Source organism: Ruegeria sp. E1, from assembly GCF_056534225.1.
The window spans coordinates 164562-363683 of sequence record NZ_JBQFPE010000003.1 but is presented as its reverse complement, the minus strand read 5'-3'; the positions used below and the strand labels follow the sequence as shown (position 1 = coordinate 363683).

The following is a 199122-nucleotide window of genomic DNA, read 5'->3' as shown; positions in this document are numbered from 1 at the left end:
TCTCATCTCCACTCCTTGGCGGTTACGATGAGCCAGAAACCCTCTCTTATCAAATCGACCTAAACTGTCCCATTGGTGCTGACGTCAGACACGCCAGACTTCTTTACCAAAGAGGCAGACGACAACGACTGCAACACTCTCAAGCCGCCGATTGTGCGTGTCCGCTAAGGGCTGGCCCCAGCCAATCGAACCGGCTGCAGAGAAAGTCAACTTCGAGCCCAACCTGTACCCTGGATTTTATTGCTGCATGCGCTTGTAGCAGTAACAACATTGCAACTGCCGAATATCTTGTGCGGCCAAGCAGCGGAAAGAACTGTCATTCATGCAAATAGCAGCGATGCTCGCGGCGGCAGTTCACAGTTTGCTCAACAAAGCCGTCCTTCACTTCATCCGCAACAGCTATCGCCTAGCTGAATTGGTGGACACGGGACCGTGGCATATGAACAGTAAACACAACAGTCGCCTTCCAACGGCTTCAAAACTGTTTTGCACGACTTGCATTCATAGAACCACTGGCAAGCATCCGTTGGCATTTGCTCGGTTTCGCTGTGGCCGCACTTCGGGCAAATCAGGGTGCTTTCTAGGACTACAGTTTGTTTTGTCATAGTCTCACATCTGCATGATCAGGTAATCGTTAATCCGTGCCTCGTTAAACACAACGACCCAAGCCACGCCGGTGATTAGAGTTGTTCCTGCAAGCCGCCATTTTAACGTCGGTAAGGAACCCCGCCGATAAGATACCAGCCACGATATCGCGACGAGCGCCGTTGAAATCGTCAGCACATAGTAACTCGCTGCCGCAACCTTCCCAAAGATTGCCAACCAACTGCCGCCCAGCCCCAGTAACATCATCATCATGGGCAAAACGCAGCAAGTCGCGACGCCAAGCGCTGATAGCGATCCCAAATAGCTGAGGCTAAGGTACTTCTGCATTCTGTTTCCCTGATGGACTACGTCGCGCGGAGTTGTAGAGACAACAACCTCTCGTATAACTTCTGTAGCCACTACAGGATCAAGACAGGAAATCTCACATGTTTGCGATTGGGGAGGCATCCCGGCAAAGCGGTGTCGGAATTGAAACTATCCGCTACTACGAACGCGAAGGGATCGTGCCGAAACCAGAAAGGGCATCGAATAATCGACGCATGTACTCTGCGCACGATGTGGGACGGCTTTGTTTTCTAAGGAAGTGCCGAGACTTGGGTTTTGCGCTTGCCGATGCAAAGGTGCTTCTCAACCTGTCCGAAGGTGATAGCGAGGATTGCCAATCCGTTAAGGAACTGGCCGAGCTTCATATCTCCAATGTGCGTATGAAGATAATCGAACTTAAGCGATTGGAGGCCGCCCTGAATGAACTTACGGCCAACTGTAACATCGGTAACGTTTCTTGCCCGATGCTTACGCAGATACGGACCTACTAATGGCACTTTGAGGCTCGCAGTCGCCCTATGCCAACGCAGCATGACCCAAGATTCGGGCCGCGCAGAATCTACCGTTCGTTAGAGAGGTCAACTCGTTGATTTAGTAATGTTTCAATCAATCAATGAACATTTGTGCCTGGCCGCGGTGTTCTTGAAGCACGGGGCGATTTCGGACAGTGAGCCCTACCTGCCGTGCCTGAGCAATCAATTTGCTGCATACGCATTCGGCAGGTTTTATCAGAAGCCGACCTCTGATTTCCGAAACGCAGAGCAATGCGTTCTGCCTATCTTTGTCCCAAATTGGGCTAGGCAGACTCAGATCTTCTGTTGCTTTCCATTGTATCAATGCTTGTATCGTGTGTACTCAAAGTCCATATACATAAGGCTTACGTTTTTCTTTTTCGACCTGCTGTCTCCCAAACTCGGCGTTCAGTCTTTCGATTCAGACCGACCACGCCGAGTCGCCGCAATGATGCGGGCGGCAAGTATTAGGAGACTTCCACCATGGCAAATGGCACAGTAAAATGGTTCAACTCGACCAAAGGTTTTGGCTTTATCGAGCCTGAAGATGGTAAGCGCGATGTGTTCGTGCATATCTCAGCACTTGAACGTTCCGGCATCAGCGAATTGAAAGACGGCCAGAAGGTCACTTTTGACGTCGAAGCTGGCCGTGACGGACGCGACAGCGCCGCCAATCTGGCACTGGCCTGACCTTTTACGGGCACCCTTATGGGGTGCTCGTTTGCACAACGGGCTGCTAAAAGCCCTTGGAGAACAAGTAAGTTGCAACCAAAAGACTGGACGCGGGCGCTCGCGCAATACCGTGTGCCCGATGCGAAGCGCAGTATTTATGAAATTGCGATCACCGTTGTCCCCTTATTCGCGCTATGGGCTCTAGCGTGGTTTGCGTTATCATTTAGCGTCTGGATCGCAATATTGCTGGCCGTCCTGAATGCCGCATTTCTGGTCCGTATCTTCATCATTATGCATGATTGTGGTCATGGATCTTTCTTCAAAAACCGCAACGCATGCAATTGGACCGGCCGGGTTCTAGGTGTTCTTACCGTGACACCCTATGACGTTTGGCGTCAAAGCCATGCGATTCACCATGCCTCAACTGGTAACCTTGATCGGCGTGGTATGGGTGACATCCCTACATTGACCATTGAGGAATACCTGAAACGGAATTGGTTCGGGCGTGCCGCGTATCGTCTGACCCGGAACCCAGTCGTCCTGTTCGGTGTTGCACCGATATATACGTTCTTTTTTCAATACCGCTTGCCTGTTGGTTTCATGCGGTCAGGCTGGCTGTATTGGGCAAGTGCGATGGGAACAAACGCCGCAATTGCAGGGTTATTGGCTCTGATTTTATGGGCCGGAGGCTTTGAGGTGTTGGCGTGTGTTTTCCTTCCAACCGTGATTGTCGCATCATCCATTGGTATTTGGCTTTTCTACATTCAACACCAGTTCGAACACACGACCTGGGATCGGGAAGAGGGCTGGAACCTTCAGAACGCCGCGTTCTATGGCAGTTCTCACTATGCCTTGCCAAGCATCCTGCGGTGGTTCTCTGGCAACATTGGTGTGCACCATGTTCACCACCTCGCCAGCCGCATACCGTTCTATCGGCTAAACGAAGTTTTGCGTGACCATTCTGAGTTGGAAAACTGCCAGCGTATTACTCTATATCAGAGCCTTCATTGTGCGCGATTGCATCTTTGGGATGAAAAAAGTCAGCGCCTGATGACCTTTTCAGAGGCTTTGTCAAACGCCAATCCCAAAAAGAGCTTAGTGTAGTCTGGCGCGGACCAAATAGGCTTCAATAGTATCACCGCCGAGGGCGCGGATAGCCTCTAGTCGGTGAAGACCTTCAATCAGCACGAACCTTTTGTTGTCAGCGCGTATCTGGATCGGGGTCTTCTGGCCATTCTTCAGGATATCTTCGGCCAGCGTCAGAACTTTTTGTTGATCAAGCGTTTTCGCCCGTTTCACAGGTACATAGATCAGGTCGAGCGGATATGGTCTTTTCTCCAACATAAGCTACGTGAGCAACCTTTCGTGCATTTGTTCCGGTTCGAAGTTCGCTACAGGAGCTGGGGCTGTAACGTACGTCATAGAACCGAACGAACAGCGTCGCGCAGTTCCTGATGCATAATCCAAGTTGCTGGCTCGTCGTCACTTTCGATGTGAGAAAATGCCAGGACCTGAGCGGCGCCATCATTCTGTACCGATCCGCCTTCGGGAAGTTCGAGCTCTAGATACTCCGCAATCAATAGACCGATTTTCTTAAAGACCTTGATTGAGGCCTCGCGCGATTTGTAACCGGCCGCCTGAGACAAGTGACCAATGGTCAGACCGTCCTTGCCTGCGATTGTAAGTGCTTTGAGCAATGTGACCTGCGCGGCGGTGAGCCTGATCTGGCGTAATGCCTCTGCATATTCTCTTTCACTAGGAACGAAGGTGCCGGAGTTTCCCTCCAAACGGCGTTGACCGCTACGCTTTCTGTCTCGTTCTTCGAGAATTTCTTTTAAGGCCTCAATGGCCAATGCTGGTGTTTCTCCAACTGCGTCGGCAATCATTGCCTGCGTTTTAGCCGGCGGCTTGGGAAATGCCCGTGCAACACTATTGCCGCTCAGAACGCCAGCCTTAATCAAGTACTTTCCAAATTCTTCCTCAATCACTCCTGATACGTCAGCGTTCCGCGACTTACGAACACTGCGGTCCTGAAACGCTCTTTGTTCCAGACCATGAGCTGACATCTTTGAACTGGGAAGAGTTACTTGAGGGGCATTTTTACGCATCAGAGAAACACCACGGTAATTATCGCTGCAACGCACACTGCTGACGCAATAGGTATCTTAATCCCATAGGATCGGCGACGCGCCTTTTCGGCTTTGAGACTTTTACCCAGGTTTTCGTCAATCGAGTTATGGTTCACGGCTTAGTCCTTCCGGATTTGTCAGGCGGCTTTGGTTTCCACCAACTTATTGTCGCGGCACATTTTCGGTGCACTTGTCGTTCTGTCTCGTGAAGGGCCGATTACATTCCCAACCATCACCTCTTCGATTCAAATGCGCGTTTGAAGGGACAAGGATCGCAACGCACCTGTCCTGGTTTGCGCGAAAACCACGTTCGCACTTCCATCCAGAATAAGTTTCAGGCGCAAGGTATGCATGCTGTGGAATTGCCACGGGCTCACAGCCGCTATCCGCTGCCCTGTAACCTCTGATGCACACCCAACCATCCGCGCTGTTTTTGTCAGTCAGGCGGCCGTTGCTCGGGACATCTATCGCAACACAATCCTGGTTCTCTTTACGAAATCCCCAGTTGCAGTGTATTTCCTGAACGCCAAACCGGGTTTCGACGTATCCATTTTGAGGTGCCATCACTTCTTCACAGAGTTCTCCGACGCGCTGGAACAGCCGATTGCACTCCCACTGATCTCCGGTTGATGCAAGATAGGCATTTTCAGGAACTTTTATTTCCTCACAGAGTTCTCCGACATTCTGGAAACCGTGATTGCATTCCCAGCCGCTACCATAGGAGCTACCCGTCAAATATGCGTTTTCTGGTACGTCTGTTCTTTGGCACGATCCGTTCTTGTTTTCGAAACCTTCGTCACAAACCGATCCATCGGCATTGCCTCCGACTTGGGCAGGAAGCTGCGTTCCTGAGAGAATCACCAAAAGTGTCGGGATCAAACAAAGAATGCAGCGAGCAAACACGATGAATGAATGGTCGAAACGGAGCCTGAGACCTGATCTATCGGGCATCAAGCACGCAATTTAAGAGCAATGTGCTGTTCATACGGCGCCTTCTTTCATGAGTCACTCGACGACTGGGACTTGTCAGGTGACAGTTGTGTATGCTTGCGAGGAACTAGCTCATCACGAAGACCCCAGCGAAACCCGTTCCTTTGCTGCGGTACATGCTACAGTTAGTCTGAAGGCCATTGGATCATCGAAACCGGCAGCATCGCGGCGACGAGTAATTTTCACCAATGCACTTTTTGTGGTCCTTAGCCAGCATAGAGTCAAGGAAGTTTCCCTCGTCGCAACGCTAGCACCACTAGGGCAGATAGTTTTTGGAACTGCTGGTGACCAAGATTCCTGGTGAACTACCGAAAGAAATTGTCTGGTATTAGTTTTTCGTTGTATCGATTTGGGGCCAGACTAGCAGCGGGTGGCAGTTTAAGTCCGCGTTTCAATTGTCGGGCCTGAGTGCGGCGAAAGAGGAGTATGTGATCAAGGCTTCCTTGTAACTAGGAATGACTGGCCGGAGGACATTGGCTGCAACGCGGGGATGTTCGCGCCGCTTCTGCACAAGTACCCGCGGCGCGATCAAATGGCCGCTCGGTCCCGCACCCTGTAAATTGCGCCTGTGCCGAGAAATCTGTGCTGCGAGCGCACGCAACAAGATTTTGACACTTCCGCTCAGGGTTCGCTGCGTCCCACCCCTGCGTAAAAGAACTAGAACTGCTATGGATTGGCGACCGACAGCGCCGCTCGCCAAACTGTTTCAGATATCTATACGCTCTGCAATTCTTAGCGCGTCTTCCAATTCAACGCCCAAGTATCGCACGGTGCTATCGACTTTTGTGTGCCCAAGCAGAAGTTGGACCGCGCGGAGATTTCCTGTCTTGTGGTAGATCTCAGCTACTTTGGTTCGGCGAAGCGAATGCGTGCCATATCCGCTCGGTTCCAATCCGATTGCGGTCACCCAGTCTCGAACCAGCCTGCCAAACTGGCCCGTCGAGATGTGTGGTCGATCATGGAATCGGCTTGGAAACATGAACCGGCTAGCAAACATTTCCAGCGATTTTACCCATACCAATACAGTTTCTCGCGTGTTTTCCGTCAGTTCGAATTGAACAGATCGCTTGGTTTTGCTCTGGATCACCGAAACACGTTCACGGACGCGATCGTCTTTGACAAGTTCGGTCACAGCGAGTTTGACCAGATCGCAACCGCGCAGCTTGCTATCGATCGCGACGTTGAACATTGAGAGGACACGCAGATTTCCATCAAGTTCGAGCCGTGCACGGATCGCCCAGACCTGTTTTGGGAGTAGCGGTCGTTTCTGACCGATGATCCGCCCCGTGTTCCAAGCTCTGGGTTTTGGGGTGACTGCAGGTAGCTGGACTCTTTGCATATTTTGCACTCCGATCCAGCCTCCGCACCCAAGCAACAGCACCGCGCTGACCACCGTATAGTACAAGCGGCGTGAATGCCTGCTGGCCGATTTTGAATACTGGCATGGTCTCAGCGTGTGCATTCGGCGGCTTGAGCCCGTATCGCTACACAGAAAAACGGTTCGAATCCAAACCGCGCATGCGCTTCGTCTTCAGCACCGATTACCGATCGGGTTCCACGTTAAAAGGCCCGGGTCAGCGGGCTGGGTCAGCACCAATAAGATAAAATGAGATTTGATCAGAAAAGCTGGTAAGACCGTCGTCAGGTTATCAGCGACGCCGAGCTAGCCCGGGGCTTACCGATACGCCATTTCGCCACGCGTTCAACCCCTTGCAGCGTCGACAAATCCGCTCTCCAAACCCTTCGCTCCAGAATGGAGTTCTGCAACGAAGACATGGGCGTTCTTGCGGCACGTCATTGTGGGCGCGAGACATGATCGTATCTGCTTCGTTGTCGGGGTCTTCCATCAGTTCTTAGCCTCGATTTCTGTTTTGGTTTATACAGCGACTGGAAAAGAAAGTTCCGAGCCCTAAGCCTTGAGATTGAAGGAGCTGCCTGGTTCAGACTGTCCGATGGGACGGCCTGTAATCCGAGGGGTTTTATTAGGATGAACCGGCATTCCTTCGTTATCAGCAGCTTGGACAGCGAAAGTATACCGAGAACCGTTTCCGCATCCTTGCGGTAGGGCTCGTTGATCTGATGATCTGTCGTCTGCCTCAGAGATGAGCGACTCGGAGTAGAGGTGCCGAAGTTGAGTCTCTGAAACGCCATCCGCTTCCATTATCAATTGCACCATGGGATCGGCCAAAAGCTGGTCGAGCAAGAACTGCGACAACTGCTTCGAAGACAATTTATCCTTTGCGCGGGCTCTCTCCAAATCAGTAAGAGAAACGGTCAAGGTACGCGCCAGACCGGGGTGAGATTTCCGCGGATGCAGACAGATTAGCACTGATGCTTTCCAGGCTTCTGGATCCGAATAATCTGGTGGTGCGGAAAGCTCAGTTTCTATGTCGTATTCGCCCGCCGGGAGTAATTCGTCAAAGCCAGGTAAAGTAAACGGCCTGGAAAAGACTGCGATTGTCTTGCTGATTATCTGGTTCATTTGGTTAATTCTCCTTTGCTGATACCGCTCGCTCGGAGATGCAGACAAGAACAAGCCACCCACTCCCGGCAGGGTATTATCAGTTTTGGGGTTTAGGCTTTGGTTTTTCGGGGACGGTGTCCTGCCCTTTCGACGTCACTTCTTTTTTTGACGCGTCCGCATCGTTTTCCTTCAGTGCGGCAGCCGCTCTGGTCGTCAGGTCTTTGAAAGACATCATTTTGATCCTTTGATTGTCCGCACCACCCACAAGCCCAGATGGGGTGTGAAAAGTGAATGCGGCTACATCCAACATAGGGATTGGGTGCCTCATTTACTACGTAAAGCCGTAGAATAAGACGGGTGGCTGAAGCAGAGCCGAGGCGGCGGCAACCCTGGCGCGCTACTTTCGCTTCGAATATGGGCGATCAGTGTTCGCTGCGGTGCAGTCAACCAATGCGCCATCACCATGGAAGACTTTTGCTACATCGGGTGCAGCCATGCCGCGCGAGAGCGCACTATAGTTCAATTTCAGTTTCATCTCGCCACCAGCGCGAAGCAGGCAATTGGTGGTTTCAACAACGATATGATCACTGGTGGCTCCGACGAACGTGACGCCAGTAGGGAAAATTAGACCCGCCGCATCGGTGTCCTGGAGTCCAATGGCAAGGATCGACCGAGTGTTCGAAGGACTGTCTAAAGTCACACACCGCATTGAAGGCATAGGATAAGTCATTTGCACGGGATTTGAATTTGCTTTGGTCTTCGTTTCGATCACTTCCGCCCAAAGCGTGAAAACATCTGTGTATAGCCCGTCGATCGTGTACCCCGAAATGGGGTCAGTACCCAGCAGGATGGCCTCACCCAGACGCAGGTTGTTGATCTTTCCGGTCGCCCCCTTGCCAAGCGCCCATGGCAAACTGGCTGAGCCGCCGCCTGACACTGTTTCCAGAGCGGGTCCATTTGCAAGTTCGGTGCCGACGGCAAGCGACGAAAGCAATTCCATTGCTCCTGCAGAGGGTGCCACATGACCCAGACAGGCAAAATTTGCACCAATCCCCTTCAGAGAAATCCCTTCCATTCTAAGAATTTGAGACACAGTGCTTTCAATGTGTTCAGGCAAGATGCCTTCCCGCATATCCCCCATTTCCACCATCAGGATAATATTGTGAGTAATGTTCTTTCCCAGCGCACTCACGGCCAGGCTTGCGATAATGTCCATCTCTGTGTTGAAGCTGACATTGCAGTTATCAACAACTTGCGCGACCTGGCTCAGCATGGGCGTTCGGATCAAGGATATGGAGCACGAGATCCCAGCATCGCGCATACGTATGATATTGCTGATCCGCGCGTCCGCCAGCCCTGTCGCGCCACCTTCAAGCATAGCATTCGCAATCTCAGGATGACCGCAAACGGCTTTTGTCACACCTGTCACCGTAATTCCGCGGGGTCTAAGGTGGTCGACCAGGAACCGTGTGTTGTACCGAATTTTGTCCAGATCAACGTCAATACGCAGCTTGCTCATTCAATCGTCGTAGCACGTACGGGTTGCAAGCGCGGAAAGGCAGATAGAACCATATTCACCAAGTTTTTTGGAGGACGGTTCAATGCGTCAGTGACCGGGAGATACAATTTGCGGTTATAGTCTGTGATGGCCTTTGAAATCTCAATATCATTCATTCCTTCATGGTTGATCGTCATGCCAATTACCTCTGTGTTCGCAAAAGCCTCGATCAGGGTGATTTCATCGCAAGGGTCGGGCATAGTCATGTTGGGGAAATCACATCGACGTTTTCGTTTAGGCGCGTGTTGAAGAATAACTGCATGTGGTTGACTGCCTCGCAGAATGAAGGCTGATGTGCAAAAGGCCGGATGGCTTAGCGCGCCCTGGCCCTCGATCACTATGACATCGGGGCGCTCACCTTCAGATGCTGCAACAACAGCACGCTCAAGTTCGCCACAACAAAATTGCGGCGGCACCGAATCCATCGCAACGCCATACTTGGCGCCCTGCATCAAACCTGTCTGGCCGGTGCCAACTAAAACTGTTTTGATCCCATGCGTGTTAAGTGCGTTTGTCAGGATTGTCGCGGTCGTACGCTTTCCAATTGCACAATCGGTGCCGAACACCGCGATGCGGATCGCCTGGACGTCTCCAATACTGCCATCTAACAGGCGCAGGTCGGGATTTGGCCGCGGCTTGCGAATGTCGCGTATCGTGACATCGTGAATTTTGGCAAATCCAGCGAGCTCCTTGTCATCGCTAAGAAATTCATGCAGCCCACTGACGATGTTCATTCCGAGCGTTATCGCATCCACAACAACTTCGCGATCCTCAAGGGACATTCTGCCGCTGGCCGGCTCCATTCCGTAAATAAAAGTGTCGGGGATCGTAGCTTCATTAGCGACGGCGGCATCAAGATCATCGAAGATGGGAACCTGATTTGCGATATTATCAAGCACTTTGCCACTGTCACAACCGCCATACGTGCTGTCGATTACCGAAAGAACGCGATAGGCCTGTGAATGTCGAACGAGACCATTAGCCGTCTTGCCATCGATCTTTGCGAAGTTTCCTTCGCAATACACAATTGCAGTCGGTGTATCTGTCACGAGTGTCTTGCGGTGAAGCTCTGGAAAAACTGCTTGTTCCGGCGCCAGCTTTTGCGCATCGCTGGCAATGAACTGCTTGGCATCCGACGCAATGGGTACGGGTTTCATATTTGTTCCTTTTTAGATTGTGAAACGCGCGTCCTTGGTAAGGACGGGCAAAAATTGTGAAGTTTGGGAAAGTGGGCTTTCTGTCTGAATTCTCACTGGTTCAGAACACACAGCCCTTCTGATCGATGATAGTTTTTGTGGCATTGCCACCCATTGCCGGATCGGTCGATATGGGCATTTGCCGGTAGCTCGATTGCATTGCAGCGATCACCGGACGCCTCGTAGCCACGTTCGCATTTCCATCCAACTCCATGGATCGCGTCATCGTAGAAAGCATTTTCAGGCACAAAGACGGCATCGCATCGTCCGTCGCGCTCAAAATACCCACGCTCGCACGTCCAGGGACGCCCGCTGGTTGATGCGTTCAGAAAAGCGTTTTCCGGCACCGCTACTGCCACGCATGCTTCTCCGTTTTTTTCGTAGCCACGGTTGCAACGCCATGCAGATCCATAAGTGCTGTTCGTCAGGTAAGCATTTTCCGGCACCACGATTTTCTGGCAGCTATCGTCTATTCTTGTGTATCCACGCAGGCACCGCCACCTCTCACCTGACGGATCGAGATATCCACCCTCAGGCACAATCACTTCAGTGCATGAGGTGCCGCCCACTTCAACAAAGCCGTGCATACATGCCCACCCTGAGCCGTAGGTTCTGTTTGTGGGGTAGGCATTTCCCGGCACGACAACGGCCACGCATTCTCCGCCTTCCAACCGATAGGACAAATCGCATTCCCAACCGTCGCCATATTTTTTGGGATGCGCATTATCCGGGATCGAATTTGTTTCGGCCGATGCGGGACTTGATGAGATAAAGGAGCCCGCCAAGCAGCTGAAAACGCCAACAAACAGCGCCGTCATAAAGTGAGAGTAAAACCAGTGCTGATTTTTTCGATTTGTCCTGGTGCAACCGGCGTTGTCCGAATGTTGAGTGATTGAGTTACGATCCATCCAGGTTCAGCCCCTCAATGCAGGCCTGTGCCAGATCTTTATTGGGGGTTTGGGATCCCGGTACCGTTGCCCAGCCGGCTGCCATAACGGCATCCTTTCGCTTGAAAGAAGAAGCTTCTTTGATCGTTGTTATTTTTTCGGCGCGTTGGGCGTCAGTTCTCGCCATGTCGACGCAGATCGGAACCAAGGCAGCGATTACATTGTCGCGGGACATGGCGTTGGCCATCTTGTCCGCGTTACTGCCGGTCATCCATCCACCCCAAGAAAATCCAACGACGCCTACGAAAACCCCTCCGATCAGGGCGCCGTAGATTCCGGGTTTAAGCCATTCGGGCGTGTTCATAATCTATTCCTCCTGCGGGGAAAGCGCCGCATCGCTGTCATTGTTAGATGTGGCCAAGGTCTGGTCTTGCTTGAGCGCCCGTTCAAAATCTTCTGGATCAATTGGGCGCATTTCCGTGCGGCCTGGCTTGCTGCCTTTGCCCTGAACTGTCAGGTAGGTTCCGGTTCTTCGATATGCTTCGAAACTCAGGCCCTGTAGTAGTTCTTCTTCAACAACTACTTCATACTCGCCTGCAGGAAGTTCATCTGGATAGCCGGACAAAGAGAACGGATTTGAAAACGTCACCAAAGAACTGGACGATCTCGTGCTCACCTTAGTCCTCCATATAGTTTGTTGGATCTTCCCCGCGCAATCTGCCGCGGATTACGCTCGTAAGCGCCACGGTAGTACCGGCGTTGTAATTTAGAATAATGTGCAAATGGCAGACGCGCGCTGATCGATGTTAGTCTGTGGCCAATGACCTGAGATTTTATTGGAATCTCAAATGCATTTGGTGCCCGAGGATCAGGTGCCGCCAAAAATTGACTAACCTGCGTCAGTGCTACGATGTTTGGATTCCGGCAACGTGATGTGTGTTGGCGGGATATTTGCTGGCGTGTTCTTAACGAGTAATTGAGAAGCGCAGGAAATCCAGTACCGCAATCGGACTGTATTTATCTTGCGCTTCTTTTTCAGTGAAATCCCAAATCTGCCGAAGCGAATTCCGTCTCTAACAGGCAACGATCATCAAAATCCCGGCATCGCTGTAGGGGTGAACTTATTGCTTCAACAGTGGCCCGGCCTGATCCAGATAAGTGGGGTCAAAACCGGCCAACGTCACCAGTCCTTCATAATCATCAAATACCACTTGCCCGGATTGAAAAGTAACCAGCCCCTTCTCCCGCAGTTGCCGTAGGACACGATTAACATGTACGGCACTCAGTCCCAGTGCATCGGCAAGGTGGTATTGTGTCAGTGGGCAGGCGTATCCCGTCTTGCTTGCCATCCCGACCTGAGACAGCCTCACACCAAGTTCCAATAGAAAATGCGCCATGCGCTCACCCGCATCTCGCCGTCCTATGTTGACCAGGTGCTCAACCACCATCGCTTCATCACGAGAGACCGCCCAAAGAATTGCTGTCGCCAGCCGGGGCGTTTGCGCAAATGCTTCCAGGAGATCATCCACTACTACTTCAATGGCTTGGATTTCCATGATTGGTTCTATGCTGTGATCCGAGGTGTGCAGCAGAACGCTTCGCAAGCCCAGAAAATCACCCGGTATTTGGAAATCGACGATCTGACGCGACCCGTCAGTCTGGGTTTTGTAGGAACAAACCCAGCCCGAGGCCAGAATGTAGGCAGCCTGCTCTGATTGCCCTTGATGCACAAGGTCACGTCCGGCTTCAAAGGTTCTGCGACGCTTGTGCAGGCGTGCCAATGCCGCAAGTTCAACCTCAGTCAGAGCGACGAAGTTTGAAAGCTTTCGGGTGAGTGGACTGTTTTTGATAGTGCGCAAGTGTTCTTCCTTCATCGATGAGCAGCCCGCGAAACTATCCGACGCCAAGACTGCTTTCGATCAGTTAAGTATACAGCAATCTATGCCAGTATGATGCAATTCATTGTGGCGCTTCCTTGCTTGGACGCCTGTTAAAAAAGGACGTCTAACATGGCTGACCGGCAAGACCACTCTGGAATGGCCGCACTCTCAATTTGTGAAGCGCTTTTGCTTGCAATCAAAGATCGTGAGCTCCTGCCCGAACATGAAATTGTGGGAGTTCTGCGTGACGCAGCTGCTGCCCACGAAACAGCGGTCGGCAATAACGATGAAAAGGATATGCACCAGGCCGTCGCCTTTCTCATTAACCGGATCATAGCTTCCGGCTATCGGGTTCGGCAGTAGCGTAAAGTCCCGTATCGGAAAAACAAGATTATGCTCGTCAAAAAAGCTTAACAGCAAATAGAAGCACTATTGGTGCTTCGTTCCCGATCAATTCAAACACGAAGCAAGAACCAAAGATCCAATCTCTGCAATATCTCAACTTAATGAAAAATTCCACGACCGCGAATTACTCCCTCTTCCCCGCCACCTGCATGAGCCACAACGAGAATTTGCTTACTGGCTGAAGGCCCGCATGGCCTGTCCTACTGCACTGCCTGCGACAACGCAAACGTTGGCTTTGTTCGGCGTCTAAGTTGCTGATCCTATGTGCCTCGAAACTACAGTTTGATAGTATCGCATCATCATAGCTTTGAATGACCGGTCGGGCGACAACAGCTGCAACGCAGCGATGAATGTGCTGCGACAGCAAATCAATGCTGCGTCAGCAATTGCCGCAATCGCACAAGTCCGGTTTGTCCGCAGAGCAGACGTTTAATGACGAGTTGAGTATGTCGGGTTCGCGCCTATACCTGACATTTCAATTGCGTTCGGCATCGGTGGTTGCACCCTCCCGCAACCAAAATCCAAACAGCCCGTTCGATCTACAAACAGTCCACTGGACTGTTTGCTTAACGCCTTCACATCGTCAGGCTCATAACCTGAAGGGTGAGGAAGATAAGGGATCGATCCAGTGGATCGATCGCCCGACAAACGCGCAATGCGCAGGGCCAGAGGTTCAAAGCCAACGCCAGAAACCAAAATCCAAACATCCCGTTCAATCTAAAAACAGTCTACAAGATCAATCACTTATAAGAATTTATTGTCGTTTCGATGCGTGCTGCAGATTTTGGCGCATAGTCCGAAACCCTGCGTGATTTGGTTCACTGCCAGTACGTTTCCAACGCGCTAGACCCAGATTACAACACTCAAATGAAGGGGAAAATCATGGCGACGACCAAGGAAATCGAAGCAGCGGCGAAGAAGATGAAAGCGTCTATTGACGCCTATCAGAAGGCGCTTGTCGATCTGGATAAGGCAAACCGGGATCTGGCGAAATGCAATGCCAATATCAGCAGCGGGAACGTCGCGTTGATGGGGCCTGCCTCGGTTGAACTGGCCAAGGTATCGGCCAAGCTTGGCGGTCTGCACAAGAAAGTCGGAGATACCAAGAAAAAGATGGATGATGCACTGAAGGCGTTTTCCAAGGTGGCTCCGAAGAAATAGAGACCCTTGAAAGGGTTTTGAAAAGGCTCGCTGCGGGTTGCAGCAGGCCTTTTTTGTTGGTTGGTCGGCCTATCGGCAGGCCACATGTCGGGCAATGCGGTTGGGCTGTCTGCGCTGACACCAAGCAGACTAAAAATTTTTCGAAAATTTTCCTGCTTGTGTAACGTGCATCACTGAACGCAAGGCTTTTGTGCGCCATAGTGGTGAAAGTAATGAGTTGGCGTTCAGGTTGTTTTTCAGAGCGCGGATTTTTTCACTGTCCTCCCTGTGACTGGGGCGCGCTTGCAACGAGTGCGCCCCTTTTCTTTGTCGGCCTTTTGCGGCCAAAACGACGCTTCTCCGCCATTGCCAAAGCTGGAACAGGCGGGAAATTGCCGCAAAACAGGTGCAAGCAATTTGTGACAAGCCTTTGACAAATTCTTGACAATATTGCCGCCAACGATGCGAAAAGAATCTGGAGGACAGGTAATGTCACAGGCAAGTTCACTCGAGCGGCAGATGCTCGACCTGATCAACGCCGAGCGTGCAGCGCTTGGGCGTGATCCCGTGCGGCTTGAGTTGCGGTTGAATGCCGCTGCCGAGGATCACAGCGACTGGATGCTGGATACCGGGACTTTCTCTCACACCGGCGAGGGCAACAGCACGGCCACCCAGCGAATTCGGGACTCGGGTTTTGTGCTATCCGGATCCTGGGGCACCGCGGAAAATATCGCCTGGCAAACGCAACGCGGTGCGGCGGGGTTCAGCGATGATGTGATTGATCTGCATAATGCGCTGATGAACAGCGATGGGCACCGGGCAAACATCCTGAATCCTGATTTGGATTATATCGGCATCGGGATCGAGATTGGCACATTCCGGGGTGCGCCTGCGGTTATGGTGACGCAGAACTTTGCGCGTACGTCGGCCGGAGTTCAGTTGGACAATGGCGGTAGTGCCGGGACCCCGCCCGAGGATCCGATCATCATTGTCGATGATTCCGATCAGGGCAGCAGCCCCGAGCCGACCCCCTCGAGCGAACATTTTGCCTTTGACGGGAACAACAGCGTGCTCAGGGGAACGCCCGAGGAGCTGGACAATGACACGGTCAGCAACTTTGGGGCCGGCAAGAAGCTGATCCTTGAAGGTGTTGAACCGGGCCGGTCAAATATCCGCTTTACCAGCAATTCAGAGATTGAAATCGACACCGACGGGGATGGCGACGTGGACGTCACGATATCGCTTACCGAAGGGCGGTCCGGTGGGGATATTTTTGCCATTTCAAGCGGTGGGAATACGATAATCAGCTATGCGAAATATCTGCCCGGCCTGTCGGATGGTGACCGGGTGGACAGCCGTGATATCAATGGCATCGTCAATAAGGATTTCCTTGTCGGGGATGGCGCAACCGATTTCCGCATCGAACTCAACGATATCGGGTACGCGGGTTTTAACAACGTTTTGGGTGTCTATGACATTCTCGAAAATGGTGAGATTACGAATGTGCGCCTGTTGTATGACAACACCAACCGCGATACTGGGTCGGTCACGATCAACGACGTAGCAGATGGTGCGCGTTTGGGGTTCTTTATCGTACAGAACGCGGCAGACTGGGCGCGTGGGATTTCAGATAGTGATGTGCTGGAATTCCGGTCCAGCAATGGCGGTATTGCCGATGTTGACGACGATTTTGAACTGATGCTGATGGTGAATGGCAGAGCTGCGAATGAGACCACGTTCCATGCGGAAAAAGCATCTCTGAATGTTGATGGCGATCAACATGCGCTGTCGGGCATTGTCGAGGGCGGCGATGCGATGATCATCGGGTTCGAAGACCTGACCGGCGGCGGCGATCAGGACTATGAAGATGTCGTCTTTACGGTGACACGCATCGAAGACGATGCGTTGGCGATTGTCTAGCCAAAGAGCACATCCGGAAAGCAGCTAGCGCTGCTTTCTCGCCGTTCTGAACAGCAGAATAAACACAAAGATCGACCCGATCGAGGTGGTCACGATCCCAACCGGCAGCTCCTGCGGGGCCAGCAGCAAGCGGCTTAGAATATCGGATCCAGTCAGAAGGGCCGCACCCACAATTGCGGCTGTGGGCAGCAACTGACGGTGCAAGGGTCCGGCAATGCCGCGGGCGATATGGGGTACCATTAGGCCGACAAAGCCGATCACACCAGTGACCGAGACGAATACGGCGGTGGCAAGGGCGGCCACAAAGAACATGCGGAAGCGCAGGCCCTGAACCGGGACGCCCAGCGTGGCGGCGGTCAGGTCGCCGGTCAGCAGCGCATCCAGCCAGCGGGCCCGATAGAGCGAATAGGCAAGGATCAACGCCAACCCCACGCAGACCAGCGGAAAGGTCTCCCACCGGGCCAAACCCAGCCCGCCCAGCATCCAGAAGATAACCGAATGGGCGGCGCGGCTGTCTCCGGCGAAAATCAGATAGTTGGTGATGGCCGAAAACAGAAAGGACACGGCCAGACCCGCCAGGATCAGCTTTTCAGGTGCGCTTGTGCGCAAACCGTGCACCAGTGCCAAAACGATGCCCGATGCAACCAGCCCGCCGCAGAAGGCCGCCAGCGGAAGCGTCCAGAGGCCCAGAATATCTCCGGTCACTGTGATTACAAATACCGCCCCGGCCGCAGCCCCCGAGGACAAGCCAAACAGAAACGGATCAGCCAGATCGTTGCGGGTCGTGGTCTGCAAAACGACACCGACAATCCCCAACCCGGCCCCGATCACTGCGGCAAACAGGGCGCGCGGCAGGCGCAGGTCAAAGACGATCCGGTGCATCGGAGACATTTCGCCTTCTGACAGGCCTGTGCCCAGACCGATGGCTGAAAAGGTATCCGACAGCGGAATAGATGTGGTTCCGTAGATTGTGGAAACCAGCAAAAGGGCGGTCAGTATGACCGCCCCCAGCAAAAGTGTCAGAGCCAATCGGCCCATGTCAGCTTTGGCCCGGATGCATGGCCCGCGCCATTTTTGAAATCGCCTCGATATTCGCCGGTCCGGGGGTCAACTCTTCGTAGCGCAGCCCGATCCAGCGCTCGTTCTTGACTGCATCGGTCTGGGACATGACCGGGTGTTCTTGCAGGAACTTAAACGTGTCCGCAGCGCCGTTGCCGGTCTGATAGTCCAGCAGCACCAGAAATTCGGGGTTGGACGCGGCGACAGCCTCCCACGAGGTGCGGCCCCAGCTTGTGTCCATGTCATGGGTGACGTTCTCGCCCCCGGCCGCGGCGATCATCGCGTCGGGGATGGCGAATTTACCAGCCGTAAAAGGCGCATCTGCAGGACCGTCCAGCAGGAAGACACGGGGTTTTGCCAGATCCGCGGTTTTTGCCTTAATTGTAGACAACTCGTCTCTCCAACCGGTGACAAGCGCCTCGGCCCTGTCCTCGACCTGCATCACCTGGCCCAGACGCAGAACGTCGTCAAACAGCAGGTCCATGCTGGCCACGGGGCGGTCCTTGTCCAGATGCACGCAGCTTTCAGTAAGGATCATGGTCTTGATGCCAAAGGGCTCGAGCGTGTCGGGGGTTACGTCGCCGCCCGGTTTCATGCCGTAATACCAGCCCGCAAAGAACAGGTCGGGCTCGACCGCCACAAGGTTTTCCACGGTCGGATATTTTGGCGCAAGCTCGGGGATGTCGCCGCGCAGCGTGTCAAACTCGGGGCTGGTTTTGTACCATCCGGTGATACCGGTCAGGCCAACGATCTTGTCCTGCAAGCCCAGTGCAAAGGCCATGTCGGTCATGTTCATGTCGTGCACGACCAGACGCTCGGGGGCGGCATCAAAAACCAGCGGTTCGCCGCAATTGTCGACCGTTATTTCACCGGCGGACGCGCCGCCTGCGATGGCAGTGGCCAATACCACAGACCAGATGAGTTTCATTATCGATTGCTCCTTGGGTCAGGTTGAAACTTTGGTTTTTCGGATGTCCAGCGCCGGGATCACGCGGCCTTCGTGGTGAAAGCACAGGTAATCGACGCCAAACGTGTCACGGACCCGGTCGGGGGTCAGCACCTCGTCAACCGGGCCAAAACCGGTCAGGCGGGTGGATTTCATCAGCGCCACATGGGTGGCAAATTCCGGGATCATGACCAGATCGTGCACGATCATCACAACGGTGATGCCCAGTTCAGCCACCAAGGATAGCATCCGCCCCTTGGCATCCGGGTCCAGATGGTTGGTTGGTTCGTCCAGAAACAGCAGCGAGGGGTCTTGCGCCAGCGCCCGTGCGATATGGGCCCTTTGACGTTCGCCCCCCGACAACACCGCCATCCGCTTGTCGGCCAGCGTGCCAAGGCCCGTCAGGTCCAGAATGCGGTTCAGTTCGGCGGCATGTTCCTCGGTCGAGCGGTCCGCGCGGATTGGAATTTGCCCGAGCGCCACATAGTCGCGCAGCATCAGACGACCGTCCGGCAATTCCTGCTGGCTGACGACTGCAATCATGCGCGCGCGGTCCTGCGCCGAGACCTCCCTGAGCGACCGGCCACCGATCGCAACGTCACCCAGCGCCAGCGCCTCGGCCCCGCAAAGCAGGTTCAGCAGAGTGGTTTTGCCAGCGCCATTCGGGCCCGCTATGGCCAGAATAGAGCCTTCATTCAGGTCAAATGAGATACCCTGCAACAGGACATCCCCGTTCAGGGCATAGTATTCCAGATCTTTGGCGGTCAGAAATGTCATTGCGGCACCTCTGGCGCGATCCGGGGCATACGGGACAGGGTTTTGGTGTACAGCGCGCGTGGCCGATCCGTGGCATTGGTCCATCCGTCGTCGCTGTCGCGATACTGGCGTGCAAATTCCGCTAAAGCTTTCCAGTCTGCCTCGGCAGAGATGTCGCCGAACAGATATTGCGCCTTGCCGACCGCCTGAAACCCAACGGTGGTCGGGCGGTCGCAGCCTGCCATGCAGTCCACACTGCGAACCGCAAAGCCCGCCGGCAATCTGTCGGTCAGCACACCAACGGATTTGCTGCCTTTGCAGGTCGCGCAGATAAGGATGAAGTGATCAGCTGCGTCCGACACTATCCGCTCCGCCATTGGCCCGGCGGGAACAGAAGGTGCCGACAATGTAAACACGCGATTGACGTGCCATCTAGCCTCCTTCCAGGACGCCCCGCCCCGGGTTGGTTGAACATCGGATGGCAGGTCTCCTGACTTGCGGGTCGCTGCTTGGCCAACCTTCCCGGCCCTTGGGACCAGTGGATACTTGACGTCGCTCGCCGCTTACAGTTGCGGGGGCAGTTGCGGACTTGGCCTGTTCCGGGTGTCGCCCGGGGCCGCACCGTATTCCCTTTTCATCCCTTGGGCACACCCGCAGGAACCATCGACAGATTGAGTGCCTGAGAAATTGCGATGCGTCAATACGCAATCAGTTTGAGCCGTTCGGCAATCACGTTTGCGACTACTTCTTCTCAAAATACAAAATGACCTCACCCAGCCGAAACCCAAAGCGCGAAACATAGGCGCGGTTCAGCAGGCGATCATCGGAAAGCAGCCACATCCAATCGTCAAAATTGACCCGCATGGTGCCGTCCTTGATGGGCAGGTCGATCTTGTACTTCCAATTGAATGTGTCGCCACGTTCGATTCCGGTTGCCTCTCCCAGCACTCCGGGGGCGGTGCCGGTCCAACTGTCTTCTCCGGTCTTTGTCAGGGTCCAGATGCGTTGTTCCGTGGCGCCGTCGTCATAAACAAAATCTTCGACCAGGGTCAGAGTCGTTCCATCCCATTTGCCGTCGATCTGGACAATAAAGCGGCGAGGCACGTTGCCAAGCACGTCCTGAAACTGACCGTAAGCCACGGTCTTCCCCTCAAAGAATTCTTCAAGGTTTAGCTGACGATCCGATAGGAAAGCTTTGGGGATTCTTGGCTTGGCACTGCAGGCTGCCAGCACAGCAAGGCCGACAATGGCGGCAGCCACGAAAAAGGCGCGGTGCAGGGTCATTGCAGCGGCCTTGAAACAGCCTCGGCATCATGGCCATTGGCACCGTTCAGATTGGCCGACTTAACCTCGGGTGCCGGGCGCATTGTGGCGATCAGTTCAGCGACTTTCACCCCGAACTTGCGCATCTCGGACCGGTTCATGATCGCGCCGTTTTCTGTCAGGTACATCCAGTCGGTCACGTCCAGCGTATGCCCTCCGGCATCTTCGGGAAGGATGATCCGATAGGTCAGCTTGACCGTAGATCCAGAAATTTCACCCTTTCCTTCGCCAACGATATCGTCGGCAGTGGCAATAAACGTGTTGCCGGTGCCCAGCGTCAGATACCATTTACGGGTCATCTGTTTGCCGTTGGAATAGGTGAAGTATTCGGCCAACGTGCCGGTGTTGCCGTCCCATTCCCCCACCATGCGGGCGACAAAGCTGTTCGACATCTTGCCGTTTGGCCCATAGATCAGACCTTCGGAAAGGATCTCTCCGTTCAGATGCTTCTTGAGCGAGAACGCTGGCCCCGTGCCCGAATAGTCCGTAGGGGATTGCGACCGAAAGCTGAGGAACCTGCCCTTGACGGTCACAAGGGCAAGGATGGCAAGCAGAAAGACAACAAGGAACTTCATTTGGCAGTTACCTCTGTGGGCAGGGTCAGTACCAAACCGAATGCGCCCAGCTTCAGGATGCAGGGCAGAATCGCGTAGCCGAAATTGAGCACCTCAAGTGCCTCAGCGGAATTGGATTGACCGGGTGTAAAGCCGCTGCGTTCAAGCATTGGCAGGGTGAAAAAAGCAGCCAGAGCAAGGCCCAGCTTTCCCGCGAAAGACCAGATCCCGAACGCAGCAGATGCATTCAGGCCAGCGCGCGTCAGGGCGACCGAGAACATGGCGGGCAGTATGACCATATCCGCCCCTAGCGCCGCACCCGAAGCAAGGCAGATCAGGGCAAATCCAACCAGCTCTCCGGCGGGCAGCATGGCCGCGCCGACAAACGCCACGATCGACAGCGGCATTGCTAAGATCAGAGTCTGTTTAGGCCCAATTCGGTTACTGAGCCGCGCCCAGAACGGCACTGTCGCCCCGGCGCTGAGGAAGAAGAGCATGAGCATCGGACCCGCTTTGCCAGGCAATTGCAGGCGGTCTTCAACAAAGAACAGAAACAGGGTCGATGTGATCGCAACGGGCAGGCTGTTGACCAGAGCCAGCGCCAAAAGACGCAGCGCACCAGCCTGACCAAGACCCGCAAAGGACAACCCATCACCTGTGATGGGCGTGCGCCTCCAGATGGGAAACGTCAATGCGATGGTGAGCACGGCCAAGACGCCCAAAAACAAGCCGAACGCAGGGTAGCCTTGCGCCCCGGCCCCCAACGCGACAAACAGCGCAGGCGCACTGGCTGCGATCACAACGCCTGCCAGTTGGCCACCTTCGCGAAAGGCGGCCAATGTCATCAACTCTTTCGGGTCTGGCTGGCGGGCCAGGGTCGCGCTGCGGCCGTACAGCAGGATTGTTCCAAGGCTATAGGCCGAAAACAGCAGGATCAGCACCAAGATCAGAGAGATGACGCTTGCCCCATGTGGCAACGAAAACAGCAGTGGAAACCCGACAGCCAATCCAAGCGAGGCCATTGCGGCAAACAAAAGTTGCCCGCCCGGCCATCGATCAATCGCCAAGCCAATCAACGGATCCTGCACCAGGTCCACCAACCGGATCACAAGTAACACGGTTCCGATAACACCAAGGCTGATACCCAGATTGACCGCTGCAAACCGAGGCAGATGGATATAAAGCGGTATGCCCGCCGCGGCGAGCATGAGCGCGTACAGGCTGACCCGGGGGTAAAGCATCACTGCCCCCGCAGCTTTTGGGTGAAGCTTGCGGATCGGGTGTCATCCCCAAGAAACACCGACATGAAACTGCGTGTGATGCCCGGATAAGACATCGTGCAGGTCTTTTGCCCATTCAGCCAGAATGTCACTCTGTCTGGCCCATTCGAAACCGCCACATAGCGATCGCCTTTGGTGACGGACTTGAAACAGACGCCAAGCTGGTCACGCACTGGCGCAGGACGTCCTATGCGCTGCATTTCCTCCAAAGTAGAGTCTATCAAGGCCTTTTTCTTAATATTGCGCCGATAGGTGAACTGCAGACCAATATCATTGTTCCAGTTCAGCGCCGCACCACCGGGGGTGTAAAGCCGAGCATCGTAGATCGGTAGCCCCAGATAGCGATAAGTCGCTGTGCCACGCAGCTTTGCATCGTTTATCGCGCTCATTTCCGATGGGGCTGCCAAGCCGGTCGGGGCCAGCAGCACAATCGCCAACATCCCCGCAAGGATGCCGCTACTCAGCCGCGACAGGAATGGCCGTGGAGTTGCCAGCAATGCCATTGTCAGCTCCGATCATTTGCGGGGTGCCCTTTAGCCGGTCGACAACATGCATCGCGCTGGCGATCCCGTCTTCGTGAAACCCATGCCGGTTGTATGCCCCGGCGAACCATGTCCGGTTCTGTCCCTGCATCGCGCGAATTTGTCCCTGCGCACGCAGGGCGGCCTGATCAAAAACGGGGTGAGCAAATTCGACCTCGTCATAAATCTTGTCGTCTGGAATGTCCGCACCGGCGTTCAAGGACACGAACATCGGATCGCTATCCGGGATGTTTTGAAGGCGGTTCATCCAATAAGTGACGCCAACATTTCCGGCCTGTGAGCGATAGGTCCAACTGGACCAGCAGGCGCGCCGTCTTGGCATCTGACCGGGGTCGCAATGCAACACGGCCTTGTTGGGTTGATACCGGATCGCCCCAAGCGCCGCTTTTTCCTCACCCGTCGCGCCGTCTCCGAGGATCGCAAGCGATTGATCGGAATGGGTCGCCAGGATGATTTCGTCAAAGCGGTCACTTTGGCCCTGGGCGTGCACGGTGACGCCCAAATCGTCGCGCTCGATCTTCTGAACCGGGGCGCCCAGCCGGATGGAGCACCCGCGCGCACACAAGGCGGCTTCGATACGGCGGACATACTCGATACTGCCACCATCGACCGTGTACCACTGGTGCTGATTGGCGCGACCCGACGCCAGCAAAGCGTGGTTGCGGAAGAATTGAACCAATGACCGTGCGGGGAACTGATCCACGAATTCAACAGGAGTCGACCAGATCGCGCCGCACATGGGCATCAGGTAATTGTGCCGGAACCAATGTCCCAGCCGCAACTGGTCTACCAGCTCTCCGATTGTAGTGTCGTCGTCTTTGGCGGCGTCCGGGGCCTCTTTGCCAAAGCGCAGGATATCCGCGATCATTTTGTAATACGCTGGTCGTGCCAGATTGCGTTTTTGCGCGGTCAGAGTGCGCAGGTTGTTCAGCCCGTATTCGATACGGCCATTGTCGATGGTGGCCCCAAAGCTCATTTCGCTTTTGGTTACAGGGACCTCCAACTCATCAAACAGGCGGGTCAAATAGGGGTAGGTCACATAGTTGAACACGATAAACCCGGTATCGACCGGCTGGTTCCCATGACGTCCTGCCACCACCGTGCGGGCGTGACCACCCAGCCTTGGTTCAGCTTCGAAAATCGTTACATCGTGATCGTCTGACAGATAGTAAGCTGCGGATAGACCTGAAATGCCTGCGCCTGCTATTGCGATTTTTTTACGTACGCCCCGGGATTCGTCGAACATTCAAGCCTCGTTATGTGACATTTTACAATAGGATACGCAGACTAGGCACAGCTGGATCAATCAGATTAGAAGTTTTTGCCAGATGCACTATGTTGTGACTTCTGGTTACTGCATCCGTTACCTGTGAAATCTTATGATCCAGCTTGAATGCAAGGCCGTAAAACATCGATGAAGAATGACGCGGCCAGAGCATGAGAAGTTTTGACGGAAAAACCTATTGGATCATCGGAGCGAGCGAGGGGCTGGGGCGCTCATTGGCCGTGGCTTTGTCTCAACAAGGCGCGCATTTGATATTGTCGGCACGCAACGCCGAACGCCTGTCAGAACTTGCCGCCAGCCTGCCAAATGCGCGTTCGGTTCCCTGTGATGTGACTGATTTAGACTCTGTTCGCGCGGCGGTGGCCGACGTAGGGCAAGTTGATGGGTTGGTTTACAATGCGGGTGCCTATGACCCGATGCGTAGCGCCGAGTGGGGCACCGAAGCCGCGCTGAAAATGAGCGATGTGAATTATCTGGGTGCGCTGCGCGTTTTGGGGGAAACAGTTCCCGGTTTTGTCAGATCAGGGCGCGGTGACATCACCCTCATTGGATCTTTGGCCGGTTATCACGGACTGCCCGCATCGGTGGGATATGGCGCAAGCAAAGCCGCCTTAATCTCATTGGCCGAGACGATGCGCCACGATCTGGCAGGAACGGGTGTGATCGTGCGGATAGTAAATCCGGGTTTTATCAAGACACGCCTGACCGAAAAGAACAGTTTCAAAATGCCGATGCTGATGACGCCCGAAGATGCGGCGGACAGGGTGGTCAGAGCCATGTCGCGTCGCCGGTTTCGCACCGATTTTCCGGCACCTTTTTCCTGGCTGGTTCGTTTGATCGACTACCTTCCGGATTTGTTGGTCTACCGGGGAAAATAGGCTCTGACAAAGGGTGTTTTGGCTAAGTTTCTATCCGCAGGTCAGGCGCTGAATGACACCGGCCCCGTTCACATATACGTTCAGCCGGTCGATCCGATAATCCTGCGTCGCAATATCATCGGGGCCCAGAACGCGCGCACGTTCAGGCAGATCAGCCTGAATGACGGACACGGGTTGTCCGACGGAATCGGCAAAGGACTCTCCCTGACAAAACGCAAGATCCACGGGGGCGGCTTCGGGCGTTGCATCAACATCTTCGGGGATGCTGGTGTCGGCGCAGGCTGCCAAAAGGATCAGAAGCGGAATAAATCGGAGCATTGGCGGTCCTCATTCTGACAATGTCGTTTCTGCAATATCAAGCGTTTAGCAAACCTGCCATGAAAGCACAGTTGAAAACACCCTGTATTTGACGCAGGGTCGAGGCAAGAAAGACAGGGAGACAAAGACCATGCGTACCCGTGCCGCCGTCGCCGTTCAGGCGGGCAAACCTTTGGAAGTGATGGATGTAAATCTCGAAGGCCCCAAAGCGGGTGAGGTTCTGGTGGAAATCAAGGCCACCGGCATCTGCCACACCGATGAATTCACCCTGTCGGGTGCCGACCCCGAAGGGCTGTTCCCTGCTATTCTGGGCCACGAAGGTGCGGGTGTGGTGGTCGAGGTCGGCCCCGGTGTCACCAGCCTGAAACCGGGCGATCATGTGATCCCGCTTTACACCCCTGAATGTCGCGAGTGCGAATATTGCCTGCATCCCAAGACCAACCTTTGTCAGGCGATCCGCACCACGCAAGGGCAGGGGCTAATGCCGGACGGAACTTCCCGGTTCTCGACCCTGGATGGTGATCCGATTCTGCACTACATGGGTTGCTCGACCTTCTCGAACCACACGGTCCTGCCCGAGATTGCGCTGGCCAAGGTTCGTGAGGACGCGCCGTTCGACAAGATCTGCTATATCGGCTGCGGCGTGACCACCGGGATCGGCGCGGTGATCAACACCGCCAAGGTGGAAATCGGCAGCCGCGCCATTGTGTTCGGCCTGGGTGGCATCGGCCTAAACGTGATTCAGGGCCTGCGTCTGGCTGGGGCTGACCAGATTGTTGGTGTTGACCTGAACCCTGCCAAGGTCGAAATGGCCACCAAGTTTGGCATGACCGACTTCGTGAACCCTAAAGAGGTCGAGGGCGATCTGGTCCCCTATCTGGTCGATCTGACCAAAGGCGGTGCCGACTATACTTTTGACGCCACCGGCAATGTCGGCGTGATGCGCGACGCGCTGGAATCGGCGCATAAGGGCTGGGGAGAATCGATCATTATCGGCGTTGCCCCCGCTGGTGCCGAAATCTCGACGCGTCCATTCCAACTGGTCACCGGCCGGTCGTGGCGCGGCACCGCATTTGGCGGTGCACGTGGCCGAACCGATGTGCCCAAGATCGTCGACTGGTACATGGAAGGGAAGATCGAGATCGACCCGATGATCACTCACACAATGGGTCTGGATGACATCAACCACGGCTTTGACCTGATGCATAAAGGTGAAAGCATTCGGTCTGTTGTCGTTTACTAAGACCCTGATCCTGAGGACTGTTTAACGGCGTGCCGATCGGTGCGCCGTTTCCTATTTCCCGGGCCGTGTCGCCCCGGTATCCGACCTCGGAGAACGCACCCGCAATACTGGCGTGTTGACAGAGGTGGTGTTCGACCGGCTTTCACGCCAAACGACAAAGACGCCCGAAGCGATGATAACTCCGGCACCGAGCGCGACCCAGCCATCTGGTTTTTCGCCAAAGAACACCATGCCAAATATCGTGGCCCAGATGATTTGACTGTACTGGCTGGGGGCGATTACCCCAGCAGGGGCAGCGCGATAGGCGAGGATGATCAGGTGTTGCGCGATGACAGAAAACACGCCGACCAAAGCCATCATCGCCAGGTGCAGAAGGGATGGCGGCTGATAGACTGCAGGCTGGGCAAGGCTCATGACCGCGATGGCAAGCAGCATCGGATAAAGGATCAAAACGGCCGAGCGCTCCTGGTTGCCGATCTTACGCACCAGCACCGAGGCAAATGCGCTGCAAAAAGCGGCCATCAGCGCAGCCAGGTGCCCCGTTGTTATATCCGTTGCGCCGGGACGCAGCACGATCAATACGCCGATCAAGCCAACCCCAACCGCTGCCCATCGCTGGATGCGCACGACTTCGCCCAGGATGGGGATCGACAGGACCGTGACGATGAGCGGAAATGAGAACAGCAGCGAATAAACTTCGGCCAAAGGCAGGACCGAGAATGCATAGAATGCACAAGACATGGCCGTGATCATCAGACCAGACCGCAGCAGTATCAACCATGGGTGATGTGGCAGAAAGTTCCCGGTGGTCCGATCCGTCAAGATCGTGACGGCCATTGGAACAAACGAAAACAGCGTGGCGAAAAAGATAATCTGCAGCACCGAATAGGTGCCGCCCAGCACTTTGATCAGCACGTCGTGGCTGGCAAAAACCGCAAAGCCCGCAAACGCATAGCCAAGTCCACGAAGGGTGGTGTTCTGAGTGCTCATCGCTTTGGCCTCGGGTCATGTGTCGGTGTGGTGGCGAATTGCCATGGCAGCACAAGCGGCGCCTGGCTGATGGGGCCACTGATTAGACCGATTTCGCCAAGGCGAAAAGCCCTTATTTTACCGCTAACATATCAATGCCGCCATGTTCTGAGATCATCGCAGGATCGGAGGTGCGTCCTTTGGCGTTCGCGCAGACTGAACCCCTGCCCTCATCCCGGTGCCGATGCGCCGCGCCAGCGCAACCCATGGGATGGCGGTTTCCGGTGGAAGGGATTGGGTAGCAACCTCTTCGAACAGATCCAGCCAATGAGCGAACATCTCGGGGGCGATGTCGCTTCGTTCGATGTGGATCCGTTGCGGATTGCCGTCATAGCTGCGCTCGAACAGGATGGCATTGCGCCAGAAGGCTGCGATCTTTTCCTCGTGTGCAGGCCAATCGGTGACATGTTTGTCGAAGACCGGACCAAGGATCGCGTCCTGCCGGACGCGTGTATAAAACACCTGAACCTGCGCATCGATCTGCGCTGGCGTGGCCGGAAAGCGCGGCGGCAGTTTTGGTCTGGTCATGAAGGCTCCGGGTTCGCTCTGAACCCGCGCATATCCCGGTATGGTGTTCCGCAACAGGTGTGGTTTTGTCGCGCGGTTTCGACCTTTGCGCAGGAAACGGGTCGCACGGATGCATATGCACTGACAGCTTCAGGGCAGCAACAAGGAGACCGATCATGCACAGAATTTCCGCCCTGCCCACGGATCAGGTTCAGGCCTATCGCAAAGGCGCGCCGGATGGCTATGGCAACCCGCCCGAGCGGGCCATCTCGAACGGTGCTGGCAATCCCTGCCGCCATTGCCTGACCTATATCCCGAAAGGCAAAGAGATGCTGGTGCTGGCCCATCGACCTTTTCCTGCAACCCAGCCATTCGCGGAAACAGGGCCTATTTACCTTTGTGCAGAGCCTTGCCAGCGGTATGAAAGCCCGGCGGAGTTGCCAGAGGCTCTGACGGCCTCGGCCAACTATCTGATCAAGGGATACGGGTCGGACGACCGCATCGTCTATGGCACCGGGATCATCGCGCCTCAAAACCAGTTGCGCGAAACCGCCGAGAGCATTTTTGCCCGGTCAGATGTGGCCTATATCCATATCCGCTCGGCATTGAACAATTGCTATCATGCGCGAATTGACCGTAATTAGAGTCTGATTCGGTGCATCCCCCGGCGTGGTTGATCCTGATCGTCCGCCGGCGGATCATCTGCCCGTGACGAGGTCAGGGCAAGAAACACATCCTCAAGATCCGCCTCTTCGGTGCGAACGTCGCGAATGCGAATATTGGCAGAGCGTACGGACTCCAGAACCTGCTCGGCGCTGGTAGTTTGGCTTTGGTAATTCAGCTCCAGGCTGCCATCGTCGCGCAGCGCGGCGTCAACGCCATCGGTCACCGGCAAATCGGCAACCGGGCTGTCGGGGATGATAACCATGGTGCGACTGTCCATGCGGTTCAGCAGGTTGGCAGTGCTGTCTTGCGCGATCTTCTCACCATGGTTGATAATGGCGATCTCATCGCACATCTCTTGCGCTTCTTCCAGGTAATGCGTGGTCAAAACGATGGTCATGCCCTGTTCATTGAGTTTGCGCACATTGGTCCAGAGCATCTGGCGCAATTCTATGTCCACACCTGCGGTGGGCTCGTCCAGCACCAAAATCTTGGGGTGATGCACCAGCGCCTTGGCCAGCAGCAACCGTCGCCGCATCCCGCCCGAAAGTGTGCGGGCGTAAGCCCTTGCCTTGTCGCCCAGGCCGACCAGTTCCAGAATCTCATCACTGCGCCGCTCGGATTTGGGCACACCGTAAAGGCCTGCCTGAACCTCCAACGCTCCGCGCGGGGTGAAGAACGGGTCCAGGTTCAGCTCTTGCGGCATCACGCCGATTGCCGCGCGGGACTGGCGCGGGTTGCGATCCTGATCGAATCCCCAGATCGAAACATGCCCTGCGCTTTTGATCACCAGCCCGGCCAAAATGTTGATCAAGGTTGATTTTCCGGCTCCGTTCGGGCCGAGCAGTCCAAAGATCGAACCGCGCGGAACCGTCAGATCGATGCCCTTCAGCGCCAGTTTCTCGGGCTGGCCCTTGCCGCCGCGATAGGTCTTGCGCAGCCCTTCGATCCTGATTGCCGCCTCGGTCATGTGGCCCTTGCCTCCGGTTTGCTCATCGCTCATAAACGCACCTAGTACATGCCCGCGAGGCCGACAACCGAAGAAGGATCGCCAGCCGTGACCATCGAAGCGCCGGAAACCAAAATCGTGGAAACCGCCCGTGTCGCCTGTGATGGCGGCGAAGGCGCGCTGGGCCATCCGCGGGTGTGGTTGCAGATCCCTGAGGATACCGGCTGGGTTGAATGCCCCTATTGTGACTGCAAATATGTTCTTAAGGGCACAGAACAAGGCTGATCGCCCCACCCGGGCCCGGTCGCCCAAATCTTGCCGCTATTGCCGGGATACTGCCCCTACAGAACCCTGTGAGAGGCCGCGATGACCGATGCAACACAAACACAGATCAACCGCCCGGTTTTCGGTTGGATTGGTTTTTCTGCCGGCGCTGCTGCACTTTTGGCGGCGCTGTTTGTGTTCTGGGCCGGGCCCTTTGCCCCACAGCAATCCGCAGGGGTGACTTTGGGCGAGCTTGCGGCCGAAATCGGAAAATCCACCCTTCGCGCCGCCGCAGGCATGGATCAGCCCGCACCTGTCGCCACTGACCGCGACCTTGACGATTTCCTACAGATCGGCGTCGCCATGCTGGGCGGTCTCGCCATTGTTCTGTCCGTCATCGGCTTGCTGCGCCATGAACAGATGCGCCCGGCGATAGCGGGTGTCGCGGTCGGCCTGGGCGCGATCTTGTTCCAGTTCTTTGCGATGGCTTTTTTCGCCCTTTTGGGCGTGCTGGTGATCATGGCGCTGGTCAACAGTTTTTCGGATGTCTTTTCGGGCCTTTTCGGCGGTTAGTCCTCGATCCTCCAAGCGGATGCAGGGCCCAATCCGGGCGTTCTCCTACTGGTAACCATCTACGTTCCGTGGCAGGACGGATGGGCAGAACTTAGGAGAGCATGGGCATGAGTGGGTTTGGAAAAGGCTGTCACCTGCATCTGATCGACGGATCGGCTTTTATCTTTAGGGCCTATCACGCGCTGCCGCCCCTGACGCGCAAATCCGACGGGTTGCCGATTGGCGCGGTCTCGGGCTTTTGCAACATGCTGCAGAAATATGTCGAAGATAACTCGGGGCCGGACGCACCAACCCATGTGGCGGTGATCTTTGACAAGGGCTCGCACACGTTTCGCAACGACCTCTATGACCTCTACAAGGCCAACCGCGAAGCGATGCCCGAGGATTTGCGCCCGCAGATGCCGCTTACCCGCGAGGCGACGCGTGCGTTCAATATCGCCTGCAAGGAATTGGAAGGGTACGAGGCCGACGACATCATCGCCACGCTTGCCGTGCAGGCGCGAGATGCGGGCGGGCGCGTGACTATCGTGAGTTCCGACAAGGATCTGATGCAACTTGTCGGGGACGGCGTCGAGATGCTTGATGCGATGAAGAACAAGCGCATCGATCGGGATGGGGTGGTCGAGAAATTCGGTGTGGGGCCCGAGCGGGTGGTCGACGTGCAGGCGCTTGCGGGGGATTCGGTGGACAATGTGCCGGGCGCTCCGGGTATCGGGGTCAAGACAGCGGCGTTGCTGATCAACGAATATGGTGATCTGGAAACGCTTCTGGACCGCGCGGATGAGATCAAGCAGCCCAAGCGCCGCCAGACCCTGATCGAGAAGCGCGATCAGATCGAGTTGTCGAAAAAGCTGGTGCAACTTGATGAAAAAACGCCGCTGGATTTCACGCTGGATGACCTTGAGGTTCGTGATCCTGACGCGGACACGCTGCTGGGCTTTCTGGCTGAAATGGAGTTTCGGACGCTTACAAAGCGGGTGGCGGATAAGTTGGGGGCCGAGGCTCCGGTCATTGCCGACGCGCCTGCACCGGTCGAAGAGGCAGAGGTCGAAGTTGTTCCTTTTGACGCGTCGAAATATGAATGCGTACGCGATGCATCCGCTTTGCAAAAGTGGATCGATCAAGCATATGAACGTGGCTGGGTCGCTGTCGACACCGAAACCACTGGACTGAATGAAATGATCGCCGATTTGGTGGGCATATCGCTTTGTGTTGAGGCAGGTGAGGCGTGTTACATCCCGCTGACCCATCGCGAAAGTGCGACAGATGACCTGTTCGGCTCGGACGCACTGGCCGAGGGGCAAATGCCTCTGGATGAGGCTCTAACTCTGCTGAAACCGGTGTTTGAGGACCCTTCGATCCTCAAGATCGGGCAGAACATGAAATACGACGCTAAGATATTCTCGCGGTATGGCATCGACGTGGCCCCCATCGATGACACGATGCTGATGTCTTATGCAATGCATGGCGGTGAGCATGGGCATGGCATGGATACCCTGTCGGAACGTTATCTGAGCCACACGCCCATTCCGATCAAACCGCTGCTGGGCTCGGGTAAGTCTGCGATCACCTTTGACAAGGTTCCGATTGATGAGGCCACCGCTTATGCGGCCGAGGATACGGATATCACCCTGCGCCTGTGGAAGCTGTTCAAGCCTCAATTGCATCAGGTGCAGGTGACGACTGTCTATGAAACGCTTGAACGTCCTTTGGTACCGGTTCTCAAAGAAATGGAGATGCATGGCATCAAGGTCGACCGCGATGTCCTGTCTCGAATGTCCAACGCATTTGCGCAGAAAATGGCCGGGTTAGAGGCTGAAATTCACGAACTGGCCGGTGAGAATTTCAATGTCGGCTCCCCCGCGCAACTGGGCGAAATCCTGTTCGACAAAATGGGGCTTGAGGGCGGCAAGAAGGGCAAGACCGGGAAATACTCGACCGGAGCCGATATTCTTGAGGACCTTGCCACCGAACATGAATTGCCCCGCCGGGTGCTGGACTGGCGGCAGCTCAGCAAGCTGAAATCGACCTATACGGACGCGCTGCAGACCCATATCAACCCGGATACAGGCCGGGTGCATACGTCATACTCGATTACCGGGGCGAACACGGGTCGTCTGGCCTCGACCGATCCGAACCTGCAGAACATACCGGTGCGCACCGAGGAAGGTCGGCGCATTCGCGAGGCGTTTATAGCCGAGCCGGGTAATGTCATGGTCAGTCTGGACTATAGCCAGATCGAACTGCGGATTCTGGCCCATATCGCGGATATTTCGACCCTGAAACAGGCCTTTGCGGATGGGTTGGACATTCACGCCATGACCGCGTCCGAGATGTTCGATGTGCCGCTGGACGAGATGACACCGGATATCCGCCGTCAGGCCAAGGCGATCAACTTTGGTGTGATCTACGGCATCTCGGGCTTTGGACTGGCACGCAATCTGCGTATCCCCCGGGCCGAGGCGCAGGGCTTCATCGACCGCTATTTCGAACGCTTCCCGGGTATCCGCCGCTATATGGACGACACGGTGGCCTTTGCCAAAGAGCATGGCTATGTCCAGACTCTGTTCGGGCGCAAAATCCACACGCCCGAGATCAACGCCAAGGGCCCACATGCCGGTTTCTCGCGCCGGGCAGCAATCAATGCGCCGATTCAGGGCACTTCCGCGGATGTGATCCGGCGGGCGATGGTGCGGATGCCCGAGGCGATCAATGGGCTGCCAGCAAAGATGCTGCTGCAGGTGCATGACGAATTGCTGTTCGAAGTGGCCGAGGGCGCGGTAGATCAGGTGATCGACGTGGCGCGGGGTGTCATGGAAGGGGCGGCGGACCCGGCGGTGAAGCTGGACATCAGGCTGGTCGCCGATGCAGGACAGGGCGCGAACTGGGCCGAAGCGCACTAGGGTCGGCGCTGCTCATCAGGCCCGGCGGGCCCTCTTCGCAGCGGGTCAGTCCTGCGGCCTGACCAGGCGCTCAACCAAACGTTTGACAAATGGCCCGAGCGTCAGGATCACTGCAAATGCGATCGGCCAGCAAAAAGCCCAGGATGCCATCCAGTCGTTGGTGGTAGTTGGCCCAAATCCAATCGCCTTGACCGTGGCGACCCCCGTGACGATACACGACATCAAGCCGGACATGATCAGACCAAAAACGCTATGGGCAAATCGGGCGGGGATCATTCGGGTATCCTTTTCATCAAGCCACCTTCATGTGCGGGATTTTTGCGTCAAATGCCAGCCACGATGCGATCACTGGTTTCTAAACCAGTGCAGAGATGCCTCGGTGCGGGGGGTTGATGGTGTGTATTCCGCGCTGATCCAGCCTTGATAGCCAGAGCCATCGATGGCTTGAAACAGTTCGACAAAATCGGTTTGGCCTTGCCCTGGCTCTGACCGGTCGGGGGCGGCTCCGATCTGTGCATGTACGATCTTCGGGTGAAACCGGTCCCAGACTGCGCGCGCGTCGCCATGGATCATCGCCGCATGGAAACTGTCATATTGCAGCCCGACATTGGGTCGGCCGACGCGATCCAGAACCTCGGCCGCCAGATCGTAATCGTTGAGGAAATAGTCGGGCTGCGACACAGGGTTGAGCGGTTCGATGGTGAAGGCCTGATTTGGCGCATGGTCAGCCGCCCATTGCAGATTTTGAACAAAGCTCGCAAACGCATCGGGCCCTGCGGAATAGCCGGACATGACGTGGATCAGCCCGGGGCGCAGCATCTCGGCATAGCGCAGGACGCGGCGGATGTCTGACTGAAACCGGGCCTCGCCTCCGGGGACAGCGGCATAGCCGGGCTGCCCGTCGGTATAGTTCGGCGGAGGCGCGTTGATCAGCACCAGTTCCAGCCCGTTTGCCACTAGGGCACGGCGCGTTTCCTTGGCGGCCAGGTCATAGGGAAACAGAATCTCAACCGCTTTGAACCCGGCCTGCGCGGCGGCATGGAACCGGTCGAGATAGGGCAGCTCGGTAAAGAGCAGCGAGATATTGGCGGCAAATCTGGGCATGAGTGGCTTTGGTTGCGGTAGTCCAAGCTTAGCGGCGCGGCGAGTTCGGGGGAAGGGACTGAAAACGACAGTTTGTCGAAAATCGACCAGATCGGGTTCCGCAAATAAGAGAGCCTTTGGGGTAATGCGGCGAATCATTTTCGTATGCCGCCTCAACAAAGGTTTCAATCCAATGGCGCTAAGCCCTGACCCCGCGCGCGGGACCGGGATCGGTTTGCCCGCCGACCGGCATACCGCCCTGTCCGGCAATGGCCTTGCCGTCGCGTCGATGCTGACATGGGCGGCGGGCTTCCCGGCGGCTGAGGTTTTGCTGCAGACATGGCCACCCATCGCCCTGCTGGCCGCGCGGCTGGCCTTGGCGGTAACTGTAATGTTACCGATCTGGATTCTGATCGACGGACCGCGCCGGGTGCGGAACGCGCGGTGGGCACGGGCAATGATCGTCGGCGGGTTTGGCGTGGGATTGGGGATGTTCTTGCTGATTGTGGCGCAGAAACTGACCGACCCGGTGACAGTGGCGCTGATCGCATCCTGCGCGCCACTGATGGCGGCCTTGCTTGAGCTTTCGGCGGGGACTCGAAGTCTGAGGTGGAATTTCGTTCTAGGAGTACTGGTATCGATCCTTGGCGGGTTTGTTGCCACCAGTGCGATTGCCCCGGCGCAGCTGGGTCTTGGCGCGATCTGCGCGGTGCTGGCGACTGCGCTGTTCTGCTGGGCCAGCATGGCGACGGCGCGCGACTTTCCCGATCTTGGACAGACTGGACGGGCGACCATTACATTTGTTGGCGGCCTGATCTTGGCCTCGGTGCTGATGTTCGGCGTGGCGCTCCTTGGCTTTGAAGTCATGCCCGAAACAGCATTTGATATAGGGCAAGCTGGAATGCTGGCGATTTATGCGCTGATTTCGATGGGTCTGAGTCAAGTGTTCTTCATTGCCTCGGTCGGCCGGATTGGTGTCACCCTGTCTGCTTTTCACATCAACGTCGCCCCGTTCTATGTGATGGTGATCATGCTGGTTCTGGGCGAAGCGTGGGATTGGACCCGCGCGCTGGGCGCAGGCATTGTGGCGCTGGCTGTGGTTGTGGCGCAGGATCGGGGTCGGCGTAAGACAGTGTGAAGCTAGTCAAGCTGATCCGACAGGATCAAAGGAAAAAACACCCCTTCTGACCAGACACCAAACCAACCCTCGTGATGGGTGCCGATGTCGACAAGGCGATAGAATGTCTTGCGATCCAGACGCGCCTCCAGATCTGCACGGATCAATACATAGGTAGAAGGTTCATCTGTATCCGTATCGACAACAATGCGAATGGGGTGGTCCTGCCCGGCACGTGCGCTATCTCCGACCAGAGTCTGAAAACTCAGGGTCTGGTCCCTTCCATCGCCATCCACTTCGAAATCAACTGCGATGAATGGTGCATCCTCGACGGTGATTCCCACTTTCTCAACCGGGGTCACAAGGAAGTATTTGCCGTCTTCTTTCTTAAGAATTGAGGAAAATAGCTTAACCAACTCGAACCTGTTGATGGGTGAGCCTAAATAAGACCATGAGCCATCTTTTGCGATCCGGATGTCCAGATCGCCGCAAAACGGAGGATTCCAGAGGTGAACAGGCGGTAAACCCGCCGTTTTGGTTGCTTTGACCGTTGCTGCCAGGCCATCCGGGGACGGGGTCACGGGTTTTTGTCCGCTCATTGCTTTTGCCATTTCCTCTCAACGCGATACACTTCAAACATATTCGTCCACGGAAGGGAAACTCATGACCGAAGCTGCCGACCTTGTTGTCGAGATCGAAGCGTTGGAAAACAAGTTGCAAGAGGCGAAATCCTCGATCACGCGCCGCTTCATCGGGCAGGAACGGGTCGTGGATCTGACCCTGACCGCGCTGCTCTGCGGGGGGCATGCCCTGCTGATTGGTCTGCCCGGTCTGGGCAAGACGCGGCTGGTCGAAACCTTGTCGACCGTGATGGGCCTGCACGGCAACCGCATTCAATTCACCCCCGATCTGATGCCCGCGGATATTCTGGGGTCCGAGGTTCTGGATACCGCAGAGGATGGTAGCCGTCATTTCCGGTTCATCTCGGGCCCGATCTTCTGTGAATTGTTGATGGCGGACGAGATCAACCGCGCCAGTCCGCGTACGCAATCGGCGCTGTTGCAGGCGATGCAGGAGCGCACCGTGACCGTCGCCGGTGAGGACCGCGATCTGGGGGTTCCGTTCCACGTGCTGGCGACGCAGAACCCCATTGAGCAAGAAGGCACCTATCCGCTGCCCGAGGCACAATTGGACCGGTTCCTGGTGCAGATCGACGTGGAATATCCTGATCGCCAGACCGAGCGTGACATTCTGTTGGCGACCACCGGGGTTGAAGAGGCCGACGCACATCAGATTTTCACCAAAAAGGAATTGCTGGCGGCACAGACGTTGTTGCGGCGTATGCCCGTGGGTGACTCGGTTGTGGAGCTAATCCTTGATTTGGTCCGTGCCTTCCGCCCGGACGAACCCGGCGCATCCGAGCGTGTCATGGAAACCGTAGCCTGGGGTCCCGGTCCGCGCGCGGCGCAGGCGCTGATGATGACGGTGCGGGCACGTGCGATGCTACAAGGGCGGTTGGCCCCCAATGCCGAGGACGTGTTGGACATGGCGCGTCCTGTTCTCAGTCACCGGATGGCCTTGAACTTTGCAGCCCGTGCGCGCGGAGACAGTCTGTCTGATCTGATCGAAACCACTGCCGCTGGTTTGACCCGCACCGAGGCTGCGGCGTGAATGCCGCGCTGACCCTTCGTGAAAGATCCGAGGCCGAGGCATCCCGGTTGCCGCCGCTATTGGCGCGGGCCGAACACTTGGCAGGCACTGTTTTATTGGGCGATCATGGGCGGCGTCGCGCCGGATTGGGCGATGATTTCTGGCAATACCGCCCGGCGCAGATCGGGGACAGCCGCCGCTTGATCGATCACCGCCGCTCGGCGCGCGGGGATCAGCAATTCGTGCGCGAGCGCGAATGGCAGATTGCGCAGTCGGTGATGTTGTGGGTCGATCAGGGCGCATCGATGCGGTTTGCGTCGGACAAGAACCTGCCCACCAAAACCGACCGGGCGCGCCTGCTGGGCCTGTCTACCGCAATCCTGCTGGTACGGGGCGGAGAGCGTGTTGGTCTGACCGGAACAACCCTGCCACCGCGCCGGGGCAACGCGCAGGTTATTCGCCTTGCACAGGCCTGGTCCGAGGATGCCGAGGCCGACTATGCCCCGCCCGAACACCGCGCCATGATCCCCCATGCCCGCGCCGTTTTCGTCTCTGATTTTCTCGGTCCGCTGGATGAGGTCGAACTGGCCTTGACCAAGGCCGCGGATCGCGGCGTGCGCGGCGTGTTGTTGCAGGTTCTGGACCCCAGCGAAGAGAATTTCCCGTATCGGGGCCGAACCATCTTTGAAAGCGTTGGCGGCACGGCGCGACACGAAACGCTCAAGGCCGGGGACCTGCGCGACCGGTATCTGGACCGTCTTGCGCAGCGCAAGGATGCGCTGACGCAGTTGTGCCGCGCGACAGGCTGGCAGCTTGGATTGCACCATACAGATGACAGCGCACAATCGGCTCTATTGTGGCTCTATCGTGCACTGGACGGGGGTGCACGATGACCGTTCTGGCTGGCATCGGGTTTTCTGCGCCTTGGGTTCTGCTGGGTCTTTTGACCCTGCCGATCCTGTGGCTGATCCTGCGCGCCGTCCCGCCCGCGCCGATCCGCCGCCTGTTCCCCGCCGTGACCCTATTGCTTGGACTGAAAGATGATGAAAGCGTTTCTGACCGAACGCCGTGGTGGCTGTTGCTGCTGCGGATGCTGGCGGCTGCGGCGATCATCATCGGATTGGCCGGACCTGTCCTGAACCCATCCCGCGACCAGACCGGTTCAGGGCCGTTGTTGCTGGTTCTGGATGCCAGCTGGGCCGGTGCCTCGCGCTGGTCAACCGTTCTGGACCAGATTGACGTGCAACTGACCGAGGCTGGACGTGCCGGACGCCCTGTATCCATCCTGCGCCTGACCGAGCCGGAGACGCCGGTATTTCAGGCCGCCGAAGCATGGCGGGGGCGATTGCCGGGGCTGACGCCGAAGGCGTGGCAACCGACCGAGGTGCAGGTTGAGCAATCGATTCAGGCTCTAAGTCAGGTTGAAGACGGATTTGATACGCATTGGTTCAGTGACCGGTTGGATTATCCCGGTCATGACCGTATCCTCTGGGCCTTGCAGCCGCGCGGCGACGTGACGGTCTATCGCGCAGGTCAGGGGGTGAGGGCGCTCTTGCCTGCGACCTATCAGGACGGGGTCATTCAACTGACCGCAATGCGGGAAACGCCCGGACCGGCGGAAACGATGACGGTTCTGGCGCAAGGCCGCGATCCTGCCGGAACCATGCGGGTACTGCAGTCCGTTGACATGGGGTTCGACAGCGGTGAGACGGTGGCGCAGATCGACCTGGCCCTGCCTTCTGAACTGCGTGCGCGGATCACCCGGTTCGAGATTCAGGGGCAGCGCTCTGCCGGAGCCATGACGCTGACAGATGACAGTCTGCGCCGTCGCGAAGTGGCTCTGATCGCTGGGACGCTCAACCGCGAAGGATTGGAGCTGCTGTCGCCGCTGCACTATCTGACGCAGGTGCTGAGCCCGACGGCAGATTTTGTCGAGGGTGGGTTGCTTGAGGTTCTGCCCGCCAACCCTGATGTGATTGTCCTTGCCGACGTCGCACGACTGGCTGAACCCGAGCAGGTCGCGTTGACCGAATGGGTCGAGAAAGGCGGCCTATTGCTGCGCTTTGCAGGGCCGCGCATGGCCGCAAGCGATCTGGGCCGGGATAAGGAAGAGACATTGCTGCCCGTACGCCTGCGCAGCGGAGGGCGATCCGTCGGTGGCGCGATGAGCTGGGGCGAGGCCAAGGGATTGGCCGCATTTCCCGAGGGCTCTCCGTTCTACGGATTGCAAATTCCCTCGGACGTGACCGTAACCACGCAAGTCATGGCGCAACCAGACCCTAATCTGGCGGATCGTGTGGTGGCATCGCTGTCGGACGGTACGCCTTTGGTGACGCGTAAGGCCTTGGGTCTGGGTCAGGTGGTTCTGTTTCATGTGACCGCAGATGCGGAATGGTCCAGCCTGCCGCTGTCCGGCCTTTTTGTTGAGATGCTGGATCGTCTGGCGGTGGCCTCGGCGGCGAAATCGCGGCAAGAGGAACAGTTGCAGGGTACCACATGGGAACCTATTCAGATCATGGACGGGTTTGGAACCCTGACCGACGCAGGAAGCCTGCCGGGTGTGGATGGCGCGCAGCTGATTGCAGGACAGGTCGGCCCCGATCTGCGGCCGGGTCTGTATGAAAGCGGCAAGGAAAAGCTGGCGCTGAATGTTCTGTCTGACGACACTGTCCTGCAACCGGTGGTCTGGCCTCCAGACGTCCCGATCAAAGGGCAAGAGATCAGTACGGAAACACCGATAGCAGGTCTGTTGCTGAGCCTCGCCCTGATCCTGCTGACCGTTGATGTCATTGCCTCGCTGGCGTTGTCCGGGCGTCTGGGTATGGCAAGAACGGCGGCATTGGTTCTGGGGGCTATGTTGGTGGTCCCGGACGCGCAGGCGCAGACGGCCGAGGATACGGACTTTGCGCTGAACGCCACCCATGAACTGGTGCTGGCCCATGTCCTGACCGGCAATCGCGAGGTCGATGACATTGCGCTGGCGGGGATGCGCGGGCTGGCGCAAACGCTGTATTTCCGAACCTCGGTCGAACCGGCCGAACCCATTGGCGTTGACCTCGAACGGGACGAGCTTGCGTTCTTTCCTCTGCTCTATTGGCCGATTACACCGGATCAGCCGCAACCCTCGGTCGAGGCCTATGCCAAGCTGAACATGTATCTGCGATCCGGCGGGATGATCCTGTTTGATACCCGCGATGCGGATATTGCCGAATTCGGGGCCTCCAGCCCCAATGGACGCAAGCTGCAACAGTTGGCTGCGCCGCTGAATATCCCTTCGTTAGAGCCAGTTCCGAATGATCACGTGCTGACCCGAGCCTTTTACCTGTTGCAGGATTTTCCGGGGCGCTATGCGGGTGCCGGTGTCTGGGTGGAATCCGCTCCGCCGGATGCGGAACAGATCGAGGGGATGCCCTTCCGCAATCTCAACGACAACGTGACGCCGGTTGTGATTGGCGGCAATGACTGGGCCGGGGCCTGGGCTGTGGATCGCAACGGGCAGGCTTTGCTGCCGGTGGGGCGCGGCTATGCAGGCGAACGGCAACGGGAATTGGCCAATCGGTTTGGCGTCAATCTGGTGATGCATGTGCTGACCGGGAATTACAAATCCGATCAGGTCCATGTACCCGCCCTTCTGGACAGGTTGGGACAATGACAGGAACCGTCATATTCGATCCGTTGATCCCCTGGCCGGTTCTGCTGGTCATAGCGGCGATTGCTTTTGCGGGCGTCGTGCTGGCCTTGTGGCGGGGGCTGTCGGGCTGGGCGCTGCGCGGGCTTGCGGCGCTGGTCGTGATAGGGGCCCTGTCAGGTCCGGTCTATCAGGTCGAAGACCGCGCTCCGCTGACCGATATCGTGTTGATGATCGAGGATGAAAGCGCCAGTCAGACCCTGTCGGATCGGGCCGAGCAGACCCAACAAGCGGCCGAGGATCTGGCCGCCCGGATCGAATCCCGCGACAATACCGAGCTGCGCCGCATACGCGTAGGAGACGCGGAAGGCGACGAAGGCACGCAGGTCATGGCTGCCCTGAACGAGGCTCTGGCCGAAGAACCGCGCGCGCGCATCGCCGGCATCCTTGTCATCTCGGACGGGCTTGTACATGACGTCGATCAGGCCCCTGATTTGCCTGCGCCGATGCATCTGCTGCAAACGGGCCGCGCGGATGATTGGGACCGCAGGCTGATCGTGCGCAACGCACCTGCCTTTGCCATTATCGGCGAACCGATCACCCTGACCTTGCGCGTCGAAGACAGCGGGGCCGCGCCGGTCGGGGCCACAAGTGCGCCGCTGGAAATTTCGGTCGATGGGGCCGAGCCCGACCGGTTTACTATTCCCATCGGCGTCGATGTTGAACTGCCCGTCACGCTGCCCCATGGCGGGCGCAACGTCATTCAGTTCTCGGTCCCGCAGGCCGAAGGGGAGCTGACCGACCGAAACAACACCGCCCTGATCCAGATGAACGGCGTTCGTGACCGGCTGCGGGTCCTTTTGGTGTCCGGTGAGCCGCATCCGGGAGGGCGCACATGGCGCAATCTGCTGAAATCCGACAGCTCGGTTGATCTGGTGCATTTCACCATCCTGCGCCCGCCGGAAAAGCAAGATGGCGTGCCGGTGGATGAACTTTCGCTGATCGCCTTCCCGACGCGCGAACTGTTTCTGGAAAAGATCAATGATTTCGATCTGATCATCTTTGACCGCTACAAGCGGCGCGGCATCCTGCCTGCGATTTATCTGGACAATGTCACCAACTATATCAACGACGGTGGTGCCGTTTTGATCGCAGCGGGGCCGGATTTTGCGACCGCCGACAGTATCTTTCGCTCGCCCCTTGCGCCGATGCTGCCGGCGCAGCCAACCGCGCGTGTGATCGAAGAGCGTTTTGTCCCGATGGTCACCGATATGGGACAGCGCCATCCTGTCACTACCGATTTGGGCGATGCCGAAACCTGGGGTGCCTGGCTGCGCCAGATCGACGTCAAACACCGCACGGGTGAGTTGTTGATGACAGGTGTTGAAGATCGCCCCTTGCTGGTTCTGGACCGTGTCGGTGAAGGCCGCGTGGCCCTGTTGGCCTCCGATCACGCATGGCTCTGGAGCCGCGGGTTCGACGGCGGTGGACCACAGCTGGAGCTGTTGCGTAGGCTGGCGCATTGGATGATGAAAGAGCCCGAGCTTGAAGAAGAGGCGCTTTGGGCTGAAGCCAACGGGCAATCCATGCGTATCATTCGCCAGACCCTCAACGATGAGGTCGGCCCGGTCACCGTGACACGACCCGATGGCGAAACGCTTGATGTTGAACTGCGCGAGGTGTCTCCGGGCCGGTTCGAGGCGCAGTATTTCGGGCCTGAGATTGGTCTCTATCGTCTGCAAGAGGGGGAGCAATCGGCGGTGATCGGCCTCGGCCCAGCTGCACCCAAAGAATTTGAGCGCACCATCGCCACGGATGAAGTTCTGAATCCGGTTCTGTCCAGCCTGCGTGGCGGCGCGATCCGTATCGAAGATGGTTTGCCCTCCATCCGCAACGTGCGCGCAGGACGGCCTGCCGCCGGGCGTGGCTGGATCGGTCTGACCCCGCGCGAGGCTTACGAAACCCGGGACGTGACACAGGCCGGTCTATTACCGCCGTGGCTGGTTTTGCTGCTTGCAGGTGGCTTCCTTGTGGCCGGTTGGCTGCGTGAGGGCCGCCACTAGGGTCTTTAAGCACTTTTTCACGGGTTATCCGGATGCTGAGCCCAGATTGCCTTGGGATTGCGAACCGATGAGCCTTGCAGAAAAACTTGCCCATGAACGACGCGCGCGGCTGGCGGCCGAGCGCTTGTTGCATCTCAAGCAAGCCGAATTATCAGCGGCCAACCAGAAACTGGGCCGCCATGCGATTGCCCTGACGCGCCAGATTGACGAAACCCAGGCCGAGGTGGCAACTGTCAGAGGGGAAAACGAAAAGGTCAAATCTGACCTGACCGCCGCCAACGCCAAGATAGAAGTCGCCGAACGCCGTCTTTGGCATTCGATCCAGACCATTCAGGACGGGTTCGCCTTTTTCGACGGCGATAGTCGCCTGATCAGCGCCAATACTGCATATCTAAGCGTGTTCGAAGGGTTGGACGAGGTCGCCCCCGGCGTCTCGTATCGCCGAATCATCGAGATTCTGACAAGCGAAGGCATCGTCGATATCGGCGAGGAACCCAGCGCGGACTGGCAGGCCCGCATGGCTCAGCGATGGGCAAAGTCGAACCCTGAACCGATCGTGATTCAACTGTGGAACGGTCAGTATATCCGATTGATTGATCAGCGCGGCTCTGGAGGTGATGTGGTCAGCCTGGCGCTCAACATCACCTCTTCGGTCCGGCATGAAGCGGAACTGCACGCGGCGCGCGAACGCGCCGAGGCCGCGAACCGCGCGAAATCGGCCTTTCTTGCGAATATGAGCCATGAAATCCGCACACCGATGAACGGCATCGTTGGTATGACCGAGCTGCTGACGGAGACCCCGCTTTGCGAGGAACAAAGGCTCTATGTCAACACAATCCGCAATTCGGGCGAGGCGCTGCTGGTCATCATCAATGATGTTCTGGATTATTCCAAGATTGAGGCAGACAAGCTGGCGCTGCACCCTGAACAGTTTGATCTGGAGCGCTGCATTCTTGAGGTCGCGATGCTGTTACAGCCCAGCGTTCGGGACAAGGGCCTGACCCTGCTGGTGGATTATGATCTGTTTTTACCAACTCTGTTTATCGGTGATCCGGGGCGCGTGCGGCAGATTCTGACCAATCTTGTCGGCAACGCGGTCAAGTTCACGGCGGACGGGCATGTGCTGATCCGCGTCACCGGCGTGCCGCATCCCGATCTGCAAAACTGCGACATCCATGTTGCCATCGAAGACAGCGGGATCGGTATCGAGGCAGACAAGATTTCGCACATTTTTGGTGAGTTCAATCAGGTCGAGGATGAGCGCAGTCGACAGTTCGAAGGGACCGGTCTTGGACTTGCGATCACCAAACGCCTGATCACGATGATGGGCGGTACGGTTTGGGTCGAAAGTGAACCTGGCAAGGGCTCCTGTTTTGGCTTCCGCATCACGCTGCCTACGGCTGAAGGGCCGCAGCCTTCGCCGCCCAACCTGACTGACCGGCTGCACCACGTCGTGGTTGTCGAGGATCTTGAGGTCAACCGTGCTTTGTTGACCAAGCAGCTGGGACGGCTGGGGTCACAGGTCTCGGTTTGCGCCACAGGGGCCGAGGCGCTGTCGCTGGTGGATGAAACTGTCGATTTGATTCTGTGCGACCATAATCTGCCTGACATGGATGGATCAGAACTTGCCACGACCTTGCGGGATCGCGGATGGATCAATCTGCCGATCGTTGTGATGTCGGCCAATCCGGGCGTCATCCACGCCGATCCGGCGCATCACCTGATCGACGCAGTTTTGCAAAAGCCGATCCCCCGATCCGAACTTTACAGGCGACTCACAGAGCTCGGCAGGTCACAGCGAGTTGGTCAGCCGACCAAAACAACCGAGGAGAGACCCTTACTCAAGACCTCAAAACCCTCGAGTCAGAGACTGATGCGGGTGCTGGCGGCCGAAGACAACAAGACCAATCAACTGATCTTCAGGAAGATGACCAAGGATCTGAATATCGATCTGCGCTTTGCGGCCAACGGCCTTGAGGCCGTCGAGGCCTATGATGCGTTTCTGCCTGATCTGATTTTCATGGATATCTCAATGCCCAAGATGGATGGCAAGCAAGCCACCGGAGAAATCCGCAGGCGCGAGATCGGAACGGATCGCAGCGTGCCCATTGTGGCCCTGACCGCTCATGCCATGGCGGGTGATGACCAGGGCATACTGGCCGCCGGTCTGGATCACTACCTGACCAAACCGCTGCACAAAAAGCTGATTCATCAGATGATTCTGGATCATCTACCCGAGGGGGCTCAACCACTTACGCTAGAGCGCGCGCCGTCAGACTGACGCGGCGTCGGGGTTCCCAATCTTCTTCTGTTCAAAAATACCTCGGGGTGCGCGAGGGGCTGGCCCCTCGCTCTGCGCTCGATGCCGCAAACCCCGGTTCACCCCTGATAAGGGCGCACAAAAACCGGCCGGTCCTCGTCTGACAGCTCGGGGCGGTATACGTAGCCGCCAGTGTCGAAATCCAGAAGACCCTTGGGATCGGTCAACCGGTTCTGAATGATATAACGGGCCATCGCGCCGCGTGCCTTTTTGGCAAAAAAGCTGACGATCTTGGGCCTGCCTGCCTTGTCTTCCATAAGAACCGGCGTGATCACCTGCAGTTTCAGCGCCTTCAGGTCCACCGCGCCGAAATATTCCTGACTGGCGCAGTTGATCAGCACGTCGCTGCCAATCTCGACAGCCTGTCTGTTCAGCGCCTTGCTCAGTTGATCGCGCCAGAATTCATACAGATTCTTGCCGCGGCGGGTTTTCAGCTTGCTGCCCATTTCCAGCCGATAGGGCTGAATCGCGTCCAGTGGACGCAGCACGCCATAAAGACCGGACAGGATACGCAGATGATCCTGTGCCCAGTTCATTTCATCGGCGTCCAGCGAAGCGGCCTCAAGCCCTTGATAGGTGTCACCCGCAAAGGCCAGCGCAGCGGGGCGGGTCACCTCCGCGCCGGGCGTCTCGGAAAACGCGCGATAACGGTCGCGGTTCAGACGGGCCAGATCGTCGCTCAGGTCCATCAGCTTTTTCAGATCACCAAGTGTCAGATTGCGGGCGGTTTTCGACAGCCGGATTGCATCGTCTTGAAAATCGGGTTGGCTGAGCGTCACATCGCGCTCGGCCCAGTCCAGCCGCTTGGCCGGGGAAATCACTACCAGCATATCCGCCCTCGTTCTTTGCCTGATGGGCCGTATCTAGCCCGCCTGTTCCAGCACGTCCAGAAAGGCGGCACCAAACCTTTCGTGACGGCGATCGCCGAGCACCTGCTCGAGCCCGCGCAGATCGCCGGGTCGCAGTTGAGCCACCTTGGCCAGTTGCGAAGCGGTGCAGCTGAGCGGTTTGTCGATCCCGTTCGGACCCCGTGCCAGATCGGTCTGGACGGCCAACAACTGATCGTAAATGTCACCCTGATCGCGTCCCGCCAGTTTACGGCGGGCAGGGTGGAGGGCCTGAACTTCTCCGGCGATGACCTCAAGGAACATATCGCCATAGCGTTCCAGCTTCTTCGCGCCTACACCACCGATCCGGGCCATGTCGTCCAATGTCATCGGGCGCTTCTCGGCCATTTCGATCAGGGTGCGGTCGGGGAAGATGACATAGGCCGGGACCCGCTGCGTTTCTGCCAGCGCCCGGCGTTTGGCTTTGAGCGCGCTCAGCAGCGGTGCGTCTTCCTCGGCAACCATCGCCTTGACGACGGGGCGACGCGTGGCCTTGCGGATCGTGTCCTTGCGCAGGTCGATCTGCGCTGCGCCTTTCAGGATCGGTTTGGCGGCCTCGGTCATGCGCAGCGCGCCGTGGCGGTCAGGGTCGGGGCGCACCAGATCGTGCCCCATCATCTGCCGAAAGATCGCCTGCCACTGCGCGCGCGACCAGTCCTTGCCGATGCCGTACGTGGGCAGCGCGTCATGGCGACGGGCGCGGACCTTGTCGGTCTCATTGGCCAGCAGGATGTCGATCAGATGGCCCGCGCCAAACCATTCCTCGGTGCGCAGGATGGCCGATAGCGCCATGCGGACGGGCGTGGTGCCGTCGAACACCTCGGGCGGGGTGTCGCATAGATCGCATTTGCCGCAAGGCGTGGCCTCTTCCCCAAAATACCCCAGCAGAGTCTGGCGGCGACACACCAGCGCTTCGGCCAACCCCAGCAGCGCATTCAGCCGTGCGTGATCGGCCATACGGCGTTCGGGTGGGGCCAGCCCTTCATCGATTTGCGACCGACGCAGGCGGATGTCATCGGGCCCAAACAGGGTCAGGGTTTCGGCTGGACCTCCGTCGCGGCCCGCACGGCCGATTTCCTGATAATAGGCCTCGATGGATTTGGGCAGGTCCGCATGGGCAACCCAGCGGATATCGGGTTTGTCGATACCCATGCCAAAGGCCACGGTGGCGACCACGATCAACCCGTCCTCGCGCGCAAAGCGGGTTTCGACAATGCGTCGGTCCTCCGGGTCCATACCACCGTGATAGTGGCAGGCGGAATGCCCCTCGGCACGCAGGGCCTGCGCCAGCACCTCGGTCTTGTTGCGGGTGCCACAATAAACGATGCCGGATTGACCCTTACGCGCGGCGGCGAAATCGAGGATCTGTTTGCGGGGACCATCCTTGGCGGCAAAGGCCAGATGAATATTGGGCCGGTCAAAACCGCGCAGAAATTTGCGCGGTGCTGAGCCGTCGAACAGTTTCTCGACAATCTCATCCTGCGTCTCGGCGTCTGCTGTTGCGGTAAACGCGGCCAGAGGCACATTCAACGCGCGTCGCAGTTCCCCGATCCGCAGGTAGTCGGGGCGGAAATCATGGCCCCATTGGCTGACGCAATGCGCCTCGTCCACGGCAATCAGGCTGACATTTATCCGGCGCAGCATTCCCAAGGCCGATCCGGCCGCCAAACGTTCGGGCGCCATATAGAGCAGCTTGAGCCGTCCGGCCTCCAACGCCTCCCAAACTGCGTCGGTTTCCTCGGGGGTGTTGCCCGATGTCAGCGCACCGGCCTCAACCCCCGCTTCCTGCAGCCCGCGCACCTGATCGCGCATCAGGGCGATCAGAGGGGAGATGACGACTGTCACCCCATCGCGCAGCAGGGCAGGCAGTTGAAAACACAGGGATTTACCGCCGCCGGTGGGCATGATCGCCAGCACGTTTTCGCCCTGCGTGACGGCCTCGACGATCTCTTCCTGCCCGGGGCGGAAGGCGTCGAATCCAAAGACGTCTCGCAACAAGGGTGCGGAGTCAAACATGCTTGGGATGGCCCTGTATTAAGGTTTATCTGCTCTTAAGACAGGACCATCACATACTAAGATTCGGTGAACAAGAGGTCAGTAGAAATAGACCATATTGTTGAGCAAAATGATCCGCAGCGCATAGACCCCGATCAGCACCACAAGGGGGGTAAGGTCCAGCCCGCCCATATTGGGCAGGATGCGGCGGATGGGGCCGTAAATCGGCTCTAACAAGCGGTTCAGCCCGTACCAGATTTGTGCCACCAGTTGCTGGTGCAGGTTCAGCACCTGAAAGTTGATCAGCCAGCTCATGATTACATGGGCAAGGATGATGAACCAGACAATGTCCAGGATCAGCAATAGGATTTGAATCAGCGACAGCATGGGCACTCCGTTCGTCAATTGTCTTGAGACCTAAGCGTCGTAGCGGCAAAGAGCAAGTGCGGCGCACTCAGCGCTTGCGCATCGGGTCAAAGCCCCGTCTTATGATTGCAACAATAAGCAGGGGCAGTCATGGCTGAGATTTCCAAGCGCAGGCGCATTTGGGGCTGGTGGTTCTTCGATTGGGCGAGCCAGCCGTTCCACACGCTGCTGGTGACTTTTGTCTTTGGCCCATTCTTTGCCGGGGTTGCAGCGCGGTATTATGCAAACACCGGTTTAGACTCTGATGCCGCAGCGGCGCAGGCGCAAACGGTCTGGGCGAATTGCCTGACCATCACCGGGCTGATCATTGCCTTTGGTGCGCCCTTGCTGGGGGCGATGGCGGATGTGTCGGGGCGGCGCATCCCGTGGATTTTCGGGTTCTCGGTATTGTACGCCGTGGGCTCTGCCGCGCTGTGGTACACGATGCCCGACGGGTCGAACATGTGGCTGATGCTGTCGGCCTTTGGTCTGGGCTTTGTGGGCGCGGAATATGCGTTGATCTTCATCAACTCTCAGCTGCCCGATCTGGGGGATGACGATGAGGTGGGCGAGATTTCGGGCTCGGGTTTTGCCTTCGGCTATTTCGGCGGTCTGATTTCACTGGCGATCATGCTGACGCTGTTTGTCGAACAGCCCAATGGCAAGACGCTGATCGGGATCGCTCCGATCCTCGGGCTGGATGCTGCAGCGCAAGAAGGCACGCGCTTTGTCGGACCGTTCACGGCAGGTTGGTTCATCCTGTTCATGGTGCCCTATTTCCTGTGGGTGCGGGACGATCCGAACACCCAGAAACAGGGCAGTGTCGGTCAGGCGCTACAGCTGCTGGGTAAATCCATCGCCGCGCTGCGCCACCGGGTCAGTCTGGCGACCTATCTGGGTTCGTCCATGTTCTACCGCGATGCGCTGAACGGGCTCTACAGCTTTGGCGGCGTATATGCTCGGCTGGTGCTGGAATGGGATCTGATCAAGATCGGCGTGTTCGGGATCGTCAGCGTTCTGGCCTCGGCCATCTTTGCGTGGATCGGCGGTAAGATGGATCGGAAATACGGCCCTAAACCGGTGATTTTGGTCGCGATCTGGGTGCTGATCTTTGTCTGCCTCACCGTGGTATTGATGGACCGGACTCAGATCTATGGCATATCGCTGCCCGAGGGTTCAAACCTGCCGGATGTGGTATTCTTTGGCTGTGGTGTGTTGATCGGCGGGATGGGCGGCGTTTTGCAATCCGCCAGCCGATCCATGATGGTACGTCATACGGATCCAGCAACCCCGGTCGAGAGCTTTGGTCTTTATGGTCTGTCGGGCCGGGCGACGGCATTCGCTGCACCGCTGCTGATCGGGATAGCCACAACAGTGACCGGCAGCGCAAGACTGGGGGTGTCACCGATCATTGGGTTGTTTATTCTGGGTCTATTCCTGATGCGCTGGGTGAAACCGGAAGGGGATCAGAGCAGATGATTTTATTACGTTTTCTGGCCGTTCTGGCCGCAATTACACTGGCAGGTGCGGCGGGGGCCCAACCCTTGGCCAAGCAGCTTTTCGGTGCGCAGAAAGCAGGTTCGCAACAAAAATCGGCCGCTTTCGGCAGTTATTCGCGCGGCTGTGCTGCCGGGTCGGTCCAACTGCCAGAAACAGGCCCCACATGGCAGGCCATGCGTCTGTCGCGCAATCGCAACTGGGGACATCCGCAGGCGATTGACTATGTGCAGGACCTTAGCCGGTTTGCGTCACGGCAGCCGGGGTGGAATGGTCTCTATGTCGGCGATATCAGCCAGCCGCGGGGCGGGCCAATGACCTCAGGCCATCGCAGCCATCAGTTGGGACTGGACATTGATATCTGGATGCTGCCGGGCGACAATATGCGCCTTTCCCGCAAGGCGCGCGAGAATATCTCGTCGATTTCCCTGCGCCGCGCCAACGGCGCCTATGTGAACGGCAACTGGACGAAACAACACCATGCCATTTTGCGTGAAGCAGCCAAGGACAAGCGCGTGGCGCGGATATTCGTCTTCCCCGGTGCCAAGGTCCAGATGTGCAACGATGAGAAAGGCAACAAGGCTTACTTACGCAAGATCAGGCCATGGTGGGGACATCACTATCATTTCCACGTGCGCCTGAAGTGCCCGCGCGGGTCCAGGGGTTGCGTCAATCAGGATGCACCTCCTAAAGGTGATGGATGTGCTGAGGCACAGCAATGGGTGCAAAATATCCTGAACCCACCGCCGCCCGACCCAAATGCGCCGGCCCCGAAAAAGCGGCGCGAGTATCGTCTGGCAGACCTGCCCCAACAATGCGCCGCAGTTTTACAGTCCAACTGATCGCCTTTGCGATGCTGGCTGGATCGGCCATGGCAGTGGACGTCAAATCGGCGACCTTCCTTGGCAGCTATCCATGGCGACACAATGCGAATTGGTTCGGCGGCTTTTCCGCCCTTCAGATCACTGAGGATGGCCGGCACATGACCGTCCTTAGCGACCGCGCGACTCTGGCCACGGCAAGGATCGCGCGCGAAGGTGACGCGATCACTGATATTCAGATCTTGGAAAAATGGCCGATTTTGTCCAGCAAAGGTCACAAGCTGCGCGGGCGTGCGGGCGATTCCGAAGGGATCGCATTTGCGCCGGATGGCAGTCTTTATATCTCGTTCGAAGGGATACATCGCGTCGCGCATTACCAAACGCCGCACTCGAAGGCGCGCGTCTTGGCGCGCCCCGGTGTTTTCCGGAACCTCGACCGCAACGGTTCGTTTGAGGCACTGGCGATTGATGAACAGGGGCGCCTGTATATCCTGACCGAGAAAAGCCGATCTGCGGAAGGCAACATTCTGGTCTATCGCTGGGACGGATCAGCTTGGTCAACGCCATTTACGCTGCAACCACGCGACGGGTTCCTGCCAGTTTCCGCCGATTTCGGGCCTGATGGGCGGCTCTATCTGCTTGAACGCCGGGTCTCGTTTATCGGTTTTGATACGCGGTTGCGAAGGTGGGAAATCAAAGATGATGTTCCGGGTTCCGAGGAAATTCTGATTGATACCGGCACCGGCACCCATGACAACCTCGAAGGTTTGTCAATCTGGCTGGATGGTCAGGGGCGGCTGCGGGCGACGATGATTTCGGATGACAACTTTCTGGCCCTGCAACGCACCGAACTGGTCGAATATCTGCTGCCCGATTGACAGTGCGGGGCCAAGGGTCTAAACGCACAGCTTGCCTTGGGATGAGCCCGAGGCCAAGTCGCCGCTACCTTGTCAAAACGGGCATCTGAAAATGCAACGCTCTTATATTCCCGGCATCATTGCCATGGCCGCCATTGTCGTGGCCTCAAACATTCTGGTTCAGTTCCTGATCTTTGACGGGCTGCTGACCTGGGGTGCTTTCACCTATCCACTGGCCTTTCTGGTCACAGATATCATGAACCGCGTCTATGGCGTGGCCTCGGCCCGCAAAGTCGTATTCGCAGGCTTTATCACCGGTATCATCTGCTCGCTGATCGGCAGCCAGATCATGCTGCAGGGTGATGGGTTCACCTACGCTGCCGTACCGCTGCGGATCGCAGTGGCCTCAGGCGCCGCTTTCCTGATCGCGCAACTGACCGACGTCACTGTATTCAACGCAATGCGCGGCGGCCGCTGGTGGCGCGCGCCGCTGGTTTCGACTTTGGTCGGATCGGCGCTGGACACCGCGATCTTCTTCACCCTAGCCTTCTCGGCCTCGGTCGCGTTTTTTGGCGCAAACGCTGACGCCGCGATCAACTGGGCGTGGGAGCCTGTGCCCTTCATGCTGTCCGGCCCGATGGCCCCGCTGTGGGTCACACTGGCCTTCGCGGACTGGCTGGTGAAGCTGTCACTGGCGCTGATCGCCCTGATCCCGTTCAAGGTGATCGTCGCCCGTCTGACCGCCGCACAGCCTGCGTAAAAAAGTTCTTTGAGAATGGCGCATCTTGTGTCAGGCTCATAGTTAACCGCAACAGATAGAAAAGGAGGTGATCCAGTGTCGAGAAAGAGATTGGAGAGAGGTGTCGGAACAACCGGGGGGATCGCCTGCTAGGGCAGCCCTTGGTGGGGCGCACGCCCCGGCTGGTCAACGGATCTAACCGACCCAACCTCCTGAACTTTCGAAGGGCCGTCCCGCCGGGGCGGCCCTTTTTGTTTCTGCGCAAGCCAAGTAAGGTCGCCCGCATGTTGCGCATCACTCATGATATCGCCCTGCAAGACTGGGAAACGACGGAAAGCTTTGTGCGGTCATCCGGCCCCGGCGGGCAGAACGTCAACAAGGTCTCAACCGCTGTGGAGTTGCGGTTCGAGGCTGCGCGGTCTCCGTCGCTGCCAGATCCGGTCAAGACCCGGCTGAAACGTCTGGCCGGTCGTCGCTGGACCAAGGATGGCGCGATCATCATCCAATGCGAGGAAACCCGCAGCCAGGCCCGCAACCGCGAGATCGCGCGCACCCGTCTGGTCGAACTGATCACCCGAGCATTGGTCAAACCCAAGCGCAGGATCACGACCAAGCCGACCTATGGATCGGTCAAACGGCGGCTTGCGGCGAAAAAGGCCCGCGGAGACGTCAAGGCGCTGCGGGGGAAAGTCTCGGAAGAATAATCTGGTAACTTCGCACGGCCTTGCTAGTCTGACCCCGGCAAGGGAGAGCAAGATCATGAGGTTAGAGGGCAAAACCGCAATCGTCACCGGTGGCGCGTCCGGTTTTGGCGCAGGCATCGCGCAGAAATTCCTGACCGAAGGCGCACGCGTGATGATTGCCGACATCAACGGCGATGCAGCGCAGGACATGGCCAATGGGCTTGGGCCCAATGCCTCAGCTCGACAGGTGGATGTCAGCGACGGTGCGTCTGTGCAGGCAATGGCGGACAGTGCTTACGCCGACTGGGACCATCTGGACATTCTTGTCAACAACGCGGGTGTCACCCACCTGCCGGCGCCCTTGGAACAGGTCAGCGAGGATGACTTTGACCGTGTTTTCAGTGTGAACATGAAATCCGTCTACCTCACCGCTCGCGCTATTGTCCCTCAGATGAAGGCCCGAGGCACCGGCGCGATCCTGAACGTGGCCTCAACTGCGGGCCTGTCCCCGCGCCCCAATCTCAATTGGTACAACGCGTCCAAAGGCTGGATGATCACCGCCACAAAAACCATGGCGGTCGAGCTTGCTCCCTCTGGCGTCCGTGTCAACGCCGTCTGCCCCGTCGCCGGAGAAACCCCACTACTCAAATCTTTCATGGGCGAAGACACGCCCGAGATTCGCTCCAAATTCCTGTCGACTATCCCGATTGGCCGCTTCTCAACCCCCGAAGACATGGCCAATGCCGCCTGCTTCCTGTGCTCGGACGAAGCCAGCATGATCACCGGCACAGCCCTTGAAGTGGACGGTGGTCGATGCATCTGACCCGCCCCTTCTTCTGTTCAAAAATACCTCCGCCGGAGGCAGCGCGCTCCTTTGCCCAACTTCAAAACCAACATGACCCCCGGACCTAGGAACCTCATTACCGATATCCCCGGTTTGAAGGTCGGCAACGCGCAGGACCAGCAGCTGAATTCCGGCACCACAGTCCTGACCGCAGATCATCCTTTCACCGCGTCGGTGCATGTCATGGGCGGTGCGCCCGGCACGCGCGAGACGGACCTGCTGGCTCCGGACAAGTCGGTCGACCGGGTGGACGCGATCGCGCTTTCCGGCGGCTCGGCCTTTGGGCTGGATGCCTGTTCTGGTGTCGCAGACGCGATGCGGGCCGAGGGGCGCGGGTTTGAGGTCGGCACGGCCATCGTTCCCATCGTCCCGGGTGCGATTCTGTTCGATTTGCTGAATGGTGGGGACAAGAGCTGGAGCGAAAACCCCTATCGTGGTCTTGGCAAAGCCGCCTACAGGGCGGCCTCACAGCAATTTGAATTGGGAACCGCCGGGGCCGGAACCGGGGCATTGGCTGCGATGCACAAGGGCGGGTTGGGCTCGGCTTCGCTGGTGCTTGAGGATGGCACAACCGTCGGAGCTCTGGTTGCGGCCAACCCGCTTGGCAGCGTGACGACACCTGGCGACCGCCATTTTTGGGCCGCCCCGTTCGAGATAGATGCCGAGTTCGGGGGCCTTGGACCAGACCCCAAATCGGGCCTTGGTCGCACCCATTCCAGCCGCAAGGCGCAGGTGATGCATTCCGCCCCGTCAGACCGCGCAAACACCACGATTGCCGTTGTCGCAACCGATGCAGCCTTGACCAAACCGCAATGCCAGAGGCTGGCGATGGCCGCCCATGACGGTATTTCCCGCGCCATCGTTCCCGCCCATACGCCGGGGGACGGGGACCTTGTTTTTGGCATCAGCACGGGCGTCCATACAGTCGCGCCCGAGACGCTGGCAATGATCGGTCATGCTGCCTCGGTCTGTCTGGCTCGGGCCATTGCGCGGGCCATCTTTCTGGCGACCCCCAGCGGGGGCGATCTTTTGCCCTGCTGGTCGCAAGGACATGACATAGGTTAAGGACGACCCGATCCAGCCTGTGTCACAGTGCCCGCGCGCGGCAATCTGCGCGTTGACTCTCTGCTGTGCCAGCGATCCATTCGGTGCAGCCAATTTGTATCGGAGCAAAAGCTATGAATCGTATCCTCGCCACCGCAATTGCCGGGCTACTGGCCCTGCCAGCTTATGCCGAAGGTGACGCCGAAGCCGGCAAGAAGGCCTTCAACAAATGCAAATCCTGCCACCAGATCGTCGACCCCGCGGGCGAAGTGATCGTCAAGGGTGGCAAGACCGGCCCGAACCTCTATGGTATCGCGGGTCGCACCGCCGGAACCGAAGAGGGCTTCAAGTACGGCGACAGCATCGTGGCCGCAGGTGAAAACGGTCTGGTCTGGGACGAGGAAACCTTTGTCGCTTACTCGCAGGACCCCAAGGCGTTCCTCAAGGATTATCTGGGCGAAACCTCAGCCAAGTCGAAAATGACCTTCAAGCTGAAGAAGGGTGGCGAGGACGTATACGCATATATCGTAAGTGTATCCGGCGAATAATCCGCCGCAGGCGATCTTGGACCAGATGCAAAAGGCCGCAGCCCCCCTGCGGCCTTTCGTGCGATTGAACCCAGGTCCGATCAGCGCCACTTTGGTGGAAAACCGGTGACGTGATCCGTACCGGATTTCCGACAGCAGGAGACGACAGATGGGCATCATGATCCCGGCTTGGGTTGAGGGTGAATTGACCCCCGTCGATAAGTTGGAAGCGCATGAAAAGGGCCTGAAGCACAAGGCGGTGTCGGTCTTTCTGGTGCGTGGTACCGAGATTTTGCTGCAGCGCAGGGCGCTGGGCAAATACCATACGCCTGGCCTATGGGCGAACACCTGCTGCACGCACCCCGAGTGGAAAGAAAGCGCCTCGGCCTGTGCAGTGCGGCGTCTGCGTGAAGAACTTGGGATCACGGGACTTTATCCCGAATATCGCCACCGGCTGGAATATCATGCGGATGTCGGCAACGGGCTGGTCGAGAACGAAGTCGTCGACGTCTTTCTCGCGCATGTGCGCGGTCCGCTGAAAATCGAGCCCAACCCGGACGAAGTGATGGAGATCCGCTGGATCGACTACCATGATCTTCTGGCCGAAGTGCAACGCCACCCCGCGCGCTTTACCCCCTGGCTCAAGATTTACCTGCACAATCACGCCGACACGATCTTTGGGCCAGACCTGATAATCTCGGCCAATTCCTAAGCCCATCTTGCAAGGCGCGCGCAAGCGGCATAGATCATCGCGTCATGGCCAAGCAGAAGACCGACCCGAATTACAAAGTTATCGCCGAGAACAGGCGTGCCCGTTTCGATTACGCGATCGAGGACGATATTGAGTGTGGCATCGTATTGGAAGGGTCCGAGGTCAAATCCCTGCGCGCGGGTGGATCGAACATTGCCGAAAGCTATGCCTCGGTCGATGAAGGCGAGCTGTGGCTGATCAACAGCTACATCGCGCCGTATGAGCAGGCCAAAGTTTTCAAGCACGACGAGCGTCGTCGTCGCAAGCTATTGGTCTCGCGGAAAGAACTGTCGAACTTGTGGAATGCGACCCAGCGCAAGGGAATGACGCTGGTGCCGCTGGTATTATATTTCAACCATAAGGGCCGCGCGAAGCTGAAGATTGGCATCGCCAAGGGTAAAAAGCTGCATGACAAGCGCGAAACACAGGCCAAGCGCGACTGGTCACGTCAAAAGCAGCGCTTGATGAAAGACCACAGTTAAAACGCCATGGCGGCCTGAACTGCCCGTTGCCAGCGCGCATAAGCAGCGTCGCGGTCGGCTTCGGCCATGGAAGGCTCAAACCGGCGGTCCAGATCCCATGTGCCGGCAAAGCCTGCCTGATCAGGGTAAACGCCCGCTTTCATTCCAGCGAGCCATGCAGCCCCCAAGGCGGTGGTTTCCTGCATCACCGGGCGGTCGACTGGCGCGCCAAGGATGTTGGACAAGCCTTGCATGGTCCAGTCCGATGCACTCATCCCGCCGTCAACGCGCAGAATGACATCAGCAGCGTCACCCCAGTCACCCTGCATCGCGTGCCACAAATCACGGGTTTGAAATGCGATGCTTTCCAACGTGGCGCGGGCGATCTCGGCCCGGCCCGAGTTGCGGGTCAGGCCGAACATTGCCCCCCGGCAATCCGGTTTCCAATAGGGCGCACCAAGGCCGGTAAAGGCCGGAACCAGAACCACATGCTGGGTCGGGTCGGCCTGCGCCGCCAGATCACCGCTTTCAGGTGCCGCCTCGATGATCTGAAGCGCATCACGCAGCCATTGAACGGCGGCCCCGGCGATAAAGATCGACCCTTCCAGCGCATAGGTCCGCTGACCATCCAGCTGATAGGCGATTGTTGTCAGCAAGCGGTTCCTGGATGCGACCGGCTGCGACCCGGTGTTCAGCAGCGCAAAGCAGCCCGTGCCATAGGTTGATTTCATCATCCCTGCGCTGAAACACGCCTGACCGATTGTTGCAGCCTGCTGATCGCCTGCCACGCCCAGAATGGGAATATTCCCCCCAATTAGAGTCGTATTTCCAAAATCAGACGCACAATCCTGCACCGTTGGCAGCATGGTCATTGGCACGTCGAGCAGTTCGCAAATCTCGGTACTCCATTCACCCTTGTGAATATCGAACAATAAGGTGCGGGCGGCGTTTGTGGCGTCCGTGGCGTGGACACGTCCCTCGGTCAGGCGCCAGATCAGGAAAGTATCGATGGTGCCGAACAGCAGGTTGCCCGCCGCGGCCTGCGCGCGGGCATCCGGGACGGTATCCAAAAGCCACTTGACCTTGGTTCCCGAGAAATAAGGATCCAGCAACAGGCCGGTTTGTGCGGTCACATCATCCTCACACCCGGCTTTGCGAAAGCGTTCGCAGATTTCGGCGGTACGGCGGTCTTGCCAGACGATGGCATTGTGTATCGGTTTGCCAGTGGTGCGGTCCCAGACAACGGTGGTTTCGCGCTGGTTGGTGATCCCGATACCTGCAATCTGATCAGCGCTTACACTGGTTGTTTCCAAAACCTCACGGCAAACGGTCAGGACGCTGTCCCAGATTTCTTCGGCATCATGCTCGACCCAGCCTTCCTGTGGAAAATGCTGCGTAAACTCGCGCTGCGCGGTGCCCGCGCGCTGCATCTGAGCATCAAACAGAATGGCGCGCGAGGATGTTGTGCCCTGATCAATTGCCAGAATATAGGTCATGTCTGCCCTCTTCCCCGTAACGTTTTGCGGGACTTTAGCGCAAACAGTCGCAATCCTTCCAGTGCAGAAATCAGGCCTGCGCGACCGGGATATTGTCGATCAAGCGAACATCATCGGTCCAGGCAGCGGCAAACAGACGGGCCGGACGGCTTGCGTGGCTCAGCGGGGCCAGGGTTTCCGCGCAACGCAGTTCGATATATTCGACCTCGCTGAACCCCGCGCTGAGCAAGGCGGTCTTTGCCTGTTCCACAAGCGGCGCAAGAGCGTCACCCGCGCCAAGGCGCTCGGCAATCTGGCGCATCGCGCGGTTCATATGCGCAGCGACCTCAAGCCCTGCTGGAGACAAGCGCAAATTGCGTGAGGACATGGCCAGCCCGGACGGCTCGCGTACAGTCTCGCAGCCCACAACTTCAATCGGGATATCCAGATCACGCGCCATGCGCTGGACGACAAGCAACTGTTGATAGTCTTTTTCCCCGAAATAGGCTTTGTTCGCCCGCGTTTGCAGGAACAGTTTTGCCACAACAGTTGCGACGCCATCGAAGTGGCCGGGACGTCCCGGCCCCTCCATCATATCAGTCAGTCCGGCGACGGATACGTTGGTTGCAAACCCTTGCGGATAGATCTCCTCGGGGTCTGGAACATACAATACATCCACACCAAAAGGGGCGAGCTTTGCGGCGTCGTCCGTTTCTGTCCGCGGGTATTTCGCCAGATCTTCAGGATTGTTGAACTGCTTGGGATTCACAAAGAGCGTCACGATCACGCGGTCGCATCCATCTTTGGCGGCGTCGACCAGAGACAGATGGCCCTGATGCAGGGCCCCCATCGTTGGAACAACGCCTATCGTTTCCCCGCTGCGGTGCCACTCAGCCGTTAGCGCGCGCAGATCGGTCAGACGGCGAAGAATAGGGGGTGTCATGATTTTGACCCTTTGACCGGGGGCTGATCCGAAAACACATGCTCGGCCGCCGGAAAGGCCCGGGCGCGGACGTCGGCCGCATATTCGGCGATTGCGGCCTCGGCCAATGGTCCAAGCTCGGCATATCGTTTGACGAATTTCGGTTTGAAAGCGGTGAAAAATCCGACCATGTCGTCGACCACAAGAATTTGCCCGTCGCAGCCTGCCGACGCACCAATGCCAATCGTCGGGATCGAAATATCGGCGGTGATCCGATCTGCCAAACCCTGTGGAACCTTCTCTAACACAACCGAAAATGCACCAGCATCTGCGATGGCGCGTGCATCGGCCAGTACCGTTTCGGCCTGATCATTCCGGCCCTGAACCTTGTATCCGCCCAGAGTGTTGATCGACTGCGGTGTCAGGCCGATATGCGCCATGACCGGAATGCCGCGCTTGACCAGAAAGCGGATGGTTTCGGCCATCTCGACGCCACCTTCCAGTTTAACTGCACCCGCGCCGGTTTCGGCCATCAGGCGCGCAGCGTTTCGGAAGGCTTCGGCAGGTTCGTGTTCATAGCTGGCAAAAGGCATATCGATGACCATCATCGCCTTGTCCAGACCCCGCGCAACGGCCTGCCCGTGCAGGATCATCATCTCCATCGTCACCCCAAGGGTCGAGGTCAGCCCGTGCAGCACCATACCGACGCTGTCGCCCACCAGGACGAAATCGCAATGGGCATCCATCAGCCGCGCCATCGGCGTGGTATAAGCAGTCAGGCTGACCAGAGGCTCGCCGCCTTTGCGGGCCCGAATATCTTCGGCATTTGGGGCAGATTTGCGGGCCGTGGCGCTCATGATCGCTCCTCCGGTGTTCATGTTGCAGCGCGGCATAGCAGATCAGAGCCAATCATAGAAACCCCGATTGCGCGAACATTTCCTTGATTGACCCGAGGTTTAAAGGGACATTGTTCTTTGTGCGGTCTTTAGAAAATGGGAAATCCAGATTTAACGGGGAGAGAATTCAATGCCACAACAACTGTTTCGGCCCTTTGTGTCGGCACTGGCGATCAGCGTCAGCCTGCTTGCGTCGCAGGCTTTGGCCAAATCTGATATAACCATTGGACTTCAACTTGAACCACCGCATCTCGACCCGACCAGCGCTGCGGCACAGGCCATCGATTCGGTTGTTTATACCAATATCTTCGAGGGTCTGACCCGTTTCATGGGCGACGGATCGGTGGTTCCGGGCCTTGCTGAAAGTTGGGAAATTTCCGAAGACGGAACTGTCTATACATTCAAGCTGCGCGACGGTGTGACCTTTCACGACGGCACGGCCATGGATGCCGAAGATGTCAAATTCAGTCTTGATCGTGCGACCGCAGAAGACAGTGCAAACGCGCAAAAGGCCCTGTTCGCCGGGATCGAAAGCGTCGAGGTTGTCGATCCGTTGACCGTGAAGATTACCCTGAAAGAGCCCAACGGGAACTTTCTGTTCAATCTGGCCTGGGGTGATGCGGTCATCGTCGCACCCGAGAGCATCGAGAACATCAAAACCAATCCGGTTGGCACCGGGGCGTTTACATTCGGCAACTGGGTTCAGGGTGACAGCATCACTCTGAACCGCAATCCAAACTACTGGGGCGATGAACCGGCGCTTGAGACGGCGACGTTCAAGTTTATCTCGGACCCGACCGCGGCATTTGCCGCCATGATGGCCGAAGATGTGGATGTTTTCGACAATTTCCCCGCCCCTGAAAACCTGCCGCAGTTCGATGCCGATCCGCGTTTCCAGGTGTTGGTTGGCACCACCGAAGGTGAAACGATCCTGTCGACAAATAACAAGCAGGCGCCGTTCGACGATATCCGTGTACGGCAGGCTTTGGCCCATGCGATTGATCGTCAGGCTATCATAGACGGGGCAATGTTCGGCTATGGCACACCCATCGGCACACATTTCGCGCCTCATCATCCGGCCTATGTCGATCTGACGGGTCAATCGGCCCATGATCCTGAAAAGGCCAAAACGCTGTTGGCGGATGCGGGCTTTGCAGATGGGTTTGAAACCACGCTTCACCTTCCACCGCCGTCCTACGCACGTCGTGGGGGTGAAATCGTTGCTGCACAACTTGCCGAGGTTGGGATCAAGGCCGAGATCATCAATGTCGAGTGGGCGCAATGGCTGGAATCGGTATTCAGGGGCAAGGATTTCGGCCTGACGATTGTCAGCCATACCGAGCCCATGGATATCGGGATCTATGCGCGGCCCGATTACTACTTTCAATATGAAAGCACGGACTTTCAGGCATTGATGGAGATGCTGAATGCGACCACTGATCCCGAAGAACGGGCCAACATATTGGGCGACGCGCAGCGACTGATCTCGAATGATTACGTCAATGGCTATCTGTTTCAACTTGCAAAACTGGGTGTGGCCAAAGCGGGTGTCCAGGGATTGTGGGAGAACGCCCCAACGGCAGCTATCGATTTGACGGCAATCAGTTGGAGCGAATAAAGCATCTCTGAAGAATGACGGAGACTGTAGGTGTTCAATCGTGCAATCACGGCGTTAGCCGTGACATCCTGCCTTGCGGGCGCGCCCGCAGCGACGGCAGATCAACCGCTGCAGCAAGCGGTTGATCTGTGGCTGCAGGGGGATGATCAGGAAAGCTTGCCGAAGTTGGCAGAGTTGGCGGCTGAAGGAAATCCCGAGGCGCGGCTGTTGCTGGCGCGAATTGAAACCAACGATCTTGGTCCATCGCCCTATCGGTACGCGCTGGACCGCGCGCAGTCGCGGGCGTTGTTTCGCTTTGCGGATGTCAGCACCTTTGGCCGATCCTGGCTGTTTGTCGAGGCTCAGACCGGGAACGAGCTTGCTCAGGCTCTGTTAAAGGCGAAACAGCCTGAACCAGACCTTGAGCTGATTGCCCGGCTCAACCGTTTGGGCGAACATCAGGCAACGGATCGTCCCACCCGGATCGTCGCGCTTTATGGCGATCAGGATCAGCGTGATGCGCTGACTGCCAATGAGGGAGTGATGGAGGAGCTTTTGCCCTATCTGTCCTATCTGTCCGGCAAGCCTGAGCGTCGCGCCGACGGATTGGCGGCACTGCGTCATATTCAGGACCGGCCGGTTGATACAACGGACCCCGACGCACAGGGCATGGCCGGGATGCTCGCCTTGGGCCTTGGATATGGCGATGCATCCCCGGAAAATGTGTGGCGGCCCGCTGTTGAAAGCTGGTTGATGTCGGACAGCTCGACCAAACCCATTGCCGATCTGTGCTCGGAACACTGCGCGGCTCAGGCCGGGGCCTGTGCTTTTGCGTTTATGGCTATCTCGGGTGGGTATTACGAAACGATCCGGTATGATAGCCCGCTTGAGACCGTCATCCCGCAAAATCAGTTTCTGGACAGCCCCCGCGCCCGTCTGATGGTGCTGCGACGCGCCGCTTTGGCGCGGACCGAGACCAATCAGGGCTGGTTGGCGGATTCACGAGAACTGGCCGAGATTTCAAGCTGTGCCGCTGATTTGATTCAGGTCGAACGCAGCAAGTATCGTTAACTCTGGACCGGGGGCCGTTGCGTCCCTAACCTGTTGACGATGCTGCGCTACATTCTCAAACGTCTGATGTCGCTGGTCCTCAGCCTGGCCGTGGCTTCGGTTGTCATTTTTGCCGTAATCGAGGTTGCACCGGGTGATCCCGCGTCGTTCATGTTGGGCGTGAACGCACAAGCCGACACGCTTGCGGCACTGCGTACCGAGCTTGGTTTGGACGTGCCAAAAGCTCAGAGGTATCTAAATTGGGTTGGTGGAATGCTGGTCGGAGATTTCGGCACCTCTTACACTTATCGCACACCCGTCTCGCATATGATCGCTGACAGGCTTTGGGTGTCTTTGCCGCTTGCGCTTTATGCGCTGACCCTGTCCACGCTGATTGCGTTTCCAGCCGGGATCTACGCCGCTGCACGGCGCGGAAAGCCCGGTGATCTGGCGGTGATGGGGGCAACGCAATTGGGCATCGCGGTGCCCAATTTCTGGTTCGCCATGATGCTGGTGCTGATTTTTGCAATCAATCTGCGGTGGTTCAACGCAGGTGGCTTTGTAGGGTGGGACAACGGGTTCTGGGTCGGCCTGCATTCGCTAACCCTGCCTGCGGTTGCGTTGGCTCTACCACAAGCGGCCATTTTGGCGCGGGTCATGCGGTCATCCTTGCTTGATATTCTCGGCGAAGATTTCATGCGCACCGCCCGCGCAAAGGGATTGACCCGTCGTCAAACCCTTTGGCGGCACGGGGTTCGCAATGCGCTGATCCCTGTTTTGACCATCATCGGCTTGCAGTTTTCCTTCTTGCTGGCCGGATCGATCATTATCGAACAGGTGTTTTACCTGCCCGGCCTGGGGCGTCTGGTGTTTCAGGCGATCTCGGCCCGTGACCTGATTGTTGTCGAATCTGTCGTCATGTTGCTGGTCTTTGCCGTGATCACGGTGAACTTTCTGGTTGATCTGGCCTACGCTGCCGTAGACCCCCGACTGCGGAGCAGGACATGAACCGGAACCTGATCCTTGGTGCGGCGTTGTCCTCGTTGGTTTTGCTGGCCGCGTTGGTGTCGTTTCTATGGACACCCTATGATCACACCGCTCTGAATATCCCGGCCAAATTGCACCCTCCAAACCCACAGAACTGGTTAGGTACGGATCATTTCGGCCGCGATATGTTCTCGATGATTATGGTTGGTGCGCGAACGTCTATCGCGGTTGCGTTGGTGGCTGTCGGAATCGGCATGGCGCTGGGCGTTCCGCTGGGTCTGGCGGCAGCTGCGCGAAAGGGATCATGGCTGGACGAAGTGATCATGCGAGGCAATGATCTGGTCTTTGCATTCCCGTCCCTGGTCATCGCGATCCTAATCACGGCGGTTTTTGGTGCGGGTGCAATAAATGCGATCATCGCGATCGGCATTTTCAACATTCCTGTCTTTGCGCGCATCACACGAGGCGCCGCACTTTCCCTGTGGGAGCGCGAGTTTATTCTGGCCGCGCGCGTCGCTGGAAAGGGTGCCGCCCGTATCTCGGCTGAACATATTCTGCCCAATGTTGCCAACCTGTTGATCGTACAAGGCACGATCCAGTTCTCGCTGGGCATTCTGGCCGAGGCGGGCCTGTCCTATGTCGGACTGGGCGCGCAACCACCTACGCCAAGCTGGGGTCGTATGCTGGCCGACGCGCAGACGATGGTTAGTTTTGCCCCGCATTTGGCTCTGATTCCGGGCTTGGCGATCATCGTGACGGTGCTGGGGTTGAACTTGCTGGGGGATGGCTTGCGTGACTGGCTGGACCCAAGGATCAGGGTGGCCCGCGGATGAGCTTGCTTCAGATTGACAGCCTGTCGTTGAAAATCAACAACACGCCGATCCTTGATCAGGTCAGCCTGTCTATTGCGCCGGGCCAGATTGTTGCCGTGACCGGCGAAAGCGGGTCGGGCAAATCCATGACCGCATTGGCGGTGATGCAGCTTTTGCCGAACGGGGCCACGGCCAGCGGTTCGGTATGGCTGGAAGGTCAGGATGTTCTGACCTGCTCCGAGGCAGAGATGTGCACCCTGCGCGGGGCGAATGTTGGCATGGTGTTTCAGGAACCGATGACGGCGCTGAACCCGGTCAAGACCATCGGCGATCAGGTGATGGAAACCATTCTGATCCGCAAAGCCATGCCTTCCGCGAAGGCGCGGGAGCGCGCGCATCAGGTGCTGACCCGCGTTGGGATGCCGCCTGACCGCTTTCCATTATCGCGCTTCCCACACGAATTGTCGGGCGGGCAAAGACAGCGTGTTGTGATTGCCATGGCAATTGCCCTGCGGCCAAAGCTGCTGATAGCGGATGAACCCACAACGGCGCTGGACGTCACCACGCAGGCGCAGATCCTGCAACTGCTCAAGGATCTGGTTCGCGAATATGGCATGGGCCTTTTGATGATAACCCATGATTTGGCGGTGGTTGCCGATATGGCCGACGAAATCGTTGTCATGCGTCAGGGTAAAGTTGTCGAGACTGGTGAGACGCAGCACTTGCTGTATCATATGCAGCATCCTTATACCCGTATGTTGTTCGAAGCCTCTGGGCATCAAGTGACCTTGCCCGAACCTCCGCCGCAACGTGCCTTGCTTGAGGTATCGCAGGTCGTGCGCGAATACCGCCTGCCGCGAAAGCGCCTGTTTGATCGCGCCGAACATCATCGCGCCGTAGATAGGGTCAGTTTCACGCTTGATAAAGGCGAACGCCTTGGGCTTGTGGGTGAGTCCGGGTGTGGAAAATCGACCCTAACACGGGCAATATTGGGGCTTGAGGCTGTTCAGAGTGGTCAGATCCTGCTGGATGGTCAGCCGGTTTTCTCGGGGCACAAACCCAATTTGGCGGTGCGGCGAAAAATGCAGGTCGTGTTTCAGGATCCCTTTGGCAGTTTCAATCCGCGTCACCGTGTGTCGCGCCTGATCACCGAACCGTTTCACCTGCTGGATACGCCTGTGGCCGCATCCGAAAAACAGGATCGCATAGCCGAGATGCTGACAGCAGTGGGGCTTAACCCGGATGATGCGGGCAGGTATATCCACGAATTTTCCGGCGGGCAGCGGCAGCGCATTGCCATCGCCCGCGCATTGATCATCCGCCCCGAATTGATCCTGTTTGACGAGGCTGTTTCAGCACTAGATGTTTCGGTCAGGGCACAGATCCTTGATCTGTTGGCAGACCTGTGCGCGGCGTATGGTTTGACCTACCTGTTTATCAGCCACGACCTGAGCGTAGTTCGGACAATAACGGACCGGGTGATGGTCATGCGGGCAGGAAGGATTGTCGAACACGGCGAAACCGAACAGGTCTTTGCCGATCCGCAACATCCCTATACCCGTGAACTGATCGCAGCAGCACCGCGACTGCCGGACGTGGGGCCCTGGGTGGCGTAACTGATCCCAGTTTAGAGCCTAAAAAGGAGAATTTCATGACCAACGCCCTTTGGTTCGACCCAAATCTGATCCTGATCGGAGGCGAATGGCGTTCGGCGGCCTCTGGTCAGACGCTGGCACTGATCAACCCTTCGGACGGCTATGAACTCTGCCAGATCGCCCGTGGCGACGCAGAGGATATCGACGCGGCCGTGCAAGCCGCACACGCGGCGAGAACCGGAGAATGGGGTCGAATGACCGCCGTAGAGCGGGGACGCATCCTGTCGCGTCTGGGACAACTTGTGCTGGATCGGGTTGATGATCTGGCACATCTCGAGGCGCTGGATGTCGGTAAGCCTCTGACTCAGGCGCGCGCGGATGCGGTGGCATTGGCGCGGTATTGCGAGTTCTACGGTGGAGCAGCAGACAAGGTTATGGGTGAAACCATCCCCTATCTGGACGGCTATACGGTTTACACACTCAGGGAGCCGCATGGGGTGACGGGGCATATCGTGCCGTGGAACTATCCCATGCAAATCATCGGTCGATCTGTTGGCGCTGCGCTGGCGATGGGGAACGCTTGTGTGTTGAAACCCGCAGAGGAGGCTTGTTTGACCGCACTTGCCTTTGCCCATCTCGCGCTTGAAGCTGGATTGCCCGCGGGTGCGTTGAACGTGGTGCCAGGGCTGGGGGCCGAGGTCGGTGCGGCGTTGTCGGCGCATCCGGGTGTGCAACATGTTTCGTTCACCGGGTCGGTTGCAACCGGCGCTTTGGTGCAGCAAGCCGCAGGACGCAATGTTGTGCCAGTAACGCTGGAATTGGGCGGCAAGTCCCCACAGCTGGTGTTTGCCGATGCTGATCTGGATGCGGCGCTGCCGTTTCTTGTCAATGCAGGGATTCAAAATGCAGGGCAGACCTGTTCTGCCTCGTCGCGCATTCTGGTTCAGCGCGGGGTCTATGAGCAGGTGAAAACCCTGATGTCCGAGGCTTATGCGCATTTGACGGTCGGCCCTGCGCTGCAGGATTTGCGCGTTGGTCCGCTTATCTCGGACCGGCAGAAACAGATCGTCAGCGGGTTCATATCCAAAGGGGAGGATCTGACGATTGCAGCGACGGGCCAAATTGTTGAGAGCGCCCCACAAGGCGGTGCTTATGGGCGCCCCACGTTGTTCTGCGATGTGCCGCCCGAGCACAGTCTGGCGCGGGATGAAATCTTTGGTCCGGTGCAGGTTCTGATCCCGTTCGAAACCGAAGAACAGGCTCTAACTATAGCGAATGGAACCGAATATGGCCTTGTCGCCAGCGTCTGGAGCCGCGACGGAGCGCGCCAGATGCGGTTGGCAAAGCGTCTGCATTCGGGGCAGGTCTTTATCAACAATTACGGCGCGGGGGGCGGTGTTGAACTGCCCTTTGGCGGCGTTGGAAAATCCGGTCATGGCCGCGAAAAGGGCTTCGAAGCCCTGTTTGGATTTTCACAGTTGAAAACCGTCGCGGCCTATCATGGATAGCGTCAGACGATGACCTCGACGGACTCTTGCGCGCCGACGTCAAAGACGCGTTTGTAGCGCGCGATCTGATCTGCAGGGCCCATCGCCTTTTTGGGGTTGTCCGAGAGTTTGACCGTGGGGCGACCATTTGCGGATACGGCTTTGCAGACAAGTGAGAACGGAGCCAGCGCCTCGTTCGGCACGAGATCCCTGAAATCGTTGGTCAGCAAAGTGCCCCAGCCGAATGACACGTTGGTTTGGCCGGCAAACTGACCGTGCAACTCGCGAATTTTATCCACGTCCAGCCCATCCGAAAAAATGATCCGTTTCTGCATCGGGTCTTCGCCGCGCGAATTCCACCAGTCGATCGCAATCTCGGCCCCTGATGCGGGGTCGCCGCTGTCGATGCGGATACCGGTCCAACCTGCAAGCCAGTCGGGCGCGCGGTCCAGAAATCCTTTGGTGCCATAGGTGTCGGGCAGGATGATGCGCAGATTGCCCTCGTGTTCGTCGTGCCAATCGCTGAGAACATCGTAAGGGGCCTGCGCCAGTTCCTGATCGCTGTTGGCCAGCGCAGAATAGACCATGGGCAATTCATGTGCATTTGTGCCGATGGCTTCAACCTCGCGCCGCATGGCGATCAGGCAGTTCGACGTACCGGTGAAAGCGCTGCCCAGCCCTTCGATCATGGCCTGAACGCACCAATCCTGCCACAGAAAGGAATGCCGCCGTCTTGTACCAAAATCCGCGATACCCAGCCCGTCAATCTGGCGTAGCTGCTCGATCTTTTCCCAAACCCGGGTCATAGCGCGGGCATAAAGCACCTGAAGTTCGAACCGCCGCATGTCGTTTAGCACCGCACGCGAGCGCAGTTCCATCAGAACCGCCAGCGCGGGAATTTCCCACAACATGACCTCGTGCCATTTACCTTCAAAGGTCAGTTCGTACTGATCGCCCTTGCGCTCAAGATGGTAGGGCGGCAGGCGCAGATTTTCGAACCACTCCATGAAATCCGACCGGAACATCTGTCGCTTGCCATAGAATGTATTGCCCCGCAGCCACGTACTTTCCCCCCGGCTGAGGCTGAGCGAACGGATGTGATCCAGTTGCTCGCGCAGTTCGCCTTCGTCGATCAAATGGGCCAATGGCACATGATTCGACCGGTTTATCAGGGAAAAGGTGACATCTGTTTGGGGCTTATTTCGAAACACTGACTGGCACATCAGCAGTTTGTAGAAGTCAGTGTCGATCAAAGACCTGACAATCGGGTCGATCTTCCATTTATGATTGTAGACACGCGTTGCAATGTCGACCATGGGGACCTCCTGCCATTTCCGTTGTTAGACCAATCAGCATCGGAATTGGCAAGAGTCGCCAAAATGGTGACAATGACAAGGTCAGGTCACATTGACGGCAAATTACGAGTGCCCTTCACAGGTTAGTGAGGGGGTGGGGATGGGTAAAAAGGTTGAATGTGTTGAATGAGTCTGGAGTACGATTTTGACATCGTGGCGGTTGCCCAGGACGCGGTTGATCCTGAGCACGCCAAAACAGCGGTGACCGGAGCGCCTGCCGTGCGGGCGCAGTTCCGGAATGTAAAGACTGCGGATGCGTTGCGGGGGGCATCGCCGAAGATTCGCAGGATATTCATGGAATCCGGTTTCAGTCTTGAGACCGGAGACAGCGTCATGCCGCCCGGCTTCTATAAACCGGATCAGGCAACGGATCGCCAGCGCATATTGCAGAGGCTTTTTGCGAACATCAGGAACATGGGCGTCCAGGGTGAATATTGTGGCGAGTTCGATTTCTGGCAATTCCTGAATCATATCAGGACGGCGCAACCCGGTGACAACGTCACGCCGGTCGAATCACGCCCGGTGCCACATCCGGCGCACGAGGCCCCCAACCGCCAGTCGCTTGTAGGTCGGATTGGCTTTGCGCTGGGTTTGGCGGTCATTCTGTTTGTACTGCTGAAGTGGCTGGCCGCTCAGGGCACTACGCCCTAGGCGTTATTCCAGTACGACGCCAGCTGATTTCATCGCACCCTTGGCGGTGGCCAGTGAGCCGTCGAGGTTGATCGCCCGGCAGGCGGTTGTTCTGACAGTGACCTCAAAGCCCAGCCTGATTGCATCTAAGGCGGAAAAGTGCACGCAATAATCCGTGGCGAGGCCAACCAGCGTCAGTTTTTTGATCCCGCGCGTGTCCAGATACCCTTTTAATCCGGTTGGCGTTTTCTGATCGTTTTCAAAAAAGGCCGAATAGCTGTCGATGGCACTGCGAAAGCCTTTGCGCAGGATTAGATCCGCGTCAGTGCGCAGATCCCGGTGGAAATGCGCGCCGTCGCTGCCCTGAACACAATGGTCCGGCCACAAGACCTGTTGGCCATAATGCAACTCGGTCGTGTCAAAGGGTGATTTTCCGGGGTGGGAACTTGCAAAGGACGCGTGATCCGCCGGGTGCCAATCCTGTGTCAGGATTACCGCATCGAAATCATCCATCATTGCGTTGATCGGGGCTACAACGTCATCCCCGTCTGGAACGGCCAGCGCGCCGCCGGGGCAGAAATCATTCTGAACATCGATGACAAGCAGCGCATGGGTCATTGCGGCCTCCTTTGAATGATCTATCGGTATGGGTAGGGATGGCTGCCGTCAATGCGGTCTCTTGCGTCTTTGGCGCGCGCGCAGTAGATCGCGCGCATGTATACAATCGCTGCGCTTTATCATTTCACCCGGTTTCCGGATCCCGATGCCCTGCGTCCTGCTTTGCAGGACCTGTGTCGTGCTCATTCCGTCAAGGGAACGCTGTTGTTGGCAAAAGAAGGGATCAACGGCACGATCGCTGGACCGCGCGCGGGTATCGATGCGGTGATCGCCCATATCAAGGCTCTGCCGGGTTGCGCGGGGCTAGAGTGGAAAGAGGCGACCTCGGACCATCCGCCATTCGGCAAGATGAAGGTTCGCCTGAAGAAAGAGATCGTCACAATGGGCCAGCCCGATGTCGATCCTAGGGCCAGTGTCGGCCATTATGTCGAGCCGCAGGAGTGGAACGATCTGATCCGCTCTGACGACGTGGTGGTGATCGATACCCGCAATGACTACGAAGTGGCAATCGGTACATTCGAAGGCGCAATAGACCCTGAAACAGCCAGTTTCCGCGAGTTCCCGCAGTGGTGGGAACAGAACAAGGACCGGTTTCACAACAAGCGTGTCGCCATGTTCTGCACTGGCGGTATCCGCTGCGAGAAATCGACCAACTACCTGCTGGGGCAGGGGGTCGAGGACGTCTATCACCTCAAAGGCGGCATCTTGCGGTATCTCGAAGAAATGCCCGCCGATGACAGCACGTGGCAGGGCGAGTGCTTTGTCTTTGACAACCGTGTTTCGGTGGGTCACGGGCTGGTGGAAGGGCCGCATAACCTGTGCCATGGGTGTCGCCGCCCGATCCTTCCCGAAGATATGAAGCGCCCTGAATACGAGCACGGCGTCGCCTGTCACCAATGCGTGGGCGAAACGTCCGAACAGGACAAGGCCCGGTTTCGCGAACGGCAGAAACAGATATTGCTGGCGCGCCAGCGTGGGGCGGAGCATCTGGGGTCAGATTGATCAAATTCGCTTGCGGCTCCGCTCTGGAATCCTGATGATCCGCTTAAGCCGATACTCGGAGTGAGAATGCCCCGCGAACCCAAAACCTTGGAAGAATGGAAATCGACACTCTACGCGGCTTTGGGGCTGACAATCGCCAGTTTCCTGGCCTGGTATGGCCTGTCACGCCTGAGCGAGGCCGCCGCCGGGGACACTATTGGAACAATTGCAGCCATCGGGCTGGTGATCTGGATAGTCTCGCAGTCGTGGATCTATATGACGCAGGTGAAATCCCCCAAACGGCTTTTGTTCCTGATGGGCGTATCCTTCATTCAGGTTGTGCCGTTCCTGTTCGCCGCCGTCTATGGCGCGTTCGGCTATAACGACAATTGCGTTGTCGGGGCCAGTGGGCCAGGGGATGTCCTGTATTTCTCGTACGTCACCTTCACCACGGTCGGCTACGGCGATATGTCCCCCACCGGGCTGTGCCGGGGGCTGGCCGTGTCCGAGGCGGTGACGGGCTATATCCTGCTGGGCATGTTTGTTGCCGCCGCAGTCGCGCTTTATGCGCGCAATCACGCGAAATAGACTCTGATAAGGGCGTTACTTGTTCCTGTCGATCCATTGCGACATCAACAGTTTGTCGCGAAAGCACTCTGACGGGATCGGGCGGCGTTTGCTGCGAGAAATCCGCTCAGCAAAGGCAACCTGCTTGCCGGTTGGATAATTGGCAAAGGGGGACGGGTCTTGCGGTTTGTGCGCAGAAATCCAATCTGACAACGACTTTCGATCCCGTTGCGCCTCGACCGGGATTTCCATCGCGGATCTTTCAGCAATTGCACGGGCATATCGCATTTGCCGGTCAGTTACCGGCAGCAGGTGATAGTCGTTGCTGGGTGCATCGAACCAGCTTTGACGGGCAGCGTTGGTCATAGCTCGAAAACCTCCGTTCCACTTGAGAACAAATATAGAACATTTTAGGAACTTTTTCAAGATTTCTGCTGGCAAAGACGCTTTGCGCGCCTTTGATGCTTAGCCTGTCCCGCCGTCATTCGACAATTTGCTGCGTGTTTTCACGCGTTACGCTCTCAATCAAAGAATCAACGCGTCACGTTTCAAGACACATTGATTCACATCCTTGCGCGCATTGGGGGCAATGGCGGTGTTCCGCTTTGATCAGAGTAGGAACCGGCAAGCAGCGATACGTTACCGACATTTTGCGTCGGGAACAGAGTATCAGCGGCGCGCCACCTATGGCTGACTTCGTCCAAGGCGCTAGGTTGGCACATCGGAGAATGACAATGAAAACCCACGCACAGGCCGTCGTGATCGGAGGGGGGCTTGTCGGGTGCTCGATCCTCTACCATCTGGCCAAACTCGGCTGGACTGACGTGATTTTGCTGGAGAGGGATGAGCTGACAAGCGGGTCAACTTGGCACGCGGCGGCCGGTATCCACGGGCTGCATGACAACAACAACATTACCCGCATCCAGCATTATACGATGAACCTGTATAAAGAGCTGGAGAAAGAAACCGGGCAGGGTTGCGGCGTGTTCCAGCCCGGATCGCTGTACCTGGCACAGACCGAGGACCGCGAACATCAACTGCGCCTGCAAGAGGCGAAAGCTAAATTTTATGGTCTGAACTTCTATGAGATCAGCCGTGAACAGGCGATGGAACTGCATCCTCTGGCACAATTCGATGATGTCCGCTGCATCATGTTTGAGCCTGATGGCGGCAACGTTGATCCGTCGGGCGTGACCCACGCTTACGCCGCTGGCGCGCGCGCGATGGGTGCCTCGATTGAGCGGTTTTGCCCAGTGTTAGGGACTGAACAACAACCTGACGGATCGTGGATCGTGCGCACTGAAAAGGGCGATATTCATGCACAGTGGGTTGTGAATGCCGCCGGCCTCTGGGGCCGCGAGGTTGCCGCTATGGCGGGGATCGAACTGCCTTTGCAGCCCACCGAGCATCAGTATTTCGTCACCGACTCTATCGACGAGGTCGCAGCGCTGGGCCACCGTCTGCCGTCAATTGCCGACCGGGATGGCGAATATTACTTCCGTCAGGAAGGCAACGGGTTGCTGATCGGGGCCTACGAGAAAGACATGCGGTTTTGGGCTGAGAACGGCACACCGCTCGATTTCGCCCATGACCTGTTCCCCGACGATCTGGACCGGATCATGGAAAACGTCATCCGCGCCACTGAACGCGTTCCCGTCGCCGCCACCGCAGGCGTGAAACGGGTTATTAACGGCCCAATGATCTGGTCGCCGGATTCCAACGCGCTTTGGGGGCCGGTTCCTGAACTAAAGAACTATTTCTGTTGCACCGGCATCATTCCGGGTTTCTCGCAATCGGGCGGTCTGGGGCTGCTTTCGGCGCAGTGGATGATCGAGGGTGAGCCGCAATACGATATGTTCGCCTGGGATCTGGCCCGCTTTGGGGACTGGGCAGACAAGGCATTTACCAAGGCGCGAGTCGAGGATGTCTATACCCATCGCTTCGCCATTCACTTCCCCAACGAAGAACGCAGCGCCGGACGCCCTGCGCGCATCCGCCCGGCTTATCAGATGCAAAAGGATTTGGGCTGCGTCTTTGGCTTGAATTGCGGCTGGGAACATCCCCTGTGGTTTGCAGACCAGCCCGGAGCGAAAGAAACCAACGGCTTCACGCGTCAAAACTGGTGGCAGCCGGTGGGCCAAGAGGTTCAGATTCTGCGCGATAATGTAGGTGTCATCGATATCTCGAACTTTGCCAACTATGTGATCAAAGGGCCGGGTGCCTATGACTGGTTGGACAAGCTGGTCGCGAACCGTGTGCCGCGCGAGGTTGGACGATCCTGCTTGACTCCGCTGATTTCTGTCCGCGGTGGGGTGGCCGGAGATTTCACCATCACCAAAACCGGCGAAGACACGTACATGATGATCGGATCAGGCATGGCCGAGCGCTATCACCAGCGGTTCTTCAACATGGTCGATTTGCCCGAGGGCACGACTTTTGAGGTCGCGACTGACCGCATCGCGGGCTTCAACGTTGCTGGTCCAAAATCCCGGGATCTCTTGCAACGTTTGACCAATGCTGACCTGTCGAACGAAGCCTTCCGCTTTATGCGCTCAGCGACAATCGAGGTTGGCGGCGTGACCTGCCTTGCCGTCCGCGTCAGCTTTACCGGCGATTTGGGCTGGGAACTTCACTGCGCGGAAGAAGATCAATTCAGGCTCTATTCAACGCTTTTAGAGGCTGCGCGCGACTTTGGCGGTGGTCCGGTTGGCGGTCGTGCACTTGGGTCTTTGCGAATTGAAAAGGGCTACGGCTCGTGGGGTCGCGAATATTCACAGGAATACTGGCCGCAAGAGGTTGGGCTGGAACGGTTGATCAAGCTGGACAAAGAGTTTCTGAACAAGGACGCCTATCTTTCGATCAAAGACAATCCCGCGCGCGAAGTGTTGTCGGTCTTTGAAGTTGAAGCCACTGACGCGGACGCGTCAGGTGGTGAGCCGATCTTTACCCCAGATGGAAAATCGGTCGGGCGTGTTACATCCGGGGCTTACGGATACTCAGTCGGCAAATCTCTTGCCATCGGCTATGTGGATCCGCAGGTTGCCGCACCGGGTGACAGCGTTGAAATCTTCATTCTTGGCAAGCCGCACAGCGCGATAATCTTATCCGAGCCACCTTTTGACCCAGCTGGTCATCGGTTGCGCGACAGCCAACCTGCAACGCGTGAGCCTGCGGAATGACCAGCACCTTCAACCGCGTCGCAATGTTTGCCCTGGGCACTTCTGCCGATCAAATACCTGCCAGCACCAAAGAGGCAGCGGCTTTGATGATGCTGGATACGATGGGCGTTCTGATTGGTGCGGGTCCGATGGAGGCGGGCGTGATCGCGCGGGACACTGCAGCCCTGTTATATGCCAGCTCTTCTGCCGATCACAGCGCGCGGATGTTGTTCGATGGTCGCAAAGTCAGTCTGGCGGGTGCAGCCTATGCGGCGGCGACCCAAACCGACAATCTAGACGCACATGATGGCTATAACCCGACCAAAGGGCATATCGGTGTGGTCGTCATCCCCGCGCTCCTTGCGCTGGCCGAGCAATGCCCGGAACTGACTGGCCCTGACGCGTTGGCTGCTGTGGTTGTCGGTTACGAAATCGCTGGGCGCGCGGGCTTGGCTTTGCACGCATCGGTCAGTGACTACCACACCTCGGGGGCGTGGAACGCGCTGGGCGTTGCGGCGATGGCGGCCCGTTTGCGTGGCCACGAAACTGATCAGCTGCGCCAATCGTTTGGGATTGCGGAATATCACGGTCCGCGCAGCCAGATGATGCGCGAGATCGCTCATCCAACCATGCTTCATGATGGTTCTGGCTGGGGCGCAATGGTGGGTATTTCGGCGGCCATTCTGGCCGAACAAGGTTTCACGGGCGCGCCTGCCCTGACGGTCGAAGAGGATATCGCTGCCCCCTTCTGGGCGGATCTGGGCAACTTTTGGCAGATGGAGCATCAATATATCAAACCCTACCCGATCTGTCGTTGGGCACATGCGGCCATCGATGGTGTCCGCCAACTGATGCTGCAGCACGATCTGAGCCACGATCAGATCGCTGCAATTCACATCAATAGCTTCCATGAGGCAGCCTGTCTGTATTCCGGGGTCCCGAAGACAACATCGCAAGCGCAGTATTCTCTGCACTTTGCCGTCGCAGTGCAGACTGTTCACGGCCGGATTGGCGTCGAACATATATCCGGCCCCGGCTTAAAAGACACCGCGGTCGCGGAGTTTTTGACCCGGATCGCTGTGGTCGAAACTGACCAACACAATCAGCGATTCCCGCAGGGCCGTTCGGCGGATGTCGTGATCCAAACGACGGATGGCCGGGTGCTGGAATCAGGTGACGTTCACGCGCGAGGTGGCCCCGAAGCTCCGATGAACAGGCAGGCCATCATCGACAAATTCATGCAGTTTTCCACCCCAACTCTTGGCCACGCAAGAGCGTCCAGTATCCGGGACGGTATTTTAGATCTTGTACGATCCGGTACACGGTTCTCGGATTTGCAGCCTTTGCTTTTTGACCCGCCCTGAGGTGAATCTGTGTAATTTCTAAAAAATCAGTCTCTAAAACGGGTCATTTTCAAACAGATGTTTGAACGCCGCCAGTACAACATGTTTGCTACGGAGACATCTCTCGACCGGCGTTGTCCATCAAATCTACAATCAGATCGCGCGCATTGGAGCTGTCCTCAAGCAACGTCCGCGCATCCGCTAATGGCTTTCCGGGAGATCGGGCGATCGGTTGAGACAGGGAGAGGCTGATCCGCCGCAGATTCGCAAATTTGCCTATTGGAATATCCTCGGGCAAGTCGTTCCGCTCTGCCAGCCAGAAGTATCGTTGCGCCTTCTCCGCTTCTCCCAGATCGCTCAGAATCTCTGCGGCTTGCGCGTAGTCACCAGCTTGGATCAGGGCCGACACCCTCAATTGCTGCGCGGGTATGGATATGTCATCCGACAGTTCCAGCAGAGCCTGACGCGGCCGCCCCTCCATCAGCGCCGCGCTTGCCCGCAAATGTGCACGGCTTTGCCTGTTCGCTTTGTCCAGAGGACGGTCGGCCAGCGCGTAGGCACGCGCGTTGAAACCAAGCTCCCCTAGGCGCTTTGACATCGAGATAGCAGTATCTAACTCAAGCTTTTCCTGAAGGGTCGGCGCCATTTTTGTCGCATGAAACAGAAAAGTTATGTCATCTGCCAGTTCTGCCAGCACCCGTACGACCTGATCATGGGTTCTGAGCCAGTCTTTATCGATTGGTGCCGCGTGGATAACTTCCATTGCCTCATCGAAGCGCTGGTTCAGCGCAAGAGCGAGCGCATGGGTACGCGCCATCATCGGGCCGCGCTGAGACCGGCGCATCTCGACGGAATAAGCTGCTGCGAGATCGACCTCTCGTTGCGAGACGCCTTCCCGTCGGGACCAGCGTTGTTCAACCAGCCGCGCGAGGGCCAGAGCGGCCTCTTCATCCGCATCAGCAGAGTAAGCTAGGTCAGTCAGCAACTTTTCGGTCTGAACAGCATCCCCTTCAGCATCGGAGATTTGCGCTTGTACAAGCGTCAACGAGGGACCGTCCCGTTCTTCAATGCGCTGCACAGCGCGCAGGATACGCCTTGATGCTTCAAGCTCGTCAGAGTCGACCAGCGTTGCCGCCAATGCGGGTCCGAAATGCCGCCTCAGATGCTGGGGAAGGCGGGCAAATGCTTGCTCAATTGCATTCAGATCGGCGTCGGGTTGCAGTGTCTTTTCGATCAGCACGGCCCAAAGCGCCGCGATGCCATCGCACCGTTGCGCCCCTGAAAATGGGTTGGGGTAGGCTACCGGGAGATTATCCATAGCCTCGGCGATCGCCGAGATACGCCGTGTTTCGGTCGTCTGTGCGGGTAACAGACGCAAAGCTTGACCGGCTTCTGCACCAAACCCGTAGTAAGTATAGAGCTTGGCAAGCGCGACAGAGCGCCCCGGGTCAACGCGGTCAAATTCCTGAAACAACCCGCGGCGTAGCTGCGCTAACTGATGCGGGAATGGGTGTTCTCCGGCCCATGTCTCAAAACTCAGTTCTGCATCTGCGATACATTTCGGTTGCCGGAAAATTTGCGGGTCGGTTGTCGCACCTGCCGCGCGCACCTCACCAAGAATGGAGGACACATGCAGGTTTCTGGCCAAATCAGCGGGAACCTTCACCGGGCCCACAGTTGTGGATTGTCTGGGGCCCGGGGTTGAAAGCTGCAGATCGACAACATCCCGGTCCGCCCCCTGCAGGACCCGCGACATGAGCAAAGACTCCAGTCTGTTGCGGTTCAATTCCAGCAGAGGCAAGGGAAGAATATGTGCCGGGCTTGTGGCAGCGGGTTGACGGTCAGGCCGTCGCTGCGGAAGCCAGATCGGCGCGCCGAGATCGATCTGGCGCGTCGGTTTGAATTCGCCGGGGGCAATGTCGATCACGACCATTGATTCCCGATGTAGGAAAGCGGTCGCAACGCAGTCGCAGCCGAAGGTAAGGTCCAGAGCGGATCCAGGTTCCGCTTGGGACACAGCGGTCAACCGGTTGTCGGACAAGCGATCAAATACGGCGCTGGTTTCAAAAACGGCATCCCTCAGAGCGATATTCAGCCTAGCGCCTTTGACCCGCTGGTGCAGGCTCCATCTGACCCCTTTCGGGATTTGGACGACCAACCGGGTATAGTCTCCATGCTCGCCCGAGCGGACCCGAAGACTCTGTGCGACCACATCTTTCGCAACCGTGATCAGGAAACACGACAGCACCAAAGCCCGGATCATGCCGCCGCCTGCTTGATTTCCTTCAGCGCTTCCTCGAGCGCTGAAAATCCTGGGCGGTTGTGGGTGGGCGTGTTTTGACGGCCAACCTCAATGCACATGGCCGCATTGTGGTTGTGTAGATTGGCGACGAGAACCTCTTTGATCAGCTGATAAAAATGATTGTCTTCCTCGACCACCGCTTTCAGCTTTCCCGCAAACGGGCCGACTAAACCGTAGGCCAGAAACACCCCCAGAAAAGTGCCGACCAATGCGCCACCGATCAGCTTCCCAAGCACTTCCGGAGGCTGATCGATAGATCCCATCGTCTTGATCACACCCAAAACCGCAGCCACAATCCCTAGGGCGGGTAAGCCGTCAGCGACGGTCTGCAGCGCGTGGCTTGAATGCATGGCGTGGTGAAAGTTCGCTTCCATCCGCTTTTCCAGCACCTCTTCGACCTGATGTGGGTCATCGTAGTTCATCGCGGCAGAGCGCAACGTGTCGCAAATCAGATCCACAGCCTCTTTGTCGGACTGGATTTTGGGATAGGCCGAGAACAGGGCCGACGCCTCGGGATCTTCGACATGCTGTTCCAGCTCAACCGGGTTCGACCGAGCGATCCGGATCAGGGAAAACAGCAGGCACAGCAGGTCGCGATAGTCTTCGGGCTTCCATTTCGGCCCTTTGAAAACCTTGCCGATATCCTTGGCAGTGTGTTTGACGGCGCTCATGTCGTTGCTGATCAGAAACGCGCCGATGGCTGCGCCGCCGATCATCATCATCTCGAACGGGAGCGATTTCATTATAATGGTCATCTTGCCACCGGCAGCAAGATAGCCGCCAAAAACCATGACAAAGATACAGGCGATTCCGACAAGTCCGATCATGGGTGGCCTCCGGTGGCTAGCGGGTTAGGGTCGAAAATCATCAGTCTCACTCCTGCGGCGCGCCGGCGTTGCGCCCGGCCATCACGACGCTGACGGTATACGCGGCCTCGGGGCTGAGGCCCGCCATGACCTGTGCCGCAGCATCGGGGGGCATCCGCGACAGAAAACCGGCGGCAAAAACCGGATCCATAGTTTCGAACAGTGCCGAGGCGTCTTTGGGTTTCATATTCTGATAGACGTCGGTCAGTTGTGTCAGATCGTTCTCGGCGGCCGTTTCGGCGATCACCAACGTTTCTCTCAGCGAGGTTTCGGCCTGCTGCAAAGCAGCCAGGCGCGATTCGATCGCCCGTTCGGCAACATCTATCGCCCTTTCCATATCCCGAACCTTATCTTCCCGCGCGTCCAGCTCTTCCTTTCGCTGCAGCAATTCTGACAACAAAACCCGCATTTCTTCTTTATTAGAGCCGTTGGTTTGATCCGGGGACTGGATTTCGTCTGATTCAATTCCGCGCGCCAGTGCCGGTCCGGCCTCGAACCCAAGGCGCAGCGCAGCCGAGCCGATCATAAGCAGGGATATGACGGTTAGAACGCCACCGCGCGGGCGGGACATCGGGGTAACGGGCGCAACGCGTTTCATGTTGCGGCCTCACCATTGGGGCGGGCGTGGCGTAGGAACATTACGCCCTCGGGTGGTTTGGTGGGTGTTTCATCCAAGTGTTCGGCGTCTTGCGAATCGATCTCGTTCGCATCTTCTTCGGCCATGGGAATTTCCGGTTCGACCTTCGGCAAATCTGCCTCAGGCTGAATTGCGGCCTCGGTGTCTGACGGAGCCAAATCATGCATGGACGCCATCATCAGTTCCAGCCGCTGAGCAACCGCTTCAGCCCTTTGCGTCAGGTCCCGAAGATCCTGGCCAGACTGGTCAGACGCAGCCCGGGCAGAGTCCAAAGACTGTTTCAGTTCGTCAGCCTGTGATGACAGCACCGCAACCGCGCCGCCCACACCTTTTTCGAGGTCCGTGAACCGCTTCAGCCGTCGCGCCAGAACAAAGCAGTAAAAGCCCGCCCCGAGCGCACCTGCCACAAGCAGAATATCCGCGATCAATTCCAACCTAACCTCCTAGTTCAACACAAATTCCGACACCAGAACGTCCCGCACCCGGCCTTCGCCAACCACGATTTCGATGCGCCGCAGCAGATGCCCGCGAAGGCGCACCAATGCGAGCGAATCCTCAAGGTCCGACAGTTCGACCGCGCGCAGATAGCTGTTCAGGACATCCATGATTCGGGGCTGCATCTTTTCCACATCGGCGGTGTGTTCGGCATTCACCTCAAGCTGAGCGTGGAATTTCAGATGCCGCGAATCGCCTGCATTGACGGAAACGATCACTGCAGGCAGATCGACAAATCCAATTTCGGGCAAATCCATGACGGCCTTGTTTTCATCACCCTTTTCCGCTGCCAGCGGGGCCTTCTGACCGCCGATTGGCAACATGCCCGACCGAGTTGCGAAATACCCCCCTGCCGCGCCGGCAAATGCCAGAATCACCCACAGAACCAAGGCCTTTTTCCCCGACTTTACAGGAACCTCTGCTGTATCTGCCGTTGCTTCGGTCATCACGTCCTCATCTCTGATTTCGGCATCCGTCATAACCCGACAGGGACTAACCGATTGTTAAGGGCAATCGTTCAAACAAGGGCTGAGCCGCACAGAATGTCGGTGAGTCGGAGGTGAGCGTGCAGCAGATCAGAACTGTCTGGGCAAGTTTGGACAGGCGTAAACAAATCGTGGTTGCCGGTGCGGCGGTAGCGGTGTTTCTGGGTATTCTGGCCATGTCCCGGTTAGCGACGGCCCCGACCATGACACTGCTTTATGCAGGCTTGGAAAGCGGCGCTGCGGGCGACATTGTGCGGGCGCTGGACCAGCGCGGTGTCGCTTATGAAATCCGGGGCGGGTCGATCTATGTTCCCAGCGGCCAGCGGGACGAGTTGCGGATGACACTGGCCAGCGAAGGTCTGCCTGCAAATGGCAATCGTGGATATGAGTTGCTGGATACGCTCAGCGGGTTTGGCACCACTTCGCAGATGTTCGATGCCGCGTATTGGCGGGCCAAAGAAGGAGAGCTGGCGCGGACCATTGTCGGAAGCCCATATGTCAGTCAGGCGCGGGTCCATATCGCCAACAGCTCGGCTAATCCGTTCCAGCGCAGCGTCGCTCCGACCGCCTCGGTTTACGTGGTGCCATCTGGTGCTCAGGTCACCGGTGATCAGGCCAAGGCGATCCGGTTTCTGGTCGCCTCTGCCGTCAGTGGGCTTGCGCCTGAGAACGTTGCAGTGATCGACTCGAGCGGCGCAGTAATTGGCGCACAAGACAGCCCCGCTGCAGCGGCTACGGCCGATGACAAGGCGCGTCAGCTTCGCGAACGCGTTCTGCGATTGGTTGAGGCGCGGGTCGGGGCAGGCAACGCGGTGGTTGAGGTCAGCGTGGATACGGTTACGGAAACCGAATCGATCCGCGAGCGTCGCTTTGATCCGAACGGCCGCGTTGCGATCAGTACCGATACGGAAGAACGGTCTGATAGCGCGCGCAACCTGTCTGCTGATGTGACCGTGGCGTCCAACCTGCCCGATGGGGATGGGGCTGGCGGGGATGAATCGAACTCGACCGCCACGCAAACCCGTGAGCGGGTGAACTATGAAGTCTCGGAAACCGAACTTGAAATACATCGTACGCCGGGTGCGATCAAACGGCTGACCGTGGCGGTGCTGGTGAATGGAGAGCGTTCGGTGGAAGAGGATGGCACAGCGACCTTTGTGCCCATGCCGCAGGCCGAGCTGGACGCTCTGGAAGAACTGGTTGCATCCGCAGTGGGTTATGACGCGGAACGGGGTGACGTGATTACGTTAAAATCGCTGGATCTGCCGGTTGTCGAGCCGCAGGGAACGCTGGCATCGGCCTCGATCTGGCAGCAGGTTCATCTGGATGCCATGTCTTTGATACAAATGGCAGCTTTGGCTTTGGTCTCGCTTGTTCTGGGTCTGTTTGTGATCCGCCCGATTTTGGCGAAATCGGAGGCTGCCCCGGCATTGCTGCCCGCTACTGCACCAGTAACTGACGATACGGCATCGGTACTGGTGGGTGAAGTTGCAAACGGTGAGGCTGCAGAGTTCACGCCGCTGTCCGATCCGGCGCAGCAAAACGTCCCGGCGCTTCCAGGAAATTCCGGCACAGATGCGGTTGAGCGTCTGCGTTCAATGATTGGCGACAAGCAGGAGGAAACCGTCGAAATCCTGCGAAGCTGGCTTGAGGAAAGCGAGGAGAAGGTGTGATGTCGATTGCCCATCTTCTTGAAGATTTTACCAAAAGCAGTACGGGCTCGGGGTTTCATCTGCTGGATGACGACGCCCTGGAAGAACAACGCCTGCAGTCATTCGAGCGCGGCTATGGGGCAGGTTGGGAAGACGCCGTGGTGGCGCAACAACAGGGGCAGGCGCAGTTGAGCGCGGATCTGTCCGCCACTTTGTCGGATCTGTCCTTTACCTATCAAGAGGCGCTGACCCGTATGTCCCTGTCGCTGCAGCCGATGTTTCAGAGCCTGACCCAAGCGATTTTGCCAGGGATACTGGATAAGGGATTTGCGGCCCGGGTGATCGAACAGTTGTGCGAAATGGCGCAGGACCAGATCGGTCAGCCCATGCAGCTGATCGTGCCATCGGGAACCGCCGACAGCATCAGACCTTTGCTGCCGCCCGAGCTTTCCGCCCCGGTACAGGTGGTCGAGGATGCGTCGTTGCATACCGGTCAGGCACGTCTGCAGGTCGGAATCGCCCGGCGCAAGGTGGATTGCAGCGCATTGCTGGATGCGGTCAGCACGGCCTTTGATGCGTATATCTTTGAAGCGAAAGAGGCTTTGTCCAATGAATGACTCTCAGACCCAGCAGGCAGAAAAACCAAACCCGTTCGAAGCTGTCCCGATCGAAATAACCGTATCGGTCGGGCGGGCGCGACCACTGATCCGCGATCTGTTGAACATGGGCGAAAACGCGGTTCTGACGCTGGACAAACGGGTTGAGGACCCGGTTGACCTTTACGTCGGAGACCATTTGGTCGCGCGCGGGATGCTTGAAGAGACCGAGGGCGATCAGCCCGGGCAGCTTGTCGTACGCCTGACCGAAATCTCTGACCTGAGAAACGGGATCGGATGATGCGCCCGCTCATCCTGCTGGTGATCCTGTTGCTCGCACCGTCCATAGCATCGGCGCAGGAGCTGTCCTTGTCGCTGGGTGAGGGCGGTTCGATCTCGGCACGATCCATTCAGTTGATCCTGCTGATCACGGTGCTGAGCCTTGCGCCGGGGCTGGCCATCATGATCACCTGTTTTCCGTTCCTGATCACGGTGTTCGCCATCCTGCGTCAGGGCATCGGGTTGCAGCAATCCCCGCCTAACATGCTCATCGTCAGTCTGGCGCTGTTTCTGACCTATTTCATCATGGAGCCTGTGTTTTCCGAGGCCTGGGTCACCGGCATCCGCCCCATGATCGACGAAGCCCTCGATGTGGAGCCCGCGCTGGAGCGTGCCCTGATCCCGTTTCGCGCATTCATGGCTGCGCGATTGGATGCCGACACATTTCAGGCGATGGCGGCGCTGCGTCCAGGCGGTGCTGATCTTGCGTTAAAGCCCGAAGCGCCCTTGTCTGTGCTGATGCCGTCTTTCATGCTGTCGGAAATTGCGCGGGCCTTTCAGATCGGATTTCTTATCTTTCTGCCGTTTCTGATCATCGATCTGGTGGTTGCAGCCGTTCTGATGTCGATGGGCATGATGATGGTTCCACCTGCCACCGTGGCTCTGCCGTTCAAGCTGGCGTTTTTCGTGATCGCCGACGGCTGGACCCTGATCGCTAGCGCGCTAGTGCGCAGCTATGTGCCCTGACGCCCTACTGCCGCGTGATTTGCAGTCGGGCACGCAAGCCTTGTTCGCCACCTTCAAAGCTCAGCGTGCCGCCATGCTGTTCCGCCACGGTCGACGCAATTGTCAGGCCAAGGCCATAGCCATCCGATGAGCCTGTGTTTGAGCCGCGTCGAAAGGGTATCAGTAAGGCCTCGATATCGGCGGCGGTCAGATCGTTGCCCTTGTCTTCGATGATGATGGTCGCAGTCTGGGCATCGGTTTCCAGGGCAACCTCGGCGTGCCGTCCATATTTCAGCGCGTTGTCGATCAGGTTGGTCAGGGCCCGTTTCAGGGAAATGGGGCGCGCCATTACAAGAATGCGCCTTGTTTCCGGCAGCGACCCGTGTCCGCGCCGGGACATGAAAACCGATGGCGCGCCTTCTACTGCGACCGGCGCGATCTGACGAAGGGTCACGGGCAGGTCCATGTCCTGATAGTCGGCCACCAGCGCTTCGACCAGCGATGTCAGGGATATCTGCCTGGGCTCCTCAACACTCAGTTCCGAGCGTGTATAGGTGAGAACGCTTTCGATCATCCCGGTCATCTGGTCTACATCCGCCTCAAGCTTTTCGCGCAGTTCGGCGTTGGGGATCAGCGCGGCCCGCAGGCGCACGCGCGTGGCAGGAGTCCCCAGATCATGGCTGACACCGGAAAGAACAATGGCGCGTTTTTCCAGTTGCGCGCGTTCGGCATCGAGATGACCGTTAACCGCCGACACGATCTCTTGCAATTCTGTCGGGCCTTCGGCGTCATAACTGTCAGGCCCGCCTCGGCGTTTGCGGTCGCGCAAGGCCTGCGCAAAGCGCGTCAACGTATCCGATACGTTGCCAACCGAGGTCAGGATGACCGCCAGCATGACAATTGCAGCAAGGATGGCGGGCAGGCGGAGGTCGGCGGGCTTTGCTCTGCAGCCCCAGATCGGAGTGCCATCGACTTGCTGCCATGGCCCACGCCCGAAGCGTGCAATCAGGATCGGCTCGCTGCAATAGTTTGCGAGCAGCCGGGTTAGATTGCCCATCTTCTCGGGTCCGGTCTGATCTATCCCTGAAACGATCCCCGACACAGGATAGACCAGGCGGTCAGACATCACGGCCAGTGTCAGTTCCCGCCCGCCAAGGGGCGCGGAACTGTCGGTCAGGATCGACAGGTTGGTGACAAAGCTGCGGTCTGAATACCCTGGAAGCTGCTGAAACAGTCCTGCATCGGCCAGCCTCGCGGCATCGGGGTCCAATGGCGTGATTGTAGTGTCGTCAGGCGGTGCCTTGCCAATGCGCAATTCCTCATAGACGGCAAAGCCCGAGACATAGGCGCGGGTCAAAAACTGATCCCATGCGCGGGCCGAGGCAAACCAAAGGCCTGCGGCAAGGAGTCCCGTGCCAAAAGCGGCCAGTGTCCACAACCACCCCAGACTGCGTAGGCGCAGCGTCATGCGTCCTCTTCCACCGACACATCGGCGGCAAAGATATAGCCGACGCCGCGTTCAGTGCGCAGCATTTGCGGGTCTTTCGGGTTGGTTTCGATCTTCGAGCGCAGGCGACCGACCAGCATGTCGATGGCACGCCCCTGCGCTTCGGGCTTATCGCTTGCGCCGGTGACATCCAGCGCTGCGGCAATCTCGTCCCGTGTCAGCGGAATATGCGGGTTGGCTAACAGCACCTTAAGCAATGCGCTTTCCCGTTGCGACAGCGACACAAGGTATCCCTCAGGCGAAAACACCTCGTCCCGTTTGCCGTCATAACACCAGCCGTCAAAGCGAAAGCTGCGGGTCCTGCGGCGATAGGTCAGCGAGGGTGTGCGCCGGGCGCGTTGCATCACCGCCCGGACACGCGCCAGCAGCAGTTGCGGGTTGAACGGTTTGGCGATGTAGTCATCCGCACCAACCTCGTACCCGGCCATGCGCTGATGATCCGCCGACAGAGCTGAGACAAGGATGATTGGCACATCTTGTTCGCTGCGCAAGCTGGCACATATATCGACCCCGTTTTCGTCGCCCAGCATGACGTCCAGCAGGATCAGGTCGATGCGGCCCGCGGACAGATGCGCCCGAATCTCGCGTTCCGAACTGGCAGGCAGCGCAATAAAGCCGTTTTGTTGCAGGAACTGGGTCATCATTGACCGCATGTCCAGGTCGTCATCGACAACCAACAGGCGCGGAATGGTCACGCTTATCCTCCCCGGTTCCCCTTTGCGCTGCCGTCAATTGTAACGAACGGCAACAGATTCAAGGCCAACGTAACATGGCGTAACAAAAGCAGTGAAAAATTCCGCCCCAGCCCGAGTTTCCACCGGATTGTACATTGCAAGATCGCGATCTGTGGCGGGTAATAACGCGCATCGCTGCCGGTTCGGCGGCACAAAGTTTCTGGGAGGATACCAATATGAAACGTTTTACCCTGTCTGCAGTTTCAACATTGGCCGTGGTGGCGGGCACCTCGGTCGTTGCTGAACCGCAGGCCGAAGTTCTGCACTGGTGGACATCGGGCGGCGAGGCCAAATCGGTTGCAGTTCTGCAGGAAGAGTTCGCTTCGAACGGCGGCACCTGGACTGATATGCCGGTTGCCGGTGGCGGCGGCGATGCGGCGATGACTGCATTACGTGCCCGGGTTCTGGCTGGAAACGCGCCGACGGCCGTTCAGTTGAAAGGCCCCGCGATTCAGGAATGGTATGAAGAAGGTGTTCTGGCCGATATTTCGAACGTGGCCGAGGCGGAAGGCTGGGCTGATGTCCTGCCGGCGTCGATCGCGGATCACATGAAGTGTGAAGGCACTTGGTGTGCCGCACCGGTGAATGTCCACCGTATCGACTGGATCTGGGCGAATGCCGACGTTCTTGCAGCCAACGGTATCGAAATGCCCACCACCTGGGATGAGTTCAATGCCGCCGCCGAGAAGCTGCAGGCTGTGGGTGTGATCCCGCTGGCCCATGGCGGTCAGGCATGGCAGGACGCGACCGTGTTCGAAGCCGTGGCTCTGGGTCTGGGTGGCCCCGAGTTCTTCCAGAAGGCGTTTGTCGAGCTGGACCCCGAGGCGCTGACCTCGGACACGATGGTGCAGGTTTTTGACCAGATGCGTACCCTGCGCGGATATGTTGACGAAAACTTCTCGGGCCGTGACTGGAACCTTGCCACCGCCATGGTGATGAATGGTGAAGCGGCGTTCCAGATTATGGGTGACTGGGCCAAGGGTGAATTCCTGGCCGCAGGCAAAAAGCCCGGCGAGGATTTTCTGTGTGCCTCAACCCCCGGCGACGGTTATCTCTATAACGTCGACAGCTTTGCCATGTTCGAAGTGGAAGGCGACGACAATCGCGCCGGTCAGGAACTGTTGGCCAAACTGATCGTTGCGCCGAACTTCCAGGAGGTTTTCAACCTCAACAAAGGCTCGATCCCGGCGCGGACCGATGTGGCCTTGGATAAGTTCGACATCTGCGCCCAAATCTCGGCCGAAGATATGGGTTCAACCTCGGCTGGCGGTTCGCTGCTGCCGTCCTACGCCCATGGCATGGCGCTACGTGGGTCGCAGGCCGGAGCGATCACCGATGTTGTGACCGCGCATTTCAACTCGGATATGTCCTCGGCTGACGCGGTTCAGCAACTGGCGGACGCGGTGGCAAACAGCTACTGATCCAACCCGCTCTGCCCCCTTTGATGCGGGGCAGAGCATCTTTCCCCGGAGGCTGAAATGTCTGAATGGCTGGAAAACCACCTGCCCAAGGTGGTGCTGGCACCGTCGTTCATCGCCGTATTGATCTTTGTCTACGGCTTTATCGGATGGACGGCTTGGGTGTCACTGACCCGATCAAAACTATTGCCGAAATACGAGATCAAGGGCTTCATCCAGTATGAGCGCCTGTTTGACTCGCCCCGTTGGGATACGGCGATCAACAACCTGTATATTTTTGGTGCTCTGTTCATTGTGATTGCGATGCTGCTGGGGCTGTTGCTGGCCATCCTTCTGGACCAGAAAATCCGCGTCGAAGGGGCGATCCGTACGATTTATCTGTACCCCATGGCCCTGTCGATGATCGTGACAGGCACCGCGTGGAAGTGGATCCTGAACCCCGGTCTGGGGATCGAGGCCATGGTGCAGGGCTGGGGCTTTACGAATTTCGAATTCGACTGGTTGGTGAACCCGGATTACGCGATCTACACCATTGTGATTGCCGCGATCTGGCAAAGCTCGGGCTTTGTTATGGCGCTGTTTCTGGCAGGTTTGCGCTCGGTGGATGGTGAGATCATCAAGGCCGCCCAAGTCGATGGCATCCCCACATGGCGCATCTACACGGCGATCATCATCCCCTCAATGGCTCCGATTTTCCTGTCGGCCTTCATCGTGCTGGCGCACCTCGCGATCAAAAGCTTTGACCTGGTCATCGCCCTGACAGGCGGCGGTCCGGGTTACGCCACCGATCTGCCCGCCACCTACATGTATGCCATGGCGTTTTCACGCGGCGATATTGGTCAGGCTGCGTCGTCCGCAATGATCATGATGCTGGTCGTCTTTGCCATCGTGGTTCCTTATCTCTACTCAGAATTGAGGGCTAAAAATGACTGATCTGTCGATGCCCCAAAGCGAAACCCGCACCCAAAGCGCCACAAGCAAGATTGCCTTGCGCTGGCTGCTTTACATCATGCTGGGCCTGTTTGCGCTCTATTACCTCATGCCGCTGTTCGTGATGCTCACGACCTCGCTCAAAAGCCTTGAGGAGATACGCACCGGATCGCTGATGTCCTTGCCCCGTGAGGTCAGCTTTGATGCGTGGAAAACCGCATGGTCCAGTGCTTGCACCGGTATCCAGTGCGAAGGTCTGCGACCTTATTTCTGGAATTCGGTCCTGATTGCTGTGCCTGCGGTGGCCATTTCGACCCTGCTGGGCGCGCTGAACGGCTATGTGGTGGCGCAGTGGCGGTTCAAAGGGGCCAATATCATCTTTTCGCTGATGCTGTTTGGCTGCTTTATCCCGTTTCAGGTCGTCCTGCTGCCGATGGCCCGCGTGCTGGGCCTGATGGAAATTGCGGGCACCATTTCGGGACTGATCTTTGTCCATGTGGTCTATGGCCTTGGCTTCACCACGCTGTTTTTCCGCAACTACTACGTCACCATCCCGGCCGAGCTGACCAAGGCCGCACGCGTGGATGGGGCCGGGTTCATGCGGATATTCTGGTCAATTTTCCTGCCGCTATCGCTGCCCATCATCGTGGTGACCGTGATCTGGCAGTTCACGCAGATCTGGAACGACTTCCTGTTCGGCGTGTCCTTCAGCGAGGCCGGAACCCAGCCCGTGACCGTGGCACTCAACAACATCGTAAACTCAACCACCGGCGTCAAAGAATACAACGTCGACATGGCCGCCGCGATCATCGCGGGCCTGCCGACGCTGCTCGTCTATGTCGTCGCCGGTAAGTATTTCATCCGCGGCCTGACCGCAGGCTCAGTGAAGGGATAAGACCCATGGCTCCTATTCTCGACATCAACAAACTTTACAAGAATTACGGCGCAACCGAGATTCTCAAGGACATCAACATCTCGATCGAACCGGGTGATTTTCTGGTGCTGGTTGGCCCCTCGGGCTGCGGTAAGTCTACCCTGCTGAACTGTATTGCAGGGCTGGAACCGATCACCGGCGGCACGCTGGCCATCGGTGGCAAGGATATGACCCATGTCAGCCCCAAGGATCGCGACATCGCCATGGTGTTCCAGTCCTACGCCCTGTACCCGACCATGTCGGTGGCCAAGAACATCACCTTTGGCATGAAGGTGCGTGGCGTCGATGCAGCAACGCAAGAGACGAAGCTGAAAGAGGTCGCCTCGCTACTGCAGATCGAGCAGTTGCTGAACCGTCGCCCGAGCCAGCTATCTGGCGGTCAGCGTCAACGCGTTGCGATGGGCCGCGCGCTGGTGCGCGACCCCAAGCTGTTCCTGTTTGACGAGCCGCTGTCAAACCTCGACGCCAAGCTGCGGGTCGAGATGCGAACCGAGATCAAGAAGCTGCACCAGACGCTGGATGCCTCGATCGTCTACGTGACCCACGATCAGATCGAGGCGATGACGCTGGCCACCAAGATCGTGGTCCTGAAAGGTGGCATCGTGCAGCAGATCGGCAGCCCGGCCGAGATTTACAACAATCCGGCCAACCTGTTTGTGGCGGATTTCATGGGTTCACCCGCGATGAACCTGATCCCGGCGCAGGCGTCGAACAATGGCGCTGGCACGCAAATCTCGATTGCTCGCGGCTCGGGTGAGACACTTGTTCTGAACGACGCCCGCGATCTGTCGCTACCGCAGGACGTGATCCTGGGCCTGCGGCCCGAGGACATCGCCGAAGCCGGTTTCCGAGCAGGCGCAAGCGTGCAGGAAGCTGCTTGCATGGTCGACATGGTCGAACCCGCCGGGGCCGATACATATGTAGTGTCTGAACTTGGCGGCAAACAGGTAACGGCGCGACTGCACGCCGAGACCACCGCGCAGGCAGGCAAGATGCTGAACTTGGCCTTTGACATGAGCAAAGTGTCGTATTTTGCGAAAGAAACTGGTGAGCGGTTGAACTAACGAAAATCGCCGCGTGACGGTGTCGCGCGGCGATTTCTATTAATCCAATTCGGTCTTAACTCGACCGGTTCATATCCTTGATCAGGTGGTTCAGATCGCCGCCGCGCGCATCCAGCATTGCGCCGATCTCGGTGCGTTCGGTCAGCAGCATGTTCACGCCTTCGATGAACATATTGAAAAACTTGTCGCGGCCCGATTTGTCCGAGACCAGAAAGGTCACTTCGAATGGGGATGATCCCTGCAGTTTGACCGAGGTGCGAACCTCGTATCCGGCCTTGATCTTGCGGGCATTGCGCACAGTGACCTGACCGCCAATAAACTCACGGAAACGACGACCATATTTGCTTGAGATATAGCCCTGAAACGCTTTGGTGAATTGCCTCAGCTGCGACGCGCTGGCAGAACGTCCGTCAGCCCCCAGAACATAGCGGGCCATGATCGGCACATCGGCATATTGCACGAAAATCTTTTCGAAATCGCGGATCATCGCGCTTTCGGATTTTCCGGATGCGATCACGCGATTGATGTCATCCACAACGCTGACAACAAGTGCCTTGGCGCTGGCCTCGGTCTGGGCAAATGCGGGCAGGGGAAGGGCGGTCAGCGCCAGTCCGGCCAGACCGGTGGCAACAAAATCGCGTCTATTCAAGGAATTATTCGGCATAAGGGTCCTCGTAGGGGTCTAGGTAGGGGTCTAGGTAGGGGTCCCTGACAGGGTCGGTCCCGATTTCGGCATAGGGGTCGTCATACAGACCCAGATAAGCGTCTTCATCGTCTCGTGCCAGTTCGAAGCGGCGATTTTGCAGGTAAATTGTCTGCGCCTGCGCATAGCTGTCTGCGCTTTCGTACAGAATCGAATCCACAGTATCCGAGAACCGGCCCCGATCACCCATGCGACGGACGACCTCGGCATAGACACCTATATTGTCGACCGGACGCACCGGGCTGAAATTGATCGGGTTCGAGAACAGGTTGAACACAACCCCAACGGCGTCGCGCGCAGTTGACGGGCCATAGAACGGAAGCTCAACATAGGCCCCTTCGCCGACGCCCCACACATGCAGGGTTTCCCCGAAATCCGTGTCAACGGGTGGCAGGTTCAACTCATCAGCCGGTTTTGACAGGCCAAAGCCGCCTACGGTGGAATTGATCACGAACCGCAGCAACGCGTTGCCCGATTGCTTGAGGTTGCCCTGAAGCAGATAATCCAGCGCCTGTCCGGGCATCGTCAGGTTTTCGGCAAAGTTGCTAAAACTTGTGACCATCGGATCGGGTACGATTTTCACATAACCTTTCGAGGCCGGCCGGAACAGCAGCCGGTCAACGCCCAAATTGAACTTGTGAATGCCACGATTGGTTCTTTCGTAGGGGTCGAAGACTTCGCCACGGGCAGCTTCATCTGCAGGCTGCGTTGCACAGGCCCCAAGCGTGGCCAACAGGGTCATGACGATCAGGGGCTTAAAGCAGATTTTAGTCAACACGGTCTTTGTCACTCCAAACCGTTCGGACGGGAGGCGCCTGAACGTTCAATCAATACTGCCGTTGGCCGAGATACACGACCCAATTTGATGTCCTTTAATTGTTTCACGCTCATATTGAAACAGCTAGCGTTTAACCTGCCGGACAAGCTCGCGTAAAGTGACAGATGTTCAACAGTCCGGAATAAGAGAAGTTACGCTGAGCGCGCTGGCAAACCACATAATGCCGGTTTCGCGCTTTTCGATCCGGCAGAACCCGGTTAGCGTCGCGCCCGAGTCGAATTTAGGTGAGGACCAAATCATGAGCATCGCAGCGAAACTTGAAAGCCTGGGTGTTGATCTGCCAGACGCACCGGCACCTGCCGCCAACTATGTGCCCTTCGTCCGCGTCGGCAATATCGTCTACGTTTCGGGCCAGATTTCCAAAGCGGATGACCTGATCACCGGCAAACTGGGCGATGACATGGATGTGGATGCAGGTGCCGCAGCCGCCAAGGTCTGCGCCATCAATCTGCTGGCACAGGTCAAGGCGGCCTGTGGTGGTGACATCGACAAGCTGGTGCGGGTGATAAAGCTGACAGGTTTTGTGAACTCGACCGCCGATTTCACCGCTCAGCCGCAGGTTATCAACGGTGCATCCGATTTCCTGGTCGAGGCGCTGGGCGATGCTGGTCGTCATTCGCGCTCGGCCGTCGGTGCCGCGTCGCTGCCGTTGGGCGTGGCGGTTGAAATCGAAGGGATTTTCGAGGTCCAATGACGCCGCTCCTGCCGCAAGTCTTTTTGCAGCGCCCGATTGCACATCGGGCGTTGCATGACATTTCGGACAGGCGTCCTGAAAACAGTCGCGCGGCCATCCGGGCGGCGGTTGAGGCGGGCTATGGGATCGAGATTGATCTGCAACTGACCGCCGACAACCGGGCCATGGTGTTTCACGACTATGACATGACCCGTCTGACGGGACAGGCCGGACCGATCCGGCAGGTGACGTCAGCGCAGGCGGGTGAGACCGCTCTGCTTCATACCGAGGATGGTATCCCGACGCTGAACGAGGTGCTTGAACTTGTTGCGGGCAAGGTCCCGCTACTGATCGAGCTCAAGGATCAAGATGGCGCGATGGGTCCGGCAGTCGGACCTTTGGAGCAGGACACAGCGCGGGCCTTGCAGGGCTATGACGGACCGGTTGCGGTCATGTCGTTCAACCCCCATTCGGTTGCGGAACTGGCAAGAGTGATCCCAGAGGTGCCGCGCGGTCTGGTGACGTGCTCTTACCAGCCTAAGGTCGAGCTTTTACCGCAGGATGTTTGTGACCACCTGCGTGATATTCCCGATTTTGACCGGGTCGGGGCCAGCTTCATCAGCCATGAAGCCCACGACCTTGACCGCCCTCGCGTGGCAGAACTGAAAGCGCTTGGTGTGCCAATCCTGTGCTGGACCATCCGGTCGCCCGAGCAGGAGGCACAGGCGCGTCGTATTGCCGATAATGTGACCTTTGAGGGGTATGCGGCTTGAACCAGCCCCACGCCGTCACAGATAAAGATCAGAGGCGGAGGGCACATGGATCAGGCGCAAATCGAGGTTCAGGTTCTTGGATCGCTCTCGCAGATTTCTGCGGCGGAGTGGGATGCCTGCGCTTGCCCCGAAGCCGCTGACGGCGGGCGACCGCTTGATCCGTTTACCACGCATCGGTTTTTGCTGGCGCTCGAAGAAAGTGGCTCGGTCGGGCGCGGAACCGGCTGGCAGCCGCAATATCTGACTGCGTATCTCGATGGTGTCCTGATCGGGGCCGCGCCAATGTACGCGAAATCTCATTCTCAGGGCGAATACATTTTCGACCATAGCTGGGCTCATGCCTTTGAAAACGCTGGCAGGCGGTATTATCCGAAACTTCAGATTGCCGTGCCCTTTACCCCCGCCACCGGGCGCAGGTTTCTGGTGCGTCCCGGGTATGAGGCGATTGGCATGTCGGCGCTTGTGCAGGGCGCGGTGCAGTTGGCCGCGGATAACCGGATTTCATCCTTGCACGCGACCTTTTGCACCGAGGATGAGGCGCTGGCTGGCGAGCAAATGGGCCTGATGGTCCGCCATTCGCAACAGTTCCACTGGTTGAACAGCGGTTTCGCGGATTTTGACGCGTTTCTGACTGCGTTGTCGTCACGAAAACGCAAGAACATCCGCAAGGAACGCAAACAGGCGAACGAGTTTGGCGGTCAGATTCGCACACTGACCGGCGATGATCTGAGGCCGGAACACTGGGATGCATTCTGGCGGTTCTATCAGGACACTGGCGCGCGCAAATGGGGCGCGCCTTATCTAACACGTGAGTTCTTTGACATCGCGCATCAGACCATGGCTAACGACATGGCGCTGGTGCTGGCCGAGCGGAACGGATTTGCCGTCGCGGGTGCGTTGAACTTCATCGGGCGCGAAACGCTTTATGGCCGATATTGGGGCTGCGTCGAACATCACCCCTGCCTGCATTTCGAGTTGTGCTACTATAGGGCGATCGACTTTGCCATTGCCGATGGGCTGGCCCGCGTCGAGGCCGGTGCACAGGGCGAGCACAAGCTGGCGCGGGGCTATCTGCCGACGCGCACGCACAGCTTGCACTGGGTTGGCGATCCGGGGTTTGCCGATGCAGTCCGGAACTTTCTGGACGCCGAGGCGCAGGCAGTGGGAGAAGAGATCGAGATTCTGACGGATTATGGCCCGTTCAGAAAATCGAACCCGGAGGAACAGCAATGACCGAACTTTTGTCGACCGAGACCCGCGGGCCGCTGCTGGACCCGCTGTTCAAAACCGGCTGGACCATGGTTGAAGGGCGCGATGCGCTGACCAAGACCTTTATCTTTGACGATTTTGTCCATGCGTTCGGCTGGATGACGCAGGTCGCGATCTGGGCAGAGAAATGGAACCACCATCCCGAATGGTCGAACGTCTACCGCACGGTCGAAGTGGTATTGGCCACCCATGACGTGGGTGGACTGTCCGCATTGGATGCCAAACTGGCGCGTAAGATGGACAGTTTGCTTTAGTCCCGATCCTCGTTCGACCCCGTGCCGCCCGCCAGCATCGCCGCCGTGCCCATCTGCTGGAATTCAGCGGGCGTCACGGTGCCATCGCTGACATTGATATTGCGGGCAATTGGGATCGTGCGACTTCCGATCGAGCGCACCGTGCGCGCAGCGGGGTCAATGCCCAGACACCGGTTTTCATAACAGGTCAGCCCATTGGTGTTGATCTGGATACGTGGCTGTTCGTCCGGTCCGGTCACAATCGGCGCCTGCGGAACGTCGCAGGCCGCAGTTATGGCCAGCAGTCCCAATCCAATCCACTTGTTCATGCCAAACTCCTGAGTTTAATCCAGTTGGCCGTTCCCATCCTTATCTGCCGCGCCGAAATCTTCCGCCATCTGCGTGTCGTATTCGGCCCGCGAGATAAAGTTGTCATTGTTACGATCTGTATTCTGAAACTGCTTTATGTCCAGAAAGGGTTTCGCTTCATCCAGACCCAAAGTTCCGTTCTTGTCGTCATCCATTTCCTGAAAGGCATAATCGGAAAAGGCGTTGAATTCGTCTTTTGACAGAAACCCGTCATTGTTTGTGTCGATGGCCTTCAACTCTTGCTCATTGAGTTCTGCGACGGTTTCCGCGCTGGCCATCCCTGCCAGAGCGATGGCTGCTGCAGCAATCATCTCACGTTTCATGGCACCACTCCTCAACATGCGTATCTCTGGCCCTGCAACCCGCCTGCCGCCGCTCCTGCGGCTGTCAGGATCGTCTTGCCAGATCCGCCACCAAACTGGTTGCCGATCACGCCGCCAATCAAAGCGCCGCCCAGTGTGCCGGAAAGGCAGGCAATCTCGTGCTGCCGCGCCGCCTGTTGCTGCGGTGTCGGTGCTGGACCGCAGGCGGCCAACAGGCTTGCAGCGGTCAGGACAAATACAAATGGCTTTATGCTCATAAATGAACTCCCCAGTAAGATAAGCGGACTATTCGCCTATTGGGGGGTGCTATCAAGTTAATTAACGCGCCGCGGCCCCGGACCATCCGGGGCCAGCAGATATCAGATCGCCTCCAGCAGGCTTTCGCCAGCGGAAACTTCGCAGACACCGGGGTTTTCTTCCATGTTCAAAACCGTAACCTTGCCGTCCTCGACCAACATTGCATAGCGCTTGGATCGCGAGATCAGACCCACCGGCGGGGCGTCGAAATCCATGCCGACGGCTTTGGTAAACTCCGATGTGGCATCGGCCAGCATGGTCAGACCGGCCTCGGTCGCGCCGGTGGAGTCTCCCCATGCGCCCATTACAAATGGATCATTGACCGATACACAGATCACCTCGTCCACACCTTTGGCGTCAAACTGACCCTTGGTGCGGATAAAGCTTGGCACATGTGCCGTGGTGCAGGTTCCGGTAAACGCACCCGGCACAGCAAAGATGACCACCTTGCGGCCCTTTGTCTTTTCGGAAATCCGCACTTCTTCCGGCCCGTCGGCACCCATCTGGATCAGAGTGGCATCGGGCAGAGTCTCTCCTGTTGAAATCATTCTTGTCCTCCTGACGATTGGATTTGCAGAGTCAGTCCTAGCCGCAATATAGGTTAGCAAACGAAAGTAACCACGCAAATCGTCAGGGTCGCAAGAAGATGAACCACATAGTCGTGATCGGAGCTGGACAGGCAGGGGCGTCGCTGGTTGCAAGGCTGCGCAAAGATGGGTTCGAGGGTGATATCACCCTGATCGGGGCAGAGCCGCATTTGCCTTACCAGCGTCCACCTTTGTCCAAGGCCTATCTGCTGGGTGAAATGGAGCTGGAACGCCTGTTCCTGCGACCCGAAAGCTTTTACGCCGAGAACAACATCACCTTGCGTCTGGGTCAGCGTGTGACAGGTATCGACCCGCAGGCCAAGACCGTGACCGTCGGGGATGAGGTGATCTCTTACGACGAACTGGCGTTGACGACCGGGTCCGACCCGCGCCGCCTGCCTGCGTCGATTGGTGGTGATTTGGACGGCGTGCATGTGGTGCGCGATCTGGCCCATATCGATGAGATGGAGCCGCGCGTGACCGACGGTGCCCGGGCGCTGATCGTCGGTGGTGGATATATCGGGCTTGAGGCCGCCGCCGTATGCGCCAAACGCGGGGTCAAAGTGACATTGGTCGAGATGGCCGACCGCATCCTGCAACGGGTCGCGGCACCGGAAACCAGCGATTACTTCCGCGCCCTGCATACCGAATACGGCGCTGATATCCGCGAAGGGGTGGGGTTGGATCGTCTGATCGGGGAAGATGGCCGTGTCACGGGGGCCGTTCTGACGGATGGTTCAGAGCTGTCGGTGGATTTTGTGATTGTCGGCGTCGGCATCGCGCCCGCGACTCAAATGGCCGAAATGGCCGGTCTTGAACTGGACAACGGCATCAAAACCGACGCTCATGGCCGCACCTCGGACCCGTCGATCTGGGCGGCAGGCGACTGCGCATCCTTCCCGCATGGCGAGGGGCGCATTCGGCTGGAAAGTGTCCCAAATGCCATCGATCAGGCCGAGATCGTGGCGCAGAATATGCTGGGCGCGGCCAAAGATTACACCGCGACGCCGTGGTTCTGGTCTGATCAGTATGATGTCAAACTGCAGATCGCCGGACTGAATACCGGCTATGATCGTGTCGTCACCCGCAAGGGGCAGGGCGCAACGGTGTCCTTCTGGTATTACAAGGGTGATCAGCTGATTGCCGTCGACGCGATGAACGACCCGCGCGCCTATATGGTCGGCAAGCGCCTGATCGACGCCGGCAAAACCGCTGATCCGGCAGTGGTCGCCGACCCGGATGCGGACCTCAAACCGCTGCTCAAAGCGTGAGGATCATCGCCGGAGAGTTCCGGGGCCGCGCCTTGACCTCGGTCGGCAAAGGCGACGCAGGTGCGCATCTGCGCCCGACTACCGACCGTGCGCGCGAAAGTCTGTTCAATGTTTTAACCCATCAGATCGATTTTGATGGCCGTCGTGTACTTGATCTGTTTGCAGGCACCGGCGCTTTGGGGCTTGAGGCGCTGTCGCGCGGCGCAGCCCATGTTACTTTCGTGGATGACGGGCGTGTGGCTCAGGGTCTGATCCGAAAGAACATCGATCTGACGGGAAGCAAAGAGCGTGCAGACCTGATCCGTCGCGATGCCACCCGGTTGGGGGACAACCCCGGGGCAGCATATGATCTGATCTTCCTTGATCCGCCCTACGGCAAGGCGCTGGGTCAGAAAGCAATCGCCGCGCTGTCCGGCGGTGGCTGGCTGGCGGCTGGTGCCCTGATCGTCTGGGAAGAAAGCGATCCGATGACTGCGCCCGAGGGGTTCACGTTGCACGACACGCGCAAATATGGCGACACGCATATCTCGCTGATGTGGAAGGACAGTCCGGATGCATGATCTGGTGATTTTTGATTGCGATGGTGTTCTGGTCGATAGCGAGGTGCTGTCAAATCAGGTTATGGTCGACAATTTCACCCGCTATGGCCTGCATCTGAGCCTCACCGAATGCATGTCTTTATTTGTCGGCGGCACGATGAGCGGCGTGCGGGACAAGGCACGCGCGCTGGGCGCTGATCTGCCTGATGATTGGACCGAGCAGATTTACGCGGAAATCTACGCGGCGTTGAAGGCAGGCACGCCGTTGGTCGAAGGCATTCCCGACCTGCTGGCGCAACTGGACGCGCAGGGCATCCCCTATTGCGTCGCCTCGAACGGTCGCCCCGAGAAAATGCAGATCACCCTCGGCCAAAACGGGCTGTGGGAACGGTTCAAGGATGTGATGTTCTCGGCCCATGAACTGGGCACCGGCAAGCCCGAACCCACGCTGTTCCTGACCGCCGCACAGCATTTCGGCGCGCAGAATCCGGTGGTGATCGAAGATAGTGAAAACGGCGTCATCGCCGCGATCCGCGCCGATATGCGCTGCCTTGCCTATGCCGCCCATGACGACGGCGCGCGCCTGGCTGCTTTGGGTGGTGAGGTCTTCACGAACATGTCACAGGTGCCCGCGCTTTTGAGACTCTGACCCGCAAACATGCTATGCTCTGGCCATGGACCGCGCCATCTCACCCCCGCTCTGGGCCTTTTCGAAGGATACGGACACGACCACCGGGCCGCCGCCCAAGCCGATGCGGGCGCCGGTGTTTATACACGATGCGGTCATCCCGTGGCGGGATGAGACGTTGCTGCTAAAGCTGCTGCGCGATCAGGGCGCAGATCAGGACGAATAGGTCGGGTGATATTTGCCGCCCGGTGACAGGGTGAAAATCTCGACCCCATTTGCCGTTACACCTACTGAATGTTCAAACTGTGCCGACAGCGATTTGTCGCGGGTTACGGCGGTCCAGTCATCGGCCAGCGTCTTGGTTTCAGGCCGTCCCAGATTGACCATCGGTTCGATGGTAAAGAACATGCCTTCCTCTAGAACCGCACCTGTGCCCGGACGCCCGTAATGCAGCACGTTCGGCGGAGCGTGAAACACCCGGCCCAGACCGTGACCGCAGAAATCGCGGACAACGCTCATCCGGTGCGCCTCAACATAGGCCTGAATCGCGTGGCCGATATCGCCGAAGGTGTTGCCCGGCTTGACCATCTCGATGCCCTTGAACAGGGCGTCATGCGTGACCTGAATCAGACGTTCGGCCTTGCGTGGCAGCTTACCTGCCACATACATGCGCGAAGTATCGCCAAACCAGCCGTCGACGATGACCGTGACGTCGATATTCAGGATATCGCCATCCTTTAGCTTTTTGTCGCCGGGGATGCCGTGGCAGACCACATGATTCACACTGATGCAGCTTGCGTGCTGATAGCCCTTGTAGCCGATCGTGGCGGATTCTGCGCCTGCATCTTCGACCATCCGGGTGATGATCCCATCAATCGCGCCAGTGGTCTGGCCTACAAACACATGGCTTGCGATGTCATCCAATATCTGCGCAGCCAAGGCCCCTGCCGCGTGCATCCCGGCAAAGTCCCCCTGTTCATAGATGCGGATGCCGTCCTTGGTCAGGCGGCCACGATGTTCCTTCATCGACGCTAAGCTCCAAATGTTGCGCGCAGCATTCCTTTTACGCTGCTTGTGCAGAAAGTTCCAGAGGCTGCAGGGTCGCGGGTTTTCTCGATCCTTCAAATGGCGCTGAGGTACTCGGTTTCAAGTTCCAGCATCCCAATCTCGCTTTCGGTGAGTTGATTTGAGCCCACGTTCTAGAAATGAGAAGCTGGTGCGATGTTAAGACTGTCTTTCCTTGTAGTGGCCCTGATGCTGAGCGCCTGCAGAAACGATGTAGAATATCTGTCGGGTCAGGAACTGTCGTCGCTTTTTACGCACGAGCGAAAGATCGCGTTTGAAAGGACCGGATATACCGGCACAGCCTTGCTGGCTGCAGACCGGACCTTTGAAGTCACTGTTCCACGCCTTGGTCGCGATACGGGCGAATGGTGGTTAGATGAAGACCAAATCTGCAGTCGCTGGGTACGATTTCGTCAGGGACGAACCCTATGTGCCATAGTTGGAAAAACTCCCGACGGCACATATCAGGGGTTCACGCCATCGCAGAAAGTTTACGTTGGAGATTTCCGGTTTCTCGACTGATCAAGCTGTTTAAGCGATCTTCCAAGCCGCATTCGGGTCAACCCTAACCCCATTAGGCGAAATCTGGGTTCCAATGACGAGCCGCTCAACCCCCGTCGCCGCCTCAAACGCCGCCGCATAGGCCGGATCAATATCCGCCGCCAGTGCAAAGCGGTCGCAATCGGTGCGCTGCACCAGATACAGCATGATCGCCCGGTTTCCCTGCGCCGCCATCTCTGCCAGCTCGCCCAGATGCTTGGTGCCGCGCGCCGTCACGCTGTCGGGGAATTCAGCAAGGCCGGGTTTGCGTGAAAGGGTCACGCTTTTGACCTCGACATAGGCATCTGGCAGACCCGGTTGGGTCAGTAGAAAGTCGATGCGACTGCCCGTTCCGTACTTCACTTCGGCACGCACGGTTTTGTAAGCGGCAAGTTCGGGAATCTCGCCTGCCTCCAGCGTTATACGCAGAGCTTTGTTCGGGACAGACGTATCGACGCCTGTATAGTGGCCATTCTCATGATCGACCAGCCGCCAGCCGTATTTCAGCTTTTTCTTCGGATCGTCGTTTGGTTCCAGCCAGATTTTCTCGCCCGGTTCCGCCAAACCCATCATCGAGCCCGGATTGGCGCAATGTGCTGTGACCTCGCGCCCGTCCTCCAGCGTGCAATCGGCCAGGAAACGTTTGTAGCGGCGGATCAGTCGGGCGGGGACAAGGGGGGTTTCAAATCGCATGGCCTAGGGCCTATACCTGCCACCAGGGCCGATCAAGAGGGAGGGCGCGCCATGGCCAATCCAACCGCAGCAATGCTGGTGATCGGGGATGAGATTCTCTCAGGCCGCACCCGCGATGCCAACATGCACTATCTGGCGCAGGAATTGACCAAACACGGCATCGATCTGGCCGAGGTACGGATCGTCAGCGATGACGCCCCGGCTATCGAAGCCGCGGTCAAAGCGCTGTCTGACAGGTTTGCGCATGTATTTACCAGCGGCGGCATAGGGCCGACCCATGACGACATCACCGCCGATTGCATCGCCCGTGCCTTTGGGGTGCACATAGATGTTCGGGACGACGCGCGCGCGTTGCTTGAGGTACATTATGAAAACTCCGGCCTTGAGTTGAATGCCGCACGGCTACGCATGGCGCGTATCCCGGCGGGGGCGGCGCTGATAGAAAACCCGGTTTCGACCGCACCGGGCTTCACCATTGAAAATGTGCATGTCATGGCCGGTGTGCCTGCGGTGTTTCAGGCGATGGTGGCCAGCATTTTGCCGACCCTGACCGGTGGTGAGCCGTTGTTGTCCCAGACTTTGCGTGTGGATCGGGGTGAGGGCGACATAGCGGCCGCATTGGCGGATTTGGCCGAGGATTTCAGCGACCTTTCGATCGGGTGTTACCCGTTCCAAACCAACGGGGTCTTTGGTGCGAATGTCGTGGTTCGCGGCACCGACGGCAGCCGTATCGATGCTGCGATGACGCGACTGGCGCGGGAAATGCAGGTTTGAGCGTCAATTGGGCAGACATCGTCGACGGCACCTGGCCCGCCGCGCGGTATGAGACCGTCGGGCCATTTCAATTGCGCGAAGGACTGGGCGGTGGCTCTCGTGTTTCTGCTGCCAATCGCATCGGCGACATTGGCGCAGGCGATCTGGAATCTGTCGAGGCGGCGATGCAAGCGATGGGCCAAAAGCGGATCTTTTGCTTGCGCCCCGGAGATGAGGTGCTGGATGCTGATCTCGCCAATCGGGGATATGATATTCTCGATCCGGTCAATATCTACTCCTGCCCGGTGGATCACCTGACCGATATCCCAATCCCACGTGTCACTGTCTTCACCATTTGGGAACCGCTGGCCATCATGCGCGAAATATGGGCGCTGGGTGGTATCGGGGCCGCACGTCTGGCGGTTATGGACCGTGCTATCGGACCAAAGACCGGGCTATTGCTGCGGCGCGCCGATCAACCGGCTGGAACAGGGTTTGTCGCCCTTCACAACGGTGTCGCCATGGTTCACGCGCTTGAAGTTCTGCCCGATCATCGTCGGCACGGTCTGGGTCAATGGGCAATGCGCGCCGCGGCCTTTTGGGCGCTGGACAATGGTGCCCATACCCTTAGCGTGATCTGCACCAAGGCAAATGCGGGTGCGAACGGCCTTTACCATTCTCTCGGGATGCAGATCGTGGGAGAGTACCATTATCGCCAGCGCCTGCAGGGAGACTGAGCCGCCGTGACAGATGAAACCAACCCTACCGCGCTGAACCTGCCGATGGTCGATCCCTTGCCGCCCGAGACGCAGAAGTACTTTGATATCTGCGTCGAAAAGCTGGGCATGGTGCCGAATGTACTCAGGGCCTATGCGTTCGATATCGACAAGCTGAACGCCTTCACCGGCATGTATAACGACCTGATGCTGGCCGAGAGCGGGCTTTCAAAGCTCGAGCGTGAGATGATCGCGGTTGTGGTCTCTTCGATCAACAAGTGCTTTTATTGTCTGGTCGCTCATGGTGCGGCGGTTCGGCAGTTGTCGGGTGATCCGCAACTGGGCGAGATGCTGGTGATGAACTATCGCGTCGCCCCTTTGGATGTGCGTCAGCGTGCGATGCTGGATTTTGCCGCCAAGATGACAACCAGCAGCGCCACCATTGAAGAGCCTGACCGCCAAAGGCTGCGCGATGCGGGGTTTTCGGGTCGGGACATTTGGGACATTGCCAACGTGGTCGGGTTCTTCAACATGACCAATCGTGTGGCCAGCGCTACTGGGATGGCTCCCAACCCTGAATATCACGCGCAAAACCGATGATCCGCCTGTTTTCGATCTGCTTCGCCCTGTTGGCCAGTGCGTCCTTTGCGCAGGATCTGGCCCTGCCATCCAACGCGCGCCAGATCAGCGAACGGATCAGCCCGCTGGACAGTTATGATTTGCCGACCGGCGTCTTTGCCAACGGTGCCGTCCCATCGCGCGCAGTCGAAGGGCGGGTCGAACGCACCACATGGCGTCTGCAATCCGGCTCCAGCACCACGTTGCAGATACTCGCCCCGTTGCGGGACCAGCTAGAGGCGCAGGGTTATGACATCCTGTTCGAATGCGAGGCGCGTAGCTGCGGCGGTTTCGATTTCCGCTTTGGCACCGAGGTGGTTCCGACCCCGGACATGTATGTCGCCATTCAGGACTACAGGTTTCTGTCGGCCACACGCGGGGATGATGTGCTGAGCCTGCTGATCAGCCGGAACCCGCCCGACGGGTTTGTTCAGCTGATCCGCGTGACCCCGGTTGCCACTCCCTCGCCCCCGCCGCTGGTTATCGAAGACGCGGTGGATGGGACGCAAGGCCTGTTGCAGGTTCTGCAGCGCGACGGCCATGTGATCCTTGATGATCTGCACTTTGCCACTGGCGAGGTGGCGTTGGGACCAGGCCCCTTTGACTCGCTTGCTTTGCTGGCGGGCTACATGGCCGACAACCCCGAAGTCAGGCTGGCGCTGGTCGGGCATACCGATGATACCGGCAGCCTCGAGGCCAATACTAGCGTCAGTACCCGACGTGCGCAGGCGGTCAGGACTCGATTGATCGAAACACACTCGGTCGCGGGCGACCGGATCGAAGCCCAGGGAGTAGGATACCTTGCCCCGATCACATCAAACGCCACGCCCGAAGGCCGGGATACCAACAGACGGGTCGAGGCGGTTCTGGTGATCAACTGATCTGCTCTGCTGTCGCAACAGGCGTGATCCCGTTTTGACCGATTTTGAAATTTCGTGGGAACATGATCCTGCGGGCAGAAAGGCTGCCCGCAGGTGCAAGGTGGCTTTGACCTATTGCGATGCTGTCATCGCTGTCCGCAGCAGTTGCGGACGGTCGGCTTGTGAGGGCAGGAACACGGCCTGCGATCCGGCATCAAGTGCCGACAGGCTTGCGTCATACCACTGCATTGCCAGATCGCGGCGTTGCTGCACGCCAAAGCCCTCGCGCAGATGGTGCCCGATCAGCTCGCCATAGGCGGGCTCACCCATGGCGACCAGCATCAGCGCTGAGCCGACAGCGGTATCCATGTTGTCCTGAAGATAGCCCATGGCCAGACAGACTTTGCTGGTCGCGGCAAGATCTTCGGGGCTAAGCCCGGTATCCAGCGCAAACTTGCGCATCTGAGATTCTGCGTCTGCCTTTGAACTTAGTGACAGCGAAACAACCTGCGGCGTCAGCATGTCTCCAAAGGATTCGCACTGTGCTGAAATCTGATCCGGGGTCAGTCCTTGAATGTCCTGCATCAGATCCTCACCGCGCGCCATGGCATAGCTGCGGGCCAGACAAAACTGTTCGCTGAGCGCGAAATCAGGATCGGACATGTTTGCCAAGGTGGTGTAGCCGCCATTGGTCGAGGTCTGCAGCATAACCGCGCTGCAGCGATTGGCCAGCGACGGCCCCGTTGTTCCGCCGGCAAACAGGCTGGGCAGGCTGGCAGACGTTGTTTCGGTTGTCTCCGGCGCTGCGGGCGTTGCCTCCTGCTGGGTGATGAATTGCTGAGGGGTCACAACCGGGGTGGCCTGTACCGGAGCCTGCGGTGCCGCTGCGAGCGAAGTGCCGGTCTGAAGTTGCCTGCGATATTCCATCAACAAGGGTTGGCCTGCAAGCTGTGTTGTCGCCTGTCCGCCGCTTGTCGCCCAATAATAGGCCTGCATCAGAAAATCGCGCTGATAGGGCTGGAAGTCCCGGCCGTTCACAGGATAGCCCATCGACGCCTGATAGCGTTCGATTGCGGACCGCGTGCCCCGGCCAACCTGACCATCAACACGTCCGGCATTATACCCAAAGTAATTCAGCGCCGTCTGGGTCTGCGCGCCCTGTGATGTCGAAGGTATGCCCGAGCGATAGGTTCGGGTGCTAGTCTGGGCCTTTTTCTTTTGTTGGTCTTTGCCGATCACATAGCCGACAACGCCGCCAACCACGGCCCCGCCAATAAAGTCACCGGCATCCGCCCGCGCCGTCTGCGGTGTGGATATCGCAAGCGCAAGCGCGATTCCGAGCGTTGAAATTATTCGAATAATCATGACTTACCTCCTAAACAAAACAACAATTTTTAATGAGTATAGCACAGCCATTGGGCCGCGTAGGAATTTAGCACATCTGTGTCTAAAGCCTTGGTTGGGCATTGGTTTTCATCCGCCGGGAACATTGGAGGCCCGTAGTACAGATCAGAATCGCTTCGGTGTTTTGCTGGCGCAGATACTATTTTTGGCCTTCTGAAACACGTAGCCGCAGAAACGTCTTCGAAACAATGCACTCAACAAAAGCGACTGGAAAGTTCAAAGCCTGCCCGGGATGAAATGATAAAAGCAGGCACCTGTAGAAAACGGCACATCAAACGCGCCTCGGGAAGTCGCAGAACAGGTAGGTGGCGGAGACGAAGGGATTCGAACCCTCGAGACGGTTTCCCGCCTACTCCCTTAGCAGGGGAGCGCCTTCGACCACTCGGCCACGTCTCCGCTGGCGGGTATATCCTTGCCTGTCCTGCAGATACAAGGCGATTTTCCGGAGTGAGGGCAATTTTCTGATGCATGTGTTGGCAAACCTCGTTGACGCTGCCTCTGGGTCTGGCGCTTGTAGCCGGTTTCTTGTGGAATTAGCGGGACGCAAAGCCCGATTCGGCGACCTGCACGGCTAACCGATAGAGGTTGGGATTGACCGGGTGCTTGCCAAACACATCTGTTTCGGTGCATATTTGCGCAGTTTTTATAATCAAAATGACTAAGTAATTTAGTTTTCTGAGGCAAACAGTCGGGCGCGGGGTGATTTAGCCCCTCGGGATCCTTTTGGGGGAAAGGGACTTGGTTTTGGCCTGGTTAAAAGTATTTGTTTTCGTCCTGATTTCTTTGGCGCTGCCTGCGCCGGTCTTAGCCGCAATCGGGAAAGTTCTTAGCGTCAAGCAGGGTGCCGAGGTCATCCGCGCGGGGCAGACCATAACTTTGCGAAAAGGGATGGACGTGGTCTCGGGTGATACGATCACCACCAATCGCTCGGGTGTGGTGCAACTGATCTTCACAGACCAGACCAAGATCGCCGTCGGCCCGAATGCGCGCATGATGCTGGATGTGTCGATGATGCGCGGAAACCGTAAAGCCAAAAGCTTTGCGGTGCAGGCATTAGGGGGGAGCTTTCGCTTCATTTCGGGCAACAGTAAGAAACGAGCCTATTCGATCAAGACGCCAACGGCGACGATGGCCGTGCGCGGGACGACATTTGATATCTGGGTGCCGACAGGTGATCAGAGCGCCATGCTGGTTCTGGAAGGAACGGTGCAAATGTGCAGCCTGCGCGGCGGCTGCCGCTATGGGGACCAGCAGTGCAGCATGTTTGCCACCGGTTCCAGCGGCAGAGTGGGCCGTCCGGCCAATGTCGCGCAGTATGATAAGGCACTGAAGAGCGGATTCCCTTTCCTGCAGCAGCAACAAAGGCTGTTACCCCCGTTTCACGTCAACATCGGCGGTTGCTCGGGCGCAGAGGCGCTTGCGCCACCGGTGCGGACGGAAACGCGTGAATCCAGCCCAGGCCGCGAACGGGACGTCACCGAACCCGCGCGCGCTGCGGGTGCTACAAGATCCGCCAGCCGGTCCGCACCATCGCGGCCTGAGCCGATGGGCACCCGCGCCGAGGCCAATGCCGGGGGGTCGTCCACCCGCGCCTCTGCCAGCGCCGGAAGCGTCAGCGTCTCGGTCGATCTATCGGGGGACGGGTCTGATGGATCGGGTACCTCGGCAAGTGCCACGGCTGGCGGCGTCTCGGCCCATGCCGACACAAGATAATAGCGGTTAGAACCATACCATGTGACAGGAGAGGCTGGCGTGGCGGTTAAAACAAAAGACAGATTCGCGCGGAGGCTGGCATTCCTGCTGGTCGGACTGGTGCTGATCCTGTTTGGCTGTTTCATCCGAGTCTGGGATCCCTATCCGGTTCAGATGTCCCGCGCGATCTATTTCGACATGTTGCAGAGGGTCTCTCCGCGGGCATACGATCCCGATCTGCCGGTGCGCGTGGTCGATATCGACGAAAGATCCCTGTCGGCCTGGGGTCAGTGGCCGTGGCCGCGCACGCAATTGGCGCAGATGGTTGCTCGCTTGGGCGAATACGGGGCGGCGGCGATAGCGTTTGACATGCTGTTTGCCGAACCGGACCGATATTCTCCGTCGCGGTTGTTGCAGGATCCGGAGATGGCCAGTGTCCTTCGTACCGACGACGTGGCCATTCAGCGTGACAATGACGTCGAATTCGGGGCCGAGATCGCCAACTGGCCTGTTATCATGGGGGTTGCCGCCCGGCAGACCGACAGCGGCGATGATGTTGCGCCCAAAGCCGGATTGGTCGAAATCGGAGAGCACCCCGCCGCCGGTTTGATCGAGGTTCCACACTGGACGTCTCTAGCCCCTCCTTTGGGTGATGCTGCGCTGGGGATCGGTGGCGTCAACGTGTCGCCTCTGGGCGGGCTGGGCGTGGTCCGGCGCGTGCCGGTGCTGTGGTCAGGTCCGGGCGGTGTGATGCCGGGTCTTGGCGTCGAAGCGCTGCGGGTGGCGATGGGTGAACCGGTCTTCTTTGCCGAGGGCGCACAGGAAGAGGCAGGTATCATGTTGGCGATTGGAATCGGGGATTTCTTGCTGCCAACCACAGAAAACGGTGAAATCTGGGTACGGTACCGGCGCGACAATCCGGGCCTGTATCTGTCGGCGGATGACATCATGCAACGGGGCGACGACCCGGCGCTCCGATCCGAGATCGAAGGGCGGATCATATTGGTCGGTACCTCGGCCGCAGGCCTTTTTGATATGCGGGAAACAACACTGGGCGAGTCGGTGCCCGGTGTTTCCATCCATGCCCAGATCATCGAACAGATCATTCTGGGCGACATGCTCAGCCGGTCCGACGTGACCGCTGCGCTTGAATTGCTGGCTTTTGTCGTTTTGGGCATTGTGGTGACTTTTGTAATGTCCCGATACGGTGCCGTGGCTTCATTCGTGGCGGGGGGCGTGGCGGCTGCGGTGGTTATGGCGATCAGCTGGCTGGCATTCCAGAACCACTCGGTCCTGTTTGATGCGACCTTTCCGCTGGCGGGCGGAATGGCGAATTTCGGGCTTTTGGCAGGATACCTCTTTATCTCGACTGATCGTGAGAAACGGGTCATCCGGCGTACGTTCTCGCACTATGTCGCGCCCGAGATTCTGGACGATATGGAGGCCAGCGGTCACAAGCTGCAACTTGGAGGTGAGTCGCAAGACATTACAGTCATGTTTTCCGACATTCGCGATTTCACTCCCTTGTCCGAGTCCGTGACGGCGACCGACCTCGTCAAGTTGCTGAACGAGCTATTTTCAGAGATAGGGGACCAAATCTTGATCGAGCGCGGGACGATCGACAAGTTCATCGGCGATGCAGTCATGGCGTTCTGGAACGCGCCCTTACCGGTCGAAAAGCACCCGCTGCGGGCCGCATGTGCGGCGCTCAAAATGCGGGCGGCTCTGCAAAGGTTCAACGCCTCACCCATTATGGAAGGGCGGCCAAAGATCGCTTTGGCAACGGGCTGCGCCACGGGCGCGGCCTGCGTCGGCAATATCGGTTCGCGCCGGCGGTTCAACTATACGGTCATTGGGGACGTCGTGAATGTGGCCGCGCGTATCGAACAGAATTGCAGGCATGTGGACTACGATATCCTGCTATCCAGTGCCGTACGAACGGCCGCACAGGCTGATCTGGCTGCGTTGGAGGCTGGCTATGTCGACCTCAAAGGTAAAAGCGATCCCGAACCGGTGTTCATTCTGGTGGGCGATCAGGCCGTGGCCCAATCGGTGCAGTTCCAGAGCTTGCAGGACGCACATCAGGGGATGATCCGGGGCATTCGGGCCCGAATGTCTCAGGCAGAGCTGACAAGTCTATGTGCTGAGTGTTCAGATATGGCGGCTGGGGTCGAACCCGGGTTGATCCGGTTTTATCAGGCTCTGCCGGGTCGTATGGCAGATTTCCGGGCCGAGTTGCATTCAGGGCAGGCCATCTTCAGCCATCAGGGTATCGCGGGCAACGGGGCCGCGCTGCGGTCGCGATCGCAAGGTTAGAACAGAAACGGGCCGCGGCGCTTTCACGCTGCGGCCCGTTGTGTTCGGTCAGATGGATCGTCTCGCCCCCTCGAATACTATCTACAAAAAAACCGGCTAAAACTTTCGATATATTCGAGACTGATCTGACATCCGAACCGGAACACCCCCATACTGTAGTATCGCGACGGGGCGTTCAGTGAAGAAGTTCACATTAAGGTAAAATTTTTCTAATCGCGCCAATCGAAAAAGCCGGGCCCTGCTTTCTTGAGCAGGGATTCGGCCAGTTCGCGGCCCATAGCCGGGCCATCGGTGGCGGATCCTGTGATCTTTTCGGCAATCGTTTCGGACCCGTCCGGGCGCAAAACTTCGCCGCGCAGATGCAGGCTGTTGCCGTCGAACTCTGCCAGGCCGGCGATGGGGGTCTCGCAGGAACCATCCAGCCCGGCCAGTAAGCTGCGTTCGGCGGCAAGACGGTCTGACGTCTGCGTGCAATGAAGTGCCTCAAGCATCATGGCAGCGCGATTGTCATCCGCCCGCCGTTCTATGCCGATGGCGCCCTGCGCGATGGCGGGCAGCATGTCATCCGTAGAGATCGCGGTTGCAGGCACGTCGTCCATCTGCAATCGGCGCAGGCCGGCCATCGCCAAAAACGTGCAATCTGCCACACCGTCAGCCAGTTTCTTCAGCCGGGTCTGCACATTGCCGCGAAACTCGACCACATTCAGATCCGGGCGGCGATTCAAAAGCTGAGCGCGTCGGCGCAGCGATGAGGTGCCCACCACAGCCCCTTCGGGCAGATCCTGAATCGCGCTGAGACGGGGAGAGATAAACGCGTCACGCACGTCTTCGCGCGGTAGAAACGTGTCCAGCACCAGCCCCCGCGGTTGGTCCACCGGCATGTCCTTGGTCGAATGTACCGCAATGTCGATGTCACCGCACAGCATCGCCTCTTCGATTTCCTTGGTGAACAGACCTTTGTTGCCGATCTCTTTCAGCGGACGATCCGCATCGATCATGGCGCGGTTGTCGCCGGTGGTCTTGATCACCACGATCTCGAACGCGGCCTCGGACAGCTCGAAGGCGTCGCTCAGACGTCTGCGGGTTTCGTGGGCCTGGGCCAGTGCCAGCGGCGATCCACGGGTGCCGATTTTCAAAGGTGATGCGGGGGTGGGTAGTGTCAGACTCATGCGCACAGCATTAATCGCGTCACATTGCCCTGACAATGGGGGCAGAGCTTGACAAATTGCCACTGAGGACCGACCCGTTTGCGACATAGCGGATGAATAGGGGCAAACATGGCCGAGAAAAAGAAATTGCTGCGCGCACTGGCGGGCGAAGTTCAGGATGTTCCGCCGATCTGGATGATGCGGCAAGCTGGCCGGTATCTGCCCGAGTATCGCGCCACGCGGGCGCAGGCGGGGGATTTCCTGTCGCTCTGCTACAACCCCGAACTCGCGGCTGAGGTCACGTTGCAGCCGATCCGCCGCTATGGCTTTGACGCCGCGATCCTGTTTGCCGACATTCTGCTGGTGCCGCAGGCGCTGGGGGCCGATCTTTGGTTTGTCACCGGCGAAGGACCGCGCCTGTCGACCATCGCGCAGCAGTCGGATTTCGACGCGCTGAAACCGGTTGAGGACATTCACGATACACTATCGCCCATCTATGAAACGGTACGCATCCTGTCGCGGGAATTGCCGTCCGAGACCGCTCTGATCGGGTTCGCGGGCGCGCCCTGGACGGTGGCGACCTATATGATTGCGGGACGCGGTACGCCGGATCAGGGTCCGGCCCACGCGCTGCGCGAACAGCACAACGCTTTGTTCGAGGCGCTTTTGGACCGCATCACTGCCGCCACAATCGAATATCTGTCCGCGCAGATCGAAGCGGGGGCCGAGGTGGTCAAGACCTTCGACAGCTGGGCCGGGTCGCTCAAGGGCGACGACTTTCGCAAATATGCGCTGGAACCGTGCCGGGTTATCACTGAAGCCATCAAGCAGCGGCATCCCGGTATCCCGGTGATCGGCTTCCCGCGCGAGGCAGGTGAAAGTTATGTGGGCTTTGCCAAGGCGACCGGTGTGGATTGCGTGGCTTTGGACAATTCCGTTTCTCCGGCCTGGGCTGCCGAGCATGTTCAGGTCGATGGGTGTGTGCAGGGCAATCTGGCCTCCTCACATATGGTCACGGGCGGGCAGGCATTGGTGGATGAGACGCGTGCAATTGTTGAGGCCTTTTCCAGGGGGCCGCACATCTTCAATCTGGGGCATGGGATCACGCCGGATGCTGATCCTGAAAACGTTCAACTCATGATCGATACTGTGCGTGCGCGGTGAGCAAGGGAAGGGGGCCAGCCCCCTTCTTGGCCTGCGGCCAATTCATCCCCCGGGATATTTCTGGACAGATGAAGGGACGGATCAGTTCGGGTTTGTGAGTTCGGCTAGAATGTCTTTTGTATGCTCTCCGCGTTTCGGACTGGGTCTGGGGATCCAGTCGTAGGTCGAAAACCGCGGCGCGGCGGAGGCTTGCAGCGTGCCATCGATGTGTTGCCAAGTGTTACGGGCGCGATTCATTTCATGTGCAGCAGCCTCGGTCGGGCTGAGCACCGGGGCAACGCAGGCATCGGATCCCACGAAAAGTGTAGCCCAATGATCGCGTGATCTGGTGGCAAACATGGATGCAAGCCGATCTGTCAGCACGGGCCAGAGGGTCGCATCGAATTGCCGTTGGAACTCGGGGTCGTCGGACAGGTCCAGCATCTTCAGGAAGATGGCATAGAATTTGGGCTCAAGACACTGCACCGAGATATGGCCGCCATCGGCGCAGGTGTAGCATCGGCTCCAATGTGGGCCGTCCAGCAGGCTTTGGCCGCGCGTTTCAGACAGGTTTCCGGTTTGGCCCAGGCTCATGAGCAGGTTCATCATATGGGCTGAGCCGTCATAGATTGCGGCATCAACGACAGTGCCTTGGCCCGTACGCTGTGCGTTCAAAAGAGCCGCAAGGATGCCAGTGACCAGATACATGGCCCCGCCGCCGATGTCGCCAACCAATGTGGCGGGCGTCTGAGGGATCTGGTCCGGGGTTGAGGCGTACCAAAGCGCGCCCGACAGTGCGATATAGTTCAGATCGTGGCCTGCTGTTGCGGCGTTCGGGCTGTCCTGCCCCCAACCGGTCATGCGTCCGTAAACCAGTTTGGGGTTGTCCCGATGGCAGTCCTGCGGCCCTAACCCCAGCTTTTCCATAACGCCGGGCCGGAACCCTTCGATCAGCGCATCGGCCGAGGCGATGAGGCGGCGGGCGATATCCAGATCTGTTGGCTCCTTTAGATCCAAAGCAATGGATCGTTTTCCCCGGTCCAGAAGCGAGCGATCCGGCATTCCCGGTGTTGCCGGGCCACCAGTTCGATGAATGGTGATGACGTCCGCGCCCAGATCAGCAAGCAGCATGGCGGCGAAAGGGCCGGGGCCCAAGCCTTCGATTTCAACAATGCGCAGCCCGTTCAGCATGATGATCCTCCAATGCGCACAAAGTTCCGGCGGCGGGAACAGAATGCAAGGCCGGATTTGTCGGGCAGAGCCGCTTAGGGTGACGGCGCTTGTTTTCCATAAATGCGCAATGGTATGTGCGGATATGGCCTGTTCCGTCCCCGTCCGGCGAAGTAGGGTCCGGTTAGAACAGGAAACTGCATGACGACCATTCTCTCGATCAAAGAACTGCGTAAATCCTACGCCGGCGGGTTTGAAGCGCTGAAAGGCGTCTCGCTGGATATTCAAGAGGGTGAGATACTGGCGCTGCTTGGGCCGAATGGTGCTGGAAAAACCACACTGATCTCAACCGTATGCGGGATAACGACACCATCATCCGGAACTGTGACGGTGGGCGGTTACGACATTCAGGCAGACTTTCGCGCTGCGCGGAAGATGATCGGGCTGGTGCCGCAGGAAATCGCGTTGGAACCATTCGAGAAAGTATGGAACACCGTGCGCTTTTCGCGCGGCTTGTTTGGATACAGCAGTGACAACGCCCGGATCGAAGAGATTTTGCGCAAACTATCCCTTTGGGACAAACGCAAGAACGCGATCAAGGAATTATCGGGTGGTATGAAGCGCCGCGTGCTGATCGCGAAAGCTCTGGCCCATGAACCGCGCATCCTGTTTCTGGACGAACCCACCGCTGGTGTCGATGTCGAGCTGCGCAAAGACATGTGGGAGATCGTGGCCGAGCTGAAACGCGCCGGTGTCACCATTATTCTGACCACGCATTACATCGAAGAAGCCGAGGCAATCGCCGATCGTATCGGTGTGATCGACAAGGGTGAATTGTTGCTGGTGCAGGACAAGGATGTATTGATGGCGCAGATGGGGAAAAAACAGATCGAGGTCATGCTGACCGAGCCGATCAGTGTGATCCCCGAAAGTCTGTCCGAGCATGGATTGACGCTGAACGGTGCGGGCGATGTTTTGATCTATACCTATGACATCCATGCCGAGCGCACAGGTATCACCACGTTGCTGAACGATGTGGCGCAGGCCGGACTGGTATTGCGGGATGTTCAGACGCGTCAATCGAGCCTTGAGGAAATTTTCGTCAATCTGGTATCGGGAGAGCCTGCATGAACTGGGCCGCCATCGCCGCCATCTACCGGTTCGAAATGGCCCGGTTCTTTCGGACACTGGCGCAGAGCTTTCTGTCGCCTGTTCTGTCGACATCGTTGTATTTTGTCGTCTTCGGCACCGCCATTGGCAGCCGGATACAAGAGGTCGAAGGCGTATCCTATGGCGCGTTCATCGTCCCCGGGCTGATCATGCTATCGGTGGTCATGCTGGCGATTTCCAATGCATCCTTCGGGATCTATTTCCCGAAATTTCTGGGCACGATTTACGAATTGCTCTCAGCCCCGGTGAATTTTATCGAAATTGTGATCGGGTATGTTGGCGCTGCGGCGACCAAGTCTCTGTTTGTGGGGCTGGTGATTTTGGTGACGGCCACGTTCTTCGTGGACATACGGATTGAACATCCTTTTGCGATGGCTGCTTTCCTGATCCTGTCCTGCCTCAGCTTTTCGCTTCTGGGCTTCATCATCGGGATCTGGGCCAGCAACTTTGAGCAGATGTCTCTGGTGCCGCAGCTTGTGGTGACGCCGCTTATTTTTCTGGGCGGAACGTTCTATTCGATCTCGATGTTGCCGCCGCTGTGGCAGACGATAACGCTGTTTAATCCGGTGGTTTATCTGATCTCGGGCTTTCGCTGGTCGTTCTATGGACTGGCGGATGTGCCGATTGTGCTCAGCCTTTTGGCGATCCTCGCCTTTACCGGAATTTGTCTGGCGATCATCGGCTGGATTTTCAAAACCGGCTGGCGCATCCGCAGCTAGGGCGTTGCATTTTTGCCCATGAGATGTGTTATTTTGGTTATCGCCGCAATTCTCAGCCGAAGGTTCCCTTGTTTAACCGATGGGTGCACTCTACATCGGCTCCCATGAAACTCAGCCTGCCGTTTGTGAAAAAGCCGCCGCTTGTGGCCATTGTCCGTCTGTCCGGGGCCATTGGGATGGCCGGGCGCGGATCGTTGAATGATGCCTCTCTTGCGCCGGTGCTTGAGAAAGCCTTTCGCAAGGGCAAGCCTGCGGCGGTTGCGCTTGAGATTAACTCGCCCGGCGGGTCTCCGGTGCAAAGTTCGCTGATCGGTGCGCGGATCAGACGTCTGGCCGAAGAGCTTGAGATCCCAGTTTATGCCTTTGTCGAGGACGTGGCAGCCTCGGGCGGGTATTGGCTGGCGGCGGCTGCGGATGAGATCTGGGCCGATGACAGCTCGGTTCTGGGGTCCATCGGTGTCATTTCGTCGGGGTTTGGTGCGCATGTGTTTCTCGCACGGCAAGGCGTTGAGCGGCGCGTGCACACAGCCGGGCAATCCAAATCCATGCTCGACCCTTTTGCGCCGGAAAAGAAAGAAGATGTTGCGCGGCTCAAAGTGCTGCTGGATGATATTCACCAGAATTTTATCGCGCATGTGAAATCCCGCCGTGGCGACAAGCTTGATGAATCTGCTGATCTGTTCAACGGTGAAGTCTGGTTGGCGCGTCGGGCGCAGGCGCTGGGCCTGATTGATGGGATCGCGCATCTGAAACCCAAGATGCAGGATCGCTTTGGCAAAAAGGTCAGGTTCCGCCGATACGGTCTGCGCAAGCCCATCTGGTCGCGTTTTGGCGCTTCGCTGGCGCAGGACGCCGTTGCAGGTCTGGAGGAGCGCGCAGCCTATGCGCGTTTCGGTTTGTGACGTGATCATCAAAGCGGTCACATTTTTTCTGATCGGCATGGCCGTGTTGGCGATGTTCGGCAAACTGCGGTTTCCTGGGCAGCGCCGGTTGAGTTCTGCCAAATGCCCCCGCTGTGGACGGTTCAAGATTGGCAAAGGGCCCTGCGCCTGTGAAAAAGGAGGCCGCGTATGACGGCGTGGCTGCTTTCAGGCCTTGGGCTGCTGATCCTTTTGCTGGCAGGGGATGCCTTGGTGCGCGGTGCAGTCAATCTAAGCCTGCGGCTGGGGGTTCCGGCGCTGATCGTCAGCCTGACTATTGTGGCCTTTGGCACCTCGGCGCCCGAGTTGCTGATCGCGATCAGTGCGGTCAAGGAAAACGCGCCGGGGATTGCGCTGGGTAACGTGGTGGGGTCGAACACGGCCAATATCCTGCTGGTTCTGGGTATACCGGCCTTGCTGGCAACTCTTCACACCAGCGAATGCGACAGCCGCAAGAACTATGTTTTCATGTTGCTGGCCTCGGTTCTGTTCATCGGGCTGGCATTCTGTGGTGTGTTCAATCTGTTCAGCGGGGCAATCCTGCTGGCAGCGCTGGCGCTGGTTTTGATGAATGCTTTCCGCGAGGCCAAGGCGCATCGCAAAGCCTGCGGAGACGCCTGCGCCGATGAGGATGAGCTGGAAGGCATGGAAGAGGTCGATCCGGACATGCCCTATTGGAAGCTGTCCGTTTATCTGATCCTTGGCCTGATCGGTCTGCCCATGGGGGCACATTTGCTGGTGGACAACGCAACCGTAATCGCCCGTACCTATGGGGTCAGTGAAACCGTGATCGGTCTGACGTTGATTGCGGTCGGAACCTCGCTGCCGGAACTGGCCACAACTGTAATGGCTGCCCTGCGTAGGCAGGCGGATGTCGCCTTGGGCAATGTGATCGGGTCCAACATGTTCAACCTGCTGGCCATCATCGGGATCGCCACCCTGTTTGGCCCTATCCCTGTAGACCCCGAGTTCCTGTATTTCGATCTTTGGGTCATGCTCGGCGCGTCGCTCTTGCTTGTGCCATTCGTGTTTTTCAAGCGCGACATAACACGCGTCTGGGGCATGATCCTGTCCCTACTCTACGTGGTTTATGTCGTAATCCTGTTGGCGTGATCTGATAGACGGAGGCCCCGATGTCCCGAGCTTTGGTAACAGGTGCCGGACGGCGATTGGGACGAGCGATGGCGCTGTATCTGGCACAGCGGGGATATGATGTTGCCATCCACTACGCCTCATCGCGCGAGGGCGCGGATGAAACCGTGGCCGAGATTCAGGCGCTGGGCAGAAACGCGGTGGCGCTTCATGCTGATCTACTGGACGAAGCGGCGGTCAGCGCCTTGCTGCCACGCGCGGCCAAGGCTTTGGGTGGTCCGATCACCTGCCTGATAAACAACGCCTCGATCTTTGAATATGACAATATCCACACCGCCACACGGCAAAGCTGGGACCGCCATCTGGACAGTAATCTGCGCGCGCCGTTTGTCCTGACGCAGGCCATGGCAGAACAGGGGCTGAAGCCCGAAACGGACGAAGCGGGCGAACCGGTTGCCACCGGGCTGATTGTCAACATGGTCGACATGCGGGTGCGGAAACTGACGCCCGAGTTCATGACCTATACCATCGCCAAAATGGGCCTGTGGGCTCTGACTCGCACCGCGGCACAGGCGCTGACACCGGCAATCCGGGTCAATGCGATTGGACCGGGTCCCACGATCCGAGGGCACCGCCAAAGCGAAGGTCATTTCAAGGCGCAGCGTAAAAACACGATCCTGGAACGCGGTGCAAACCCTTCGGATATCACCGCTGCCCTGGGGTATTTTCTGGATGCCCAAGCGGTGACGGGCCAGTTGTTATGCGTCGACGGAGGCCAGCATCTGGTCTGGCAAACAGCAGACGTTCTGGGCGTTGAATAGATAAAACACAGTCAAGTTTTGCACCGCTCTCGTTTGTGTTACCTGTGCGTTACAAAAATGTCTTGTTTATCATACACTTGTTTCCTATTCAAAAAAATATCGTTCAAAAACAAAAGGTTAATTAAGTGCCTAATTTTTGTGCAGATCGGGGAAATGGCAATGATTCAAGGGAAAATCGAGCAGCTTAAAAACTTATCTCCACAGTTATCCACAGAAAGCGTGGATTTGTTTTCTCTTGATCAATGGTGCGCAAGATTGCAGCCAGTGGCAGAGAATCATATCTCTGACCTATGACGATCCAGAACGACTCGGCCCAGAACACGCCGCCAACCGGGTATCCCTGCATTCAGCGGTATGCAAAAACGCTGGACAACTCGCCCGGTGTGTATCGGATGCTGGATGCGGATAGCCGGGTTCTGTACGTGGGCAAGGCGCGGAACCTCAAGGCACGGGTATCGAACTATTGCCGCCCCGGACACTCTGGGCGGATCGAGCGGATGATTGCGGCCACCGCCTCGATGATGTTTCTGACCACCCGGACCGAGACCGAGGCTTTGTTGCTGGAACAGAACCTGATCAAACAGCTCAAACCCAAATACAATGTGCTGTTGCGGGACGACAAAAGTTTTCCGAACATTTTGGTCGCCAAGGATCACGCCTTTCCTCAGATCAAGAAACATCGCGGCGCGAAGAAAGAGAAAGGTGCTTACTTTGGCCCCTTCGCCAGCGCAGGCGCGGTGAACCGGACGTTGAACCAACTGCAAAAGGCGTTCCTACTGCGCAATTGCTCGGATTCCATGTTCGACAGCCGCACGCGGCCTTGCCTGCTCTATCAGATCAAACGCTGTTCGGGGCCCTGTGTTGGGCTGATTTCCGAGGCGGATTACCGCGAAAGCGTACGAGACGCCGAACGCTTCTTGTCCGGCCGGTCGACCAAGGTGCAAGAAGATCTGGCCGAACAGATGATGGCTGCGTCTGAGGCGATGGAGTTCGAACGCGCCGCAGGTCTGCGTGACCGTATCCGCGCGTTGACGCAGGTGCAGACATCCCAGGGTATAAATCCGCGCGGTGTGGCCGAGGCGGATGTGGTCGGGCTCTATATGGATAGCGGTCAGGCCTGTGTGCAGGTTTTCTTTATCCGCGCCAACCAGAACTGGGGAAACAAGGACTTCTACCCGCGGGTCGGTCCGGATGTGTCCGCAGCCGAGGTGATGGAGGCCTTTCTGGGTCAGTTTTACGACAACAAGGAACCGCCGCGTCAGTTGATCCTGTCGGACGGCATCGAAAACGCCGATCTGATGCAAGAGGCTCTGTCCGAAAAAGCCGGACGCAAGGTTGAAATTCTCGTCCCGCAGCGGGGCGAGAAACAGGAACTGGTTGCCGGTGCGCTGCGCAATGCACGCGAATCTCTGGCGCGGCGGATGTCGGAAAGCGCGACGCAGGCCAAACTGCTGCGCGGCGTGGCAGAGGCGTTTGATCTGGATGGTCCGCCTCAGCGGATCGAGGTGTATGACAACTCTCACATTCAGGGCACCAACGCGGTGGGCGGTATGATTGTGGCCGGTCCCGAAGGCTATATGAAAAACGCCTATCGCAAGTTCAACATTCGCGGCGATGACCTGACCCCGGGCGACGATTTCGGTATGATGAAAGAGGTGCTGACCCGCCGCTTTACCCGCCTGCAAAAGGAAGACCCCGATCGCGACAAGGGGCATTGGCCCGACCTGCTGTTGATCGATGGGGGCGCAGGGCAGGTCAGCGCCGTGCACGAGATCATGGTCGAACACGGCGTCGAGGATATCCCGATGGTGGGCGTCGCCAAGGGCGTTGACCGCGACCACGGCAAGGAAGAATTTCACCGCATCGGCCAGCGCCCGTTCGCTTTGAAACGTAATGACCCGGTGTTGTACTTTATCCAGCGCCTGCGGGATGAGGCGCACCGTTTTGCCATCGGAACGCACCGCGCCAAGCGCGCCAAGGCGGTAGGCGCGACCCCGCTGGACGAAATTCCCGGCGTGGGGGCGGCGCGCAAACGCGCGCTTCTGGCGCATTTCGGGTCAGCGAAGGCGGTTAGCCGGGCCAATCTGACGGATCTGAAAGCTGTGGACGGTATCTCAGCCGGGTTGGCGCAAAAGGTTTATGATTTCTTCCACGATAAGGGCTAGGCCCGCCGCCCGCGCCACAGGATATAAAGCCCCGAGGCCACGATCAGCGCGCTACCGATCCACATGGTCCGGTCCAGCGCCTCGCCAAACAGGACGACCCCAAGCCCGATCCCGAACAGCAGGCGCGAATAGCGAAAAGGCGTGACCGAGGACACTTCGCCCGTTCGCATCGCCTTCATCAGCGAGGCATAAGCCAGCGCGCCAAGCATGACCGCTCCGCCTAGGTGCAGCGATGTATGGAGGGTCATGGGTTGGGCCGGAGCAGTTTCGATAAAGCGATAGGCGATCCCGGCGACAATGACGCAGAGAAAGCCGTAAAAGCCCAGCACTTCGGTGCCGAGGCTGGCCGGGGCTGCCCGGCTGGCCAGATCGCGCCCGGCAAAGCCCAGCATCCCAAGAACGGCAAGGACGGAGAGGGCCGAAAAGCTGTCTCCGGTGGGTTGGATGATGATCACCACGCCCAGCAGACCAACGCAGATCGCGCTCCATCTGCGCCAGCCAACGGTTTCACCAAAAAACAGAGCTGCTCCGGCGACAACGACCAGAGGTGTGGCTTGCAGGATAACGGTGGCGGATGACAATGGCGTCAGGGCGATGGCCAGAACATAGAAAAGCCGCCCGAAAATCTCGAAGAAGACTCGCACGATCATCGGTTTCGACATCACGTCAGGATGCAGCACACGCGATCCGCGCACTGCCGCAACGGTGCCAAAGATCAGCGATCCACCCAGCCCGAACAGCACCAGAATCTGCCAGATCGGCAAGGCGCCAGAGGCTGTTTTCAGCAGCGCGTCCTCGATGGCGAAACAGGCCATGGCGGCGATCATCCACGCGCTGCCCATCAGGTTGGACCGGGGATCGGTTTGAATATGGGTCGTCAATGCTATGCGCGCTCTTGTGCCAGTTTCAGTCCGCACTCTGACCACAATCGCCTTTGGGGCCATGTGGCATTTGGACCGACCGGCAGGGTCGCGGCGCTTGGACAAGCATCTGGGATCGGTGCAGTTTTTTGTCACGCCGTCTTTTCTGTCCGGAACCGCCGATGTAGGGTCCGAGCCATGAAGTGGAACTTGCCAAATATCCTGACCGTCCTGCGCCTGCTGGCTGCACCCGGTCTGGCCGTGATGTTTTTGTATTTCACCCGGCCCTACGCCGACTGGTTTGCGCTGATCCTGTTCCTTTCGGCGGCCATTACAGACTGGTTTGACGGCTATCTGGCCCGCGCCTGGAAACAGGAAACCAAGATGGGTGCGATGCTGGACCCGATTGCCGACAAGGCGATGGTGGTGATCGCGCTGATGATACTGGTGGGATACTCGGCAGAACACTGGACCCCATGGCTGGTTCTGCCCGCAACCGTGATCCTGTTCCGCGAGGTCTTTGTCTCGGGCCTGCGGGAATATCTGGGGGATACGGCAGGCACGCTCAAGGTGACGAAGCTGGCGAAATGGAAAACGACCGCTCAGATGGTCGCCATCGCGGTATTGTTTTCGCAAGGAATCTTTGAACACTATGCCGTGATGGCCACTTTTGGCATGGATGCGAATCTGGTCGAGCAGATCGTTTCAGGGCAAGTCGAAGACGTGAACAATCTGGTCTGGAACCTCAATGGCATGTTCTGGGCCGGCCGGATCGGGCTTTGGTTGCTGTGGATCGCGGCCGCGCTGACATTGATCACTGGCTATGACTACCTACGTAAAGCCATGCCTCATCTGAAGGAGAGCTAAGCGATGGATGTCCTCTATTTCGCCTGGGTCCGGGAACGCATCGGTCTGCCCAAGGAAACGGTCGAAACACAGGCCGCAACGGTCAACGATCTGGTGGCGGAACTGAGCGCGCGCGAGGATCGGTATGCTGCGGCCTTTGCCGACCTCTCGGCTTTGCGGGTGGCGCTGGATCAGGAACTGTCCGACTTTGATGCCCCGCTGTCCGGCGTGCGCGAGGTCGCATTCTTTCCACCGATGACGGGCGGCTGACATGCGCATCATTGTGCAAGAGGATCCGTTCGATCTGGGCGCCGAGGCCAACGCCTTTGCCGCCCGAGATAACGCCAATGGGGCCATTGTGACCTTCACCGGTATCGTGCGCGATCTGGCCTCGGGCGATCTGGACGTGATGGAGATCGAGCACTATCCCGGCATGACCGAACGCGCCCTGACCAAGATCGCGCAAGAAGCGCAGGAGAGATGGTCACTGGGCGATGTTCTGGTGATCCACCGGCACGGTCGCTTGGCCCCGGGGGATCGGATCATGATGGTCGCAACCGCCGCGCCACATCGCAAGGATGCGTTTGAAGCTGCCGAGTTTCTGATGGATTACCTCAAATCCCGCGCCCCATTCTGGAAGAAGGAAATCACCAAATCCGGTGCGGAATGGGTGGCTGCGAAGGATGAGGATGAGGATGCGTTGGGCCGGTGGTAAGCGCCCGGTCTCAATCCGCGTTATTGATGCGCCCGCGCAGTTCCTCGGCCTCTTGCCGGGCGGCTCGCAACCCGTCCATGGCGGCGGCCAGCTCTGCTTCGGACTGGGTTAGCTGGTTGGTCAACTCGGCCTCGCGCTGCTGTAGATAGGTGATCGCCTGGTCGCGGGTTTCTTCGGCCTCGTGCAACTCCTGGCTCATGCGGTCCAAATCGGCCACGTCACTTTGGCGGACGCGGGACAGGCGGTGGGCCAGCCAGTTGGCGAACCAGCCCATGCAAAAGGCTGCAAACAGTATGATTGCTGTGGCGATGACAAATTCGATTCTGTTCAACTTACTGGTCCCCTGCACCCGTTTCCGGAGCGGCTGCGTCCGTTCCATCGGATTCTGAAGTTTCGGCCCCGGATTCCAACGCCTCCAACCCGGTTTCGGTTTGAGTAATGGGCTCGGGGCGGATCAAAACAAATTCGATCCTGCGGTTTTCTTCACGGCCTTCTTCGGTGCCATTGTCGGCGATAGGCTGCGTCTCGCCATAGCCCACCGCCGAATAGCTTGAGGTCGGGATCCTGCGGCCACGCAACTCGTTCAGGATCGATTGCGCCCTCGCCTGGCTGAGCTGCTGGTTCATTTCCTCGCGCCCCTGACTGTCCGTGTGGCCCTGAATCTCCAGCCGGATCGGCCCGCATTCGCGCAGGATGTCGGCGATCCGGTTCACCGTATCACGCGAGTCAGACGAGATCGTGGCCGAGCTGGGTTCAAACGCGATCTTGCTGGCGGACTGAACCTCTGCGATCTGTTCCTCGCACAATTCAGGATCGGGCAAAGCATCTTCGGGTTCAGGCGGGGCCTGATAGGTGATCGACAAGTTGAAATCCTGCGCCTCGCCCAATTGTTCAGACAATTGTCCGGCGATCCGGGCCTTGGCATCGGGGTCGTGGCTGATGCCCGACAGTTCCACCAGATCGGGGGTCACGGTAAGGGCCCCGTTATGCAGTTGCGACAGGGCATCCAGCCCCGACAAGACCCGGACAGACCAGTCGGCGGGCAAGTCGGGAACAATGCGGGTGGCCATATGTACCTGCTCGGACCCGAATGCGGCCCGCGCAAAACTGTCGACCATGTCGCGCAGCGTGTCATTTCCAAGACGTCCGCGCAGTTGCACCAGACCTTCGGGGCTGCGCGTTGCGGAAAATTCAACCGGGCCGGTCGGTTTGTCGGTTTCGGGCTCGGGCAGGACCGCGTGCAGGACAAAGACATCGGGCAGGGTGTTTTCCAGCTCACCCACAACGCGGTCAAACAGGGCGGGATTGGTGTTTTGTGCTGCAACCAAAGTAATGTCGGCATCGGACAGTGTTACCGAACCCTGACCCAACTCGGACAGCGCCCGGATGCTGAGTTGTGCGGCATTCGCCCAGCGTGGGGATGGGACGCCCAACCCGATGGTGCAGGTGTATGTTTCAGCCATCCCTGCCTTTTGGGCCGCTTCGACAATCAGATCGCGGGCTTCCTCGTCCTGCGCCGAACAGGCATCAAACTGTCCGCCTTCCTCGTTGATCAGATAGCGCAGCGTGAACGGCGTGATCACCGGGCGCGGCGCGGATATGGACAGGCCGATGCGCAGGCTGGGTGGTGCGTCGCGGGTCAATTGCTGTTCCAGCCGATCTTTCTCTGTCTGGCTGTCCGCAATCGCCGTGATTCGAACCAACCCCGGGCTGGCCGAGATTTTCGAGCGCGGCAAACCAGACAGCGCCTCGATGGCATAGTTCATCGCCTCGTCCCAGCCCTTGGGCTTAGGGTAGTCTGCGGTTTCCAGCAGGTCCGAAACGGTTGCATCCGGGTCCAGACGCTGAAGGCGCGCCATAAGGGCGTCGCGGTCCACACTGGTTGGAATCAGTCCGATCAAAGAAATGCCGCTGTCATTGCGCAGGATTTCTGCCGAAAACCGGGGCGGAGCCAGATTGGCTGTCGGCGCGACCTGCATCTCGTCGATCACGCGCGAGGTGTCGACCTCGGTTCCGGCTGCGGTCAGCGCGTTAAAGCGGATCGCTTCGGTTGGCGCGGTGCCGGTCAGAACCACGCGCAGCCCGTCGGATTCGACTTCGGCCCAGTCATGACCCTGCAGGTCCAGCGCCCGGCGCACCGCCAGTTCCGATGCATCTTCTATCCGGGTCACGGCCAGACCCGCGGCCACAAGGGACAGCACGGCTGATACGACGAATATCAGGGCAACGGCGATCGCATAGGGCAGGCGCATGGATTGGATCGTGACTCCTCGGTCGTCTGGTCCCGGACTCATACAGAGCCCGAGCGAGAGGTGCAATCAGAGCAAAAGGGCGACGCAGAGGAAGATAAGCGGAATAAGGCCGGTATCGCGATTGGCACGAAACAACTGCAATAGCTTGGCGTTGTCCTCGGTATCCAGACCGCGCAATTGCCACGCCATATGCCACCCCATCGCCCATGGCCCCGCCAGCGCAACCGCCAGCGCGAGAATCGAGGCTTGCGATAGCGCTGCGTCGATAATTGCAAGACCCATCAAACCAACAGTCAGCACCAGAAAGTACTTGAGCCATCTGGCTGTATCCTCGCCGAATAGCCGGGCCGTGGATTTTATGCCGACAAGCTCATCATCTTCGGCATCCTGATGGGCGTAGATCGTGTCATAAAACAGAGTCCACGTGATCCCTGAAAGATACAGAACGATGGCGGGCCAGCCGACTGTACCACTATGGGCCGCCCAGGCCAGCAAAGCGCCCCAGTTGAACGCCAGCCCCAGAAACACCTGCGGCCACCAGGTAAACCGCTTGGCAAAGGGGTAGATCGTCACCGGCAGCAGCGACAGAACGCCCATGGCGATGGCAGCCCGGTTGAAGGTTAGCAGAATAGCAAGGGCCAGCAGGCATTGCAGACCCATCCAGATGGTCGCTTGCCGTACACTGACTTGACCTGACGGAATGGGGCGCGACCGTGTGCGTTCAACCTGAGCATCGAAATCGCGGTCGGTGATGTCGTTCCAGGTGCATCCCGCTCCGCGCATCAGAAAGGCTCCGATGGCGCAGCCTGCGGCAATCCACAAATCGCCCCAGCGCGGGTCGCCACCGCCGAGGATCGCAAGAGCCAGGCCCCACCAGCAGGGAATCAGCAGCAGCCAGGTGCCAATCGGCCGATCCGCGCGGGACAATCGCAGGTATGGTCGCGTGAAGGCGGGCGCATAGGTGTCGACCCAGTTGCCACTTACGGCATCGGCGACCTGACCGTCTGGTGTTGGGGCATTGCCTTGCATATGTAGGGTCCCATGAGTGCAAAGATCAGACTGTATGTAGATCACCCGTTGGGTCAGGGGCAATCGGTCCCTTTGACGCGCGAACAGGCGCATTACCTGTTTGGTGTGATGCGCCAAACAGCAGGTGGACAGGTCGCCCTGTTCAACGGGCGCGATGGTGAATGGCTGGCCGAGATTGCCGAGGCTAATAAACGTGGTGGCGTGCTGCGATGCCTCGAACAGACCCGTGTTTTGCAGATGCCACCGGATCTATGGTTGCTGTTTGCACCAATCAAAAAGGCGCGCACGGATTTCATCGTTGAAAAAGCAGCCGAAATGGGCGCGGCGCGTATTCTGCCTGTGCAGACGGAGTTCACAAACTCTGAACGCATTCGTCAGGACCGCCTGCAGGCCCACGCGATCGAAGCGGCCGAGCAATGCGGTGGCACTTATGTACCAGAAGTTGCTGAATTGCAGCGATTGGACCGCGTGCTGGATGGATGGGACAGCGACCGCCAGCTGATGTTTTGTGACGAGGCCGAGGTTGGGTCTGCCCTGCGTCTGGCCGATCAGCAAAAGGACCAGCCCTGGGCCATTCTGATTGGCCCCGAAGGCGGGTTTTCCGAGCGTGAACGCGCCCGCCTTGCGGCTTTGCCCTATGCCCATGTCGTCAGCCTTGGGCCGCGTATTTTGCGGGCCGACACCGCAGCAGTGGCCGCTTTGACGATGTGGCAACAAGCCTTGGGGGATTGGTCGTGACCTGGCGACTGGCACAGCAAGACGATGTGCCCAGCATCGACGGCTTTCTGACTCGGCACATCCAGACCTCGATGTTTCCACTGGCCAACCTGCGAGACTATGGGCTGGGCGCAAGCGACCCCCGGGCGCTGAACGTCTGGCTATTGGATGATGGTCCCCGCGCGATATTTGCGATGACCAACGAAGGAATGGTCTTGCCGCAATGCCCGGATTGCTCGGATCACGAATTGCAAGAGGCGATTGCCCTGATCCGCGGGTGCGGCCTGTTTGGCATCGCTGCCGAGGCCGGTCAGGCCCGCCGTATTATGCGGCTGGCCGGTTGGGAGGATCGACCTGCGACCCTGAACAGCGACGAGCCGGGGTTTTCTTTGCAACTGGATAAGCTTGTTCTGCCTGATGCCACCGGCGCGGAACTGGTGCCGCTGGACGCAATGGATCGCTCAATCCCTGAGGAATGGCGCTATCGCTATCTGATCGAAGCCATGGATTTTGATCCCGACCGCGCCAAAGGGCAGGCCATGCAGGATATTGCGAACTATGTTGACCGCGACTCTCACCGGGTTTTGCTGATCAATGGGCAGCCCATCGGCATGACCGGCTTCAACGCACGCCTGCCCGAAGTCGTACAGGTTGGCGGCGTCTATGTCCCGCCAGCGCTTCGCGGACAGGGGTATGCGCGTTTGGCGGTTGGATTACATCTGCGCGAGGCAAAATCCTCGGGCGTAACACGCGCAGTTCTGTTTGCCGCTTCCGAAGCCGCCGCGCGTGCCTATATAGCATTAGGGTTCCGACCTGCTGGTCACTATGCGTTGATCCTGTTCAAAGACCCCAAGGAGGCAGCATGAGTTTCATCCGACCCGAAGCGAAATTGGCCTTGTGGCGCTGGCGCGAGGTGCTGGTGGCTGTGGTCGTCCTGTTGGTCGGGCTCAGCTGGTACAGTGGTCCGGGCGGATTGCTGGGCTGGCTCGGATTGGTGCTTGTGGCTGTGGCGTTTGCGCTTGCGGTGATCGGTTTTCAGCGGGCGCGCTTTCGCAGCGGGGCAGGCGGCCCAGGTGTGGTCACGGTTGATGAAGGGCAGATCACGTATTTCGGCCCACTGGACGGCGGTATCGTTGCCACGCGCGAGATTGAGCGTCTGGCGCTGGATCCCACATCCAACCCGCCGCACTGGGTGCTGGACCAACCGGGGCAACCCACGCTTCACATTCCGGTGAACGCCGAAGGCGCCGAGGCGTTGTTCGATGTGTTCTCGAACCTTCCGGGGCTGAAAACCGAGCGGATGTTGTCGGAATTGAACGGCGGCGCAATCCATCCGGTGGTGATTTGGGAGAAGACGCCGATGCGTCCTGCCCACCTTCGGCTGCATTGACACTGGCGGCATTTGCCCCCACGACTGACCCAAAGACAGACACATCAGGATCGGAGAGCGGTTCATGTCCATCCCCCAGTCCGGCGGCGGGCCGATCGAACGTCACGAGCAACTGGCCGAATATCTGGAATCCGGCTGCAAGCCCAAACAAGATTGGCGCATCGGGACCGAGCATGAAAAGTTTGGTTATTGCAAGGACACTCTGAAACCGTTGCCGTTTGAGGGCACCCGCTCGATTGTGGCTGTGCTTGAGGGGCTGCGCGACCGCCACGGCTGGGCCGAGGTGCGCGAAGCCGGTCATCTGATCGGGCTTGAGAAAGACGGCGCCAATGTCAGCCTCGAACCGGGCGGCGCACTGGAATTGTCGGGTGCTCCGCTCGAAACCATCCACGAGACCTGCGACGAGGTGAACACCCATCTGCGTGAGGTCAAGGACATCGCCGACGAAATCGGTGTGGGTTTCATCGGTCTGGGCGCGGCTCCGATCTGGACCCATGATGAAATGCCGCTGATGCCCAAGGGCCGTTACCGGCTGATGAACGACTATATGGAGAAGGTCGGCACCATGGGTCGCGCCATGATGCGGCGCACCTGCACGGTTCAGGTCAATATCGATTTCGGCTCCGAGGCCGATATGGTGCAGAAACTGCGCGTGGCGCTGGCCTTACAGCCCGTGGCGACGGCCCTGTTTGCGAATTCTCCGTTCTTCGAAGGCAAGGTCAACGGCCAGAAAAGCTGGCGCAGCTACATTTGGCGGCATCTGGACGATGCGCGCACCGGGATGTTGCCTTTCGTGTTCGAAGACGGCTTCGGGTTCGAGCGCTACGTGCAATATGCGCTCGATGTGCCGATGTATTTCGTCTATCGCGACGGCCAGTATATCGACGCGCTGGGTCAGTCGTTCCGCGATTTCCTGCAAGGCAAGTTGCCTGCCCTGCCGGGTGAAACGCCGACTCTGTCCGACTGGGCAGATCATCTGACCACCGCCTTCCCCGAGGCGCGGATCAAGAAATTCATGGAGATGCGCGGCGCGGATGGCGGCCCGTGGCGGCGTCTGTGCGCCTTGCCTGCATTCTGGGTTGGCCTCACCTATGATCAGGGGGCGCTGGATGCCGCGTGGGATCTGGTCAAAACCTGGGATGCGGAAACACGCGAGGCTTTGCGGGTTGAGGCCGCCAAAGACGGGTTGCAAGCGCGGGTTGGAAATATCAACATGCACGATCTGGCGCGCGAAGTTGTCGCGATTGCCGAGGCCGGGTTGAAATCCCGTGCTTGTCCCGGTGCGGGCGGGCTTGTGCCGGATGAGACGCATTTTCTCAATGCGCTCAAGGACAGTATCGAAACCGGCAAGGTTCCGGCTGATGAGTTGCTGGAACACTACAATGGCGACTGGAACGGCGATCTGACCCGGATTTTCCCCGAATACAGCTATTGATCGCAGCCGTCCCGCTTGCATTCGCGGGGCGGGGCCGATAGCAGGTTGGCGACCAAATTCAGAGGGCGTCATGGACGATCTTAAGGCAAAATATCTGGGCCAAATCGCCGAGGCAGGCGACGAAAACGCGCTTGAGGCGATCCGTGTTGCCGCCGTGGGCAAAAAAGGCGAGGTCGCGCTGAAGATGCGCGAGCTGGGCAAGATGACGCCCGAAGAACGTCAGGTTGCAGGCCCCGCGCTGAACGCCCTGAAGGACGAGATCAACTCGGCCCTGTCCGCCAAAAAGGCCGCTCTGGCCGATGCCGCGCTGGATGAGCGTCTGCGCACCGAATGGCTGGACGTCACCCTGCCGACCCGCGCGCGCCGTCAGGGCTCGATCCACCCGGTCAGCCAGGCGACTGAGGAACTGACCGCGATCTTTGCCGAACTGGGCTTTTCGGTGGCCGAGGGGCCGCGCATCGAGACCGATTGGCACAATTTCGACGCCCTGAACATCCCCGGCCATCACCCTGCGCGGGCCGAGATGGACACGTTCTACATGCACCGCGCCGAGGGCGACGAGCGCCCGCCGCATGTGCTGCGGACGCATACGTCTCCGGTGCAGATCCGCTCGATGGAGAAACAGGGCGCGCCGATCCGCGTAATCTGTCCCGGCGGCGTGTACCGCGCCGATTATGACCAGACCCACACGCCGATGTTTCATCAGGTCGAAGGACTGGCCATCGACAAGGACATCTCGATGGCGAACCTGAAATGGGTTCTGGAAGAGTTCGTGAAGGCATTTTTCGAGGTCGACGACGTCGAACTGCGCTTCCGCGCCTCGCACTTCCCTTTCACCGAGCCGTCGGCCGAGGTCGATATCCGCTGTTCCTGGGATAACGGTCAGCTGAAGATCGGCGAAGGCGACGATTGGATGGAGATTCTGGGCTCGGGCATGGTCCACCCCAAGGTGATCGCCGCCGGTGGGATTGATCCGGACGTCTATCAGGGCTTTGCCTTCGGGATCGGCATCGACCGTCTGGCGATGCTGAAATACGGCATTCCGGATTTGCGGGCGTTCTTTGATAGCGATTTGCGGTGGTTGAGGCACTACGGGTTTGCGGCGCTGGATATGCCGAACCTGCATGGTGGTTTGTCGCGATAAAATGTGGTCACTCACATTCTATCTGAGCAGATACCTAGATTGGCATTATAAGCTCGCAAAACGAACGCCGCGTTGGTCAGGTATGGCGGTTCAGGTGGCTACTCCGCTGGGTTTGATTTTGGGGGTCCTACTGGCACCCGGCTGGGTGACCATCCTCTATCTTTTCCTCGCCGTTACAATTGCGGTTCCTTTCGCATTTGCGGCGGACAAGCTTTCTAGGGAGCGAGCAGAACGGATGCGACACAAATCAGATCAGTTAAAAGCGGGAATGAAGACCCGTGAGTTAATTGATCGAGACAATAAATCTGACAGAGATTGATCTGAAGGCAGTCTTGCTGCTTTAGGCTGATAGATCCGCTGCGCGGAGCAAAGGCCGACAGGCCGCCGCGCTATCGCCAGACCGCCCGGACGGGCTGGCGATTTGTCTCCGTCAGCGCAACGCTCGTACAGTACGCGGATTTGGCAGGCATAAAGTGCGCAGCACAGCCCGAAGATCGCCACCCCGCGGTCTGGCGACAGCGCGGCTTGGGGCGAGGTTGGATGTAGGGTGGACTTTCAGCCCACCATGCCTCGGTTGCCGGGCTGAAGCCCGGCCTACGTTCGTCGCGCGAAGAAAGGTGGGGTGAAACCCCACCCTACACCAATATGTTATGTGACAGCGGGCAAAGGCTCGTTAGGCTCCGGCCTATGATCTATAGACTGCTTCTCCTTCTGCTGATCGCAACCCAAGCCTCTGGCGGCGAGACCTGCAACGGTGATACCGCCTGCGAGGTCGCCGACCGCTCGTACCATGTGCTGGAACCGGACGGCTGGGACGGCGAAAGCCCTCTGCCTGTGTTGCTGCATTTCCACGGCTGGGCGCGGGATGGGACGGTTGTGATCAATCATGAACGCATCGCCGGGGCGACCAAGCTGCGTGGTGTGTTGCTGGTGGCCCCGAACGGGCGCGGCAAAAGCTGGGATTTCTGGTCGGCGGATACCAGCGATGTGCCGTTCGCGGATGCGGTGCTCAAAGACGTCGCCAAACACTATCCGGTTGATCCGGACCGCATCTATGTCTCGGGCTATTCCTTCGGCGGCGCGATGGCGTGGCGCTATGTCTGCCAGTCGGGCAATGACGTCACCGCATTGCTGGCCGTGGCAGGCAGCATCCGCCAAACCGAAACCTGCCCCGAGGCCCCGCGTGAGGTGCGCCATGTGCATGGGCTGGACGATACGGTGATGGATTTCCCGCTTGGGCCGGGTGGAGATATCACCTATCCGGTGGCGCTGTGGAAGGCCAAGTTCGACTGTCATACGGCCACTCCGCGCGGCGATTGGAGCGTAAAGCCCTTCCTGACTCTCAGCCGTATGGAATGGACCGATTGCACGAACGGACAGGTGGTGTTGGACACCCATCCGGGCGGGCATTTCATCCCGCACGGCTGGATCGGCTGGCAATTGGACGAACTTTTGGGCCGCACCCCGACCTATCCGTAGGCCGCAACGCTTGCACCTTGGCGCAATCTTTGCCATTGCCTGTGCCGACTGGATATCTGCCAAAAAAGGCCCCGAGCAATGAAATTCACTTTGTCCTGGCTGAAAGACCACCTCGACACGGATGCGTCGGTTGATGAGATCGCCGAGGCGCTGACCGACCTCGGCCTTGAGGTCGAAGAGATCGTGAATCCGGCGGATCGGCTGACGGGCTTTACGCTTGGCCACGTGAAACATGCCGAGAAGCACCCTGATGCGGACAAGCTGCGGGTCTGCACGGTGGAAACCGATGAGGGCGATCTGCAGATTATCTGCGGCGCGCCGAACGCGCGCGAGGGCATCACCGTCGTGGTTTGCAAACCGGGCATGTACATTCCTGGTCTGGACCTGACCATTAGCGTCGGCAAAATCCGGGGTGTTGAAAGCTTTGGCATGATGGCATCCGAACGCGAGTTGGAGCTGTCGGACGAGCACGATGGTATCATCGAGCTGCCCTCGGGCGCGGTTGGCGACAAGTTCGTAGATTGGCTGGCTGAGAATGAGCCGTCCAAGGTCGACCCGATGATCGAGATTGCGATTACACCGAACCGCCCGGATGCGCTGGGTGTCGAGGGGATAGCACGCGATCTGGCAGCGCGGGGTGTGGGCACACTGAAACAGCGCGATTATGCGCCGGTGCCTGGAGATTTCGAAAGTCCGATCAAAGTGACAATCGACGAGGATACTCTGGACGGCGCGCCGCATTTCACCGGCCGCCTGATCCGGGGCGTCAGGAACGGCCCCAGCCCGCAATGGCTGCAGGATCAGTTGAAGGCGATTGGCCTGCGTCCGATCTCGGCGCTGGTGGATATCACCAACTATATGACCTTCGACCAGAACCGCCCGCTGCATGTATTCGACGCGGACAAGGTGCAAGGCAATTTGCGCGTGCACCGCGCCGAAGGTGGCGAAAAGCTGGTGGCGCTGGACGAGAAGGAATACACCCTGCAACCCGGCATGATGGTAATCTCGGACGACAAAGGCCCGGAATCGATTGCGGGCATTATGGGCGGCGAGGAAACCGGTTGCACCGAAGAAACGGTGAATGTCTTCCTCGAAAGCGCGTTCTGGGATCATGTGCAGATCGCGCTGACCGGGCGAGCGCTGAAGATCAACTCCGATGCACGCTATCGTTTTGAACGCGGAGTGGACCCTGAATATACTCGCGAAGGGTTGGAACATGCGACGCAGATGATACTGGACATCTGTGGCGGTGAGGCCTCGACCGTGGTTGAGGCTGGCAAGGCCCCGAACCATGCGCGCGCCTACAAGCTGGATGCAGCGCGAGTGCAATCGCTGGTCGGGATGGATATTCCCGAAAGCGAGCAGCGCCAGACCCTGACGCGCCTTGGCTTCCGTCTGGATGGTGAGATGGCGCATGTGCCCAGCTGGCGGCCCGACATCATGGGTGAGGCCGATCTTGTGGAAGAGGTTGCGCGGATCGCGTCGTTGACCAAGCTGCAGGGCAAGCCCTTGCCGCGTATTTCGGACGGTATTCCGAAGCCGGTAATGACCCCGACGCAGCGCCGTCAGTCGATGGCGCGGCGCACTTGCGCAGCGCTGGGGTACAATGAATGTGTGTCCTATACATTCATCGATCAGGCCTCGGCGGCTCTGTTCGGTGGCGGTGATGCGGCCACGCAGTTGGAAAACCCGATCTCATCCGAGATGAGCCATATGCGCCCCGACCTGCTGCCCGGCCTGCTGCAGGCCGCTGCCCGCAATCAGGCGCGTGGTTATGCGGATGTGGCCCTGTTCGAGGTTGGCCCGGTGTTCCATGATGGTGAACCGGGGGATCAGCGAACCCAGATTACGGGTCTGTTGGTGGGGCGTGATGGCCCCAAGGATGTGCACGGTGTATCGCGCCCGGTCGATCTGTTCGACGCCAAGGCGGATGCCGAGGCGGTGTTGGCCGCCATCGGCGCGCCTGCAAAGGTTCAGATTCTGCGCGGCGGCGACGGCTGGTGGCATCCCGGACGGCACGGCAAAATCTGTCTGGGCCCGAAGAAGGTGCTGGGCGTGTTCGGTGAACTGCACCCGCGCATTCTGCAGGCGATGGATATCAAGGGCCCGGCGATGGCCTTTACCATCTGGCCGGACGAGGTGCCCTTGCCGAGAAAATCCGGTGCCACACGCGCGGCGCTGGAACTGCGGGATCTGCAAGCGGTCGAGCGGGACTTTGCATTTGTGGTCGACGCCGACGTCGAGGCACTGACGCTGGTCAATGCGGCCGCAGGGGCCGACAAGGTGTTGATCGAGGAGGTTCGGGTCTTTGACGAATTCATCGGCGGCGGTCTAGGAGAGGGCAAGAAATCTCTGGCGATTGCGGTGCGGCTGCAGCCATCTGAGGCGACGTTGAAGGAAAAGGATATCGAGGCGGTCAGTGCGAAGATCGTTGAAAAGGTGGCGAAAGCCACCGGCGGTGTGCTGCGGGGCTGAGGTTGCATCCGCCTCCGGCGGGAGTATTTTTGAAAAGATGAAGGGGCGGGGCGCGCCCCTTTTTCGTGGGAGGAGAACAAGATGTTGAAAGTTTATCTGTCTGGTGAGATTCACACGGATTGGCGCGAGCAGATTATCGCGGGGGCCGAGGGGCTGGATGTGTCGTTCAGCAGCCCGGTGACCGATCATGGCGCCAGCGATGATTGCGGGGTCGCCATTCTGGGGGTCGAGCCGAATAAGTACTGGCATGACCACAAAGGCGCGATGGTCAACGCGATCCGGACCCGCAAGGGGATTTCGGATGCGGATGTCGTTGTTGTACGCTTTGGTGACAAATACAAGCAGTGGAACGCGGCGTTCGATGCCGGTTACGCCGCTGCATTGGGCAAGTCGATCATCGTGTTGCACGGCCCCGATCACCAGCACGCGCTGAAAGAGGTCGATGCCGCCGCGCTGGCCGTGGCGGAGGAGCCACGGCAGGTGGTGGAGATTCTGCGCTATGTCTTGTCCGGTCAGTTGCCGGGCTGAGTTTTGCCTGCCATACGAACGGTCTTTGCAGGCCGTTCGTATGACGTCGCGCGTCAGTCGCGGGGCGGGGTGACGAGCCCTTTCTGTACCGCTGGGCGGTTAAGGAAGCGCTCCATATAAGCTTCCAGATTGCGGTGTTCGTCCCAGCCGACAAGCTCTTTGGCCTCATAGAAATCCAACCCGCGCAGCCATGGCGCGATGGCGATATCTGCGATGGAATAGTCTCCGGCGACCCAGTCCTGACCTTCGAGCTGCGTGTTCAGCACGTTCAGCAGCCGTTTTGCTTCGTTGACATAGCGTTCGCGCGGGCGGGGGTCCTCGATTTCGCTGCCGGCGAATTTGTGGAAGAAGCCCAGTTGCCCGAACATCGGGCCGATGCCGCCCATCTGGAACATCAGCCACTGGGCCGCGCGGTGCTTGTCAGCCGCGTTTTTGCCGATGAACTTACCTGTCTTTTCCGCCAGATACAGCAGGATCGCGCCGCTTTCGAACAGGCCGATGGGTGTGCCGTCGGGGCCGTTGGGATCAATGATGGCGGGGATCTTGTTATTCGGGTTGAGCGACAGGAATTCGGGGCTTTTGACATCCGCATCCGCCAGCGTGACCCGGTGCGCCTCATACGGCAGCCCGGTTTCCTCAAGCATGATCGAGACCTTGACCCCGTTGGGTGTCGGGAAGGAATAGAGCTGTATGCGGTCCGGTGACTGCGGCGGCCATTTGGCCATGATCGGGAACGAGGTTGTGTCCAGCATCTGGGGCTCCTTTATCCGGTGTGTTGGTATCATTTTGTCAATTCCCGGCTGAATTGTCAGGGTCCGGTTTGTGCATGACCGGTCAGCGACTGTGTGTTCAGGAACAGTTGGGGGGAAAACGGGGAAATTCGCCCCCTAGACCGGGACGGGAATATCGCCCACACTTTCTTGTGATCCCGCGCTTTTTGGCGCGGGTTTGCCGTTGCAGTAAAGGAGATACGCGTGGAAGACGTCGTAACACAGGTTGGGGCTTTTGGCCCGCTGATCATGAGCGCGATCAAAGCGCTGATCGTCTTGGTACTGGGCTGGATCGTGGCCGGGGCAATTAGCGGGCTCGTGCGCCGTCGGATCAATGCGACACCGCATATCGACCCGACATTGGGAAATTTTGTTGCCAGTCTCGTGAAATGGGTGCTTCTGGCGATCGTATTTGTCGCCGTTCTTGGCATCTTCGGGATCGAGGCGACCAGTATCGTGGCCATTCTGGGTGCCGCATCGCTGGCCATCGGTCTGGCGTTGCAGGGGACGCTCAGCGATCTGGCGGCGGGTGTCATGCTGGTGGTATTCCGGCCCTACAAGCTTGGTCAATATGTGGATATCGGCGGTACGGCAGGGACAGTGAAGGATCTGAACCTTTTTACCACTGAACTGGTGACGCCGGACAATGTGCAGATCATCGTTCCGAACGGGCAGGCCTGGGGTTCGGTGATTACCAACTATTCGGCACATGATACGCGCCGGGTGGATCTGGTGTTTGGTATCGACTATGGCGATAGCGCAGATGAGGCGATGCAGATCATTTTGGATGTGGCCAGGGCCGATGAGCGGATCATGGGTGAACCAGAGCCATGGGTGCGGGTGACCAATCTGGGCGACAGCTCGGTCGATCTGACGGCGCGTCTGTGGTGCGCGGCGGCAGACTACTGGGATGTAAAGTTTGAACTGACCAAGGCGATCAAAGAGGCATTTGACGCCAAAGGCGTGTCGATCCCCTATCCGCATTCGGTGGAGATCCACAAAGAAGGATAAGTCCTCCCGTCCATCGTACGGGCATTGGAAATGCCCTTCTCTGGTTGGGCCCGGCGCCGCGCCTTTGCGCGGCGCCGTTTCCTTTGTATGTACCGCTGCGTTTGGATTGCACCTGCAGCGGCAGAAGCCTTACTTGATGACAACCGATGGCGAAACGACGTCGATGCCCAGTGCCTTGCCGACGGCATAGTAGGTTAGCTGGCCCGCATGAACGTTCAGACCCGCCAGCAAGTGGGGATCGTCCTGACAGGCTTGCTTCCAGCCCTTGTCGGCCAACGACAGCAGGAACGGCATCGTGGCGTTGCCCAAGGCGATGGTCGAGGTGCGCGCAACCGCGCCCGGCATGTTGGCGACGCAGTAATGCATGATGCCATCAACTTCGTAGATCGGGTCGGCGTGGGTCGTGGCCTTGGACGTCTCGAAACAGCCACCCTGGTCGATGGCAACGTCCACCAGAACCGCGCCGGGCTTCATAGTCGACAGCTGTGCGCGCGTGACCAGTTTGGGTGCGGCAGCACCGGGGATCAGAACCGCGCCGATGACCATATCGGCATCCTGGATCAGCTCGGCGGTTGCGCCTGCAGTTGAATACTGGTTCTTGAACTGACGGCCAAATACGTCGTCAAGGTAACGCAGACGGGGCAGTGAACGGTCCAGCACGGTTACATCCGCGCCCATGCCTGCGGCGATTTTCGCTGCGTGGGTGCCAACAACGCCGCCGCCGATAACAACAACCTTGGCAGGCCCGACGCCGGGCACGCCACCCATCAGCACACCACGACCGCCATTCGCCTTCTGCAGCGTCCAGGAACCGACCTGAGGTGCTAGGCGACCAGCAACTTCGGACATTGGCGCCAGCAGGGGCAGGCCACCATTGGCATCTGTTACCGTCTCATAGGCAATCGCGGTGCAGCCCGATTCCAGCAGGTCATGGGTCTGGTCCGGATCGGGTGCCAGATGCAGATAGGTGAACAGCAATTGACCTTCGCGCAGCATCTTGCGCTCAACCGCTTGCGGTTCCTTTACCTTGACGATCATGTCGGCGGTGGCAAAGACCTCTTCGGCAGTGTCCACGATGCGCGCACCAGCAGCGATATACGATGCGTTGTCAAAACCGGACCCCATGCCGGCATTGGTTTCGATGATGACCTCATGACCACGGGCGACGGCTTCGCCAGCGGCGTTCGGGGTCATACCGACGCGGAATTCCTGAGGTTTGATTTCCTTGGGGCAACCGATTTTCATTAGGGCTCTCCGTTCATAAACTGCCCAAATTATGTGCAGAAATCAGCGCAATTTTTGTGAAACTCTGACTGGAAAGGCGCTGAATCGCGGGAAATTATTCGACACTTATAGAAAGCTGTGCAACATACGTGCGCAAATGACTTTAGATGCAACCGATCGCAAGATTCTGGCCGCGCTGCAGCGCAAAGGCCGTATGTCAAACTCTGAACTGTCCGAGCAGGCGAACCTGTCACCCTCGGCCTGCCATCGGCGTGTGCAGCGCCTTGAAGCTGAAGGCTATATCAAAGACTACGTCGCCCTGCTGGATGCGCGTAAACTGAAGGTTCCGACAACCGTATTTGTCGAGATCACTTTGCAAGGTCAGGCCGAAGAGGTGCTGGAAGCATTTGAAAAAGCCGTGGCCCGGATACCGGATGTTCTTGAGTGTCACCTGATGGCCGGAACCGCCGATTACATTCTGAAAGTTGTCGCCGAAAACACCGAAGATTTCGCGCGCATCCACCGCCAATACCTGTCGCGCCTGCCCGGTGTGGCGCAGATGCAAAGCTCGTTTGCGCTGAGGACCGTTTTTAAGACAACTGCTCTGCCGGTCTGACGCGGCGATCCGGCAAATTGCGTCAATACTGAGACTTGTATCCCCTGTCCCCTCGGGCCACATTCAGGGTCCGGCACGTGTGGTCAAATTTCTGACGGCCGGATTCAGCGGCAGGTGGCGACCCCGCTGACATCTGCCTTTTACACAACGCCGATACGGTCCGAACCCAAAACCGATAAGGAGCCGACCTTGGCACACGATAGAAACGACGCCGCGCAGGATTGGTTGGAAGCCGAACTGGAAGATACGCTCGACGAAGATTTCGAGATTGAATTCAACGAGCCGATGCTGTCGATGGAGATCCGAAAGATCTATCAGGATCAGCATCCCGATATGCTGGACCGCAAGGTCTATTTCCGCAATCTTCTCAGGCTTCAGGCCGAGCTGATCAAGGTGCAGGATTGGGTTCAGCACACCGGTGCCAAGGTGTGTATCCTGTTTGAAGGTCGTGACAGCGCCGGAAAGGGTGGTGTGATCAAGCGGATCACGCAGCGGCTGAATCCGCGCGTGGCGCGGGTGGTTGCGTTGCCTGCGCCCAGTCGCCGTGAACAAAGCCAGTGGTATTTCCAGCGCTATGTTCCACATCTGCCAGCAGCTGGTGAAATCGTGTTCTTTGATCGGTCCTGGTATAACCGCGCCGGGGTCGAGCGGGTGATGGGTTTTGCCTCGGAAGATCAGGTCGAGCAGTTCTTTCAGGACGTCCCCGAATTTGAACGGATGCTGGTCCGGTCCGGAATTATCTTGCTGAAATACTGGTTCTCGATCACCGACGAAGAACAGCAATTGCGCTTCCTGATGCGCATTCACGACCCGATGAAACAGTGGAAACTGTCGCCGATGGATCTGGAATCCCGCATCCGCTGGGAGGCCTATACAAAGGCCAAGGAAGACATGTTCTTCCGCACCAATATACCCGAGGCTCCGTGGTATATCGTGGAAGGCAACGATAAAAAGCGCGAGCGGCTGAACTGTATCGAACATCTTCTGACCAAAATCCCGTACGAGGATTTTCCGCAGGAAAAGGTCAATCTGCCGGACCGCCGCTACAATCCGGAATACGAGCGTCGAATCCTGCCGGATGAGCTATACGTGCCCAAGGTCTACTAAAGGGACCGAAGGTGTGATGCGGGGCGAAGTGCCCCGCATCCATTGATTTTAGACGAAGTCGAATCCGCAGCTCGTATCGATGAACGGCACGCAGCAGAAGTCATCGGTGGTGTCTTCGACGGGATCGGCCTCGGCGACGTCACTGTCATCCGAGAACTCGAAGCTGAAGGTGAACTCAAAGCTGTTCGGGTCCGAATCGTCCTGATCCTGCGCTGGTACGTTCCAGTCGAACTGATCAAAGCGGGATTGCAGCGCGGTGACGAAGGCTTCGATCTCGGCCAGAAAGGCCTGAACGTCGAATCCTTCGATCTCGGGCATCTCCGTGTCCACCACATCTTCGGGTTTGTCGGTATCTTCGACCGGCTCGGCGATCTCCTCCTCGACGGGCTCGTCCGTGTCTTCGACCGGCTCTGCGACGTCTTCCTCGACGGGTTCATCCGTGTCTTCGACCGGTTCTGCGACGTCTTCCTCGACGGGTTCATCCATGTCTTCGACCGGTTCTGCGACGTCTTCCTCGACGGGTTCATCCGTGTCTTCGACCGGTTCTGCGACGTCTTCCTCGACGGGTTCATCCGCGTCCTCAACCGGTTCGGCGACGTCTTCCTCGGCGGGTTCATCCACGTCCTCAACCGGTTCGGCGACGTCTTCTTCGACGGGGTCATCCGTGTCTTCAACCGGAACGACAACATCTTCTTCGACAGGATCTTCCACGTCCTCGACTGGTTCCGCAACGTCTTCTTCAACCGGCGGCGTCACGTTTTCGCCTGTGTCCAGCATGACGTCGGCACTGGTCGCGGCGAAGTTCTGCGTGACCATCACTGCGTCATAGCCCTGCATGTCGCCCGTTTCGATGCCGATCCCGATATATCTGAAATCAGGGTTCAGGATATTGGCGCGGTGGCCGGGGCTGTTCATCAGGTTCTCGTGTAGCTGAGCTACATCGTCGCTGATGCCCGGCGCGCCACGTTCTGATTGCCACGCGATGTTTTCGCCGGTGCGCCAGCTGCCTTCCAGATCAAAGCCAGCCGCTTGCATCCGCTGGGTCGCGGTTGAGCCACCCTGACCGGTGTGGCTAAAGCGGTCCGTATCCAGCATCCAGGTGCTGTGATCCTCGGACGAGTCGTTCAGTTGTGTCTCCAGTTGTAGGGGGGTCAGCCCACGGGATGTGCGTTCCTGATTGATCAGGGCCAGCATTTCCCGCTCGACTGTGCTTGCTGTCGACATGTTTGCCTCCGTTTGGTTTGGGTCTTTGCAGACCGGGCCAGTTACAGGGGCGCTGGGCGGGTCGAAAAGGGGCCGGGTTCAATCAGGGCGGGTATTGGCGGGCGGGTGCTGGCAGAGGTGATTCGCTGCGCTGCAAAATGCCGGTCCAAATGATCGGACCAAAGGTCGGCATATTCCTGCACAAGAAGAAGGACCCGATTGGCGGCAAAGCCCGCCAGAAACGACAAACCCCCGGGCGGGGCCTCGGGGGTCGTCAAATAGTGTCATCCAAAGCTGGACGAGCGTCAGGTGCTTAGAGCAAACCTTCGCGCTGTGCTTTCTTACGTGCCAGTTTACGGGCACGGCGGATCGCTTCAGCCTTCTCGCGCGCTTTCTTCTCGGACGGCTTCTCGAAATGTTGCTTCAGCTTCATTTCACGGAACACGCCTTCGCGCTGCAGCTTTTTCTTCAGGGCACGAAGCGCCTGATCGACGTTATTATCGCGAACACTAACCTGCATGTGGTTGTCACCACCTTTCTAGATAGAGTTGCAAGGAAATTGCAGGAAGTGGCCGTATAGCAAAGCCGGTCTAACTTGTCTAGTACTGGGTCCAAGCACCGGAGAACTGCCATGACAGTGACATATGAAGACGCCAAGCAGAAATTGCTGGATGCCATGCTGGACCATGTCCCGTTCGATGGCTGGTCGGAAACCAGCTTTCGCGCGGCGGTCGCAGAGTGCGACATGGATGAGGGTCTGGCCCGAGCCATCTGCCCCCGCGGGGCGGTTGATCTGGCGCTTGCCTTCCATGCACGTGGGGATGCGGCGATGTTGGAACGGCTAAAGACAGAAGACCTGAGTGATCTGAAATTCCGCGACAAGATCGCGACGGCCGTCCGGTTCCGGTTGCAGGCTGTTCAGGACAAAGAAGCCGTGCGCCGTGGTGTCACACTGTTTGCTCTGCCGATCCATGCGGCGGATGGGGCCAAGGCGATCTGGGGCACCTGCGATCAGATTTGGGATGCGCTGGGGGATACGTCTGATGACGTGAACTGGTACACCAAACGGGCGACGCTGTCGGGGGTCTATTCCTCGACCCTGCTCTATTGGTTGGGCGATGACAGCCCTGATCATCAGAATACGTGGGCATTTCTGGACCGCCGCATCGAAGGCGTGATGCAGTTCGAAAAGCTCAAGGCGCAGGTGAACCAGAACCCGCTATTCAAGCCGTTCCTGTCGGTCCCCAATTGGTTGGCAGGGCAGGTCAAGGCACCGATGCGGATGCGCGCCGATCTGCCCGGATTGCTGAACCCGCGCAAGTAGATGCAGTTGCATCTGGGCCTTTCAACCGATGCCTGCTAGGCATTGGACAAAGGAGATTTGCCGATGACCCAGATGATGCGCGCCGTTGAAATCACAGCCCCCGGCGGCCCGGACGTTTTGCAGCTGACGGAACGTCCAGTGCCTGAACCGGGCAACGGGCAGGTCATCATCAAAACGGCCTATGCTGGCGTCAACCGACCGGACGCGCTGCAACGGGCGGGCGCCTATGATCCGCCGCCCGGGGCCAGCGATCTTCCGGGGCTTGAGGCGTCAGGCGAAGTTGTGGCTGTTGGCTCGGGGGTCGACAATGTGGCTGTCGGCGATCAGGTCTGCGCCCTGTTGCCCGGCGGTGGCTATGCCGAATATGTTGCGACACCGGCGGCGCATTGCCTTCCGGTGCCTGTGGGAATGGGCTTGAAAGAGGCAGCGTGCCTGCCCGAAACCTTCTTTACCGTCTGGTCCAATGTCTTCACGCGTGGCGGATTGAGGGCCGGAGAGCGTTTTCTGGTCCATGGCGGCTCGAGCGGCATTGGGACCACGGCGATTCAGTTGGCAAACGCATTTGGTGCGCGCGTCTTTGCAACCGCCGGATCAGACGAGAAATGCGCCGCTTGCGTCAAACTAGGGGCCGAAAAAGCGATCAACTATCGCGACGAGGATTTTGTGGCCGCGATGCGTTCCGAAGGCGGCGCGAACCTGATCCTCGACATGGTGGGTGGCGACTATATCCCGCGCAACATCAAGGCGCTGGCCGAAGATGGCCGTCTGGTTCAGATCGCTTTTCTGCAGGGTCCGATGGTCGAGGTGAATTTTGCCCTGATGATGGTCAAACGCCTGACCCTGACCGGCAGCACATTGCGGCCGCAAAGCGACTTGGCCAAAGCAAGCATTGCTCAGGAATTGCGCGAGGCGGTCTGGCCTTTGCTGGAGGCCGGGAAGGTGGCCCCCGTCATGGACAGCGAGTTTGACCTAGCCGAGGCTGCCGCTGCTCATACGCGCATGGAAAGTTCCGGCCATATCGGCAAGATCGTCTTGAACGTCTCGGGCTAGGCTACCGCGCGGCGATACAGATGCCAGGTGGCATGGCCCAGAACCGGCATCACGACGATCAGGCCCAACAGCATCGGAATTGCTCCGATGACCAGTAATGCTGCAACCAGGAAACCCCAGGCAAGGATGACGCCTGGGTTATGCCGCAGAACCCGTACCGAAGTCACGACCGCAATGGGCAGCCCCACTTTGCGGTCCAGCAGCAATGGAAAACTCACCACGCTGATGGCCAGCGCCATAAGCGCAAACAGAAAGCCGATGGCGGTGCCGATCAGGATCATGGCCCAACCTGCGCCCGTAGTCAGCGTCGCGGTGACAAATGCCCCGAATGAGGACGGAGGCTCGGGTCCAAGCGTTTGAACGTAAAGGCTCTGCGCGACCATCAGCCAGACCAGCAGCAGCATGACCAGATAAAAGCCCAGCGCCAGAATCGCACCGAATGAGGGCGAGCGGAAGACGCCGAGCGCATCGAGCCAATGCACCTCGCCGCCCTGTTCACGTTTGCGGCTGATTTCATACAGCCCAACGGCGGCGACTGGTCCGATCAGGGCAAATCCGGCGATCAACGGGGCCAGCAGCGGCACCATGTTCCTGTTCAACCCGATCCCGAACATCAACAGCCCTGCAATCGGGTAGACCAAAACGATAAACACCGCATCCGCGCGGGTTTCCAGAAAATCACGGTATCCCGCCTGCAGGCAGGCGCGCAGATCCTGCATCGTCAGGGTCTGTACCATCGGCATTTCGCGGGTGTCTGAACTGCCGACTGTTGATACGCTTTCAGCAATATGTTCGCTGGTCGCCCCAAGGTTCCGAGCGGCCCAGCTGATTGGATTACCGATTGTCTTGTCCATCATCATCCCCTTCCCTGGCATGGTCACGCCGCGGGGTGCATCCGGCTCTCTGGTTGTCCGTGACCGGATGTTCCGGCAACGCCTGGTTGTAGTATAGCACATTTCTGCGCTCACGTCCGATCACACATGCCAAAGCAAGTGGATTGCCCTGTTTCACAGGCGTGTTAGCTTGGCCCAAAACCTTCAGGGAGAGCATCATGCAGCAAACGGCACGCACCGTAGTCATTCACGAAAGCGGCGGCCCCGAGGTTCTGCGGATCGAAGACCGCCCGGTCGGCGATCCCGGCCCGGGCGAGATCAGAATCCGCCATCAGGCGTGTGGGTTGAATTTCATAGACGTGTATCAGCGCAGCGGGCTTTATCCATTGAATTTGCCGCACGCGCTGGGCATGGAAGCGGCCGGAGTTGTCGAGGCCGTTGGCGAAGGTGTCACGCATCTGGTGCCCGGTCAGCGTGCGGCCTATGCAGCCGCCCCGCCCGGTGCTTACACGCAGGCACGGGTGATGCCCGCCACGCAGGTCTGCCCTTTGCCCGAGAGTATATCGTTCCGAACAGCGGCTGCGATGATGTTGAAGGGCATGACCGTCGAATATTTGTTTCACAGAACCACGCCGCTAAAGCGCGGGGACACGGTGTTGTTTCACGCCGCAGCGGGCGGGGTAGGGCTGATCGCCTGCCAATGGGCCAAATCCGAAGGGATCACCCTGATCGGAACGGCCGGGACGGACGAAAAATGCTCGCTGGCGCAGTTCAACGGAGCGGCGCATTGCATAAACTACCGGACCGAGAACTTTGTGGACCGCGTGGCCGAGATCACGGGCGGCAAAGGCGTCGATGCGGTCATGGATTCCGTAGGGGCAGATACGTTTGAAGGGTCGCTGGATTGCCTGAAACCATTGGGCATGATGATTTCGTTTGGCAACGCATCCGGCCCCGTTCCACCTGTGGACCTTGGAATGCTTGCGCAAAGGGGCTCGCTGAAACTGACGCGGCCCACATTGTTCACGCATATCGGGGATCACGCGGTTTGTCAGGCGATGGCACGTCGACTGTTCGGCAAGGTCGAGGGGCGCGAAGTCAAGATCCACGTAGATCAGACCTTCCCGCTGGATCAGGTGGCCGACGCGCATCGCGCGCTTGAAGCGCGGCAAACCACCGGAAGCACGGTACTGGCACTCTGAACAACAGGCCCCGGCAGGACATGCCGGGGCCGTTGAACGCTCAGAACCGGTAGGCGGCGCGGATCTGGAATGTGGTTGCGTCCACGTCTACGCCGCTTGAGTTGAAGTTGTTGAACTCGTGGTACAGGATCTCTCCCGCAAGGCTGACATTGGGGGCGATGATCTGTTCATACCCGGCCCCAAGGAACCAGCCATTGTCGCTACCCAGATTGTCGGTGCCCGCGTCCGCATAGCCACCGACTCCATACAGCAACCCTTGCGGATTCACCTTGTATCCGGCCCGCGCCTTGATCCGCCAGACATCTTCAAGCGTTGCCGCGCCCGACAGATCGATATCAGCCCAGTCATAGTCAAAGCCGCCACCAACGACCCAGTCGCCAAGGTCATAGTCATAGCCAAGAAGGATACCGCCAATCGCACCGTCGCCATCGACGCCTGTTGCGTTGGTATCCACGTCGGCATAGCCAAGCTGCCCACCTGCATAGAAGCCGGTCCAGTTGCCCGAAGCCTGTGCCATGGCCGATCCTGCCGCCAAAGTTGCGACAGTGGTTACAAGAGCCAGTTTTGCTGTCATTGTTTCTTCCTTCCGTTCAAAATCGCAGCGCAGATGCCCCCTGTCAGAGGTGCGCATCGCGTGTCTGATCCCACCCAATTGGGTGGGATTTCTGATGGATTAGGTGTTCCGTACCGAAGAACTCACCGCCCTCTCGAGCAGGCGGCGCGCGGTCCGTTTTTGGACGCTTCTATTGAAACAGGATTTAGGAAGGGAAACGTGTCTTTCAAATGAAATCGGCGGCAGGGGTAAGCCTGCCGCCGGTAAATGCAGTTTGGTCAGCGGATTATTGCTGCTGCAGCTCTGCGGGGGATTTGTCTGCGATGGTTTCCCAGTTGGTGCTGGCCTGTTCGATAAAGCCCGGGATGTCGCCTTCCCAGCGTTCCTGAATGTCTTTGGAAAGGTTCAGGTACAGCTTGTTGTCGACGATTTTCCAGTGGTTCGGGTCGCCATCGAATTTAAAGCCCATCGCCGCGCCGAATGCGCAGTAGCCGCCATAGGCAGGCAGGTATGCGTCTGGGTTGGCTTCAAACGCGGCTTTGTTTTCTTCGTTGGCAAAGCGGTACATGGCTTCGTCATGCAGCGCGGTGATGCGGTAATCACCCTTGGTGGCTTCGCCTTCGGTGAAATAGGCAACCGGGTCATAGCCCTGCATTGCCAGACCGGTCGAGCTTGCGTTCAGTTCGACACCAGCCGCCAGGGCCGAGCTTGCGATGGCGACAGACAGCGCGACGCCGCCAATGATGGATTTGATCTTGTTCATGACTTCACCTTTCGTGAATAGGCCCGCGTTCGAGCACCTGAATTTTGCTCCGGCGAACCGGATTTGTTTTTGCGACGCCGGTAATTGGCGGTCACGGAACCGAATTGGGACTTGCCCCCATCACGTTCAAAACAATCAATTGTGAATGTGTATTGGTGAACGGGACATGTGCATCTGTGCGTTGCAGGCCATGGGTCTGGGATGGGTTTCAGACCCGGTACCGGCGCGGTTCCAGCCACCCGACAATCGGTTTGCGCCGGGCCGAATAGCCATCGACCGTTCGATCCAACCGGTCGGCCAGCACCGGCAGCCGGCTTACCGGAACTTTGGGAAACAGGTGATGTTCGCGATGATAAAACATCAGATAAGCCAACCGGGCCAGAATCCCGCGCTGACTGCGGGCGGCGATGCCGCTGTCATGGGTTCCCTGATGCGTTATCCAGACCGCAAACAGGGCCGCAAGGGATTGGGCGACCACCATCGCCAGCACGTGCAGGACCAGAGCCTGCGACATGCTCAGAAACGCCGCCGCGACCACAGCTATAACCAATAGCCAATCGATCAGGATTCGCCTGCGGAGTTTCCAGGTTGAGGCGCGCCACGCCGCGCGGTTGATATCAATGGGAAAGCGCGGCCCGTACAAAAGAACCTGCAGAAGGGACATATGCCCGCAACGCCCTTCGCAATCTCCGGGGCCCATTGCGTGTTTGTGATGCCGCAGATGGCACTGGCAAAACGCATGGTTCGACCCCAGCATCAGCGCGCTCAGCGCGTGCATGACCAAACTGTCCCAGCGACGCGAAACGCCCAAATTGCCATGGATCGCCTCATGGTTCAGGCGAAGCCCGCACAGAAAGAACATGAAACTGGCAACAAACCCCAGTGGCCACCATTGGGTGCTGTAAAGCCCGATCGAAGAAACCAGCCATGGCAATGGCAGCATCAATTCCTGAACTTTGTCCCAACGGCTGAGAGGGACCAGATCGGCCCAAATCACACCTTTCGGTGCGCGTTCCTGATGATGAGAAATGGGATCGGTCACAATACACTCCTAGCGATGACGTTAAATACAGAGATTTCTGTAGTGACAGAAATTACGAGGTAAAATTTTTTACTCAGATGACTCTTCCGTTCCTTTGGGCAGTAACCGTGCAATGCGTCCGCCCAGTTTAACGATGGCAAGCTGGATGCGACGTGGCAGTCGGTTCACATCGACATACCAGTCGTCGAACATCTGCATGGTGTCCAAAGTCGCTTCTAGACGTTTGCGGACTTTGTCCGGGGTGCCATCCTCGCGCGCATCTCGTGCGGCGGTCTGCATGGCGGCAAGCGTTGGTAAGAACTCGCGTTCGCGGCGACCTACGACAACTGCTTTGGTCAGATCAAACATGTCCCGGATCGAATGGAAGTGATCGCGGCGATCTCCTAGTTTTCGGCTGGCCTTTACCAGTTTCCAACTCTGAAGCTCTTTCAACCCGTTCGAGACATTCGACCGTGCCAGCCCAAGCGTGTCGCATATTTCTTCAGCCGTCAGAGGGTCCGGAGAAATATGCAACAGGGCATGGATCTGCGCCACAGATCGGTTCACCCCCCATTTGGAGCCCATTTCGCCCCAGTGAAGGATAAAGTCCTGCATGGCTTGCGTCAGTTGCATCAATAATTCCATTCTTTTCTGTCATAACAGAAATTACAGGAATAATTGATTCGATCAACCCCGACGCGCGCCGTTGTTCAGACTACGACTTTCCGATTTTCGGCTCGGTTCCGGCCTTGATCCGCGCCAGATTGGCGCTGTGTCGCCAATAGACCAGCAAGGTCAGGACAATGCCAAGGATGAAGGTTGAACCGTCGGTCAATACCATCACCCATGTGGTCGACAAAGCCGCCGCCACCAGCGCACCCAGCGACGAGATCCGCCAGATCAGGGCAGTGACCAGCCATGTCAGACAGCACGCCACCCCGACGCGCCAGTCCAGCGCCAGCCACAGGCCCAGAAAGGTTGCAACGCCTTTGCCACCTTTGAACCCCAGCCAAACCGGGAAACAATGGCCCAGAAAAGCCATCAGCGCGGCGATCTGGGCGGCGTCTTCTCCGGCCATCGCACGTGCCAGCAGAACAGCGACCGCTCCTTTCGCCGCGTCAAAGATCAGCGTCAGCGCGGCGGCGGCTTTGTTCCCGGTTCTCAGCACATTGGTCGCGCCGATATTGCCCGACCCGATCTGGCGCAGATTTCCCAACCCCATCACGCGGGCCACGACCATGCCAAAGGGAACCGAACCAATCAGATATCCCAGCGCAGCCCAAAGGATGAGCTGTGTGATCGAGCTGTCAAAGGGGGGCATCAGGGTCTCCGGTACACTTCTTGGCCTGCGACATAGGTCGCCGTGACCTTACCTTGCATCCGCTGCCCGTCAAACGGTGTGTTCTGCGATTTGGATTTCAGGGCAAACCGATCCAGCACAAAGGGCACATCCGGATCGAACAACACCAGATCAGCGGGCGCGTCCTTGGACAGACGCCCCGAATCCAGCCCCAGCCGTTTGGCCGGGTTCAGCGCCATGGCGCGGAACAGCGTGGGCAGGTCCAACAGGTCCGAATGATAGAGCCGCAGCGCCGCAGGCAGCAGCGTTTCCAGCGCCACGGCGCCCGAGGCCGCCTCTTCAAACGGAAGGCGTTTGCTTTCTTCGTCTTGCGGCGTGTGCATCGAACTGATCGTGTCGATCAGGCCAGTCCGCACCGCCTCGATCACCGCCTGACGGTCATCTTCGGACCGCAGGGGCGGTTTGACTTTGAAGAAGGTGCGATAGTCGGCCACGTCCAGCTCGTTCAGTGTCAGATGGTGGATCGAGGTTCCGGCGGTAATGTCCAGCCCGTTGCGCTTGGCGCGCTCCAGCGCGGGCAGGGCGCGGGCGGTGGTAATCTGGTCGGCATGGTAGGCGGCTCCGGTCATTTCCAGCAGGGCGATGTCGCGATCCAGCCCCATGCGCTCGGCCATGGGTGAGACGGCGGGCAAGCCGTATAACGCCGCGAACTTGCCGCTGGTGGCCGCGGCCCCGGCGCTCAGACCCGGTTCTTGCGGGTGGGCGATGACCAGCGCACCGCAGGACTTGGCATAAGTCAGCGCACGGGAAAAAACCTTGGTGTTGGTGACTACGTGATCGCAATCGGTGAAGGCAACTGCGCCTGCATCTTGCAAAAACCCGATCTCGGTCATCTCGCGGCCTTCACGCCCTTTGGTCAGGGCAGCCATAGGCAACACATTAACCGGCGTGTCTGCTTGCGCCCGCCGGGTGACAAATTCCAGACTTTCCGGTGTGTCCGTAGCCGGGCTGGTATCGGGGCGGGTCACGATCGTGGTCACCCCCCCCGCTGCAGCGGCCAGCCCGGCGGACTTATAGCTTTCCTTGTGCCGCTCGCCGGGTTCACAGACCTTGACGCCGATATCGACGATCCCTGGCGCAAGGCAGTGACCGTTACAATCGATGACCTCGGCATCCGAGGCCGGGGCGTCGCCTTCACCGCGCGCCATGATCCGGCCGCCGGTGATTTGCAACCAACCGAGGTCGTCAGTCCCGGCTTCGGGATCAATCAGGCGGGCGTTGGTGAAAACTAACGAAGTCATGTCGAGGCCTCTCGGGCTTGAGTCAATGCTTTCAAAGCGGCATCGGGGTCGGATAGGTGGGAAAAAGTGAAAAACGGATGTCGGCTGAACAGGATAGCACGGCGTCCAATACGGAAGTTGAGAAACTGGTTGATCTCAAGCTTCTTGGTTTTGAGGCCCTTGTTGATTTCCCATGCATTTCGCGAAGTCACGACGTACATACGCTGCGCCCGAACAAAACGATCTGCCCAGATCGCGAAGCCCAAAAGCATCGTGGCACCGGCGAGCTTCCAAAAATCCCTGATGACGTCCAGAAACCAAGGGCTGAATAGCCAAATAAGGACGAGGCCAGCAATACAAGCCTTGTATGCCCACCCGAATCGAGGCGGGAAATACCCCTGATCCGGCCGCCCTTGCCACAGAACCTTTTCGGTCTCAGGTATCCGCTGACGCCACCACTCGTCGCTCATGCCACGGCCCTTTCGATGGCTGTTTTGGTCGCGGCGGGATCCGCTTGATACTTGATCAGGTGCTTGTCGCCACCCTTGGTGACAATCTGGACAAAGCTGCCCATGGTGTTGACGGCCTCGATCTGGTTCAGCGCTACCGTACGCGGGCCGGGGCCGGTTAAGGTGGTGTCGGTCATCTGCCATTCTGCGGCCAGCTCTTCCGAGGCCAGATACCATGCGCGAATTCCAATGGCGGCCAACCCGGCTGGCGCTCCGGTCCAGACATAGGGATTGCCGATCAGCAACAGAACCAACATCGCAGCCGCCATAGCAAAGGCGGCGAGCCATGTGTTGGTGCGGAAATACGCGCCTTTGTCAGCGCGGAAGATCACAGGATCAGCCACAATGCGCCTCCGATGGCCATCAGGATCGCCAGTGCCAGAATGGCAGACCCGACGCGGCGGCGCTGAGTGCCCTCGGGCGCAGGTTGAGGGGCAGAGAACGGTCTGGCGCTTTCTGTTTCTATCGTGCCGCCGGACCAGTTCGTTGCCTCTTCGGTGTATAGCCCGATCAGGTGTAGCCTTGGATCAGGGGCAAGCGTCACGGCGTGCCCTCCAAACGCAGCGCTGCGCACTACCATGACCCAACCTTCGATGGCCTCTAGCGCGGCACGGTCCAACTGATCCTCGGATACACCGCAGCCTTCGTTCAGATATCCGTAAAGCCCAAGGTCTTCGAGGTCCGAGGCCGGGAAAATGTCGATCTGGTCTGGGTCCAGACCGTTGACCCCCAGAACCTGATCAGCAGCCCCCGGTTCGCGCAGGAACTTCGCCTCTTCCGGGCGCATGTCCAGCGAGAACAGGCGGATCACACCGCGTTCATGGGGGGCGACGGTCAGATCGCTCATGCGGCCTCGGCCAGATTGCGGGCCAGCAGTTCCATGGCGGCCATGCGCACGGCGACACCCATTTCGACCTGTTCCTGAATGACAGACCGGTTGATGTCATCGGCCAGCGTGCCGTCAATCTCGACCCCGCGATTCATCGGGCCGGGGTGCATGACGATGGCATCCGGCTTGGCCAGTGCCAGTTTGGCCGCGTCCAGACCGTAGCGGTGATAATATTCGCGTTCGGATGGGATGAAACCGCCATCCATCCGCTCGCGCTGAAGGCGCAGCATCATGACGACGTCCACGTCTTTGAGACCTTCGTTCATGTCATCGTAAATCTCGGCACCAAATTCGGCGAACTGACGGGGCACCAGCGTCGGAGGGCCAATCAGGCGTATGCGGTTTTCCATCTTGCCCAACAGGATCAGGTTCGACCGAGCGACGCGGGAATGCGCCACATCTCCGCAGATCGCGATGTTCAGCCGGTGCAACCGACCCTTGGCGCGGCGGATCGTCAAGGCGTCCAGCAGCGCCTGCGTGGGATGTTCATGCCGTCCGTCGCCTGCATTGAGCACGGCGCAGTTCACCTTCTGCGCCAGCAAATCCACCGCGCCCGAATGCGGATGCCGCACCACCAACAGATCGGGGTGCATCGCATTCAGCGTCAGCGCGGTGTCGATCAGCGTTTCACCCTTTTTGATCGAGCTGGCCTGCATCGCCATGTTCATCACATCCGCACCCAGCCGCTTGCCAGCAATTTCGAAACTGGCCTGCGTGCGGGTCGAGTTTTCAAAGAACATGTTGATCTGGGTCAGCCCCGCCAGCACATCGGAATGCTTGGTCGATTGCCGGTTCAGGTCGACGTATTTCTCGGCCAGATCAAGGATGGCGGTGATATCGGATTGCGACAGATGCTCGATGCCAAGTAGGTGACGATGGGCGAAACGCATGGGCGGGCTCCTGTCTGACAATCGGGCCGCTTATAGAAAGCCGCGCCGCCGCTGGCAACCTAAGGTTCCGATCCTTCGGGCAGTTTCTCGCACCCGCCCTCGGGCAGGCATTGCTCGCCGGGTTTGCACCATTTGCCATAGCCACAGTCGACGGCCTTGACCGGCACGCATCCCTGATGGGCCGAGCATTTGAAGCCCGGTCGACATTGCGAGTCTGTTTCTTCGCACAAAAACCAGCCGGGGCGCGAACATCCGCCACCCGGCAGGCAGGACGATCCGCGCGCGCAGGTCAAACCGTCCTCGCATGTAACCGGGGGCGCGGGGTCGAACTCGGGAGAGCTTCGTTCGCATTCTCCCCGCGCGTTGCAGAAACTGTCGCCGGGGCAATCCAGACGCGAGGCACATTTGTTGCCTCCGATCGGCGCACAGCGGGTTCCGCCTGCCGTGCAGCGCTCAAACGCGCTGCAAGAACGCCCACCGCCGCAATAGTTGCCGCCCGGTTGGATGCAATAGCCGTCAAAGCTGCAGCGCTGACCAGCTGAACAACAGCGGCTGCCGCAGGCAAACTGACCGCTTCTGCATTGGCCGGGTCTATCAAGTAACTGCGCAAATGCAGGGCCGCTGGTCGCAGCCAGCAACATACCGATCAGAAGGAATCGCAGGATCAACAGCATGGTTGCGCCCATGGTCGAGGCGCAGGGCGACCAAGGCAAGGTCTATTCGCTTTCCCTCAGCCCTCATGGCGTTAAATTGAGGGCATGGAATCGGGTCTGGACTTTCACACCGCACGGGCTCTGCTGGACTGGCAGATCGAACTTGGCGCGACCGAGGCAATCGGCGACGCGCCGGTGGATCGTTTTGCCTTGCCCGATACAACGCCGAAGCCCAAGAAAGCCGAGGCTGCAAAACCGGCACCAGATGCACCTGAGAAAGTCGATCCGGCAGAGGTTGCGCAACATGCCGCGAAAGGGGCCGGTTCATTGCCCGAACTGCGCGCCGCGATGGAGGCGTTCGGCCTGTGCGATCTCAAGCGCGGAGCGCGACAGTTGGTCTTTGCCGATGGCACCCCCGGCGCGCGCGTGATGATCATTGGTGAGGCTCCGGGCCGGGATGAGGACCGTGAAGGCAAGCCCTTTGTCGGACGCGCGGGACAATTGCTGGACCGGATGCTGGCGGCGATTGATCTGGATCGGACGGAAAACGTCTATATCACCAATGTGCTGCCATGGCGGCCACCGCAGAACCGTGATCCGAAACCGGAAGAGATCGGCATGATGAAGCCGTTTCTGGAACGTCATATCGCTTTAGCCAAGCCAGAAGTTCTGGTGGTGATGGGAAATATTTCCTGTCAGGCGGTGCTGGGCAAACGCGGCATCACGCGGTTGCGCGGCAACTGGGATCAGGCGCTGAATCTGCCGGTGATCCCGATGTTCCATCCAGCTTATCTGCTACGTCAGCCGCAGATGAAACGGCAGGCTTGGGCGGACCTTCTGGAACTCAAGGCACGGCTGGAGGCGGGCGCATGAAAGTTCTGGCCTTTTCCGACCTGCATCTTGCGCGCAGCCGCGCCGCGGATCTGGTCGCCGCCAGCGCCGAGGCTGATCTGGTGATCGGTGCCGGGGACTATTGCAACGGACGGCAAGGTCTGGATGACGCGATGGCCATGCTGTCTGATATATCCGCTCCGCTGGTTCTGGTGCCCGGCAACGCCGAAAGCGCCGAGGAATTGATGGATGCTGCACCGGATGGTGTACATGTGTTGCACGGAACCGGGATGACTCTGGACGGGTTGCGCTTGTTCGGGCTGGGCTACGGCGTGCCGGTCACGCCCTTCGGCGACTGGTCCTGCGACCTGACCGAAGGTGAGGCCGCCGAGTTGCTGGCGCGATGCGACGGCGCGGATATCCTGATTGTGCATTCTCCGCCCAAAGGGCATGGCGACACGACCTCGCAAGGGATCTCGATTGGGTCCGTTTCCATCAGGGACGCGATTGAACGGTTGCAGCCCGAATTGGCGTTCTGCGGTCATATCCACGACAGCTGGGGCTATCGCGGGCAGATCGGGCGGACGCAGGTGGCTAATCTGGGGCCAAAGGTCAACTGGTTTGAGGTAGGGGAATGATCGAAACCATAACCCTCCTGGCATTTGTGCCCGCTGCCATCGCATTGAACCTGACGCCCGGTGCCGACATGATGTTTTGTTTCGGACAGGGGCTGCGATCAGGCGGCAGATCTGCCGTCGCAGCCAGCGCGGGCATATCCGCCGGATCCATGGTTCACGTTCTGCTGGCGGGTCTTGGGCTTGGCGCTGCGGTTGCGGCGCTGCCGTGGCTGTTCGATGTGATCCGCTGGGTCGGTGTTGCCTATCTGCTATATCTGGCCTGGGGCGCGATCCGCCACGGCGCGATGTCGGCGAATGGTCCGGCCAAGCCGACACGGTCGTCCTTTCGCGACGGGATGCTGGTGAATCTGACGAACCCCAAGGTCATCCTGTTTGTGCTGGCTTTTATTCCCCAGTTTGTTGACCCCGCCATCGGCTCGGTTCTGGGCCAATTCCTGACCTTTGGCCTGATCATCGCCGCCAGCGGCTTTGTCGTGAACGCGCTGGTCGGCGTCTTTGCCGGAGGCGCGGGGAAAGTGCTGATCTCGAACCCGCGCGCCTCGCGCATTCTGGGCTGGTTCACGGGCGGCATCTTTGCCGCGCTGGCGATCCGGCTGGCCATCATGGAAAGGGCCTGATGCCTCATGTCGCGCATTGATGAAACTCTTGAATTCATACCGATCCGTATCGCGGTTCTGACCGTATCCGACACACGCTCGCTTGACGAAGACCGCTCGGGCCAAATCCTTGTGGACCGGCTCGAAAAGGCGGGTCACATCCTTGCCGACCGCCAGATCGTTCAGGACGAACGCACCGAGATTGCCGCACGGTTGCGCCTTTGGGTGGCGGACCCGGAGATCGACGTCGTGATCTCAACCGGCGGCACCGGTCTGACGGGGCGCGACGTGACGGTCGAGGCGCACCGGGATGTCTATGAAAAGGAAATCGACGCCTTTGGTACCGTGTTCACCATGGTGTCGATGGAAAAGATCGGTACATCGGCAGTGCAATCCCGCGCTACGGGGGGTGTCGCGGGCGGCACCTATCTGTTTGCACTGCCCGGCAGCCCCGGTGCCTGCAAGGATGCATGGGACGCAATCCTTGAAAAACAGCTCGATTACCGGCACCGCCCTTGCAATTTCGTGGAAATACTGCCCCGATTGGACGAACATCTGCGACGGAAGTAGACTGAGCGTACGTATAACATCTCATGAACGTATTGTGGCTTGGCAATTTGCGCAGCCCGGCTACCATTTGAGTCAGGCGGTATATGCGACCGGAGTTGATTGATATATGCGATTTCTGAGGCAAAGCCTTGTTGGGGTATTCCTGGCGTTTCTGACGTTGGGCCTGTTGCTGGTGGCGGTGCAGATGATCACCGGCGCGGTTCAGGATGTGCTGAACCGCGATACACAACCGCCCGCAGCGCGCGAACGTATCTTTGCCGTCAGCGTCCGCACCGCCGAGCCTGAAACAGTCACACCCTATCTCGAAGCCTTTGGGCAGGTACAAAGCCGCCGCCGTCTGGAACTGCGCGCCGCTTTGGGCGGTCGCGTGGTGTCACTGGCCGATGATTTCGAGGATGGCGGCACCGTGACCGCCGGAGAGTTGCTGGTCGAACTGGACCCGGCCGATATGCAATCCGCACTCGACCGCGCCAAATCCGATCTGTTGGACGCGCAGTTCGAAGAACGCGACGCGGAGCGCTCGTTGCTGCTGGCGCAGGACGAATTGAAATCCGCCGAAGCGCAGGCTGAATTGCGCGAACGCGCCCTGCAACGCCAACGCGACCTGCAGGAACGCGGTGTCGGGGCGGCGGCCAGCGTCGAAGAGGCTGAACTGGCCGCCACGTCGGCGCAGCAGGTGGTGCTGTCCAGACGGATCGCGCTGGCACAGGCGGAATCACGGGTGGATCAGGCCACAACGCTGCTGTCGCGCGCCCGGATCGCGCTGGACGGGGCCGAGCGTGATCTGGACGATATGACGATCCATGCCCGGTTTGCGGGTACGCTGACTGGGGTCACTCTGGTCGAAGGCCGCTTGGTCTCGGCGAACGAAAAACTGGCCGAACTGGTCGACCCCAACGCGCTTGAGGTGGCGTTTCGCGTCTCGACCGCGCAATATGTCCGGCTGTTGGATGATGCAGGCGAATTGATCAACGCGCCAGTTACCGTGTCATTGGAAGTAACGGGAACTGACCTGACCGCAACGGGCCGGATCAGCCGCGACAGCGGCTCGGCGGGTGAAGGGCAAACCGGGCGGCTGGTCTATGCCCGTCTGGATGACGCGCCGGGATTTAAACCGGGGGATTTCGTGACTGTCACGGTCGAGGAGCAGGCGCTGGACAATGTGGTGCGCCTGCCCTCCTCGGTTCTGGATGCCACTGGCAACGTTCTGCTGCTGGGTGAGAGCGACCGGCTGGAGGCGCTGCCGGTGCAGCTAATACGCCGTCAGGGCGACGAAGTGCTGTTACGCGGCAGGGGACTGGCGGGCCGCGAGGTTGTCATTGGTCGGACGCCTCTGTTGGGCTCGGGTGTGCGGGTGCGCCCGCTGCGGGCCGAACCCGGTGCTGCAGCCGAACCCGAGATGGTCGAACTGACTGACGAGCAGCGCGCGCGCTTCGTAGCGCAGGTCGAGGCCAGCCGCCGGATGCCGCAAGCGGTCAAGGATCGGGTGCTGGGGCAACTCAGCAAGGACAGTGTTCCGGCCTCATTGGTGCGCCGCCTTGAAAACCGGGCCGGAGGCTAGGCCCGATGATGCGTGAAATCCCCGGCGCGGCAGGCGGCATCCTCAGTTACTTCACCCGCCACCGAACCGTTGCGAACCTGCTGCTTCTGGTGATGCTGGTTCTCGGGGCCGCGGCCATCCCCAACATGCGGGCGCAGTTCTTTCCGGACGTGATCCTCGAACGTGTAGATGTGAACGTCGAATGGGACGGGGCTGGCCCCGAAGACGTCGACAACGGCATCGTGCAATTGCTGGAACCTGCCCTGCTGGCCGTCGAAGGGGTGGCCAGCACCGAATCGACCTCACGCGAAGGGTCCGCACGCATTCGGCTTGAGTTCGAGCCCAACTGGGACATGTCCCGCGCCGTCGAAGAGGTCAGGACCGCCGTTGATGGCGTCAACAACCTGCCCGCCGATTCCGAAGAACCCACCATCCGGCGCGGTGCTTGGCGCGACCGGGTGACGGATGTGGTCATCACCGGCCCGATCGAGGCGGAACAACTGGCAAAGTTCACTGACGAGCTGATCAGTCGCCTGTTTGCTGTTGGCGTGACCCGCACTACGATCCGGGGTTTGGCCGCCCCGCGCGTTGTGGTCGAGGTACCGACCGCGCAACTGATCGCCAATGACATCACCCTGTCCGAGATCTCTGATGCCATCGCGGCCGAGGTCACGGCAAGCCCGGCAGGCGATGTAACCGGCGCGAATGCCCGCATCCGGACTGGCGCGGAAAAGCGCACGCCCGAAGAGATTGAAGGCATCGCGCTGCGCACCTTTGCGGATGGATCAAAGCTGGTCATCGGCGATGTGGCCCAGATCAGGGTCGAAGGCGTCACCCGCGACCGTAGCTATTTTGTTGGCGAAAACCCGGCTATGTCCGTGCGCGTGGATCGCTCAAATCTGGGCGATGCCATCGAAATCCAGCACACGGTCGAGGATGTGGTTCTGGACATGCAGGCCAGCCTGCCCGAGGGGATCACGATCGAACTGATCCGAACCCGCGCGCAGGCCATCACGGACCGTCTGGATATTCTGGTCGACAATGGCCTTGTCGGGCTGGGGCTAGTGGTCTGCCTGCTGTTTCTGTTCCTGAACGCCCGCATCGCCTTCTGGGTGGCCGCCGGTATCCCGGTCGCCATGTCCGCTGCAATTGCGCTGATGTATCTGGGCGGGTTGTCGATCAACATGGTGTCTTTGTTCGGCCTGATCATCACGCTGGGGATCGTGGTGGATGATGCCATCGTCGTGGGCGAACACGCCGATTTCCGCGCCCGCCGTCTGGGCGAGGCACCGATGGTCGCCGCCGAGAATGCCGCGCGTCGTATGGCAATGCCGGTCTTTGCGGCCACGATCACCACTGTGATCGCCTTTTTTGGCCTGACACTGGTGGGTGGCCGGTTCGGAGAGTTGATCCGTGATATTCCCTTCACGGTCATCGCGGTTCTTGCAGCATCGCTGATCGAGTGTTTCCTGATCCTGCCGAACCACATGGCCCATGCCATTGCGCATTCGGCCAAGGAACATTGGTATGATCTGCCCAACCGCGTGGTAAACCGGGGCTTTCGCTGGGTGCGGGATAATCTGTTCCGCCCGCTGATCGCATGGGTCGTCTGGGCGCGCTACGTGGTTGTGGCGGTGATGGTGGTGATCCTTGCCAGCCAGATCGCGCTTTTCATCAAGGGCGACGTGAACTGGCGGTTCTTCAACGCGCCCGAGCGTGGCTCGGTCACAGGCAACTTCATCATGGTCGAAGGCGCGACCCGCGCCGATACGCTGGAAATGATGCACATGATGCAGCGCGCGACCGAGGAACTGGGCGAGATTTACGAAGAACGCCATGGCCGCAACCCCATCGATTATGTTCTGGCCGAGGTTGGCGGCTCTGCCGGGTTTGGTCTGGCGGCTGCCGAGGGCAAGGATAGCGATCTTCTGGGCGGCATTTCGATTGAACTGATCGACGCCGATCTGCGCCCCTATTCCAGTTTTGAATTTGTCGGCGAGCTGCAGGATTTCGTGGCGCGCCATCCCAAGGTCGAACTGCTCAGCTTCCGCGGCTGGCGGTCCGGTCCCGGTGGCGATGCGATCGACGTGCAGTTCTATGGCGCGGATGTGAACACGCTGAAATCGGCCTCCGAGGATCTGCAGACCGAGCTGTCGAAATACGCCGAAGTCTCCGCGCTGGAAGATAATCTGGCCTATGACAAGGAAGAGTTCATTCTGGACCTGACCGCGCAGGGCGAGGCGTTGGGTTTCCGCATCGAAACGCTTGGCCGCGTGCTGCGCAACCGCCTGAACGGGATCGAGGCCGCCACCTTCCCCGACGGCCCGCGCAGCGCCGAGATTCGCGTGGAACTGCCAGAGGGGGAACTGACGGCAGATTTCCTGGAACGCACCCTGATGCGCACCCCGGATGGGGTTTATGTGCCGCTGGCCGACATTGTCTCGGTTGAGCAGAAATCCGGCTTCTCGACAGTTCGGCGCGAGAATGGTTTGCGGGTGATTTCCGTCAACGGCGACATATCCGAGGATGACCCCACACAGGCCGCCGAAATTGCGCGCGCCATGCGCGAGGAAATCCTCCCCAATATTGCCGCCGAACGTCAGGTCGAATGGCGCATGGCGGGGCTCAGCGAACAAGAGGATGAATTTCTGTCCGAGGCGCGCACTGGCCTGATCCTGTGTCTGACCGGCATCTATCTGGTGCTGGCCTGGGTCTTTGCCAGCTGGACACGGCCCCTTGTGGTGATGGCGATCATTCCCTTTGGTCTGGTCGGCGCGATCTGGGGTCACTACGTCTGGGATGTGCCGCTGAGCATGTTCACAGTGGTTGGTCTGCTGGGCATGACGGGGATTATCATCAACGACTCGATTGTGCTTGTGACCACGATTGACGGCTATCAACAGGAACGCGGGCTTGTGCCTTCGATCGTCGAGGGCACGGCTGATCGATTGCGACCGGTGATGCTGACCACCCTGACAACGGTGCTTGGGTTGACCCCGCTGCTGTATGAAGGCTCACAACAGGCGCAGTTTCTGAAACCAACGGTGATTACGCTGGTCTATGGGCTGGGCTTCGGGATGCTGCTGGTGCTGCTTCTGGTTCCCGCGCTGCTGGCCATTCTGAACGATGTATCACGCCCCATGACAGCGATGCGCCGCGCCCTGCGCGCCCCGGATCGCGTGGTGCAGGGGGCCGTGACCGCCACGGGTGTGGCCCTTGCCCTGTGGCTGGGTGTGTCGATGGTCTGGCCTGCAGTCTCAGGCGCCCCGCTTGGCCTGTTGTCCGGGTTCTATCCGGGCGACGAGGGCTTGAGCATTCTGCGCATGGGCTTTGGCCTCTTTGCCGCCGGGGCCGCAATCATATTGGTTCTGGGCGTAGCTGTTTCGGGCCTGCTCTATGGGCGGCTGTCGGGGCGGGTGAATTCCTGATCACCCTCAAGCGCCCGCGACAGCAAATCCGGGACGCGCGCGCTCATTTGCAGATCACCCCGAAGGATTTGATCATTAGGAAACCACCGCGCATCCATCGCGTCATCAGCGGCAACCGGTGTGCCGGTCTGGTATCGGCACAAAACACCCACAAGCAAATAATGCGTCAGCACCTTTCCAGCGTCATCGCGGCCAAGCAAATCCAGATTGTCGATATAATGCAGGGGCTGCGCGACGACGCCGGTTTCTTCCAGCAATTCCCGCGCAGCAGCCTCAAGCACGGTTTCGCCCCATTCGACATGGCCACCGGGAAACCCCCATAGGCCCGCGTCCGGTTGTTTACTACGCTGCACCAGCAGAACCTGATCCTGATGCAGGACGACGGCCAAAGCGCCAATCTTGGGAGCAGGGTGCCTTACATCAGCCAGCGCTGCACCCGACGATATCAACCGCGTGGCTCGCGCCCAGAACCGTGATCCGAACCTCGGACCGGTCCAGCGCAAATGGGCTACCCGAGGCGCTGATTACCTCGGACCTTGCAATCAGCGTATCCCCCTGACGGCTGGTTTCGGCCTGCGACGCCCAAAGCGTGGGGTTGCCGGGTTCAATCACCGCCACCTCGGAACCGCCCGCCGAGGGCATCCTGATATGCGCCTCGATCTGCATCCCGTCGCTTGTCGGTTTCAGATGGCAGGCGGCGGCAGCCACGCCCGCCTCACGCGCGGAATAGGGGCGCTGGGCCAATGCGGCTGCAATGGCCGGGTTCCGACCCGCCTGCGCATCCAACGTGTGATCAAAATCCAGCCGTCCCGGAACACAGACATCCTTGCAGACGCCCAGATCCATTTGCCCGCGCAACCGCACCGGCTTGGCTGCGTTCTTCGGGGTGATCTTTACGGGTAAAACCAATTGATCCTCATAGCCGATCGATTGCAGCCCGTTCTGATCAAACACACCCGGCGCGGGCCAGATGATTTCGACATTGCCCACATTGCCAGACCGGCTCCAGTCGAATTGCGGGGGGATGCCCGCATCCCCCGGCGCGCGCCAATAGGTTTTCCACCCGTCTTTCAGGGTCAGCCGAAGCGCACCCTGATAGGTGCCGTTTGACGATTTCCCGCCATCCAGCACTTCAAGCTGAACAAGCTGTTCGACACCCTGCGCAAAGGCAGGGGTGGCAAGGCACAGACAGGCGGTCAGGGCGGCAGAGGCCGGTTTCCAGAAACTCAACATGGGACTTAAAATGCGCCTTGCGGACGCGATTGCCAAGTCACGTTCAGGTCACTGCGATGAAATCTGCCAGATTCCCGGCTGATCCCTTGCCATTCCGGGCCAGACAGGGCCATTGTTGCAGGGTAGCCGAGACAAGAGACCTCGTCACATGGACCTGACCGGAAAACTGTTGATTGCAATGCCCGGAATGGGCGATCCGCGTTTTGAACACTCGGTTGTCTATATTTGCAGCCATGCCGAAGACGGTGCGATGGGGCTGATCATCAACAAGCCGTCAGATCTGCGGATCAAGACCCTGCTTGAGCAGCTCAATATCCCCTGCCGCATTCCGGTGGTTGGCGAACGCCTTGTGCATTTCGGTGGCCCGGTCGAGATGTCGCGGGGATTCGTCCTGCACTCGGCGGATTATGAGGCCAATCTGCATTCGATGCAGATCAGCACCGATTTCAGCATGACCGCAACGCTGGATGTGCTGGAAGACCTTGCCTCGGGCACGGGTCCGCTGAATGCGATGGTGGCGCTGGGCTATTCCGGCTGGGGCCCCGATCAGCTTGAGGATGAGATCGCCATGAATGGCTGGCTGACCACGGATGCGGACCCGAAGCTGGTCTATGACCTGCCCGATGATCAAAAGTGGGAGGCAGCTCTGGCCACGTTGGGCGTCGATCCGCTGACCCTGTCGGCCAGCGCCGGACGGGCTTAGTCTCGCGGTGCCGCCGCGCGGCGCAGCCGATCGTTGATCGCCGCGCCCAGTCCGTGATCAGGGATCGGGGTCACGGCAATCGGGCGGCCTGATCTGTCCAACTCGTGCAATGCTGCAAACAAATTGGCGGCGGCTTCGTTCAGATTGCCAGCGGCTGACAGATTCGCGTCGCAGTCGACGGGACCGAAACCCAGCAGAAGCTCATCGCCTTGACGCGCCTCGGCATTCAGACGCACGGATGACTCGGGCGCATAGTGCGATTGCATCTGTCCCGGGGCGGTCAGCAAATCACCCGATTGATGACTGTGCAAAGGTGTGACCAACGCCGCCTCGATCTGGTCCAAAGCCACGCCACCGGGGCGCAGTAGCGTGGGCGTTCCGGCAAGGCCAACGATGGTTGATTCCAGACCAACCCCGCACGGACCATCATCCAGAATGGCCGCAATCCGCCCGTCCAACCCCGCGCGAACGTGTTCCGCAGTGGTTGGGCTGATCCGGCCTGACGGATTGGCCGAAGGGGCCGCAACCGGCCCGTCAACGGCTTGCAACAGGGCGCGCGCTGTCGGATGGGCGGGCACACGCACGGCCAGCGTATCCAGCCCGGCCGTAACCAGAGATGAAACGCCATGTCTGTCGCGCAACGGCAGAACCAGTGTCAGCGGACCGGGCCAGAACCTGTCGGCCAGTATCTGGGCCTGATCCGACCATTCCACAAACCGCTGTGCCGCCTCGACCGACGCCACATGCGCGATCAGAGGGTTAAAGCTGGGCCGCCCCTTGGCGGCATAAATCGCGGCGACGGCTTCGCCGTTGCGGGCATCTCCGCCAAGGCCATAAACCGTCTCGGTCGGGAAGGCGACCAGCAGGCCCTGTCGCAGCATATCAGCAGCCCGTTCCAGCCCGACGGGGTCGGCGGGCAGATATTCGGTGCGATAAGGGATCATGCTTGGTGACGCCGCGTTTTGGTTGATTGCAACATAAGGACAGGTACGTAATCGTGCCAGCCCAGACACATACCGGCGGGGCTTGCGGAATCCAAGCCCGCACGTAAAACCCCGTCAAACAGCCCCGAGAGATGCCATGCCATATCGCGCCCCAATCTCAGACTATCAGTTCCTGCTGGATAACGTGGTCGGTTTCGATCAGATCGCCGCCACTCAGAAATTCTCCGAGGCCAGCGCGGATGTGGTCAGCGCGATCCTAACCGAAGCAGGCAAGATGTGCGAAGAGGTGATGGCCCCCCTGCAACGCCCCGGCGACCTTGACCCGCCGCGGCTGGAAAACGGCGTCCTGCGGACCTCTGCCGGTTATCCCGATGGCTGGAAGGCTATCGCCGAGGGTGGCTGGATCGGGATGAGCGGCGATCCCGAATATGGCGGCATGGGCCTGCCGATGACCGTGACCACCGCCGTGAACGAGATGATGAGCGCGGCCTGCCTGTCGCTGCAACTGGCCCCGTTGATGACCCAAGGCCAGATCGAGGCGTTGGAACATCACGCCAGTGACGCATTGAAAGACCTCTATCTGCCCAAGATGATGGCGGGCGAATGGTCCGGCACCATGAACCTGACCGAAGCGCAGGCAGGTTCCGACGTGGGCGCGTTGACCTCACGGGCCGAACCCAACGGCGATGGCACTTATGCCGTGACCGGGCAAAAGATCTTTATCTCGTGGGGCGATAACGATTTTTGCGAAAATGTCTGCCATCTTGTGCTGGCCCGTCTGCCAGATGGCGTACCGGGCACCAAGGGCATCTCGTTGTTTCTGGTGCCGAAATACATCCCTGATGAGAACGGCAACCCCGGTGTGGCAAACGACCTCAAGGTGGTGTCGATCGAACATAAGATGGGCCTGCACGGCTCTCCCACTTGTGTGATGCAATATGACGGGGCCAAAGGCTGGCTTGTCGGCAAGGAACATGGCGGCATGGCGGCGATGTTCACCATGATGAACAACGCCCGACTGGGCGTCGGCGGGCAGGGTGTCGGTGCAGCCGAAGGGGCGTATCAGCACGCACTGACCTATGCGCAAGAGCGTAAGCAGGGCCGGACGCCCTCGGGCACGATCATCGACCACGCCGATGTGCGCCGGATGCTGATGGAGATGCGCGCCGATGTGTTCGCAGCGCGCGCAATCCTGCTGTCAAATGCGGCGGCAATCGACATGGCGCAGGCGACGGGTGACGCGGAATGGGCCGCGCGGGCCGCATTGCTGACGCCGATTGGCAAAGTGTTCGGCACCCAGACCGGGATGCGCGTGTCCGAGACTGGCGTTCAGGTGCATGGCGGCATGGGCTTTATCGAGGAAACCGGCGCCGCTCAGTACTATCGCGACGTGCGTGTTACCGCGATCTACGAAGGCACCAATGGCATTCAGGCCATGGACCTTGTGGGCCGCAAGATGATGGACGGCGGTGAAGCGGCTTCCAACCTATTGGATGAAATCGAAGATCAGGCCGAACGCGCTCGCGCGACGCTGCCCGATCTGGCCGAGCCTGTCTGGGAAGCGACCGAGTCCCTGCGCGAGGTCACGGAATGGCTGGTGTCGCAGGACGATATGAACACGCGTTTTGCCGGTGCGGTGCCCTATCTTCATGCCTTTGCTCGGGTATTGGGCGGGCATTATCATCTGTCAGCAGCTTTGGCGGAACCGGACGGGCCCCGCGCCAAACTGGCTCGGTTCTATATCAATGCTCTGCTGCCCGAACATGCGGGGCTACTGGCGCAAGCCCGGAATGGTGCGGATGATCTCTATGCGCTCAGCGTTGAAGAGTTGGCAGTCTGATGGATGGCGACGCCCCCCTTACGATCCGCTATCCGTGGCCTGAACCGCCCGCTCCCGGAGGGTATGCTGAAGTTGCCGATGGGGTTCTGTGGATCCGGTTGCCGCTGCCGATGGCGCTGGATCATGTGAATGTCTACGCGCTGGACGACGGTGACGGCTGGACGGTGATCGATACCGGCCTGTCGTCGAAAAAGACGCGCGCGATCTGGGAAAATCTGATGGCCGGACCCTTGGCGGGCAAACCCGTCAATCGCGTGGTGGTGACGCATCATCACCCCGATCACGTGGGCAATGCCGGATGGTTTCAATCCGAACACGGGGCCGAACTGGTCGCCAGCCGCACTGCGTGGCTGTTCGCCCGGATGCTGACGCTGGACGTTCAGGAAAACTGGCCGCAGGAAACGCTGAATTATTACCGCAGCGCGGGCATGGCCCCCGAGATATTCGACAAACGCAAGGCGGACCGGCCGTTCAACTTTGCCGATGTGGTCTATCCGATGCCGCTGGGCTTTACCCGCATCAAACAGGGCGACGTGATCCGCATGGGCGGTCGCGACTGGGATGTGCATATGGGCAATGGCCACGCCCCCGAACACGCGACGTTCTGGAGCCGTGATGACAATCTGGTGCTGACCGGCGATCAGATCCTCAGCTCGATCAGTTCCAATCTGGGCGTCTACGCAACCGAGCCCATGGCTGACCCGGTCGCCGACTGGCTGGAATCCTGCGAACGGTTAGAGACATTGGCCCAACCCGATCAACTGGTTCTGGGCGGGCACAAGCTGCCCTTTACCGGCTTGCCGCTGCGAATGCGCCAGTTGATCGACAATCACCACGGCGCGCTGGACCGGCTACTGCATGATCTGGACACGCCCAAAACCGCTGCCGAATGTTTCCCGCCCCTGTTCAAACGCCCGATCAAAGACGGCGAATATGGTCTTGCTTTGGTCGAAGCGGTTGCACACCTGAACCATCTCTACCACATTGATGCCGTGAACCGGACGCGGCGCGCGGACGGGGCATGGGAGTTTCAGCGCAAAGGGTAAGTCAGATGCAGGACGAAATCGAAACCTCCGCCGAGGCGGCCGAAGCAGCAGCCTTGCCCCGATGCTATGAGGTTCACGCCAACCCGGATGCGGATTCGGGCACAAAGGAACTGCCCAAGCCTTTGCAGAAACCTGTCGAAGCCAAAAGCCCTGCACAATGGGCTTATGAACGTCTGATCCTCTATATCCAGAATTTCGAAAAAACGCTGGACAGTGATCACGAGGTCGCCATGGGGTTTACTGGCGGCGACGCAGGCGTGATGCGGATCGAAGGCATGGGATATTTCGACCCCGATATCATCACCTTCTACGGCTCGGATGGGGGTGGGGCGAAGACCCAGTTGGTGCAACATGTCAGCCAACTGAACGTCATGCTGCGCGCGCTGCCAAAAACCATCGAGGACAAGCCCGCCAATCGCATCGGGTTCCGCTTAGCCGCAGATCTGGAAGAAAACTGATCCCCTGACTTGCAATTCACGTCTGCGCAGCCTTGAATGAGTTGATCGTTCAAGAGGGGGCGCCGCGTGACCAATTTCTCAGCCGTTACAAATGCCTACGGTGCCGCATGGGCGCGGCGGCGTGTGTTTGTGCCGATCTACATCGCGGTGCGTTTGCTGCTGATCGCGCTGATTGCCCCCGGTGTTGGTGCAGCGGTGAATTTCGCCGTGTCCCTGTCCAATCAAACGGCGCTGACGGATCAGGACATTGCGATGTTCCTGCTGTCTCCGGCAGGGTTTATCGCTGCCATTGTCGTGCTCAGCCTGTTTCTGCTGGCCGAGGTTTTTGTCTTTTCCGTCATGGCCGGGTCGCTGCGCATGGGCGAAAGCGATCCGTGGCGCGCGGGAAGTTCGGCGATTACCCTGATCCTGACGCGCCTGCCCGCGCTGTTCGGTTTTGCAGCGCGCCTGATCCTGCGGGTGTTGGCGCTGGCCCTGCCGTTTGTGGCGGTTGCTGGAGTCATCGCATGGTGGACGCTGACGGAATATGACATCAACTACTATCTGACCTTTCACCCGCCCGCCTTCTGGGTTGCCGTGGGTCTCATCGGTCTGGTCGTACTTGCCATGGCCTGGGTGCTGATCCGACGGCTATCGGCCTGGGCGCTTGGCCTGCACCTTGTGCTGTTCGAGGCATTTGCCCCGGCGGCGGCCTTTGCCGAAAGCGCCGCGCGGATGGAGGGCAAGCGCGGCCGCCTCAAAATCGAACTGGTCCTCTGGCTGGCCGCTCGCGTCGCCATTGCTGCGGCCATTGCGACGGTGGCAGGGCTGTTGTTCGCGCTTGTCCCGCTGCAAGAGGGCGCGAACCTGCGCCTTGCGCTGACGGCAAGCCTGATCGTCGCGGGCCTTTGGTCGCTGGCGGGGCTGGTTCTGGCCGCAACCGCGCTGGGGGCGCTGGCGGTGGTTCTGGATGAATTCTTCGAGCCCAAGGTCGAAACCCTGCCGCATCCCGAACCCAGCAACCTGCGCGCGCCGGTTCTTATCACCGTCGGCGTGGCTGCGGTGGCACTGCTGATCGGTCTGTGGTCCGGGCAGGAACTGTTGGAACGGGTGCAGGCCTCGGATCATGCCGATGTCATCGGCCATCGCGGCGCGGCCGCGATCCGACCGGAAAACACCATGGCGGCGGTTCTCAAGGCAATCGAGGATGGGGCGGATTGGGTCGAGATCGACGTTCAGGAAACCGCCGACGGAGTGGTCATCATCGCCCATGACAGCGATTTCATGAAACTGGCGGGTGTGCCGACAAAGGTTTGGGATGCCACAATGGAAGACGTTGCCCAGATCGATATCGGCAGTTGGTTCGACCCGGAATATGCCGATGAACGCGCACCCACGCTGCACGATGTCCTCAGCGCGGCCAAGGGCAAGTCCAAGGTTATCATCGAGTTGAAATATTACGGCCATGACGTCGATCTGGAAAATCGCGTCGCCGCAATTGTCGAAGAGCATGGGATGCAGAACGACATCGCCACCATGTCGCTGAAATACCCTGCGGTACAAAAGATGAAAGCCCTGCGCCCCGATTGGCGGGCCGGGGTTCTGGCCGCCACGGCGGTGGGAGATCTGTCCGGGCTTGAGGGGGACTTTGTTGCGGTGAACGCGGCCATGGCGTCGCCGGGTCTGATCCGGCAGGTGCATGACGCGGGCAAGGACATCTATGTCTGGACGGTCAACGACCCGCTGCAAATGTCAGCGATGGCATCGATGGGCGTGGATGGCTTGATCACCGACCGCCCGGCGATGGCCCGCGAGGTGCTGCGCGTGCGGGCCGAAATGGGGCCGGGTGAAAGGCTGCTGCTGTGGTTGGCCACCACCTTCGGTCTTTCGGTCGATACAGACGAGATGCGCGATGCCAGCCCGTAATCTCGTTCATGTTCTGGTCTGTCTGGCCTCACCCCTTGCTGCACAGGATCTAATGCGCGGGGTTGAGATGCCGGCCCATCGCGCCCTGATGGAATCGCGTGGCGATCTGACCCCGTTTGAGACCGACGGATGCTCGGGCGGCCTGTCGTCAAGCTGGCGGCTGGTGGCCGATACCTTCCCGAAGTTCAGCGCGCTTTATGAGGCGCATCCGCCCTGGGAAAACTGTTGCGTCACCCATGACCGCGCCTATCACAATGCAGGCGCCGCCGCGCAGGCCGAGGACAGTTTCAAGGCCCGCCTGGCTGCTGATGACGCCTTGCGTGCCTGCGTCAAGGCACATGGACAGGCTCATGCCGACGAATACGCCATCCGCTATGACATGACCCCGGATCAGATCCGCTCGGTCCATTCCATTACCGCAGAGGCAATGTATATGGCCGTCCGGTTTGGTGGCGGACCGTGCAGCGGGCTGCCGTGGCGCTGGGGGTTTGGCTATCCGGGATGTTCGGTTTTCGCCCCTCCGGGACCTGCGCGCGAATGACGTCGTGACAGGCCGGGAAATTTCGATTATCCAACATCTCAAACACGAGATTTGGGAATCTTTGAGACATGGCTGAACACAAGCACGGCGAAATGGACATCACCGTTCAAACCAAAACCTTCGACGGCTTCATCAAATTCACCACTTGGTGCGTGGTGGCGATTGCCTTCCTCTGCCTGTTCCTGGCTGTTTTTGCGTCTTAATCCAGACCAGAGGCGCGGCCCGTGTTCAGGATCTTGATTGCCTGCCTGTTGGCAGCAACTGTTGCGGGCTGCACCGGGTCGCAACGCCCGCAGGCCGACAGGTCGGAAATTGTTGCCCGATCCTATCGTGATCCCGGGCCCTCGACCCTGACGCTCTATACGATGATCAACACGCGCACCGGCTCTGGCGCGCATACATCTCTGATGATCGGCGGCAGTGAGCGCGTGATCTTCGACCCGGCAGGCTCTTTCCGGGCCGATGTGGTGCCGATCAAGGATGATGTCCTCTATGGTATCACTCCGGCCGTCGAGCGCGCTTATCGCAGCAGCCACGCGCGCGAGACGCATTTTGCCCGCATCCAGACGATCGAGGTCAGCCCGCAACAGGCCGAAATCGCCCTGAAACTGGCCAAGCAATCCGGGCCGGTCTCCAGCGCCTATTGCGCAAATTCCACCGCCAGATTGCTGCAGCAGGTTCCCGGATTTGAACAGATCGACGTGACCTTTTTCCCGGTCAATCTGTCGGATCAGTTCGGTCAGATTCCGGGCGTCGTCACCTCGGAATACCGTGAAAACGACGATGCGGACCTGCAAAAAGGTCTGGCGGCGAACAATGCGCGGCTGAACCAGCTGGAAACGGCCTCAACCAACTAGAAACAGCAGACCGTAAAGCGTAAATGCGCCGCTGAAGATCGCGATCAGCACGTTTTTTGTGATGATACCAACACTCAGCGCGACGGCGGCGGCAGCCATGCGTGGCAGATCGGGTTGTCCCTCGGTGGCCGAGGGCCAAACGACCAAAGGCGCGATCAATGCAGGTAGAATCGCGACCGCCGTATAACGCAGATGGCGCAGTAACCAGGGCGGCATGGGGCGGTCCCCCACCAGCCCGATGAATGTAAATCTCAGGGTATAGCTGCCAACGGCCAGACCGATGATGATGGTCCAAAAGGTGATCGGGTCGGCTTGGGTCATGTCTTTCTCCGCTCCAACATCAACTCGGCCTGTGCGCCCGCTATCATGCCCATCGCCCCGGCGATCAGCAGGCCCAGATTGAACGGTACGGCCACGGTCAGCAGCGCCACGATAATGGCGACAAGGGCTGCGATCACATGGGCCAATGTGCGCATCATCGGCCCGATCATCGCCAGAAACGTGATTGGCAAGGCAAAATCCAGCGCCCAGCTTTCGGGAATTTGCGTGCCCAGAACCGCCCCCAGATAGGTCGCAAAGATCCACAGCGGCGTGATCGGTGTGACCGAGCCCACGAAATAGGCCATGCGCTGCGGGATTGACATCTGCCGGTCCTTCTCGAACTGCACGATGGAGCAGGCATAAGACTGATCGACGATCAGATAGGCAGCACAGGCGCGTTGCCACAGCGGGGCGGCCCCCAGATACGGCGTCAGCGAGGCCGAATACATCGCCACCCGCAGGTTCACCGCCAAAGCCGAGATCAGAATGATGATCGTCGGCGTTCCGTCCTGCAGCAATTGCAGCGCGGTGAACTGCGCCGCCCCGGCAAATACCGCCGCCGAAAAGCTCAAGGTCTGCGCCACGTTCATCCCGGCTTCGGTTGCGAAGACCCCGAACAGCAACCCGAACGGTCCGGCCACAAAGACAAACGGGGTGCCGTCGCGAAAACCCTTCCAGTAGTATGACTTGGATGTAGTGCTTGCCATGGCTAGATCCTATGGTGAACGCAGCAGCAGTAGCCGTCTTGGGAAAGGGTTGCAATTGGCCACAGAACTGGACCTCTCCGAATACATCATCGCCCCGGACCCCGGCGCCGCGCGCCTGACCCGCGCGGTCGAAGGCGTCGACCAGAACGGTCAGCTCAGCCGCATCTCGGTGGTCGAGGAGCGCCCGCTGACGATTTTCCTGAACGCGCAGGAAATCGTGACCGCAATGACCATCGGCGATTATCCCGAATATCTGGCGCTGGGCTTCCTGCGCAATCAGGGCATGTTGCAGCCCGACGATACGATTACGCGGGTCGATTATGACGACGATCTGGAAACCGTCGTGGTCCGGACCGAGCGTGAGACATCATACGAGGACAAGCTGAAGAAAAAGACCCGCACCAGCGGTTGTGCGGTCGGCACCGTGTTCGGCGACATGATGGAAGGGCTTGAGGATGTGCGCCTGCCGCAGGTTTCGGTCCGCACCTCGTGGCTTTATGATCTGGCGGCCAAGATCAACCGCACCCCGTCGCTCTATCTTGAGGCCGGGGCGATCCACGGCACCGTTCTGTGCCATCAGAACCGTCCGCTGGTCTATATGGAGGACGTGGGCCGCCACAACGCCGTCGACAAGATCGCAGGCTGGATGCTGTCCGAGCGCGAAGAGCCCGCTGACAAGATCCTCTACACCACGGGTCGTCTGACCTCGGAAATGGTGATCAAAACTGCGATGATGGGCATCCCGGTTCTGGCCTCGCGCTCGGGCTTCACCGCATGGGGCGTCGAGATCGCGCGCGAGGTCGGTCTGACCCTGATCGGCCGGATGCGCGGCCAGCGGTTCGTCTGCCTTTCAGGCGAGGATCGGCTGCTGCGCGACATCGACCCGGCAACGGTTCCGGTCGAGGACAAAAAACACAAACGCAAAAGCGCCCGCCCCTGATCTGCCAACGCGCGAAAGCAGCGCTTAGAAAATTTCGTGATTTCTGATAGATGTAAGCATCAAGGTAATACGACTATCAGGAAAGCGGGCCGCGTCTGCCCGATCGCAACATGGAACTCATAAACCTCATAGCCCCGGTCTTTGCGGTGATCCTCACAGGCTACGTGTTTTCGTGGACCAAATTGCTGAGCGAGGACACATCGGACGCGCTGGTGCAATTTGCGGTCTATGTCCTGATCCCGGCCATCATGTTCTATCTGATCGGGCAAGAGGAATTCGCGAACCTTCTGAATTACGGCTTCTACATCGCCTATGGCGGCACGCTGCTGGTGCTGTTCATCGTTTTGTTCTTCATCCTCAGGGCAATGACGGGGTTTCACGCCGGATCGGCCACCGTTGCGGCCTTTGCCGGTGTTGCGTCGAATACCGCGCTTGTGGCCCTGCCGATCCTGCACGCGATCTTCGGTGCCAAAGGAGCATTGCCTGCGGTGTTGGCCAATCTGGTCGTGGCGATCTTGCTTCTGATCATGACCACGACACTCGAAACCACTGCAGGGCACAAAGCCGGGGTGCGGACACCGATCCACAAAATCTTGCTCAACGTCCTGAAGAACCCGATCATCGCGGCAACTCTGCTGGGCGTGGCCTATTCTGCGACAGGTCTTGGCTTTTCGGACGCTGTGTCGGACTATCTTGAGCTTCTGAGCGGTGCTTTGGCCGCGGTTGCGCTATTTGCGATCGGGTTTACCACCAGTGTGCGGACGATCGTGCAAACCGGGCCTTTGATCCTGTTTCTGACCGTAGTGAAACTGATTGTCGCGCCCGGGCTTGTGTTGCTGGCGGCGCATCTGATCGGGCTTGATCCGCTGTGGACCATTGCGGCGACGGTCTCAGCAGCTGTGCCGACAGCCAAGAATATCTTCCTGCTGGCCAAGCACTATGATCAGGAACCCAAGCTGGCGGCTCATATCGTGTCGATGACATCGTTCCTGTCGGTCGGAACCCTGATCCTGTGGCTGTTTGTCCTGCACCATCTCTATCCAACCGCGTTTCAATTGAACTGAGTTCGCTCTACAACCGGGCAAGGGCCGTCTGATCGCGGCGAAGGGAACAGGGTACTATGGGCAAAACTCTGGGTGTTATACTGGCAGGCGGCCTCGCCACGCGAATGGGCGGGGGCGACAAGGGCCTGCTGCAGATTGGCGGGCAAAGCCTGCTGTCTCATGTCATCCGCCGCCTTGCCCCGCAAGTTGACGGGCTTGCGCTGAATGCAAATGGCGACCCGGCCCGGTTTGACGATGTTGGTATCCCGGTCATCGCGGATTCGATCGAAGGTTTCGCGGGCCCTCTGGCCGGAGTTCTGGCAGGCCTGGACTGGGCGGCCGCGCAAGGGGTTGACAGCATCGTCACCGCCGCCGCCGACACGCCGTTCTTTCCGCGCGATCTGGCGGCGCGGCTGATGCAGGCGGCCGAGGGGCAGGCGCATCCGCTGGTTCTGGCAACAACACCGCGCACCGGGGATGAGGCACTGAAATCGGGCGGTGGCAAGCGGATCAACCGGCATCCGACCTTTGGGCTATGGCCCGTGGCGCTGCGTGACGATCTGCGTCAGGCTCTGAACGACGGGCTCCGCAAGGTTGTTCTGTGGACGGACAAGCATGGCGGGCGCGAGGCGTTGTTTGACGCCCAGCCCTTCGACCCGTTCTTCAATGTCAATACGCCCGACGATCTGATCCGCGCGCAGCAACTGCTGGAACAGGCATGAGGATTTACGGCGTTACCGGCTGGAAAAACGCGGGCAAAACCGGGTTGATGGAACGTCTGGTGGCCGAGATCACCGGGCGCGGTTTTACCGTTTCAACCGTCAAACATGCGCATCACGCCTTTGACGTCGATCAGCCGGGCCGCGACAGCTACCGCCACCGGATTGCCGGGGCGTCCGAGGTTCTTTTGGCCTCGGGCCACCGCGTCGCCCTGATGCAGGAACTACGCGGCACGCCCGAGCCGTCGCTGGACGCTCTGCTGGCCCGCCTCTCACCCGTCGATCTGATTCTGATCGAAGGCTACAAACGCGAACCGCACCCAAAGGTCGAGGCATTTCGCGCCGAGACCGGCAACCCCCTGATCGCCACCGATAACGACACGATCCGCGCCGTCGCCAGCGACATCGCGATGGAACTGGATCGCCCGGTGTTTGACCTGAACGACACCCCGGCCATTGCGGACTTCATCCTGCAAGAGGTCGGTTTGTGAACAGCTTTGACAGCTTTGCCATGGTCGACTGGTCGGGTGGCAATGATACCGGTCCCAAACCGCGCAAGGATGCGATCTGGGCTTGTGTCGTGCGACACGGCAGGGCCGAGGCACCCGACTACCTCAGAAACCGCGAGATCGCCGCGCGGTGGCTGTACAACCTGATTGAGACAGAGATTGCAGCAGGGCGGCGGCTGTGTCTGGGGTTCGACTTTCCGTTTGGCTATCCCAAAGGCTTTGCCCGTGCGCTGACCGGCACCGACGATCCGCTTACCCTGTGGGAGTGGTTCGAACAGCACATCGAAGATACGCCCAATGCCAATAACCGCTTCGATCTGGCCGGGCAGATCAACCGGCGTTTCGGCGGCAAGGGGCCGTTTTGGTTCAACGGCCTGCGCCGGGAAATCGACGGCTTGCCGAAGACAAAATCGAACTATCACAACCCGTTCCCCGAACGCCGCGCCGTGGAATTGACCCCCGAAGCCAAGGGCAGTTTTACCTGCTGGCAGATGGGCGGGGCCGGAGCCGTGGGCGGGCAGGTGATGACCGGGTTGCCCGTTCTCGCCCGCCTGCGCCGCGCTTTTCCGGGCCAGATCGCAGTCTGGCCGTTTCAGACGCTGGACACTCCGGTCGCCTTCGTGGAAATCTGGCCCTCGCTGACTTTGGGTGCCGGGCCGGACGACCGGATCAAGGACGCATGGCAGGTTGAACAGGTCGCGCTGTCCCTGGCTGCGATGCCTGCGGCAGAGTTGGCGCAACAACTGGATGTAAGCGCAGCAGAGGAAGGCTGGATATTGGGAGTCTCACAAAGCAAGCCGGATATCGCACCGCCGCCGCTGAAAAACGATTGTTTCGCATTGCCCGCGGGCGTGAACTGGACCCCGGTCGATGAAGCACTGGCCCTGTTGCGCGACCGTCTCAGGCCCGTAAAGCCGGTGACAACGGTTGCGCTGACGCAGGCGTCGGGGCGCATTCTGGCGCAGGATGCGATTGCCCAACGCTCCAACCCGCCGCTGCCCAATACGGCGGTGGATGGCTATGGCTTTGCAGGCGCGAAGCCGCAGGGCGAACACATACTGCCTCTGGTAGAAGGTCGCGCTGCGGCGGGCCTCCCCTTTGACGGGGTCGTGCCCGAAGGTGCCGCCATTCGCGTGTTGACCGGCGCGGCGCTGCCCGACGGTGTGGATACGGTTATTCTGGAAGAGGACGTAACCGCCCAAAGCGGTCATATCGCCTTTCGCGGCCCCTTGAAACAGGGGGCCAATACCCGCCGCGCGGGCGAGGACGTGACCGAAGGAGAGCTCGCCCTGCCAGCCGGTCGCCGCCTGACCCCGGCTGATCTGGCCCTGCTATCGGCAACGGGCATCTCGGAGGTGCCGGTGTTTGTACCTTTGCGCGTGGCGGTTCTGTCCACTGGGGATGAACTGGTCGAACCCGGTGAGACCGCAGGACCGGGTCAGATTTATGACGCCAACCGGCCCATGCTGCTGTCGCTGATCGACCGCATGGGGTTTGACCCCGTCGATATGGGCCGCGTTGCTGACGACCCCGATGCCCTACGCACGACACTGGACCGGGCTTCTGAACGGGCGGATGTGATCCTGACCAGCGGTGGTGCCTCTGCCGGGGACGAAGATCATGTCTCGGCCCTGTTGCGTCAGGCAGGCGCGATGCAGCAATGGCGCATTGCTCTGAAACCGGGTCGCCCGCTGGCGCTGGGCATGTGGAACGAAACCCCGGTCTTTGGCCTGCCGGGCAATCCGGTCGCCGCGATGGTTTGTACTCTGATCTTCGCGCGCCCCGCGCTTGGCCTGATGGCGGGGGCCGGCTGGCAGGAACCGCAGGGCTTCGACCTGCCCGCCGGTTTTGAAAAGCGCAAGAAACCGGGTCGCCGCGAATACCTGCGCGCCCGCATCCGCGACGGTCGGGTCGAGGTGTTCCATTCCGAAGGATCAGGCCGCGTCAGCGGGCTCAGCTGGGCCGAGGGGCTGGTCGAAATTGAAGACGGCGAACGCCATATCCAACCCGGCGATCCGGTGCGGTTCATTCCCTATGGCAGCTTCGGGCTCTAGCGCAGGACTCAATCAAATGTGCCGGCCACACGCCCCAGCAGCATGAAGGCGCGCGCGGTGCGGGTCTCTCCCAATGCGGTCAGCTCGGCGTCGCTGGCATCGGGTTCGAAATCGGCGATCATGTGGTCGAACCGGCGCAGAAAGTGATGCGCGGCATCGCGGAAAATCGGATCCTGCTTCATTCGTGCCGCCGTCAGCGCCAGCGACGACCGGTCACGGATTCCGCCCAATGTCGCCACCGCACGCCCCCGCGCGCCTTGGGCGAACTGCCGCCAAATCTCGGGCCGCGCCATATCGGGCCGCAGATCGTCCATATAGATCCCCTCCTGACTGAGAAGGGTCAGAACGTCCTGCGACGCCTGCACCAGCTTTGCAGCTTTGCGATCCTTCAGCGCCTGACGCAGCGCATCAAAGCCGCGCGTGTCATCTTGTGTCTCGGGAAAATTCAGCGCCCGGATGAAAACATCCCGTGTCAGTGGCGGCGCTATCGCCTCGGCGGGGGTGCCAAGCGCCAGCGAGGTCTGATCATCCGGTCCGTCTTGCGGCTCGGCATTGCGCACCGGTTCGTTTCGGGCGGACGAAAACGTGGCCGCACCGCTTTCAGTCTTTTTCGCGCTTGGTGCGATTTCATCCAGCTTCCGGCCAGCGGCGGGTTCATAAGTGCTGGCGGCGCGTTGCTGCTGCGTGACATAGGTATGGCGGATCGCGTCGATCGCGGTCTGTAACCGTGCGCTTTCTTCGCGCATCACCCGGCTGGCGCGCATCGCCATGGCGGCAACCCAGATCATCGCCACTGGCATAAACACCGCAAGCAAGGTCACGATGAACCCGCCGCCCTGCTGTTCGCCGGGCAGCACCAGAAATAAGACCGAAACCACCAGCCAGATCACGCTCAGTGCGATTGCGGCAATTTCGATATCCGTCACCGCAGGGCGCGCCGGACGATCATAGATGCCCAGCGGGGTCGGCTTTTCACCGTCATGATCTGAATTGGAACCCGACATGGGGATGCTCCGATCAGGCGTATTCGATGCTCAACACTTCGTAGGACCGGACGCCGCCGGGGGTGCGGACCTCGACGCTGTCACCCTCTTCCTTGCCGATCAGGGCGCGGGCGATGGGGGATTTGATGTTCAACTGGCCGTTTTCGATATTGGCCTCGTATTCCCCAACGATCTGCCAGGTCTTTTCCTCGTCCGTGTCCTCGTCGACCAACGTCACCTTGGCACCAAACTTGATCGCACCGGACAGTTTCGACGGATCGATCACATCGGCCAGCGACAGGATACCCTCAAGCTCTTTGATGCGCCCTTCGATAAAGCCCTGCTTTTCGCGGGCCGAGTGGTATTCGGCGTTTTCCTTCAGATCGCCAAGCTCGCGCGCGGTGGCGATGGCCTCGATGATCGCCGGGCGCTCGACGGATTTGAGGTTCTTCAGTTCCGCCTCGAGCGCAGCGTTGCCCGCAGGCGTCATTGGAATCTTTTCCATGTTCTTGTCGTCCACGCTAAAATTGAGCCGCCCCGCCGCATGGAAAGCGTCGGGGCGAATGATGGGTCACCGATTACCTGACCCAAATAGGGCGTGAATTGCAAGGGGCGATGGATCACGATCCCCCCAATTTGCGGGTTAACGCCGTCTGGGCGGAGGCAGAGAGCGCCTGTGGCGTTGCCCCAACAGGTCGCCGCGCCGCCAGCGATGCGCGTCGACCCCAAGCCACAACATCTCAATCATATTGTACCACCTCGAACTCGATGCCGTTGTCGTCGCGGAAATAGAACCTGCGGCCGGGTTCGTAATCGGCATGGTTATGCGGCTCGAACCCCGCCTTTTTGACCCTGGCCTCGGTGGCGTCCAGATCCTCGACCAGAACGCCCACGTGGTTCAACCCGCCGACGATGTCATAACTGCTGTTGGTCAACGGTTTGGGGTCGCCGGGGTTGTACAGCGCAAGGTAGGTGTGCGGCCCACCTACATGCACGGTATAGCCACCTGAAATGGCCGGACCTTCCCAGCGGGTTTTCCAGTCAAAGACCTTCTCCATCCAGGCTGCTGTGGCCTGCGGGTCGCGGACCGTGAAATTGGTGTGTTCAAGCGTCGCCATCATGGGATCTCCTTTGTGAATTGAGGCTTGTCACGACTCACCGTAATTTCTAAACCTAACTTTAGGTCAAGGATTATTTGCGAGGGTCTCATGGCAGTTTCCGAAGGGCTTGCAATCGGCGCATTGGCCCGGCGCACCGGGTTGGCGGTGTCGGCCATCCGCTATTACGAGGCGCAGGGCCTGATCGCGCCATGGCGCAATGCGGGCGGGCAGCGGCGCTATCAGCGGGCGGACATCAGGCGGCTGAGCTTTGTCATGATCGCCCAGCAGTTTGGCCTGACCCTGCCGGAAATCCGCGAGGTTCTGTCGGGCCTGCCCGGAAACCGAACGCCCACACCGCAGGATTGGAAGGCGATCAGCGTCAATCTGCGCGCGCATCTGGATCAGCGAATCGATACGCTGATACGACTGCGCGACAATCTGGATGGCTGCATCGGCTGCGGTTGCCTCAGCCTGCCCAAATGCCGGCTTTACAACCCCGATGACCGGGCCAAATCCCATGGTAGCGGTCCCAGATACCTGATGGGGGACGCACCAGAGGGCTGATGTGTCGAATAGCGCTCTTGTTACGCCGTGTTTCGATTGACCAAAGTCTTTCTCAGCATGTAATCAGCCGTGAAACAATATTGCGCCGACCGCGCGAGAACAGCGCCAATTCGGAAAGTTAGCTAAGGAGCCCGCGATGGCCGAGATTGAACGCGAAGCGATGGAATACGATGTGGTGATCGTGGGTGCAGGTCCCGCGGGCCTGTCGGCGGCCATCCGTCTGAAACAGCTGGATGCCGACCTGAACGTCGTTGTTCTGGAAAAGGGCTCGGAAGTGGGCGCGCATATCCTGTCGGGCGCGGTGTTGGACCCGTGCGGGCTGGACGCGCTGATCCCGGACTGGAAGGAAAAAGGCGCGCCGCTGAACGTTCCGGTCAAGGAAGACAGGTTCTACATGCTGGGCGAGGCCGGTCAGATCCGCATCCCCAACGCGCCCATGCCGCCGCTGATGAACAACCACGGCAACTACATCGTCTCGATGGGCAATGTTTGCCGCTGGATGGCCGAACAGGCCGAGGAACTGGGCGTGGAAATCTTCCCCGGCATGGCGTGCTCGGAACTGGTTTACGGCGATAACGGCGAAGTCAAAGGCGTCGTGGCCGGTGTGTTCGGGCTTGAACCCGATGGAACCTATGGCCCCAACACCGAGCCGGGCATGGAACTGCACGGCAAATACGTCTTCCTGTCGGAAGGCGTTCGCGGCTCGCTGTCCAAGGAAGTCATCGCCAAATACGACCTGTCTGCGGGCAAAGAGCCGCAGAAATACGGCGTCGGCATGAAAGAGATCTGGGAGATCGATCCGGCCAAGCACAAGGAAGGTTCCGTCACCCACACCATGGGCTGGCCGCTGGGCAGTAATGCAGGCGGTGGATCGTTCATCTACCACCTTGAAAACAATCAGGTCTATGTCGGGTTCGTGGTGCACCTGAACTACAAAAACCCGCACCTGTATCCCTACATGGAATTCCAGCGCTTCAAGCATCACCCGATGGTGGCTGACCTGCTCAAGGGCGGCAAACGCGTGGCCTACGGCGCGCGAGCGATCACCGAGGGCGGCTATCAGTCGATGCCGAAACTGGTTGCGCCGGGCGTGGCGCTGCTGGGCTGTTCGGCGGGCATGGTCAACGTGCCGCGCATCAAGGGCAACCACAACGCGATGCTGTCGGGCAAAGCGGCGGCCGAGGCGGCCTTTGACGCCATCAAGGCCGACCGTTCGGGTGACGAACTGACCGCCTATGAGACAGATGTGCGAGAAGGCGCAATTGGGTCGGACCTGAAAAAAGTCCGCAACGTCAAACCGATCTGGTCGAAATGGGGCCTGACCGCCAGCCTGATGCTGGGCGGTTTGGACATGTGGACCAACACGCTGGGCTTTTCGTTCTTCGGCACGGTTGGTCACGGCAAGAACGATGCCGAGTCGACCGAGGATGCCAGCAAGCACCAGCCCATCGACTATCCCAAACCCGATGGTGTGCTGTCCTTTGACCGCCTGACCAACGTATCCTTCGCGGCCACCAACCACGAGGAAAGCCAGCCCTGCCACCTGCATCTGGCTGACCCGGATATCCCGGTCAAAGTGAACCTGCCCAAGTTCGACGAACCGGCGCAGCGCTATTGCCCGGCTGGTGTCTACGAGATGGTCGAGGATGAAAACGGGCCGCGATTCGTCATTAATTTCCAGAACTGCGTCCACTGCAAGACCTGCGACATCAAGGACCCCAGCCAGAACATCACCTGGACCACGCCGCAGGGCGGCGATGGACCGAATTACCCGAACATGTAAGCGAAAACACCGACAATGGCAGGGTCGTGAAGGCTCTGCCATTGCCACTTGTGCGCCAAGGCCCTAGCTTGTCGGTCAGTCAACGACAACAAGGCAGGATATCGGTGTTTCCTCTGGTTCGTCGCGCGGCACTTGCTGCGTTTCTCAGCTCAGCCATTGCGGGCTCGGCGCTTGCCGATACCGGGTCCTATCTCGCCGGACGTCAGGCGATTTATCAAAGCGACTATCTTGCGGCGGAACGCTATTTTTCGCAGGCCCTGAAATCTGATCCACAGAACGCGGGCCTGCTGGAAAGCGTGCTTCTGTCACGTATCGCCCTTGGCGATATCGAGGGCGCGCTGCCGATTGCCGAGGCGATCGAGGACGGGACCAACCCCAATCAGCCGGGGCGGATGGTGATCTATGCCAATCTGGTCGCGCAGGACAAGTTCGACGACCTGCTGGCCCGTGACCCGGAATCGCAGGGCGTGGGCCCGCTGGTGGACGGGCTGATCATCGCATGGACCCATATGGCGCAGGGGGCCGTGGCCCAGGCGATGGAGCAGTTCGATACCGTTGCCCTGCAAGATGGCCTCAGCGAATTTGCGCTCTATCACAAGGCGATGGCTTTGGCCTCGATGGGGGATTTCGAAGCCGCCGAAGAGGTCATGGCGTCCGAAAACGGCGCCGTGTCGCGGATCTCGCGCCGGGCGGCTTTGGCACGGGCGGAAATCCTGTCGCAACTGGATCGCAACGATGACGCGCTGCAGTTTCTGGAAGACGTGTTTGCCGCAGGCAATGATCCGTTCATCGAAAACTATGTGGCGCGCCTGAGTGCAGGCGAAACGCTGCCTTTCACCCATGTCCGCACCCCGCGCGATGGCATGGCCGAGGTGTTTTATTCGGTCGGGGCCGCGCTGAACTCGGATGCGGCGGATGATTATGTCCTGCTTTATGCCCGCATTGCCAACTTCTTGCGCGACGATCACATCGACTCGATCCTGCTGACCGCAGAACTGCTGGAAGGGTTGCAGCAATATGATCTGGCGGTCGAAGCCTATCGCATGGTGCCACCCGACAGTTTTGACTATCACGCGGCGGAACTGGGCCGGGCCGAGGTGTTGCGCCAATCCGATAAAACCGATGCTGCAATCGAGGTTCTGCAGAATCTGGCGGTGCAGCAACCCGATTTGCCGGGCGTTCACGTGGCGCTGGCCGATCTGCTGCGCCAGCAAGAGGACTACGCCGCTGCAGTCACGTCCTATGACACCGCCATCGGCCTGACCGAAGCGGACGCAGGCAGCAACTGGTTCCTGCATTACGCACGTGGCATTTCGCATGAACGGCTCAAGAACTGGAACAACGCCGAGGCGGATTTCCGCAAAGCGCTGGAGCTGAACCCCGATCAGCCGCAGGTGCTGAACTATCTGGGCTATTCGCTGGTTGAACGGCGCGAAAAGCTGGACGAGGCGCTGGACATGATCGAACGCGCTGTCGCGGCGCGCCCGGACAGTGGATACATCGTCGACAGTCTGGGTTGGGTGCTGTTCCGCCTTGGCCGCTATGACGAAGCGGTCGACCATATGGAACGCGCGGTCGAACTGATGCCCGTCGATCCCGTGGTCAACGATCATCTGGGCGATGTCTACTGGGCCGTCGGTCGCGCGCGCGAGGCAGAGTTCCAGTGGAAACGCGCCCTGTCCTTCATTGACCCCGAAGACACCGATGGCGAGGCTGATCCCGAGCGCATCCGCCGCAAGATCGAGGTTGGTCTGGACGTGGTGCTGGACGAAGAAGGCGCCGACCCTTTGAAAGTCGCCAATGACGGCTAAGGCCTTTGCGCCCGCCAAGGTAAACCTGACATTGCACGTCACCGGCCAAAGGGCCGATGGCTATCACCTGCTGGATTCGCTGGTGGCGTTTGCGGATGTGGGGGATCGGCTGCAATTTTCCGCCGGACCCGCCTTGTCGATGGACGTCACAGGCGAATTCGCAGCTGGTGTGCCGACCGATAACCGCAATCTGGTCTGGCAGGCCGCTGACGCAGCAGGCTGGACCGGAGATATCCAATTGGACAAGGTCCTGCCCCATGGCGGGGGGATTGGGGGTGGTTCTTCGGACGCTGCCGCAACGCTGCGCACCCTTGCGCCGGATATTGCTGCGGATGTTCCGCTGTCGCTGGGGGCTGACCTGCCTGTCTGCATGGTCGCCTCTGCCGCCCGGATGCAGGGGATCGGGGATCGCATCGCTCCGATGGCTTTGCCCGAACTGCCCGCCCTTCTGGTCAATCCCGGCGTTGCCGTGCCGACCGCAGCGGTGTTCAAAGCGTTGGCAGCGCGCGATAACCCGCCCATGCCATCAAAGATTCCGGATTTTGCGACACCTCAAGACTGCGCCGACTGGTTGGTGAAACAACGCAATGACCTCGAAGCCCCGGCTCTGGGCGTTTCATCTGAAATAGCAACCGTTCTTGATGCCCTGAGCGCGACAAGATCGGTCCTGCTGGCCCGAATGTCCGGCTCTGGCTCAACCTGTTTTGCGCTTTATCCCACGATGAAGAACGCCCATTTCGCCGCCTACGAGATCGGCGCGGCCTATCCCGACTGGTGGTGCCGCGCGACGCAGCTTAGTTGAGGCGCGAAACCACGTAATCGGCCAGATCGCGCAGCAGAGTGCGAATCTCATGATCTGGCAACCCGTCCAATGCGGCCTTGGCCTTGTTCGCCCAGCCCAACGCATCCGCGCGGGTGGCATCCAGCGTGCCATACTTGCCCATTAGGCGCAGCGCTTGGCTTAGATCGCTTTCGTCCTGACGGCCTTTGCCGATTGTACGCTCCCAGAACGCGTGTTCCTCGGGCGTTGCCTGCGCCACGGCCTTGATGACGGGCAGCGTCAGTTTACGCTCGCGGAAATCATCACCGATATTCTTGCCGGTCGCCTTGCTATCCCCCTGATAATCCAACAGATCATCAGCAATCTGGAAGGCAATCCCCAGCGCGTCGCCATAATCATACAGCGCCTGAACCTGCGCGTCCGAAGCCCCCGCGATCACACCGCCAACCTCGGTCGCCGCAGAAAACAGCGCCGCCGTCTTGCCGCGCACCACTTGCAGATAGACGCTTTCGTCCGTTCCCAGATCGGTGGCCGCGGTCATCTGCAGCACCTCGCCTTCGGCAATCGTGGCCGAGGCATTGGCAAGAATATCCAGAACCCGCAACGACCCCGTTTCAACCATCAACTGAAAACTGCGGGAAAACAGATAGTCGCCGACCAGAACGCTGGATTTGTTGTCCCACAGCAGGTTCGCCGTAGGCCGCCCGCGCCGCTGCGCGCTTTCGTCAACCACATCGTCATGCAGCAGGGTAGCGGTGTGAATGAATTCGACCGTGGCGGCCAGGCGCAGGTGATGGTCGCCGGAATAGCCAAACAGACGCGCCGCGGCCAGCGTCAGCATCGGCCGCAACCGCTTGCCGCCCGCCTCGACCAGATGCGCAGTGACCTCTGGGATGCGCGGCGCATGTTCAGACGCCATGCGCGTCTGGATCAGCGTGTTTACCGCCGCCATTTCGGAGGCAAGAATTTCCGCCAGCCGCTCGTGAGGCTTTGAAATTGTGCTGACTGTCATCACACTCCTGATACAAGGCTCGACATGCCTGTCACCTTGCCCTTACATCCATCCCCATGAAAGAACTTTTGCGCAGCACCGATCCGACGATCCTGGCCTTTGCATCCGCCCTTCTCAAGGGCGAGGATATAGACTGCTTTCAGATGGACGTAAATATGAGCATCCTCGAAGGCGGCATCGGAATCTTCCCCCGCCGCCTGATGGTTCGCGCCGACGATCTGATCCGGGCCGAACGGGTGATGCGCGACAATGAAATCCCGCTGGGGCGATGACCGGCTTTCCCGACAGCGACCTGACCCGTAACGATTTTCTGGGCGGGGCTTTGCGGTTGTGGCAACCCCGATCCGGCTACCGCGCAGGCGTTGACCCGGTGCTGCTGGCCGCCGCAATCCCGGCCCGCCCGGGCGATACCGTGCTCGAACTTGGTTGCGGCGGTGGGGCCGCGATCCTGTGCTTGAAGGCGCGTGTGCCGGGGGTGCAGGCCACCGGGGTGGAGTTGCAGCCCCCTTACGCTGATCTTGCGCGCAAAAATGCAGGTGAAAACAACATGGCGCTGACCGTGGTACAGGCAGACCTGACCGCCTTGCCTGCCGATCTGCGACATCAGCAGTTCGATCATGTGCTCGCCAACCCGCCCTATTACCGCGCCGGGGCCCATAGCCCTGCGATGGATCAGGGCCGCAGCATCGCATTGGGCGAGGGTACGGCCCTGTCCGACTGGATTGACGTTGCTGCCAAACGACTCGCACCGCGCGGCTATCTGCACATGATCCAAAAGGCCGACCGGATGCCAGACATGCTGTCGGCCTGTTCGGAGCGGTTGGGGTCGATCGAACTCCTGCCTCTGGCGCCGCGCATCGGTCGAGCTGCGGAACTGGTGATTCTGCGCGCCCGCAAAGGGGGCCGCGCCGCATTCCGCCTGCACGCGCCGGTCATCCTGCACGACGGCGCGCAGCATGAACGGGACGGTGAAAGCTATCGTCCCGAAATATCCGCCGTGCTGCGTCAGGGCGCGCCGCTTGCGGGCTTTGCACAGGATTAGGCAAAGACTGGCCGAATTTGTCGGATTTATATCAGATTCTGTGCGTCTGCAGCGTGACAGGGTGGAAACGATGTGGTCAAATTCCTACGTGATATATGAAACACAACAAGGAGGATCGCCATGAGCGTGAGCGCACACCTGACGGAACTGAAGAAAAAGCACGAAAATCTCGGTCTCCAAGTCGAAGAAGCCCAACGCTCGCCAGGTATCGATGATCTCCATATCGCCCAGCTCAAGAAACAGAAGCTAAAGCTAAAGGAAGAGATTGAGCGACTTTCGACTTAGGACGTAAGGCTGGCGCGCGCGGCAATGACCGCGCCGCCGGTGACAAGCAAGGCCGCGATCGCCAGACCCCATGTCGGGGCCGCGATCCCGGCCAATACCAGCACAAAGGTCGATAGCAGCGGGGCAGCATAAGACGCGGTGCCCAGCATCTGGATATCGCCCCGTTTCACACCGATATCCCAGACATAGAACGCTAGCCCAACCGGCCCCAGACCCAGCGCCAGAGTCGAGGCCCAGGCCAGCGCACCGTCCGGCCAGACGGTCTCCTCAAGCGCGAAATGCAGCCCCCAGGATGCAATCGCCGTGGCGACGCAGAACACCGCGACCGAACTTGTCGGCACATTACCCAGCCTGCGCGACAGCACCGAATACCCTGACCATGTCAACGCACACAGCAGCGCCAGCCCATAGCCCGGTACATGCTGCGCCTGAAACCCGGCACTGCTGCCGCCGCCGATGATCACGGCGGCCCCCGCAAAGCCCAGACAGGCCCCCAGCAGGTGGCCGGGCTTTAGTTGTTCACCCGGCAGCAATCCCGAAAACAGCACGATCAGCAGCGGCCACAGATAGGCGATCAACCCGGCCTCGGCCGCCGGGGCCATACGCAGCGCGGAAAAATACAGGGCGTGATAGCCGAACAGCCCGACCGCACCAAACAGATAGGTGGTCCATGAGATCTGACGCAATTGCCCCGCGCCACCTGTGGCCAAGACCCAGATCAGCCCCAACGCACCACCGATGGAAAAGCAGATCGCGTTCAACAGCAGGGGCGGTGTCGGGGCCGAGCCAACGGTGAACAGGGCCAGCAGCGACCACAGCAAGACAGCGACAAAGCCAATTGCCGTTGCACCCATCTTTGTCATCACGAGTTGACCTCTTCGACCGGAATGATCTCGAACTCATCCGATATATGCGCGGTCTTTTCAATCTCGGCGATGAACCAATCGCGAAACGCCGCGATCTGGGGCCGCTTTTCCGCCCCTTGCAGACACAGAAAGCTGAACCGCCCTGCGGTTTCCAGCGCCACTTTGAACGGGGCGACCAGACGCCCCTCGGTCAGGTCTTTCAGGATCATCGCGCGGCGGCCCAGCACCACGCCAACCCCGGCGACGGCGGCGTCGATTGCATGATCGGCGTTGGAAAAATGCGCCCCATGGGTTGGCGTGAAATCCAGCCCTACCGCCCGGAACCATGCAGACCAGTCACAGCGGGGTCTCAGGAAACTGATCGATTCGTCATGGATCAGCGGCGCGTCGCGCAGCGACTCTGGTGTGGGAAACTGCTGGGCCAGGTCTGGTGTCATCACCGGCGTCAGCCACTCCCGGCGGACCGGAACGGAATAAAGCCCCTCATCCGGGCCATAACCAAACCGGATCGCGACATCCACGTCGTCGCGCTCAAGGTCCATGATGCGCAGCGTGGCCGAGAATTTCAGGTCAATCCCCGGGTTGGCCCGCGCAAATTCATACAAACGCGGGGCCAGCCACTTTGCCGTCAGTGCAGGGCCTGCGGTGACGGTCAGACTGGTTGTGTCCTGCAACCGCCGTGTGGCTTGCCATGCGGCTTGCAATGCGGAAAACCCATCTGCTGTGCCCGGGGCCAACGTGCGCCCCGCCGCGGTCAGGTCAACGGCCCGGTTCATGCGTCGAAACAACGGGTGGCCCAGATGTTCTTCCAGCGATTTGATCTGAAATGACAAGGCCGCCGGGGTGACATGCAATTCTTCGGCTGCCTTTGCGAAAGACATATGCCGGGCAGCGGCGTCAAAGGCGCGCAAAGCGGTCAGCGGGGGCAGGCGGTCGGTCATTTCAGTCAAAATTTCCTTAACTGAACACGTCAAATTCCTCGTTTGTCACGCTGATTGATAAGGCTCAATATCTATCCAAGTCAAATGAAACTGATCTGATGAAGAGGCGATCATGATTGAGATATCAACCGATCTTGCGGTGCAACGTGCCTTTCAAAAGGCGCATTCTGAACGGGGCGCCTTTGTCAGGCGCCTTCTGAACCGGATATTTGCTTTCCGCTGAACGCAGCGCGCGCGTTCTTACGGAATAGAAATCGGGCCGGCCCATAAGGACCGGCCCGATTTTTTATCTCAGCGGTCTTCGATCAGACGAAGAACTGCGCACCGTTGGCCGAGATGGTTGATCCGTTGATGAATTGTGAATCGTCGGATGCCAGGAAGGCCACGCAGCGCGCGATTTCCTCGGGCTCACCCAGACGACCGGCGGGAATTTGACCGATGATGGATTCACGGACCTTTTCCGGCACCGCCATGACCATCTCGGTGGCGATATAGCCGGGGCAAATGGCGTTGGCCGTGATGCCCGCCCGCGCACCTTCCTGCGCCAGCGATTTCACGATGCCCAGATCGCCCGCCTTGGTCGCGGCATAATTCACCTGCGCGAACTGACCTTTCTGACCGTTGATCGAGCTGATGACGATCACGCGGCCAAACTTGCGCTCGCGCATACCAGGCCAAACAGGGTGTACGGTGTTGAACACGCCGGTCAGGTTGGTGTCGATCACCTGATGCCACTGTTCCGGTGTCATCTTGTGGAACGGCGCGTCGCGGGTGATGCCCGCGTTGGCGACCACGATATCGATCGGGCCAACCTCGGCCTCGACCTTTTCGATGCCCGCTTTCGACTCGTCGTAGTCGGCCACGTTCCATTTGTATGTCTTGATGCCGGTCTCTTCGGTGAAATTCGCGGCGGCTTCGTCATTGCCCGCGTAAGTCGCGGCAACATTGTATCCTTCGGCCTTCAGTGCCTTGGAAATTGCCGCGCCGATGCCGCGGGATCCGCCGGTTACCAGTGCTGTACGTGCCATTTAGGACTCCTTCAATTCTGATCGTCTTGGTAATTCTGTTACTTTGATGGGTTTTGTTGCGCAATATCGTTTCGCATTGAATGTGATCTTTCTGGTCATCAATATTGTCGCATCCGAGGGATAGAGGGGGTTTGTAACAAAAAAGGGCGCCGGTCGGGCGCCCTTTCTATGTGTGGCTCAAAGCCCTTAGTCACGCTCCACGCACAGGGCGACACCCATGCCGCCGCCGATGCAAAGGGTCGCCAGACCCTTTTTGGCGTCGCGGCGCTTCATCTCGAACAGCAGGGTGTTCAGGACGCGGCAGCCCGACGCGCCGATGGGGTGACCGATGGCAATCGCGCCGCCATTGACGTTCACGATCGACGGATCCCAGCCCATGTCCTTGTTCACAGCGCAGGCCTGTGCGGCAAAGGCTTCGTTGGCCTCGACCAGATCCAGATCGTCAACCGACCAGCCCGCTTTCTCCAGCGCCTTGCGCGAGGCATAGATCGGGCCGACGCCCATGATCGACGGGTCCAGACCGGCGGTTGCATAAGACGCGATACGCGCCAGAGGCTCGATCCCGCGCTTTTCTGCATTCTCTGCCGACATCAGCAGGGTTGCGGCGGCACCGTCATTCAGGCCCGAGGCGTTGGCCGCTGTTACCGAGCCATCCTTGGTAAAGGCCGGGCGCAGCTTGCCCATTGCTTCGATGGTTGCGCCGTGGCGGATGTATTCGTCCTTGTCCATCACGATGTCGCCCTTGCGGGTCTTGATGGTGAACGGCACGATCTCGTCCGCAAACTTGCCCGCGTTCTGGGCCGCTTCGGCTTTGTTCTGGCTGGCTACGGCGAATTCATCCTGCATGTCGCGGCTGATCTGCCACTTTTCAGCGACGTTTTCCGCAGTCTGGCCCATGTGATAGCCGTTGAAGGCATCCCACAGACCGTCCCGGATCATCGTGTCGATGTATTTCATGTCGCCCATCTTGTGACCGGCGCGCAGCGCGGCGGCATGGGGCGACAGGGTCATATTCTCCTGCCCACCGGCAGCCACGATATCGGCATCGCCCAGCTGGATATGCTGCGCACCCAGCGCAACCGCCCGCAGACCCGAGCCGCAGACCTGGTTGATGCCCCAGGCCGCGCTTTCCTGCGGCAGACCGGCGTTGATATGCGCCTGACGCGCAGGGTTCTGACCTTGGGCGGCAGTCAGGACCTGACCCATGATGGTTTCGCTCACCTCGCCCTTTTCGACGCCGGCGCGTTCGACGACGGCCTCAAGCACAGCAGCGCCCAGATCATGTGCAGGGGTGTTCGCAAACGAACCGCCGAAACTGCCGACACCGGTGCGTGCAGCGGATGCGATTACTACGTTGGTCATATAGTCAATCCTTTACCATCATGGTCCTGTTGGAAAACTGGCTGCCCGCGCCGAGAGCGTCCCCGGACAAACTATGCGGCACCTTTTCCGGTTCCAGTATGCTCCGGGATACAGGAATGCTGCAAGTGCAGCAACGGACAGCTTGTCTCAGCGTCAACTGCGGCGATCTTTTGCGCGCCGCGCGCGGCTCAACCTGCGGTTTTGGCGGTGTTTTCCGCAGCCCATGGCGGCGAAACCGAGGGTGCGCCGAACAGATATCCCTGCAGGCAGTCAACCCCGTTGGCCACCAGAAACTCGGCATCTGCCTTGCTCTCGACCGATTCGGCAGTCACCATGATCTCGAACTCGCGTGCGACTGAAATCAACGCCCGCACCAGCGCCTGGTTGTCGGGGTTGTCGCGGATACCACGCACGAATTGCCCGTCGATCTTGGCGGCATCGAACAGAAACTCGCGGAAATGGCGAAAGCTGAAATTGCTGGCTCCGAAATCGTCCAGCGCAAAGGCAATGCCGCGGGCCTGCTGCCGGTCCATGAAATCGATCACCAGTTCAGGAACCTGCATGGCCGAGCTTTCGGATATTTCAAGGATCAGCCGTTCACCCAGGGTCTTGTCCTTGCGCAGGAACCGGTCCAGCACGCGGGACCAGCGGGCATAGCCGATCGACCGCGCAGACATATTCACCGACAACCTGATACCGGGGTTCTGTCGCAAAGTGCGCAGACCCATCTGTAAGGCGATGCAGTCCAGATCGCGCCCGATGGGCGAGTTTTCGACCTGCGGCATGAACTCGCGCGCGGGGATCACCCGCCCGGTTTCGTCCAGCACCCGAATGAACGCCTCATAAAAGGCAACGCCATAGGGCGGACGCGCCTGCATCACCGGCTGAAAGGCCAGCTTGCATTGCTTGTGCTTGACCGCCTCGGTCGCCATCTGCAGGGCGGACCGATCCCGTTCCGTCACAGCCGCGTTCAGCGGGCTGTCCGATCCTTCGGGTAAATCCTTGAGTTTTTTGTCCCGCATGGGCGCGCCGCTGTTTCCGTGCCGGTTGTGACTGGTTCGGGCACAGTGTCAGGGCAAAGAGGTGAATCTGCGGTTAAGACCACCCGCGAATATTGCGAAAATTCAACGGGTCGATTGCCAATTGCGGCCCAAATGGGCGGCGGCTCCAATCAATGCGCCGAACAGCCCAAGCATCATCAGCCCGAAACCCAAGCCCAAAACCACAGCTGAACTGTCGGGGCTGAGGGCAACCAGCATGGCGAGAACCAGACCAAACAGGCCGGTGGCGGTTGAAAAGGTTGTCAGGCGTGTCATTGAAATTGGTACTCACAATCAGAACATTGCGTCGATATGGCGCTCATGAGACCGAATTCAACACCTTTTCCCGAACCTCACCTGTTTGTCAGACCCGTTCCGCCCGTTGATTGGGCGGTTTTACGTCAAACTGCTCGAATCCGGGCGTCCCGCGATCTTGTGGATTGCGGGCAAGGTGCTTGGCCTTGATCTGCACCGAGCTGTCGCGGCTGCCGTCATGGCTGTACCCGGGCGGGGCAAAGCAATAGGCCAGACGCTGACGCAGGCTCAGCCCCGGTTGCGTCGCATCGCGCCAGATGCCGACCCATTCGTGAAAGGCCACGCGCAGCGGGTTGAACGTGCCGATATTGTGGACCAGACCGTAATCGACACGGTCATCCTCTTGTTCAGGCACGAACGTGCCGAACATCTTGTCCCAGATGATGAACACGCCCGCATAATTGCAATCCAGGTACCGCGCGTTGCGCCCGTGATGGGCGCGGTGGTGGCTGGGGGTGTTCATCACCGCCTCGAACCAGCGGGGCATTTTGTGGATGGCTTCGGTGTGGATCCAGAACTGATAGATCAGGTTCAGCCCGCCGACAAACAGCACCATCGCCGGATGGAACCCCAGCAGGATCAGCGGCGCGCGCACCACCATCATGAAGGTGAACGTATAGGTCCAGGTCTGTCGCAGTGCCGTGGTCAGGTTGTAGTGCTGCGAGCTGTGGTGGTTCACATGGCTGGCCCAGACCCAGCGGATGCGATGCCCGAACCGATGCACCCAGTAATACCGCAGGTCATCCAGCACAAAGCAAAGGATGATCACCGGGATCGACGTGCCAAGGTTCAAAGGCGTGATCTGCCACAGCCACATGAAGAACGCATAGGCGATGAACCCCAGCAGAAAGCCCGACGCGATGTTCCCGGCCCCCATGATCAATGAGGTCACGGCGTCGCGCGTCTCATACCGCCCACCCCGGCCTTTGACGGCGATCCACAGGAACTCGGCCAGAATGGCGGCGATGAAGAAGGGCACGGCCCATTGCACCGCGTCGGGAAAGGTAATCTGGTCAGTCATTCCGGGTCCATCAGGTGACGCCAATGGCGGCGCTCGATTTCATCAAGGCGGATCAGGGCGCGGGGGGTGGAAAAATCATGAAACTGAACCTCGAAGCCGTCGGGATTTTCGATCCAGTCGAAATCCAACAGGTGCCGCGCAACCGTATCGGCCCCATGCGACCACAGCAGCCCGGCCCCGGTCTCGGTCCGCACAAGGGCGGCGTGACCGTCATGGGCGATGGTCGCATCGATCACCGTGTCATCGGGGAAATGCCGCAGCCATTGATCCGGCGCCGTTTCACGCGTCAGCACATGCCGCCGGGATTTGCCCGTCAGATGCAGCAGCAGCGTGATTCCGGCGATGCCGCCGACCACCAGAACAAGCAGTATTTCAAGCGGCATTCCGTCCTCCTGCGCGCAGAGTGCAAAGGACAGGGGCCAGTGTCAAAGGTGGCGTCGCGTCAGCCGATGCGCCTATTTTGTGATGGTATATGTACCGCCGGAATCGCCCTTGCCTTTGTTTCGGGTGAACGTGACCTGATTTCCTTCTACAGTCACCTTCTGGCAATCCTGAGGCACCTGATTGTCCCCAACGACCAGAGTGCGGCACCAAAACCGCTTACTCCAGACCCATGCGCCCGCAAATTTGGTCCCGTTGTTCTGCCGGCCAGAGATTTTGCCGTCCGACCCAATCGTAAATTTGGCGTTGGTCCCGACAAGTTCCTTATCGGCCACCGTCTCAAGAAATTGGCTTTCCTTTTTGATATCCTTGGCCTGTGCTGCAACCGTCGACACAAATACCACCGACACCGCAGCAGCGATCATTGAAATGGTTCTCACGAATAAACCTCCCACTCAAAACAAGCGGGAGGGTATCACGACGCAACCTGTTTCGCTATCAGCTTTCCCCGCCAACCAGCGCGCCGATAATCGCCTTGGCACTGTCGGAATTCCACTCGGCATCGCCAATCAGCCGCGCGATTTCCTGACCTTCGGGGTTCAGGATAACCGTGATCGGCAGGGCGATGACGCCAAATTCGCGCGCGGCGGACTGGTTGGGGTCTTGATGCCGGGGCAGGTTCTCGATCCCGTTCTCTTCAAAGAACTTCTTGATCCCGGCGGGGTTGTTGCGGCCCGTCGCCAGCGTCAGAACCTGAAACTTGTCGCCGCCGAATTCCTGCTGCAACTCGGCGATCTGCGGCATTTCCTTGCGGCAGGGCGCGCACCATGTGGCCCAGAAATTGATCAGCACATATTTGCCGCGATAATCTTCCAGCGTGCCGACGCCGCCGTCATCCTCCAGCTGAAATTCGATCACCTTGGCCTCTTTCGGCTCTTTATGCAGGATCAGCCGTTTCAGCGTCCCGTCACGCAGCGGGCCCAATGTCTCGGCATCACTGGCCAAAGCGGCATTTGCACCCAGCGCAAGGGCCATATAAAGGGGGATCAGACGTAACAGGCGCATATCAACTCCGGGTTTTCTTTCATGACCGATCAATCCTCGAACCAGATGTGGGGCGGCCGCTTTGCCGCCGGTCCAGACGCGATCATGGAGGCAATCAACGCCTCGATCGGGTTCGATCAGCGGATGGCAGCCCAGGACATTGCAGGCTCGCGCGCCCATGCCGCCATGTTGGCTGCCACAGGCGTTATTACTGATAATGACGCGCAGGCCATTCGGGAAGGGCTGCTCACAGTCTTGTCAGAAATCCAGAACGGAGACTTTCAGTTCTCGACCGCTTTGGAAGACATTCACATGAACGTCGAGGCGCGGCTGAAAGAGGTGATCGGAGAGCCCGCAGGCCGTCTGCACACAGGTCGATCGCGCAACGATCAGGTCGCCACCGACTTCAAACTCTGGGTTCGCGATCAGTTCGACGCCGCCGAAACCGGCCTTCTGGCCCTGATCCGTGCGCTTCTGGCACAGGCCGAGGCCGGGGCCGATTGGGTCATGCCCGGTTTCACCCACCTGCAAACCGCGCAGCCGGTGACATGGGGCCATCACATGATGGCCTATGTCGAGATGTTTGGCCGCGACCTGAGCCGCGTGCGCGACGCGCGTGCCCGGATGAACGAATCCCCGCTGGGCGCTGCGGCGCTGGCAGGCACGTCCTTCCCCATTGACCGCGCTATGACCGCTGCGGCACTGGGCTTTGACCGCCCCGCCGCCAACTCGCTGGACGCCGTCAGCGACCGCGACTTCGCGCTCGAGTTCCTGTCGACCGCCTCGATCTGCGCCGTGCACCTGTCGCGCTTTGCCGAAGAACTGGTGATCTGGTCCTCGGCCCAATTCCGCTTTGTGACGCTGTCGGATCGGTTCTCGACCGGCTCGTCGATCATGCCGCAAAAGAAAAACCCCGATGCCGCTGAACTGATCCGCGCCAAGGTGGGCCGCATCTATGGCGCAAATACAGCGCTGATGATGGTGATGAAGGGGCTTCCGCTGGCCTATTCCAAGGACATGCAGGAAGACAAGGAACAGGTCTTTGACGCTGCCGACAACTGGATGCTGGCGCTGGCCGCGATGGAAGGCATGGTCAAGGATATGACCGCCAACCGCGACAGTCTTGCGGCGGCGGCGGGATCTGGTTTCTCTACCGCGACCGATCTGGCCGACTGGCTGGTGCGGGTGCTGGGCCTGCCGTTCCGCGATGCGCATCACGTCACTGGATCGCTGGTAGCGATGGCCGAAGGCAAAGGCTGCGACCTGCCCGATCTGACGCTTGAGGATATGCAATCGGTCCATGCAGACATCACCGATGACGTCTTTTCTGTCCTTACGGTCGAAAATTCGGTAATCTCGCGCCAGTCCTATGGCGGCACGGCGCCCGATCAGGTGCGTGCCCAGATCAAGCGGTGGAAGGCGCTGGTGTGATGCAGATAGTGCGGGTGATCCTTCTGATTTCAGCTGCGGCAGTCCTCGCCGGATGCGGCGCGGATGGCGAACCGATCCAACCCACCATGAGCGCGAATGTCGGCGTCGGCACCAGCGGCGCCTATGGCGGCGTCGGTCTTGGCCTGCGCCGGGGTGGTCTGGGCGTCTATCTGGGGCTCTGACCACGTGAAACCCATCCTTGCGCTTTGCGTTCTGGCCCTGCTGGCGGGCTGCGATCCCGCAGGCAACCCCCGCCCCGACCCTGAGCCGAAACCCAGCGGCTCGGGCATTTCGATCTCGGGCTATGGGCAGGTTGGTGTGTCCACCGGCGGATAAGGCGCGGAATCATTTGATCCGAATACCTCTTTTGGTCTAAGCGCGCGGGTATGGATCACTTTCTCTACCGCGACGGCGCGCTCTACGCCGAGGATGTTGCAATCTCCGAAATCGCTGCCGCGGTCGGAACCCCGTTCTATGTCTATTCCACCGCGACCCTGCTGCGCCATTTCCAGCTGTTTGATGACGCGCTCGCGGGCACCGATCACCTCGTCTGCTACGCGATGAAGGCGGCCAGCAATCAGGCGATCCTGAAAACGCTGGCGCAGGCGGGCGCGGGGATGGATGTGGTCTCGGGCGGCGAATACCTGCGCGCCAAGGCGGCAGGCGTGCCGGGCGACAAGATCGTCTTTTCGGGCGTCGGCAAAACGGCGGATGAGATTCGCACCGCCCTGACCGGTGGCATCCGTCAGTTCAACGTCGAATCCGAGCCCGAGATGGAGGTGATCAACGCCATCGCACTGGAACTGGGCGTGATTGCGTCGATCACCGTGCGGGTGAATCCGGATGTGGACGCCAAGACCCACGCCAAGATCGCCACCGGCAAGTCCGAGAACAAATTCGGCATTCCCATCGCCCGCGCGTCCGAGGTTTACGCCCACGCCGCAAGCCTGCCGGGGCTGCGGGTGATTGGCATCGACGTCCATATCGGCTCGCAACTGACCGAGCTTGAGCCGTTTGAGCTGGCCTATACCAAGGTCGCAGAACTGACTGAACGCCTGCGCGCTGAAGGCCACGACATTCGCCGCCTCGATCTGGGCGGGGGTTTGGGTATTCCCTATACTCGCTCGAACGACGCGCCGCCGCTGCCGGTGGAATATGGCGCATTGATCAAGAAAACGCTGGGCCATCTGGATTGCGAGATCGAGATTGAACCGGGCCGCCTGATCGCGGGCAATGCGGGGCTGATGGTCAGCAAGGTGATCTATGTGAAATCCGGCGAGGGGCGTGATTTCCTGATTCTCGACGGGGCGATGAACGACCTGATCCGCCCTGCAATGTACGAGGCGCATCACGATATTGTTTCCGTTCAGGAACCCGCCCCGGGGGTCGAACAACAGCCCTATGACATCGTCGGCCCCGTCTGCGAATCCGGCGATACATTCGCCAAACAGCGCAATATGCCGCCGCTGACACCGGGCGATCTGGTGGCGTTTCGCAGCGCCGGGGCCTATGGCGCGGTGATGGCCAGCGAATACAACTCGCGCCCGCTGATCCCCGAAGTGCTGGTGCATGGGGATCAATTTGCCGTAATTCGTGAACGGCCAAGCTTTGACGAAATGATAAACCGCGATACCATACCCTCGTGGCTCTGACGCGATAGGCGCACAAGGGCCCGATGACCGGAGGCCCGCCTTGCGCGACCAAACGAAACTGCCAATTCCCAGACTGTCCCTGTGGCTGACCCACGGGGGGATGCTGGCCGAGCGGGTCTGGCGCGCTTTCTGGCCGTTTTTCTCGGGCCTTATGGCGGTTTTGGCGGCTTTGATGCTGGGCCTGCAGGATCTGGTGCGGGTCGAAACCGTCTGGATTACCGGCGCGGTGCTGCTGCTGGCCCTGTTGGGGGCGCTGATCTGGGGCATCCGGCGATTCCACCTGCCCACCCGGGCGCAGGCTTTGGTGCGGCTGGATGAAACCCTGCCCGGGCGTCCGATTCAGGCGCTGATGGACGATCAGGCCATCGGCGCGATGGATGCGGATTCGGTGGCCCTGTGGCAGGCGCACCAGTCCCGCATGGCTGCACGCGCCGCGCAGGCCGAACCTGTGAAACCCGACCTGCGGCTTGCCGCGCGTGATCCCTATGCCCTGCGCTATGCTGCCTTGTTGGCGCTGGTGGTTGCGGCGCTGTTCGGCTCGTTCTGGCGCATCGGCTCGGTGGCCGACATGACACCTGGCACCGCGGATGCTGCCCAAGGCCCCACATGGGAGGGCTGGGTTGAACCGCCGCGCTATACCGGCCTGCCGACGCTCTATCTTGCGGATCAGGATGAACCCACTCTTTCCGTGCCGCAGGGCAGTCGCATCACCTTGCGGTTCTACGGCGAGGTCGGCGCGCATACGCTCAGCGAAACAACCTCGGCCTCAGGGGCCGAAGCGGCGGCCGAGCCCGAACATGATTTTGTGGCCGAACGGTCCGGGCAGCTACGCATCGATGGACCTGCAGGCCGCGACTGGGCGTTGGAGGTTGTCGCCGACGCTGCCCCGCAGATCGCCGTGGCAGGATCCGCCGGGTCCGAGGCCGGCGGGCAGATGAAACTGCCCTACGCCGCCAGCGACGACTATGCCATCGTGTCCGGCTCGGCGGTGATCGAGCTTGATCTGGCCTCGGTCGACCGCCAATTCGGGCTGGCAACCGACCCCGAACCGCGCCCATCTATTGAAATCCCGCTGCCGCTGCCCATCACCGGGGATCGGGCCGAGTTCACCGAGGATCTGATCGAAGATTTCTCGCAGCACCCTTGGGCGCATCTGCCCGTGACTATCACGCTCAGCGCGGTGGATGACGCTGATCAGCAATCCGCCTCGGAACCGTTTCAAACCAACCTGCCCGCGCGCCGCTTCTTTGACCCGCTGGCCGCAGCGGTGATCGAACAGCGCCGCGACCTGCTTTGGACCAAGGACAACGCCCTGCGGGTGTCGCAGCTGCTGCGCGCGGTCTCGCACCTGCCCGAGGACCTGTTCCGCTCCGACACCGCCTATCTGCGCCTGCGTGTGATCCTGCGCAGGTTGGAGACTTTTGATCGCTACGGCGCGCTGAACCTCAAGCAGCAG

General features: G+C 58.9%; 214 protein-coding genes, 1 tRNA gene and 1 riboswitch (1 of these 216 cut by a window edge). Of the genes, 118 read left to right on the top strand and 97 right to left on the bottom strand.

Features of this window, described 5'->3' with window-relative positions; genetic code table 11:
• Positions 1 to 386: 386 nt before the first annotated feature.
• Together ACR0FG_RS05480 and ACR0FG_RS05475 are read right to left on the bottom strand one after the other, a co-directional pair.
• Positions 387 to 605 carry a GDCCVxC domain-containing (seleno)protein gene (locus ACR0FG_RS05480; protein ID WP_237217120.1) on the bottom strand — a complete coding sequence of 73 codons (219 nt, stop codon included), beginning with the start codon at positions 603 to 605 and terminating at the stop codon, positions 387 to 389.
• A 4-nt stretch (positions 606 to 609) separates the two neighbouring features.
• Positions 610 to 933 (bottom strand): hypothetical protein, encoded by a 324-nt coding sequence (locus ACR0FG_RS05475; protein WP_170499188.1) that lies wholly within the window; start codon positions 931 to 933, stop codon positions 610 to 612.
• Between the two features lie 98 nt (positions 934 to 1031).
• Here ACR0FG_RS05475 and ACR0FG_RS05470 point away from each other — a divergent pair, with 98 nt between their 5' ends.
• From ACR0FG_RS05470 to ACR0FG_RS05460, 3 genes are all read left to right on the top strand, one after another.
• Positions 1032 to 1421, top strand: a complete 390-nt coding sequence (locus ACR0FG_RS05470; protein ID WP_170499190.1) for a MerR family transcriptional regulator — start codon at positions 1032 to 1034, stop codon at positions 1419 to 1421.
• A gap of 504 nt (positions 1422 to 1925) precedes the next feature.
• Positions 1926 to 2132, top strand: coding sequence for a cold-shock protein (locus ACR0FG_RS05465; RefSeq protein ID WP_170430361.1), 207 nt, complete (start codon positions 1926 to 1928; stop codon positions 2130 to 2132).
• A 72-nt stretch (positions 2133 to 2204) separates the two neighbouring features.
• Positions 2205 to 3218, top strand: coding sequence for a fatty acid desaturase (locus tag ACR0FG_RS05460; RefSeq protein WP_480890900.1), 1014 nt, complete (start codon positions 2205 to 2207; stop codon positions 3216 to 3218).
• On the opposite strand, the gene ACR0FG_RS05455 is transcribed toward ACR0FG_RS05460, so the two are convergent.
• The 12 genes from ACR0FG_RS05455 to ACR0FG_RS05400 all read right to left on the bottom strand — a co-directional run bounded on the left by ACR0FG_RS05455 (position 3210) and on the right by ACR0FG_RS05400 (position 13212).
• The gene (locus ACR0FG_RS05455; RefSeq protein ID WP_170353732.1) at positions 3210 to 3458 is read right to left on the bottom strand and encodes a ParB N-terminal domain-containing protein; all 249 of its coding nucleotides are present in this window, start codon (positions 3456 to 3458) and stop codon (positions 3210 to 3212) included. The two genes, ACR0FG_RS05460 and ACR0FG_RS05455, sit on opposite strands and share 9 nt — an antisense overlap.
• A 74-nt stretch (positions 3459 to 3532) precedes the next feature.
• A complete protein-coding gene (locus tag ACR0FG_RS05450; RefSeq protein ID WP_170717691.1) occupies positions 3533 to 4222 on the bottom strand; it encodes a hypothetical protein in 690 nt (229 codons plus the stop codon).
• 183 nt (positions 4223 to 4405) lie between these two features.
• A complete protein-coding gene (locus tag ACR0FG_RS05445) occupies positions 4406 to 5194 on the bottom strand; it encodes a hypothetical protein (protein WP_480890898.1) in 789 nt (262 codons plus the stop codon).
• 745 nt (positions 5195 to 5939) lie between these two features.
• Complete coding sequence (locus tag ACR0FG_RS05440) at positions 5940 to 6572, bottom strand: tyrosine-type recombinase/integrase (RefSeq protein ID WP_480886438.1); 633 nt, start codon at positions 6570 to 6572, stop codon at positions 5940 to 5942.
• Between the two features lie 570 nt (positions 6573 to 7142).
• Positions 7143 to 7715: a hypothetical protein gene (locus ACR0FG_RS05435; RefSeq protein WP_480890896.1), complete on the bottom strand. Its 573-nt coding sequence runs from the start codon at positions 7713 to 7715 to the stop codon at positions 7143 to 7145.
• Between the two features lie 79 nt (positions 7716 to 7794).
• Positions 7795 to 8007 carry a hypothetical protein gene (locus tag ACR0FG_RS05430; RefSeq protein WP_480890895.1) on the bottom strand — a complete coding sequence of 71 codons (213 nt, stop codon included), beginning with the start codon at positions 8005 to 8007 and terminating at the stop codon, positions 7795 to 7797.
• 87 nt (positions 8008 to 8094) lie between these two features.
• Positions 8095 to 9216, bottom strand: coding sequence for an alanine/ornithine racemase family PLP-dependent enzyme (locus ACR0FG_RS05425; protein WP_170499202.1), 1122 nt, complete (start codon positions 9214 to 9216; stop codon positions 8095 to 8097).
• Positions 9213 to 10412 (bottom strand): N-acetyltransferase DgcN family protein, encoded by a 1200-nt coding sequence (locus ACR0FG_RS05420; protein ID WP_480890893.1) that lies wholly within the window; start codon positions 10410 to 10412, stop codon positions 9213 to 9215. Before ACR0FG_RS05420 ends, ACR0FG_RS05425 begins: the two co-directional genes overlap by 4 nt.
• Positions 10413 to 10504: 92 nt before the next feature.
• Positions 10505 to 11359 (bottom strand): hypothetical protein, encoded by an 855-nt coding sequence (locus ACR0FG_RS05415; protein ID WP_480886025.1) that lies wholly within the window; start codon positions 11357 to 11359, stop codon positions 10505 to 10507.
• Positions 11349 to 11702 (bottom strand): hypothetical protein, encoded by a 354-nt coding sequence (locus tag ACR0FG_RS05410; RefSeq protein WP_170447568.1) that lies wholly within the window; start codon positions 11700 to 11702, stop codon positions 11349 to 11351. Before ACR0FG_RS05410 ends, ACR0FG_RS05415 begins: the two co-directional genes overlap by 11 nt.
• A 3-nt stretch (positions 11703 to 11705) precedes the next feature.
• The gene (locus ACR0FG_RS05405) at positions 11706 to 12014 is read right to left on the bottom strand and encodes a hypothetical protein (protein WP_170520028.1); all 309 of its coding nucleotides are present in this window, start codon (positions 12012 to 12014) and stop codon (positions 11706 to 11708) included.
• Between the two features lie 445 nt (positions 12015 to 12459).
• Positions 12460 to 13212, bottom strand: coding sequence for a Crp/Fnr family transcriptional regulator (locus ACR0FG_RS05400; RefSeq protein ID WP_170452324.1), 753 nt, complete (start codon positions 13210 to 13212; stop codon positions 12460 to 12462).
• A gap of 135 nt (positions 13213 to 13347) precedes the next feature.
• Between ACR0FG_RS05400 and ACR0FG_RS05395 the strand changes: the two genes are divergently transcribed.
• The 3 genes from ACR0FG_RS05395 to ACR0FG_RS05385 all read left to right on the top strand — a co-directional run bounded on the left by ACR0FG_RS05395 (position 13348) and on the right by ACR0FG_RS05385 (position 16683).
• The gene (locus ACR0FG_RS05395; RefSeq protein ID WP_170336649.1) at positions 13348 to 13581 is read left to right on the top strand and encodes a hypothetical protein; all 234 of its coding nucleotides are present in this window, start codon (positions 13348 to 13350) and stop codon (positions 13579 to 13581) included.
• A 924-nt stretch (positions 13582 to 14505) separates the two neighbouring features.
• Complete coding sequence (locus ACR0FG_RS05390) at positions 14506 to 14784, top strand: hypothetical protein (RefSeq protein ID WP_170712265.1); 279 nt, start codon at positions 14506 to 14508, stop codon at positions 14782 to 14784.
• A 468-nt stretch (positions 14785 to 15252) separates the two neighbouring features.
• Positions 15253 to 16683 (top strand): CAP domain-containing protein, encoded by a 1431-nt coding sequence (locus ACR0FG_RS05385; RefSeq protein WP_480890890.1) that lies wholly within the window; start codon positions 15253 to 15255, stop codon positions 16681 to 16683.
• A gap of 24 nt (positions 16684 to 16707) precedes the next feature.
• Here the strand turns inward: ACR0FG_RS05385 and ACR0FG_RS05380 are convergent, their stop codons facing one another.
• From ACR0FG_RS05380 to ACR0FG_RS05340, 9 genes are all read right to left on the bottom strand, one after another.
• Entirely contained in the window at positions 16708 to 17721 is a 1014-nt protein-coding gene (locus ACR0FG_RS05380) for an iron ABC transporter permease (RefSeq protein ID WP_170712272.1), read from the bottom strand.
• Position 17722: 1 nt separating this feature from the next.
• Positions 17723 to 18670: an ABC transporter substrate-binding protein gene (locus ACR0FG_RS05375; RefSeq protein ID WP_170712274.1), complete on the bottom strand. Its 948-nt coding sequence runs from the start codon at positions 18668 to 18670 to the stop codon at positions 17723 to 17725.
• Positions 18671 to 18688: 18 nt separating this feature from the next.
• Complete coding sequence (locus ACR0FG_RS05370) at positions 18689 to 19465, bottom strand: ABC transporter ATP-binding protein (RefSeq protein ID WP_480890887.1); 777 nt, start codon at positions 19463 to 19465, stop codon at positions 18689 to 18691.
• The gene (locus ACR0FG_RS05365) at positions 19462 to 19806 is read right to left on the bottom strand and encodes a DUF1636 family protein (protein WP_480890885.1); all 345 of its coding nucleotides are present in this window, start codon (positions 19804 to 19806) and stop codon (positions 19462 to 19464) included. The genes ACR0FG_RS05370 and ACR0FG_RS05365 overlap by 4 nt, the downstream gene beginning before the upstream one ends.
• A 101-nt stretch (positions 19807 to 19907) precedes the next feature.
• A riboswitch (cobalamin riboswitch) is annotated at positions 19908 to 20124 on the bottom strand.
• A 61-nt stretch (positions 20125 to 20185) separates the two neighbouring features.
• Complete coding sequence (locus ACR0FG_RS05360; protein WP_480890882.1) at positions 20186 to 20728, bottom strand: DUF3833 domain-containing protein; 543 nt, start codon at positions 20726 to 20728, stop codon at positions 20186 to 20188.
• A complete protein-coding gene (locus ACR0FG_RS05355) occupies positions 20725 to 21342 on the bottom strand; it encodes a DUF3833 domain-containing protein (protein ID WP_480890880.1) in 618 nt (205 codons plus the stop codon). Before ACR0FG_RS05355 ends, ACR0FG_RS05360 begins: the two co-directional genes overlap by 4 nt.
• Positions 21339 to 22562, bottom strand: a complete 1224-nt coding sequence (locus ACR0FG_RS05350) for an MFS transporter (protein ID WP_480890878.1) — start codon at positions 22560 to 22562, stop codon at positions 21339 to 21341. Before ACR0FG_RS05350 ends, ACR0FG_RS05355 begins: the two co-directional genes overlap by 4 nt.
• Positions 22562 to 23104, bottom strand: a complete 543-nt coding sequence (locus ACR0FG_RS05345) for a hypothetical protein (RefSeq protein WP_480890876.1) — start codon at positions 23102 to 23104, stop codon at positions 22562 to 22564. The genes ACR0FG_RS05350 and ACR0FG_RS05345 overlap by 1 nt, the downstream gene beginning before the upstream one ends.
• Positions 23058 to 24389, bottom strand: coding sequence for an NAD(P)/FAD-dependent oxidoreductase (locus ACR0FG_RS05340; RefSeq protein WP_480890873.1), 1332 nt, complete (start codon positions 24387 to 24389; stop codon positions 23058 to 23060). The genes ACR0FG_RS05345 and ACR0FG_RS05340 overlap by 47 nt, the downstream gene beginning before the upstream one ends.
• A gap of 191 nt (positions 24390 to 24580) precedes the next feature.
• Between ACR0FG_RS05340 and ACR0FG_RS05335 the strand changes: the two genes are divergently transcribed.
• Positions 24581 to 25306, top strand: a complete 726-nt coding sequence (locus ACR0FG_RS05335) for an SDR family NAD(P)-dependent oxidoreductase (protein ID WP_480890871.1) — start codon at positions 24581 to 24583, stop codon at positions 25304 to 25306.
• A gap of 30 nt (positions 25307 to 25336) precedes the next feature.
• Here ACR0FG_RS05335 and ACR0FG_RS05330 read toward each other — a convergent pair whose 3' ends face one another.
• A complete protein-coding gene (locus ACR0FG_RS05330; RefSeq protein ID WP_170712295.1) occupies positions 25337 to 25624 on the bottom strand; it encodes an I78 family peptidase inhibitor in 288 nt (95 codons plus the stop codon).
• Positions 25625 to 25754: 130 nt separating this feature from the next.
• Here ACR0FG_RS05330 and ACR0FG_RS05325 point away from each other — a divergent pair, with 130 nt between their 5' ends.
• Positions 25755 to 26867, top strand: a complete 1113-nt coding sequence (locus tag ACR0FG_RS05325) for an S-(hydroxymethyl)glutathione dehydrogenase/class III alcohol dehydrogenase (protein ID WP_480695776.1) — start codon at positions 25755 to 25757, stop codon at positions 26865 to 26867.
• A gap of 51 nt (positions 26868 to 26918) precedes the next feature.
• On the opposite strand, the gene ACR0FG_RS05320 is transcribed toward ACR0FG_RS05325, so the two are convergent.
• Both ACR0FG_RS05320 and ACR0FG_RS05315 read right to left on the bottom strand, forming a co-directional pair.
• Positions 26919 to 27857, bottom strand: coding sequence for a DMT family transporter (locus tag ACR0FG_RS05320; RefSeq protein WP_480890869.1), 939 nt, complete (start codon positions 27855 to 27857; stop codon positions 26919 to 26921).
• Positions 27858 to 28010: 153 nt separating this feature from the next.
• Positions 28011 to 28424: a group III truncated hemoglobin gene (locus tag ACR0FG_RS05315; RefSeq protein WP_480890866.1), complete on the bottom strand. Its 414-nt coding sequence runs from the start codon at positions 28422 to 28424 to the stop codon at positions 28011 to 28013.
• A 155-nt stretch (positions 28425 to 28579) separates the two neighbouring features.
• Between ACR0FG_RS05315 and ACR0FG_RS05310 the strand changes: the two genes are divergently transcribed.
• Positions 28580 to 29047, top strand: coding sequence for a DUF1203 domain-containing protein (locus ACR0FG_RS05310; RefSeq protein WP_480890864.1), 468 nt, complete (start codon positions 28580 to 28582; stop codon positions 29045 to 29047).
• Here the strand turns inward: ACR0FG_RS05310 and ACR0FG_RS05305 are convergent.
• Positions 29044 to 30036: an ABC transporter ATP-binding protein gene (locus ACR0FG_RS05305; protein ID WP_480890908.1), complete on the bottom strand. Its 993-nt coding sequence runs from the start codon at positions 30034 to 30036 to the stop codon at positions 29044 to 29046. The genes ACR0FG_RS05310 and ACR0FG_RS05305 overlap by 4 nt on opposite strands.
• Positions 30037 to 30123: 87 nt before the next feature.
• Here ACR0FG_RS05305 and ACR0FG_RS05300 point away from each other — a divergent pair, with 87 nt between their 5' ends.
• The 3 genes from ACR0FG_RS05300 (at position 30124) to polA (ending at position 33755) form a co-directional block, all read left to right on the top strand.
• On the top strand, positions 30124 to 30300 hold the full coding sequence (locus ACR0FG_RS05300) for a zinc-finger domain-containing protein (protein ID WP_170346779.1): 177 nt from the start codon (positions 30124 to 30126) through the stop codon (positions 30298 to 30300).
• 81 nt (positions 30301 to 30381) lie between these two features.
• The gene (locus ACR0FG_RS05295; protein WP_170712305.1) at positions 30382 to 30852 is read left to right on the top strand and encodes a hypothetical protein; all 471 of its coding nucleotides are present in this window, start codon (positions 30382 to 30384) and stop codon (positions 30850 to 30852) included.
• A gap of 107 nt (positions 30853 to 30959) precedes the next feature.
• Positions 30960 to 33755: a DNA polymerase I gene (gene polA / locus ACR0FG_RS05290; protein WP_480890862.1), complete on the top strand. Its 2796-nt coding sequence runs from the start codon at positions 30960 to 30962 to the stop codon at positions 33753 to 33755.
• Between the two features lie 45 nt (positions 33756 to 33800).
• Here the strand turns inward: polA and ACR0FG_RS05285 are convergent, their stop codons facing one another.
• Both ACR0FG_RS05285 and ACR0FG_RS05280 read right to left on the bottom strand, forming a co-directional pair.
• A complete protein-coding gene (locus ACR0FG_RS05285; RefSeq protein ID WP_480890859.1) occupies positions 33801 to 34031 on the bottom strand; it encodes a DUF2798 domain-containing protein in 231 nt (76 codons plus the stop codon).
• Positions 34032 to 34100: 69 nt separating this feature from the next.
• Positions 34101 to 34859 carry a hydroxypyruvate isomerase family protein gene (locus ACR0FG_RS05280; RefSeq protein WP_480890858.1) on the bottom strand — a complete coding sequence of 253 codons (759 nt, stop codon included), beginning with the start codon at positions 34857 to 34859 and terminating at the stop codon, positions 34101 to 34103.
• 172 nt (positions 34860 to 35031) lie between these two features.
• On the opposite strand from ACR0FG_RS05280, the gene ACR0FG_RS05275 reads away from it, so the two are divergent.
• Positions 35032 to 35976 carry a DMT family transporter gene (locus tag ACR0FG_RS05275; RefSeq protein ID WP_480890855.1) on the top strand — a complete coding sequence of 315 codons (945 nt, stop codon included), beginning with the start codon at positions 35032 to 35034 and terminating at the stop codon, positions 35974 to 35976.
• A gap of 2 nt (positions 35977 to 35978) precedes the next feature.
• Here the strand turns inward: ACR0FG_RS05275 and ACR0FG_RS05270 are convergent, their stop codons facing one another.
• Positions 35979 to 36554, bottom strand: coding sequence for a DUF1285 domain-containing protein (locus ACR0FG_RS05270; RefSeq protein WP_480890853.1), 576 nt, complete (start codon positions 36552 to 36554; stop codon positions 35979 to 35981).
• Between the two features lie 64 nt (positions 36555 to 36618).
• On the opposite strand from ACR0FG_RS05270, the gene ACR0FG_RS05265 reads away from it, so the two are divergent.
• The 5 genes from ACR0FG_RS05265 (at position 36619) to ACR0FG_RS05245 (ending at position 45577) form a co-directional block, all read left to right on the top strand.
• Positions 36619 to 37626, top strand: a complete 1008-nt coding sequence (locus ACR0FG_RS05265; protein ID WP_480890851.1) for an AAA family ATPase — start codon at positions 36619 to 36621, stop codon at positions 37624 to 37626.
• Positions 37623 to 38498, top strand: coding sequence for a DUF58 domain-containing protein (locus ACR0FG_RS05260; protein WP_480890849.1), 876 nt, complete (start codon positions 37623 to 37625; stop codon positions 38496 to 38498). The genes ACR0FG_RS05265 and ACR0FG_RS05260 overlap by 4 nt, the downstream gene beginning before the upstream one ends.
• Positions 38495 to 41257, top strand: a complete 2763-nt coding sequence (locus ACR0FG_RS05255; protein WP_480890846.1) for a DUF4159 domain-containing protein — start codon at positions 38495 to 38497, stop codon at positions 41255 to 41257. The genes ACR0FG_RS05260 and ACR0FG_RS05255 overlap by 4 nt, the downstream gene beginning before the upstream one ends.
• Complete coding sequence (locus ACR0FG_RS05250; RefSeq protein WP_480890843.1) at positions 41254 to 43296, top strand: hypothetical protein; 2043 nt, start codon at positions 41254 to 41256, stop codon at positions 43294 to 43296. The genes ACR0FG_RS05255 and ACR0FG_RS05250 overlap by 4 nt, the downstream gene beginning before the upstream one ends.
• A 67-nt stretch (positions 43297 to 43363) precedes the next feature.
• A complete protein-coding gene (locus tag ACR0FG_RS05245; RefSeq protein ID WP_480890840.1) occupies positions 43364 to 45577 on the top strand; it encodes a response regulator in 2214 nt (737 codons plus the stop codon).
• Between the two features lie 98 nt (positions 45578 to 45675).
• On the opposite strand, the gene yaaA is transcribed toward ACR0FG_RS05245, so the two are convergent.
• From yaaA to ACR0FG_RS05230, 3 genes are all read right to left on the bottom strand, one after another.
• Positions 45676 to 46446: a peroxide stress protein YaaA gene (gene yaaA, locus ACR0FG_RS05240; RefSeq protein ID WP_480890838.1), complete on the bottom strand. Its 771-nt coding sequence runs from the start codon at positions 46444 to 46446 to the stop codon at positions 45676 to 45678.
• Positions 46447 to 46479: 33 nt separating this feature from the next.
• The gene (gene recQ, locus ACR0FG_RS05235) at positions 46480 to 48519 is read right to left on the bottom strand and encodes a DNA helicase RecQ (protein WP_480890836.1); all 2040 of its coding nucleotides are present in this window, start codon (positions 48517 to 48519) and stop codon (positions 46480 to 46482) included.
• Between the two features lie 78 nt (positions 48520 to 48597).
• A complete protein-coding gene (locus ACR0FG_RS05230; RefSeq protein WP_170712329.1) occupies positions 48598 to 48885 on the bottom strand; it encodes a YggT family protein in 288 nt (95 codons plus the stop codon).
• A 129-nt stretch (positions 48886 to 49014) separates the two neighbouring features.
• On the opposite strand from ACR0FG_RS05230, the gene ACR0FG_RS05225 reads away from it, so the two are divergent.
• The 10 genes from ACR0FG_RS05225 to smpB all read left to right on the top strand — a co-directional run bounded on the left by ACR0FG_RS05225 (position 49015) and on the right by smpB (position 57148).
• On the top strand, positions 49015 to 50382 hold the full coding sequence (locus ACR0FG_RS05225; RefSeq protein WP_480890834.1) for an MFS transporter: 1368 nt from the start codon (positions 49015 to 49017) through the stop codon (positions 50380 to 50382).
• Positions 50379 to 51242 (top strand): penicillin-insensitive murein endopeptidase, encoded by an 864-nt coding sequence (mepA, locus tag ACR0FG_RS05220; protein WP_480890832.1) that lies wholly within the window; start codon positions 50379 to 50381, stop codon positions 51240 to 51242. The genes ACR0FG_RS05225 and mepA overlap by 4 nt, the downstream gene beginning before the upstream one ends.
• Entirely contained in the window at positions 51215 to 52099 is an 885-nt protein-coding gene (locus ACR0FG_RS05215; protein WP_480890829.1) for an esterase-like activity of phytase family protein, read from the top strand. The genes mepA and ACR0FG_RS05215 overlap by 28 nt, the downstream gene beginning before the upstream one ends.
• Before the next feature lie 91 nt (positions 52100 to 52190).
• The gene (locus ACR0FG_RS05210) at positions 52191 to 52838 is read left to right on the top strand and encodes a queuosine precursor transporter (RefSeq protein ID WP_480890827.1); all 648 of its coding nucleotides are present in this window, start codon (positions 52191 to 52193) and stop codon (positions 52836 to 52838) included.
• Positions 52839 to 53101: 263 nt separating this feature from the next.
• Complete coding sequence (arfB, locus tag ACR0FG_RS05205; protein ID WP_480890824.1) at positions 53102 to 53521, top strand: alternative ribosome rescue aminoacyl-tRNA hydrolase ArfB; 420 nt, start codon at positions 53102 to 53104, stop codon at positions 53519 to 53521.
• Between the two features lie 55 nt (positions 53522 to 53576).
• Positions 53577 to 54323 carry an SDR family oxidoreductase gene (locus ACR0FG_RS05200; RefSeq protein ID WP_480890822.1) on the top strand — a complete coding sequence of 249 codons (747 nt, stop codon included), beginning with the start codon at positions 53577 to 53579 and terminating at the stop codon, positions 54321 to 54323.
• A gap of 72 nt (positions 54324 to 54395) precedes the next feature.
• Positions 54396 to 55409, top strand: coding sequence for a P1 family peptidase (locus tag ACR0FG_RS05195; protein WP_480890819.1), 1014 nt, complete (start codon positions 54396 to 54398; stop codon positions 55407 to 55409).
• 113 nt (positions 55410 to 55522) lie between these two features.
• Entirely contained in the window at positions 55523 to 55936 is a 414-nt protein-coding gene (locus tag ACR0FG_RS05190) for a cytochrome c family protein (protein WP_170712346.1), read from the top strand.
• Positions 55937 to 56084: 148 nt separating this feature from the next.
• A complete protein-coding gene (gene idi / locus ACR0FG_RS05185) occupies positions 56085 to 56627 on the top strand; it encodes an isopentenyl-diphosphate Delta-isomerase (RefSeq protein ID WP_170712348.1) in 543 nt (180 codons plus the stop codon).
• A 44-nt stretch (positions 56628 to 56671) separates the two neighbouring features.
• Positions 56672 to 57148, top strand: a complete 477-nt coding sequence (smpB, locus tag ACR0FG_RS05180) for an SsrA-binding protein SmpB (RefSeq protein ID WP_170712350.1) — start codon at positions 56672 to 56674, stop codon at positions 57146 to 57148.
• On the opposite strand, the gene glpK is transcribed toward smpB, so the two are convergent.
• The 3 genes from glpK to panB all read right to left on the bottom strand — a co-directional run bounded on the left by glpK (position 57145) and on the right by panB (position 60381).
• Positions 57145 to 58623 carry a glycerol kinase GlpK gene (gene glpK, locus ACR0FG_RS05175; RefSeq protein ID WP_480890816.1) on the bottom strand — a complete coding sequence of 493 codons (1479 nt, stop codon included), beginning with the start codon at positions 58621 to 58623 and terminating at the stop codon, positions 57145 to 57147. The genes smpB and glpK overlap by 4 nt on opposite strands.
• Positions 58624 to 58693: 70 nt before the next feature.
• Complete coding sequence (gene panC / locus ACR0FG_RS05170; RefSeq protein ID WP_480890814.1) at positions 58694 to 59545, bottom strand: pantoate--beta-alanine ligase; 852 nt, start codon at positions 59543 to 59545, stop codon at positions 58694 to 58696.
• Positions 59542 to 60381, bottom strand: a complete 840-nt coding sequence (panB, locus tag ACR0FG_RS05165; RefSeq protein WP_170712356.1) for a 3-methyl-2-oxobutanoate hydroxymethyltransferase — start codon at positions 60379 to 60381, stop codon at positions 59542 to 59544. Before panB ends, panC begins: the two co-directional genes overlap by 4 nt.
• 169 nt (positions 60382 to 60550) lie before the next feature.
• Here panB and ACR0FG_RS05160 point away from each other — a divergent pair, with 169 nt between their 5' ends.
• From ACR0FG_RS05160 to ACR0FG_RS05135, 6 genes are read left to right on the top strand one after another with little or no spacing between them, the layout of a single operon-like run.
• The gene (locus ACR0FG_RS05160; protein WP_170712358.1) at positions 60551 to 62038 is read left to right on the top strand and encodes an ABC transporter substrate-binding protein; all 1488 of its coding nucleotides are present in this window, start codon (positions 60551 to 60553) and stop codon (positions 62036 to 62038) included.
• 30 nt (positions 62039 to 62068) lie between these two features.
• The gene (locus ACR0FG_RS05155; RefSeq protein ID WP_480890812.1) at positions 62069 to 63088 is read left to right on the top strand and encodes a hypothetical protein; all 1020 of its coding nucleotides are present in this window, start codon (positions 62069 to 62071) and stop codon (positions 63086 to 63088) included.
• Positions 63089 to 63127: 39 nt separating this feature from the next.
• On the top strand, positions 63128 to 64075 hold the full coding sequence (locus tag ACR0FG_RS05150; protein ID WP_480890809.1) for an ABC transporter permease: 948 nt from the start codon (positions 63128 to 63130) through the stop codon (positions 64073 to 64075).
• Entirely contained in the window at positions 64072 to 64887 is an 816-nt protein-coding gene (locus ACR0FG_RS05145) for an ABC transporter permease (RefSeq protein ID WP_480890806.1), read from the top strand. Before ACR0FG_RS05150 ends, ACR0FG_RS05145 begins: the two co-directional genes overlap by 4 nt.
• Positions 64884 to 66482 carry an ABC transporter ATP-binding protein gene (locus tag ACR0FG_RS05140; RefSeq protein WP_480890803.1) on the top strand — a complete coding sequence of 533 codons (1599 nt, stop codon included), beginning with the start codon at positions 64884 to 64886 and terminating at the stop codon, positions 66480 to 66482. The genes ACR0FG_RS05145 and ACR0FG_RS05140 overlap by 4 nt, the downstream gene beginning before the upstream one ends.
• A gap of 35 nt (positions 66483 to 66517) precedes the next feature.
• Positions 66518 to 67969, top strand: a complete 1452-nt coding sequence (locus ACR0FG_RS05135; protein ID WP_480890801.1) for an aldehyde dehydrogenase family protein — start codon at positions 66518 to 66520, stop codon at positions 67967 to 67969.
• 2 nt (positions 67970 to 67971) lie between these two features.
• Here the strand turns inward: ACR0FG_RS05135 and pncB are convergent, their stop codons facing one another.
• Complete coding sequence (gene pncB / locus ACR0FG_RS05130; RefSeq protein ID WP_480890799.1) at positions 67972 to 69264, bottom strand: nicotinate phosphoribosyltransferase; 1293 nt, start codon at positions 69262 to 69264, stop codon at positions 67972 to 67974.
• Positions 69265 to 69429: 165 nt separating this feature from the next.
• Here pncB and ACR0FG_RS05125 point away from each other — a divergent pair, with 165 nt between their 5' ends.
• Complete coding sequence (locus ACR0FG_RS05125) at positions 69430 to 69954, top strand: hypothetical protein (protein WP_170712373.1); 525 nt, start codon at positions 69430 to 69432, stop codon at positions 69952 to 69954.
• A 3-nt stretch (positions 69955 to 69957) separates the two neighbouring features.
• Here ACR0FG_RS05125 and pncA read toward each other — a convergent pair whose 3' ends face one another.
• Positions 69958 to 70551 (bottom strand): bifunctional nicotinamidase/pyrazinamidase, encoded by a 594-nt coding sequence (gene pncA, locus ACR0FG_RS05120; protein ID WP_480890797.1) that lies wholly within the window; start codon positions 70549 to 70551, stop codon positions 69958 to 69960.
• Positions 70552 to 70647: 96 nt separating this feature from the next.
• Between pncA and trhO the strand changes: the two genes are divergently transcribed.
• Together trhO and ACR0FG_RS05110 are read left to right on the top strand one after the other, a co-directional pair.
• Positions 70648 to 71553: an oxygen-dependent tRNA uridine(34) hydroxylase TrhO gene (gene trhO / locus ACR0FG_RS05115; RefSeq protein WP_480890794.1), complete on the top strand. Its 906-nt coding sequence runs from the start codon at positions 70648 to 70650 to the stop codon at positions 71551 to 71553.
• A gap of 66 nt (positions 71554 to 71619) precedes the next feature.
• Positions 71620 to 72120: a potassium channel family protein gene (locus ACR0FG_RS05110; protein WP_480890791.1), complete on the top strand. Its 501-nt coding sequence runs from the start codon at positions 71620 to 71622 to the stop codon at positions 72118 to 72120.
• 15 nt (positions 72121 to 72135) lie between these two features.
• Here the strand turns inward: ACR0FG_RS05110 and ACR0FG_RS05105 are convergent, their stop codons facing one another.
• Positions 72136 to 72465: a hypothetical protein gene (locus ACR0FG_RS05105; RefSeq protein WP_170712380.1), complete on the bottom strand. Its 330-nt coding sequence runs from the start codon at positions 72463 to 72465 to the stop codon at positions 72136 to 72138.
• A gap of 368 nt (positions 72466 to 72833) precedes the next feature.
• Here ACR0FG_RS05105 and ACR0FG_RS05100 point away from each other — a divergent pair, with 368 nt between their 5' ends.
• Together ACR0FG_RS05100 and ACR0FG_RS05095 are read left to right on the top strand one after the other, a co-directional pair.
• Complete coding sequence (locus tag ACR0FG_RS05100) at positions 72834 to 75278, top strand: GcvT family protein (RefSeq protein ID WP_480890789.1); 2445 nt, start codon at positions 72834 to 72836, stop codon at positions 75276 to 75278.
• Positions 75275 to 76621: an MmgE/PrpD family protein gene (locus ACR0FG_RS05095; RefSeq protein WP_480890786.1), complete on the top strand. Its 1347-nt coding sequence runs from the start codon at positions 75275 to 75277 to the stop codon at positions 76619 to 76621. Before ACR0FG_RS05100 ends, ACR0FG_RS05095 begins: the two co-directional genes overlap by 4 nt.
• 88 nt (positions 76622 to 76709) lie before the next feature.
• On the opposite strand, the gene ACR0FG_RS05090 is transcribed toward ACR0FG_RS05095, so the two are convergent.
• Genes ACR0FG_RS05090 through ACR0FG_RS05070 form a run of 5 tightly spaced genes read right to left on the bottom strand, consistent with a single transcriptional unit; the run spans position 76710 to position 81346 of the window.
• Positions 76710 to 78863, bottom strand: a complete 2154-nt coding sequence (locus ACR0FG_RS05090) for a hypothetical protein (RefSeq protein ID WP_480890783.1) — start codon at positions 78861 to 78863, stop codon at positions 76710 to 76712.
• On the bottom strand, positions 78860 to 79729 hold the full coding sequence (motA, locus tag ACR0FG_RS05085) for a flagellar motor stator protein MotA (RefSeq protein WP_480890781.1): 870 nt from the start codon (positions 79727 to 79729) through the stop codon (positions 78860 to 78862). Before motA ends, ACR0FG_RS05090 begins: the two co-directional genes overlap by 4 nt.
• Before the next feature lie 46 nt (positions 79730 to 79775).
• Positions 79776 to 80366: a MotE family protein gene (locus ACR0FG_RS05080; RefSeq protein WP_480890779.1), complete on the bottom strand. Its 591-nt coding sequence runs from the start codon at positions 80364 to 80366 to the stop codon at positions 79776 to 79778.
• Positions 80363 to 80839, bottom strand: a complete 477-nt coding sequence (locus ACR0FG_RS05075) for a hypothetical protein (RefSeq protein ID WP_480890776.1) — start codon at positions 80837 to 80839, stop codon at positions 80363 to 80365. The genes ACR0FG_RS05080 and ACR0FG_RS05075 overlap by 4 nt, the downstream gene beginning before the upstream one ends.
• A gap of 9 nt (positions 80840 to 80848) precedes the next feature.
• A complete protein-coding gene (locus tag ACR0FG_RS05070; protein WP_480890774.1) occupies positions 80849 to 81346 on the bottom strand; it encodes a flagellar basal body-associated FliL family protein in 498 nt (165 codons plus the stop codon).
• Positions 81347 to 81465: 119 nt separating this feature from the next.
• On the opposite strand from ACR0FG_RS05070, the gene fliF reads away from it, so the two are divergent.
• From fliF to fliP, 4 genes are read left to right on the top strand one after another with little or no spacing between them, the layout of a single operon-like run.
• On the top strand, positions 81466 to 83058 hold the full coding sequence (gene fliF, locus ACR0FG_RS05065) for a flagellar basal-body MS-ring/collar protein FliF (protein WP_480890772.1): 1593 nt from the start codon (positions 81466 to 81468) through the stop codon (positions 83056 to 83058).
• Positions 83058 to 83654, top strand: coding sequence for an ABC transporter ATP-binding protein (locus ACR0FG_RS05060; protein ID WP_480890770.1), 597 nt, complete (start codon positions 83058 to 83060; stop codon positions 83652 to 83654). Before fliF ends, ACR0FG_RS05060 begins: the two co-directional genes overlap by 1 nt.
• Complete coding sequence (locus tag ACR0FG_RS05055) at positions 83647 to 83934, top strand: FliM/FliN family flagellar motor switch protein (RefSeq protein ID WP_480890767.1); 288 nt, start codon at positions 83647 to 83649, stop codon at positions 83932 to 83934. The genes ACR0FG_RS05060 and ACR0FG_RS05055 overlap by 8 nt, the downstream gene beginning before the upstream one ends.
• Positions 83931 to 84659, top strand: a complete 729-nt coding sequence (gene fliP / locus ACR0FG_RS05050) for a flagellar type III secretion system pore protein FliP (RefSeq protein ID WP_480890765.1) — start codon at positions 83931 to 83933, stop codon at positions 84657 to 84659. The genes ACR0FG_RS05055 and fliP overlap by 4 nt, the downstream gene beginning before the upstream one ends.
• A 4-nt stretch (positions 84660 to 84663) precedes the next feature.
• On the opposite strand, the gene ACR0FG_RS05045 is transcribed toward fliP, so the two are convergent.
• Complete coding sequence (locus ACR0FG_RS05045) at positions 84664 to 86106, bottom strand: sensor histidine kinase (RefSeq protein ID WP_480890763.1); 1443 nt, start codon at positions 86104 to 86106, stop codon at positions 84664 to 84666.
• Complete coding sequence (locus ACR0FG_RS05040; RefSeq protein ID WP_170712404.1) at positions 86103 to 86840, bottom strand: response regulator transcription factor; 738 nt, start codon at positions 86838 to 86840, stop codon at positions 86103 to 86105. Before ACR0FG_RS05040 ends, ACR0FG_RS05045 begins: the two co-directional genes overlap by 4 nt.
• A gap of 215 nt (positions 86841 to 87055) precedes the next feature.
• Here ACR0FG_RS05040 and ACR0FG_RS05035 point away from each other — a divergent pair, with 215 nt between their 5' ends.
• From ACR0FG_RS05035 to ACR0FG_RS05020, 4 genes are read left to right on the top strand one after another with little or no spacing between them, the layout of a single operon-like run.
• Positions 87056 to 88300, top strand: a complete 1245-nt coding sequence (locus tag ACR0FG_RS05035) for an ABC transporter substrate-binding protein (RefSeq protein ID WP_480890761.1) — start codon at positions 87056 to 87058, stop codon at positions 88298 to 88300.
• Between the two features lie 57 nt (positions 88301 to 88357).
• Positions 88358 to 89230, top strand: coding sequence for a carbohydrate ABC transporter permease (locus ACR0FG_RS05030; protein ID WP_170712408.1), 873 nt, complete (start codon positions 88358 to 88360; stop codon positions 89228 to 89230).
• Positions 89223 to 90122: a carbohydrate ABC transporter permease gene (locus ACR0FG_RS05025; protein WP_480890759.1), complete on the top strand. Its 900-nt coding sequence runs from the start codon at positions 89223 to 89225 to the stop codon at positions 90120 to 90122. Before ACR0FG_RS05030 ends, ACR0FG_RS05025 begins: the two co-directional genes overlap by 8 nt.
• A gap of 5 nt (positions 90123 to 90127) precedes the next feature.
• Positions 90128 to 91225, top strand: a complete 1098-nt coding sequence (locus tag ACR0FG_RS05020; RefSeq protein ID WP_480890756.1) for an ABC transporter ATP-binding protein — start codon at positions 90128 to 90130, stop codon at positions 91223 to 91225.
• Positions 91226 to 91280: 55 nt separating this feature from the next.
• Here the strand turns inward: ACR0FG_RS05020 and ACR0FG_RS05015 are convergent, their stop codons facing one another.
• On the bottom strand, positions 91281 to 91889 hold the full coding sequence (locus ACR0FG_RS05015; protein ID WP_480890754.1) for an MlaC/ttg2D family ABC transporter substrate-binding protein: 609 nt from the start codon (positions 91887 to 91889) through the stop codon (positions 91281 to 91283).
• Positions 91879 to 92670, bottom strand: a complete 792-nt coding sequence (locus ACR0FG_RS05010; protein WP_480890906.1) for an MlaA family lipoprotein — start codon at positions 92668 to 92670, stop codon at positions 91879 to 91881. The genes ACR0FG_RS05015 and ACR0FG_RS05010 overlap by 11 nt, the downstream gene beginning before the upstream one ends.
• Positions 92671 to 93004: 334 nt before the next feature.
• Between ACR0FG_RS05010 and ACR0FG_RS05005 the strand changes: the two genes are divergently transcribed.
• Genes ACR0FG_RS05005 through ACR0FG_RS04990 form a run of 4 tightly spaced genes read left to right on the top strand, consistent with a single transcriptional unit; the run spans position 93005 to position 95735 of the window.
• Positions 93005 to 93460: a RidA family protein gene (locus tag ACR0FG_RS05005; RefSeq protein ID WP_480890751.1), complete on the top strand. Its 456-nt coding sequence runs from the start codon at positions 93005 to 93007 to the stop codon at positions 93458 to 93460.
• Positions 93457 to 94212: a glycerophosphodiester phosphodiesterase family protein gene (locus ACR0FG_RS05000; protein WP_480890748.1), complete on the top strand. Its 756-nt coding sequence runs from the start codon at positions 93457 to 93459 to the stop codon at positions 94210 to 94212. Before ACR0FG_RS05005 ends, ACR0FG_RS05000 begins: the two co-directional genes overlap by 4 nt.
• A gap of 45 nt (positions 94213 to 94257) precedes the next feature.
• A complete protein-coding gene (locus ACR0FG_RS04995; protein ID WP_480890745.1) occupies positions 94258 to 95445 on the top strand; it encodes a GNAT family N-acetyltransferase in 1188 nt (395 codons plus the stop codon).
• A complete protein-coding gene (locus ACR0FG_RS04990) occupies positions 95442 to 95735 on the top strand; it encodes a 4a-hydroxytetrahydrobiopterin dehydratase (protein WP_170712424.1) in 294 nt (97 codons plus the stop codon). The genes ACR0FG_RS04995 and ACR0FG_RS04990 overlap by 4 nt, the downstream gene beginning before the upstream one ends.
• Here the strand turns inward: ACR0FG_RS04990 and ACR0FG_RS04985 are convergent.
• From ACR0FG_RS04985 to ACR0FG_RS04970, 4 genes are all read right to left on the bottom strand, one after another.
• Positions 95732 to 96043 (bottom strand): hypothetical protein, encoded by a 312-nt coding sequence (locus ACR0FG_RS04985; RefSeq protein WP_480890742.1) that lies wholly within the window; start codon positions 96041 to 96043, stop codon positions 95732 to 95734. The two genes, ACR0FG_RS04990 and ACR0FG_RS04985, sit on opposite strands and share 4 nt — an antisense overlap.
• A gap of 15 nt (positions 96044 to 96058) precedes the next feature.
• On the bottom strand, positions 96059 to 96406 hold the full coding sequence (locus ACR0FG_RS04980) for an EF-hand domain-containing protein (RefSeq protein WP_480890741.1): 348 nt from the start codon (positions 96404 to 96406) through the stop codon (positions 96059 to 96061).
• 11 nt (positions 96407 to 96417) lie between these two features.
• Positions 96418 to 96663 (bottom strand): glycine zipper 2TM domain-containing protein, encoded by a 246-nt coding sequence (locus tag ACR0FG_RS04975; RefSeq protein WP_480890738.1) that lies wholly within the window; start codon positions 96661 to 96663, stop codon positions 96418 to 96420.
• A gap of 102 nt (positions 96664 to 96765) precedes the next feature.
• Positions 96766 to 97251, bottom strand: a complete 486-nt coding sequence (locus ACR0FG_RS04970) for a redoxin family protein (protein WP_480890736.1) — start codon at positions 97249 to 97251, stop codon at positions 96766 to 96768.
• A gap of 98 nt (positions 97252 to 97349) precedes the next feature.
• Between ACR0FG_RS04970 and ACR0FG_RS04965 the strand changes: the two genes are divergently transcribed.
• The 4 genes from ACR0FG_RS04965 to ACR0FG_RS04950 are packed head-to-tail and all read left to right on the top strand — an operon-like array spanning position 97350 to position 99954.
• Complete coding sequence (locus ACR0FG_RS04965) at positions 97350 to 98561, top strand: NAD(P)/FAD-dependent oxidoreductase (protein WP_480890733.1); 1212 nt, start codon at positions 97350 to 97352, stop codon at positions 98559 to 98561.
• The gene (gene rsmD / locus ACR0FG_RS04960) at positions 98558 to 99121 is read left to right on the top strand and encodes a 16S rRNA (guanine(966)-N(2))-methyltransferase RsmD (RefSeq protein ID WP_480890731.1); all 564 of its coding nucleotides are present in this window, start codon (positions 98558 to 98560) and stop codon (positions 99119 to 99121) included. The genes ACR0FG_RS04965 and rsmD overlap by 4 nt, the downstream gene beginning before the upstream one ends.
• Entirely contained in the window at positions 99114 to 99749 is a 636-nt protein-coding gene (locus ACR0FG_RS04955; protein WP_480890728.1) for an HAD family hydrolase, read from the top strand. Before rsmD ends, ACR0FG_RS04955 begins: the two co-directional genes overlap by 8 nt.
• Before the next feature lie 25 nt (positions 99750 to 99774).
• The gene (locus ACR0FG_RS04950) at positions 99775 to 99954 is read left to right on the top strand and encodes a hypothetical protein (RefSeq protein WP_480890725.1); all 180 of its coding nucleotides are present in this window, start codon (positions 99775 to 99777) and stop codon (positions 99952 to 99954) included.
• Here the strand turns inward: ACR0FG_RS04950 and map are convergent.
• A complete protein-coding gene (gene map / locus ACR0FG_RS04945; protein ID WP_480890722.1) occupies positions 99942 to 100754 on the bottom strand; it encodes a type I methionyl aminopeptidase in 813 nt (270 codons plus the stop codon). The genes ACR0FG_RS04950 and map overlap by 13 nt on opposite strands.
• Before the next feature lie 195 nt (positions 100755 to 100949).
• On the opposite strand from map, the gene ACR0FG_RS04940 reads away from it, so the two are divergent.
• Positions 100950 to 101315: a hypothetical protein gene (locus ACR0FG_RS04940; protein ID WP_480890721.1), complete on the top strand. Its 366-nt coding sequence runs from the start codon at positions 100950 to 100952 to the stop codon at positions 101313 to 101315.
• Between the two features lie 9 nt (positions 101316 to 101324).
• Here the strand turns inward: ACR0FG_RS04940 and sfsA are convergent, their stop codons facing one another.
• On the bottom strand, positions 101325 to 102026 hold the full coding sequence (sfsA, locus tag ACR0FG_RS04935; protein ID WP_480890720.1) for a DNA/RNA nuclease SfsA: 702 nt from the start codon (positions 102024 to 102026) through the stop codon (positions 101325 to 101327).
• Between the two features lie 51 nt (positions 102027 to 102077).
• Here sfsA and ACR0FG_RS04930 point away from each other — a divergent pair, with 51 nt between their 5' ends.
• Genes ACR0FG_RS04930 through ACR0FG_RS04915 form a run of 4 tightly spaced genes read left to right on the top strand, consistent with a single transcriptional unit; the run spans position 102078 to position 104994 of the window.
• Complete coding sequence (locus ACR0FG_RS04930; protein ID WP_480890718.1) at positions 102078 to 102800, top strand: competence/damage-inducible protein A; 723 nt, start codon at positions 102078 to 102080, stop codon at positions 102798 to 102800.
• On the top strand, positions 102797 to 103516 hold the full coding sequence (locus ACR0FG_RS04925) for a GNAT family N-acetyltransferase (protein WP_480890715.1): 720 nt from the start codon (positions 102797 to 102799) through the stop codon (positions 103514 to 103516). Before ACR0FG_RS04930 ends, ACR0FG_RS04925 begins: the two co-directional genes overlap by 4 nt.
• A 6-nt stretch (positions 103517 to 103522) precedes the next feature.
• On the top strand, positions 103523 to 104095 hold the full coding sequence (locus ACR0FG_RS04920) for a peroxidase-related enzyme (protein ID WP_480890713.1): 573 nt from the start codon (positions 103523 to 103525) through the stop codon (positions 104093 to 104095).
• Positions 104092 to 104994 carry an OmpA family protein gene (locus ACR0FG_RS04915; protein ID WP_480890712.1) on the top strand — a complete coding sequence of 301 codons (903 nt, stop codon included), beginning with the start codon at positions 104092 to 104094 and terminating at the stop codon, positions 104992 to 104994. The genes ACR0FG_RS04920 and ACR0FG_RS04915 overlap by 4 nt, the downstream gene beginning before the upstream one ends.
• A gap of 111 nt (positions 104995 to 105105) precedes the next feature.
• Here ACR0FG_RS04915 and ACR0FG_RS04910 read toward each other — a convergent pair whose 3' ends face one another.
• Positions 105106 to 106338: a peptidoglycan-binding domain-containing protein gene (locus tag ACR0FG_RS04910; protein ID WP_480890710.1), complete on the bottom strand. Its 1233-nt coding sequence runs from the start codon at positions 106336 to 106338 to the stop codon at positions 105106 to 105108.
• 345 nt (positions 106339 to 106683) lie between these two features.
• A tRNA-Ser gene (locus tag ACR0FG_RS04905) sits at positions 106684 to 106773 on the bottom strand.
• Positions 106774 to 107121: 348 nt separating this feature from the next.
• Here ACR0FG_RS04905 and ACR0FG_RS04900 point away from each other — a divergent pair.
• The gene (locus ACR0FG_RS04900) at positions 107122 to 108090 is read left to right on the top strand and encodes a FecR family protein (protein ID WP_480890708.1); all 969 of its coding nucleotides are present in this window, start codon (positions 107122 to 107124) and stop codon (positions 108088 to 108090) included.
• A gap of 39 nt (positions 108091 to 108129) precedes the next feature.
• Entirely contained in the window at positions 108130 to 110385 is a 2256-nt protein-coding gene (locus ACR0FG_RS04895; protein WP_480890706.1) for a CHASE2 domain-containing protein, read from the top strand.
• Positions 110386 to 110594: 209 nt separating this feature from the next.
• On the opposite strand, the gene hemC is transcribed toward ACR0FG_RS04895, so the two are convergent.
• Complete coding sequence (gene hemC / locus ACR0FG_RS04890; protein ID WP_480890704.1) at positions 110595 to 111554, bottom strand: hydroxymethylbilane synthase; 960 nt, start codon at positions 111552 to 111554, stop codon at positions 110595 to 110597.
• Between the two features lie 108 nt (positions 111555 to 111662).
• On the opposite strand from hemC, the gene hemE reads away from it, so the two are divergent.
• Positions 111663 to 112697: a uroporphyrinogen decarboxylase gene (hemE, locus tag ACR0FG_RS04885; protein WP_480890701.1), complete on the top strand. Its 1035-nt coding sequence runs from the start codon at positions 111663 to 111665 to the stop codon at positions 112695 to 112697.
• A gap of 81 nt (positions 112698 to 112778) precedes the next feature.
• Here hemE and ACR0FG_RS04880 read toward each other — a convergent pair whose 3' ends face one another.
• A complete protein-coding gene (locus tag ACR0FG_RS04880; protein WP_480890698.1) occupies positions 112779 to 113867 on the bottom strand; it encodes a CaiB/BaiF CoA transferase family protein in 1089 nt (362 codons plus the stop codon).
• 180 nt (positions 113868 to 114047) lie between these two features.
• Between ACR0FG_RS04880 and ACR0FG_RS04875 the strand changes: the two genes are divergently transcribed.
• The 7 genes from ACR0FG_RS04875 (at position 114048) to uvrC (ending at position 120733) form a co-directional block, all read left to right on the top strand.
• Positions 114048 to 114977, top strand: a complete 930-nt coding sequence (locus tag ACR0FG_RS04875; RefSeq protein ID WP_480890697.1) for an ABC transporter ATP-binding protein — start codon at positions 114048 to 114050, stop codon at positions 114975 to 114977.
• Positions 114974 to 115735 (top strand): ABC transporter permease, encoded by a 762-nt coding sequence (locus ACR0FG_RS04870; RefSeq protein WP_480890696.1) that lies wholly within the window; start codon positions 114974 to 114976, stop codon positions 115733 to 115735. Before ACR0FG_RS04875 ends, ACR0FG_RS04870 begins: the two co-directional genes overlap by 4 nt.
• A gap of 104 nt (positions 115736 to 115839) precedes the next feature.
• Positions 115840 to 116637 carry a S49 family peptidase gene (locus tag ACR0FG_RS04865; protein WP_480890693.1) on the top strand — a complete coding sequence of 266 codons (798 nt, stop codon included), beginning with the start codon at positions 115840 to 115842 and terminating at the stop codon, positions 116635 to 116637.
• A complete protein-coding gene (locus ACR0FG_RS04860) occupies positions 116618 to 116809 on the top strand; it encodes a hypothetical protein (RefSeq protein ID WP_480890690.1) in 192 nt (63 codons plus the stop codon). Before ACR0FG_RS04865 ends, ACR0FG_RS04860 begins: the two co-directional genes overlap by 20 nt.
• Entirely contained in the window at positions 116806 to 117768 is a 963-nt protein-coding gene (locus ACR0FG_RS04855) for a calcium/sodium antiporter (RefSeq protein WP_170712475.1), read from the top strand. The genes ACR0FG_RS04860 and ACR0FG_RS04855 overlap by 4 nt, the downstream gene beginning before the upstream one ends.
• Before the next feature lie 20 nt (positions 117769 to 117788).
• On the top strand, positions 117789 to 118568 hold the full coding sequence (locus ACR0FG_RS04850) for an SDR family oxidoreductase (protein WP_480890688.1): 780 nt from the start codon (positions 117789 to 117791) through the stop codon (positions 118566 to 118568).
• Positions 118569 to 118858: 290 nt separating this feature from the next.
• Complete coding sequence (gene uvrC / locus ACR0FG_RS04845; protein WP_480890685.1) at positions 118859 to 120733, top strand: excinuclease ABC subunit UvrC; 1875 nt, start codon at positions 118859 to 118861, stop codon at positions 120731 to 120733.
• Here the strand turns inward: uvrC and ACR0FG_RS04840 are convergent.
• Positions 120730 to 121614 carry a DMT family transporter gene (locus ACR0FG_RS04840; RefSeq protein WP_480890683.1) on the bottom strand — a complete coding sequence of 295 codons (885 nt, stop codon included), beginning with the start codon at positions 121612 to 121614 and terminating at the stop codon, positions 120730 to 120732. The two genes, uvrC and ACR0FG_RS04840, sit on opposite strands and share 4 nt — an antisense overlap.
• 177 nt (positions 121615 to 121791) lie before the next feature.
• On the opposite strand from ACR0FG_RS04840, the gene pgsA reads away from it, so the two are divergent.
• Genes pgsA through ACR0FG_RS04825 form a run of 3 tightly spaced genes read left to right on the top strand, consistent with a single transcriptional unit; the run spans position 121792 to position 123154 of the window.
• Positions 121792 to 122460 carry a CDP-diacylglycerol--glycerol-3-phosphate 3-phosphatidyltransferase gene (gene pgsA, locus ACR0FG_RS04835; RefSeq protein ID WP_170712484.1) on the top strand — a complete coding sequence of 223 codons (669 nt, stop codon included), beginning with the start codon at positions 121792 to 121794 and terminating at the stop codon, positions 122458 to 122460.
• A 3-nt stretch (positions 122461 to 122463) separates the two neighbouring features.
• Positions 122464 to 122709, top strand: a complete 246-nt coding sequence (gene moaD / locus ACR0FG_RS04830) for a molybdopterin converting factor subunit 1 (protein WP_170712486.1) — start codon at positions 122464 to 122466, stop codon at positions 122707 to 122709.
• A 1-nt stretch (position 122710) separates the two neighbouring features.
• The gene (locus ACR0FG_RS04825; protein WP_480890679.1) at positions 122711 to 123154 is read left to right on the top strand and encodes a molybdenum cofactor biosynthesis protein MoaE; all 444 of its coding nucleotides are present in this window, start codon (positions 122711 to 122713) and stop codon (positions 123152 to 123154) included.
• Positions 123155 to 123164: 10 nt separating this feature from the next.
• On the opposite strand, the gene ACR0FG_RS04820 is transcribed toward ACR0FG_RS04825, so the two are convergent.
• The 3 genes from ACR0FG_RS04820 to ubiA form a co-directional block, all read right to left on the bottom strand.
• Complete coding sequence (locus ACR0FG_RS04820; RefSeq protein ID WP_170712489.1) at positions 123165 to 123485, bottom strand: hypothetical protein; 321 nt, start codon at positions 123483 to 123485, stop codon at positions 123165 to 123167.
• A gap of 1 nt (position 123486) precedes the next feature.
• The gene (locus ACR0FG_RS04815; protein ID WP_480890677.1) at positions 123487 to 125406 is read right to left on the bottom strand and encodes an OmpA family protein; all 1920 of its coding nucleotides are present in this window, start codon (positions 125404 to 125406) and stop codon (positions 123487 to 123489) included.
• A gap of 66 nt (positions 125407 to 125472) precedes the next feature.
• A complete protein-coding gene (gene ubiA, locus ACR0FG_RS04810) occupies positions 125473 to 126435 on the bottom strand; it encodes a 4-hydroxybenzoate octaprenyltransferase (protein WP_480890675.1) in 963 nt (320 codons plus the stop codon).
• A gap of 12 nt (positions 126436 to 126447) precedes the next feature.
• Between ubiA and ACR0FG_RS04805 the strand changes: the two genes are divergently transcribed.
• From ACR0FG_RS04805 to ACR0FG_RS04770, 8 genes are all read left to right on the top strand, one after another.
• On the top strand, positions 126448 to 127173 hold the full coding sequence (locus tag ACR0FG_RS04805) for a 16S rRNA (uracil(1498)-N(3))-methyltransferase (RefSeq protein ID WP_480890673.1): 726 nt from the start codon (positions 126448 to 126450) through the stop codon (positions 127171 to 127173).
• Complete coding sequence (locus ACR0FG_RS04800; RefSeq protein WP_480890672.1) at positions 127170 to 128018, top strand: GNAT family N-acetyltransferase; 849 nt, start codon at positions 127170 to 127172, stop codon at positions 128016 to 128018. The genes ACR0FG_RS04805 and ACR0FG_RS04800 overlap by 4 nt, the downstream gene beginning before the upstream one ends.
• Positions 128015 to 128542, top strand: coding sequence for a hypothetical protein (locus tag ACR0FG_RS04795; RefSeq protein WP_480890670.1), 528 nt, complete (start codon positions 128015 to 128017; stop codon positions 128540 to 128542). The genes ACR0FG_RS04800 and ACR0FG_RS04795 overlap by 4 nt, the downstream gene beginning before the upstream one ends.
• A gap of 64 nt (positions 128543 to 128606) precedes the next feature.
• On the top strand, positions 128607 to 129977 hold the full coding sequence (locus ACR0FG_RS04790) for a glutamate--cysteine ligase (protein ID WP_170712498.1): 1371 nt from the start codon (positions 128607 to 128609) through the stop codon (positions 129975 to 129977).
• A gap of 70 nt (positions 129978 to 130047) precedes the next feature.
• A complete protein-coding gene (pheS, locus tag ACR0FG_RS04785; RefSeq protein WP_170712500.1) occupies positions 130048 to 131121 on the top strand; it encodes a phenylalanine--tRNA ligase subunit alpha in 1074 nt (357 codons plus the stop codon).
• A gap of 687 nt (positions 131122 to 131808) precedes the next feature.
• On the top strand, positions 131809 to 132600 hold the full coding sequence (locus tag ACR0FG_RS04780; protein ID WP_480890667.1) for a CE1 family esterase: 792 nt from the start codon (positions 131809 to 131811) through the stop codon (positions 132598 to 132600).
• Positions 132601 to 132678: 78 nt separating this feature from the next.
• A complete protein-coding gene (pheT, locus tag ACR0FG_RS04775; RefSeq protein WP_480890664.1) occupies positions 132679 to 135075 on the top strand; it encodes a phenylalanine--tRNA ligase subunit beta in 2397 nt (798 codons plus the stop codon).
• Between the two features lie 81 nt (positions 135076 to 135156).
• Positions 135157 to 135603 carry a YtoQ family protein gene (locus tag ACR0FG_RS04770; protein ID WP_480890661.1) on the top strand — a complete coding sequence of 149 codons (447 nt, stop codon included), beginning with the start codon at positions 135157 to 135159 and terminating at the stop codon, positions 135601 to 135603.
• Between the two features lie 53 nt (positions 135604 to 135656).
• On the opposite strand, the gene ACR0FG_RS04765 is transcribed toward ACR0FG_RS04770, so the two are convergent.
• A complete protein-coding gene (locus ACR0FG_RS04765; protein ID WP_480890658.1) occupies positions 135657 to 136355 on the bottom strand; it encodes a glutathione S-transferase family protein in 699 nt (232 codons plus the stop codon).
• A 222-nt stretch (positions 136356 to 136577) separates the two neighbouring features.
• Between ACR0FG_RS04765 and ACR0FG_RS04760 the strand changes: the two genes are divergently transcribed.
• On the top strand, positions 136578 to 137384 hold the full coding sequence (locus tag ACR0FG_RS04760) for a mechanosensitive ion channel family protein (protein ID WP_480890656.1): 807 nt from the start codon (positions 136578 to 136580) through the stop codon (positions 137382 to 137384).
• Between the two features lie 129 nt (positions 137385 to 137513).
• Here ACR0FG_RS04760 and ald read toward each other — a convergent pair whose 3' ends face one another.
• A complete protein-coding gene (gene ald, locus ACR0FG_RS04755; RefSeq protein WP_480890654.1) occupies positions 137514 to 138629 on the bottom strand; it encodes an alanine dehydrogenase in 1116 nt (371 codons plus the stop codon).
• A gap of 136 nt (positions 138630 to 138765) precedes the next feature.
• Here ald and ACR0FG_RS04750 point away from each other — a divergent pair, with 136 nt between their 5' ends.
• Positions 138766 to 139224 (top strand): Lrp/AsnC family transcriptional regulator, encoded by a 459-nt coding sequence (locus ACR0FG_RS04750; RefSeq protein ID WP_170712517.1) that lies wholly within the window; start codon positions 138766 to 138768, stop codon positions 139222 to 139224.
• A 189-nt stretch (positions 139225 to 139413) separates the two neighbouring features.
• On the top strand, positions 139414 to 140331 hold the full coding sequence (gene ppk2, locus ACR0FG_RS04745) for a polyphosphate kinase 2 (RefSeq protein WP_480890651.1): 918 nt from the start codon (positions 139414 to 139416) through the stop codon (positions 140329 to 140331).
• Between the two features lie 48 nt (positions 140332 to 140379).
• Here ppk2 and ACR0FG_RS04740 read toward each other — a convergent pair whose 3' ends face one another.
• Together ACR0FG_RS04740 and rpsU are read right to left on the bottom strand one after the other, a co-directional pair.
• Complete coding sequence (locus ACR0FG_RS04740) at positions 140380 to 141555, bottom strand: CAP domain-containing protein (RefSeq protein WP_480890650.1); 1176 nt, start codon at positions 141553 to 141555, stop codon at positions 140380 to 140382.
• Positions 141556 to 141847: 292 nt separating this feature from the next.
• Entirely contained in the window at positions 141848 to 142054 is a 207-nt protein-coding gene (gene rpsU, locus ACR0FG_RS04735) for a 30S ribosomal protein S21 (protein WP_005614280.1), read from the bottom strand.
• 111 nt (positions 142055 to 142165) lie between these two features.
• On the opposite strand from rpsU, the gene ACR0FG_RS04730 reads away from it, so the two are divergent.
• Positions 142166 to 142858: a COQ9 family protein gene (locus ACR0FG_RS04730; RefSeq protein ID WP_480890647.1), complete on the top strand. Its 693-nt coding sequence runs from the start codon at positions 142166 to 142168 to the stop codon at positions 142856 to 142858.
• 63 nt (positions 142859 to 142921) lie between these two features.
• The gene (locus ACR0FG_RS04725; RefSeq protein ID WP_480890643.1) at positions 142922 to 143908 is read left to right on the top strand and encodes an NAD(P)H-quinone oxidoreductase; all 987 of its coding nucleotides are present in this window, start codon (positions 142922 to 142924) and stop codon (positions 143906 to 143908) included.
• Here the strand turns inward: ACR0FG_RS04725 and ACR0FG_RS04720 are convergent.
• Positions 143905 to 144762 carry a DUF2189 domain-containing protein gene (locus ACR0FG_RS04720; RefSeq protein WP_170712526.1) on the bottom strand — a complete coding sequence of 286 codons (858 nt, stop codon included), beginning with the start codon at positions 144760 to 144762 and terminating at the stop codon, positions 143905 to 143907. The two genes, ACR0FG_RS04725 and ACR0FG_RS04720, sit on opposite strands and share 4 nt — an antisense overlap.
• A 197-nt stretch (positions 144763 to 144959) precedes the next feature.
• Between ACR0FG_RS04720 and ACR0FG_RS04715 the strand changes: the two genes are divergently transcribed.
• A complete protein-coding gene (locus ACR0FG_RS04715) occupies positions 144960 to 145943 on the top strand; it encodes a quinone oxidoreductase family protein (protein WP_480890640.1) in 984 nt (327 codons plus the stop codon).
• 40 nt (positions 145944 to 145983) lie between these two features.
• Here the strand turns inward: ACR0FG_RS04715 and ACR0FG_RS04710 are convergent, their stop codons facing one another.
• The 11 genes from ACR0FG_RS04710 to ACR0FG_RS04660 form a co-directional block, all read right to left on the bottom strand.
• Positions 145984 to 146517: a porin family protein gene (locus ACR0FG_RS04710; protein WP_170712530.1), complete on the bottom strand. Its 534-nt coding sequence runs from the start codon at positions 146515 to 146517 to the stop codon at positions 145984 to 145986.
• Between the two features lie 265 nt (positions 146518 to 146782).
• A complete protein-coding gene (locus ACR0FG_RS04705) occupies positions 146783 to 147259 on the bottom strand; it encodes a YHS domain-containing (seleno)protein (RefSeq protein WP_170712532.1) in 477 nt (158 codons plus the stop codon).
• 208 nt (positions 147260 to 147467) lie between these two features.
• The gene (locus tag ACR0FG_RS04700; RefSeq protein ID WP_480890637.1) at positions 147468 to 148301 is read right to left on the bottom strand and encodes a fatty acid desaturase; all 834 of its coding nucleotides are present in this window, start codon (positions 148299 to 148301) and stop codon (positions 147468 to 147470) included.
• A gap of 69 nt (positions 148302 to 148370) precedes the next feature.
• Positions 148371 to 148913, bottom strand: coding sequence for a GbsR/MarR family transcriptional regulator (locus ACR0FG_RS04695; protein ID WP_480890634.1), 543 nt, complete (start codon positions 148911 to 148913; stop codon positions 148371 to 148373).
• A gap of 82 nt (positions 148914 to 148995) precedes the next feature.
• A complete protein-coding gene (gene plsY, locus ACR0FG_RS04690; protein ID WP_480890632.1) occupies positions 148996 to 149601 on the bottom strand; it encodes a glycerol-3-phosphate 1-O-acyltransferase PlsY in 606 nt (201 codons plus the stop codon).
• Entirely contained in the window at positions 149601 to 150881 is a 1281-nt protein-coding gene (gene pyrC, locus ACR0FG_RS04685; protein ID WP_480890629.1) for a dihydroorotase, read from the bottom strand. Before pyrC ends, plsY begins: the two co-directional genes overlap by 1 nt.
• Positions 150878 to 151330 (bottom strand): hypothetical protein, encoded by a 453-nt coding sequence (locus ACR0FG_RS04680; RefSeq protein WP_480890627.1) that lies wholly within the window; start codon positions 151328 to 151330, stop codon positions 150878 to 150880. Before ACR0FG_RS04680 ends, pyrC begins: the two co-directional genes overlap by 4 nt.
• On the bottom strand, positions 151327 to 151713 hold the full coding sequence (locus ACR0FG_RS04675; protein ID WP_480890624.1) for a hypothetical protein: 387 nt from the start codon (positions 151711 to 151713) through the stop codon (positions 151327 to 151329). Before ACR0FG_RS04675 ends, ACR0FG_RS04680 begins: the two co-directional genes overlap by 4 nt.
• Complete coding sequence (locus ACR0FG_RS04670) at positions 151698 to 152216, bottom strand: hypothetical protein (RefSeq protein ID WP_480890621.1); 519 nt, start codon at positions 152214 to 152216, stop codon at positions 151698 to 151700. Before ACR0FG_RS04670 ends, ACR0FG_RS04675 begins: the two co-directional genes overlap by 16 nt.
• A complete protein-coding gene (locus tag ACR0FG_RS04665; RefSeq protein ID WP_170712540.1) occupies positions 152213 to 153148 on the bottom strand; it encodes an aspartate carbamoyltransferase catalytic subunit in 936 nt (311 codons plus the stop codon). The genes ACR0FG_RS04670 and ACR0FG_RS04665 overlap by 4 nt, the downstream gene beginning before the upstream one ends.
• A 59-nt stretch (positions 153149 to 153207) precedes the next feature.
• Complete coding sequence (locus ACR0FG_RS04660) at positions 153208 to 153861, bottom strand: scavenger receptor class F, member 2 (RefSeq protein ID WP_480890617.1); 654 nt, start codon at positions 153859 to 153861, stop codon at positions 153208 to 153210.
• A 45-nt stretch (positions 153862 to 153906) separates the two neighbouring features.
• Between ACR0FG_RS04660 and ACR0FG_RS04655 the strand changes: the two genes are divergently transcribed.
• The 6 genes from ACR0FG_RS04655 (at position 153907) to ACR0FG_RS04630 (ending at position 161404) form a co-directional block, all read left to right on the top strand.
• Complete coding sequence (locus tag ACR0FG_RS04655; RefSeq protein WP_480890615.1) at positions 153907 to 154674, top strand: uracil-DNA glycosylase; 768 nt, start codon at positions 153907 to 153909, stop codon at positions 154672 to 154674.
• Positions 154671 to 155270, top strand: coding sequence for a metallophosphoesterase family protein (locus tag ACR0FG_RS04650; protein WP_480890613.1), 600 nt, complete (start codon positions 154671 to 154673; stop codon positions 155268 to 155270). Before ACR0FG_RS04655 ends, ACR0FG_RS04650 begins: the two co-directional genes overlap by 4 nt.
• The gene (locus ACR0FG_RS04645) at positions 155267 to 155887 is read left to right on the top strand and encodes a LysE family translocator (protein WP_480890611.1); all 621 of its coding nucleotides are present in this window, start codon (positions 155267 to 155269) and stop codon (positions 155885 to 155887) included. The genes ACR0FG_RS04650 and ACR0FG_RS04645 overlap by 4 nt, the downstream gene beginning before the upstream one ends.
• A 6-nt stretch (positions 155888 to 155893) precedes the next feature.
• Complete coding sequence (gene moaB, locus ACR0FG_RS04640) at positions 155894 to 156436, top strand: molybdenum cofactor biosynthesis protein B (RefSeq protein WP_480890609.1); 543 nt, start codon at positions 155894 to 155896, stop codon at positions 156434 to 156436.
• 106 nt (positions 156437 to 156542) lie between these two features.
• Entirely contained in the window at positions 156543 to 157997 is a 1455-nt protein-coding gene (locus tag ACR0FG_RS04635; protein ID WP_480890607.1) for an efflux RND transporter periplasmic adaptor subunit, read from the top strand.
• A gap of 5 nt (positions 157998 to 158002) precedes the next feature.
• Positions 158003 to 161404, top strand: a complete 3402-nt coding sequence (locus ACR0FG_RS04630) for an efflux RND transporter permease subunit (protein WP_480890604.1) — start codon at positions 158003 to 158005, stop codon at positions 161402 to 161404.
• Here ACR0FG_RS04630 and ACR0FG_RS04625 read toward each other — a convergent pair.
• Positions 161371 to 161793, bottom strand: a complete 423-nt coding sequence (locus ACR0FG_RS04625) for an NUDIX hydrolase (protein WP_480890602.1) — start codon at positions 161791 to 161793, stop codon at positions 161371 to 161373. The two genes, ACR0FG_RS04630 and ACR0FG_RS04625, sit on opposite strands and share 34 nt — an antisense overlap.
• 31 nt (positions 161794 to 161824) lie before the next feature.
• Complete coding sequence (locus tag ACR0FG_RS04620) at positions 161825 to 162637, bottom strand: protein-disulfide reductase DsbD domain-containing protein (RefSeq protein ID WP_480890600.1); 813 nt, start codon at positions 162635 to 162637, stop codon at positions 161825 to 161827.
• Positions 162638 to 162785: 148 nt separating this feature from the next.
• Here ACR0FG_RS04620 and ACR0FG_RS04615 point away from each other — a divergent pair, with 148 nt between their 5' ends.
• Entirely contained in the window at positions 162786 to 163340 is a 555-nt protein-coding gene (locus tag ACR0FG_RS04615) for a YqgE/AlgH family protein (protein ID WP_170712560.1), read from the top strand.
• On the opposite strand, the gene ACR0FG_RS04610 is transcribed toward ACR0FG_RS04615, so the two are convergent.
• The gene (locus ACR0FG_RS04610) at positions 163337 to 164284 is read right to left on the bottom strand and encodes an L-threonylcarbamoyladenylate synthase (RefSeq protein ID WP_480890597.1); all 948 of its coding nucleotides are present in this window, start codon (positions 164282 to 164284) and stop codon (positions 163337 to 163339) included. The genes ACR0FG_RS04615 and ACR0FG_RS04610 overlap by 4 nt on opposite strands.
• Before the next feature lie 136 nt (positions 164285 to 164420).
• Between ACR0FG_RS04610 and ACR0FG_RS04605 the strand changes: the two genes are divergently transcribed.
• The 7 genes from ACR0FG_RS04605 to ACR0FG_RS04575 all read left to right on the top strand — a co-directional run bounded on the left by ACR0FG_RS04605 (position 164421) and on the right by ACR0FG_RS04575 (position 170931).
• Positions 164421 to 166124, top strand: coding sequence for an acyl-CoA dehydrogenase (locus ACR0FG_RS04605; protein WP_480890594.1), 1704 nt, complete (start codon positions 164421 to 164423; stop codon positions 166122 to 166124).
• Entirely contained in the window at positions 166124 to 167170 is a 1047-nt protein-coding gene (locus ACR0FG_RS04600; protein ID WP_480890591.1) for an MBL fold metallo-hydrolase, read from the top strand. Before ACR0FG_RS04605 ends, ACR0FG_RS04600 begins: the two co-directional genes overlap by 1 nt.
• Before the next feature lie 5 nt (positions 167171 to 167175).
• Positions 167176 to 167628, top strand: a complete 453-nt coding sequence (locus ACR0FG_RS04595; RefSeq protein WP_170712569.1) for a DUF6173 family protein — start codon at positions 167176 to 167178, stop codon at positions 167626 to 167628.
• Positions 167629 to 167694: 66 nt separating this feature from the next.
• Positions 167695 to 169533, top strand: a complete 1839-nt coding sequence (locus ACR0FG_RS04590) for a glycerophosphodiester phosphodiesterase (RefSeq protein ID WP_480890587.1) — start codon at positions 167695 to 167697, stop codon at positions 169531 to 169533.
• Positions 169520 to 170074 (top strand): hypothetical protein, encoded by a 555-nt coding sequence (locus tag ACR0FG_RS04585; RefSeq protein WP_480890585.1) that lies wholly within the window; start codon positions 169520 to 169522, stop codon positions 170072 to 170074. Before ACR0FG_RS04590 ends, ACR0FG_RS04585 begins: the two co-directional genes overlap by 14 nt.
• Positions 170075 to 170142: 68 nt before the next feature.
• A complete protein-coding gene (locus ACR0FG_RS04580) occupies positions 170143 to 170277 on the top strand; it encodes an aa3-type cytochrome c oxidase subunit IV (protein WP_039522971.1) in 135 nt (44 codons plus the stop codon).
• A gap of 21 nt (positions 170278 to 170298) precedes the next feature.
• Positions 170299 to 170931 (top strand): hypothetical protein, encoded by a 633-nt coding sequence (locus ACR0FG_RS04575; protein WP_480890582.1) that lies wholly within the window; start codon positions 170299 to 170301, stop codon positions 170929 to 170931.
• Here the strand turns inward: ACR0FG_RS04575 and ACR0FG_RS04570 are convergent.
• Positions 170920 to 171252 (bottom strand): AzlD domain-containing protein, encoded by a 333-nt coding sequence (locus ACR0FG_RS04570; RefSeq protein ID WP_170712578.1) that lies wholly within the window; start codon positions 171250 to 171252, stop codon positions 170920 to 170922. The two genes, ACR0FG_RS04575 and ACR0FG_RS04570, sit on opposite strands and share 12 nt — an antisense overlap.
• Positions 171249 to 171959 (bottom strand): AzlC family ABC transporter permease, encoded by a 711-nt coding sequence (locus ACR0FG_RS04565; protein WP_480890579.1) that lies wholly within the window; start codon positions 171957 to 171959, stop codon positions 171249 to 171251. Before ACR0FG_RS04565 ends, ACR0FG_RS04570 begins: the two co-directional genes overlap by 4 nt.
• On the opposite strand from ACR0FG_RS04565, the gene ACR0FG_RS04560 reads away from it, so the two are divergent.
• The 5 genes from ACR0FG_RS04560 (at position 171958) to ACR0FG_RS04540 (ending at position 177224) form a co-directional block, all read left to right on the top strand.
• Positions 171958 to 172899, top strand: a complete 942-nt coding sequence (locus tag ACR0FG_RS04560) for a formate dehydrogenase accessory sulfurtransferase FdhD (RefSeq protein ID WP_480890577.1) — start codon at positions 171958 to 171960, stop codon at positions 172897 to 172899. The genes ACR0FG_RS04565 and ACR0FG_RS04560 overlap by 2 nt on opposite strands.
• 110 nt (positions 172900 to 173009) lie before the next feature.
• Entirely contained in the window at positions 173010 to 173963 is a 954-nt protein-coding gene (locus ACR0FG_RS04555) for an AEC family transporter (protein WP_480890575.1), read from the top strand.
• A gap of 56 nt (positions 173964 to 174019) precedes the next feature.
• Positions 174020 to 174664: a molybdenum cofactor guanylyltransferase MobA gene (gene mobA / locus ACR0FG_RS04550; RefSeq protein ID WP_480890573.1), complete on the top strand. Its 645-nt coding sequence runs from the start codon at positions 174020 to 174022 to the stop codon at positions 174662 to 174664.
• On the top strand, positions 174661 to 175152 hold the full coding sequence (gene mobB, locus ACR0FG_RS04545) for a molybdopterin-guanine dinucleotide biosynthesis protein B (protein WP_480890571.1): 492 nt from the start codon (positions 174661 to 174663) through the stop codon (positions 175150 to 175152). The genes mobA and mobB overlap by 4 nt, the downstream gene beginning before the upstream one ends.
• A gap of 20 nt (positions 175153 to 175172) precedes the next feature.
• Positions 175173 to 177224, top strand: a complete 2052-nt coding sequence (locus ACR0FG_RS04540; protein WP_480890904.1) for a molybdopterin-binding protein — start codon at positions 175173 to 175175, stop codon at positions 177222 to 177224.
• Positions 177225 to 177232: 8 nt separating this feature from the next.
• On the opposite strand, the gene ACR0FG_RS04535 is transcribed toward ACR0FG_RS04540, so the two are convergent.
• From ACR0FG_RS04535 to ACR0FG_RS04525, 3 genes are all read right to left on the bottom strand, one after another.
• Positions 177233 to 178228, bottom strand: a complete 996-nt coding sequence (locus ACR0FG_RS04535) for a hypothetical protein (RefSeq protein WP_480890569.1) — start codon at positions 178226 to 178228, stop codon at positions 177233 to 177235.
• A gap of 13 nt (positions 178229 to 178241) precedes the next feature.
• Positions 178242 to 178712 (bottom strand): transcription elongation factor GreA, encoded by a 471-nt coding sequence (gene greA, locus ACR0FG_RS04530; protein WP_170712591.1) that lies wholly within the window; start codon positions 178710 to 178712, stop codon positions 178242 to 178244.
• A 235-nt stretch (positions 178713 to 178947) separates the two neighbouring features.
• The gene (locus tag ACR0FG_RS04525; protein ID WP_170712593.1) at positions 178948 to 179328 is read right to left on the bottom strand and encodes a VOC family protein; all 381 of its coding nucleotides are present in this window, start codon (positions 179326 to 179328) and stop codon (positions 178948 to 178950) included.
• Positions 179329 to 179415: 87 nt separating this feature from the next.
• Between ACR0FG_RS04525 and soxR the strand changes: the two genes are divergently transcribed.
• The 4 genes from soxR to ACR0FG_RS04505 all read left to right on the top strand — a co-directional run bounded on the left by soxR (position 179416) and on the right by ACR0FG_RS04505 (position 184267).
• Positions 179416 to 179871 (top strand): redox-sensitive transcriptional activator SoxR, encoded by a 456-nt coding sequence (gene soxR, locus ACR0FG_RS04520; protein ID WP_480823498.1) that lies wholly within the window; start codon positions 179416 to 179418, stop codon positions 179869 to 179871.
• Between the two features lie 136 nt (positions 179872 to 180007).
• Positions 180008 to 181654 (top strand): electron transfer flavoprotein-ubiquinone oxidoreductase, encoded by a 1647-nt coding sequence (locus ACR0FG_RS04515; RefSeq protein ID WP_480890567.1) that lies wholly within the window; start codon positions 180008 to 180010, stop codon positions 181652 to 181654.
• Between the two features lie 104 nt (positions 181655 to 181758).
• Positions 181759 to 183465, top strand: coding sequence for a tetratricopeptide repeat protein (locus tag ACR0FG_RS04510; protein WP_480890565.1), 1707 nt, complete (start codon positions 181759 to 181761; stop codon positions 183463 to 183465).
• Positions 183455 to 184267, top strand: coding sequence for a 4-(cytidine 5'-diphospho)-2-C-methyl-D-erythritol kinase (locus ACR0FG_RS04505; protein WP_480890563.1), 813 nt, complete (start codon positions 183455 to 183457; stop codon positions 184265 to 184267). The genes ACR0FG_RS04510 and ACR0FG_RS04505 overlap by 11 nt, the downstream gene beginning before the upstream one ends.
• Here ACR0FG_RS04505 and ACR0FG_RS04500 read toward each other — a convergent pair.
• Entirely contained in the window at positions 184260 to 185258 is a 999-nt protein-coding gene (locus ACR0FG_RS04500; protein ID WP_170712604.1) for a polyprenyl synthetase family protein, read from the bottom strand. The two genes, ACR0FG_RS04505 and ACR0FG_RS04500, sit on opposite strands and share 8 nt — an antisense overlap.
• A gap of 56 nt (positions 185259 to 185314) precedes the next feature.
• On the opposite strand from ACR0FG_RS04500, the gene ACR0FG_RS04495 reads away from it, so the two are divergent.
• The 3 genes from ACR0FG_RS04495 to ACR0FG_RS04485 all read left to right on the top strand — a co-directional run bounded on the left by ACR0FG_RS04495 (position 185315) and on the right by ACR0FG_RS04485 (position 186585).
• Complete coding sequence (locus ACR0FG_RS04495) at positions 185315 to 185530, top strand: putative signal transducing protein (RefSeq protein ID WP_170712606.1); 216 nt, start codon at positions 185315 to 185317, stop codon at positions 185528 to 185530.
• Positions 185527 to 186300, top strand: coding sequence for a tRNA1(Val) (adenine(37)-N6)-methyltransferase (locus ACR0FG_RS04490; protein ID WP_480890559.1), 774 nt, complete (start codon positions 185527 to 185529; stop codon positions 186298 to 186300). The genes ACR0FG_RS04495 and ACR0FG_RS04490 overlap by 4 nt, the downstream gene beginning before the upstream one ends.
• Positions 186301 to 186420: 120 nt before the next feature.
• Positions 186421 to 186585 carry a DUF465 domain-containing protein gene (locus ACR0FG_RS04485; protein WP_170712610.1) on the top strand — a complete coding sequence of 55 codons (165 nt, stop codon included), beginning with the start codon at positions 186421 to 186423 and terminating at the stop codon, positions 186583 to 186585.
• Here the strand turns inward: ACR0FG_RS04485 and yddG are convergent.
• From yddG to ACR0FG_RS04435, 10 genes are all read right to left on the bottom strand, one after another.
• Positions 186582 to 187448, bottom strand: coding sequence for an aromatic amino acid exporter YddG (gene yddG, locus ACR0FG_RS04480; protein ID WP_480890556.1), 867 nt, complete (start codon positions 187446 to 187448; stop codon positions 186582 to 186584). The genes ACR0FG_RS04485 and yddG overlap by 4 nt on opposite strands.
• Positions 187448 to 188392, bottom strand: coding sequence for a transcriptional regulator GcvA (locus tag ACR0FG_RS04475; protein WP_480890554.1), 945 nt, complete (start codon positions 188390 to 188392; stop codon positions 187448 to 187450). Before ACR0FG_RS04475 ends, yddG begins: the two co-directional genes overlap by 1 nt.
• Positions 188393 to 188697: 305 nt before the next feature.
• Positions 188698 to 189420 carry an acetoacetyl-CoA reductase gene (phbB, locus tag ACR0FG_RS04470; protein WP_170712617.1) on the bottom strand — a complete coding sequence of 241 codons (723 nt, stop codon included), beginning with the start codon at positions 189418 to 189420 and terminating at the stop codon, positions 188698 to 188700.
• Positions 189421 to 189606: 186 nt separating this feature from the next.
• Entirely contained in the window at positions 189607 to 190782 is a 1176-nt protein-coding gene (locus ACR0FG_RS04465; protein ID WP_170712619.1) for an acetyl-CoA C-acetyltransferase, read from the bottom strand.
• A 188-nt stretch (positions 190783 to 190970) separates the two neighbouring features.
• Positions 190971 to 191804: an EAL domain-containing protein gene (locus ACR0FG_RS04460; RefSeq protein ID WP_170712622.1), complete on the bottom strand. Its 834-nt coding sequence runs from the start codon at positions 191802 to 191804 to the stop codon at positions 190971 to 190973.
• Positions 191805 to 191906: 102 nt separating this feature from the next.
• Complete coding sequence (locus ACR0FG_RS04455) at positions 191907 to 192098, bottom strand: hypothetical protein (protein ID WP_480890551.1); 192 nt, start codon at positions 192096 to 192098, stop codon at positions 191907 to 191909.
• An 88-nt stretch (positions 192099 to 192186) separates the two neighbouring features.
• The gene (locus tag ACR0FG_RS04450) at positions 192187 to 193158 is read right to left on the bottom strand and encodes a sterol desaturase family protein (RefSeq protein ID WP_480890548.1); all 972 of its coding nucleotides are present in this window, start codon (positions 193156 to 193158) and stop codon (positions 192187 to 192189) included.
• Entirely contained in the window at positions 193155 to 193541 is a 387-nt protein-coding gene (locus tag ACR0FG_RS04445; RefSeq protein WP_480890545.1) for a hypothetical protein, read from the bottom strand. Before ACR0FG_RS04445 ends, ACR0FG_RS04450 begins: the two co-directional genes overlap by 4 nt.
• Positions 193542 to 193613: 72 nt before the next feature.
• On the bottom strand, positions 193614 to 193979 hold the full coding sequence (locus ACR0FG_RS04440; protein WP_480890543.1) for a hypothetical protein: 366 nt from the start codon (positions 193977 to 193979) through the stop codon (positions 193614 to 193616).
• Between the two features lie 58 nt (positions 193980 to 194037).
• A complete protein-coding gene (locus ACR0FG_RS04435; protein ID WP_480890540.1) occupies positions 194038 to 194604 on the bottom strand; it encodes a TlpA disulfide reductase family protein in 567 nt (188 codons plus the stop codon).
• Between the two features lie 21 nt (positions 194605 to 194625).
• Here ACR0FG_RS04435 and argH point away from each other — a divergent pair, with 21 nt between their 5' ends.
• The 5 genes in view from argH to ACR0FG_RS04410 are tightly spaced (at most 50 nt apart) and all read left to right on the top strand, a layout consistent with a single transcriptional unit that may run on beyond the window.
• On the top strand, positions 194626 to 196014 hold the full coding sequence (gene argH, locus ACR0FG_RS04430) for an argininosuccinate lyase (RefSeq protein ID WP_480890538.1): 1389 nt from the start codon (positions 194626 to 194628) through the stop codon (positions 196012 to 196014).
• Positions 196014 to 196196 (top strand): argininosuccinate lyase, encoded by a 183-nt coding sequence (locus ACR0FG_RS04425; RefSeq protein WP_170712636.1) that lies wholly within the window; start codon positions 196014 to 196016, stop codon positions 196194 to 196196. The genes argH and ACR0FG_RS04425 overlap by 1 nt, the downstream gene beginning before the upstream one ends.
• 4 nt (positions 196197 to 196200) lie before the next feature.
• The gene (locus ACR0FG_RS04420; RefSeq protein ID WP_480890535.1) at positions 196201 to 196350 is read left to right on the top strand and encodes a hypothetical protein; all 150 of its coding nucleotides are present in this window, start codon (positions 196201 to 196203) and stop codon (positions 196348 to 196350) included.
• A gap of 50 nt (positions 196351 to 196400) precedes the next feature.
• Entirely contained in the window at positions 196401 to 197666 is a 1266-nt protein-coding gene (lysA, locus tag ACR0FG_RS04415; RefSeq protein ID WP_480890533.1) for a diaminopimelate decarboxylase, read from the top strand.
• Between the two features lie 40 nt (positions 197667 to 197706).
• A protein-coding gene (locus ACR0FG_RS04410; protein ID WP_480890530.1) for a TIGR02302 family protein crosses the window boundary here: on the top strand, positions 197707 to 199122 show its 5' portion. The gene runs 1131 nt beyond the window's last position; 1416 of the gene's 2547 nt are visible here — the first part of the coding sequence; the start codon lies at positions 197707 to 197709; the stop codon falls past the right edge of the window.

Bases quoted from the DNA above. Each gene is read 5' to 3' on its own strand.
- ACR0FG_RS05480 (WP_237217120.1), bottom strand. From the start codon at position 605: ATGACAAAACAAACTGTAGTCCTAGAAAGCACCCTGATTTGCCCGAAG.
- ACR0FG_RS05475 (WP_170499188.1), bottom strand. From the start codon at position 933: ATGCAGAAGTACCTTAGCCTCAGCTATTTGGGATCGCTATCAGCGCTT.
- ACR0FG_RS05470 (WP_170499190.1), top strand. From the start codon at position 1,032: ATGTTTGCGATTGGGGAGGCATCCCGGCAAAGCGGTGTCGGAATTGAA.
- ACR0FG_RS05465 (WP_170430361.1), top strand. From the start codon at position 1,926: ATGGCAAATGGCACAGTAAAATGGTTCAACTCGACCAAAGGTTTTGGC.
- ACR0FG_RS05455 (WP_170353732.1), bottom strand. From the start codon at position 3,458: ATGTTGGAGAAAAGACCATATCCGCTCGACCTGATCTATGTACCTGTG.
- ACR0FG_RS05450 (WP_170717691.1), bottom strand. From the start codon at position 4,222: ATGCGTAAAAATGCCCCTCAAGTAACTCTTCCCAGTTCAAAGATGTCA.
- ACR0FG_RS05445 (WP_480890898.1), bottom strand. From the start codon at position 5,194: ATGCCCGATAGATCAGGTCTCAGGCTCCGTTTCGACCATTCATTCATC.
- ACR0FG_RS05440 (WP_480886438.1), bottom strand. From the start codon at position 6,572: ATGCAAAGAGTCCAGCTACCTGCAGTCACCCCAAAACCCAGAGCTTGG.
- ACR0FG_RS05435 (WP_480890896.1), bottom strand. From the start codon at position 7,715: ATGAACCAGATAATCAGCAAGACAATCGCAGTCTTTTCCAGGCCGTTT.
- ACR0FG_RS05430 (WP_480890895.1), bottom strand. From the start codon at position 8,007: ATGTTGGATGTAGCCGCATTCACTTTTCACACCCCATCTGGGCTTGTG.
- ACR0FG_RS05425 (WP_170499202.1), bottom strand. From the start codon at position 9,216: ATGAGCAAGCTGCGTATTGACGTTGATCTGGACAAAATTCGGTACAAC.
- ACR0FG_RS05420 (WP_480890893.1), bottom strand. From the start codon at position 10,412: ATGAAACCCGTACCCATTGCGTCGGATGCCAAGCAGTTCATTGCCAGC.
- ACR0FG_RS05415 (WP_480886025.1), bottom strand. From the start codon at position 11,359: ATGGATCGTAACTCAATCACTCAACATTCGGACAACGCCGGTTGCACC.
- ACR0FG_RS05410 (WP_170447568.1), bottom strand. From the start codon at position 11,702: ATGAACACGCCCGAATGGCTTAAACCCGGAATCTACGGCGCCCTGATC.
- ACR0FG_RS05400 (WP_170452324.1), bottom strand. From the start codon at position 13,212: ATGAAGGAAGAACACTTGCGCACTATCAAAAACAGTCCACTCACCCGA.
- ACR0FG_RS05395 (WP_170336649.1), top strand. From the start codon at position 13,348: ATGGCTGACCGGCAAGACCACTCTGGAATGGCCGCACTCTCAATTTGT.
- ACR0FG_RS05390 (WP_170712265.1), top strand. From the start codon at position 14,506: ATGGCGACGACCAAGGAAATCGAAGCAGCGGCGAAGAAGATGAAAGCG.
- ACR0FG_RS05385 (WP_480890890.1), top strand. From the start codon at position 15,253: ATGTCACAGGCAAGTTCACTCGAGCGGCAGATGCTCGACCTGATCAAC.
- ACR0FG_RS05380 (WP_170712272.1), bottom strand. From the start codon at position 17,721: ATGGGCCGATTGGCTCTGACACTTTTGCTGGGGGCGGTCATACTGACC.
- ACR0FG_RS05375 (WP_170712274.1), bottom strand. From the start codon at position 18,670: ATGAAACTCATCTGGTCTGTGGTATTGGCCACTGCCATCGCAGGCGGC.
- ACR0FG_RS05370 (WP_480890887.1), bottom strand. From the start codon at position 19,465: ATGACATTTCTGACCGCCAAAGATCTGGAATACTATGCCCTGAACGGG.
- ACR0FG_RS05360 (WP_480890882.1), bottom strand. From the start codon at position 20,728: ATGACCCTGCACCGCGCCTTTTTCGTGGCTGCCGCCATTGTCGGCCTT.
- ACR0FG_RS05355 (WP_480890880.1), bottom strand. From the start codon at position 21,342: ATGAAGTTCCTTGTTGTCTTTCTGCTTGCCATCCTTGCCCTTGTGACC.
- ACR0FG_RS05350 (WP_480890878.1), bottom strand. From the start codon at position 22,562: ATGCTTTACCCCCGGGTCAGCCTGTACGCGCTCATGCTCGCCGCGGCG.
- ACR0FG_RS05345 (WP_480890876.1), bottom strand. From the start codon at position 23,104: ATGGCATTGCTGGCAACTCCACGGCCATTCCTGTCGCGGCTGAGTAGC.
- ACR0FG_RS05340 (WP_480890873.1), bottom strand. From the start codon at position 24,389: ATGTTCGACGAATCCCGGGGCGTACGTAAAAAAATCGCAATAGCAGGC.
- ACR0FG_RS05335 (WP_480890871.1), top strand. From the start codon at position 24,581: ATGAGAAGTTTTGACGGAAAAACCTATTGGATCATCGGAGCGAGCGAG.
- ACR0FG_RS05330 (WP_170712295.1), bottom strand. From the start codon at position 25,624: ATGCTCCGATTTATTCCGCTTCTGATCCTTTTGGCAGCCTGCGCCGAC.
- ACR0FG_RS05325 (WP_480695776.1), top strand. From the start codon at position 25,755: ATGCGTACCCGTGCCGCCGTCGCCGTTCAGGCGGGCAAACCTTTGGAA.
- ACR0FG_RS05320 (WP_480890869.1), bottom strand. From the start codon at position 27,857: ATGAGCACTCAGAACACCACCCTTCGTGGACTTGGCTATGCGTTTGCG.
- ACR0FG_RS05315 (WP_480890866.1), bottom strand. From the start codon at position 28,424: ATGACCAGACCAAAACTGCCGCCGCGCTTTCCGGCCACGCCAGCGCAG.
- ACR0FG_RS05310 (WP_480890864.1), top strand. From the start codon at position 28,580: ATGCACAGAATTTCCGCCCTGCCCACGGATCAGGTTCAGGCCTATCGC.
- ACR0FG_RS05305 (WP_480890908.1), bottom strand. From the start codon at position 30,036: ATGACCGAGGCGGCAATCAGGATCGAAGGGCTGCGCAAGACCTATCGC.
- ACR0FG_RS05295 (WP_170712305.1), top strand. From the start codon at position 30,382: ATGACCGATGCAACACAAACACAGATCAACCGCCCGGTTTTCGGTTGG.
- polA (WP_480890862.1), top strand. From the start codon at position 30,960: ATGAGTGGGTTTGGAAAAGGCTGTCACCTGCATCTGATCGACGGATCG.
- ACR0FG_RS05285 (WP_480890859.1), bottom strand. From the start codon at position 34,031: ATGATCCCCGCCCGATTTGCCCATAGCGTTTTTGGTCTGATCATGTCC.
- ACR0FG_RS05280 (WP_480890858.1), bottom strand. From the start codon at position 34,859: ATGCCCAGATTTGCCGCCAATATCTCGCTGCTCTTTACCGAGCTGCCC.
- ACR0FG_RS05275 (WP_480890855.1), top strand. From the start codon at position 35,032: ATGGCGCTAAGCCCTGACCCCGCGCGCGGGACCGGGATCGGTTTGCCC.
- ACR0FG_RS05270 (WP_480890853.1), bottom strand. From the start codon at position 36,554: ATGAGCGGACAAAAACCCGTGACCCCGTCCCCGGATGGCCTGGCAGCA.
- ACR0FG_RS05265 (WP_480890851.1), top strand. From the start codon at position 36,619: ATGACCGAAGCTGCCGACCTTGTTGTCGAGATCGAAGCGTTGGAAAAC.
- ACR0FG_RS05255 (WP_480890846.1), top strand. From the start codon at position 38,495: ATGACCGTTCTGGCTGGCATCGGGTTTTCTGCGCCTTGGGTTCTGCTG.
- ACR0FG_RS05250 (WP_480890843.1), top strand. From the start codon at position 41,254: ATGACAGGAACCGTCATATTCGATCCGTTGATCCCCTGGCCGGTTCTG.
- ACR0FG_RS05245 (WP_480890840.1), top strand. From the start codon at position 43,364: ATGAGCCTTGCAGAAAAACTTGCCCATGAACGACGCGCGCGGCTGGCG.
- yaaA (WP_480890838.1), bottom strand. From the start codon at position 46,446: ATGCTGGTAGTGATTTCCCCGGCCAAGCGGCTGGACTGGGCCGAGCGC.
- recQ (WP_480890836.1), bottom strand. From the start codon at position 48,519: ATGTTTGACTCCGCACCCTTGTTGCGAGACGTCTTTGGATTCGACGCC.
- ACR0FG_RS05230 (WP_170712329.1), bottom strand. From the start codon at position 48,885: ATGCTGTCGCTGATTCAAATCCTATTGCTGATCCTGGACATTGTCTGG.
- ACR0FG_RS05225 (WP_480890834.1), top strand. From the start codon at position 49,015: ATGGCTGAGATTTCCAAGCGCAGGCGCATTTGGGGCTGGTGGTTCTTC.
- mepA (WP_480890832.1), top strand. From the start codon at position 50,379: ATGATTTTATTACGTTTTCTGGCCGTTCTGGCCGCAATTACACTGGCA.
- ACR0FG_RS05215 (WP_480890829.1), top strand. From the start codon at position 51,215: ATGCGCCGCAGTTTTACAGTCCAACTGATCGCCTTTGCGATGCTGGCT.
- ACR0FG_RS05210 (WP_480890827.1), top strand. From the start codon at position 52,191: ATGCAACGCTCTTATATTCCCGGCATCATTGCCATGGCCGCCATTGTC.
- arfB (WP_480890824.1), top strand. From the start codon at position 53,102: ATGTTGCGCATCACTCATGATATCGCCCTGCAAGACTGGGAAACGACG.
- ACR0FG_RS05200 (WP_480890822.1), top strand. From the start codon at position 53,577: ATGAGGTTAGAGGGCAAAACCGCAATCGTCACCGGTGGCGCGTCCGGT.
- ACR0FG_RS05195 (WP_480890819.1), top strand. From the start codon at position 54,396: ATGACCCCCGGACCTAGGAACCTCATTACCGATATCCCCGGTTTGAAG.
- ACR0FG_RS05190 (WP_170712346.1), top strand. From the start codon at position 55,523: ATGAATCGTATCCTCGCCACCGCAATTGCCGGGCTACTGGCCCTGCCA.
- idi (WP_170712348.1), top strand. From the start codon at position 56,085: ATGGGCATCATGATCCCGGCTTGGGTTGAGGGTGAATTGACCCCCGTC.
- smpB (WP_170712350.1), top strand. From the start codon at position 56,672: ATGGCCAAGCAGAAGACCGACCCGAATTACAAAGTTATCGCCGAGAAC.
- glpK (WP_480890816.1), bottom strand. From the start codon at position 58,623: ATGACCTATATTCTGGCAATTGATCAGGGCACAACATCCTCGCGCGCC.
- panC (WP_480890814.1), bottom strand. From the start codon at position 59,545: ATGACACCCCCTATTCTTCGCCGTCTGACCGATCTGCGCGCGCTAACG.
- panB (WP_170712356.1), bottom strand. From the start codon at position 60,381: ATGAGCGCCACGGCCCGCAAATCTGCCCCAAATGCCGAAGATATTCGG.
- ACR0FG_RS05160 (WP_170712358.1), top strand. From the start codon at position 60,551: ATGCCACAACAACTGTTTCGGCCCTTTGTGTCGGCACTGGCGATCAGC.
- ACR0FG_RS05150 (WP_480890809.1), top strand. From the start codon at position 63,128: ATGCTGCGCTACATTCTCAAACGTCTGATGTCGCTGGTCCTCAGCCTG.
- ACR0FG_RS05145 (WP_480890806.1), top strand. From the start codon at position 64,072: ATGAACCGGAACCTGATCCTTGGTGCGGCGTTGTCCTCGTTGGTTTTG.
- ACR0FG_RS05140 (WP_480890803.1), top strand. From the start codon at position 64,884: ATGAGCTTGCTTCAGATTGACAGCCTGTCGTTGAAAATCAACAACACG.
- ACR0FG_RS05135 (WP_480890801.1), top strand. From the start codon at position 66,518: ATGACCAACGCCCTTTGGTTCGACCCAAATCTGATCCTGATCGGAGGC.
- pncB (WP_480890799.1), bottom strand. From the start codon at position 69,264: ATGGTCGACATTGCAACGCGTGTCTACAATCATAAATGGAAGATCGAC.
- ACR0FG_RS05125 (WP_170712373.1), top strand. From the start codon at position 69,430: ATGAGTCTGGAGTACGATTTTGACATCGTGGCGGTTGCCCAGGACGCG.
- pncA (WP_480890797.1), bottom strand. From the start codon at position 70,551: ATGACCCATGCGCTGCTTGTCATCGATGTTCAGAATGATTTCTGCCCC.
- trhO (WP_480890794.1), top strand. From the start codon at position 70,648: ATGTATACAATCGCTGCGCTTTATCATTTCACCCGGTTTCCGGATCCC.
- ACR0FG_RS05110 (WP_480890791.1), top strand. From the start codon at position 71,620: ATGCCCCGCGAACCCAAAACCTTGGAAGAATGGAAATCGACACTCTAC.
- ACR0FG_RS05105 (WP_170712380.1), bottom strand. From the start codon at position 72,465: ATGACCAACGCTGCCCGTCAAAGCTGGTTCGATGCACCCAGCAACGAC.
- ACR0FG_RS05100 (WP_480890789.1), top strand. From the start codon at position 72,834: ATGAAAACCCACGCACAGGCCGTCGTGATCGGAGGGGGGCTTGTCGGG.
- ACR0FG_RS05095 (WP_480890786.1), top strand. From the start codon at position 75,275: ATGACCAGCACCTTCAACCGCGTCGCAATGTTTGCCCTGGGCACTTCT.
- ACR0FG_RS05090 (WP_480890783.1), bottom strand. From the start codon at position 78,863: ATGATCCGGGCTTTGGTGCTGTCGTGTTTCCTGATCACGGTTGCGAAA.
- motA (WP_480890781.1), bottom strand. From the start codon at position 79,729: ATGATCGGACTTGTCGGAATCGCCTGTATCTTTGTCATGGTTTTTGGC.
- ACR0FG_RS05080 (WP_480890779.1), bottom strand. From the start codon at position 80,366: ATGAAACGCGTTGCGCCCGTTACCCCGATGTCCCGCCCGCGCGGTGGC.
- ACR0FG_RS05070 (WP_480890774.1), bottom strand. From the start codon at position 81,346: ATGACCGAAGCAACGGCAGATACAGCAGAGGTTCCTGTAAAGTCGGGG.
- ACR0FG_RS05060 (WP_480890770.1), top strand. From the start codon at position 83,058: ATGTCGATTGCCCATCTTCTTGAAGATTTTACCAAAAGCAGTACGGGC.
- ACR0FG_RS05055 (WP_480890767.1), top strand. From the start codon at position 83,647: ATGAATGACTCTCAGACCCAGCAGGCAGAAAAACCAAACCCGTTCGAA.
- fliP (WP_480890765.1), top strand. From the start codon at position 83,931: ATGATGCGCCCGCTCATCCTGCTGGTGATCCTGTTGCTCGCACCGTCC.
- ACR0FG_RS05045 (WP_480890763.1), bottom strand. From the start codon at position 86,106: ATGACGCTGCGCCTACGCAGTCTGGGGTGGTTGTGGACACTGGCCGCT.
- ACR0FG_RS05035 (WP_480890761.1), top strand. From the start codon at position 87,056: ATGAAACGTTTTACCCTGTCTGCAGTTTCAACATTGGCCGTGGTGGCG.
- ACR0FG_RS05030 (WP_170712408.1), top strand. From the start codon at position 88,358: ATGTCTGAATGGCTGGAAAACCACCTGCCCAAGGTGGTGCTGGCACCG.
- ACR0FG_RS05025 (WP_480890759.1), top strand. From the start codon at position 89,223: ATGACTGATCTGTCGATGCCCCAAAGCGAAACCCGCACCCAAAGCGCC.
- ACR0FG_RS05020 (WP_480890756.1), top strand. From the start codon at position 90,128: ATGGCTCCTATTCTCGACATCAACAAACTTTACAAGAATTACGGCGCA.
- ACR0FG_RS05015 (WP_480890754.1), bottom strand. From the start codon at position 91,889: ATGCCGAATAATTCCTTGAATAGACGCGATTTTGTTGCCACCGGTCTG.
- ACR0FG_RS05010 (WP_480890906.1), bottom strand. From the start codon at position 92,670: ATGACCCTGTTGGCCACGCTTGGGGCCTGTGCAACGCAGCCTGCAGAT.
- ACR0FG_RS05005 (WP_480890751.1), top strand. From the start codon at position 93,005: ATGAGCATCGCAGCGAAACTTGAAAGCCTGGGTGTTGATCTGCCAGAC.
- ACR0FG_RS05000 (WP_480890748.1), top strand. From the start codon at position 93,457: ATGACGCCGCTCCTGCCGCAAGTCTTTTTGCAGCGCCCGATTGCACAT.
- ACR0FG_RS04995 (WP_480890745.1), top strand. From the start codon at position 94,258: ATGGATCAGGCGCAAATCGAGGTTCAGGTTCTTGGATCGCTCTCGCAG.
- ACR0FG_RS04990 (WP_170712424.1), top strand. From the start codon at position 95,442: ATGACCGAACTTTTGTCGACCGAGACCCGCGGGCCGCTGCTGGACCCG.
- ACR0FG_RS04985 (WP_480890742.1), bottom strand. From the start codon at position 96,043: ATGAACAAGTGGATTGGATTGGGACTGCTGGCCATAACTGCGGCCTGC.
- ACR0FG_RS04980 (WP_480890741.1), bottom strand. From the start codon at position 96,406: ATGAAACGTGAGATGATTGCTGCAGCAGCCATCGCTCTGGCAGGGATG.
- ACR0FG_RS04975 (WP_480890738.1), bottom strand. From the start codon at position 96,663: ATGAGCATAAAGCCATTTGTATTTGTCCTGACCGCTGCAAGCCTGTTG.
- ACR0FG_RS04970 (WP_480890736.1), bottom strand. From the start codon at position 97,251: ATGATTTCAACAGGAGAGACTCTGCCCGATGCCACTCTGATCCAGATG.
- ACR0FG_RS04965 (WP_480890733.1), top strand. From the start codon at position 97,350: ATGAACCACATAGTCGTGATCGGAGCTGGACAGGCAGGGGCGTCGCTG.
- ACR0FG_RS04955 (WP_480890728.1), top strand. From the start codon at position 99,114: ATGCATGATCTGGTGATTTTTGATTGCGATGGTGTTCTGGTCGATAGC.
- ACR0FG_RS04950 (WP_480890725.1), top strand. From the start codon at position 99,775: ATGGACCGCGCCATCTCACCCCCGCTCTGGGCCTTTTCGAAGGATACG.
- map (WP_480890722.1), bottom strand. From the start codon at position 100,754: ATGAAGGAACATCGTGGCCGCCTGACCAAGGACGGCATCCGCATCTAT.
- ACR0FG_RS04940 (WP_480890721.1), top strand. From the start codon at position 100,950: ATGTTAAGACTGTCTTTCCTTGTAGTGGCCCTGATGCTGAGCGCCTGC.
- sfsA (WP_480890720.1), bottom strand. From the start codon at position 102,026: ATGCGATTTGAAACCCCCCTTGTCCCCGCCCGACTGATCCGCCGCTAC.
- ACR0FG_RS04930 (WP_480890718.1), top strand. From the start codon at position 102,078: ATGGCCAATCCAACCGCAGCAATGCTGGTGATCGGGGATGAGATTCTC.
- ACR0FG_RS04915 (WP_480890712.1), top strand. From the start codon at position 104,092: ATGATCCGCCTGTTTTCGATCTGCTTCGCCCTGTTGGCCAGTGCGTCC.
- ACR0FG_RS04910 (WP_480890710.1), bottom strand. From the start codon at position 106,338: ATGATTATTCGAATAATTTCAACGCTCGGAATCGCGCTTGCGCTTGCG.
- hemC (WP_480890704.1), bottom strand. From the start codon at position 111,554: ATGAGTCTGACACTACCCACCCCCGCATCACCTTTGAAAATCGGCACC.
- hemE (WP_480890701.1), top strand. From the start codon at position 111,663: ATGGCCGAGAAAAAGAAATTGCTGCGCGCACTGGCGGGCGAAGTTCAG.
- ACR0FG_RS04880 (WP_480890698.1), bottom strand. From the start codon at position 113,867: ATGCTGAACGGGCTGCGCATTGTTGAAATCGAAGGCTTGGGCCCCGGC.
- ACR0FG_RS04875 (WP_480890697.1), top strand. From the start codon at position 114,048: ATGACGACCATTCTCTCGATCAAAGAACTGCGTAAATCCTACGCCGGC.
- ACR0FG_RS04870 (WP_480890696.1), top strand. From the start codon at position 114,974: ATGAACTGGGCCGCCATCGCCGCCATCTACCGGTTCGAAATGGCCCGG.
- ACR0FG_RS04865 (WP_480890693.1), top strand. From the start codon at position 115,840: ATGAAACTCAGCCTGCCGTTTGTGAAAAAGCCGCCGCTTGTGGCCATT.
- ACR0FG_RS04860 (WP_480890690.1), top strand. From the start codon at position 116,618: ATGCGCGTTTCGGTTTGTGACGTGATCATCAAAGCGGTCACATTTTTT.
- ACR0FG_RS04855 (WP_170712475.1), top strand. From the start codon at position 116,806: ATGACGGCGTGGCTGCTTTCAGGCCTTGGGCTGCTGATCCTTTTGCTG.
- ACR0FG_RS04850 (WP_480890688.1), top strand. From the start codon at position 117,789: ATGTCCCGAGCTTTGGTAACAGGTGCCGGACGGCGATTGGGACGAGCG.
- uvrC (WP_480890685.1), top strand. From the start codon at position 118,859: ATGACGATCCAGAACGACTCGGCCCAGAACACGCCGCCAACCGGGTAT.
- pgsA (WP_170712484.1), top strand. From the start codon at position 121,792: ATGAAGTGGAACTTGCCAAATATCCTGACCGTCCTGCGCCTGCTGGCT.
- moaD (WP_170712486.1), top strand. From the start codon at position 122,464: ATGGATGTCCTCTATTTCGCCTGGGTCCGGGAACGCATCGGTCTGCCC.
- ACR0FG_RS04825 (WP_480890679.1), top strand. From the start codon at position 122,711: ATGCGCATCATTGTGCAAGAGGATCCGTTCGATCTGGGCGCCGAGGCC.
- ACR0FG_RS04815 (WP_480890677.1), bottom strand. From the start codon at position 125,406: ATGCGCCTGCCCTATGCGATCGCCGTTGCCCTGATATTCGTCGTATCA.
- ubiA (WP_480890675.1), bottom strand. From the start codon at position 126,435: ATGCAAGGCAATGCCCCAACACCAGACGGTCAGGTCGCCGATGCCGTA.
- ACR0FG_RS04805 (WP_480890673.1), top strand. From the start codon at position 126,448: ATGAGTGCAAAGATCAGACTGTATGTAGATCACCCGTTGGGTCAGGGG.
- ACR0FG_RS04795 (WP_480890670.1), top strand. From the start codon at position 128,015: ATGAGTTTCATCCGACCCGAAGCGAAATTGGCCTTGTGGCGCTGGCGC.
- ACR0FG_RS04790 (WP_170712498.1), top strand. From the start codon at position 128,607: ATGTCCATCCCCCAGTCCGGCGGCGGGCCGATCGAACGTCACGAGCAA.
- pheS (WP_170712500.1), top strand. From the start codon at position 130,048: ATGGACGATCTTAAGGCAAAATATCTGGGCCAAATCGCCGAGGCAGGC.
- ACR0FG_RS04780 (WP_480890667.1), top strand. From the start codon at position 131,809: ATGATCTATAGACTGCTTCTCCTTCTGCTGATCGCAACCCAAGCCTCT.
- pheT (WP_480890664.1), top strand. From the start codon at position 132,679: ATGAAATTCACTTTGTCCTGGCTGAAAGACCACCTCGACACGGATGCG.
- ACR0FG_RS04770 (WP_480890661.1), top strand. From the start codon at position 135,157: ATGTTGAAAGTTTATCTGTCTGGTGAGATTCACACGGATTGGCGCGAG.
- ACR0FG_RS04765 (WP_480890658.1), bottom strand. From the start codon at position 136,355: ATGCTGGACACAACCTCGTTCCCGATCATGGCCAAATGGCCGCCGCAG.
- ald (WP_480890654.1), bottom strand. From the start codon at position 138,629: ATGAAAATCGGTTGCCCCAAGGAAATCAAACCTCAGGAATTCCGCGTC.
- ACR0FG_RS04750 (WP_170712517.1), top strand. From the start codon at position 138,766: ATGACTTTAGATGCAACCGATCGCAAGATTCTGGCCGCGCTGCAGCGC.
- ACR0FG_RS04740 (WP_480890650.1), bottom strand. From the start codon at position 141,555: ATGTCGACAGCAAGCACAGTCGAGCGGGAAATGCTGGCCCTGATCAAT.
- rpsU (WP_005614280.1), bottom strand. From the start codon at position 142,054: ATGCAGGTTAGTGTTCGCGATAATAACGTCGATCAGGCGCTTCGTGCC.
- ACR0FG_RS04730 (WP_480890647.1), top strand. From the start codon at position 142,166: ATGACAGTGACATATGAAGACGCCAAGCAGAAATTGCTGGATGCCATG.
- ACR0FG_RS04725 (WP_480890643.1), top strand. From the start codon at position 142,922: ATGACCCAGATGATGCGCGCCGTTGAAATCACAGCCCCCGGCGGCCCG.
- ACR0FG_RS04720 (WP_170712526.1), bottom strand. From the start codon at position 144,762: ATGGACAAGACAATCGGTAATCCAATCAGCTGGGCCGCTCGGAACCTT.
- ACR0FG_RS04715 (WP_480890640.1), top strand. From the start codon at position 144,960: ATGCAGCAAACGGCACGCACCGTAGTCATTCACGAAAGCGGCGGCCCC.
- ACR0FG_RS04710 (WP_170712530.1), bottom strand. From the start codon at position 146,517: ATGACAGCAAAACTGGCTCTTGTAACCACTGTCGCAACTTTGGCGGCA.
- ACR0FG_RS04705 (WP_170712532.1), bottom strand. From the start codon at position 147,259: ATGAACAAGATCAAATCCATCATTGGCGGCGTCGCGCTGTCTGTCGCC.
- ACR0FG_RS04695 (WP_480890634.1), bottom strand. From the start codon at position 148,913: ATGCAACTGACGCAAGCCATGCAGGACTTTATCCTTCACTGGGGCGAA.
- plsY (WP_480890632.1), bottom strand. From the start codon at position 149,601: ATGCCCCCCTTTGACAGCTCGATCACACAGCTCATCCTTTGGGCTGCG.
- pyrC (WP_480890629.1), bottom strand. From the start codon at position 150,881: ATGACTTCGTTAGTTTTCACCAACGCCCGCCTGATTGATCCCGAAGCC.
- ACR0FG_RS04680 (WP_480890627.1), bottom strand. From the start codon at position 151,330: ATGAGCGACGAGTGGTGGCGTCAGCGGATACCTGAGACCGAAAAGGTT.
- ACR0FG_RS04670 (WP_480890621.1), bottom strand. From the start codon at position 152,216: ATGAGCGATCTGACCGTCGCCCCCCATGAACGCGGTGTGATCCGCCTG.
- ACR0FG_RS04665 (WP_170712540.1), bottom strand. From the start codon at position 153,148: ATGCGTTTCGCCCATCGTCACCTACTTGGCATCGAGCATCTGTCGCAA.
- ACR0FG_RS04655 (WP_480890615.1), top strand. From the start codon at position 153,907: ATGGAATCGGGTCTGGACTTTCACACCGCACGGGCTCTGCTGGACTGG.
- ACR0FG_RS04650 (WP_480890613.1), top strand. From the start codon at position 154,671: ATGAAAGTTCTGGCCTTTTCCGACCTGCATCTTGCGCGCAGCCGCGCC.
- ACR0FG_RS04645 (WP_480890611.1), top strand. From the start codon at position 155,267: ATGATCGAAACCATAACCCTCCTGGCATTTGTGCCCGCTGCCATCGCA.
- moaB (WP_480890609.1), top strand. From the start codon at position 155,894: ATGTCGCGCATTGATGAAACTCTTGAATTCATACCGATCCGTATCGCG.
- ACR0FG_RS04635 (WP_480890607.1), top strand. From the start codon at position 156,543: ATGCGATTTCTGAGGCAAAGCCTTGTTGGGGTATTCCTGGCGTTTCTG.
- ACR0FG_RS04630 (WP_480890604.1), top strand. From the start codon at position 158,003: ATGATGCGTGAAATCCCCGGCGCGGCAGGCGGCATCCTCAGTTACTTC.
- ACR0FG_RS04620 (WP_480890600.1), bottom strand. From the start codon at position 162,637: ATGTTGAGTTTCTGGAAACCGGCCTCTGCCGCCCTGACCGCCTGTCTG.
- ACR0FG_RS04615 (WP_170712560.1), top strand. From the start codon at position 162,786: ATGGACCTGACCGGAAAACTGTTGATTGCAATGCCCGGAATGGGCGAT.
- ACR0FG_RS04610 (WP_480890597.1), bottom strand. From the start codon at position 164,284: ATGATCCCTTATCGCACCGAATATCTGCCCGCCGACCCCGTCGGGCTG.
- ACR0FG_RS04605 (WP_480890594.1), top strand. From the start codon at position 164,421: ATGCCATATCGCGCCCCAATCTCAGACTATCAGTTCCTGCTGGATAAC.
- ACR0FG_RS04600 (WP_480890591.1), top strand. From the start codon at position 166,124: ATGGATGGCGACGCCCCCCTTACGATCCGCTATCCGTGGCCTGAACCG.
- ACR0FG_RS04595 (WP_170712569.1), top strand. From the start codon at position 167,176: ATGCAGGACGAAATCGAAACCTCCGCCGAGGCGGCCGAAGCAGCAGCC.
- ACR0FG_RS04585 (WP_480890585.1), top strand. From the start codon at position 169,520: ATGCCAGCCCGTAATCTCGTTCATGTTCTGGTCTGTCTGGCCTCACCC.
- ACR0FG_RS04580 (WP_039522971.1), top strand. From the start codon at position 170,143: ATGGCTGAACACAAGCACGGCGAAATGGACATCACCGTTCAAACCAAA.
- ACR0FG_RS04570 (WP_170712578.1), bottom strand. From the start codon at position 171,252: ATGACCCAAGCCGACCCGATCACCTTTTGGACCATCATCATCGGTCTG.
- ACR0FG_RS04560 (WP_480890577.1), top strand. From the start codon at position 171,958: ATGGCTAGATCCTATGGTGAACGCAGCAGCAGTAGCCGTCTTGGGAAA.
- ACR0FG_RS04565 (WP_480890579.1), bottom strand. From the start codon at position 171,959: ATGGCAAGCACTACATCCAAGTCATACTACTGGAAGGGTTTTCGCGAC.
- ACR0FG_RS04555 (WP_480890575.1), top strand. From the start codon at position 173,010: ATGGAACTCATAAACCTCATAGCCCCGGTCTTTGCGGTGATCCTCACA.
- mobA (WP_480890573.1), top strand. From the start codon at position 174,020: ATGGGCAAAACTCTGGGTGTTATACTGGCAGGCGGCCTCGCCACGCGA.
- mobB (WP_480890571.1), top strand. From the start codon at position 174,661: ATGAGGATTTACGGCGTTACCGGCTGGAAAAACGCGGGCAAAACCGGG.
- ACR0FG_RS04540 (WP_480890904.1), top strand. From the start codon at position 175,173: ATGGTCGACTGGTCGGGTGGCAATGATACCGGTCCCAAACCGCGCAAG.
- ACR0FG_RS04535 (WP_480890569.1), bottom strand. From the start codon at position 178,228: ATGTCGGGTTCCAATTCAGATCATGACGGTGAAAAGCCGACCCCGCTG.
- greA (WP_170712591.1), bottom strand. From the start codon at position 178,712: ATGGAAAAGATTCCAATGACGCCTGCGGGCAACGCTGCGCTCGAGGCG.
- ACR0FG_RS04525 (WP_170712593.1), bottom strand. From the start codon at position 179,328: ATGATGGCGACGCTTGAACACACCAATTTCACGGTCCGCGACCCGCAG.
- soxR (WP_480823498.1), top strand. From the start codon at position 179,416: ATGGCAGTTTCCGAAGGGCTTGCAATCGGCGCATTGGCCCGGCGCACC.
- ACR0FG_RS04515 (WP_480890567.1), top strand. From the start codon at position 180,008: ATGGCCGAGATTGAACGCGAAGCGATGGAATACGATGTGGTGATCGTG.
- ACR0FG_RS04505 (WP_480890563.1), top strand. From the start codon at position 183,455: ATGACGGCTAAGGCCTTTGCGCCCGCCAAGGTAAACCTGACATTGCAC.
- ACR0FG_RS04500 (WP_170712604.1), bottom strand. From the start codon at position 185,258: ATGACAGTCAGCACAATTTCAAAGCCTCACGAGCGGCTGGCGGAAATT.
- ACR0FG_RS04495 (WP_170712606.1), top strand. From the start codon at position 185,315: ATGAAAGAACTTTTGCGCAGCACCGATCCGACGATCCTGGCCTTTGCA.
- ACR0FG_RS04490 (WP_480890559.1), top strand. From the start codon at position 185,527: ATGACCGGCTTTCCCGACAGCGACCTGACCCGTAACGATTTTCTGGGC.
- ACR0FG_RS04485 (WP_170712610.1), top strand. From the start codon at position 186,421: ATGAGCGTGAGCGCACACCTGACGGAACTGAAGAAAAAGCACGAAAAT.
- yddG (WP_480890556.1), bottom strand. From the start codon at position 187,448: ATGACAAAGATGGGTGCAACGGCAATTGGCTTTGTCGCTGTCTTGCTG.
- ACR0FG_RS04475 (WP_480890554.1), bottom strand. From the start codon at position 188,392: ATGACCGACCGCCTGCCCCCGCTGACCGCTTTGCGCGCCTTTGACGCC.
- phbB (WP_170712617.1), bottom strand. From the start codon at position 189,420: ATGGCACGTACAGCACTGGTAACCGGCGGATCCCGCGGCATCGGCGCG.
- ACR0FG_RS04465 (WP_170712619.1), bottom strand. From the start codon at position 190,782: ATGACCAACGTAGTAATCGCATCCGCTGCACGCACCGGTGTCGGCAGT.
- ACR0FG_RS04460 (WP_170712622.1), bottom strand. From the start codon at position 191,804: ATGCGGGACAAAAAACTCAAGGATTTACCCGAAGGATCGGACAGCCCG.
- ACR0FG_RS04455 (WP_480890551.1), bottom strand. From the start codon at position 192,098: ATGACACGCCTGACAACCTTTTCAACCGCCACCGGCCTGTTTGGTCTG.
- ACR0FG_RS04450 (WP_480890548.1), bottom strand. From the start codon at position 193,158: ATGACTGACCAGATTACCTTTCCCGACGCGGTGCAATGGGCCGTGCCC.
- ACR0FG_RS04445 (WP_480890545.1), bottom strand. From the start codon at position 193,541: ATGCCGCTTGAAATACTGCTTGTTCTGGTGGTCGGCGGCATCGCCGGA.
- ACR0FG_RS04435 (WP_480890540.1), bottom strand. From the start codon at position 194,604: ATGCGCCTGTTACGTCTGATCCCCCTTTATATGGCCCTTGCGCTGGGT.
- argH (WP_480890538.1), top strand. From the start codon at position 194,626: ATGACCGATCAATCCTCGAACCAGATGTGGGGCGGCCGCTTTGCCGCC.
- ACR0FG_RS04425 (WP_170712636.1), top strand. From the start codon at position 196,014: ATGCAGATAGTGCGGGTGATCCTTCTGATTTCAGCTGCGGCAGTCCTC.
- lysA (WP_480890533.1), top strand. From the start codon at position 196,401: ATGGATCACTTTCTCTACCGCGACGGCGCGCTCTACGCCGAGGATGTT.